Source organism: Streptomyces sp. NPDC127108 (assembly GCF_042677545.1).
In the GTDB taxonomy this organism is placed as follows: Bacteria; Actinomycetota; Actinomycetes; order Streptomycetales; family Streptomycetaceae; genus Streptomyces.
The window spans coordinates 1-191,831 of sequence record NZ_JBHXTE010000013.1 but is presented as its reverse complement, the minus strand read 5'-3'; the positions used below and the strand labels follow the sequence as shown (position 1 = coordinate 191,831).

The 191,831-nt window shown below is 72.2% G+C and carries 155 protein-coding genes, 2 tRNA genes, 1 rRNA gene, 1 other RNA gene, 3 pseudogenes and 2 riboswitches; of the genes and pseudogenes, 65 read left to right on the top strand and 97 right to left on the bottom strand.

All coding sequences use genetic code 11. From position 1 onward, the window contains the following. Positions 1–79: 79 nt before the first annotated feature. Positions 80–355: pseudogene (locus tag ACFVHO_RS13830) on the top strand (hypothetical protein); the annotation flags it as partial. A 42-nt stretch (positions 356–397) separates the two neighbouring features. Here the strand turns inward: ACFVHO_RS13830 and ACFVHO_RS13825 are convergent. After that, complete coding sequence (locus ACFVHO_RS13825) at positions 398–853, bottom strand: hypothetical protein (RefSeq protein ID WP_385713225.1); 456 nt, start codon at positions 851–853, stop codon at positions 398–400. Between the two features lie 129 nt (positions 854–982). After that, positions 983–1,993, bottom strand: coding sequence for a GlxA family transcriptional regulator (locus ACFVHO_RS13820; protein ID WP_385713223.1), 1,011 nt, complete (start codon positions 1,991–1,993; stop codon positions 983–985). A 71-nt stretch (positions 1,994–2,064) separates the two neighbouring features. On the opposite strand from ACFVHO_RS13820, the gene ACFVHO_RS13815 reads away from it, so the two are divergent. Then, entirely contained in the window at positions 2,065–3,384 is a 1,320-nt protein-coding gene (locus ACFVHO_RS13815; RefSeq protein WP_385713221.1) for an MFS transporter, read from the top strand. Here ACFVHO_RS13815 and ACFVHO_RS13810 read toward each other — a convergent pair. Continuing rightward, positions 3,381–4,748, bottom strand: coding sequence for a DUF445 domain-containing protein (locus tag ACFVHO_RS13810; RefSeq protein ID WP_385713219.1), 1,368 nt, complete (start codon positions 4,746–4,748; stop codon positions 3,381–3,383). The genes ACFVHO_RS13815 and ACFVHO_RS13810 overlap by 4 nt on opposite strands. A gap of 243 nt (positions 4,749–4,991) precedes the next feature. On the opposite strand from ACFVHO_RS13810, the gene ACFVHO_RS13805 reads away from it, so the two are divergent. After that, complete coding sequence (locus ACFVHO_RS13805) at positions 4,992–6,326, top strand: SGNH/GDSL hydrolase family protein (RefSeq protein WP_385713218.1); 1,335 nt, start codon at positions 4,992–4,994, stop codon at positions 6,324–6,326. Between the two features lie 372 nt (positions 6,327–6,698). Here ACFVHO_RS13805 and ACFVHO_RS13800 read toward each other — a convergent pair whose 3' ends face one another. From ACFVHO_RS13800 to ACFVHO_RS13785, 4 genes are all read right to left on the bottom strand, one after another. After that, entirely contained in the window at positions 6,699–7,547 is an 849-nt protein-coding gene (locus ACFVHO_RS13800; RefSeq protein ID WP_385713217.1) for a DUF1707 domain-containing protein, read from the bottom strand. A gap of 104 nt (positions 7,548–7,651) precedes the next feature. Then, a complete protein-coding gene (locus ACFVHO_RS13795) occupies positions 7,652–8,641 on the bottom strand; it encodes an ATP-binding cassette domain-containing protein (RefSeq protein ID WP_385713215.1) in 990 nt (329 codons plus the stop codon). A 6-nt stretch (positions 8,642–8,647) separates the two neighbouring features. Then, complete coding sequence (locus ACFVHO_RS13790) at positions 8,648–9,487, bottom strand: ABC transporter permease (RefSeq protein ID WP_385713244.1); 840 nt, start codon at positions 9,485–9,487, stop codon at positions 8,648–8,650. Between the two features lie 70 nt (positions 9,488–9,557). Continuing rightward, positions 9,558–10,379, bottom strand: coding sequence for an ABC transporter permease (locus tag ACFVHO_RS13785; protein WP_385713214.1), 822 nt, complete (start codon positions 10,377–10,379; stop codon positions 9,558–9,560). A 228-nt stretch (positions 10,380–10,607) separates the two neighbouring features. Here ACFVHO_RS13785 and ACFVHO_RS13780 point away from each other — a divergent pair, with 228 nt between their 5' ends. After that, on the top strand, positions 10,608–13,517 hold the full coding sequence (locus ACFVHO_RS13780) for a transglycosylase domain-containing protein (protein WP_385713212.1): 2,910 nt from the start codon (positions 10,608–10,610) through the stop codon (positions 13,515–13,517). A 63-nt stretch (positions 13,518–13,580) separates the two neighbouring features. On the opposite strand, the gene ACFVHO_RS13775 is transcribed toward ACFVHO_RS13780, so the two are convergent. The 3 genes from ACFVHO_RS13775 to ACFVHO_RS13765 form a co-directional block, all read right to left on the bottom strand. Continuing rightward, entirely contained in the window at positions 13,581–13,901 is a 321-nt protein-coding gene (locus ACFVHO_RS13775) for a DMT family transporter (RefSeq protein WP_385713211.1), read from the bottom strand. A 29-nt stretch (positions 13,902–13,930) separates the two neighbouring features. Beyond that, positions 13,931–14,000: riboswitch (guanidine-III (ykkC-III) riboswitch) on the bottom strand. Positions 14,001–14,042: 42 nt separating this feature from the next. Further along, complete coding sequence (locus tag ACFVHO_RS13770; protein WP_106967814.1) at positions 14,043–14,345, bottom strand: co-chaperone GroES; 303 nt, start codon at positions 14,343–14,345, stop codon at positions 14,043–14,045. A 97-nt stretch (positions 14,346–14,442) separates the two neighbouring features. Beyond that, complete coding sequence (locus ACFVHO_RS13765; protein ID WP_385713209.1) at positions 14,443–14,769, bottom strand: DUF3618 domain-containing protein; 327 nt, start codon at positions 14,767–14,769, stop codon at positions 14,443–14,445. A gap of 164 nt (positions 14,770–14,933) precedes the next feature. Here ACFVHO_RS13765 and bcp point away from each other — a divergent pair, with 164 nt between their 5' ends. From bcp to ACFVHO_RS13750, 3 genes are all read left to right on the top strand, one after another. Beyond that, complete coding sequence (gene bcp / locus ACFVHO_RS13760; RefSeq protein ID WP_289950358.1) at positions 14,934–15,401, top strand: thioredoxin-dependent thiol peroxidase; 468 nt, start codon at positions 14,934–14,936, stop codon at positions 15,399–15,401. Positions 15,402–15,535: 134 nt separating this feature from the next. Next, a complete protein-coding gene (gene proP / locus ACFVHO_RS13755; RefSeq protein ID WP_385713207.1) occupies positions 15,536–17,059 on the top strand; it encodes a glycine betaine/L-proline transporter ProP in 1,524 nt (507 codons plus the stop codon). 47 nt (positions 17,060–17,106) lie between these two features. Beyond that, positions 17,107–17,190, top strand: a tRNA-Leu gene (locus ACFVHO_RS13750). Between the two features lie 105 nt (positions 17,191–17,295). Here ACFVHO_RS13750 and rdgB read toward each other — a convergent pair. From rdgB to ACFVHO_RS13730, 4 genes are all read right to left on the bottom strand, one after another. Beyond that, positions 17,296–17,898: an RdgB/HAM1 family non-canonical purine NTP pyrophosphatase gene (rdgB, locus tag ACFVHO_RS13745; protein WP_385713205.1), complete on the bottom strand. Its 603-nt coding sequence runs from the start codon at positions 17,896–17,898 to the stop codon at positions 17,296–17,298. A 114-nt stretch (positions 17,899–18,012) separates the two neighbouring features. After that, on the bottom strand, positions 18,013–18,411 hold the full coding sequence (locus ACFVHO_RS13740; protein WP_385713204.1) for a hypothetical protein: 399 nt from the start codon (positions 18,409–18,411) through the stop codon (positions 18,013–18,015). A gap of 184 nt (positions 18,412–18,595) precedes the next feature. After that, complete coding sequence (rph, locus tag ACFVHO_RS13735; RefSeq protein ID WP_385713202.1) at positions 18,596–19,327, bottom strand: ribonuclease PH; 732 nt, start codon at positions 19,325–19,327, stop codon at positions 18,596–18,598. Between the two features lie 116 nt (positions 19,328–19,443). Continuing rightward, positions 19,444–19,677 (bottom strand): glucose PTS transporter subunit EIIB, encoded by a 234-nt coding sequence (locus ACFVHO_RS13730; protein WP_030358333.1) that lies wholly within the window; start codon positions 19,675–19,677, stop codon positions 19,444–19,446. 223 nt (positions 19,678–19,900) lie between these two features. Here ACFVHO_RS13730 and ACFVHO_RS13725 point away from each other — a divergent pair, with 223 nt between their 5' ends. Both ACFVHO_RS13725 and ACFVHO_RS13720 read left to right on the top strand, forming a co-directional pair. Beyond that, entirely contained in the window at positions 19,901–21,214 is a 1,314-nt protein-coding gene (locus tag ACFVHO_RS13725) for a PTS transporter subunit EIIC (RefSeq protein WP_385713200.1), read from the top strand. A gap of 230 nt (positions 21,215–21,444) precedes the next feature. Beyond that, on the top strand, positions 21,445–22,695 hold the full coding sequence (locus ACFVHO_RS13720; RefSeq protein ID WP_380854682.1) for a PTS transporter subunit EIIC: 1,251 nt from the start codon (positions 21,445–21,447) through the stop codon (positions 22,693–22,695). 74 nt (positions 22,696–22,769) lie between these two features. Here ACFVHO_RS13720 and ACFVHO_RS13715 read toward each other — a convergent pair whose 3' ends face one another. Beyond that, positions 22,770–23,525 carry an MBL fold metallo-hydrolase gene (locus ACFVHO_RS13715; RefSeq protein ID WP_385713198.1) on the bottom strand — a complete coding sequence of 252 codons (756 nt, stop codon included), beginning with the start codon at positions 23,523–23,525 and terminating at the stop codon, positions 22,770–22,772. Positions 23,526–23,720: 195 nt separating this feature from the next. Here ACFVHO_RS13715 and ACFVHO_RS13710 point away from each other — a divergent pair, with 195 nt between their 5' ends. Next, the gene (locus ACFVHO_RS13710; RefSeq protein WP_385713196.1) at positions 23,721–24,173 is read left to right on the top strand and encodes a type II toxin-antitoxin system PemK/MazF family toxin; all 453 of its coding nucleotides are present in this window, start codon (positions 23,721–23,723) and stop codon (positions 24,171–24,173) included. A 209-nt stretch (positions 24,174–24,382) separates the two neighbouring features. Here ACFVHO_RS13710 and ACFVHO_RS13705 read toward each other — a convergent pair whose 3' ends face one another. From ACFVHO_RS13705 to clpS, 10 genes are all read right to left on the bottom strand, one after another. Then, entirely contained in the window at positions 24,383–25,333 is a 951-nt protein-coding gene (locus ACFVHO_RS13705) for a PLP-dependent cysteine synthase family protein (protein ID WP_385713194.1), read from the bottom strand. A 16-nt stretch (positions 25,334–25,349) separates the two neighbouring features. Further along, positions 25,350–25,637 carry a MoaD/ThiS family protein gene (locus ACFVHO_RS13700; protein WP_030358339.1) on the bottom strand — a complete coding sequence of 96 codons (288 nt, stop codon included), beginning with the start codon at positions 25,635–25,637 and terminating at the stop codon, positions 25,350–25,352. 192 nt (positions 25,638–25,829) lie between these two features. Beyond that, complete coding sequence (locus ACFVHO_RS13695) at positions 25,830–25,934, bottom strand: putative leader peptide (RefSeq protein WP_385713192.1); 105 nt, start codon at positions 25,932–25,934, stop codon at positions 25,830–25,832. A 214-nt stretch (positions 25,935–26,148) separates the two neighbouring features. Continuing rightward, complete coding sequence (locus tag ACFVHO_RS13690; protein ID WP_385713190.1) at positions 26,149–26,937, bottom strand: ABC transporter ATP-binding protein; 789 nt, start codon at positions 26,935–26,937, stop codon at positions 26,149–26,151. After that, on the bottom strand, positions 26,934–27,932 hold the full coding sequence (locus tag ACFVHO_RS13685; RefSeq protein WP_385713242.1) for a FecCD family ABC transporter permease: 999 nt from the start codon (positions 27,930–27,932) through the stop codon (positions 26,934–26,936). Before ACFVHO_RS13685 ends, ACFVHO_RS13690 begins: the two co-directional genes overlap by 4 nt. A gap of 287 nt (positions 27,933–28,219) precedes the next feature. After that, complete coding sequence (locus ACFVHO_RS13680; protein WP_385713188.1) at positions 28,220–29,191, bottom strand: ABC transporter substrate-binding protein; 972 nt, start codon at positions 29,189–29,191, stop codon at positions 28,220–28,222. A 43-nt stretch (positions 29,192–29,234) separates the two neighbouring features. Further along, positions 29,235–29,378: riboswitch (cobalamin riboswitch) on the bottom strand. Continuing rightward, positions 29,364–29,786, bottom strand: a complete 423-nt coding sequence (locus ACFVHO_RS13675; protein WP_385713186.1) for a Mov34/MPN/PAD-1 family protein — start codon at positions 29,784–29,786, stop codon at positions 29,364–29,366. It overlaps the preceding riboswitch by 15 nt. A 108-nt stretch (positions 29,787–29,894) precedes the next feature. After that, entirely contained in the window at positions 29,895–31,400 is a 1,506-nt protein-coding gene (locus tag ACFVHO_RS13670) for an amino acid permease (protein WP_385713184.1), read from the bottom strand. Positions 31,401–31,778: 378 nt separating this feature from the next. Next, on the bottom strand, positions 31,779–32,387 hold the full coding sequence (locus ACFVHO_RS13665) for a DUF2017 domain-containing protein (protein WP_385713183.1): 609 nt from the start codon (positions 32,385–32,387) through the stop codon (positions 31,779–31,781). Between the two features lie 11 nt (positions 32,388–32,398). After that, positions 32,399–32,716: an ATP-dependent Clp protease adapter ClpS gene (clpS, locus tag ACFVHO_RS13660; protein ID WP_030358347.1), complete on the bottom strand. Its 318-nt coding sequence runs from the start codon at positions 32,714–32,716 to the stop codon at positions 32,399–32,401. An 80-nt stretch (positions 32,717–32,796) separates the two neighbouring features. Between clpS and ACFVHO_RS13655 the strand changes: the two genes are divergently transcribed. Beyond that, the gene (locus ACFVHO_RS13655) at positions 32,797–34,134 is read left to right on the top strand and encodes a nicotinate phosphoribosyltransferase (protein WP_385713180.1); all 1,338 of its coding nucleotides are present in this window, start codon (positions 32,797–32,799) and stop codon (positions 34,132–34,134) included. 78 nt (positions 34,135–34,212) lie between these two features. Continuing rightward, a complete protein-coding gene (locus tag ACFVHO_RS13650) occupies positions 34,213–34,797 on the top strand; it encodes a nicotinamidase (protein ID WP_385713178.1) in 585 nt (194 codons plus the stop codon). A 188-nt stretch (positions 34,798–34,985) separates the two neighbouring features. On the opposite strand, the gene ACFVHO_RS13645 is transcribed toward ACFVHO_RS13650, so the two are convergent. Continuing rightward, entirely contained in the window at positions 34,986–35,300 is a 315-nt protein-coding gene (locus ACFVHO_RS13645) for a hypothetical protein (protein ID WP_289950322.1), read from the bottom strand. Positions 35,301–35,434: 134 nt separating this feature from the next. Beyond that, positions 35,435–37,873, bottom strand: coding sequence for an immune inhibitor A domain-containing protein (locus ACFVHO_RS13640; RefSeq protein ID WP_385713176.1), 2,439 nt, complete (start codon positions 37,871–37,873; stop codon positions 35,435–35,437). A gap of 490 nt (positions 37,874–38,363) precedes the next feature. Between ACFVHO_RS13640 and ACFVHO_RS13635 the strand changes: the two genes are divergently transcribed. After that, positions 38,364–38,708: a hypothetical protein gene (locus tag ACFVHO_RS13635; RefSeq protein WP_385713174.1), complete on the top strand. Its 345-nt coding sequence runs from the start codon at positions 38,364–38,366 to the stop codon at positions 38,706–38,708. 95 nt (positions 38,709–38,803) lie between these two features. Here ACFVHO_RS13635 and ACFVHO_RS13630 read toward each other — a convergent pair whose 3' ends face one another. Then, complete coding sequence (locus ACFVHO_RS13630) at positions 38,804–39,409, bottom strand: RDD family protein (protein ID WP_385713172.1); 606 nt, start codon at positions 39,407–39,409, stop codon at positions 38,804–38,806. Between the two features lie 103 nt (positions 39,410–39,512). Then, a complete protein-coding gene (locus tag ACFVHO_RS13625; RefSeq protein WP_385713170.1) occupies positions 39,513–41,336 on the bottom strand; it encodes an RDD family protein in 1,824 nt (607 codons plus the stop codon). Positions 41,337–41,625: 289 nt separating this feature from the next. Here ACFVHO_RS13625 and ACFVHO_RS13620 point away from each other — a divergent pair, with 289 nt between their 5' ends. Continuing rightward, positions 41,626–42,099: an SsgA family sporulation/cell division regulator gene (locus ACFVHO_RS13620; protein WP_380854641.1), complete on the top strand. Its 474-nt coding sequence runs from the start codon at positions 41,626–41,628 to the stop codon at positions 42,097–42,099. Positions 42,100–42,118: 19 nt separating this feature from the next. Here ACFVHO_RS13620 and ACFVHO_RS13615 read toward each other — a convergent pair whose 3' ends face one another. Next, complete coding sequence (locus ACFVHO_RS13615; RefSeq protein WP_385713168.1) at positions 42,119–43,528, bottom strand: FAD-binding oxidoreductase; 1,410 nt, start codon at positions 43,526–43,528, stop codon at positions 42,119–42,121. Positions 43,529–43,850: 322 nt separating this feature from the next. Here ACFVHO_RS13615 and ACFVHO_RS13610 point away from each other — a divergent pair, with 322 nt between their 5' ends. Next, on the top strand, positions 43,851–45,419 hold the full coding sequence (locus ACFVHO_RS13610) for a tetratricopeptide repeat protein (RefSeq protein ID WP_385713166.1): 1,569 nt from the start codon (positions 43,851–43,853) through the stop codon (positions 45,417–45,419). A gap of 417 nt (positions 45,420–45,836) precedes the next feature. Here ACFVHO_RS13610 and hppD read toward each other — a convergent pair whose 3' ends face one another. Beyond that, entirely contained in the window at positions 45,837–46,982 is a 1,146-nt protein-coding gene (hppD, locus tag ACFVHO_RS13605; RefSeq protein ID WP_385713164.1) for a 4-hydroxyphenylpyruvate dioxygenase, read from the bottom strand. Positions 46,983–47,103: 121 nt separating this feature from the next. Between hppD and ACFVHO_RS13600 the strand changes: the two genes are divergently transcribed. The 6 genes from ACFVHO_RS13600 (at position 47,104) to ACFVHO_RS13575 (ending at position 52,218) form a co-directional block, all read left to right on the top strand. Beyond that, on the top strand, positions 47,104–47,583 hold the full coding sequence (locus ACFVHO_RS13600; protein ID WP_385713162.1) for an Lrp/AsnC family transcriptional regulator: 480 nt from the start codon (positions 47,104–47,106) through the stop codon (positions 47,581–47,583). A gap of 77 nt (positions 47,584–47,660) precedes the next feature. Next, on the top strand, positions 47,661–48,308 hold the full coding sequence (locus tag ACFVHO_RS13595; protein ID WP_385713160.1) for an ABC transporter permease: 648 nt from the start codon (positions 47,661–47,663) through the stop codon (positions 48,306–48,308). Next, positions 48,301–49,587: a betaine/proline/choline family ABC transporter ATP-binding protein gene (locus tag ACFVHO_RS13590; protein ID WP_385713158.1), complete on the top strand. Its 1,287-nt coding sequence runs from the start codon at positions 48,301–48,303 to the stop codon at positions 49,585–49,587. Before ACFVHO_RS13595 ends, ACFVHO_RS13590 begins: the two co-directional genes overlap by 8 nt. 92 nt (positions 49,588–49,679) lie before the next feature. Further along, positions 49,680–50,486, top strand: coding sequence for an ABC transporter permease (locus ACFVHO_RS13585; RefSeq protein WP_385713240.1), 807 nt, complete (start codon positions 49,680–49,682; stop codon positions 50,484–50,486). After that, entirely contained in the window at positions 50,483–51,490 is a 1,008-nt protein-coding gene (locus ACFVHO_RS13580) for a glycine betaine ABC transporter substrate-binding protein (RefSeq protein WP_385713156.1), read from the top strand. The genes ACFVHO_RS13585 and ACFVHO_RS13580 overlap by 4 nt, the downstream gene beginning before the upstream one ends. A 107-nt stretch (positions 51,491–51,597) precedes the next feature. After that, positions 51,598–52,218, top strand: a complete 621-nt coding sequence (locus ACFVHO_RS13575; protein WP_385713155.1) for an ArsR/SmtB family transcription factor — start codon at positions 51,598–51,600, stop codon at positions 52,216–52,218. A gap of 154 nt (positions 52,219–52,372) precedes the next feature. On the opposite strand, the gene ACFVHO_RS13570 is transcribed toward ACFVHO_RS13575, so the two are convergent. The 6 genes from ACFVHO_RS13570 to ACFVHO_RS13545 all read right to left on the bottom strand — a co-directional run bounded on the left by ACFVHO_RS13570 (position 52,373) and on the right by ACFVHO_RS13545 (position 59,698). Continuing rightward, a complete protein-coding gene (locus ACFVHO_RS13570; RefSeq protein ID WP_385713153.1) occupies positions 52,373–53,182 on the bottom strand; it encodes a S16 family serine protease in 810 nt (269 codons plus the stop codon). Positions 53,183–53,269: 87 nt separating this feature from the next. Next, positions 53,270–53,911: an IclR family transcriptional regulator gene (locus tag ACFVHO_RS13565; RefSeq protein ID WP_087884308.1), complete on the bottom strand. Its 642-nt coding sequence runs from the start codon at positions 53,909–53,911 to the stop codon at positions 53,270–53,272. A gap of 317 nt (positions 53,912–54,228) precedes the next feature. Further along, positions 54,229–56,022, bottom strand: a complete 1,794-nt coding sequence (locus ACFVHO_RS13560) for a DEAD/DEAH box helicase (RefSeq protein ID WP_030358367.1) — start codon at positions 56,020–56,022, stop codon at positions 54,229–54,231. Positions 56,023–56,279: 257 nt separating this feature from the next. Continuing rightward, positions 56,280–57,746, bottom strand: a complete 1,467-nt coding sequence (locus tag ACFVHO_RS13555; protein ID WP_385713151.1) for an MFS transporter — start codon at positions 57,744–57,746, stop codon at positions 56,280–56,282. A 147-nt stretch (positions 57,747–57,893) separates the two neighbouring features. After that, complete coding sequence (locus ACFVHO_RS13550; RefSeq protein ID WP_385713149.1) at positions 57,894–58,832, bottom strand: hypothetical protein; 939 nt, start codon at positions 58,830–58,832, stop codon at positions 57,894–57,896. Positions 58,833–58,966: 134 nt separating this feature from the next. Further along, positions 58,967–59,698: a hypothetical protein gene (locus ACFVHO_RS13545; RefSeq protein ID WP_385713147.1), complete on the bottom strand. Its 732-nt coding sequence runs from the start codon at positions 59,696–59,698 to the stop codon at positions 58,967–58,969. 366 nt (positions 59,699–60,064) lie between these two features. Between ACFVHO_RS13545 and ACFVHO_RS13540 the strand changes: the two genes are divergently transcribed. Together ACFVHO_RS13540 and ACFVHO_RS13535 are read left to right on the top strand one after the other, a co-directional pair. Then, on the top strand, positions 60,065–60,484 hold the full coding sequence (locus ACFVHO_RS13540; protein WP_385713145.1) for a tyrosinase cofactor: 420 nt from the start codon (positions 60,065–60,067) through the stop codon (positions 60,482–60,484). Positions 60,485–60,549: 65 nt separating this feature from the next. Continuing rightward, positions 60,550–61,377, top strand: coding sequence for a tyrosinase family protein (locus ACFVHO_RS13535; RefSeq protein ID WP_385713143.1), 828 nt, complete (start codon positions 60,550–60,552; stop codon positions 61,375–61,377). Between the two features lie 44 nt (positions 61,378–61,421). Here the strand turns inward: ACFVHO_RS13535 and ACFVHO_RS13530 are convergent, their stop codons facing one another. From ACFVHO_RS13530 to ACFVHO_RS13510, 5 genes are all read right to left on the bottom strand, one after another. After that, complete coding sequence (locus tag ACFVHO_RS13530) at positions 61,422–61,973, bottom strand: isochorismatase family protein (protein ID WP_385713141.1); 552 nt, start codon at positions 61,971–61,973, stop codon at positions 61,422–61,424. Positions 61,974–62,059: 86 nt separating this feature from the next. Continuing rightward, the gene (locus ACFVHO_RS13525) at positions 62,060–62,785 is read right to left on the bottom strand and encodes a histidine kinase (RefSeq protein ID WP_385713238.1); all 726 of its coding nucleotides are present in this window, start codon (positions 62,783–62,785) and stop codon (positions 62,060–62,062) included. 149 nt (positions 62,786–62,934) lie between these two features. Next, positions 62,935–63,540: a hypothetical protein gene (locus ACFVHO_RS13520; protein ID WP_385713139.1), complete on the bottom strand. Its 606-nt coding sequence runs from the start codon at positions 63,538–63,540 to the stop codon at positions 62,935–62,937. A 12-nt stretch (positions 63,541–63,552) separates the two neighbouring features. Then, complete coding sequence (locus ACFVHO_RS13515) at positions 63,553–64,935, bottom strand: hypothetical protein (protein ID WP_385713137.1); 1,383 nt, start codon at positions 64,933–64,935, stop codon at positions 63,553–63,555. A 144-nt stretch (positions 64,936–65,079) separates the two neighbouring features. Further along, positions 65,080–65,505, bottom strand: a complete 426-nt coding sequence (locus ACFVHO_RS13510) for a hypothetical protein (protein ID WP_385713136.1) — start codon at positions 65,503–65,505, stop codon at positions 65,080–65,082. A gap of 288 nt (positions 65,506–65,793) precedes the next feature. Here ACFVHO_RS13510 and ACFVHO_RS13505 point away from each other — a divergent pair. Then, a tRNA-Cys gene (locus ACFVHO_RS13505) sits at positions 65,794–65,868 on the top strand. Between the two features lie 15 nt (positions 65,869–65,883). Here the strand turns inward: ACFVHO_RS13505 and ACFVHO_RS13500 are convergent. Then, positions 65,884–66,834: a L,D-transpeptidase gene (locus ACFVHO_RS13500; RefSeq protein ID WP_385713134.1), complete on the bottom strand. Its 951-nt coding sequence runs from the start codon at positions 66,832–66,834 to the stop codon at positions 65,884–65,886. A gap of 175 nt (positions 66,835–67,009) precedes the next feature. Here ACFVHO_RS13500 and ACFVHO_RS13495 point away from each other — a divergent pair, with 175 nt between their 5' ends. Further along, a complete protein-coding gene (locus tag ACFVHO_RS13495) occupies positions 67,010–67,567 on the top strand; it encodes a SigE family RNA polymerase sigma factor (RefSeq protein ID WP_385713132.1) in 558 nt (185 codons plus the stop codon). Further along, a complete protein-coding gene (locus ACFVHO_RS13490; RefSeq protein WP_385713130.1) occupies positions 67,557–68,225 on the top strand; it encodes a L,D-transpeptidase in 669 nt (222 codons plus the stop codon). Before ACFVHO_RS13495 ends, ACFVHO_RS13490 begins: the two co-directional genes overlap by 11 nt. 265 nt (positions 68,226–68,490) lie before the next feature. Here ACFVHO_RS13490 and ACFVHO_RS13485 read toward each other — a convergent pair whose 3' ends face one another. The 7 genes from ACFVHO_RS13485 to ACFVHO_RS13455 all read right to left on the bottom strand — a co-directional run bounded on the left by ACFVHO_RS13485 (position 68,491) and on the right by ACFVHO_RS13455 (position 78,344). Beyond that, entirely contained in the window at positions 68,491–69,036 is a 546-nt protein-coding gene (locus ACFVHO_RS13485) for an AAA family ATPase (protein ID WP_385713128.1), read from the bottom strand. Positions 69,037–69,200: 164 nt separating this feature from the next. Continuing rightward, complete coding sequence (locus ACFVHO_RS13480; RefSeq protein WP_385713126.1) at positions 69,201–71,492, bottom strand: xanthine dehydrogenase family protein molybdopterin-binding subunit; 2,292 nt, start codon at positions 71,490–71,492, stop codon at positions 69,201–69,203. Continuing rightward, complete coding sequence (locus ACFVHO_RS13475) at positions 71,489–73,831, bottom strand: 2Fe-2S iron-sulfur cluster-binding protein (RefSeq protein WP_385713124.1); 2,343 nt, start codon at positions 73,829–73,831, stop codon at positions 71,489–71,491. The genes ACFVHO_RS13480 and ACFVHO_RS13475 overlap by 4 nt, the downstream gene beginning before the upstream one ends. Beyond that, positions 73,828–74,730: an FAD binding domain-containing protein gene (locus ACFVHO_RS13470; RefSeq protein WP_385713122.1), complete on the bottom strand. Its 903-nt coding sequence runs from the start codon at positions 74,728–74,730 to the stop codon at positions 73,828–73,830. The genes ACFVHO_RS13475 and ACFVHO_RS13470 overlap by 4 nt, the downstream gene beginning before the upstream one ends. A 298-nt stretch (positions 74,731–75,028) precedes the next feature. Beyond that, entirely contained in the window at positions 75,029–76,657 is a 1,629-nt protein-coding gene (locus tag ACFVHO_RS13465) for a beta-N-acetylhexosaminidase (RefSeq protein WP_385713120.1), read from the bottom strand. A 186-nt stretch (positions 76,658–76,843) separates the two neighbouring features. Continuing rightward, on the bottom strand, positions 76,844–77,140 hold the full coding sequence (locus tag ACFVHO_RS13460) for a DUF3039 domain-containing protein (RefSeq protein ID WP_033263869.1): 297 nt from the start codon (positions 77,138–77,140) through the stop codon (positions 76,844–76,846). Continuing rightward, the gene (locus ACFVHO_RS13455; RefSeq protein WP_385713118.1) at positions 77,127–78,344 is read right to left on the bottom strand and encodes an MFS transporter; all 1,218 of its coding nucleotides are present in this window, start codon (positions 78,342–78,344) and stop codon (positions 77,127–77,129) included. Before ACFVHO_RS13455 ends, ACFVHO_RS13460 begins: the two co-directional genes overlap by 14 nt. A gap of 125 nt (positions 78,345–78,469) precedes the next feature. Between ACFVHO_RS13455 and ACFVHO_RS13450 the strand changes: the two genes are divergently transcribed. Continuing rightward, the gene (locus ACFVHO_RS13450) at positions 78,470–79,342 is read left to right on the top strand and encodes a LysR family transcriptional regulator (RefSeq protein WP_385713116.1); all 873 of its coding nucleotides are present in this window, start codon (positions 78,470–78,472) and stop codon (positions 79,340–79,342) included. A gap of 102 nt (positions 79,343–79,444) precedes the next feature. Here the strand turns inward: ACFVHO_RS13450 and ACFVHO_RS13445 are convergent, their stop codons facing one another. Further along, the gene (locus tag ACFVHO_RS13445; protein WP_385713114.1) at positions 79,445–80,005 is read right to left on the bottom strand and encodes a YqgE/AlgH family protein; all 561 of its coding nucleotides are present in this window, start codon (positions 80,003–80,005) and stop codon (positions 79,445–79,447) included. 254 nt (positions 80,006–80,259) lie between these two features. On the opposite strand from ACFVHO_RS13445, the gene murA reads away from it, so the two are divergent. After that, entirely contained in the window at positions 80,260–81,609 is a 1,350-nt protein-coding gene (gene murA, locus ACFVHO_RS13440; protein WP_385713112.1) for a UDP-N-acetylglucosamine 1-carboxyvinyltransferase, read from the top strand. A gap of 70 nt (positions 81,610–81,679) precedes the next feature. Here the strand turns inward: murA and ACFVHO_RS13435 are convergent, their stop codons facing one another. The 6 genes from ACFVHO_RS13435 to ACFVHO_RS13410 all read right to left on the bottom strand — a co-directional run bounded on the left by ACFVHO_RS13435 (position 81,680) and on the right by ACFVHO_RS13410 (position 89,054). Next, the gene (locus tag ACFVHO_RS13435) at positions 81,680–81,961 is read right to left on the bottom strand and encodes an HU family DNA-binding protein (protein ID WP_016645140.1); all 282 of its coding nucleotides are present in this window, start codon (positions 81,959–81,961) and stop codon (positions 81,680–81,682) included. Positions 81,962–82,359: 398 nt separating this feature from the next. Then, a complete protein-coding gene (locus ACFVHO_RS13430) occupies positions 82,360–83,790 on the bottom strand; it encodes an NAD-dependent malic enzyme (protein ID WP_385713109.1) in 1,431 nt (476 codons plus the stop codon). 377 nt (positions 83,791–84,167) lie between these two features. Continuing rightward, on the bottom strand, positions 84,168–86,603 hold the full coding sequence (locus ACFVHO_RS13425; protein ID WP_385713107.1) for a HelD family protein: 2,436 nt from the start codon (positions 86,601–86,603) through the stop codon (positions 84,168–84,170). 111 nt (positions 86,604–86,714) lie between these two features. Next, positions 86,715–87,638 (bottom strand): anti-sigma factor family protein, encoded by a 924-nt coding sequence (locus tag ACFVHO_RS13420; protein ID WP_385713105.1) that lies wholly within the window; start codon positions 87,636–87,638, stop codon positions 86,715–86,717. After that, positions 87,635–88,252 carry a sigma-70 family RNA polymerase sigma factor gene (locus ACFVHO_RS13415; protein ID WP_289950216.1) on the bottom strand — a complete coding sequence of 206 codons (618 nt, stop codon included), beginning with the start codon at positions 88,250–88,252 and terminating at the stop codon, positions 87,635–87,637. The genes ACFVHO_RS13420 and ACFVHO_RS13415 overlap by 4 nt, the downstream gene beginning before the upstream one ends. 184 nt (positions 88,253–88,436) lie before the next feature. Continuing rightward, entirely contained in the window at positions 88,437–89,054 is a 618-nt protein-coding gene (locus ACFVHO_RS13410; RefSeq protein ID WP_385713103.1) for a CGNR zinc finger domain-containing protein, read from the bottom strand. A gap of 166 nt (positions 89,055–89,220) precedes the next feature. On the opposite strand from ACFVHO_RS13410, the gene ACFVHO_RS13405 reads away from it, so the two are divergent. After that, complete coding sequence (locus ACFVHO_RS13405) at positions 89,221–89,820, top strand: DUF1772 domain-containing protein (protein WP_385713101.1); 600 nt, start codon at positions 89,221–89,223, stop codon at positions 89,818–89,820. Here the strand turns inward: ACFVHO_RS13405 and ACFVHO_RS13400 are convergent. From ACFVHO_RS13400 to ACFVHO_RS13390, 3 genes are all read right to left on the bottom strand, one after another. Then, positions 89,772–90,911 carry a uroporphyrinogen-III synthase gene (locus tag ACFVHO_RS13400; RefSeq protein WP_385713099.1) on the bottom strand — a complete coding sequence of 380 codons (1,140 nt, stop codon included), beginning with the start codon at positions 90,909–90,911 and terminating at the stop codon, positions 89,772–89,774. The two genes, ACFVHO_RS13405 and ACFVHO_RS13400, sit on opposite strands and share 49 nt — an antisense overlap. Before the next feature lie 140 nt (positions 90,912–91,051). Beyond that, positions 91,052–92,431, bottom strand: coding sequence for a nitrate/nitrite transporter (locus tag ACFVHO_RS13395; RefSeq protein WP_385713097.1), 1,380 nt, complete (start codon positions 92,429–92,431; stop codon positions 91,052–91,054). Positions 92,432–92,602: 171 nt separating this feature from the next. Next, positions 92,603–93,577, bottom strand: a complete 975-nt coding sequence (locus tag ACFVHO_RS13390) for a hypothetical protein (RefSeq protein WP_385713095.1) — start codon at positions 93,575–93,577, stop codon at positions 92,603–92,605. A gap of 126 nt (positions 93,578–93,703) precedes the next feature. Here ACFVHO_RS13390 and ACFVHO_RS13385 point away from each other — a divergent pair, with 126 nt between their 5' ends. The 3 genes from ACFVHO_RS13385 (at position 93,704) to ACFVHO_RS13375 (ending at position 95,788) form a co-directional block, all read left to right on the top strand. Continuing rightward, a complete protein-coding gene (locus ACFVHO_RS13385) occupies positions 93,704–94,543 on the top strand; it encodes a helix-turn-helix transcriptional regulator (protein ID WP_385713094.1) in 840 nt (279 codons plus the stop codon). 141 nt (positions 94,544–94,684) lie between these two features. Further along, the gene (locus tag ACFVHO_RS13380; RefSeq protein WP_385713092.1) at positions 94,685–95,257 is read left to right on the top strand and encodes a DUF1707 domain-containing protein; all 573 of its coding nucleotides are present in this window, start codon (positions 94,685–94,687) and stop codon (positions 95,255–95,257) included. 75 nt (positions 95,258–95,332) lie between these two features. After that, positions 95,333–95,788 carry a hypothetical protein gene (locus tag ACFVHO_RS13375; protein WP_385713090.1) on the top strand — a complete coding sequence of 152 codons (456 nt, stop codon included), beginning with the start codon at positions 95,333–95,335 and terminating at the stop codon, positions 95,786–95,788. A 120-nt stretch (positions 95,789–95,908) separates the two neighbouring features. Here the strand turns inward: ACFVHO_RS13375 and ACFVHO_RS13370 are convergent, their stop codons facing one another. From ACFVHO_RS13370 to ACFVHO_RS13350, 5 genes are all read right to left on the bottom strand, one after another. Next, on the bottom strand, positions 95,909–96,952 hold the full coding sequence (locus ACFVHO_RS13370; protein WP_385713088.1) for a hypothetical protein: 1,044 nt from the start codon (positions 96,950–96,952) through the stop codon (positions 95,909–95,911). Further along, positions 96,949–97,602, bottom strand: a complete 654-nt coding sequence (locus ACFVHO_RS13365) for a hypothetical protein (protein ID WP_385713086.1) — start codon at positions 97,600–97,602, stop codon at positions 96,949–96,951. The genes ACFVHO_RS13370 and ACFVHO_RS13365 overlap by 4 nt, the downstream gene beginning before the upstream one ends. 206 nt (positions 97,603–97,808) lie before the next feature. Continuing rightward, complete coding sequence (locus ACFVHO_RS13360) at positions 97,809–99,953, bottom strand: glycosyltransferase (RefSeq protein WP_385713084.1); 2,145 nt, start codon at positions 99,951–99,953, stop codon at positions 97,809–97,811. 221 nt (positions 99,954–100,174) lie between these two features. Continuing rightward, on the bottom strand, positions 100,175–101,143 hold the full coding sequence (locus ACFVHO_RS13355; RefSeq protein ID WP_385713082.1) for a translation initiation factor IF-2: 969 nt from the start codon (positions 101,141–101,143) through the stop codon (positions 100,175–100,177). A gap of 158 nt (positions 101,144–101,301) precedes the next feature. After that, positions 101,302–102,354 (bottom strand): LysR family transcriptional regulator, encoded by a 1,053-nt coding sequence (locus tag ACFVHO_RS13350; protein WP_385713080.1) that lies wholly within the window; start codon positions 102,352–102,354, stop codon positions 101,302–101,304. An 83-nt stretch (positions 102,355–102,437) separates the two neighbouring features. On the opposite strand from ACFVHO_RS13350, the gene ACFVHO_RS13345 reads away from it, so the two are divergent. Then, complete coding sequence (locus ACFVHO_RS13345; protein WP_385713078.1) at positions 102,438–103,763, top strand: MFS transporter; 1,326 nt, start codon at positions 102,438–102,440, stop codon at positions 103,761–103,763. Here ACFVHO_RS13345 and dacB read toward each other — a convergent pair. The 6 genes from dacB to ftsE all read right to left on the bottom strand — a co-directional run bounded on the left by dacB (position 103,687) and on the right by ftsE (position 109,516). Beyond that, positions 103,687–105,288: a D-alanyl-D-alanine carboxypeptidase/D-alanyl-D-alanine-endopeptidase gene (gene dacB, locus ACFVHO_RS13340; protein WP_385713076.1), complete on the bottom strand. Its 1,602-nt coding sequence runs from the start codon at positions 105,286–105,288 to the stop codon at positions 103,687–103,689. The two genes, ACFVHO_RS13345 and dacB, sit on opposite strands and share 77 nt — an antisense overlap. Before the next feature lie 190 nt (positions 105,289–105,478). Further along, positions 105,479–105,848: a transfer-messenger RNA gene (ssrA, locus tag ACFVHO_RS13335) on the bottom strand. Positions 105,849–105,984: 136 nt separating this feature from the next. Further along, positions 105,985–106,506: an SsrA-binding protein SmpB gene (gene smpB, locus ACFVHO_RS13330; RefSeq protein WP_385713074.1), complete on the bottom strand. Its 522-nt coding sequence runs from the start codon at positions 106,504–106,506 to the stop codon at positions 105,985–105,987. An 18-nt stretch (positions 106,507–106,524) separates the two neighbouring features. Further along, the gene (locus tag ACFVHO_RS13325) at positions 106,525–107,742 is read right to left on the bottom strand and encodes a S41 family peptidase (RefSeq protein ID WP_385713072.1); all 1,218 of its coding nucleotides are present in this window, start codon (positions 107,740–107,742) and stop codon (positions 106,525–106,527) included. A 100-nt stretch (positions 107,743–107,842) separates the two neighbouring features. Further along, the gene (ftsX, locus tag ACFVHO_RS13320) at positions 107,843–108,760 is read right to left on the bottom strand and encodes a permease-like cell division protein FtsX (RefSeq protein ID WP_030358417.1); all 918 of its coding nucleotides are present in this window, start codon (positions 108,758–108,760) and stop codon (positions 107,843–107,845) included. A gap of 66 nt (positions 108,761–108,826) precedes the next feature. Next, positions 108,827–109,516 (bottom strand): cell division ATP-binding protein FtsE, encoded by a 690-nt coding sequence (ftsE, locus tag ACFVHO_RS13315; RefSeq protein ID WP_016644946.1) that lies wholly within the window; start codon positions 109,514–109,516, stop codon positions 108,827–108,829. 286 nt (positions 109,517–109,802) lie between these two features. Between ftsE and ACFVHO_RS13310 the strand changes: the two genes are divergently transcribed. Next, positions 109,803–109,994, top strand: coding sequence for a hypothetical protein (locus ACFVHO_RS13310; protein WP_030358418.1), 192 nt, complete (start codon positions 109,803–109,805; stop codon positions 109,992–109,994). Between the two features lie 181 nt (positions 109,995–110,175). On the opposite strand, the gene ACFVHO_RS13305 is transcribed toward ACFVHO_RS13310, so the two are convergent. The 4 genes from ACFVHO_RS13305 to ACFVHO_RS13290 form a co-directional block, all read right to left on the bottom strand. After that, the gene (locus ACFVHO_RS13305; RefSeq protein WP_385713069.1) at positions 110,176–110,853 is read right to left on the bottom strand and encodes a hypothetical protein; all 678 of its coding nucleotides are present in this window, start codon (positions 110,851–110,853) and stop codon (positions 110,176–110,178) included. 326 nt (positions 110,854–111,179) lie between these two features. Beyond that, positions 111,180–112,286 (bottom strand): peptide chain release factor 2, encoded by a 1,107-nt coding sequence (gene prfB, locus ACFVHO_RS13300; RefSeq protein WP_385713067.1) that lies wholly within the window; start codon positions 112,284–112,286, stop codon positions 111,180–111,182. Between the two features lie 56 nt (positions 112,287–112,342). Then, entirely contained in the window at positions 112,343–113,578 is a 1,236-nt protein-coding gene (locus ACFVHO_RS13295) for a serine/threonine-protein kinase (protein WP_385713065.1), read from the bottom strand. A gap of 159 nt (positions 113,579–113,737) precedes the next feature. Beyond that, entirely contained in the window at positions 113,738–115,366 is a 1,629-nt protein-coding gene (locus ACFVHO_RS13290) for a serine/threonine-protein kinase (RefSeq protein ID WP_385713063.1), read from the bottom strand. A gap of 594 nt (positions 115,367–115,960) precedes the next feature. On the opposite strand from ACFVHO_RS13290, the gene ACFVHO_RS13285 reads away from it, so the two are divergent. From ACFVHO_RS13285 to ACFVHO_RS13255, 7 genes are all read left to right on the top strand, one after another. Beyond that, positions 115,961–120,616 carry an FHA domain-containing protein gene (locus tag ACFVHO_RS13285; RefSeq protein WP_385713061.1) on the top strand — a complete coding sequence of 1,552 codons (4,656 nt, stop codon included), beginning with the start codon at positions 115,961–115,963 and terminating at the stop codon, positions 120,614–120,616. Between the two features lie 1,088 nt (positions 120,617–121,704). Next, positions 121,705–123,129 carry an ABC transporter substrate-binding protein gene (locus ACFVHO_RS13280; protein ID WP_385713059.1) on the top strand — a complete coding sequence of 475 codons (1,425 nt, stop codon included), beginning with the start codon at positions 121,705–121,707 and terminating at the stop codon, positions 123,127–123,129. A gap of 7 nt (positions 123,130–123,136) precedes the next feature. Further along, positions 123,137–124,519 (top strand): carbohydrate ABC transporter permease, encoded by a 1,383-nt coding sequence (locus ACFVHO_RS13275; RefSeq protein ID WP_385713057.1) that lies wholly within the window; start codon positions 123,137–123,139, stop codon positions 124,517–124,519. Next, entirely contained in the window at positions 124,516–125,421 is a 906-nt protein-coding gene (locus ACFVHO_RS13270) for a carbohydrate ABC transporter permease (RefSeq protein WP_385713055.1), read from the top strand. The genes ACFVHO_RS13275 and ACFVHO_RS13270 overlap by 4 nt, the downstream gene beginning before the upstream one ends. 149 nt (positions 125,422–125,570) lie before the next feature. After that, positions 125,571–126,545 (top strand): class I SAM-dependent methyltransferase, encoded by a 975-nt coding sequence (locus ACFVHO_RS13265; RefSeq protein WP_385713053.1) that lies wholly within the window; start codon positions 125,571–125,573, stop codon positions 126,543–126,545. Between the two features lie 177 nt (positions 126,546–126,722). Next, a complete protein-coding gene (locus ACFVHO_RS13260; RefSeq protein WP_385713051.1) occupies positions 126,723–127,736 on the top strand; it encodes a hypothetical protein in 1,014 nt (337 codons plus the stop codon). 67 nt (positions 127,737–127,803) lie between these two features. Beyond that, positions 127,804–130,701 (top strand): stealth conserved region 3 domain-containing protein, encoded by a 2,898-nt coding sequence (locus ACFVHO_RS13255; RefSeq protein ID WP_385713049.1) that lies wholly within the window; start codon positions 127,804–127,806, stop codon positions 130,699–130,701. Between the two features lie 59 nt (positions 130,702–130,760). On the opposite strand, the gene ACFVHO_RS13250 is transcribed toward ACFVHO_RS13255, so the two are convergent. After that, positions 130,761–132,860 (bottom strand): CDP-glycerol glycerophosphotransferase family protein, encoded by a 2,100-nt coding sequence (locus tag ACFVHO_RS13250; protein ID WP_385713048.1) that lies wholly within the window; start codon positions 132,858–132,860, stop codon positions 130,761–130,763. 179 nt (positions 132,861–133,039) lie between these two features. Between ACFVHO_RS13250 and ACFVHO_RS13245 the strand changes: the two genes are divergently transcribed. From ACFVHO_RS13245 to ACFVHO_RS13210, 8 genes are all read left to right on the top strand, one after another. Beyond that, complete coding sequence (locus tag ACFVHO_RS13245) at positions 133,040–136,603, top strand: CDP-glycerol glycerophosphotransferase family protein (RefSeq protein ID WP_385713046.1); 3,564 nt, start codon at positions 133,040–133,042, stop codon at positions 136,601–136,603. Beyond that, positions 136,600–138,276: a hypothetical protein gene (locus ACFVHO_RS13240; protein ID WP_385713044.1), complete on the top strand. Its 1,677-nt coding sequence runs from the start codon at positions 136,600–136,602 to the stop codon at positions 138,274–138,276. The genes ACFVHO_RS13245 and ACFVHO_RS13240 overlap by 4 nt, the downstream gene beginning before the upstream one ends. 44 nt (positions 138,277–138,320) lie before the next feature. Further along, positions 138,321–139,958 carry a glycosyltransferase family 2 protein gene (locus ACFVHO_RS13235; RefSeq protein WP_385713236.1) on the top strand — a complete coding sequence of 546 codons (1,638 nt, stop codon included), beginning with the start codon at positions 138,321–138,323 and terminating at the stop codon, positions 139,956–139,958. Positions 139,959–140,149: 191 nt separating this feature from the next. Next, positions 140,150–141,127 carry a UDP-glucose 4-epimerase GalE gene (galE, locus tag ACFVHO_RS13230; protein WP_385713042.1) on the top strand — a complete coding sequence of 326 codons (978 nt, stop codon included), beginning with the start codon at positions 140,150–140,152 and terminating at the stop codon, positions 141,125–141,127. A 143-nt stretch (positions 141,128–141,270) separates the two neighbouring features. After that, positions 141,271–142,167 carry an NAD(P)-dependent oxidoreductase gene (locus tag ACFVHO_RS13225; RefSeq protein WP_385713041.1) on the top strand — a complete coding sequence of 299 codons (897 nt, stop codon included), beginning with the start codon at positions 141,271–141,273 and terminating at the stop codon, positions 142,165–142,167. A 114-nt stretch (positions 142,168–142,281) separates the two neighbouring features. Further along, positions 142,282–143,169, top strand: a complete 888-nt coding sequence (locus ACFVHO_RS13220) for an ABC transporter ATP-binding protein (RefSeq protein WP_385713040.1) — start codon at positions 142,282–142,284, stop codon at positions 143,167–143,169. Beyond that, on the top strand, positions 143,166–145,868 hold the full coding sequence (locus ACFVHO_RS13215) for an FtsX-like permease family protein (protein ID WP_385713038.1): 2,703 nt from the start codon (positions 143,166–143,168) through the stop codon (positions 145,866–145,868). Before ACFVHO_RS13220 ends, ACFVHO_RS13215 begins: the two co-directional genes overlap by 4 nt. A 201-nt stretch (positions 145,869–146,069) precedes the next feature. Continuing rightward, positions 146,070–146,810 (top strand): FG-GAP repeat domain-containing protein, encoded by a 741-nt coding sequence (locus ACFVHO_RS13210; RefSeq protein WP_385713036.1) that lies wholly within the window; start codon positions 146,070–146,072, stop codon positions 146,808–146,810. 59 nt (positions 146,811–146,869) lie between these two features. On the opposite strand, the gene ACFVHO_RS13205 is transcribed toward ACFVHO_RS13210, so the two are convergent. Continuing rightward, positions 146,870–147,514, bottom strand: a complete 645-nt coding sequence (locus ACFVHO_RS13205; protein WP_385713034.1) for a response regulator — start codon at positions 147,512–147,514, stop codon at positions 146,870–146,872. Next, positions 147,502–148,701 (bottom strand): sensor histidine kinase, encoded by a 1,200-nt coding sequence (locus ACFVHO_RS13200; protein WP_385713235.1) that lies wholly within the window; start codon positions 148,699–148,701, stop codon positions 147,502–147,504. Before ACFVHO_RS13200 ends, ACFVHO_RS13205 begins: the two co-directional genes overlap by 13 nt. A 279-nt stretch (positions 148,702–148,980) precedes the next feature. Here ACFVHO_RS13200 and ACFVHO_RS13195 point away from each other — a divergent pair, with 279 nt between their 5' ends. Beyond that, positions 148,981–149,145 (top strand): hypothetical protein, encoded by a 165-nt coding sequence (locus ACFVHO_RS13195; RefSeq protein WP_385713032.1) that lies wholly within the window; start codon positions 148,981–148,983, stop codon positions 149,143–149,145. 52 nt (positions 149,146–149,197) lie between these two features. Here the strand turns inward: ACFVHO_RS13195 and ACFVHO_RS13190 are convergent, their stop codons facing one another. Then, positions 149,198–149,827, bottom strand: coding sequence for a TetR/AcrR family transcriptional regulator (locus ACFVHO_RS13190; RefSeq protein ID WP_385713030.1), 630 nt, complete (start codon positions 149,825–149,827; stop codon positions 149,198–149,200). Positions 149,828–150,013: 186 nt separating this feature from the next. Between ACFVHO_RS13190 and ACFVHO_RS13185 the strand changes: the two genes are divergently transcribed. Both ACFVHO_RS13185 and ACFVHO_RS13180 read left to right on the top strand, forming a co-directional pair. After that, complete coding sequence (locus ACFVHO_RS13185; protein ID WP_385713233.1) at positions 150,014–150,976, top strand: ABC transporter permease; 963 nt, start codon at positions 150,014–150,016, stop codon at positions 150,974–150,976. Beyond that, a complete protein-coding gene (locus ACFVHO_RS13180; RefSeq protein ID WP_385713028.1) occupies positions 150,969–151,793 on the top strand; it encodes an ABC transporter ATP-binding protein in 825 nt (274 codons plus the stop codon). Before ACFVHO_RS13185 ends, ACFVHO_RS13180 begins: the two co-directional genes overlap by 8 nt. Before the next feature lie 74 nt (positions 151,794–151,867). Here the strand turns inward: ACFVHO_RS13180 and ACFVHO_RS13175 are convergent, their stop codons facing one another. Continuing rightward, the gene (locus ACFVHO_RS13175; protein WP_385713026.1) at positions 151,868–152,110 is read right to left on the bottom strand and encodes a hypothetical protein; all 243 of its coding nucleotides are present in this window, start codon (positions 152,108–152,110) and stop codon (positions 151,868–151,870) included. 189 nt (positions 152,111–152,299) lie between these two features. On the opposite strand from ACFVHO_RS13175, the gene ACFVHO_RS13170 reads away from it, so the two are divergent. After that, the gene (locus ACFVHO_RS13170; protein WP_385713231.1) at positions 152,300–154,588 is read left to right on the top strand and encodes a CDP-glycerol glycerophosphotransferase family protein; all 2,289 of its coding nucleotides are present in this window, start codon (positions 152,300–152,302) and stop codon (positions 154,586–154,588) included. Beyond that, the gene (locus tag ACFVHO_RS13165; RefSeq protein WP_385713025.1) at positions 154,585–156,273 is read left to right on the top strand and encodes a glycosyltransferase family 2 protein; all 1,689 of its coding nucleotides are present in this window, start codon (positions 154,585–154,587) and stop codon (positions 156,271–156,273) included. Before ACFVHO_RS13170 ends, ACFVHO_RS13165 begins: the two co-directional genes overlap by 4 nt. Positions 156,274–156,280: 7 nt before the next feature. Here ACFVHO_RS13165 and ACFVHO_RS13160 read toward each other — a convergent pair whose 3' ends face one another. After that, positions 156,281–156,481: a hypothetical protein gene (locus ACFVHO_RS13160; protein WP_385713024.1), complete on the bottom strand. Its 201-nt coding sequence runs from the start codon at positions 156,479–156,481 to the stop codon at positions 156,281–156,283. Positions 156,482–156,792: 311 nt separating this feature from the next. Next, a complete protein-coding gene (locus tag ACFVHO_RS13155) occupies positions 156,793–157,953 on the bottom strand; it encodes a helix-turn-helix domain-containing protein (protein WP_385713022.1) in 1,161 nt (386 codons plus the stop codon). Between the two features lie 165 nt (positions 157,954–158,118). Here ACFVHO_RS13155 and ACFVHO_RS13150 point away from each other — a divergent pair, with 165 nt between their 5' ends. Beyond that, positions 158,119–158,331 carry a hypothetical protein gene (locus ACFVHO_RS13150; protein WP_385713020.1) on the top strand — a complete coding sequence of 71 codons (213 nt, stop codon included), beginning with the start codon at positions 158,119–158,121 and terminating at the stop codon, positions 158,329–158,331. Positions 158,332–158,351: 20 nt separating this feature from the next. Beyond that, a pseudogene (locus tag ACFVHO_RS13145) lies at positions 158,352–158,867 on the top strand (UTRA domain-containing protein); the annotation flags it as partial. Between the two features lie 2 nt (positions 158,868–158,869). On the opposite strand, the gene ACFVHO_RS13140 reads toward ACFVHO_RS13145, so the two are convergent. The 4 genes from ACFVHO_RS13140 to ACFVHO_RS13125 all read right to left on the bottom strand — a co-directional run bounded on the left by ACFVHO_RS13140 (position 158,870) and on the right by ACFVHO_RS13125 (position 167,168). Then, a complete protein-coding gene (locus ACFVHO_RS13140; protein ID WP_385713019.1) occupies positions 158,870–160,423 on the bottom strand; it encodes a hypothetical protein in 1,554 nt (517 codons plus the stop codon). Continuing rightward, positions 160,404–160,928 carry a GtrA family protein gene (locus tag ACFVHO_RS13135; protein WP_385713017.1) on the bottom strand — a complete coding sequence of 175 codons (525 nt, stop codon included), beginning with the start codon at positions 160,926–160,928 and terminating at the stop codon, positions 160,404–160,406. Before ACFVHO_RS13135 ends, ACFVHO_RS13140 begins: the two co-directional genes overlap by 20 nt. Continuing rightward, entirely contained in the window at positions 160,925–161,863 is a 939-nt protein-coding gene (locus ACFVHO_RS13130) for a polyprenol monophosphomannose synthase (RefSeq protein ID WP_385713015.1), read from the bottom strand. Before ACFVHO_RS13130 ends, ACFVHO_RS13135 begins: the two co-directional genes overlap by 4 nt. 274 nt (positions 161,864–162,137) lie before the next feature. Continuing rightward, positions 162,138–167,168, bottom strand: a complete 5,031-nt coding sequence (locus tag ACFVHO_RS13125) for an NAD-glutamate dehydrogenase (protein WP_385713014.1) — start codon at positions 167,166–167,168, stop codon at positions 162,138–162,140. A 619-nt stretch (positions 167,169–167,787) separates the two neighbouring features. Between ACFVHO_RS13125 and ACFVHO_RS13120 the strand changes: the two genes are divergently transcribed. After that, the gene (locus ACFVHO_RS13120; protein WP_385713012.1) at positions 167,788–168,354 is read left to right on the top strand and encodes a DJ-1/PfpI family protein; all 567 of its coding nucleotides are present in this window, start codon (positions 167,788–167,790) and stop codon (positions 168,352–168,354) included. Positions 168,355–168,362: 8 nt separating this feature from the next. On the opposite strand, the gene ACFVHO_RS13115 is transcribed toward ACFVHO_RS13120, so the two are convergent. Beyond that, positions 168,363–169,031 (bottom strand): HAD family hydrolase, encoded by a 669-nt coding sequence (locus ACFVHO_RS13115; protein ID WP_385713011.1) that lies wholly within the window; start codon positions 169,029–169,031, stop codon positions 168,363–168,365. A gap of 105 nt (positions 169,032–169,136) precedes the next feature. Then, the gene (locus tag ACFVHO_RS13110) at positions 169,137–169,652 is read right to left on the bottom strand and encodes a DUF6912 family protein (protein WP_385713009.1); all 516 of its coding nucleotides are present in this window, start codon (positions 169,650–169,652) and stop codon (positions 169,137–169,139) included. A 494-nt stretch (positions 169,653–170,146) separates the two neighbouring features. Between ACFVHO_RS13110 and ACFVHO_RS13105 the strand changes: the two genes are divergently transcribed. After that, positions 170,147–170,635, top strand: coding sequence for an Rv3235 family protein (locus ACFVHO_RS13105; protein WP_385713008.1), 489 nt, complete (start codon positions 170,147–170,149; stop codon positions 170,633–170,635). Between the two features lie 201 nt (positions 170,636–170,836). Here ACFVHO_RS13105 and secA read toward each other — a convergent pair whose 3' ends face one another. Further along, positions 170,837–173,689 carry a preprotein translocase subunit SecA gene (gene secA, locus ACFVHO_RS13100; protein ID WP_385713006.1) on the bottom strand — a complete coding sequence of 951 codons (2,853 nt, stop codon included), beginning with the start codon at positions 173,687–173,689 and terminating at the stop codon, positions 170,837–170,839. A 258-nt stretch (positions 173,690–173,947) separates the two neighbouring features. Between secA and ACFVHO_RS13095 the strand changes: the two genes are divergently transcribed. Both ACFVHO_RS13095 and ACFVHO_RS13090 read left to right on the top strand, forming a co-directional pair. Next, positions 173,948–174,529 carry a GNAT family N-acetyltransferase gene (locus ACFVHO_RS13095; protein WP_385713004.1) on the top strand — a complete coding sequence of 194 codons (582 nt, stop codon included), beginning with the start codon at positions 173,948–173,950 and terminating at the stop codon, positions 174,527–174,529. Between the two features lie 318 nt (positions 174,530–174,847). Further along, a pseudogene (locus ACFVHO_RS13090) lies at positions 174,848–176,043 on the top strand (winged helix-turn-helix domain-containing protein). Positions 176,044–176,134: 91 nt separating this feature from the next. On the opposite strand, the gene ACFVHO_RS13085 reads toward ACFVHO_RS13090, so the two are convergent. The 7 genes from ACFVHO_RS13085 to mtnA form a co-directional block, all read right to left on the bottom strand. Beyond that, positions 176,135–176,878, bottom strand: coding sequence for a response regulator (locus ACFVHO_RS13085; RefSeq protein WP_385713002.1), 744 nt, complete (start codon positions 176,876–176,878; stop codon positions 176,135–176,137). Positions 176,879–177,075: 197 nt separating this feature from the next. Then, the gene (hpf, locus tag ACFVHO_RS13080; RefSeq protein WP_385713000.1) at positions 177,076–177,768 is read right to left on the bottom strand and encodes a ribosome hibernation-promoting factor, HPF/YfiA family; all 693 of its coding nucleotides are present in this window, start codon (positions 177,766–177,768) and stop codon (positions 177,076–177,078) included. Positions 177,769–178,083: 315 nt separating this feature from the next. Further along, positions 178,084–179,025, bottom strand: a complete 942-nt coding sequence (locus ACFVHO_RS13075) for a ComF family protein (RefSeq protein ID WP_385712998.1) — start codon at positions 179,023–179,025, stop codon at positions 178,084–178,086. A 111-nt stretch (positions 179,026–179,136) separates the two neighbouring features. Next, a complete protein-coding gene (locus ACFVHO_RS13070) occupies positions 179,137–181,002 on the bottom strand; it encodes an LpqB family beta-propeller domain-containing protein (RefSeq protein WP_385712997.1) in 1,866 nt (621 codons plus the stop codon). Beyond that, complete coding sequence (gene mtrB / locus ACFVHO_RS13065; RefSeq protein ID WP_385712995.1) at positions 180,992–183,370, bottom strand: MtrAB system histidine kinase MtrB; 2,379 nt, start codon at positions 183,368–183,370, stop codon at positions 180,992–180,994. Before mtrB ends, ACFVHO_RS13070 begins: the two co-directional genes overlap by 11 nt. Position 183,371: 1 nt before the next feature. Continuing rightward, positions 183,372–184,061, bottom strand: a complete 690-nt coding sequence (gene mtrA, locus ACFVHO_RS13060) for a two-component system response regulator MtrA (RefSeq protein ID WP_189176211.1) — start codon at positions 184,059–184,061, stop codon at positions 183,372–183,374. Between the two features lie 4 nt (positions 184,062–184,065). Next, positions 184,066–185,286 (bottom strand): S-methyl-5-thioribose-1-phosphate isomerase, encoded by a 1,221-nt coding sequence (gene mtnA / locus ACFVHO_RS13055; RefSeq protein WP_385712993.1) that lies wholly within the window; start codon positions 185,284–185,286, stop codon positions 184,066–184,068. A gap of 167 nt (positions 185,287–185,453) precedes the next feature. On the opposite strand from mtnA, the gene ACFVHO_RS13050 reads away from it, so the two are divergent. The 5 genes from ACFVHO_RS13050 to ACFVHO_RS13030 all read left to right on the top strand — a co-directional run bounded on the left by ACFVHO_RS13050 (position 185,454) and on the right by ACFVHO_RS13030 (position 191,457). Beyond that, on the top strand, positions 185,454–186,779 hold the full coding sequence (locus ACFVHO_RS13050) for a glycerophosphoryl diester phosphodiesterase membrane domain-containing protein (RefSeq protein WP_385712991.1): 1,326 nt from the start codon (positions 185,454–185,456) through the stop codon (positions 186,777–186,779). A 133-nt stretch (positions 186,780–186,912) separates the two neighbouring features. After that, a complete protein-coding gene (locus tag ACFVHO_RS13045; RefSeq protein WP_385713229.1) occupies positions 186,913–187,635 on the top strand; it encodes a DUF4129 domain-containing protein in 723 nt (240 codons plus the stop codon). Positions 187,636–187,868: 233 nt separating this feature from the next. After that, positions 187,869–189,167: a DUF4350 domain-containing protein gene (locus tag ACFVHO_RS13040; protein WP_385713227.1), complete on the top strand. Its 1,299-nt coding sequence runs from the start codon at positions 187,869–187,871 to the stop codon at positions 189,165–189,167. Continuing rightward, on the top strand, positions 189,167–190,147 hold the full coding sequence (locus tag ACFVHO_RS13035) for an AAA family ATPase (RefSeq protein WP_385712989.1): 981 nt from the start codon (positions 189,167–189,169) through the stop codon (positions 190,145–190,147). The genes ACFVHO_RS13040 and ACFVHO_RS13035 overlap by 1 nt, the downstream gene beginning before the upstream one ends. Then, a complete protein-coding gene (locus tag ACFVHO_RS13030) occupies positions 190,147–191,457 on the top strand; it encodes a DUF58 domain-containing protein (RefSeq protein ID WP_385712987.1) in 1,311 nt (436 codons plus the stop codon). The genes ACFVHO_RS13035 and ACFVHO_RS13030 overlap by 1 nt, the downstream gene beginning before the upstream one ends. Positions 191,458–191,562: 105 nt before the next feature. Here the strand turns inward: ACFVHO_RS13030 and rrf are convergent. Further along, positions 191,563–191,679, bottom strand: a 5S ribosomal RNA gene (rrf, locus tag ACFVHO_RS13025). Positions 191,680–191,831: the final 152 nt, after the last annotated feature.

Below are 191,831 nucleotides of genomic sequence, written 5' to 3'. Positions count from 1 at the left end.
CCGGTACGACAAGAGGGCCTACGTCTTCCACGGCACCGTCACCACCGCAGCAATCAGACTCTGGCTCCGACCATGATCCGCCGGACAGAACCTAGTCGGCGGGTACGCCGTAGCCCGGTTCACCAAGAAGCGCCCCCTCGGCGGAGCCGTCCTCGCCGTGGCCGGGGTCGCCGCCGCGCAGCAGTGGCGGCGGCAGGCCGGGCCGAAGACGGCCGCCGCGCTCAGCGCCGCGTACGTTGCGGGGTTCGCCGGGTCGCATCCGCTCGCGAAGAAGGTCGGCGCCTGGCCCGCGGTGCTTGGGGTCGCGGGGAGCGTGGCGCTCGCCTCCTGGGTGGCCGTCGACCGCCGCGGTTGATTCCGGCGGGCCCGAAGCCGGGTACGTGGGCCCCTGAGGGGCCTACGCCGACCGCGACCAGCCCCCAGCACCCCGCGCAGACGCCGACTCCACCCTGAACTGCCGCGCGAACCCCGCCACCGCGAGCACCACCGCGCACCCGGCCATCACGAACACCGCCCACGCCACCGGCCAGATCGACGCGTCCGGGGGCTCGTGCGTGGCGAAGGACGTGAAGAGGAGGGCGGCGGGTGGGACGGCGACCACGGGGAGGGTCCAGCGCAGGCGGTCGCGGAGGCCGAAGTAGGCCGCGAGGGCCAGGACCGTCGCCACCAGGAACGCGATGTCCGCGTCCGACACCGGCGAGGTCTCGTTGATCGCGCCGGGCGTCTCGGCGCGGTTGCGCAGGTCCCAGGGCAGGAAGAGGAGGTACGCGGCGGCCGCCAGGCCCGCGCCGAGCAGGCGCGTCGCCAGGCGTTCGGCGGCGGGGCGGCCGCGGAGGGGGCTCAGTGCGTTCATGTGTACGACGATCGCGCTCGCGGGGGTGGGATGCCTGAGTACGCGTACTCAACCTCAGCTGTCCGCCCGGCCCCGGGCTCTCCCGTATGCCCACGCCCCGGCCCCACCTTTACCCGGCCCCGTACCCCCCTACCCCCGCCCCCTGAACGTCGCCCGATAAGCCCCCGGCGACACCCCCACCCCCGCCTGGAAGTGCGCCCGCAGCGACGCCCCCGTGCCGAAGCCGCACTCCGTCGCGATGCGGTCGACCGTGTGGTCGGTCTCCTCCAGGAGTTGGCGGGCGCGGTCGACGCGGCGCTGGGTGAGCCACTGGACCGGGGTGAGGCCCGTCTCGGCGCGGAAGCGGCGGCTGAAGGTGCGGACGCTCATCGAGGCATGGGCGGCCAGTTCGGCGAGGGTCAGGGGTTCGCCGAGGCGGGTCAGGGCCCAGGCCCGTGCCGCGCCGGTCGACGTCGACTCCCGCTCCGCGACCGGGCGTTGGATGTACTGGGCCTGGCCGCCCTCCCGGTGCGGCGGCACCACCGTGCGGCGCGCCACGGCCGCCGCGACCGCCGCCCCGTGGTCCTGCCGGATCAGGTGCAGGCACAGGTCCACCCCGGCCGCCTCCCCCGCCGACGTCAGCACGGCGCCCTCGTCCACGTACAGGACATCCGGGTCGACCGAGACGGCAGGGAACGTGCGCGCGAAGCGGTCCGCCGACAGCCAGTGCGTCGTGGCCCTGCGTCCGTCCAGGAGGCCCGCGGCGGCCAGGACGAACGCGCCCGTGCAGATCGAGGCGATGCGGCGCGCTGACGAGGCGAGGGCGAGGGCCTCGGCGAGCGGGGCGGGCAGGGCCTCGGGGCGCAGCGACTCGTCCTCGCGGTGCGACGCGGGCACGATCACCGTGTCCGCGACCGCCAGGACCTCGGGGCCGTGCGGCGCGCGGATGGGGAAGTCGGCGTCCGTGTCGACCATGCCGGGGCGCAGCGCGCAGGTCAGGGGCGTGTAGAGCGGCGCGCCCGCCGCGTCGCGCGCGCTGCCGAACAGCTGGTGGACCAGGCCGAGTTCCATGGGCAGGACGCCGTCCCGGACGAGGACGGCGACGGTACGGCGCCCCGCTCGCGCCGCCGTACGGGGTTCCGTGGTCCCTTGTGCCGTCATGGCCAGATCCTTGCACACCATGGCCATCTGGCCACTCGTCGCGCTCGCCCCGCCGGACGGACGCTCGGTCCATGAGTACGCCGTCGAGTACGTCACCCCGCACATCGAGCACCTCACCGCGCAAGCCACCCCCCGCCCCCGCCCCGAGCAGGCCCCGTCTCCCCCTCACCCCCTGGACCATCGCCGCCACCGCCGCCCTCGCCATCGTCACGGCGGGCACCTTCACCACCCTCGCGGGCCTGCTCGTCGGGCCGCTGCACTCCGAACTGGGCTGGTCGCGCGGGGCGATCGGGGTGGGCGGCGCGGTGAACATGGTCGTGTACGGGGCCACCGCGCCGTTCGCCGCGGCGCTGATGGACCGGTTCGGGATGCGGTACGTGACGACGGGCGCCCTCGGCCTGGTCGGCGCCGGGGCCGTGCTCACCGCCACGGCGATGACGGCGGCCTGGCAATTCGCGCTCTACTGGGGCGTGTTGGTGGGGCTCGGCACCGGCGCCACGGCGATGGCGTTCGCGGCGAGCGTCACCGAGCGGTGGTTCGTGGCGCGGCGCGGGCTCGTCACGGGGCTGCTCACGGCGGCAAGCGTCGTGGGGCAGTTCGTGTTCCTGCCGGTGCTCTCGGAGGTGGTGGGGCGGCACGGGTGGCGGGCGGCGGCTCTCGCACTCGCGGGCGCGGCCGCGCTGGCCGCGCCGCTGGTGTGGCTGACGCTGCGGGACCATCCGGCGGACATCGGCCAACGCCCCCACGGGTCGGCGGAGTTCGTACCGCGGCCCGCGCCGGTCCGGGGAGCGGCAGGCCGCACCGTACGCGTCCTCCTCCGCGCCGCCCGCACCGGCCCGTTCTGGCTGCTCGCCGGGACCTTCGCGATCTGCGGGGCGTCGACGAACGGCGTGATGTGGACGCACTTCGCGCCCGCCGCGCACGACCACGGCATGCCGATGACGGCCGCCGCCTCGCTGCTCGCGCTGATCGGGATCTTCAACGTGGCGGGCACGGTGGCCTCCGGCTGGCTCACCGACCGCCGGGACGCGCGCCGGCTGCTCGCCGCGTACTTCGCCGTGCGCGGCCTCGCCCTCCTGGCGCTGCCGCTGCTGCTCACCGCGACCGTGCAGCCGCCGCTGGTCGCCTTCGTGGTCGTCTTCGGGCTCCTCGACGTGGCGACGGTGCCGCCGACGATCGCGCTGTGCCGCGCGTACTTCGGCCCCGACGCGGCCGTCGTGTTCGGCTGGGTCAACTCCGCACACCAGGTGGGCGCGGGCGCCGTCGCGTTCCTCGGCGGGGCGGCCAGGGACGCGTTCGGGTCGTACGACCTGGTGTGGGTGGGGACGGCGGCGCTGTGCGCGACGGCGGCGCTGCTCTCGCTGGCGAGCCCCCGGGCCGGACGGCCCTAGCCGCCAAGCGCCCGCGACACCGTATAGATCAAAAGCCCCGCCAACGACCCCACCACCGTGCCGTTGATCCGGATGAACTGCAGGTCGCGGCCGATGTGGGCCTCGATCTTCTTCGAGGTGTGCTCGGCGTCCCAGCTCGCGACCGTGTCCGTGATGAGGGACGTGATCTCGTTGCGGTACGTCGTCACGACGTACACCGCCGCGCCCTCGACCCAGCCGTCGACCTTCTCCTGGAGGCGGGCGTCGGTGGCCATGCGCTGGCCGAGGGAGAGCAGGGCGGCGCGGACGCGCAGGCGCAGTTCGCTGCGCTCGTCCTCGGCGGCGGCCACGATCATCTGGCGGACCGCGGACCAGGCGGAGGTGATCAGGTCCTGCACCTCGTCGCGGGCGAGGACCTCGCGCTTGAGGTGCTCGACGCGGGCGCGGGTGTCCGTGTCGGACTGGAGGTCGGCGGCGAAGTCGGTGAGGAAGCGGTCGAGGGCGCCGCGGGCCGGGTGTCCTGGCATGTCGCGCATCTCGGTGACGAAGCGCAGGAGTTCCTTGTAGACCCGCTCGCCGACCTTCTTGTCGACGAAGCGCGGGGTCCAGCCGGGGGCGCCGCCCTCGACGGCGTCCATCACCGAGTCGGCGTGCTCCACCAGCCAGTCGTGGGCGCGCACGCACACCAGGTCCACGACCCGCTTGTGGCCGCCGTCCGTGACGACCTTCTCCAGCATCTTGCCGATGCCGGGCGCGATCTCCTGGGCGTCGGCGCGGCGCGTGATGGCCTCCCCGACGACGGCCTGCACGTCCGAGTCGCGCAGGACGGTGAGGGCGCCTCGCAGGGCGGTGGCCAGCTCGGCGGTGACGCGGTCGGCGTGCTCCGGCTCGGCGAGCCAGGCGCCGAGGCGGCTGCCGATGCCGACGGAGCGCAGGCGCTGGCGCACCACCGTCCGGGAGAGGAAGTTCTCACCGACGAAGTCACCGAGGGAGACGCCGAGCTGGTCCTTCTTCTTCGGGATGATCGCCGTGTGCGGGATGGGGATGCCGAGGGGGTGCCGGAACAGGGCCGTCACCGCGAACCAGTCGGCGAGCGCGCCGACCATGCCCGCCTCGGCGGCCGCCGCGACATATCCGGCCCACGCCCCGGCGCCCGTGTTCTGCGCCCACTTGGCGAGCACGTACACGACCGCGACGAACAGCAGCAGGCCCGTCGCGGTCAGCTTCATCCGGCGGACGCCGCGCTGCTTCTCGGCGTCGGCCTCGCTGAAGGCGCCGGGTCCGCCCGGTCCCGCGGGTCCGCCGCCCGCGCTTGGGGAGCGGCCGTCACGGGCATGCTGTTCCGTGCCCGCCTCGGCCGTTTCCTCCGTGTTCGTACCTTGCATTCCTGGAGCCCCGTTTTCGCGTCGCTGTTCCTGCGCGTCCCTGGGGACGCGTACGTCTGTCGTACGCCGTCTTCGTACCCGTTCGCATTGTCCCTTCCAGTCCGACTCCTGGAACGAACCACAAGTTCCCGGCGTCTGAGTGAGCGGAGGGGGGCAGTGTCGGCCCCCTCGCGGCCCATGACGCATCATGGGGTGTTCACACCGGAGCCTCGGGCTCCCCCTGCCCGAGGAGAAACAGCCCGCATGACCAAGCGTCACGGTTATGCACTGCTGGCCGCCGTGCTCGCGGTCATCGTGGTCGTGTCAGCGGCCATATACATCGGCGTCACGGGCGCCGACGACGACACGAAGGACCAGCTCAGCGCCTCTCCGCGCGGGCCGCGCAACTCCGCGGCCCCGGCGTCGGCGGGCACCTGGGTGGGCACCTGGTCCGCCTCCCCCGCGGGCGCCGAACCCGGCACCGAGGCGCGCGGCATGGCGGGGCGTTCCGTACGCAACGTGGTGCACACCAGCGTCGGCGGCGAGAGCACCCGCATCACCCTGACGAACCTGTACGGCACCCAGCCGCTCACCGTCACGCACGCCTCCGTCGCCGTCGCCACCGCCTCGAACAACCCCACCGCGGCCGCCGGCACGCTGCGGCGCCTCACCTTCCGGGGCGACACCTCCGTGGTGATCCAGCCCGGACAGCAGATCGTCAGCGACGCCGTCAGGCTGCGCGTGCCGCACGACTCGGACCTGCTTGTCACGACGTTCTCGCCGACCGCGTCAGGGCCGGTGACGTACCACCCGCACGCGCGTCAGATCTCGTACGTCGCCGACGGCGACCACACCGAGGACCCGAGCGGGTCGGCGTACCACGAGCAGAGCCCGTACTGGCGCTACCTCTCCGCCGTCGACGTGCTCAGCAACGACACCGACGGCACCGTCGTCGTCATCGGCGACTCCATCACCGACGGCATCACCTCCACCATGGGCGCCAACCGGCGCTGGACCGACGTCCTCGCCGACCGGCTGCGCCAGGTCTCCGGCGCGCCGCGCTACAGCGTCGTGAACCAGGGCATCAGCGGCAACCGTGTCCTGTCCGACGGGAGGCCCGGTGCCCGTGGCGGGCCCGGCGCCAACCCGAGCGGGCTCGCCCGCTTCGACCGTGACGTCCTCGGCCGCACCGGCGTCAAGGCCGTCGTCATCGCCCTCGGCATCAACGACATCCTGCGCAATCCGCAGGAAACCGACCCCCGGCGCATCACCGAGGGGCTGCGCGAGCTGACCCGGCAGGCGCATGCCCGCGGGCTGCGGGTCGTCGGGGCGACGCTCATGCCCTTCGGGGGGCACCGTGGGTACACGCCCGCCCTCGAGGGCGTGCGGCAGGCCGTCAACAAGGAGATCCGCTCCGGCAAGGTCTTCGACGCGGTCGTCGACTTCGACAAGGCCCTGCGGGATCCGTACGACCCCCGGGCGCTGCTCGACCGGTACGACTCCGGGGACAACCTCCACCCCAGCGACGAGGGGTTCCGCCGGATGGGCCAGGCGTTCGACCCGGCCGCCCTCAAGGGCTCCTCGGACGCGGAACTCTAGCCACACCGGGGCGCACGCCGATCGGCGCTCCGCGCCTCGTCCTCAATCGCCGGACGGGCTCTCCCCCACCCACCCGCCCGAACTCGCACCGGCCCACCCAACAGCCCGGCACCATCAGCCCCGACCGGATCACCCCCGATCGCGCTCCGCGCTCGTCCTCAAACGCCGGACCGGCTTTCTCCCACCCACCCGCCCCCACCATTACTTCGGCCAAGGCGGTCCGCACTGCCTGCCCGGTGCACTTTCAGCCCACCCCGGCGGAGTTTTCAGCCCGTCCGGCGTTTGAGGACGAGGCGCGGAGCGCCGATAACGGGGTCCGGGGCGGAGCCCCGGTTTCGGAGAAGGGGTGGGACTGGGGCGCCCCCGCGAGGGTCAGTCCCGTCGGCGTTCCTCCCTGCGGCGCTCATGCAGCGCATGCCGCTCCTCCCGCCGCCGCGCCTGCAGCTCGCGCCGCTCCGCCTTCAGACGGGCCCGCTCCTGCTTGCGCAGCTTGCGTTCGACGCCGACCCCGCCCATGAGGGCGAACCCGGTGACGACGACGCGCGGCGACCCCGGCGTGCCGGGCCCCGTGGCGTCGTCCCCGAAGCCGCCCATGATCCCGAACCCCTTGACGGTGACGTTCAGCTCGGGCGGCACGGTGACCTGGATGCCGCCCATGAGGGCGAAGCAGCGAATGACGACGTCCCGCTCGGCGAACCGCGCCTCGCGCAGGTCGATCTCGCCGCCGCCCCACATCACGAAGGACGTGAAGGCCCGCCCGATCGTCCAGCCGCCCTTGCGGTTGAACCCGCCCCAGATGGCGACGCCCCCGGTGGACGAGGGCTCGCCCCCGACGACCCGCTCGTCCCAGTCGATCTCGTCGCTGTCCGCGCCGCCGGACCGCTTGACCATGGACACCTTGGGCCCGGGCGTGACGGCGGACGGCAGATCCCGGGTGAGGGGCGCGAGTTCGCCGTACGTACGGGCGCGGTAGGCCGCGTCGAGGCGTTCGCCGAACTCCTCCATGTCGAGCCGCCCCTCGGCCAGCGCCTCGCGCAGCACGTCGGCGACCTTCTCGCGGTCGGCGTCGGAGGCCCGCAGGTCGGTGGGGCTGACCTCGGCGGGGCTGACCCCGGTGGAACTCACCTCGGCGGGGCTCAACTCACCGGCGGGCGGCTCCGCGGAGCCCGGCCCGTCGGCTTCGGGCAGCTCGTTCGGCGGCTTGGGCTCGGCGTCCGTCATGCTGAGGTTCACCTCATGATGTCCGTGCCGGTGGATCCGGCCGACCTGCTCTTCCTGCTGGGGTCCGGGGGGCCTCCCCCGGAAGAACGCAGCACACACGCAGCCTACGAGGTCCCCCGGTCCGCGTACATCTTGGCAATCACGGCCTCGATGTCGGGCTCGCGCACGGAGAGGTCGAGCAGCGGATAGCGGGCGGCGATCGCGGCGACCAGCGGCGCGGCCGACGCGGCGGCCGGGAACGCCAGCCACTGCCGGGGCCCCTCGACCTTCACGACCCGGGCCGACTCGACCTCCAGGGGCGGAAGTTCGAGTTCCAGGTCGACCACGAGGGTGCGCTCGCTCGCCCCCACCTCGTGCAGCCCGGCCAGCGGCCCGTCGTACATCAGGCGCCCGTGGTCGATGACCATGACGCGCTTGCACAACTGCTCGATGTCGGTGAGGTCGTGGGTGGTCAGGAGCACGGTCGTGCCGGACTCGGCGTTCAGGTCGCGCAGGAAGCCGCGGACCTTCGCCTTGCTGACGACGTCGAGGCCGATCGTCGGCTCGTCCAGATAGAGGACCTCGGGGTCGTGCAGGAGCGCCGCCGCGATGTCGCCGCGCATGCGCTGGCCGAGGGAGAGCTGGCGTACGGGCACGTCCAACAGGTCGCCGAGGTCGAGGAGTCGGACGCAGCGGTCGAGGTTCTCGGCGTAGCGCCGGTCGGGGATGCGGTACATGCGGTGCATCAGGCGGTACGAGTCGATGAGCGGCAGGTCCCACCACAGGGTGGTGCGCTGGCCGAAGACGACGCCGATGCGCCGGGCGAGCCGGGTGCGCTCGCGGGCCGGGTCGATGCCCGCGACCCGCAGCCGGCCGCCGCTGGGCGTGAGGATGCCGGTCAGCATCTTGATGGTGGTGGACTTGCCCGCGCCGTTGGGCCCGATGTAGCCGACCATCTCGCCGCGCGGCACCCGGAAGGTGATGCCGTCGACGGCCCGCACCTGGTGTCGCTCGCGGCGCAGGAAGCCGGTCTTCCTGCGTACGTCGAAGATCTTCTCGATCCCGTCGAGGGCGATGAAGTCGGCGTCCGGGTCGTGGTCCTGGACCGTGTCCATGACGTGTCAGCTCCCTGTGCTGCGGTACGAGCGGAGTCCGGCGCGCCAGGCGAGGCCCGCGAGCGCGCAGCACGCCGCGGCCACCAGCGGCGGCGTGAAGGCGGCCCAGGAGGGCAGGCCGAGCGGATAGGGGCGGCCGAGCACGTACAGGCCGGGCAGCCAGTTCACGAAGGCGATGGGCACCAGGAAGGTGGCGCCGCGCACCAGGTCCTTGCCGAAGACGGACGGCGGGTACTGCAGGAGCGTGTTGCCGCCGTAGGTGAAGGCGTTCTGCACCTCGGAGGCGTCCTGCGCGACGAACTGGAAGGCGGCGCCCGCCACGAAGACGGCCATGAAGATCCCCGCGCCGCTGACCAGCATCAGCGGGACGAGCAGCACCTTCAGGGGCGTCCAGACGATGTCGAGGGCGGCGCAGGCGTACCCGAGGATCAGCAGCCCCTGCACCACCCGCCCCAGCCTGCGCAGCGCGAACTGGTCCGCAGCGACCTGCGCGAGCACCGGCGCGGGCCGCACCAGGAGCGTGTCGAGGGTGCCGTCGCGCACCCGTCGGCCGAGCCGGTCCATGGAGCCGATGGTGAGATCGGCGAGGCCGAAGGCACAGGAGGCCGCGCCGTAGAGGAAGGCGACCTCGGGGAGCCGGTAGCCGCCGAGCTCGTCGACCTGGGAGAACATCAGCAGGATCGCGACGAAGTCGAGGGCGGTCGCCGTGAGGTTGCCGAGGGCCGTCATGGCGAAGGACGCCCGGTAGGCGAGGGTGGAGCGGATCCACATCGCGGTGATCATCCGGTAGGCGCGCAGCCCGTCCCTGGCCCGGTCCAGCGGCCCGTCGGCGGTGCCCGCCCGCAGTCCGGACGGCCGGTCCGCCGGGTCCACCGGGCCCCCGCCCCGCCCCTGCTCCCGCGTCCGCCGGGTCTCCTCAGCCACCCTGCACCACCACCCGCCGCGTCGCCACGGCCTGCAGCAGCCGCCCCGCCGCGAGCAGCACGGCGGCCCACCCGGCCTGGAAGGCGTACGCCATCGCCAGCTCCGCGCCCGAGCGCTCGCCGAGCAGCACGTCGGCGGGCACCTGGATCAGCGCCGACCAGGGCAGCGCGCGGGCGACCTCGCCGAGGGCGCCGGGGAAGACGTTCAGGGGCAGCAGCATCCCGGAGAAGAAGGTGCTCGCGAGCCACGCGATCTGGGCGACTCCGGTGCCGTCGAGGAGCCAGAAGGCGCTGAGCGCCACCAGGAAGCGCAGCGCGAAGCTCACCACCACGCCGAGCAGCACGGCGACCGCCGTGGCCAGCCACGTCAACACGTCGCCCGGAAGAGCCAGTTGAAAGATGATCGCGCCGAACAGCATCGGCGTCACGCCGCGCGCGAGCAGCTGGAACAGCGCCCGGCCGAGGTCGCCCGCGAGCCACCAGGCCTGGAGGTCGGCGGGGCGGTACAGGTCGATGGCGATGTCGCCGGTGCGGATGCGCCGCATCAGCTCGTCCTCGAAGCCGCCGCCCATCACCGCGACGGTCGTCAGGAGCGCCTGCCCGAGCCACACGTACGTGAGAGCCTGCGCCTGGTCGTATCCTCCAAGTCCAGGCTTCTCGTCCCACAGGGCAATATAGGTGTAGGTCAGGATCACTCCGAAGACCGTGTTGGTGAACACACCGGCCATGGTCGCGATCCGGTACGTGGCGAATCGCCGGAAGCTGCCGGCGGCGACGGCCGCGTACAGGCGGAACCGTCCTGATCTCACGAACATCCCTTTCAGAGAGCCTCGTACCGCTCCAGGCCACCGCGCCCGGGCCCGTGCCCGGGCCAAAGCGCAGGAGCCTAGTGCGGTCGGGGCCGACCGTGCCAGGCAATTTCGCCCCACGGAGCGTGCCTGGCCTGAAAGGCATGCGGCGACAGTGTGCAATGGGTCGTACGAGGCGTACTGGATGTATGAGGCGTACGAGATGTACGACGCGAACCGGGAGTTCCGCGAGACATGAGCAGCGACGAGCCACAGCGGCGGCCGGGCGACGGGCAGGAGGAGCCCACCGCCCGGCGGAGCGAACCCGCTGCCCGGCAGGACGGGCCCGCCGAGGGACCGGGCGAGCGGGCCTCCCGGCCGAGTGACCCCGCACCGGGCGGCAAGCCGGGCGACCGGGCTCCGGTCGGCGGCCCGACACCGCCGAAGGGCACACCCGGCCCCGGCACACCCAGCTCCGGCACACCCAGCTCCGGCGCTCCGGGCGCTCCCGCCTCCGGCACACCCGACAGCGGCCCCTCCACCCAGCAGCTCCGCCCGCTGGGCCGTCCCAAGGGCGCCGTGCCCCAGGGCTCACCCCAGGGCGCCCCCGACCCCTCCACCCAGCAGCTGCGGCCCATCCCCCCGGGACCGGGACCGCGCCAGGGGCAGGGGCAGAGCCAGGGGCAGCAGCACCAGGGCTGGGCGCCGCGCGAGCCCGAGCAGGGAGCGGCCGGGGCCGAGGGCGCCGCCGCTTCCGTGGCCGCCGCCGACGCGCCCGGTGACGGCGGCACCGGCAAGGCGGGCAAGAAGAAGCGCCCCAAGCGCAAGGGCTGGCGGCGCCTCTTCCCGACCTGGCGGATGGTGCTCGCCGGGTTCATCTTCGTGGTCCTGCTGTGCGTGGGCGGCTTCACCGCGGGCTATCTGCTGATCGACATCCCGCCCGCGAACGCCACGGCCACCAAGCAGGCCAACGTCTACCTGTACGCCGACGGCACCGAGCTCGCCCGCGACGACAGCAAGGGCATGAACCGCGAGAACGTCCCGCTGTCCAAGGTCCCCAAGCACGTGCAGCACGCCGTGCTCGCGGCCGAGGACCGGGACTTCTACGGCGAGTCCGCCGTCGACCCGAAGGCGATGCTCCGCGCCGCCTGGAACACGGTCACCGGCAAGGGCAAGCAGTCCGGCTCCACCATCACGCAGCAGTACGTGAAGAACTACTACCTGGGCCAGGAGCAGACGGTCACCCGCAAGGTGAAGGAGTTCTTCATCTCGATCAAGCTGGACCGCGAGGTGAGCAAGGACGACATCCTCCAGGGCTATCTGAACACCAGCTACTTCGGCCGCAACGCCTACGGAGTGCAGGCCGCCGCGCAGGCGTACTACGGCAAGGACGTCGAGGACCTCACCGTCGGCCAGGGCGCGTACCTCGCGACGCTCGTGAACGCCCCGAACGCCTACGACGTGGCGGCACACCCGGAGAACAAGGCCAACGCGGTGGGCCGCTGGAACTACGTCCTGAACGGCATGGTCAAGGAGGGCTGGCTGTCCTCCGCCGACCGCGAGAAGCAGAAGTTCCCGGCGCCGGAGCAGGCCAGGGGCAACCAGGACCTGTCCGGGCAGCGCGGCTATGTGGTCAAGGCCGTCGAGGACTACCTCATCGAGAACAAGATCGTCGAGGAGGACGCCCTGCACCGGGGCGGCTACCGCATCACGACCACCCTGCAGAAGCCGCGGCAGGACGCGTTCGTGAAGGCCGTCGACGACCAGGTGATGTCGAAGCTCGACAAGAAGGCCCGCAAGATCGACCGGAACGTGCGGGTCGGCGGCGCGTCCGTGGACCCGAAGACCGGCAAGGTCGTCGCGATGTACGGCGGCATCGACTACACCAAGCAGTTCGTCAACAACGCCACCCGACGGGACTACCAGGTCGGTTCGACCTTCAAGCCGTTCGTGTTCACCTCGGCCGTGCAGAACGGCTCGACCACGCAGTCCGGCACCCCGATCACGCCGAACACGATCTACGACGGCAACAACCGGCGTCCGGTGCAGGGCTGGGACGGCGGCCAGTACGCGCCCGCCAACGAGGACGACGGCCAGTACGGCGACATCACCGTGCGCGAGGCCACGGACAAGTCCGTGAACTCCGTGTACGCGCAGATGGCCGTCGACGTGGGCTCCGACCGGGTCAAGGACACCGCGGTCGCGCTCGGCGTGCCGGAGAAGACCCCGGACCTCACGGCGTCCCCGTCGATCGCGCTCGGCCCGTCCACGGCGTCGGTGCTCGACATGACCGAGGCGTACGCGACGCTCGCGAACCACGGCCAGCACGGCTCGTACACGCTCGTCGAGAAGATCACCAAGAACGGTGAGGACGTCGTCCTGCCGGAGCGGGGCGAGAAGACGGCGGTGAGCCGCGAGGCCGCGGACACCACCACGTCGATCCTGCGCAGCGTGGTCGACTCCGGCACGGGCACGGAGGCGCTCGCGGCGGGCCGTCCGGCGGCGGGCAAGACGGGTACGGCCGAGGAGGACAAGGCGGCCTGGTTCGCCGGCTACACGCCGGACCTGGCGACGGTCGTGGCCGTGATGGGCCAGGACCCGAAGACGGCCGTGCAGACGCCGCTGTACGGCGCGCTCGGCGAGCGGCGCATCAACGGCGGCGGCTATCCGGCACGGATCTGGGCGCAGTTCACCAAGGACGCCCTGGAGGGCAAGTCGGTCAAGGAGTTCGACCTGGAGCTGGAGGAGGGCGCGGACGTACCGGTGCAGCCCGATCCGTCGGAGGGCGCCGAGGAGCCGGACCCCGACGAGAACACGGGCGGCGCCACCGGCGGCGATGAGGACACGGGCGGCGCGGCCGACGGCGGCGCGACCGGCGGCGACCAGGGCGGCCAGAACCAGGGGCAGAACCAGGGCCAGAACCAGGGGCCGACCGGCGGGCAGGACCAGGGCGGCCAGAACCAGGGGCCGACCGGGGGTCAGGACCAGGGCGGTCAGACGCAGGGCCAGGACCAGGGCCAGACGCAGGGGCAGAGCCAAGGGCCGACCGGAGGGGCCGACGGGGGTGCCGCGGACGGCGGCGCGGCCCAGGGCGGCCAGCAGGGCGCCCTGGGCGGGCTCACCCAGGGGACGGCCACGGGGCCGCGCGGCCGCGGCGACGACTGACGCCGCCGGGCCGCTGATCCGGCCGGACTTCCGGTCCGGCCGGACAGTCCGTCCGGCCGGGCCTCAGTGGCCGCTCGTCGCCTTCAGACCCACGACGGCGACGAGCAGCAGGCAGACGAAGAAGATCCGGGCGGCGGTGGCGGGCTCGCCGAGCGCGACCATGCCGACCACCGCGGCTCCGGCGGCCCCGATGCCGACCCACACGCCGTAGGCCGTACCGATGGGCAGGGTCTTGGCGGCGTAGGACAGCAGCAGCATGCTGGCGACGATGCCCGCGCCGGTGAACACGCTCGGCCACAGGCGGGTGAAACCCTCGGTGAACTTCATGCCGATCGACCAGCCGACCTCGAGCAGACCGGCGACGATGAGCAGGACCCAGGCCATGACGGCACCTCCGGAAAAGGGACTTCAGGGGTGCGTCGTCTTTGCGGATCCCGGTACGGCGCGTCTCGTCGGGGTCCTTCCAAGGTAGCAAAGGGCATGCAAAAGGGGCTGGTGACGATGGTCACCAGCCCCTTCTCGCCGTTACAGGTAGAGCCCGGTGGAGTCCTCGGACCCCTCGAAGCGGTCCGCGGCCACGGCGTGCAGATCGCGCTCGCGCATCAGGACGTACGCCACGCCCCGCACCTCGACCTCGGCGCGGTCCTCGGGGTCGTACAGGACCCGGTCGCCCGGCTCCACCGTGCGCACGTTCTGTCCCACGGCGACGACCTCGGCCCAGGCCAGGCGCTTGCCGACGGCCGCGGTCGCGGGGATCAGGATGCCGCCGCCGGAGCGCCGCTCGCCCTCCGCGGTGTCCTGACGCACGAGCACGCGGTCGTGCAGCATCCGGATCGGCAGTTTGTCGTCGTGGGTGCTTGGTTCAGATGTCTTGGCGCTCACGCCCCGAACCTACCTGCCCTCGCGCGCCCTGTACGCCTCCGGGTCAGCCCTTGCGGCGCCTGGAGCCCGCCGCGAGGAGCCCCACCAGGCCCACCACGACCAGGGCCACCGGCACGATCCGCTCCACGCGGGGCGCACCGTCCGCCGAGACGAACTGGGCCTTCACATCGGAGACGAAGCGATTCGCACCGACATAGGCCCGCCCGAGCGACTGGTCGACGCTCGAAGCGATCTTGGCCTTGGCGTCCCCGACGATCGTCTTCGGGTGGACCCGCACCCCGATCTCATCGAGGGTCTCGGCGAGCTGGTCGCGCCGGCGCTTGATGTCCGCCTCGATCTGCGCAGGGGTCCTGGCATCCGCATCCGACACCGCGCTGCCTCCGTGGGTGTGTGCTGTTTCCGGTCGTTCCGGTCTTTCCACAGTCTGTCAGCTTCACCCCCGTCGCACCCCATGGCACCCCTATTACGCTCGACTCCGTCACCACACCCCTGATGCGTGCGCGCCCGCGCGTGCTGCCCACGAGGAGACCGGAAATGAGCGAGCGACTTCAGCCCGGGGACACCGCCCCCGCCTTCACCCTGCCCGACGCCGACGGCAAGGACGTCTCCCTCGCGGACCACAAGGGCCGCAAGGTCATCGTGTACTTCTACCCGGCCGCCCTGACCCCCGGCTGCACCAAGCAGGCCTGCGACTTCACCGACAACCTGGACGTGCTCGCGGCCGCGGGCTACGACGTCATCGGCGTCTCCCCCGACAAGCCGGAGAAGCTCGCCAAGTTCCGCGAGAAGGAGAACCTGAAGGTCACGCTGGTCGGCGACCCGTCCAAGGAAACCCTGGAGGCGTACGGCGCCTTTGGTGAGAAGAAGCTGTACGGCAAGACGGTGACCGGTGTGATCCGGTCGACGGTCGTCGTGGACGAGGCGGGCAAGGTCGAGCACGCCTTCTACAACGTGAAGGCCACCGGCCACGTGGCCAAGATCATCCGGGATCTGGGCGTCTGACCCGCCCTTTCCGGCGCCGGTCCACCCGCCGCCCGCAGATGTGACGAAGCCCCCCTCACAGGGGGCTTTCGTTTGCGATCGCGGACTGCGAGCAAGTGATCCCGTGGACCATCGTCAGCGAAAGGATCAGCTCCATGGCGGCCAGCCGGCACCCGGCCGACCCCGAGGCCGACGTCCTGCCCGGCGCCGACCCGGCGGCGGTGAAACGTCACCGCGCACTGTTCCGGGCCATCAGACGGCGCCGGAACCCGCCCCTGCGGCGCACCGACATCACGGTCACCGACGAGGCGGCCGTGCGGCGCGCGGTGAAGGCGGCCTCGCTCGGCAATGCCATGGAGTGGTTCGACTTCGGCATCTACAGCTATCTGGCCGTCACCATCGGGCATGTCTTCTTCCCGTCCGGGAACGACACCGTCCAGCTGATCTCGTCGTTCGCCACCTTCGCGGTGTCGTTCCTGGTGCGGCCGCTCGGCGGCATGGTGTTCGGCCCGATGGGCGACAAGATCGGCCGTAAGAAGGTCCTCGCCCTGACAATGATCCTGATGGCGGTCGGCACCTTCGCCATCGGCCTGATCCCGAGCTACGCCACCATCGGCTTCTGGGCCCCGGTGCTGCTGATCCTCTTCCGCCTGGTGCAGGGCTTCTCCACGGGCGGCGAGTACGGCGGCGCCTCCACCTTCATCGCCGAGTACGCGCCGGACAAGCGGCGCGGCTACTTCGGCAGCTTCCTGGAGTTCGGCACCCTCGCCGGGTACGTGGGCGCGGCCGGTCTGGTCACCGTCCTGACCACGACGCTGGACGACGGCGCCATGGAGGCGTGGGGCTGGCGGATCCCGTTCCTGGTCGCGGGCCCGCTCGGCCTGGTCGGCCTGTATCTGCGGCTGCGTCTGGACGAGACCCCGGCGTTCCAGAAGCTGGAGGACCAGACGTACCACTCGGCGACCGAGGCGGCCTCCGCCGTCGAGACCTCCGCCAAGGGCGACCTGGCGAAGATCTTCCGCGAGTACTGGCCGACGCTGATCCTCTGTGTCGCCCTGGTCGGCGCGTACAACATCACCGACTACATGCTCCTGTCGTACATGCCGACGTACCTCACCGACGAGCTCGGCTACGACGACACGCACGGGCTGCTGATCCTCATCGCCACGATGGTGGTCCTGATGCTGGTGATCAACCGGATCGGCGTCCTGTCGGACCGCTACGGCCGCAAGCCGCTCCTGATGACGGGCATGGCGGGCTTCTTCGTCCTGTCGGTCCCGGCCTTCCTGCTGATCAAGCAGGGCGCCCTGGTCGCCGTCTCGGCGGGCATGCTGATGCTCGGCCTGTCCCTGGTGTGCCTGCTCGGCACGATGTCGGCGACGCTGCCCGCGCTGTTTCCCACCCCCGTGCGCTACGGCTCCCTGTCGGTGGGCTACAACCTGTCCGCCTCGCTGTTCGGCGGCACCGCGCCGCTCGTGATCACCGCGCTGATCAGCGTCACGGGTACGGACATGATGCCCGCGTACTACGCGATGGCCGCCGCCGTCGTCGGCATCGTCGCGGTGGCCTGCATGAAGGAGACCGCGCAGCGGCCCCTCAGCGGCTCGCCGCCGTCGGTGGAGAGCAAGGAGGAGGCCGCCGAGCTCGTTGCGGCGCAGGCCACGGCGCCGAAGTTCTGACTCCCCCGGCCGTCCCCGCGGGGCGGCGATTACGATGGGCGCGGCACGCGGCCGTGGTGGAACTGGCAGTCACGCTGGGTTTAGGTCCCAGTGGGGTAACACCCGTGAGGGTTCGAGTCCCTCCGGCCGCACGCGACACGAAGGGCGCCTCCGAGGAGGCGCCCTTCACCGTGTCCGGTCCGGGTCCGGCCGAGTCCAGGACAGGTTCTGTCCGGGTCAGCCGAGTTCTGTCCGGGTCAACCGAGCAGTTCGCGCACCACCGGCACCAGCGCGCGGAACGCCTTGCCGCGGTGGCTGATCGCGTTCTTCTCGTCCGCCGTCAGCTCGGCGCAGGTGCGCGTCTCGCCCTCGGGCTGGAGCACCGGGTCGTAGCCGAAGCCGCCCGTGCCCGCCGGGGTGTGCCGCAGGGTGCCGAGGAGCCGCCCCTCGACCACCCGCTCGGTGCCGTCCGGCAGCGCGAGGGCGGCCGCGCACGCGAAGTGGGCGCCGCGGTGCGGGTCGTCGATGTCGCCGAGCTGGGCGAGCAGGAGGTCCAGGTTGGCGCGGTCGTCGCCGTGGCGGCCCGCCCAGCGCGCGGAGAAGATGCCCGGGGCGCCGCCGAGCACGTCGACGCACAGGCCCGAATCGTCGGCGACGGCGGGAAGCCCGGTGGCCCGGGCCAGGGCGTGCGCCTTCAGGAGCGCGTTCTCGGCGAAGGTGACGCCGGTCTCCTTGACGTCGGGGACGTCCGGGTAGGCGTCCGCGCCGACCAGCTCGTGGTCGAGCCGGGCGGCGGCGAGGATCGCCGTCAGTTCGGTGAGCTTTCCGGCGTTGCGGGTGGCGAGGATGAGGCGGGTCATGGGACCAGTATCGCGGCCCCGTGACCGGCCGTTCCGGCGCGCCCCCGTCCCGTCGGCGTGACACGTCGTGCCTCTCACCGTGTCCCCCGGAACGGGACGCGCCACCGTCCCCGGTCAGTCGGTGCAGACCTTCGTCAGCTCCTTGGCCGCGTCGACGGCCGGGCTGAGGTCGGGCGACTTGTCGCCGCCGTCCTTGGAGGCGTCGCGGATGTTGTCGATGGCCTTGTCCAGGTGGTCGAGGGCCTTGTCCACGTCGGCGTCGTCGGACTTGTCGCGGATGTCGTCGAGGTTGTCCTCGATGTCGTCCAGCGAGTCGTCGGCCTTGCTGGGGTTCAGCGCGGCGTCCTGCGCGGCCTCCTGCATGTCCTGGACGTTGTCGTGGATCGCGTCGGCCGTCTTGACGCAGTCGACGGCCTTGTCGACGGGGTCGCAGGCCACGAGGCCGGAGACCGCCGGAACTGCGATCAGAGCGGTGATGATGGCGGTAGCGGTACGGCGGTGGCGCGCGGCCATGCGGAATTCCCTCCCCGGTGCGGACGGACGTACGGCTTGGCCCGTACGCCCGCATCCGTAAGAACGCCCGTCCGGGCCCCGAGGGTTGCTTCCCCCACCGGGCGGGCCGAACCGCGACCCGCCCTCATCCTTGACGCAACTCGACCGCGCCGCACGGCACTTGGGCCGCGCCCGGCGTTATGCCCTACCTGACCGCTTCGAGCGCTTCGCGCTGGTACGTGGCGAGGTCGACGCAGCCGCCGACGGCGAGGTCGAGCAGCGCGTTCAGCTCCTCGCGGGCGAACGGCTCGGCCTCGGCGGTGCCCTGCACCTCGACGAAGCGGCCGTCGCCGGTGCACACGACGTTCATGTCGGTGTCGGCCTTCACGTCCTCCTCGTAACAGAGGTCGAGCAGCGGTACGCCGCCGACGATGCCGACGGAGACCGCGCTGACCGTGCCGGTGAGGGGCTTGCGGCCGGCCTTGATCAGCTTCTTGCCCTGGGCCCAGGCGACGGCGTCGGCGAGGGCGACGTACGCGCCGGTGATGGCGGCGGTGCGGGTGCCGCCGTCGGCCTGCAGGACGTCGCAGTCCAGGACGATGGTGTTCTCGCCGAGGGCCTTGTAGTCGATGACGGCGCGCAGCGAGCGGCCGATGAGGCGGCTGATCTCGTGCGTGCGGCCGCCGATCTTGCCGCGTACGGATTCGCGGTCGCCGCGGGTGTTGGTGGACCGCGGGAGCATCGAGTACTCGGCGGTGACCCAGCCCTCGCCGCTGCCCTTGCGCCAGCGGGGCACGCCCTCCGTGACGGAGGCCGTGCAGAAGACCTTGGTGTCGCCGAAGGAAACGAGGACGGAGCCCTCGGCGTGCTTGCTCCACCCGCGTTCGATGGTGACCGGGCGGAGCTGTTCGGGGGTACGGCCGTCGATACGAGACATGGCCCGAGCCTATCGGGACGAACGCCGCCCTCGGGCCGGACGGGGGTGCCCCCGCACGCAGTGAGGGCCCCTCCGACGAGCGGAGCGGGCCCTCACTGCGCGGCTCAGCGCAAGCGTTACATCATGTCCTCGATGTCGGCGGCGATCGGGTCCGCGTCGGTCCCGATGACGACCTGAACCGCCGTGCCCATCTTCACGACCCCGTGCGCACCCGCGGCCTTCAGCGCGGCGTCGTCGACCAGCCCCGGGTCCTTGACCTCCGTGCGGAGGCGGGTGATGCAGCCCTCGACCTCTTCGATGTTGTCGATGCCGCCGAGCCCGGCAACGATCTTCTCAGCCTTGCTGGCCATGGTGTTCTCCCTGCTCTGAAAAGGACGCGGCCACGACACCGTAGGTCCGCTTTGTCACGGTAACGCACGGTTGGCCCATCTTCGCGGGCGGTCACGGCACTCGTACCCAATCATGACGATCAAGGTGTCACCCCTAGTGGGGGCGGTGCCGACCACCGTCCACAACTGGTCTACACCAGTTTTCAACGACCGCCAAACCTGGCCGGTTCCGGGAGGAACGCCGATGAGTTCCACTGCCGCCGCGATACCCCAGAAGAAGTGGTGGAACGGCCTGTTCCAGGGCCTGCAGAAGATGGGCCGCAGCCTGCAACTGCCCATCGCCGTACTGCCCGCCGCGGGCATCCTGAACCGGCTCGGCCAGCCGGACGTCTTCGGCGAGGACGGCCTCGGCTGGACCAATGTGGCCAAGGTCTTCGCGGCCGCGGGCGGCGCCCTGCTCGACTCCTCGCTCGGCCTGCCGCTCCTCTTCTGCATCGGCGTCGCGATCGGCATGGCGAAGAAGGCGGACGGCTCCACCGCGCTCGCCGCGGTCGCGGGCTTCCTCGTCTACTACGCGGTCCTGCGCGCGTTCCCCGAGGACTGCCCGGCGGGCGCCGACTTCGCGGGCGCCGGGATGTGGAGCGGGGTCTGCGTGGCCGAGGACGGCACCTCCGCCCAGGCCGCGTACCAGAATCCAGGCGTCTTCGGCGGCATCGTCATGGGCCTGCTCGCCGCCTGGTTCTGGCAGCGCTACCACCGCGTGAAGCTGGTCGACTGGCTCGGCTTCTTCAACGGCCGCCGCCTGGTGCCGATCATCATGGCGTTCGTCGGCCTGGTCTTCGCGGGCCTGTGCGTCTGGGTCTGGCCGCCCATCGGCGACGGGCTCACCAGCTTCTCCAAGTGGCTGGTCGACCTCGGCTGGCTGGGCTCGGGCATCTTCGGCGTGGCCAACCGCGCGCTGCTCACGGTCGGCCTGCACCAGTTCCTGAACACCTTCGTCTGGTTCCAGTTCGGCGACTACACCAAGGCGGACGGCACGGTCGTCCACGGCGACATCAACCGCTTCCTCGCGGGCGACCCGACGGCGGGCCAGTTCACCTCGGGCTTCTTCCCGATCATGATGTTCGCGCTGCCCGCGGCGGCCCTCGCGATCACGCACGCGGCCCGCCCCGAGCGGCGCAAGGTGGTCGGCGGCCTGATGCTCTCGGTCGGCCTGACGTCCTTCGTCACCGGCATCACCGAGCCGATCGAGTACTCGTTCCTGTTCATCGCGCCCGCGCTGTACGCGATCCACGCGCTGCTCACCGGCGTCTCGATGGCGGTCACCTGGGGCCTCGGGGTGAAGGACGGCTTCAGCTTCTCCGCCGGCCTCATCGACTACGTCATCAACTGGAGCCTGGCCACGAAACCCTGGCTGATCATCCCGATCGGACTGTGCTTCGCGGTGGTTTATTACTTCTTGTTCCTCTTCGTGATCAAGAAGTTCAACCTGGCCACTCCGGGACGCGAACCGGAGGAGGAGGCAAAGGCGTTGGACGAGGAGCAGACCAAGGCGTAGGCAAGGAAGCGGAACCTCCCGCGATACCCTTTGCCTGGCCCTCGGACCCTTCGGTCCGGGGGCCTTTCGCCGTGGATGCGGTGTTATGGCCGACCCCACAGGAATCGCGGGTTCCTTATGTCGCCTTAACCGTGTTACAACAGGTCTACACCACTGAGTGGTGTAGACCACCTGGATGCTGTCGCACCCCCTGAACTGTCCCCTGACAGCACCCGCACATGGAGGAAGTCATGAGTACGGCCACCGCCAAGGCGGCGCCCGCGAAGAAGCGGGGCTCAAGTGTGTTGCAGGGTCTGCAGAAGGTGGGACGCAGCCTGCAGCTGCCGATCGCCGTCCTGCCCGCGGCGGGCATCCTGCTGCGCCTCGGCCAGCCGGACGTGTTCGGCGCCGACGGCCTCGGCTGGGGCAAGGTCGCCACGGTCTTCGCCACCGCCGGTGACGCCGTCTTCGCGAACATGCCGCTGCTGTTCTGCATCGGTGTCGCGATCGGCTTCGCGAAGAAGGCGGACGGCTCGACCGCGCTCGCCGCGCTCGTCGGCTTCCTGGTCTACAAGAACGTGCTGACCGCGTTCCCGGTCACCGAGGCGAAGATCACCAAGGGCGCGGACGTCGCCGCGACGTACAACGACCCCAAGGTCTTCGGCGGCATCATCATGGGCCTCATATCCGCCGTCGTCTGGCAGCGGTTCCACCGCACCAAGCTGGTGGACTGGCTCGGCTTCTTCAACGGCCGCCGCCTGGTCCCGATCCTGATGGCCTTCATCGGCACCGCCCTCGGTGTCGTCTTCGGCCTCGCCTGGGGCCCGGTCGGTGACGCCATCACCAACTTCGGCGAGTGGATGACCGACCTCGGCTCGGTCGGCGCCGGCATCTTCGGCGTGGTCAACCGCGCGCTCCTGCCGGTCGGCATGCACCAGTTCGTGAACACCGTCGCCTGGCAGGAGATCGGCTCCTTCACCGACTCCGCCGGTGCCGTCTGGCACGGCGACATCCAGCGCTTCATGCACGGCGACCCGACCGCGGGTCAGTTCATGTCCGGCTTCTTCCCGATCATGATGTTCGCGCTGCCCGCCGTGGCCCTGGCCATCACGCACACCGCCCGCCCCGAGCGCCGCAAGGTCGTCGGCGGCATGATGATGTCCCTCGCGCTGACCTCGTTCGTCACCGGCATCACCGAGCCGATCGAGTTCGCCTTCATGTTCATCGCGCCGGTCCTCTACGTGATCCACGCGATCCTCACGGCCGTCGCCATGACCGTCACCTGGGCCCTGGGCGTGCACCACGGCTTCACGTTCTCGGCGGGCGCCATCGACTACGTCCTGAACTGGAAGTTCGCCGAGAAGCCCTGGCTGATCATCCCGATCGGCCTCGTGTTCGCGGCGGTCTACTACGTCGTCTTCCGCTTCGCGATCGTCAAGTTCAACCTGCCGACCCCGGGCCGCGAGCCCGAGGAGGAGGTCGAGGACCTCACCAAGGCGTGAGCCTCACCCGAGCGGCATGACGTGGGCCCCGGAACCGAACGGTTCCGGGGCCCACGTCTTGGTACCACCGACTCTCAGATCTCGTACGTCGCCCCCGCGGCCGCGAGCTCCGTCGGACCGGTGGTGAAGACCTCCCGGGCGTCGGCGAGGTTCACCGCCGGGTCCGTCCACGGCGGGATGTGCGTGAGCACCAGGCGCCGCGCACCCGCGCGACCGGCCGACTCCCCGGCCTCACGGCCGTTGAGATGCAGGTCCGGGATGTTCTCCTTGCCGTGCGTGAACGCGGCCTCGCAGAGGAACAGATCCGTGTCGGCGGCCAGCTCGTCGAGGGCCGCGCAGGTGCCGGTGTCCCCGGAGTACGTCAGCGACCGCCCGCCGTGCTCGACGCGGATGGCATACGCCTCGACGGGGTGGCACACCTTCTCCGTACGCACCGCGAACGGGCCGATCTCGAAGGCCCCGGGCTTGACCGTGTGGAAGTCGAAGACCTCGCTCATCGACGACGCGGAGGGCGTGTCGGCGTACGCCGTGGTCAGGCGCTGCTCGGTGCCCTCGGGGCCGTACACCGGGATGGGGGCGCAGCGGCCGCCGTCATGCCGGTAGTAGCGGGCCACGAAGTACGCGCACATGTCGATGCAGTGGTCGGCGTGCAGATGGCTCAGGAAGATCGCGTCGAGGTCGTACAGACCGATGTGGCGCTGCAGCTCGCCCAGGGCGCCATTGCCCATGTCGAGCAGCAGCCGGAAGCCGTCGGCCTCGACGAGGTAGCTCGAGCAGGCCGAGTCCGCGGACGGAAACGACCCCGAGCAGCCGACGACGGTGAGCTTCATAGAGCTGGAACCTCCACGCTGGCGATCGGGGAAACGGGGGCGTGCGGTCCGTCGAGCGTAAAGCGCGAAAGGGCGGCTCGCTCCTTCGTCGTGGGCCGTTGTGGGCGAACTCACCTGGGGTGTCACCGGTTCGGGGGCGCCCGAAGGGGTCCGGTGCGGCGGCGCGGAGTGGGGGGCGCCGGTACCGTCGGGGCCATGGACACGTCGTGGTGGCCGGCGCTGGCCGCCGTGGTGGTACTCGCCCTTCTCGTGGCCCTCGTGGACGGGTGGGCCCGCTCCGGCCGTCCCGCGCGGCGGCGTCGGCCGGCCGGGCGGCCGCGGGGGTCGGAGGGGGGCGGGCGGCCTCAGGTCGGGGAGATCTGGTGGGCGCGGGTGCCCTATGAGGGTGGGGCCGGGGGGAAGGACCGGCCCTGTCTCGTGCTCGCCGTGCACGGGGAGCGGGTGCGCGTCGCGAAGATCACCAGTAAGTACCGGGACGAGCGGGCCGGGGTGATTCCGTTGCCGCCCGGGGCCGTCGGGGACGCGCGGGGGCGGGCGAGCTTCCTGGAGACCGATGAGCTGCGGGAGGTTCCTGTGTGGGACTTCCGGCGGCGGGCGGGGGTGGTGGATCCGGTGCTGTGGGATCAGGTGCGGCATCTGGCCGGGTAGGCCTTGCGGGGGCGCTCCCCAGCCCCGCCCCTTCCCGTAACCGGGGCTCCGCCCCGGACCCCGTATCGGCGCTTCGCGCCTCGTCCTCAATCGCCGGACGGGCTAGATGATGTGCGGGTAAGTTTCAGCCCCTCCGGCGTTTGAGGAGCGGGGTCCGGGGCGGAGCCCCGGGTTCGGGAAGGGGCGGGGTTGGGGAGCTCCCAGCCGGGCTACGCCCACAGCTGGCCCTGGACCGTCGCGATCGCCTCCTCGTCGGTCGCCGCCGTGTAGACGCCGGTGGACAGGTACTTCCAGCCGCCGTCGGCGACGACGAAGACGATGTCGGCGGGCTCGCCCGCCTTGACGGCCTTGCGGCCGACGCCGATGGCGGCGTGGAGGGCGGCACCGGTGGAGACGCCCGCGAAGATGCCCTCTTCGCGGAGGAGTTCCCGGGTGCGGGTCACGGCGTCGGCGGAGCCGACGGAGAAGCGGGTGGTGAGGACGGACTCGTCGTAGAGCTCGGGGACGAAGCCCTCGTCGAGGTTGCGGAGACCGTAGACGAGGTCGTCGTAGCGGGGCTCCGCTGCGACGATCTTGATGTCGGGCCGCTGCTCGCGGAGGAAACGTCCGACGCCCATGAGCGTGCCGGTGGTGCCGAGGCCCGCCACGAAGTGGGTGATGGAGGGCAGGTCGGCGAGGATCTCGGGGCCGGTGGTGGCGTAGTGGGCGCCCGCGTTGTCCGGGTTGCCGTACTGGTAGAGCATCACCCAGTCCGGATGCTCGGCCGCCAGGTCCTTGGCGACGCGTACGGCCGTGTTGGAACCCCCCGCCGCGGGCGAGGAGATGATCTCCGCGCCCCACATCGTCAGCAGGTCGCGCCGCTCCTGGGAGGTGTTCTCCGGCATGACGCACACGATGCGGTAGCCCTTGAGCCGGGCCGCCATGGCGAGGGAGATTCCGGTGTTGCCGGAGGTGGGCTCCAGGATGGTGCAGCCGGGCGTCAACCGGCCGTCCTTCTCGGCCTGTTCGACCATGTGGAGGGCGGGGCGGTCCTTGACCGAGCCGGTCGGGTTGCGGTCCTCCAGCTTGGCCCAGACGCGGACCTCCGGGGACGGCGACAGACGCGGGAGGCGGACCAGCGGCGTGTTGCCGACGGCCGCGAGCGGGGAGTCGTAACGCATCGGGGAGCCGGGTCCCTCAGGCCATGCCGCCGGCGACGGCCGGCAGGATCGTGACGCTGTCGCCGTCGGTGAGCTTGGTGGAGACGCCGTCGAGGAAGCGGACGTCCTCGTCGTTGAGGTAGACGTTCACGAAGCGGCGCAGGCTGTTGCCCTTGTCCTTGTCGATCAGCCGGTCCTGGATGCCCGCGTGCCGCGACTCGAGGTCGGCGAAGAGCGCGGCGATGGTGTCACCGCTGCCCTGGACGGCCTTCTCGCCGTCGGTGTAGGTGCGGAGGATGGTCGGGATGCGGACCTCGATGGCCATGCGGGGCTCCTGTCGGGAGTGGATCGGGAGTGGATCGGAAGTGGAGCGGGGGCTGGTGCGGGGGCGCTGCGTGGGTGGTGCCGTGCTGGTGCGGAGCGGGGCGCGCCGCGCGAGGGCGGGCGGCGGGGTGCGGGGGCCGCGGGTACGGCGCCGTGGCTCACCGCCGCGGTGCGGCGGGCGGGGCGGCGCCCGTCAGGGCCGACAGATGGCGCTGGCGAGACGGCACAGGTCGACGTGCAGCCGGCCGACGAGCAGGGCGCCCGGCGTCGTATGGATGCTCACGTCGTTCGAAACCATGCGGTCATCGTAACGATTCCCGGTCCGGGACCCGGAATGTGATCTCGGATGCCGGACGGATCGCGTTCGGTGGCCGGACGGGGCGGGGTGTTCCGGCCGTCGGGCACAGGGCGTTCCGGCTGTCGGGGGCAAGGCGTTCCGGCCGTAGGTGGCAAGGCGTTCCGGCCGTAGGGGGCAAGGCGTTCCGGCCGTAGGGAGGCAGGGTGCCGCGGGCTCAGGCCCGGGGCTCCCCCACCACCCCGGGCAGGTACGTCACCGTCGGCGCCCCCGTCGCCGGATGCACCGCCACCTCCGCCGCGACCCCGTACACCTCCGCCAGGAGCTCGCCGGTGAGGACGTCCCCGGGCGGCCCGGAGGCGACGACCCGGCCCGCGTCGAGGACGTACAGGCGGTCGCAGTAGTACGCGGCGAGGGTCAGGTCGTGCAGGGCGAGCAGGTTGGCCGTGCCGAGGCCGCGGACCAGGCCGAGGATCTCCAGCTGGTAGCGGATGTCCAGGTGGTTCGTCGGTTCGTCTAGGACGAGGACGGCCGGTTCCTGCACCAACGCCCGTGCGGTCAGGACGCGTTGGCGCTCGCCGCCGGACAGCCGCGCGAAACCGCGCCCGGCCAGGGCCGCGGCGCCGACCCGCTCCAGGGCGTCGCGGACCAGTTCCTCGTCGGCGGCCGTGTCGCCCTCCCAGAAGCGTTTGTGCGGGGAGCGGCCCATGGCGACGATCTGGCGGACGGTGAGTTCGAAGCCCGTCTGGCCGTCCTGCGGGACCGTGGCGATGCGGCGGGCGCGGGCCTTGACGCCGGCGTCCGCCAGGTCGTCGCCGTCGAGCAGGACCCGGCCGCCGGTGGGCGTGAGCGCCCCGTACACACAGCGCAGGAGCGTCGTCTTGCCGCTGCCGTTGGGGCCGACCAGGCCCACCGTCTCACCTGCGGAGACGGAGAGTGAGACGGCGTCGACGAGGCGGCGGCCGGACGGGGTGTCGTAGGTGAGGTTCTCGGTACGGAGCTTCATGCCTCCGCCCCCTCCCGCGTCCGGCCGCGCCGCAGCAGCCACAGGAAGAACGGGCCGCCGGTGAGCGCCGTGAGCACCCCCACGGGGATGTCCTGCGGCGCCGCGACCGTGCGGGCCGCGAGGTCCGCCACCACCAGGAACACCGCCCCCATCAGTGCCGCCACCGGAAGCAGCGCCCGGTGCGCGGCGCCCACCAGCATCCGGGCCGCGTGCGGCACCATCAGGCCGACGAAGCCGATGGCCCCGCTGTGCGCGACGAGGGCGCCGGTCACGAGCGAGGCGAGGACGAACACGGCCGCGCGGAACCGGCCCGTGTCCAGGCCGAGGACGGTGGCGCCCTCCTCCCCGACCAGGAGCAGGTCGAGCGGGCGGGCGAGGGCGATCAGCAGGGCCGTGCCGACCGCCAGGACCGTCAACGGCAAGGCGAGCATGTCCCAGCGGGCGCTGCCGAGGCCGCCCAGGGTCCAGTACAGGACTTCCTTGAGGTGGTCGGCGCGGGCCGAGACGACCAGGATCAGGCTGGTCAGGGCCGCCAGGACGTATGAGACGGCCACGCCCGCGAGGATCAGGCGGCTCGTCGTGAAGCCGCCGCCCGGCTCCCTGGCCAGGGCGTACACCACCAGCAGCGCAAGGAACGCGCCCACGAAGGACGCCGCCGGGATCGTCACCGTCGTCGCCATGCCCGCGCCCAGGCCGAGCACGATCACCGCGACCGCGGCCGCGGAGGCGCCCGAGGAGACGCCGAGCAGGAACGGGTCCGCGAGGGGGTTGCGGACCAGGGCCTGGAGGGTGGTGCCGACCACCGCGAGGCCCGCGCCCACGGCCGCGCCGAGGATGACCCGTGGGAGGCGGACGTCCAGGACGATCGTGCGGTACGGGGAGGGGTCGGCGTTGCCCGTCAGGATCTGGACCACGTCGGCCGTGGGGATTCTGACCGAGCCCCACGCCAGTGCGGCGAGGCTCGCGGCCGCGAGGGCGAGGACGAGGGCGGTGATGACCAGGCTGTAGGGGAGGGTGCGGGTGGGGTGCCCTGCCGGGGGCTCCCCTGTCCCGCCCCTTCCCGAAACCGGGGGCGCTGCCCCCGGGCCCCCGGGGGTGGGGGGTCCCTTCGGGTCGGACGGGCCGCCCCCGATCGGCGCTCCGCGCCTCGTCCTCAAACGCCGGACGGGCTCAAATATGCCGCCCCCAGGCCTCGCCCCCGAGCGCCGGACAGGCCGAAATTTGCCGCCCCCAGGCCTCGCGCCCGAGCGCCAGACGGGCTGAAAGTTGCCGCTCCCAGGCCTCACCGCATCTGCTCCGCCAGCTTCTTCACCGCCCCCGGTGCCCGCACCCCCAGCACCACGTCCGACAGCGGCAGCACCGCGAACCTCTTGTTCTTGATGGCGGGGACGTCCTTGAGGGCCGGGTCGTCCAGGAGGCGCTTCTTCTTCTGGGCGACGGTGGAGGCGCCGTAGTCGTAGATGACGATGACCTCGGGGCGGCGGTCGACGACCGTCTCCCAGGAGGCGTCGCCGAAGGACTTGTCCAGGTCGGACATCACGTTGCGGCCGCCCGCGCGCTCGATGATGTCGTTGCCGATGCCCCGGCCGCCCGCGGTGAACGCCGTCTTGTCGCCGCTGTCGTAGACGAAGACGGAGGGCTTCTTGCCGCCCTTGGCGGACTGCTTCGCGGTGGCGGCCAGTTCGGCCTTCGCGTCGCGCACCCACTTCGCCGCCCGGTCCCCGACCCCGAACGTCGCGCCCGCCTCGCGCACCTCGCGGTACACGTCGTCCATGGTGACGGGCTTCTTGGCGCAGCCCTCGATGTTGAGGCGGGTCTTGATGCCGGACTTGGCGAGGGCGTCGCGGGAGCGGCCGTCGCCCGCCGCGAAGGCGCTCGCGTAACCGCCGTACACGAAGTCGGGGTTGGCGGCGAGCAGCTTCTCGTACGAGGGGTACTCCTTGGCGATGACCGGGCGGGAGTCGTACGCCTTCTCGTACTCGGGGAGCACCTTGTCGTCGAGGTAGGCGGTCCCCGCTATGCGGTCCTCCAGGCCCAGTTCGAGGAGGATCTCCGTCACGTGCTGGTTCATGGTGACCGCACGCTTCGGGGGTGCGTCGTATGTCGTCTTCGTCCCGCAGTTGGTGACGGTGTACGGGAATCCGGCGGCCTTGGCGTCGGAGTTTCCGGAGTCGTCGTCGGACGACGAGGACGACGAGCACGCGGTGAGCGGCAGCAGGATCGCCGCCGCGGCGAGCAGGGCGCGGGTACGCATGGGGTGCGGGCCTCCTCCAGGGGATTTCCGCGTCCCCTGAGTGCATGTGGAGGAGGCGGCAGGTCAGTTCCTGACTCCCGGGCGCGGGCGCGGCCGGTCACAGTGGCGGGACCGCGCCGGATTTCCACCGGCTTCCTGGGTCCTGCCGCCTCTAGGGTCGTAAAGCTCCCGCTCAGTATGCCTGGACGACCCTGACCTCCTCCTCGGTGACCTCGCCCTCGACGATCCGGAACGAGCGGAACTGGAAGGGTCCGGCGTCGTCGGTGTCGGCGGTGGAGACGAGGACGTAGTGGGCGCCCGGCTCGTTGGCGTAGCTGATGTCGGTGCGGGAGGGGTAGGCCTCCGTGGCCGTGTGCGAGTGGTAGATGACCACGGGCTCCTCGTCGCGGTCGTCCAGGTCGCGGTAGAGCCTCAGCAGGTCGGCGGAGTCGAACTCGTAGAACGTGGGCGAGCGGGCCGCGTTCAGCATCGGGACGAAGCGCTCGGGACGGTCGGTGCCCGCAGGCCCCGCGACGACGCCGCACGCCTCGTCGGGGTGGTCCTTGCGCGCGTGCGCGACGATCTGGTCGTGGAGGGCCTGGGTGATGGTCAGCATGTCGGCCAGGATAAGCAGCGGGGCGGCCCCGTACCGAAGTGTGGTACGGGGCCGCCCGCATGCTGGACGTGAGGCGTCCGGGGTCAGTCCTTGGCGACCCCGGACGGGTCAGTCCTTGGTGACCGGTGCGGCGTCCTCGGCGGCCGGGCCGCCGTGCACGCGCTTCTTGAAGGCCGCGGCCTCCGGGTCGCGGCTCTTCAGGACCAGGTAGGACACGCACAGGATCGCGGCCCAGATCGGCGCGCAGTACAGCGAGATCCGCGCGTCCTTGTCGATGCCCATCATCACGATGACCATGCCGATGAAGGCGAGGGCGAACCAGCTGGTGTACGGGGCGCCGGGGGCGCGGAAGGTGGACTGCGGCACGATGCCGCGGTCGGCCTTGCGGCGGTAGTTGATCTGCGAGACCAGGATCATGATCCAGGCCCACATGCCGGAGATGGTGGCGAAGGAGACGACGTAGTTGAACGCCTCGCCCGGCCACTGGTAGTTGATCCACACGCCGACGAGCATCAGCGCGGCGGAGAAGGTGGTGCCGACCAGCGGCAGGCCGTTCTTGGTGAGCTTGGTGAAGAACTTCGGGCCCTGGCCGTTGAGCGCGAGGTCGCGCAGCATACGGCCGGTGGAGTACATGCCCGAGTTGCAGGAGGAGAGCGCGGCGGTGAGGACCACGAAGTTCACGATCGCGGCGCCGACGCCGAGGCCCATCTTCTCGAAGGCGGCGACGAACGGGGAGACGCCCGGCTGGAACGACGTCCACGGCACGACCGAGAGGATCATGATCAGGGCGCCGACGTAGAAGACGGCGATGCGCCACGGCACGGTGTTGATCGCCTTGGGCAGGGTCTTCTTCGGGTCCTTGGACTCGCCCGCGGTGACGCCGACCAGCTCGACGGCGAGGAAGGCGAACATCACGATCTGCAGCGTCATCAGCGTGTTGCCGATGCCGTTGGGGAAGAAGCCGCCGTTGTCCCACAGGTGCGAGACGGACGCGGTGTCACCGGCGTCGGAGAAGCCGATGGTGAGGATGCCGGCACAGATCAGGATCATGCCGATGATCGCGGTGACCTTGACCATCGAGAACCAGAACTCCAGCTCGCCGAAGAGCTTCACGGAGATCAGGTTGGCGCCGTACAGGATGACCGTGAAGATCAGCGCGTACGCCCATTGTGGAATGGAGTCATGTGTCCAGTACTGCATGTACTGGGCGGCCGCGGTGACTTCGGTGATGCCGGTGACGACCCAGAAGAGCCAGTACGTCCAGCCGGTCACGAACCCGAAGAACGGGCCGACGAACTCACGGGCGTACTCCGAGAACGAGCCCGACACGGGCCGGTACATCAGGAGCTCGCCGAGCGCGCGCATGATGAAGAAGATCACGAGGCCCGCGATGGCGTACGCGAGGATGAGGCTGGGACCGGCCTTGTGAATGGCCTTGCCCGCGCCGAGGAACAGGCCGGTGCCGATGGCACCGCCGATCGCGATCATCTGGATCTGCCGGGCGCCTAGCCCGCGCTGATAACCCTCGCTGTCGCCGGACGCGCCCTCCGTGGCCGCCGCGGAACCATTGCCGCCGTGCCCGTCGTGGTGTTCTTCGACCTGCACTGAGGTCATGGTGACGCCTTTCTCCATGCTGATCCGCGCCGCGAACTGCGGTTTCGCCGCGGACCAGGTCCTGATCCCCCCGGATGGTGATGGAGTGCCGCCGACGGTCTGCCGGCCTCTAGCGCCCCCGGTGACATGGGTGGCGTCACCGAGCGGTCGTGAAGATTTATCACGACCGTCACAGTGATCGAATGAGCCATATGTGGCATACGGCACAGGAAGAAGCGGACAAAGAAACCTCGACGCCCCAAAGAGGGCGCCGAGGTGACAGGATCGTTATCCGGATTTGAGCGTCCGTTGAGCGAACGTCTGTGATCTTCAAACCGACGTCACGCGAACGTCGGAAAACCGTCACGACATCGGCGGCGGGCCGTCACGGCACCGGCGTCACGGCATCAAGGTCTCGACGAGCGTCTCCTGGAGCCCGCCCAGCCACAGATAGGCCATCACCATCGGCTTGCGCGGGTCGGAGTCCGGCAGCCGGTAGAGGATGTCGGTGTCCTCCTCGTCGGTCACGTCGAGCCGGGCGCCGATCGCGAGCCGCAGGTCGTTGAGCGCGCCGAGCCAGCTGCGCGACTCCTCCGCGGACAGCTTCAGGACGGCACCGCCCTCGCCCGCGACGGTGAGCGCGTCCAGGGAGCGGATCACGGCGAGCGCGTCGTCCCGCTTGCGGGCCCGCAGGTCGTTCTCGGTGAAGCGGCGGAACTCGGCGGAGTACGCCCGCAGTTCGTCGGCCTTCTCCAGGGATCCCGGCTCGCTGCCGGGACCGCCGTACGCGTCCGGGAGCAGCCGCTTGAGCACCGGGTCGGTGGGCGGCTCGCTCGGGCCCTCGGCGAACAGCTCCGCGAACGGGTCGCCGTCGTCGCCCGCGGGCTCGTCCCCCGGGCCGATCAGCTCGAGGAGCTGCACGGCCAGCGAGCGGATGATCGAGATCTCGACCTCGTCGAGCGCGACGGCCGCGCCGCCGCCCGGGATCGGTTCGAAGTGTCCTGGCATCAGTCGCGTCGCTACTTCCGGTCCTGCTGGAGCGTTGCCCACAGCCCGTATCCGTGCATCGCCTGCACGTCGCGTTCCATCTCCTCGCGGGAACCGCTGGAGACGACGGCCCGGCCCTTGTGGTGCACGTCCATCATCAGCTTGGTGGCCTTGTCCTTCGAGTACCCGAAGTACGTCTGGAAGACATAGGTCACATAGCTCATCAGATTGACCGGGTCGTTGTGCACGAGCGTGATCCACGGAACGTCCGGCTCGGGGACCGCGAAGGTCTCCTCTTCCGCGTCCGGGCGTGTGATCTCTACGGGAGCAGCGCTACTCACTTGCCCCATGCTGCCACCCGGGAGGGCCGGGCGCACAAACGGACCCCCGAAATCGTCAGAGTGACGAGATGCGGGGTAGCATCCTTGTCATGAACTCTGGGGAGCATGACCTGGGGCTGCCGGTGGATGTCCCCTCCACCGCGCTCTTCACGGATCACTACGAGTTGACGATGCTGCAGGGCGCGCTGAAGTCGGGCACCGCCGACCGGCGCTCGGTCTTCGAGGTGTTCACCCGCAGACTGCCCGAGGGCCGCCGCTACGGCGTCGTGGCCGGAACCGGGCGGGTCCTGGACGCCGTCGAGAACTTCCGCTTCGACGCCGGTGTCCTCGCCTTCCTGCGCGAGCGCGGCGTCGTGGACTCACCGACGCTCGACTGGCTGGCCTCGTACCGCTTCAGCGGGGACATCTGGGGCTATCCGGAGGGCGAGACGTACTTCCCCGGCTCGCCGATCCTGCGGGTCGAGGGCTCCTTCGCGGAGTGCGTGCTCCTGGAGACGGTGATCCTCTCCATCCTCAACCACGACTCGGCCATCGCCGCCGCCGCGTCCCGCATGGCCTCCGCCGCGGGCGACCGGCCGCTGATCGAGATGGGCGCCCGCCGCACCCACGAGCTGGCCGCCGTCGCCGCCGCCCGGGCCGCCTACGTCGGCGGCTTCACCACCACCTCCGACCTCGCGGCCGGATTCCGCTACGGCATCCCGACCGTCGGCACCTCCGCGCACTCCTTCACCCTCGTCCACGACAACGAGCGGGACGCCTTCCGCGCCCAGGTCGACGCCCTCGGCCGGGGCACCACGCTGCTCGTCGACACCTACGACGTCGGCGAGGCCGTCCGGATGGCCGTCGAGATCGCCGGGCCCGATCTTGGCGCCGTCCGCATCGACTCCGGCGATCTGCTGCTCGTCGCCCACCGGGTGCGCAAGGAACTCGACGAGCTGGGTGCCCCGAACACCAAGATCGTGGTCACCTCCGACCTCGACGAGTACGCCATCGCCTCGCTCGCCGCGGCGCCCGTGGACGCGTACGGCGTCGGCACCCAGCTGGTCACCGGCTCCGGGCACCCCACCTGCTCCATGGTCTACAAGCTCGTCGCCCGCGCCCGCGGCGCCGACCCCAAGGCGCCCCTCGAACCCGTCGCCAAGAAGTCCCTCGGCGGGAAGTCGTCCCTCGGCGGCCGCAAGTGGGCCGCGCGGCGCGTCGACGCGAACGGGGTCGCCGAGGCCGAGGTCATCGGGACCGGGCCCGTCCCCGCCGACCTCGCCGACCGCCAGCTCCTCGTCGAGCTGGTCAAGGGCGGCGACGTCGTCGCCCGTGAACCCCTCGACGCGGTACGGGAGCGGCACGCGGCCGCGCGGGGGCGGCTGCCGCTCTCGGCCACCCAGCTGTCGCGCGGGGAGGCGGTCATTCCCACCGAGTACCTGGCCTGAGCACGTCGTCCGCCCTCTCCCGCAACGGACCTGAAGTCTCTACGCTCGGTTCATCCAGCTAGCTGAAGGAAACCCGCCATGCGTCGCGCCCTGATCGTCGTCGATGTACAGAACGACTTCTGCGAAGGGGGCAGTCTCGCGGTGTCCGGCGGAGCGGATGTGGCTGCCGCCATCACCGAACTCATCGGGCAGGCCTCCCCCTGCTACCGGCATGTGGTGGCCACCCGTGACCACCACATCGACCCCGGTGACCACTTCTCCGACCAGCCGGACTTCGTCCGGTCCTGGCCGCCGCACTGTGTCGCCGGGACGGAGGGGGTCGGGTTCCATCCGAACTTCGCGCCCGCCGTGGCGTCCGGGGCGATCGACGCCGTCTTCGACAAGGGGGCGCATTCGGCCGCCTACAGCGGGTTCGAGGGGGTCGACGAGAACGGGACCTCTCTTGCCGAGTGGCTGCGGGCGCGGCAGATCCGGGAGGTCGACGTCGTCGGGATCGCCACCGATCACTGCGTGCGGGCCACCGCGCTCGACGCCGTCCGCGAGGGCTTCCGCACCCACGTCCTGCTCGACCTCACGGCCGGGGTGGCCGAGGACACCACCCAGCGGGCCCTGGACGAGCTCCGCACCGCCGGGGCCGAACTGACCGGCAAGCCGGTGGTGTGACCTTCGCGGGGCGCCCCAGTCCCACCCCTTCTCCGAAACCGGGGGCTGCGCCCCCTGGACCCCCCTGATCGGCGCTTCGCGCCTCGTCCTCAAACGCCGGACGGGCTGAAACCGTCCAGCCCCTCCGGCGATTGAGGAGCGGGGTCTGGGGCGGAGCCCCAGTTTCGGGAAAGGGGCGGGCCTGGGGGCTACGCAGCCGCGCCGCGCCTCAGCAGCGCCCGGATCGGATGCCACAGCTCCGCCGCCCCGTCCGGCGCCGTGCGCCATATGAGGCCGTCGGGGTGGTGCAGCACGGCGGTGACCTCGTCGGGGGTGGGGGGCTCCGTGTTGCCGCGGAGGTAGACCGCGCGGAGCCCGAGATTGCGGAGCCGGGTCAGGGCCCGCGCCCGGTTCGCGGCGCGTACGAGAACGCGCACACTGCCACCCCCGGGCCCGGGGCTCGGCAGGGTCAGCGCCACCACCACACTGCCGTTGGGCAGCTTGCAGAAGCCTCCTGCGGCCATGCTCTGTCACACCCCCGTGAGACGTCGTGTCAATAAGAGAACCACAGGACGCACTCAAACACGATCGGCCGCCGCCCGCTAGAGGGCGACGGCCGATCGGCCAGAAACAGGCGTTTGACCTGCAGGAACGAGATTTACTTGGAGGACTTGCCCACCTGGAGCGTGATCGTCGAGCCGTCCTTGGGCTGCTTGAGGATCTTTATCCGGGTGTTGGTGTCAGTGACCTTGACACTTCCCGTGGGGTTCTCCGCGTACCAGTAGGTGCCCTTGCGGTCGTCGAAGACGGAGACGCCCTTCTTCGACTTGATCTTGAGGGCGACGTCGGCGTTGTGAAGCGTGAACGCGTCCGTGGCGTACTTCGAGAACGGCGCGTCGAACGGCTGGATCTTGTTGCGCAGAAGCGTGCCGTCCTTCCACTTCATCGGCTTGGCGTGGGCATCGATCGGGAGGATCAGACCCTTGCCGGGGTGCTGGCTGACGTTGTTGTCCTTCTGGGAGGTGTCCCACTGCCAGATCATCAGGCCGGTCTGGTAGGGGTAGTGCTCGACCCAGTCGGGACGGGACTTGGAGAAGCCGAAGTTGTACGGGCCGACCTTGAGGGTCTTGTCGTACGACACGTACTGGCGGTTCTCCGCGAGGTAGTACTGCTCGTACTGCTTGGTGAAGGACTCGCCGATGCGCGAGAAGCCCTTCGTCTTCCAGCCGTTGTCGTCGGCCTCGGCGCCGTCCTCGAAGAGCTTGGCGCCGTCCGCGGTCAGCGTGATCGCGTCGGCGGTGAAGCCCTTGAGCGCCGTGCCGCCGTCGGTGGCGTAGCGGAAGCGGACGTCGATCTTCTTGCCGGCGTAGGCGTCCAGCGGGAAGACCAGCTTCTGGTACTTCTTCGAGGAGCCGGTCAGGGCCGGCTTGTCGCCCGCGTCGCGGGTGATCTGCTTGCCGTCGGCCGTGCCGTCGACGGGCGTCCAGTTGGCGCCGGAGTCGGTGGACACCTCGGTGTAGAGGTAGTCGTAGTTGGACTCGATGTCCCACCAACCCTGCAGGGACAGCTCGGCCTTGGACTTGCCGGTGAGGTCGACGCTGCGCGTGAGCGTGTTGCGCAGGTCGTCGTCCTGGCCGCTCCACCACTGCTTGGTGCCCTCGGCGGGCTTCACGACCGTCGTGGTGACCGGCTTCTTGGGCAGGTCGACGAGGAGCGCCTGGCGGTGCCGGGTGTTGTACTCGGACACGCCGAGCTTGTGCTCGGAGGTCGTCGCGGCCTTCGCCCGGTCGTAGTTGAGCCAGCCCAGCTGGAACTTGTCCCAGGCGGTCATGTCGCCGGGCAGGTCACCGATCGAGCCCTTGCCGGTGCCGAGCCAGGAGCCGGCCGACATCAGCGACCAGAAGCCGACGGAGTTCTCGGCCTTGCCGGTGGTGTCGTACAGGTCCGGCAGGCCGAGGTCGTGGCCGTACTCATGGGCGAAGACGCCGAGGCCGCCGTTCTCGGGCTGCATCGTGTAGTCGCCGACCCAGATGCCGGAGTCACCGATCTGGGTGCCGCCCGACTTGTTGTCGGCGGGTCCGGTCTTGCCCGCGTCGTTGCCGTACGCGTACCAGCGGTGCGCCCACAGGGCGTTGGGGCCCTCGGCGCCGCCGCCCGCGGACTCGTCCTCACCCGCGTGCACGATCTGGAAGTGGTCGATGTACCCGTCGGGCTCGTTGAAGTTGCCGTCGCCGTCGAAGTCGTAGCGGTCCCACAGGTCGTACTTGGCGAGGTCCGCCTTGATCTGCGCGTCCGTGCGGCCCTTGGCCTTCTGGTCCTTGACCCAGGCCGTGGTGCCGTCGCGGACGGCGTCCCAGACGTTGGCGCAGTTGGAGTCGCCGCACCAGTTGGAGCCGTAGCGGGCCTCGTTGTAGTCGACCTTGACCCAGTCCGAGACCTCGCCGTCGACCGAGTAGCGGCCCGACGACGTCTTCTCGTAATAGGTCTTCAGCGAGTGCTTGGGCTTGCCCTTGGCGTCCTTGCCCTCACCGAAGTAGAGGTCCTGGAAGTGCTTCCGGTTGTAGTCCGCCTGCCAGGCCGTGCTGTTGTCCTTCGCACGGTCCGGCTTGGCTATCTTGTTGTGCGCGGGGCCGGGCGTGCCGCCGTACTTCTTGATCGGCTTCTCGGGCCCTTCGGGACCGTCGGGGTCGTACATGGTGGTGTCGTCCACCTTGTCCCCGAACTCCACCAGAATCGTGAAGATCTTGTCGGTCTTCTCCCGGCCCAGCTCGACGTACTTCTTGTCGTCGAGCTTCACCACGTTCGACCCGCCGCGCTTCTGCACCTTGGCGTCGCCGGAGACGACCTGCTCCAGGGCGGCCTTGCGCTGCTGGGCCTGCTGCTTGCTGAACGGGCCCTCGAGGTCGTGGTCGACATGGGCCTTGGCGTCCGCCGGGTCCCGGCGGTCGATGGCTGCTGCCTTGCCGGTCGCGGACGCCTTGTCGCCGCTCCCGCCGTCGTCGGCGGCCGCCACTGAATAAGCGGAGAACGTCGCGGTCGCCGCCGCGAGAGCGACCGCTGCCGCGGTCGCTCTGAACGTTCGTCTCTTGATGGTCACTTGATGCTGTCCTCCCCCGCGCCCGCATCACGGACCGAAATTCCCGGTCGAGGAGGTCCGCGCGCGATATGCGCGTCACAAGTGACGACATTCGACCGGAGAGAGGGGAGAAAAGACAGACCTTGACTTGAACAGGCCAAGTGCTCTATGCAGACCCGACCGACCGCTATCCGAACATGATCAAGCGGGATCGCGGCGGCGCACGCGCGGCATTCCCCGTCCCCTCAACAGGCGCGCCTCACCGTCCAATTGGCGGGACGCATGAATCCATGCGCCCCCTGTGCACCGGCACCGTGGGTTAGGTCACGCTTACCGCACGTTCCCGTCGGGCATGCAGGCGAATAGAGTCATTTCGACGGTGCGCACGGGTACTCGGCGAAGCTTCCAAGTCGCCACCTTTGAGCACCCTTTGATTCATATACGTCCACATCGTCTTGATCTATCCCCCGCATCCGCTGTCCCGAGGACGGATCACGCCATGCCTCGCCCCATGCCTCGTCCGACCGTCGCACAGCTCACCTACGGTTCCGCGACCGTCATCTGTTCCACGCTCGCCATGCTGCTGCTCTCGCAGGCGAGTTCGGCGCCGGGAGTCGCGGTCATAGCCTTCGCCGCGCTGGGCCTCGGCCTGCTCGTGGCCATGACGGTGCCCCTGCCCAAACCGGCCCCGGAGCCGGCCGAGACCCTCACCACCACGGTCCCCGCCGCCGCCCTGGCCCCATCGACCTTCGAAGAGCGGATCCCGGTGCAGCGCACCGTGCTCGCCCCCGACTCCGCCACCCCGCACGCCCCCCCGCACGCCCCACTGCCCGTACGCGAACCGGCGGGCCCCTGAGTGTCACCTGCCCTCGCAGGTGACACCCACGGACCCGCCGCGACTACCGCCCGGCGCCGCCGCAGCGCCGGGCCATCAGCATGCCCTCGTGCCGCTCAGCCCACGCTGACCACCACGGTCTTGGCCGCCTTGTCGTGCAGCCCCTGCTTGTAGGGCTTGTCGAAGAAGCTCCAGCCACCGCAGATGGCCGTCCAGATGCAGGCACAGCAGAACGCGAACGGGATCCACAGCACCGCAGACCTCACGAGCGCCGTCTGAAGCGTCGGGTTCGCCCCGTCGTTGAGGTTCGCCACCCGCATTCCTAGCCATTTCTTGCCCAGCGTCTGGCCCGTCTTCGAGATGAGATAGCTGTCGTACGCCATGTACAGCACGGCGGCGAGCAGGGACTGGCCGAACGACCTGCCCGCGTCCACCTTGTCGGGGTCCCAGTCGTACTCGTTCGTCCCGAAAAGGAGGGACAACAGGATGACGACCACACCGACGAGGACCATGTCGATGATGCGGGCCAGGACGCGCTTGCCGCTGTCGGCGAGCGGGGGCATGCCCGCGAGGGGGTCCTGGCCTCCGATGCCGCCTCCGTAGGGGTCGCCTCCGTACGGGGGCGGCGGGGTGCCGTCGGAGGCCGGGGGCGGCTGCTTCCTGAAGGGGTCGTTGTCGTCGGGGTCCGGAGCGTTGGGGTATTGCGGCGGTTCGGTGCTCATGGGGTGAGTGCACCTCGAAGTGGAGTGCGCCGCATGCGACGAGCGGCTGTCCGGGTTACGGCCCCCTTGTGGGGACCTCTACCGAAGCTAGGCCCGGACCCGGTCAGCCCGCCACGAACGTCCCGGCCGCTTTGTCGTGCCAGCACTGGCGCCAGGGGCGGTCGAACAGGCACCACAGCACCCCGACGACCCCGACCACCAGGACCCCCGGCACGCTGTACACGAGCCAGCGCCGCAGCGCCGCCCCGAACGACGGCGCCCCGTGCTCCTCGATGTCCCTGACCTCGACCCCGCACACCTTCTTGCCGAGGGTGCGGCCCCACTTCGCCGTGGGCAGCGCCTCGTACAGCACCCCGAAGAGCAGCAGCACGCCGAGCACGACCCCCAGGTACCCGGCCGTCGTCCCGTCGAGCAGCCACACCGTGACCTTCTCGCCCGACAGCTTCGCCGCGTCGATCTTGCTGTCGATGTGGTCCGCGGCCCGCGTGCCGAGCGGCAGCGCCGCCCCCGCGGTCACGGCGGCGAGCACGACCGTGTCGATGAGCCGCGCGGCGAGGCGCTTGCCGAGCCCGGCGGGCCGCGCCTCCGCCTGCGCCTGGACCACCGCGGCGAACGGGTCCGCGGCCACCGGCTTCCAGGGCAGGACGGGCCCCTCGCCCTGCGGCCCCGGCTGCCCCTGCCCGGGCGACTGCGCGAGCTGGTGCACCTGCTGGGCCCAGGAGGCCGACCCGCCGCCGGGCCCGGACGTCAACGGCGAGGCGACGCCGCCCTGGGCACCGGCCTGGGCACCGGCCTGTGGGGGCACGCTCTGCTGCTGGGCCCCGGCCTGCGGGGCCCGCCCCTGCTGCTGCGGCACCACCGGCGCCTGAGCGGCAGCTGCAGCGGCAGCCGCAGCGGCTGAAGAGGTCGCTGAAGACGGGGACGGGGAAGTGGACGGAGAAGGCGACGAGGACGGAGCAGCGGCGCCGGAAGTGTGCCCCGCTTGCCCCGACTTGGGGCGCAGGGCCCGAATCGCCATCGTCCCCTCGGTCCCGCCGTCCGCGTCCGGCGTCCCGGCCCCCGCCGGTTTCACCGGACCCGTCGGCCGCCGGAAGGTCACGGTCCCCTCGGTGGTGGCGGGCTTCGGCACAGCGGGCTTGACGGCACGGAACGTCGCCGTGCCCGGCCCGTCCGCGTCGGCGTCCTCGGGTCGGCCGACGGCCGCCGGAGCCTGCTCCCGCTGCCCCGGCTCCTGCCGCGCACCGGGCTGCTGTTGCGCGGGCACGCGCCGCGCGCCACCCTCGGCCGCGCTCCCTCCGGCCGCCCCTGCCGGAGCCGCCGCGCCGGGCGCCGCCCCCTCGCCCCGCACGCGCGGGTCCCGCGGGTCCGCCTGGCCGCTCGTCCCCGGCGCACCCCAGGACACCCGCTGGTCCTGCTCGCCGCCGAGCCCCGTCTGCCGGGCCGCGTCCGCCTGCCAGGCCGAAGCGGGCTCGGGCTTGACGCCGTGCTGCCCGTCCCCGAACCCGGCACTCGAACCGACCCCGGGGCCAGGACCGGAGGCAGAGGCAGGACCGGAGGTAGAGCCAGAGGCAGCGTCGGCGTCAGGACCGGCACCCAGGCCGAGTCCGGCCCCGAGGCCGATGTTCGTGTCCGTGTCCGGGCCGGTCTGCGTCACCCCTCCCGGCTCCTCGTCGAAGAACACCGGACCGGTCTCCTCCGCGGCCGCGGGCGCAGCCGAAGCCGCGGGTGCCGCCGGAGCCGGGGCCGGGGGCGCGGTGGCCGAGCGGGGCGGCGCGGGCAGGGGTTCGCCGTCGGACGGTGCGGGGCGGCTCGTGCCCGGCACCCAGGCCGCGCCGTTCCAGTACCGGACATATCCCGGAATGGACGGATCGGGGTAATAGCCTTCGCGGGGCCTGTCGTCGCCGGGGGCCGGGGTTGGGGCGCTCATGTCCGTCGTCCCGTATCTGCTCGGGGGTCTTGTGAGGCTCCACATCTATCAGACCCGCACGCCGCGTCGGGCGGCTCCCGCCGCACCGCCCCCTTCCGTGCACGGTTCCTCCCCGCCGTCCGAACACGCCCGCACGCCCCGTGTCGTACCGGGCGGAAAAAATCTTCTCGAAGTCGCGTAATGCCTGGCCGTCTGCGCGCTCTCACTCTCTGCGGGCCTGAAACAGGTCCGGTGCGCGGACCCGCTCCCGGGACCGCGCACACAGCGAGAGAAGGGAAACGCACGAGCTATGCACACCGTGGTGGAACGCGAGCTGGAGCTCAAACTCGTCCTCTCGCCGGAACGGGCGATCCCCGTCCCGGCCCGGCTCACCTACCGCACCGACGATCCGTACGCCGTCCACATCGCCTTTCACATCGGCTCCGAGAACCCGGTGAACTGGACGTTCGCCCGGGAGCTCCTGGTGGAGGGGGTGTTCAGGCCGTGCGGCCACGGCGACGTGCGGGTGTGGCCGACGAAGGTCGAAGGGCGGTCCGTCGTCCTGATGGCGCTCAGCTCGCCCGACGGCGACGCGCTCCTGGAGGCGCCGGCGCCCGCCGTGTCCGCCTGGCTGGAGCGCACCCTGCGGGTGGTCCCTCCGGGCTCTGAGGCCGAGCGGCTCGGCATCGACGACGGCCTGGCCGAGCTGCTCGCACCCACACCGGCCGACGACCTGTGGCTGCGCGACCCGTGGCCGAGCGACGAGTCGAAGGACGGTGAGTGAGCACTAGCCACACGGGGGGTCAGAAGAGCTTGCCCGGGTTGAGGAGGTGGTGCGGGTCGAACGCCGTCTTGACGGCGCGCTGCATCTCCACGCCCACCGGTCCGAGCTCGCGCGCAAGCCACTCCTTCTTCAGGACGCCGACGCCGTGTTCACCGGTGATGGTGCCGCCGAGTTCGAGGCCGAGGGCCATGATCTCGTCGAAGGACTCGCGGGCGCGCCGCGACTCATCGGGGTCTGCCGCGTCGAAGCAGACGGTGGGGTGGGTGTTGCCGTCGCCCGCGTGCGCGCAGACCCCGATGGTCAGTCCGTACTTGTCGGCGATCCGCTCGACGCCGTCGAGCATGTCGCCGAGCCGGGAGCGCGGTACGCACACGTCGTCGATCATCGTCGTGCCCTTCACCGCTTCGAGTGCGGTGAGGGACAACCGGCGTGCCTGGAGGAGGAGTTCGGACTCGGCCGCGTCCTCTGCCGGGACGACCTGGGTGGCGCCCGCGGCCTCGCACAGGGCGCCGACGGCGGCGAGGTCGGCGGCCGGGTCCGGGGTGTCGAAGGCGGCGAGGAGCAGCGCCTCGGTGGTCTCCGGGAGGCCCATGTTGCCGAGGGCGTTGACGGCGCGGATCGTCGTACGGTCCATCAGTTCCAGGAGCGACGGCACATGGCCGCCTTCCATGATCTTGCAGACGGCGGCGCAGGCGTCGGCGGCCGAGCCGAACTCGGCGGCGAGGACCAGCTGTCGGGGCGGCTGCGGCTTGAGCGCGAGGACGGCGCGGACGACGATGCCGAGGCTGCCCTCCGAGCCGACGAACAGGCGCGTCAGGTCGTATCCGGCGACGCCCTTGGCCGTGCGCCGTCCCGTGCTGAGGAGGCGCCCGTCGGCGAGGACGACGTCGAGGCCGAGGACGTACTCCGCCGTCACGCCGTACTTCACGCAGCACAGGCCGCCGGAGGCCGTGCCGATGTTGCCGCCGATGGTGCACATCTCCCAACTGGAGGGATCCGGCGGGTAGAAGAGGCCGTGCTCGGCGACCGCGCGGGAGAGCGTGGCGTTGATGACGCCGGGCTCGACGACGGCGATCCGGTCGACGGGGCTGATCTCGATGATCCGGTCCATCTTGACGAGCGAGAGGACGACGCAGCCCTCGCTCGCGTTCGCCGCGCCGGACAGGCCGGTGCGGGCGCCCTGCGGGACGACGGGGACCCGCAGCTCGGTGGCGGTCCGCATGACGTGCTGGACCTCCTCGACGGTGCGCGGAAGCACCACGACGGCGGGCGTCCCCGCCTCGCAGAAGCTCGCCATGTCGTTGGCGTACGAGGCCGTGATGTCCGGGTCGGTGAGGAGCGCGTCGGCGGGGAGACCGGCGCGGAGCCGGTCCAGGAGGTCGGCGGGTGCGGCGGGGGTGCCCGGCGTGCTGTGCGTGCCACTGCTCATGATCACAGCCTCGCACTCGGGGCCATCGGTGTGAACCCGTGTGCGACGCCGTTCACGTGCCGGGATGTGCTCTTCGTATTGACGCACAGTGAGCGCCATGGAGACCGAGGAGACCCCCCAGACCCCGCCCGAGGGCTCACCCCAGGGCGCACCCGAGGGCTCGCCCCGGGCCGGAGCCGGGACCACGCCTGCCGCACCGCCGACGGCTTCGACGGCTTCGACGGCTCCGGCGACTTCGACGGCTCCAGCGGCCCCGGCAGCCCCAGCGGCCTCGACAGCCCCGGCGGCTCTGACAGCCTCAGCAGCCCCAGCGACCCCGGCAGTGCAGAGCTCCGACGCCGTACGCATCCCGCGCCACGCCCGCACGTCCTTCATCTCGGCGGCCTCGGCGACCTCGGCGACCTCCCCACCCTCGACGACCGCGCGCGGTCTGCTCGACGGCGGCCCCCGGCCGCGCCGCTCCCCCGCCGTGCGGCGCGCGCTCGTCGCCGCCGTCGCGGGCTGTGCCGTGCTCGGCGGGGTCCTGGTCCTCCTGCCCGACCGGGGCGAGGACTCCGCGCCGCCCGCGCTCGGGCCCGCCGGGCGGGCGGCGGCCGCCGTGGGGGCCGGGGCGCCCGCCGCGATGCCGGATCTGGCGGTGCTCATCGGTGAGCGCGAGACGCACGTGCGGGCGCATCCCGGCGACGACCAGTCGTGGGCGGTGCTCGGTTCCGCGTACGTCGAACGGGGCCTGAGGACCGCCGACTCCGCGTACTACCCGAAGGCCGAGCGGGCCCTGCGCACGTCCCTGCGGACCCGGCCCGAGCGGAACGTGGCCGCCCTCACCGGCCTCGCGGCCCTGGGCAACGCCCGGCACGACTTCCGGGACGCGAGGAAGTGGGGCGAGCAGGCGGTACGGCTCGCGCCCCGGCGGTGGGCGGCGCACGCGGCGCTCCTCGACGCCTACCGGGGGCTCGGCGACGCCAAGGGGGTCGGGCGGGCGCTCGCGAAGGTACGGAAGCTGAGTCCGGGCACCGCCGCCGCCCGCGTCCGGTCCGGGGCCGTCTACCGGGACCGGGGCTGGCGTGAGGACGCGGCCGCGGCGCTCTCCGACGCGGCGGCGCTCGCGCGGACGCCCGCCGAACGGGCGGCCTGCCTGTACCGGGTCGGGGAGTTGGCCTGGGAGCGGGGCGAGCCGGGCGACGCGCTGCGCCACTACGACGCCGCGCTCGCGGCCGACCCCGACCATCACCCCTCGCTCGCGGCGAAGGGGCGCGCGCTCGCCGCGGTCGGCCGGACGTCGGACGCCCTGCACGCGTACCGGGCCGCGATCGTCCGGCGGCCCGCACCCGAATACGCCCTCGAACTGGGCGAGTTGTACGAGTCCCTCAAGCTGCGGCCCGCCGCTCTGGCCCAGTACGACCTCGTGCGGGCGCGGGTGCGGCAGGGGGGTCTCGGTGGGGTGAACGACGAGCGGGTGCTCGGGGTGTTCGAGGCGGAGCACGGGGATGTGGGGGCGGCGGTGCGGAGGCTGACCGCGGAGTTCAAGCGGCACGCGTCGCCGGAGAACGAGGATGCGCTGGGGTGGGCGCTGCACCGCTCCGGCAAGTCCAAGGAGGGCCTGAAGCACGTCGAGTCCGCCGTGAAGAAGGGTCCGCGCAGCGCACTCTTCGCCTACCACCGCGGCGCGATCGAACGCGAGCTCGGCCGCTACGGCGCGGCCCGCCGCCACCTCACGGAGGCCCTCCGCATCAACCCCCACTTCTCACCCCTGGCGGCCCCCGCGGCCCACACCGCCCTGAAGTCCCTGGGCGACCCCCCGACCGGCGGCCCGGCCCAGGTGTACGCCCCGCGCGGCGCTCCGATCCCGAAACTGCCGCGCCCGCCGAAGCCCGCCAGGCAGTCCGACTGACCCCTCACGTAACGGGCACCGTGGGCCGGGGCTGTGCCCACCCGTTCCGCCCTCTGGGCGGACCAGCTGCCCACAGGGTCGGACAGAAGCAACCGGCAAGTCCCACTCACCTCTGCGACGCCGGACGGCCTTTCGCGGCACCAGCACCCCCGGGCAACCCGCGGGGAGGCGGGCGGTCGCCAGGGATGCGGCCCGAGGCATGAGGTGCCAGTAAACGGGCGGGCGGGTGGGAGATGTCCACCGCGGTAGCGGTGGAAGGACCCGACGGGCCGCGGGCGCCGACGGCGGGGACCCCCACAGGCGACGCTCACCGTCCGGTCGGGTGGAAACGGGCGGGCGGGTGGGTGGTAGATCCGCCGCGGTAGCGGCGGGACAGGAGCACGCCCCACCCCGCCGCAGCCAAAAGCGAACCCCGTCCTAAAGGTTGCCCCGCTTCTCCTGCTCCCGCTCGATCGCCTCGAACAGCGCCTTGAAGTTCCCCTTGCCAAACCCCATCGACCCGTGCCGCTCGATCATCTCGAAGAAGACGGTGGGCCGGTCCTGGACCGGCTTGGTGAAGATCTGCAGCAGGTAGCCGTCCTCGTCCCGGTCGACGAGGATCTTCTGCTCGCGCAGGATGTCCACGGGCACCCGGGTCTCACCGGCCCACTCGCCGAGGGTGTCGTAGTAACTGCCCGGCACGTCGAGGAACTCGACACCCGCGGCCCGCATGGCCTTCACGGTGGCCACGATGTCGTTGGTGGCGAGCGCCATGTGCTGGACGCCGGGGCCGCCGTAGAACTCGAGGTACTCGTCGATCTGCGACTTCTTCTTCGCGATCGCCGGCTCGTTGATCGGGAACTTGACCTTCTTGGTGCCGTCCGCGACGACCTTCGACATCAGCGCCGAGTACTCGGTGGCGATGTCGTCGCCCACGAACTCCTTCATGTTCGTGAAGCCCATGACCTTGTTGTAAAAGGCGCACCACTCGTTCATCTTGCCGAGCTCGACGTTGCCGACGCAGTGGTCGATGGCCTGGAAGGTCCGCTTGGCGGGGGGCTCCACGATCGGCTGCGCGGGGACGAAGCCGGGCAGGTAGGGGCCGTCGTAGCCGGTGCGCTCGACGAGGGTGTGACGGGTCTGGCCGTACGTGGCGATGGCGGCGCGGACGACGGTGCCGTGCTCGTCCTTCGTCTCGTAGGGCTCCTCGAGGCCGGTGGCGCCGTGCTCGACGGCGTAGGCGTACGCGGCGCGCGCGTCCGGGACCTCGATGGCGAGGTCGACGACACCGTCACCGTGCTCCGCGACGTGGCCCTCGAGGAAGCGGCCCCAGTCGGTGGAGGCCTTGATGACGGAGGTGAGGACGAAGCGGGCGGCACCGCTCTCCAGCACGTAGCTGGCGGTCTCGCGGCTGCCGTTCTCCGGTCCGGAGTAGGCCACGAGCTTCATGCCGAACGCCGTGGAGTAATAGTGCGCGGCCTGCTTGGCGTTGCCCACGGCGAAGACGACCGCGTCCATTCCCTTCACCGGGAAGGGGTCGGCCTCGCGCGCGGTTTCAGGGGTGGTGTGTGTGGTCTGAGTCATAGATGGAGGCTCCCGCCGAACCACAAGATGCGCAATAGTTCGCGTATTCACTGGGCAATCTGCCCAGCATTCAACCCGATGCAGCGGGCGTTCTGTACAGGATGCTCATCAGGGAGGCGGCATGGCGATCGATCATTTGGACGGCAGGCTCATCGTGCTGCTCGCGCGGGAGCCGCGCATCGGCGTCCTGGAGGCGTCCCGGCGCCTGGGCGTCGCGCGGGGCACGGTGCAGGCGCGGATGGACCGGCTTCAGTCGAACGGAGTCATCCGGGGCTTCGGCCCGGACGTGGATCCGGCGGCGCTCGGCTACCCGGTGACGGCGTTCGCGACGCTGGAGATCAAACAGGGCCAGGGCGCGGACGTACGGGCCCATTTGGCGACCGTGGCCGAGGTCCTCGAACTGCACACCATCACCGGTCACGGCGACATGCTCTGCCGTCTGGTGGCCCGCTCGAACGCCGATCTCCAACGTGTGATCGACCGGGTGGTGGGTTTTGATGGCATCGTCCGGGCCTCCACGGCGATCGTCATGGAGAACCCGGTCCCGCTGCGGATCATCCCCCTGGTGGAACAGGCGTCCGACGACAAAGGACCTGGGTAGAGGCGACGGGTACGGCACGCGGGCGCCGGGAGCCTCCCGGCGCCGTCCGAGCGCTCTCGGCGAGGTGAACGGCACAGATGAACTTCTGGGACTACCTCGGCAATCGTCACCAGCAGTTGCTGATGGACGCGTACCAGCACGCGAGCGCCGTCTTCCAGTGCATGGTCGTGGCCACGGCCATCGGCGTCCTCATCGGCGTCCTGACGTACCGCAGCGAGTGGGCGGGGAACCTGGCGACGACGGTGACGTCCACGATCCTCACCATCCCCTCGCTCGCCATGATCGGTCTGCTGATCCCGATCGTGGGCCTCGGGGTGGCGCCGACGGTGACGGCGCTGATCCTGTACGGCCTGCTGCCGATCGTGCGCAACTCCATCGTCGGCCTGCGCGGGGTCGACCCGACGCTGGTGGACGCCGCGAAGGGCATCGGGATGTCGCGGCTGCACCGTCTGGTGCGGATCGAGCTGCCGCTCGCGTGGCCGCCGATCCTGACCGGCATCCGGGTCTCCACGCAGATGCTGATGGGCATCGCCGCCATCGCCGCGTACGCATCGGGGCCCGGCCTCGGCAACGAGATCTTCCGCGGCATCGCCTCGCTCGGCAGCAAGAACGCGCTCAACCAAGTGCTCGCGGGCACGCTGGGGATCATCGTCCTGGCGCTGCTCTTCGACGCCGTGTACGTCCTGATCGGCCGGCTGACGATTCCGAGGGGTATCCGTGTCTGAGACGTCCGATACGACCGCCGCCACCGCCCCGCCCGAGGAACCGGCGCCCGCGGCCACCACCGGCGCGACCATCGAGCTAGAGAACCTCACCAAGCGCTATCCGGGCAGCGGCGACCCGGCCGTGGACAGCGTGAACATGGAGATCAAGGCGGGTGAGATCGTCATCTTCGTGGGCCCGTCGGGCTGCGGGAAGTCCACCACCCTGAAGATGATCAACCGCCTGATCGAGCCGACCAGCGGCCGCATCCGCATCAACGGCGAGGACGTCACCGACATCGACCCGGTGAAGCTGCGCCGCAAGGTCGGCTACGCCATCCAGTCGTCCGGGCTCTTCCCGCACATGACGGTCGCTCAGAACATCGCCCTCGTACCGAAGATGGTGGGCTGGGGGAAGTCGAGGATCAAGTCGCGGGTCGAGGAGATGCTGGACCTGGTGGGCCTGGACCCGGGCGAGTTCCACGGCCGCTATCCGCGCCAGCTCTCCGGCGGCCAGCAGCAACGCGTCGGCGTGGCCCGGGCGTTGGCCGCCGACCCGCCCGTGCTCCTGATGGACGAGCCGTTCGGCGCGGTCGACCCCATCACCCGCGACCACCTCCAGGACGAGCTGATCCGCCTGCAGCACGAGCTGCACAAGACGATCGTCTTCGTCACGCACGACTTCGACGAGGCCATCAAACTGGGCGACCGCATCGCCGTCCTGCGCGAGCGCTCGCACATCGCGCAGTTCGACACCCCCGAGGCGATCCTCACCAACCCGGCCGACGACTTCGTGTCGGGTTTCGTGGGCGCGGGCGCGGCCCTGAAGCGGCTGAACCTCACCCGCGTACGCGATGTGGAGATGGCGGACGTACCGACGGTGACCGTCGACGACCCGCTCCAGACGATCTTCGACAAGCTGCGCGCGAGCGGCACCAACGAGCTGCTCCTGCTCGACAAGCGCGGCCGCCCCTACAAGTGGCTGCGCCGCGGCGACCTGATGCGCGCCAAGGGCTCCCTGGCCCGCGCGGGCACCCTGGTGCACGACACGGTGACCCGGGACGCGACGCTGCGGGACGCCCTGGAGGCCGTCCTCACCGACAACGCGGGCCGGGTCGCCGTCACCGGGCGGCGCGGCGAGTACACGGGCGTCGTCGACATGGAGACCCTGATGAACTCCGTGCACGAGATGCTGGAGGCCGACCGGCTCGAAGCCATGGAGCACCAGCACGAACTGGAGGAGCAGCGCGCCGAGTTGACGCACGCGGCGCAGGAGGGCTCCGCCGGGGAGGCGAAGGCGTGAGCCCGCCGCCCGGGGGCGAGCCCCGGATCCCCGAACGCAAGGCCGCGGCCAGGACGCCCGAGCGTCCCCGGGGCGAGCACGACGTCAAGGGCCTGGCGTTCCGCGACGAGGGCGAGGCCGAGCAGGAGGCGCCCGCGCCCGCCCTCGCGGCGCGGCAGCCGCGCCGGATCACCTGGCAGAAGCTGACGGTGCTCCCCGCGGTCCTCGCGGCCGTGCTGCTCGCCACCTGGCTCTGGTTCCAGCAGGCGGACCTGGACTCGATCTCCGAGAACGCGCTGTCCAACGGGCAGGTCGGCAAGGCGCTGCGCCAGCACGTGGAGCTGACGGCGATCTCGACGTTCTTCGTGCTGATCATCGCGATCCCGCTGGGGATCCTGCTCACCCGGCGCGCCTTCCGCAAGGGCGCCCCGGTGGCGATGGCGCTTGCCAACATGGGCCAGGCGACTCCGGCGATCGGTCTGCTCGCGCTGCTCGTCATCTGGATGGGCATCGGCGAGAAGGCGGCCCTGACGGGCATCATCATCTACGCCGTCCTGCCGGTCCTGTCCAACACCATCGCGGGGCTGCGCGCCAACGACCCGACCCTCCTGGAGGCCGCGCGGGGCATCGGCATGTCCCCGCTCGGCGTGCTCGCGCGGGTCGAACTCCCCCTTGCCGTACCGCTGATCCTCGCGGGCGTGCGCACCGCTCTGGTCCTGAACGTGGGCACGGCGACGCTCGCGACCTTCGGCGGCGGGGGCGGGCTCGGCGTCCTGATCACGACGGGCATCACCAATCAGCGCATGCCGGTCCTCATGCTCGGTTCGATCCTGACGGTGGTCCTCGCCCTGCTGGTGGACTGGCTGGCCTCGCTGGCCGAGCTGGTGCTCAGCCCGCGCGGCCTGGAGGTGCGGTCATGAGGCGTACGACGCGACGGCGGACGCAGCGGCGCGGGGCCGGTGCGCGGACGAAGGCGCTCGCGGCCGTGGGCGGGGTGCTGCTCGTGGCCGCCGGGTGCGGGCTGACCAGCGGTTCGCCGATGGTGGACGACGTGAAGCCGGGCATCGTCGGCAAGGGCAAGCCCCTGGAGGGTGCCGATCTCACCGTCACCTCCAAGGAGTTCACCGAGCAGCTGATCCTCGGCGCCATCATGGGCATCGCCTTCCAGGCGGCCGGGGCGGACGTTCTCGACCGGACCGGCGTCCAGGGTTCCATCGGGGCGCGCGAGGCGGTCAAGGGCGGGGACGCGGACGCCATGTACGAGTACACGGGCACCGCCTGGATCACCTATCTGGGCAACTCCGACCCCATCCCGGACCCGCAGCAGCAGTGGGACGCCGTGCGCAAGGCGGACGCGAAGAACGGCGTGACGTGGCTGCCGCCCGCCGCCCTGAACAACACCTACGCCCTGGCCCTGAACGAGTCCAACCTCAAGAAGTACGGCACGAAGACCCTCTCCGACGTCGCCGCCCTGTCCAAGTCCGACCCGCAGGCGGTCACGCTGTGCGTGGAGGGCGAGTTCGCCAACCGCGCCGACGGCCTGCCCGGCATGCAGAAGAAGTACGGCATGAGCCTGCCGTCCGGGAACATCACGCAGATGGACACCGGGATCATCTACACCCAGGCCGAGAAGGGCAGTTGCACCTACGGCGAGGTCTTCACCACCGACGGCCGCATCAAGGCGATGAACCTGACGCCGATGGTCGACGACAAGCGCTTCTTCCCCAACTACAACGCCGCCCCCGAGATCAACAGCAAGACCATGAAGAAGTACCCGGGCATCGCCGACGTCCTGGCCCCCGTGACGAAGAAGCTGAACAACACGGTGGCGCAGGAGCTGAACGCGAAGGTGGACGTGGACGGGCAGGACCCGCACGAAGTGGCGAAGGACTGGATGGTGGCGGAGGGGTTCGTCAAGGAGTAGCCGCGGGCGGCTCGGGGGCTCGGTCCCAGGTACCCCCGACCCACTCCAAAGACTCCGTTGCAAAGAAAGTGTTGCAACGGAGTCTTTGCATGCGTAGCCTGTGGAGCATGACGGAGAAGTCACAGCCGCCCGAGCAGACGGCCCCGGACCGCAAGGTCCGCCATCTCGACCCGCGCGCACTGCGCGGGATCGCCCACCCGCTGCGCATGCGGATCCTCGGCTCGCTGCGCCTCGACGGCCCGGCGACGGCCTCCCAACTGGCCGAGCGCCTGGGCGAGTCGAGCGGCGCGACGAGCTATCACCTGCGCCAGCTCGCGGAGTACGGCTTCGCCGAGGACGACCCCGAGCGCGGCAAGGGCCGCGAGCGGTGGTGGCGCGCCATCGCCGACGGCACGTACGTGGACAACGACTTCGCGCGGAACGCCGACCCCGAAGTGCGCGGCGCGTACTCCACGTTCATGCACGAGCACGCGGGGAACCACGCCGCGGAGGTCGCCACCTGGATCGCCACCGGGCAGGACTGGTCGGAGGAATGGGTCGACGCCTCGGACATCAGCGACTTCACCCTGAACCTGACGCCCGCGCTCGCGGCCGAGCTGAAGGCGAAGATGCACGAACTCGCGGAGAGCTACCGGGCGTTGGCACCGAAGGACGGCGCCCCGAACACGGCCAAGGTCCGCCTCCACACCCACCTGATCCCGACCCGGCCCACGGACTCAACGGACTGAGAGGCCATCGCGATGCACCCCGACGTACATCTGATGCTGCACCACGCCCGCGCGGCCGAACTACTCCGCGCGGCCCCCACCGGACGGCCGCCGCGCGAGGCGCAGCTGCGGGCTCAACTGGGCTGGAGACTGGTCGAGTTGGGGCTGTTCCTGGTCAGCAGCTCGGGACCTTCTCGCCCTTCTGCAGGGCTCGCAGCGAATCGACCGTACTCGCCAGCGTAGTCACCGGGACGAGCGAGAGGCCCTTCGGCTTCTCCGCCTTGGCGTCCGAGCACTCGGCCTTGGGCACGAGGAAGACCGTGGCGCCGTCGCGGGCCGCGGCCTGGGTCTTCATGGAGACGCCGCCGACCGGGCCGATCTTGCCGCCGGGAGAGATGGTGCCGGTGCCCGCGATGCTGCGGCCGCCGGTCAGGTCGCCCCCGCTGCCGTCGCCGTCCAGCTTGTCGATGATGCCGAGCGCCAGGAACAGACCCGCGCTCGGCCCGCCGATCTTGCCGAGGTCGACCTTGACCTCGACCTTGTCGGTGCCGTCCACGCCGTTCGCCCGCAGATAGCGGAGCGCCGCCTTGGTGGCGTCGTCCTGGGACTCGCGCATGTCGCCGAGGTTGTGCTTCTCGACTTCCTTGACGTTGTCGCCGTCGGGGTAGACGGAGTCCTTCGGCATCACGGCCCGGTCCGTACGGAACCAGCCGTCGATGACGTCACCGAGCCGCACGTCCATCTGCGGCCCGGTCGCCACGATGGTCGTCATCCGCAGCTCCCCGTCCGTCTCCCGCTGGGGCGCTCCGCTGATCGTGAGGACGGGCTTGCCCTTGTACTTCCCGAGCACGTCGGCGGTGCCGCCCGGCTGGGCGACGGCGAAGGGCAGCGGCGCGAGCCCGACGACGGCGAGCAGGCCGACGAGGGGCACCGCCGAGACGGCGAGGGCCTTGGGACGGCTCAGGCGAGCGAGGCGAGAGAACACCCACTCAATCTAACCCGCATGCCCGGTCGCCGTTGATCGCGGCCTGCGGCCTCGCTCGTCCTCAATCGCCGGACGGGCTTCATATCCTCAGCGCAGTGCGTCCGCTACTTCACGTGCGGCGTCCACCACCCGCGGGCCCACCCGTTCCGGGACCGAGTCCGCCAGCATCACGACCCCGACGCTCCCCTCTATCCCGGTCACCCCGACCAGGGGGGCCGCCGCGCCGCTCGCCCCGGCCTCCAGCTCGCCGTGGGTGAGGGCGTACCCGGGGTCGGTGATCTGGGCCTGGCGGGCCGCCAGGATCGCCTTGCCCGCGGCGCCCCGGTCCAGCGGGTGCCGGAAGCCGGTGCGGTACGCCACGTGGTAGTCGGTCCAGGTCGGCTCGACGACCGCGACGGCGAGCGCCTCGGTGCCGTCGACGAGGGTGAGGTGCGCGGTGGCGCCGATGTCCTCGGCCAGGGCGCGCAGGGCGGGCAGCGCGGCCTCGCGGACGAGCGGGTGGACCTGCCGGCCGAGCCGCAGCACACCGAGCCCGACCCGGGCGCGCCCGCCCAAGTCCCTTCGCACCAGGGCGTGTTGTTCGAGCGTGGCGAGCAGGCGGTACACCACGGTGCGGTTCACGCCGAGCTTGTTGGACAGCTCGGTGACGGTCAGGCCGTGGTCGGTGTCGGCGAGCAGCTTGAGGACGCGCAGTCCTCGGTCGAGCGTCTGAGATGTCTCCGCTGTCACGACGCCCACTCCTTTAGTGGTGAGGGTCGACGGCCCCCTCTGGCGGCGGGCACCGGACGCGCTCCGGGGCGACGCTGCCACGGGGCGTTGTGTAGCGGGGACAGTAGCGAGGGCGTCCCGCTCAGCGGAAGACTCCGTCCAGAATCCGGTCAAGGGGAGGGAAAGAGAGACCGGAATATCCCGAAAGATCCCGCCGCAGATGGACGCTGCGTGCACAACGTCTACACGCGGAGCGCACGATTCCCTACGGGACGGGCAACCGGCGGCGTACTGATCGCCAAGGGCGGGCGTACGCCGCCGAACGGGAGGGCGAACCCTCACCGCATCCGGGTGGCCCACTCCTGCACCTTGGCCACCCGCTGCCGCAGCTGCCCGGCCGTGGCCTCCGCGCTCGGCGGGCCCCCGCAGGTGCGCCGCAGCTCGGTGTGGATCACGCCGTGGGGCTTTCCGCTCTGGTGGGAGTACGCGCCGACCATGGTGTTGAGCTGCTTGCGCAGTTCGAGCATCTCCTTGTGGGAGACCACGGGCCGCCGCTCGGCGGGCAGTTCGAGGAGGTCGGCCTCCTCGGCGGGCTTCTTCTTGCTGTGGGCGATCTGCCGGGCCTGCCGCTTCTGGAGCAGCAGCTGCACCTGGTCGGGTTCGAGGAGCCCGGGGATGCCCAGGTAGTCCTGCTCCTCCTCGCTCCCCGGGTGCGCCTGCATGCCGAACTCGGCGCCGTCGTAGAGGACGCGGTCGAAGACGGCCTCGGACTCCAGGGCCTCGAAGGAGAACTGCTCCTGCTCGCCGGTGTCCTCGTCCTGCTGCTTGTTGGCCTCGTCCATCTCCTGCTCGGACTCGGCGTAGGGGTCCTCCTCGCCGTGCTTCTTCGGCCGGTCGAGGACGTGGTCGCGCTCGACCTCCATCTCGTTGGCGAAGCCGAGCAGGTCGGGGACGGTGGGCAGGAACACCGACGCGGTCTCGCCGCGCCGCCGGGACCGCACGAAGCGCCCGACGGCCTGGGCGAAGAACAGCGGCGTCGAGATGGTCGTCGCGTACACGCCCACCGCGAGCCGCGGCACGTCCACGCCCTCCGAAACCATCCGCACCGCGACCATCCACCGCTCGTCGCTGCCGCTGAAGTCGTCGATGCGCTTGGAGGCACCGGCGTCGTCGGAGAGCACGAGGGTGGCCTTGGTGCCGGTGATCTCGCGGATCAGCTTGGCGTAGGCGCGGGCGGAGTCCTGGTCGGAGGCGATGACGAGGCCGCCGGCGTCCGGGATGGCCTTGCGCACCTCGCCGAGGCGCCGGTCGGCGGCCTTCAGGACGTTCGGCATCCAGTCGCCGCGCGGGTCCAGGGCGGTGCGCCAGGCCTGCGAGACGGCGTCCTTGGTCATGGGCTCGCCGAGGCGGGCGGCGATCTCGTCCCCGGCCTTGGTGCGCCAGCGCATGTTGCCGCTGTAGGACAGGAAGATCACGGGCCGCACGACGCCGTCGCCGAGGGCGCTGCCGTACCCGTACGTGTAGTCGGCGGCCGACCGCCGGATGCCGTCGTTCCCCTCCTCGTACACGACGAAGGGGATGGGGTTGGTGTCGGACCGGAAGGGCGTGCCGGTGAGCGCGAGCCGCCGGGTGGCGGGCTCGAAGGCCTCCAGGCAGGCCTCGCCCCAGGACTTGCTGTCCCCCGCGTGGTGGATCTCGTCGAGGATCACCAGCGTCTTGCGCTGCTCCACGCGGTTGCGGTGCAGCATGGGCCGCACCCCGACACCGGCGTACGTCACGGCGACGCCCTGGTACTCCTTGCTGAGCGGCCCCGCGCTGTACTCGGGATCCAGCTTGATCCCTATCCGCGCTGCGGCCTCGGCCCACTGCTTCTTCAGGTGCTCGGTGGGCGCGACCACGGTCACCTGCTGGACCACGTGGTGGTGCAGCAGCCAGGAAGCGAGCGTCAGCGCGAACGTCGTCTTGCCGGCGCCGGGCGTGGCGACCGCGAGGAAGTCGCGCGGCTGCTCCTGGAGGTACTTCTCCATCGCCCCCTGCTGCCAGGCACGCAGCTTGCTGGCGGTGCCCCAGGGGGCACGGCCCGGGAACGCGGGGGAAAGGTGGTGTGACGAGGAGGCGGCGGTGGTAGTCACGGTCTCCGGTTCGTTCGGGCTCGGCGGCACGGCTACGTATGACAACCGGGCCACCTTACCGGTGCGACCTCGGGGGCACCGGGTTGACGACCCCGGTGGCGGGGCGGGTGGGACACGTCTCACACCGGAGCGCCTGCCGACAGCCCGCCCCGGCACAACTCAGCCCGTCCGGCGCTTGAGGACGAGGCGCGGAGCGCCGATACGGGGTCCGGGGCGGAGCCCCGGTTACGGGAAGGGGCGCCCGCGCGCGGAGCGCGCTAATGGACGCAGTGGGGGCTGCGCAGCCGCGTACCCAGCCACGCCCCCGCCAACGCCACCCCCGCCATCGGCAGGAACACCGCCGTGAACGCGGCCGGATGCGACCCCGACGCCTCGGCGGCGTGGGAGGCCCCGGCCAGCCCCCCACCGAGCGCGGCGAACGCCGCACCCCCCGCCGCGAGCAACAGCGCGTTGGACAGCCCGTCGGAGATCTGAAGGGCGGCGGAGTTGGACCCCGCGTCCTCGGGCGGCGAAAGGCGGAGCAGCAGCACGCTGGTCGAGGCGATCACCATGCCCATGCCGAGACACCCGAAGCCCCAAGCGACAGCGATGACCCACACCGGAACGGCGTCGACGAGAACGCTCGGCGCGGTGGCGATGGCGGCAGCCACGAGCACCATCCCGGCCACGACGAGCTTCTCCCGATGCGGCTCCATACGCGGCCGCGACTGCGCGTACGACCCGAGCGCCCACGTCGCACCCCCCGCCGCGAGCGAGAGCCCGGCAAGCGTCGGCGAGAGCCCCCGCTCGGTGACGAGCATCAGCGGCACGAAGGACTCGGCGGCGATGAACGAGCCCGCGGCGACACCGCGAAGCAGCACGACGGAAGGAAGCCCCCGCGCCGCCCGGTACGTGCCGCGCGGCAGCAGCCCGAGCACGGCGGGCACGAGGACGACGGCGCCGAGCACGGCCGGGACCAGGGACAGCCAGCGCAGGTCCTGCCCCGCGTACTGCAGCAGCCCCGCGCCCAGCGAGATGCCGAGGGCGAGCCGGATGCGGCGCCGGTCGAAGGGCTCGGCGGGGGCGTCGGGGTCGACGGGGCCCGCCGCGGTCCGCCGTATCGCGGGCAGGGCGAGGGCGAGCGGGACGGCGACGAGGGCGGGGATGCCGAGGAACACCCAGCGCCAGCCCGCGTGTTCGGTGACCGTGCCCGCGATGAGCGGGCCGATCACCGAGGGTATGACCCAGCTCGCGGCGAACGCCGCGAGGATGGACGGACGCAGCTCCTCCGGGTAGGCCCGGCTGACCACGACGTACAGCGCCACGATGACGAGCCCGCCGCCGAGCCCCTGCACCGCGCGCCCCAGGATGAACTGCCACATCGCCCCGGCGGTCCCCGCGAGCAGCAGCCCCGCCGCGAACGCCCCGATGCCGCCCGCCAGCGCCCCCAGCGGCCCGCGCCGGTCGGCCCACTGCCCCGCGAGGACCATCCCGAACAGGCTCGTCGTGAAGTACGCCGAGAACGCGAAGGCGTACAGCGGAATCCCGTCGAGCTCCCGCGCCGCGACGGGCATCGCCGTCCCGACGGCCGTCGCCTCGAAGGCGATGAGGAAGACGACGGAGACGATGCCGATGCTCAGCGCGCGGTGGGGTTTGCCGAGGACACCGCCTCGCGGTGCGGGTGGGTCCGTGTCGACGGACGGGGCGGGGGCGACGTCGGTGTCGCGCGGGTCGGGGGCGGTCATGTCTGCCACGGTAAGGGCCACAGCTGATATTGACCCCTGTCCGGAGGAGGTCGCCCGCTGGTCCCTTGGTCGTACGCCCAAGGGCCTGAGCAGGCGTACTCCCGACTCCGCGCGCCCGGCCCCCCGGGTACTCCCGACTCCGCGCGCTCAGATCCCCACGGACCCCGAGTCCCCGCTCCCCGAGCCTCCCGACCCCGAACCCCCGCTTCCCGAGCCCCCGCTCCCCGAGTCACCGCCTCCGCCCGCGCCGTCCTCCGACCAGTCCAGGAAGCGCTTGTACGTCTCCTTGCCGAACTTGCCCTTGTCCCAGGTGACCGTCAAGGTGTCGCCGCCCGCGAAGATCAGGTCCCCGAAGATCTCCTTCTTGTCGCGCTCGCAGAGGAGCCCGATGCGGTAGCTGCGGCCGGGCTCGACGACGCGGCGCAGGCCGGTGCAGCGGCCGCCGTCGAGCAGCGAGACCGAGGCCTTCTTCGGCCGCGTCGTGTCCGGGCTGTCGCGGAGCCCGAGGATCCCGCCGCCCGGCTTCTCCGAGCGCCAGAACCCGACGAGGGTCGTCCCGGTGGGCCCGCCGCCGGGCTCGTCCCCCTCGTCGTCGTCCCCGCTGTCGGGGTCGGCGTACGGGTCGTCGGACTCCCCCGCGCCGTCCGACTCCTCCGCGCTCGGCGTCCCGCTCGGCCGGGGCTCGGCGTCCGCGCTCCGGCTGGCCTTGGCGGCGGGCTTCTTCGACTCCCCGTCGCCGCCCTTGCCAACCGCGAACCAGACCCCGCCGCCGACCACGGCGAGCGCGACCACGGCGGCCGTGACGACCAGCCATCCCCTGCGCTTCGGGCCGCCGCCGTCGGGGGTGGGGAACTGGGGCGGGTAACCGCCGTAGGAGGGTTGGGCGTTCGGGTGGGGGTAGGGCTGCTGGCCCTGCTGGGCGTACGGGTTGTCGGCCGACGGCTGCTGTGTGCCGTACGAGCCCTGCGGTGGCGGCGCGTACGGCCCCTGCGCCCCCGGAGACGGGCCCGGAGGCGGGCCGAACCCTCCGCCCTGCCACGACTGCGACTGCGGCTGGCCGGGCTGCTGCCCCGGCGGCTGCGTCATCTGTGGTTCCTCCCCCGTCACTCAGACAACAGACTGTCCAGCCAAGTGGCCCGGACATGTTCATTGCAAGTGCAATTTGAGCCAGCCGGAAGGCAGTTCGCCCGGGGCCAGGACCGGCCGCAGCCCAGTTCAGTTCAGTTCAGCTCCGCACTCGCCACCACCGCGTCCACCGTCTCCTCGTCCACCGGCCCCTTGTCCGCGTACGGCCCGGTGCCCGTCCCCGGCGTCGCGACCCCCAGCAGGAACGCGGACCGGCCGCCGTCCACCGAGACGAGCGTCAGCCGCAGATGGGCCGTGCCGCCCTCGCCGTCCCGCACCGCGAGCGCCATCGTGTGGGCGGGGCGGCCGTCGACGGTCGTCGCCTCGGACTCCTTCACCTCCGACGATCCGTCCGGGTAGAAGAACTCCGCGTTGGAGCGCGCCGCCCGCTCCGTCTGGCTCTTCAGCGAGGACTCGGGCACCGCCCCCGACCGCCCCGCGAGGACGACACCGCCGCCCTCTTCCTCGCCCCCCTCCTCGGCCGAGTCCCCAAGTCCCTTGCCCTTCGAAGCGATCGACGACGTGAACGCGCCGATCAAGTCCCCCTGCTTGTCGTTGCGTTCCCACCCTTCGGGGATCCCGTACGACACCCCCGCCCTGGCGTCCGTCACCCGGGGCCGACCCGCGAGCGGCCCCTCGTCGCCGTCCCGCGTCCACCACCAGGCGCCGAGGCCCGCGGCGACCACCGCGAGGACCACGACCACGACGACCAGGGCGGTCCTGCCCCGGCGGCCGCCCGCGGGCTCCGGCGGCTGCGGGTACTGCGCGTACGGCTGCTGCCCGTACGACTGCGGGGGCGTCGGCGGAATCGGGGGCGCTGTCGTCATGGTCCCAGCCTCACCGCTCCGCCCCGCCCGGCCCTGAGTACACCTACTCAGGCCCCTACTCACTCGGCGCGCCTTTTGGCCAGCTTTCCCCTGTGACCCGGCGCACCCGCCATGGCGCATACGTGAAGATCTTTCACGTTATCCTCACTCAAGACGCAGGATTTGCGGTCTGCGCACCGCCAGGGCGAACGCACAGCAGAATCACGCTCGTCCAACTCTGCACTATTTACCCGTAGTTGTCCGTAATAAAGGGCAACTCTTCCCGCCGATTGCGGCGCCGCGCCTTCCCCCATGTACGCATGGCCTCGGCGGACCGGCCGACCACCGGAACCGCCTCTTCACCACGTTCACTTGGGGGTTTTACGCATGTCCGGAATCACCCGCCGCAGGGCCATCGGCGCCGCCGCGAGCGCCGCCGCCGGTCTCGCCGTCGTCGGTGCCGCCGCCCACGCCTCGGCGACGGACTCCGCCGAGCCGCGCGGCCCGGTCCACCCGGGCGCCGGGCCCGACGCCTTCGACGAGGTGTACCTCGGCCGCCGCATCCAGGGCGCGCCGTCCCACGGCGGCGGCCACCACGCGAGCGGGCACGGGGGCCACGGCACCGGCTACTCCGTCCGCATAGACGGCGACGAACTGCACATCATGCGCAACGCCGACGGCACGTGGATCAGCGTCATCAACCACTACGAGCCGCAGGCGACCCCGCGCGCCCTCGCCCGCGCGGCCGTGGTCGAGCTCCAAGGCGCGACGCTCGTCCCGCTCGCCCCGCCCGCGGCCGCGCCCTGATCCCCGCACCAGTCCCCGTCCCCGTACCAGTCCCCGCCCACAGCCCGACCCGGAGCAGCACCGCCATGACCGTACGCAAGAACCAGTCCCAGCTCACCGCCGACGAGAAGCGGCGCTTCGTGAACGCCGTCCTCGCCCTCAAGCGGGACGGGCGCTACGACTCCTTCGTCAGCACCCACAACGACTTCATCATGAGCGACACCGACAACGGCGACCGCGTCGGCCACCGTTCGCCGTCCTTCCTGCCCTGGCACCGCCGCTTCCTCATCCAGTTCGAGCAGGCGCTGCAGTCCGTGGACGCGTCCGTCGCCCTGCCCTACTGGGACTGGACCACCGACCGCACCCCGGCCGCCTCCCTCTGGGCCCCCGACTTCCTCGGCGGCACCGGCCGCAGCCGTGACAGCCAGGTCACCGACGGCGCGTTCGCCTCGTCCGGCAACGGCTGGCGCATCAACGTGCGCGTCGACGGCCGCGACTTCCTGCGCCGCTCCCTCGGCGCGGGCGTGCGCCAACTCCCCACCAAGGCCGAGGTCGACTCCGTCCTCGCCATGTCCACGTACGACATGCCGCCCTGGAACAGCGCCTCCGACGGCTTCCGCAACCACCTCGAGGGCTGGCGCGGCGTCAACCTCCACAACCGCGTCCACGTCTGGGTCGGCGGCCACATGGCCACCGGCGCGTCCCCCAACGACCCGGTCTTCTGGCTCCACCACGCCTACGTCGACAAGCTCTGGACCCAGTGGCGGTCCCGCCACCCCGACTCGCCCTACCTGCCCGCCTCCGGCACGCGAGACGTCGTCGACCTCCACGACACGATGCGCCCGTGGGGCGACGTCACCCCCGCCGACATGCTGGACCACACCCCGTACTACACGTACGACACCGCCGCGTAGGCCTCCCGAACGGCGCGGCTCGGCGGCTCGGCGACTCTGCGGGCTCAGGAGAAGGAGACCTCCTGCGCCCGCACAGTCCCCCCGCGCCGCCCGGGAGCTTCCTGCCGGTGCCAATAGAGGTTCGTGTGCGCGATCACCAGGTCCGGGGAGGGGACCCCGAGCCGGCTCAGATCCTCCGTGGTGTGCGCGTCGGACACGAGCGTCGCGTCGTAGCCGCGGGTGAAGGCACCGTGGAGGGTGGAGCGGATGCAGGCGTCGGTCTGGGCGCCGGTGACGACGAGGTGGCCGACGGCGTGTGCGGCGAGGACGTCCTCCAGCTCGGTGGCCTCGAAGGAGTCGCCGTAGTGCTTGTGGACGACGGACTCGCCGTCACGGCGGACCAACTCCGGCACATAGGCCCAGCTCTCGCTGTCCCGCGGGAGCTCGTCGTCGGAGTGCTGCACCCAGATCACGGGCACGTCCGCCGCACGCGCCTTGTCCACGACGGCGACGATGTTCGCGACCACGGCATCACGCTCGTACGCCTCGGCCACCACCCCGTTCTGCATGTCGATGACCAGCACGGCGGTACGGGGGCGGTCGGGGAGGGTTGTCATGGGGGCTCCAGTTCCAGATGGTCCAGCGGTGCGGTGTCCCAGTTTCGCGAGCGCCGTGGGGCAGGGGTTTCGCGCTCCGGGTGAGATCACATGCCGTCGTCCGAGGGCAGGGTCTCAGCGATCATCTCCCAGACCCGCTTGGCGGCCACACAGGAAAGCTTCAGGGGACTGTGCGGACCGACCTGCCCCAGTTCCACCGGTTCGGCAGGCAGTTCGCGGTGCCAGTAGCCGAGGGGGCCGCAGTCCCAGACAGCGAGTGCGCGCGCCGCCAGGCCGCCCGGCTCCTCGCGTCGGCCCTGCCAGGCGGTGGTCATGCGCCAGCTCGACCGCAGCTCCGCGATCATGTCGGTGAAGACTCCGAGCATCGGGCCGTCCAGGGTCCCGTCCGCCGCGAGAGCGCTCCGGATGCGCCCGCGCTCCTCCCGCCCGGATGCGGTGAGGGGCATGGCTTCCAGAGCGGACAAGCCCGCGTCGAGTGTTCCGACGGTCGTCTCGACGACGGTGGGCCGTGCGTCGTGGAAGGAATCGACCCGCCGTAGGTTCACCATGTTCGCCAGCGCCCACAGCAGCATGCTGGGTTCGACGCAGGCGTACTCCGATTCGGCCTGTCCGGGCCACGCCTCGTGGGTGACCACGTGATCCTCGCCGATGAACATCCCGTGGTGCAGCTTTCCCTGCCGGCCCGCCACCTCCAGCGAGACGGCCACCACCGGGCGGACCATCGTCGTGAGCAGCGGAAGAAGAAGGCTGGAGAGTTCACCTGCCTGATTGATCAGGCCGCGTTCGCGTAACTCGCTGTGGGCCAAAGCCATTTCGTCGGGCGGCGCGTCTCCCGTCGCCAGGCAGGAGAGGACAACGACGTGGTCGTCGCCCAGGCGGAACCGGGACCTGGAAACGTCTATGGAAGGCACGTCATCACTCGCTCTGCGGTTGCGTTCATCTCGCCCTGGCCAGGACGTGGTCAGTACTGGGACTGCATGGAAAGGTTGAAGACCCTTGAGATTCCCGCCCGTACGGCCCCTCGCCGAGTCAGCGTTGCCCTGTCAACGCCCACGAAGAGGGCTGCGAGCGCGATATCAGCGCCCACGGCCCGCTTCTCGACACTTATCGTGAACTTCTTTCTCGACCCCAGGCCCGTCTCACGCACTGTGATGATGACTCCGGAGTCCTCATCGTCCGCCTCTCGGCGAAGGACATACGCTCGACGGTTGATCGCCGCCAACCGATACTTGTCGCCTGCGTATTTGAGGATCAGTGACCGCCCTCGGTGAGTCAGGCCCAGCCGATTCCTCGTCATGTAGACATGAGCATCGCCGACTCGAAGCGTCGCGCGGTTCAGGGACGGCCTCATCATCACCTCTGTGTGAATCCCGCGCGACTCAAGGGTGGCGGTGGGGATGAAGCCACCTCGCACTTCGGCGGTGAGGCTTTCGTGGTGACTCTGGCGCCGATTCGTCACCTTGATGTCGCCGAACTCCTCCGAGGTTCCTTGCCAGCCGAACTCGCGCTTTCCGTTTTCGCGCTGCTTCCAGTGGTGCAGGGTGAACGAGGCGGTGGTGGTGTGCATTTCCGGTCCTCACTAGTCGAACGGGTTGACGACGTCTTTGAACTTCCTCGCACCACTGGCCACGCCGGACCTCAGCCCCTCGGTCTGGTCACCGACCCAGTCCTTCGCGTTCCCGATGCCCTTGCCGATGGCCTCGTGGTTGTCCCAGATCAGGGCCCCTCCGTACACGGCTCCGGTTCCCAGCGCCAACCCGGCGGTCACGGGGTTGGGTGCCACGGTCAGCGCGGTCATGGATCCGCTGAACGCCGTCCCGCTGAGATCCGAGGCGAACTTCGACGGATCCGCCTTGATCTTGTCCCCGTCGTACGTGGAGAGATTGGCGACGCCATAGACGGTCGCCGCCGCTCCACCGACGACGCCCGTGCCCCGCATCCACCCGGCGGCCCTTCCGGCCTGTGCGAGGCCGCCGCCCCGCGCGACCCGCACCAGATTGGCTTCCGACGCCGACGGAATGACGAAGGTGCCGTTCTTCATGAAGGCGCCGTACATGGCAGCTTCATCGGATCCGGTCATGGCGGTGACCAGGCCAGGGGGAACTCGGCTGAGGACGCTTCCGGGAGCTGATCCGGCCAGTTGTGTATTGACGAAGCGTGACGCCAAAGTACCGGGAGCGTTGAGCGCCTTCTGGGATTTGAAGTGGCTCATCAAGTTGTAGGAGTACGTGACGGACGTGCCTGTGACGAGTGCGAAAGCCCCGACCATCATCGATCCCTTGGTCACCGCGTTGACCAAGTCCCCCAGCTGCGCGCTCCCCGTCAGACGAGTCACCCCGTCACGCCGCAGCCGCTCCATGTAGTCGTTCAGAGTCTCGTCGTCCCGCTTCTTGAACCAGGCAGGGTCATGGCGCGCTCGTTTCTGTTCGCCGTCGGCCTTCGCCACCTGCCCGGCGTCACCATTGAAGCCGGTTCCCGCTGTCCCGTCGTTCTTGTTGCCCTTGCCGTCCTTGACCACGGCCTCCAGGTCCCTCTTGAGGTCCTGGTCGGCGTCGTCGAAGGCCTTGACGCACAGCCTGAGGAAGTCGGCCCACGCGTCCACGCTCGCGTTGACGCTCGCCGCGTGGGCGGGGTTGAGACGGGCGGCGCTGCTTTCCGACGCGGAGAGCCGGTCGTAGTCGAACGCGACCTTGCCCTCTTCGGAGACCTTCATCCCGGCTTTGACGGCATCGGCGCGAGCTGTCTCAAGCTGCTTCCTGAGTTCGACGAACTGCTGGTGCGCGTTGCGCAGGAGCGTGGCGGTCGCCTTGGCCTGTGTCTGAGCCGCCTGGTACTCATAGCGCGTCGCGGCGAACTTCGCGTGCGCTGCCCGCGCGCTCTCACCGAGCCAGGCCTGGCCTTTCGTGATCTTCTGGACGCCGTCCCGGTAGCGGCCCTCGACCTTGTGGAACTCGTCCGCCATCTCCTGCCACTTGTCCGCGGCGGCGGAGAGGCTCCCGAAGTCCGTCGTCATGACTTCGTAGTACGTCAGCACGCTGCGCTTCCTCCGGAAGGGCGTCGGGATGCCATGCCGCTCCGCCGCCTCGCGTCGGGGCCTGGCGGCGATTCAGTACTGGTCGAGCTTCGAGCTCCCACGGATGCGCCGGGAAGTGCCCAGGTCGGTCTCGGTGAAGGTCTTGTTCGTGGACCGCAGCGCGTTCTTCTCCGCGGCGAGCCGCCCCATGAGCGTCTTGACCTGGCTGTCCCAGGTGGTCTGCACCTTCTTCAGGCCACCGGCCGTGGCCCAACCGCCGAATCCACTGATGGCCTTGTCGGTCGCCGCGTCGGCCCAGGTGCCCGCCTTGCGGGTGTCCGGCTGCAGCTCGGTCTCGATGGTGTGCGCGGCGGCCTTCTTCTCCCGTGGCGTCGTCGCGAGGTCGGGCGCGCCCCCGGGCGGCGGGCCCGGAGGATCCGTCTGGTTGAGCCGCATCGACGTCGGCTGCCGTTCGGCCGCGTCGGCCCGCGGCTGGGCCCATTCCTGGTCAAACCCCATGGTCGTGTGCCACAGCACCCCCGTGTGGCCAGGGCTAGGTCTCAGTTGTCACTCTCGTTCATCCACAGTGACCAACCGCGACCTTGCGTTGCTAGTGCAATTTGGGCCACATGAAGGCGAGTTCGCCGCCAACCCGTCGGGGCGTCATGGACGTCCGGCTGCCCCCGGACGTCCATGACGCGGCTCGGCCCGTTTCATGAACGCCGTATGGCAGTCCCGTTGCGGCGCCCACGCCAGGGTTGAGTGGGGCGGGCGGCGCGCCTACGGTCGAGGGAGTCAGTACGACATGGCCGTGTGCCCGAGTGGTTTAGGGATTCGCCTGCAAAGCGAAGCACACCGGTTCGATTCCGGTCACGGCCTCCAAGTTCCCGTAAGGGGTCAGGAGTTGAGGGCGCTGCCCGCGCGCCAGTCGGTCCAGGAGACGTTCCAGTCGCCGTAGCCGTTGCCGGGGGCCACCGTCTCCTTGGAGCCGGTGACGCGGATGACGTCGCCGGGGATGACCTCCTCGTAGAAGCGGCGGGCCGTGCCGTCCGTGGCGAGGCCTATGCAGCCGTGGGTGACGTTGGTGTTGCCCGCGAAGGTGTTGGCCTTGGGGTTCTCGTGGAGGTAGGTGCCGGACGTGGTGAGGTGGACCGCGTAGCTGTAGTAGCCGGCGTACGCGTCCGCGTAACCGACCGTGCGGGAGTCCATGAAGACGCGGCGCTGCTTGTCGGAGACCACCATCGTGCCGTTCCAGGTGTCCATGCCGGGCGCGCCCGCCGTGATCGGCACGCGGCGCGTCACGCCGTCCTTGACCACGGTCATCGTGTGGCTGCGGACGTCGACCGTGGCGACCAGGGAGCGGGCGACGGTGACGGTGCGGTCGATGCCTGAGCCCACCCGGACGGTGACCTTCGTGCCGGGCTTCCAGTACGTCCTGGGGCGGTAGTCGACGCGCTGGCCCTCGTGCAGGTTGCGGTCCTTGACCCAGCTCCAGGAACCGGTGACAGGGGTGCTCGTGCGCACCTTCAGGCGTCGCTCCACCGCCGCCCGCTCGGCCTTCGGCACAGGGCGGGCGAAGGTCACCGACACCGGCATGCCGACGCCCACCCGCTGCCCGTCCGCCACGTTCACCCGCACCCCGCCCCGGCGCAGCGCGGCGGGCTCCACGACCGGCTTCGCGCGCGGCGTGGGCGTACCAGCCGCGGCGGGCTTCCGGTCGTCCTTCCGCCCCGACGGCGCCGAGGGACCGTCCTGCCCGCCCAGCGAGCAGCCCGCGAGGACCCCCGCGCAGAGCACGGCGGCCGCCGCCCCGCGTACGACATGACGGATTCTGGTGCGCCTGGCCATCGGGTCCCCCTGTGTGGTGTTCCGGCCTGGGCCGGTGTGTTTCCATGTACGCCACCCATACGCACGGCGGAGACCGCCGGGTTGCATGCGGCGGGCGGGAAGATTCGGGGCTGGTTGTGACGGTTCGCGGCGCGGACGGCGGACGGTCGCGGTCGTGGACAGGAACGGCGGGGGCATGACGGAGGACGAGTTCGACGCGTTCTACGCGTCCGCGTTCCCGCGCGTCGTCGGCCAGGTCTACGCCTTCACCGGCGACCACGGGCAGGCCCAGGACGTCGTCCAGGAGGCGTTCGTACGGGCCTGGGACCGGCGGCGCGACTTCGCGGCCGTGCACGCGCCGGAGGCCTGGGTCCGCACGGTCGCCATGCGGCTCGCGGTGAGCCACTGGCGGCGGGCCCGGCGCTGGCTGGAGCTGGTGCGCCGGGAGCCGCTGCCCGAGCACGCGGCGGGGCCCGGGCCCGAGCACGTGACGCTCGTCGCGGCCCTGCGGAAGCTGCCCGAGGCGCAGCGGCTCGCGATCGTGCTGCACCACCTGTGTGACCTCAGCGTGGAGCAGGTAGCCTCCGAGACCGGCGCCCCGACCGGCACGGTCAAGGCGCGGCTCTCGCGCGGACGCGCGGCGTTGGCCAAGCACTTGTCCGGGGATGACGGGGTCGACGGGGGCAACGGGGGCGACGGCGTCCTCGGCGGGACGAGCAGCGGGAAGGAGGGGGATCGGGATCGTGTCCGATGAACCCTCGGCCCCCGAGCCGACCCCCGCCCCCGACATCTCCGCCGCCCTGCACGCCCTCGCCGTCGACGCCCGCTCCCCCGCCCCCGGCACCGGCGCCGACGTGCGCCGCCGCGCCGGGACCCGGCGGCGCCGCAGGCACGCGGCCCTCGTGGGCGGTGGCGCCGTCGCGGCGGCGGCCCTGGTGGCCGGCCTCGTCGTGGGTCTCGGCGACGACTCCGGCTCCCGCCCCGCGCCGCCCGCCGCCCCCACCACGTCCGCCGGTCCCACCGCGCCCGCCGCCACCGCCGACCTCGCGCGGCGTGAGCTGTCCGTGGCGGGCCGGAAGCTGCCCCTGTCGTCGGGCCGCGCGAAGTACCCGACGAAGCCGGGCCGGATGACAGTCGTCGCCAAGCACCGCTCGACGAAGCTGTCGGGCCAGACCGTCGGCCTCGGCGAGACGTACGACGTGTACTTCCACTGGGTCCTCGAACTGCGCGACGCCGACGGCCGCACGAACTACGTCGTCGCCCTCACCTACGACGAGAAGTCCGTCGGCAAGCGCGATGTGACCCACGGATGGCTCGGCCTGCGCGCGGCGGACGCCAAGTGGCTCTACGAGAAGCTCAGTCCGGGCTCGGTCGTCACCATCGAGGGCAAGGCACCCGCGGTGCGGAGCTGAACACGCGCAGGGCTGAACACGCGCAGGGCCGAACACGTGAAGAGGGGCGGTCCCCAATGGAACCGCCCCTCCGAAACCGCCGGGTTCTAGCCCCAGCCCGTGTCGTTGTCATCCCCCATGACACATCTCCCCCGTAGTGACCGAGTTGTTCGGGACTCTTCGATGGTGCCCTGTAACTGGCCCTGCTCAAAAGGGATTTATGGTGGGATGGCATCCCTGAAGCGTCATCGCGACCCGGTCGGCACCGGTCGGAGACATTCCACTCTCAGGTCACGGCCGCCTCGCGCAGCCGCGCGAGAATCGCGTCCACCGTCTGATCCACCGTCAACTCCGAGCTGTCCAGCCACAGTCCGATGGGTGGCGTGGTGGCACGCATCCCCTCGTCCAGGGCCTCCACCGTCCACTCTCCGTAGCCCGTCTTGCCGCGTCCGGCCTCTCGTTCGGCCACCGCGGTCGGGCGCGGGGCGAGCACGACCACGTGCAGCGGGCGCGTGCGCACCTTCTCGACGTACCGCTTCAGCTCCTCGCCGAGGATCACGTCCTGGACGATCGCGGTGAAGCCCGCGGCGGCGTACGCGTCGGCCGTCGACGCCGACAGGTCGTAGCGGAGCCGGAGTTGGGCCTCTGCCTCGGCGCCCGCGCCCGGCTCGTACTCCTGCCGTCCGGAGACGATCATGCGCCGGAAGACGTCGCCCCGGACGTGCGCGGCACGGGGCAGCCGCTCGGCGAGGGCCTGCGCGACCGTGGACTTTCCGGCGGCCATGATGCCGGTGATGACGATGACCCCTTCGGGGGTGGTGGGGGCGTTCATCTGCGCGAAGTTACCCCAGCGGGGGCTGGGGTTCCTCCCGGTTTCCCGGGGCCCTCGTGGGACGCCCCAGTCCCGCCCCTCCCCGTAACCAGGGGCTGCCGCCCCTGGACCCCGCTATCGCCGCTTCGCGGCTCGTCCTCACACGCCGGACGGGCTGAGAATCCTCACGCCAACTCCGCCCCCACCGCGGCCTGCGGACGGATCGGCAACCGGTTCACCGGGCGGCCCGTCGCCGCCCGCACGGCCGCGGCGACCGCCGCCGGGGACGTCACCACGGGCACCGCGCTCGCGGCCTTCGCGCCGAAGGGGGCGACGACGTCGCGCTCCTCGACGAGTTTCACGATGCGGATGTCGGGGGCGTCCAGGGCGGTGGGCAGGGCGTAGCCGGTGAGGTCGGGGTGGCGGACGAGGCCGCGGGGGGTGCGCAGGTTCTCGGTGAGGGCCGCGCCGACGCCCTGGGTGACGCCCGCCTCGATGCGGACGCGGAGCTGCGCGGGGTTGAGGATCCGGCCGACGTCCTGGGCGACGGCCAGCTCCACGACCCGTACCGAACCGATCTCGATGTCCACGTCCACGACCGCGCGGATCGCACAGAAGGCCATGCCCACGAAGGCGTCGCCCTGGCCGTCGGCGTCGAGCGGCTCGGTGGGGTGCGGGCGGCACTGCGCCGTGGCCCACAGCTCCTTGCCGTCCATCGCCTCCTCGACGGTGGTGGAGAGCACCCCGTCGTACGAGGTGATCTTGCCGTCGGCGATCTGGAGCAGCTCGGTCGACATGCCGAACTTGTGCGCGAGGGGCTGGAGCAGCTGGGTACGGACCATCTTCGCGGCGCGCTCGACCGCGCCGCCGGACACCCAGGTGTGGCGGCCGTGGCAGCTCGGGCCCGCGGGCGGCTGGTCGGTGTCGACGGGGGCGACGCGCACGTCGTCGATGCCCAGGGTCTCCTGGACGATCTGCCGGGCGAGGGTGGTGAAGCCCTGGCCGGTCTCGACGGCCGCGCAGATGACCGTGGCGATGCCGTCGTGGACCTTCACGGTGGCCGTGGACACCTCGTCGGTGCCCTCGGCGCCGAGGAGCTGGACCATGCCGAGGCCGTAGCCGACGCCACGACGGACGGCGGCGGGTTCGCCCGCGCCCTCGGGGCCACCGGGCAGCAGCCAGTCCTCCTGCGGGGTGTCCTTGGGCAGCTCGGGGAGCGGGAAGTCCCGGACGGCGCCGAGGAGTTCGGCGACCGGGGCCGGGCAGGTCACCGTCTGTCCGGTGGGCAGGATGTCGCCGGTGGCGAGGGCGTTGCGCAGCCGCAGCTCGGCCGGGTCGGCGCCGAGCTTCTTGGCGAGCTTGTCCATCTGCGCCTCGTAGGCGGCGCAGACCTGGAGGGCGCCTTCGCCGCGCACGTGGCCGGAGGGCGGGTTGTTCGTGCGGACCGCCCAACCCTCGATGAAGGCGTTGGGCACGACGTAGGGCCCGCAGGCGAAGGAGACGGCCGCGGCGAGGGCGTCGGCGGAGGTGTCCGCGTACGCGCCCGCGTCGAGCAGGATCTGCGCCTCCACCTTCACCAACTGGCCCTCGGCGTCCGCGTGGTGGCGGTAGCGGAGGAGGGTCGGGTGGCGGTGGGCGTGGCCGAGGAAGGACTCCTCGCGGGTCGCGGTGAGCTTGACGGGGCGGCTGGTGCGCAGGGCGAGCAGGCCGAGCGGCAGCTGGAAGCTCGCGTCCTCGCGGTCGGCGCTGGCCCCGGGCACGCCGGTGACGACGACCTTGACCTGCTCGGGGGTGAGGCCGTAGCAGGCGGCGGCCATGTCGCGGTCGCCGTGCGGGTCGGTCGACGCGATGTACAGCTCGACGCCGCCGTCCGGGCGCGGCACCGCGAGCCCGGCCTCCGCGCCGATGGGCGCCGGGTCCTGGCGCCCGATGCGGTACAGGCCCTCGACGACGACCTCACCGGCCGCCTCGGGGTCGCCGTGGCGCAGCGGGATGTGCCGGATCAGATTGCCGTCGGGGTGCAGCGGCGCGGCCTCGAAGGCCTGCTCCGGGTCGGTGACCGGGTCGAGGACCTCGTACTCGACGATGATCGCGGCGGCGGCCATCCGGGCCGTGTCCGGGTGGTCGGCGGCGACGGCGGCGATGGCCTCGCCGTGGTGGCGCACCACGTCGGACGCGAACAGCGGGCGGTCGGCGGTCCTGCGACCGTGGCTCGGCTTGCCCGGTACGTCCTCGTGGGTGATGACGGCGCGGACGCCCGGCATGTCCTCGGCGTGCGTGACGTCGATGGACACGATGCGCGCGTGCGCGTGCGGGGAGCGCAGGACGGCCGCCCACAGCAGCCCCTCGGCCCACAGGTCGGAGGCGTACGGGAACGTGCCCTCCGTCTTGGCCCTGATCTCGGCCGAAGGCAGCGACGAGCCGATGCCGTGCGGCAGTTGCTCGGCGCCCGGCGCGGCGGCTGTCTCGTTGCTCACGCCTGGGCTCCGTCCTGGCCGTGGGGGCCCGACTGGTGCGGTACGCGGGGTCCGCCGGTGTCGGCCTCGCCCTGCTGCTCGGCCGCGGCACCCTTCGCCTCGCGCTCGGCGACCACGTCGCGGACCGCGTCGAGCACGCCCCGGTAGCCGGAGCAGCGGCACAGGTTGCCGCAGAGCGCGCGGCGGGTCTCCAGGTCGCTGGGCGCCGGGTTGCCCTCGAGGAGGTCGTGCAGGGTCATCGCCATGCCCGGCACGCAGAAGCCGCACTGCACGGCCCCGCAGTTGGCGAGGGCGCGCTGCACGTCGGAGGGGCGTCCGTCGACGGCGAGACCCTCGACGGTGCGCACCTCGCTGCCCGCCGCGGTGGCCGCGGGCACCAGGCAGGAGGCGACGAGCCGCCCGTCCACCTGCACGTTGCAGGCCCCGCACTCGCCCTGCGAGCAGCCGTCCTTGGCCCCCGCGAGGCCGAGCCGCTCGCGCAGCACGTACAGCAGGGACTCGCCGATCCAGGCGTCGGTGACGGGGCGGTCGGCGCCGTTGACCCGCAGGACGTAGGAGACGAGGGGGTGTTCGTCGTGCGCGGGGGTCGGCTCCTGAGCCTCGGCCGGAACCTCGGCGGCCGGGGCGTCGACGTCGGCCTCGCCCCCGGCGGGGGGCGCCTCGGCGAGGTCCGCCTCCGGGGCGGGGTCCGGCTCGAAAGCCTGGTCCGACTCGGAAGCCGGGTCCAGCTCGGAAGCCGGGTCCAGCTCGGAAGCCTGGTCCAGCTCGGCCGGTTCGTCCGCCTCCGGTGCGTCGTCCGCCTCGGGGGCCAGCTCCGCCTCGGCGGGGTCCGGCTCCGGCGTGTGGTCCGCCTCGGGGGTGTGGTCGGCCTCGGGGGCGGGGTCCGGCTCCGGGGCGGAGGGTGCCGCGGGGGCCGGGTCCACGGCGGGGATCGGCTCGGCCGCCGGGACCGCCTCGGCGGCGTGCGGCTCGGCCGCCCGGGCGGGGGCCGGTACGTGGGCGGGGTCGGCCTCGTGCGGAGGGATCGCGGCGGGGGCGAGGCCGAACGAGGTCGCGGGTGCGGGCTCCGCCGGGTGGACGGGGTGCGGCGCGAGCGTCGGGTCCGGCTCGTACGCGGGCTCCACGGCGTGCGGGAACGCGGGCGTGGGCGCGAGGCCCGCCGTCTGCGGGGGGTGCACGTCGTACGGCGCGTGCTCGTCGTACGCCGGGCCGCCCTCGTACGCGGAGTCCGGCGCCGGTGCGAGGTGCGCGGCGTCGGGGCCGAAGTCGCCCTCAGGGGCGGCCGGATCGAGCAGATCGGCCGGGATGACCGTTTCACCCGACGCATCCGATGCGCCCGATGCGCCTGGTGAATCCGATGTGTCTGGTGCGCCTGGTGCACCTGATGCGTCTGGCGCGTCCGGCACACGCGGAGCTTCCGGCACACCCGGTACGCCCGGTACGCCCTGTGCGTGATCCGAAGGCGCGCCGGGCTCCAGGGAGCCGTCCGGGCGCTGCTTGACGACGAACAGCTTCGCGGTCCGCTCGAAGGGGGTCTCCTCGGCGGCGCGGGCGGGCCGCACGGGGGCGGCCTCGGGGGCCGGGGCGGGCGGCCCGGCGGGCGTCTGGTCCACGAACGCCTGCGCGGCCGGGTACGGGGACGCCTGGGGCGCCTCCGGGGCGTGCGGGGGCTGCGGGGCCTGAGGAACCTGGGGTGCCTCCGGGGCCTGCGTCGGCCACGACGTGGCCCAGGGCGCGGGCGCACCGCCGGGCAGCGTCGCGGGCGGCGGCGCGCCGCCGCCTCCCCAAGCTCTCAACTCCGTTCGAGCAGGGGACACCCCATCCGCAGTGAACGACGAAGCCGAGTACTCGCCGGACTCCTCCGGCAGTTCCCCGTCGGCGACGGGAATGGACCACTGCCCGGTCACGTCGTGCGCGGCGGGCGCGTGCCCGTTCTGCTCCGGGGGCGTGACGGCGTCCGGGAACGTCCACTGGCCGGTGGCGCGCGGGTCGTACGCGTCCGGGGCCTGCGGCTCGGCCGGGAACTGCTGCTCCTGGTGGGCACCCAGCTGCGTGCCCGGGTCCGGCCAGCTCACGGCCTGCGTCGCCCCGCCGGTGTGCGCGACACCGGTCACCTCGGGCGGCAGCACCCACGCGCCCGTGGCGGCCGGGTCGGTGGCGTCGGGGGCCGTCGGCGTGACCGTTATCTGCGGCGGTACGTAGCCGTGCCCGGGGGCGGCGAGCGGGGTGCTCACGGCGTCGGCCGCGCCCTCGGGGAGCTGCACGAACGCGGTGGCGTCCGCGTCGTACTCGCCCTGCGGGTGCGGCTGCCAGCCGCCGTTCCTCTGACCGTCGGTCACGACAGCGCCCTCCCCAGTGCTCGTCGGGCCAGCGCGGCGACGGTGCGCCGCAAGTGCAGTACGGCGGGCGGCAGCGGCTGCGCGGTGCCGTCCTCGGCGGGCGGGTGGTCGGGGATGCACGCCGCGGCGACGTACTCGCCGAAGGCCGTCAGGGCCTCCGGCACCAGACCGCGCTCACCGTCCCAGTCGATGAGTCCGGCCACCCACTGCTCGGCCTCCAGAGGCCTGAGCGGCATGGGCGCGATGGCGCCGACGGCGCATCGCACGCCCCTGCGCGCCGGGTCGAGCACCAGGGCGACCGACGCGGTCGCGCGGCCGGGTCCCGTGCGTCCGGTCGCCTTCAGGAAGACCTGCGGGGCGTGCAGCAGCGGCACGCGGACATATCCGATCAATTCACCGGGCGCCAGCATCTCCACACCGGCGAGCAGATGCGAGACCGGGATCTCCCGGCGGGTGCCGCCCGGGCCCGCGATGATCAACACGGCTTCCAGCGCGGCGAGTACGGGCAGCGAGTCACCGGCGGGCGCGGCGGAGGCGATGTTGCCCCCGAGGGTGCCCGCGTTGCGGATCTGCGGCGGTCCGGCGGCGCGCGCGGCCGCGGCGAGCGCCGGGATGAGCGCCGCGAAGTCGGGACGGCCCATGCGGGCGTGCGTCAGTCCGGCGCCGAGAAGCGCGTGCCCGTCCTGGTACTGCCAGCCGCGGATCTCGCTGATGCGGCCGAGGCCGACGAGGGCCGCGGGGCGGAGCTGGCCTGCGTTGACCGACGACATCAGGTCCGTGCCGCCCGCGACGGGCACGGCTGCGGGCACGGCGGCGAGCGCCGCGACGGCCTCGTCGAGCGTGACAGGCAGCGTCACAGACTGCGCCCCCTGCGCCGCCCGCGGTGCGTGCGTGGTCAAAACCGGCTGCCCCTTCCCGATGGCCCGGCAGCTTGCGCGCCGTTCTCACCGTTACGCCTGTTCCGCCGTACGGTACGTGCTCACAACCCGGACGTGGCAACTCTGGCACATCTTCACCGGGCCCCGGCGCGGGGGTCCGCTAGGAGACGTTCGTCCGCAGACCTGGGGGATATGCCGTTTTCGCACTCCCTCGCCGGTCAGCGGGAATTGCCACCCTTCGGTGATCCTTGTACGGCTTTCTCCTGGTGGCCCACGGTCGCACCGCGGGCCACCAGGAGCACACGCTCGGGGTGTCACCTCACACGTTTGGGGGCGCCCCCTCGATCGGACGTCCGAGCACTCCGGGACGCTTCTGCCACGGCAACGGGCCGCCCGGCGGGCGGTAGTCGACGCCGAGGGCGTCAAGTCGGGCGTAGTGGGCGGTCATTCGCCGTTCGAAATCGGCGAAGTCGCGCTCGGCGGGCGCGGGGAGCGTGCGCCAGGCGACCTCCGCGAGAGCCGCGAGCCTCGGGAAGACCTGATAGTCCACACGGCCGTGGTATTCCATCACCTCGGTCCACACGTTGGCCTGCGTCCCGAGCACGTGCCGCGCCTCGTCCTCGGTCAGCTGTCCCGGGACCGGCTCGAAGCGGTAGACGTCCTCCAGGGTGCGGACGAACCCGATCGGCACCGGCTCGTCGGGCCCGCCGTGCTGCCGGTGGTCCAGATAGACGTGCTGCTCGGGGCACATCACCACGTCGTGGCCCGCCTGGGCCGCCGCGATGCCGCCGCTGTAGCCGCGCCAGGACGACACCGCCGCGCCCTCCGCGAGCCCGCCCTCCAGGATCTCGTCCCAGCCGATGAGCCGACGCCCGCGCGCGGACAGCCACTTGTCGAAGTGCCGGATGAACCAGCTCTGCAACTCGTCCTCGTTGCTGAGCCCCAGCTCCTCGATGCGGGCCTGGACGGCCGCCGAGTCCTTCCACTGCTCCTTGGGGCACTCGTCGCCGCCGACGTGGATGAAGGTCGAGGGGAACAGTTCGAGGACTTCCTCGAAGACCCCCTCGTAGAACCGGAGGGTGGTGTCGGAGGGCGCGAGGACGTTGGCCGTGACGCCCCACGAGTCCCAGACGCCGAGGGCGGCCGTGTCGACGACGTCGGTGTTGCCCAGCTCCGGGTAGGCGGCGATGGCCGCCTGCGAGTGGCCGGGGACGTCGATCTCCGGCACGACGGTGATGTGCAAGGCGTCGGCGTACGCGACGATTTCGCGGATGTCGTCCTGGGTGTAGAACCCGCCGTGCGGCTTCTCGTCCCACAACTCCGAGGCCCGGTGGCCCCACTTGGTCCGCGACCGCCAGGACGCGACCTCGGTGAGCTTCGGGTACCGCTTGATCTCGACGCGCCAGCCCTGGTCGTCCGTCAGATGGAAGTGGAAGACGTTGAGCTTGTGCGCGGCGAGCAGGTCCAGATACCGCAGCACGCCTTCCTTCGGCATGAAGTGCCGGGCCACGTCGAGCATCATGCCGCGCCAGCGGAATCGCGGGGCGTCCTCGATCACCACCATGGGCACCGCCCACTCCCTCGCCGGGTCGAGGGGCGCCCGCCGGAAGGCCTCGGGCCCCAGCAACTGACGGAAGGTCTGCGCGGCCCAGAACACACCCGCCGCGCTGCCACCTTGCAGGCGGATCGCATGGCCGTCGACGACGATGCGATAACCCTCCGGGGGCAGTTCCGCGTCGATGGCGAGCACGATGCGGTTGTCACCGGTGTCACCGGGGTTCAGTGGAAGACCCGTGGCCGCTCCGATCGTGGCGCGCATCCAGCGCGCCACACCTTCCGTGCCGGGCTGTGCGTCGAGCAGCGTCTCGCGATCGAGGGGATTGAGCCCGGTGGAGGGCGGAACCCACTCCAGGCGCTGGGGTGCCGGAACCAGATCCGTGTCTGTCATGCCGTGAGGTTGCCACGCGATTGCGCAGCACAAAAGGGCCGTTGCGGGACATGCAACGACCCGCAGACGACAACGCCGGACGGGGCCGTTCCAGCCCGTCCGGCGTTTGAGGACGAGGCGCGAAGCGCCAAAAAGGGGGACAGGGGCGAAGCCCCAGACGAAGGACGCCCAGGGCGCCCCCGCCAGCTACTTCTTGCCGTCCTTGCCGCCCTTGTCCTTGTCGCCGCCCGCTCCCATGGACTCGTAGATCTCCTTGCACATGGGACAGACGGGATACTTCTTCGGGTCGCGGCCGGGGACCCACACCTTGCCGCACAGCGCCACGACGGGCGTACCGTCGAGCGCGCTCGCCATGATCTTGTCCTTCTGGACGTAGTGCGCGTAGCGCTCGTGGTCGCCGTCACCGTGCGACACCTGTGGCGTCGGCTCTACGAGGGTCCCCGTACCTGCCCCGCGCTCGGGCTCGGGCTCAAGAGTGCTCATAGGTGCCAAGGGTACTCACGCCGGGCGCGTCCTGGCAGCGGCTGCCGTCCGAGCCGCCCGGCTGCGGCCCCGTGCGCCGCGCACGCGCCGCCACCGCGTGCAGCACGAGCCCCAGCGCGGCCACCCCGGCCGCCACCCACGGCAGCGCGTCCGCCCCCAGACCGGCCGACAGGGCGAGCCCCGCGGCGCCGGAGCCGACGGCGCTGCCGAGGTAGAGCGCGGAGTTGTTCAGCGCGAGCGCCACCGTGCCGCGCTCGGCGGACAGCGCCAAAAGGCGGTGCTGCTGCGGCACTTGCAGGGCCCAGCCGACCGCGCCCCAGAGCACGAGGGCGGGGAAGGCCGCCGCGCCGAGCGGCGCCACGGCGAGCTCCGCCACCACCAGGGCCGCCATCAGGCCCGCGACCAGGGTGTACAGCCTCCCCCACCGGTCCACGAGCGGCCCCGCGAGCACACTGCCGAGCACCCCGCCGATCCCCCACGCCCAGAGGTACGGCGCCACGTCGCCCTCGCCCACACCGCCGACGGCCTCCAGGACCGGCGCGAGGTACGTGTAGAGGCCGAGGCTCGACACCGCGCCCAGGAAGGAGACGCCGACGACCGGCAGGACGGCCCGGTCGGCGAGCGCCCCGAGCCGCGCCCGCACCGGCACCGGCGGCGCGGCCGGCACCTGCGGAAGTCCGATGGCGAGCCCCACGAGCGCCACCGCGCCGAGCCCGGTGACCAGCCACATCGTCGAGCGCCACGAGGCGTGGTCGGCCAGCAGCACCCCGAGCGGCACCCCGAGGACCGTGCCCGAGCTCATGCCGCCCATGATCAGCGCGAGGGCCCGCCCGCGCCGCTCAGGACCGGCGAGGGACGCGGCGGCGGCCGTGGAGAGCGCCGAGTAGACCCCGGCGCCCACCCCGGCCACGGCGCGCGCGACGAGCAGCACGGCGAGGCCCGGCGCGAGCGCGGTCGCGCCGTTGCCGAGGGTGAAGACGGCGAGCGCGGCGATGAGCAGCACGCGGGGGCGCACGCCCGCCAGGAGGCCCGTGACGAGCGGCGCGCTCACCGCGTACGCGAGCGTGAAGACCGTGACCATCTGTCCGGCGAGGGACACGGTCGTGTCCAGGTCGTCCGCGACCACGGGCAGCAGCCCCGCCATCACGTAGGCGTCGAGCCCCAACGTGAAGGCCCCCAGCATCAGCAGCCATATCCGGCGCACCGCACCCCACCCCTTCGTCCGTCGCGCGGCACGGGCACGCGCCGCCGAGAAGCAACGCCAGAAACGTAGGCAGTCTCCGGTTGTTCGGGGAAATGCCCACGGAGGTGGGTTTATGCTCCGAAGGCATGAATGCATCGGACTCCGGGACCGCCCTCGACGGGGTCGAGCTGCGCCATTTGCGCGCCTTCCTCGCCGTAGCCGACGAGCTGAGCTTCACGCACGCCGCCGCCGTCCTGCGGATCGGTCAGCCCGCGCTGACGCGCACGGTGCGCGCCCTGGAGAAGGCCCTCGGCGCCCGGCTTCTGGACCGCACGACCCGCAGCGTCGAACTCACCGACGCCGGCCGCCGCCTGCGGGACGAACTGGGGCCGCTGCTCTCCCGCCTGGACGCGACCCTCGGCGCCGCCCGCGGCGGGCCCCCGCTCCTCCGGCTCGGCTTCACCTCGCTCCTGCCGGAGGCCTGCGGCCCGCTCACCGCCGCGTTCAGGGCGCAGACCGGCGCGGGCGTGCGGCTGGTGCGGCGCTCCGAGCCGCTGGCCGGGCTCGCGTCGGGGGTGTGCGACATCGCGGTCGTACGCGGTGAGATCCCGCCGGGCATGGAGGTCCGCGGCCGGGTGCTCCTGTATGAGCCGCGCATCGCCGTCGTGGCCCGCGGCTCGGCCGACCTGGCGCACCGCAGGGTCGTCGACTGGGCGGAGCTGGCGGCGGTGCCCCTGGTCGTGAACACCGTCACCGGCACCACCCGCCCCGACCTGTGGCCCGTCGGCCGACGCCCGCGGCTCGCCTGCACCGCCGACAACTTCGACGAGTGGCTGGAGGCGGTGGTCGCGGGGCACGGTGTCGGTGTCGCGCCGGAGCCGGTCGCCCGCAGGCACTCCCACCCGGGCCTGCGCTACGTACGCCTGAAGAACGCTCCGCCGGTCGCCGTCCACCTGGCCGTACCGGCCCGGGATCCGCATCCGTTGGCGGAGCGGTATTTGCAGGTGCGGGGTGGGTAGCCCTGCGGGGCCTTCCCCAAGCCCGCCCCTTCCCGAAACTGGGGGCTCCGCCCCCAGACCCCCGCTCCTCAAACGCCGGAGGGGCTGAAACTTACCGGTGCGTCAATTCAGCGACGGGTCGTCCGGGTACGTCGCCACCATCGCCAGTTCGCTGCGCTGGCGGCGCAGGACCGCTCGCCACAGGCGTTCCGGGTCCGGTGACGACACGTCGCCCGGCTCGGACTCGACGACGTACCAGGCGCCCTCGACCAGTTCGTCCTCCAGCTGGCCCGGGCCCCAGCCCGCGTACCCGGCGAAGATGCGGAGGCTGCCGAGGGCGGAGGCGAGGAGTTCCGGTGGGGCCTCCAGGTCGACGAGGCCGATCGCGCCGTGCACCCGGCGCCAGCCGAGGGGGCCCTCCTCGCCGGGGATGACCGCGACGCCGAGGGCGGAGTCGAGCGAGACCGGGCCGCCCTGGAAGACCACGCCGGGCGTGCCCGCGAGGTCGCCCCAGCCCTCCAGGATGTCCGCGACGTCCACCGGCGTCGGACGGTTGAGCACCACGCCCAGGGAGCCCTCCTCGTCGTGGTCGAGGAGCAGCACCACCGCGCGGTCGAAATTGGGGTCCGACAGGGCCGGCGTGGCCACGAGCAGCCGCCCTGTGAGCGAGGACACCTCGGTCATGCCAGACATGATCCCGCATCCCGGGCCCCCGCGGGGAGCCAATCGACCGACGGACGGGAACGCAGCTCAGCGGCTGCCGGGGCCGACGGAACGGCTGATTGCCCCCGTGACCGTGAGCGTCCGGTTCCGCACGGTTCGTGTTGTTGCGGAGTCATGACGTGTCTGAGGCCCCCTCGGGCTTACTTGAGGGGGGTGGGCGGCCATTACGCTTGGCCCTTTGGTCCCCCCGTCCACCTCATCGGAACGCGAGATTCATGACCGTCACCGGCACCCAAGACGTACTGCTTGTCCATGGCGGAACCCCGCTGGAGGGTGAGATCCGCGTCCGCGGCGCGAAGAACCTCGTGCCCAAGGCCATGGTCGCCGCCCTGCTCGGAAGCGCTCCGAGCCGGCTGCGCAATGTCCCGGACATCCGCGACGTCCGCGTCGTACGCGGCCTGCTGCAACTGCACGGTGTCACGGTCCGCCCCGGTGAGGAGCCGGGCGAGCTGCTGCTCGACCCCTCGCACGTGGAAAGCGCGAACGTCGCCGACATCGACGCGCACGCGGGCTCGTCGCGCATTCCGATCCTGTTCTGCGGGCCGCTCCTGCACCGCCTCGGGCACGCCTTCATCCCGGGCCTCGGCGGCTGCGACATCGGCGGCCGGCCGATCGACTTCCACTTCGAGGTGCTCCGGCAGTTCGGCGCGACCATCGAGAAGCGTGAGGGCGGCCAGTACCTGGAGGCCCCGCAGCGCCTGCGCGGCACCAAGATCAAGCTGCCGTACCCCTCCGTGGGCGCCACCGAGCAGGTCCTGCTCACCGCCGTGCTCGCCGAGGGTGTGACGGAACTCTCCAACGCCGCGGTGGAGCCGGAGATCGAGGACCTGATCTGCGTCCTGCAGAAAATGGGCGCGATCATCGCCATGGACACCGACCGGACCATCCGGATCACCGGTGTCGACAAGCTCGGCGGCTACAACCACGCGGCGCTGCCGGACCGCCTGGAGGCCGCCTCGTGGGCGTCCGCGGCGCTGGCGACCGAGGGCAACATCTACATCCGCGGCGCCCAGCAGCGCTCGATGATGACGTTCCTGAACACCTACCGGAAGGTGGGCGGTGCCTTCGAGATCGACGACGAGGGCATCCGCTTCTGGCACCCGGGCGGCCAGCTGAAGTCCATCGCCCTGGAGACCGACGTCCACCCCGGTTTCCAGACCGACTGGCAGCAGCCCCTGGTCGTCGCCCTGACGCAGGCCACGGGCCTGTCCATCGTCCACGAGACGGTCTACGAGTCCCGGCTCGGCTTCACCTCCGCGCTGAACCAGATGGGCGCCCACATCCAGCTCTACCGCGAGTGCCTCGGCGGCTCCGACTGCCGCTTCGGCCAGCGCAACTTCCTGCACTCCGCGGTCGTGAGCGGCCCCACCAAGCTCCAGGGCGCCGACCTGGTCATCCCGGACCTCCGCGGCGGCTTCTCGTACCTGATCGCCGCCCTCGCGGCCCAGGGCACCTCCCGCGTCCACGGCATCGACCTGATCAACCGCGGCTACGAGAACTTCATGGACAAGCTCGTGGAACTCGGCGCGAAGGTCGAGCTCCCGGGCAAGGCCGCGCTGGGCTAAAGCTCTTTCGACGGCACGCAAAGAGGGCGGCCACCCCACGGGGTGGCCGCCCTCTTTCGCTGCTTCAGGGTTACTTACCCTTGGCCGCTTCCTTGAGCTTGGAGCCCGCCGAAACCTTGACGCTGTAGCCGGCCGGGATGTTGATCGGCTCGCCGGTCTGCGGGTTGCGGGCGGTGCGAGCGGCACGGTGGGTGCGCTCGAAGGTCAGGAAGCCGGGGATGGTGACCTTCTCGTCGCCCTTGGCCACGATCTCGCCGACGGTCTCGGCGAACGCGGCCAGCACGGCGTCGGCGTCCTTGCGGGTCACCTCGGCGCGGTCGGCCAGCGCGGCCACCAGCTCACTGCGGTTCATGTTTGTACTCCCGTGTTCTTCTTGCTGTTGAGGCGTGCCTCGCGGCGGAGCCGCATATCGGGCACAGCGAAGCCGATGCTGCCAGGGTCCTCAGGCGGGCCCCGGACCCGGGTCCGTCATCAGACCCTCGCGCCCAGAGACGCATCCTGCCCCCACCTGCGGCGGGAAAGCCAATCCGGCACCCGTGGGAGTCACACGAAAAGCGCCGTTTCTCGGCAGTTGCCTCGAAATGGTGACGCTCCGTCCGCTCCCGGTGCCGGACCGCATGCCCTGACGGTCCGGCGTGGGCCGGCGCAGGGCCCCTGAAGGGGGCGGTCGGGCCGCGCGGGCCCTGCGGCCCGCGTCCCGCCACCCTAGAGGGCCGTTGTCGGCGCCGCGTTCCGCGACGCGCCGTGCTGTCAGGCCGTGGTACCCGTCACAGCCGCCCCGGCGGCCTTGGCGGCGCTGCGCACCGCACCGGCGACCGCGCCCGCGACCTTGTCGTTGAAGACGCTGGGGATGATGTAGTTCGGGTTCAGCTCGTCCTCGGTGACCACGTCGGCCAGGGCGGTGGCCGCGGCCAGCATCATCTCCGTGTTGACCGTGCGCGACTGGGCGTCGAGCAGGCCGCGGAAGACGCCCGGGAACACCAGGACGTTGTTGATCTGGTTGGGGAAGTCGGACCGTCCGGTGGCCACAACTGCCGCCGTCTGGCGGGCGATTGCGGGGTCGACCTCGGGGTCCGGATTCGCGAGCGCGAACACGATGGCGTCGTCCGCCATGGCCGCCACGTCGTCGCCGCCGAGCACGTTCGGGGCCGATACACCGATGAACACATCGGCGCCGGCGACGGCCTCCTTGAGCGTGCCGGTGACGCCCTCGGGGTTGGTGTTGTCGGCGATCCAGCGCAGCGGCGAGTCGGCCGCGGCGGCCACCAGGTCCTCGCGGCCCGCGTGCACGACGCCGTGGATGTCGGCGACGACGGCGTGCTTGACGCCCGCGGCGAGCAGCAGCTTGAGGATGGCCGTACCGGCCGCGCCGGCGCCGGACATGACCACGCGCACGTCGCCGATCCCCTTGCCCACCACGCGCAGCGCGTTGGTCAGGGCGGCGAGCACGACGATCGCGGTGCCGTGCTGGTCGTCGTGGAAGACGGGGATGTCGAGGGCCTCGCGCAGGCGGGCCTCGATCTCGAAGCAGCGCGGCGCGGAGATGTCCTCCAGGTTGATGCCCGCGAAGCCGGGGGCGATGGCCTTGACGATCTCGACGATCGCGTCGGTGTCCTGGGTGTCCAGGCACAGCGGCCAGGCGTCGATGCCCGCGAAGCGCTTGAAGAGGGCCGCCTTGCCCTCCATCACGGGCAGCGCGGCCTTGGGGCCGATGTTGCCGAGGCCGAGCACCGCGGAGCCGTCCGTCACGACCGCAACGGAGTTGCGCTTGATGGTGAGGCGGCGCGCGTCCTCGGGGTTCTCGGCGATCGCCATGCACACGCGGGCGACGCCCGGGGTGTAGACCATGGACAGGTCGTCGCGGTTGCGGATGGGGTGCTTCGACTGCATCTCGATCTTGCCGCCGAGGTGCATCAGGAACGTACGGTCGGAGACCTTGCCGAGGGTGACGCCCTCGATGCCGCGCAGCTCCTCGACGATCTCGTCGGCGTGCGCGGTGGAGGTCGCGGCGATCGTGACGTCGATACGGAGCTTCTCGTGGCCGGACGCCGTGACGTCGAGGCCGGTGACCGAGCCGCCGGAGGACTCCACGGCCGTGGTGAGCTGGGAGACCGCGGTTCCGCTCGCGGGCACCTCCAGCCTGACCGTCATCGAGTAGGAGACGCTGGGCGCCGTTGCCATGGCGGACTTCCTCTGCTTTCACCTTGTAGCTGTTGCCGTCCGATCGTCGCACCTACCCCTGAGTACGCGGTAGCCGCATCGGATTACGAACGTTTTGTTCACTCCACTTTCGGAAAACGACTTCCACCATACGAGAAGTTGAAGAAAACAGAAAGAGGTCCGCGCCACCGAGTGACGCGGACCTCTTCCGTACTTCTGACGTTCAGTGACACCGACCCGCCATGCTCGCCTCGCGGCAAGTGGTCGCTCGTAGCGACGAAGGTTGGGCCCGGGGGCTTGGATCGGGCCGGTGCCACATCAACGGTAACAAACGAACCCCGTAAGGCAATTCCCCTCCCGCGGAATCAGCCCCGGCCCACGGCGCGCCGCCGTGACGCTCACTCCCGCAGCAGGTCCGGCACGCCCTGGCCGTCCGGCTCGTCGCGTTCCCCCGAAAGGACCGTGAGCTGCTGCGTGGCGCGGGTCAGCGCCACGTACAGGACGCGCAGGCCCGCCGGGGACTCGTCGGCGATCTCGGCGGGCGACACGACGAGCGTCGCGTCGTACTCCAGGCCCTTGGCCTCCAGGCTGCCGAGCGCCGCCACGCGCTCCCCCAGCCCGGCGAGCCAGCGGGCGGCCTGCTCGCGGCGGCTCATGGCCACCACGACGCCGACGGTGCCCTCGACCCGGTCGAGCAGCCGCGCCGCCTCCTCGCGCACCGCCCCGCCGAGGTCCTGGTCGCGGCCCCCGGCGCCCTGGCTCTTGTTAACTGTCGCAAAACGCGGCTCGATGCCGGTGGAGCGGACCGCCGACGGCGCCTTCGATCCCGGCATGGCGAGGGCGAGGACCTTCGCGGCGAGGTCGGCGATCTCGGCCGGGTTGCGGTAGTTGACGGTGAGGGTGAAGCGGCGGCGCGGTCGGGTGCCGAGGGCCTCGTCGCGGGCCGCGGCCGCCTCGTCCGGGTCGGACCAGGAGGACTGCGCCGGGTCGCCCACGACCGTCCAGGTGGCGTGCCGGCCGCGGCGGCCCACCATGCGCCACTGCATGGGGGTGAGGTCCTGGGCCTCGTCGACGATGACGTGGGCGTACTCGGTACGTTCCGCCGCGAGGCGTTCGGCGCGCTCGCGCTGGGACTCCTCGCGCTGCGGCATCAGCTCGTCCAGGCCGGTGAGCAGGTCGAGCGGGTCCAGGTCCTTCTTCTTGCGGGGGCGGTGCGGAGTGCCGAGGATCGCCTGCAGCTCGTCGAGGAGCGCCACGTCGTGCACGGACAGGGCGTCGCGTCGCAGGGAGCGGGCGACCTTGCGGACCTCGCCGGGGTTCAGGATCCGGCGGGCCCAGCGGTTCAGGGCGCGTTCGTCGGCCATCGCGGTGAGGACGGCGCGCGGGGTGAGTTCGGGCCACCAGGCCTCTAGGAACGCGAGGAAGTCGTCCTCGGAGGTGATGTCGTCGTCGAAGGACGAGCGGAGTTCGGCGGCGAGTTCGGGGTCGTCGTGTCTTCCGGCCGCGCCGGACTGGGCCCAGAGGGCGTCCAGGAGGAGTTTCCTCGCCCGGGGGCGGAGGAGGTTGACGGGGGCCGTTCCGCTCAGGGCCGTCTGGCGGATTCGGTTCAGCTGGTCGGCTTCCAGCTCCAGGCGGCGGCCGAAGGCGACTACGCGTAGGCGGGTGGGGGTGCCCGGGCGCCCTTCCGCCTCGCCTGCGGCTTCGGGCTCTTCCTCGCCGAAGGCCAGTTGGTGAGTGTTCGCCGTCGGCGGGTGCGGGTCTGCTCTCTTTGGGTCGGGAGCCGCCCCAGCGGCACGACTGCCCACAGCTGTAGCGGCAGCGCCTTCCAGCGCTCCTCGTGCCGCCCTCCGCAGGACCTTCAGCATCCTCGACGAACCCTTGACACGAGCCACTGCCGGAGTGTCGTAGACCGTGGCCTCGGTGCCGTCGACCAGGGAGCCGACCGCGCGGATGGCGACCTGGCCCTCTTCGCCGAGGGAGGGCAGGACGCCCTCGGTATAGGCGACCAGGAGGGGGGTCGGGGAGACGATGAGGATGCCGCCCGCGTAGCGGCGGCGGTCCTGGTAGAGGAGGTACGCGGCGCGGTGCAGGGCGACGGCCGTCTTGCCGGTGCCGGGGCCGCCCTCCACGTACGTCACCGAAGCGGCCGGGGCCCGGATCACCAGGTCCTGCTCGGCCTGGATGGACGCCACGATGTCCCGCATGGAGTGGCTGCGGGCCTGCCCGAGCGCGGCCATGAGGGCGCCGTCGCCGATGACGGGCAGCTCCTCGCCGTTCAGGAACGCCGTCAGCTCCGGGCGCATCAGGTCGTCCTCGACACCGAGGACCCTGCGGCCCTTGGAGCGGATGACGCGGCGGCGCACCACCCGGCCGGGGTCGACCGGGGTCGAGCGGTAGAACGGCGCGGCGGCGGGCGCGCGCCAGTCGATGACCAGCGGCGAGTAGTCCGCGTCCAGGACGCCGATGCGGCCGATGTGCAGGGTCTCGGCGATGTCGGCGTAGCTGCCGGACTCCTCGGTGCGCACCGCGCCCTCGGCCGGTTCCACGGCGGTGTACGCGCCGTCCGGGCCCTTCTTGCCGTCCTTGCCGAGCAACAGGTCGATACGGCCGAAGAGGAAGTCCTCGAACTCGTTGTTCAGCCGGTTGAGATGGACGCCCGCGCGGAAGACCTGGGCGTCCCGCTCGGCCAGCGCGCCCGGCGTGCCCACCTGGGACCGCTTGGCCGCGTCGTTCATCAGGAACTCGGCCTCGTGGATCTTCTCTTCGAGGCGGCGGTAGACCTGGTCGAGGTGTTCCTGTTCGACACTGATCTCGCGCTCGCGTACGTCGGCCACCGGGGCCCCTTTCCTGACGTGCTGCTGCCCGTATTGAGCAGCCGTCCACCGTACGCGAAAGGGACCCCGGTTGTGCAGTCGTCGGGCCGTGCGCCGCAGTTCCGCCCGTGGTCAGACGTCCACCTCGACCAGCCGTTCGCCGTCGAACGTACGCACCTCGAAGTGGTCGATGTCGTCGCGGTCGAACGCGGCGCCGCCGTGCACGTACAGCGGGTTCTGCGCTGCCTGGTGCGGGCTGTCCTTGATGCCGTAGCCCCACTGGGGCACCGACCAGGTCGTCACGGTCTCCTTCTTGCCGTCCTTGCCGACCGCGATCAGCGAGCACTTCAGCGGACCCTTGACGTTCTTCAGCTCCAGGACCGTGTGCGTGCCCCAGGCCTTCTTCTCCGTGCCGACCGTCGCGGTGACCTTGGTCTTGGGGTCGGTGGCGGCGATCTTGTCGTCCATGTGGTTGAAGAAGGCGTCCTCGGCGGGCGAGGTGGGGTGCGGGTCGGCGCCCGCCACCTCCTTCGTACCGCCGTCGTCGTCGCTGACCGCGAACACCGCGAGCGGACCGCCGATGATCAGCGCGGCCGCCGCCGCGACCAGGTACATGCCGCGCCTGCGCCGCTGGGCGCGCTTGACCGCGACCTCGTCCACCAGCCGGTCCGCGAGCCGCGGGCTCGGCCGGGTGGCGAGCTGTTCGCCGATCTGCGGGGCGCCGCGCAGGGGGCCGTGGGCGGCGGACGCCTGGGACGGCACGGCGCCGACGACACCGGGGCCCGCGACACCGGCGCCCGCGCCGGGGAAGTCCGCGAGGGCCGCAAGCATCGGAGCCATGCCGGAGAACTCCTCCAGCTGGCGCGCGCAGAGGTCGCAGCCCGCGAGGTGCGCCTCGAACTCGGTGGCCTCGGCGTCGTCGAGGATCCCGAGCGCGTAGGCGCCGACGGTCTCGTGCACGTCGCCCGGACCGGAGCCCGAGCCGGACCCGCCGCCGCCGAAGCCGGAGCCGGGACCCCACGGGCCCTGGCCGTGTGCGTCGTACGGCGTGCTCATGCCGTCACCCCCCGCTCCTCGAGCGCAAGCTTCATCGAGCGCAGCGCGTAGAAGACCCGCGAGCGCACTGTCCCGCTGGGTATGCCCAGTGTCTCGGCCGCCTCATTGACCGTACGCCCTTTGAAGTAGGTCTCGACAAGTACCTCCCGGTGCGCGGGAGTCAGGTCCTCCAGCGCGTCCGACAGCGTCATCAGCCACAGCGCCTTATCGATCTCGTCCTCCGCGGGGATGACCTCCAGCGGCGACGGGTCGACCTCCTGCGGCCGGGCCTGCCGGCTGCGGTGGCCGTCGATGACGATGCGACGCGCGACCGTCACCAGCCAGGGGCGTACCGAACCGGTAGCTCGGTTGAGCTGACCGGCGTTCTTCCAGGCACGGATGAGCGTTTCCTGTACGACATCTTCGGCGCGCTGCCGGTCCCCCGCCACAAGCCGGAGCACATAGGCGAGAAGTGGTCCCGCGTGCTCCCGGTACAGCGCGCGCATGAGTTCCTCGTCCGGCCCCGGCACGGAAGTCGGCGTCAGTCGATGTCGTCGGTGCGGGCGTTCATCGGCCACGGCGGAATCCTTGCGCACGTCTGCCTCCGCTGTCCGCTGTTCGTCTCGGCTGCCCATGTCGGCCGTACTCTCCGCGTGATCGGCCCTGCTGGCTGGTCACCCTGGACGTACGGCCCCGGAGCGGCGTCCGTTCAACGGGGGGCGAGGAATTCCGGGCCGGGGCGCGGGATGTCCCGGTGTGGGGGTGAAAGTTCCCGGGCCGGGCGGGGCGAGTCCCGTGCCCCGGTGAGTGCCGCGCCTGTCAGGCCCGCGCGAGTGCCGCGCGCCGCCGGTGCCTGGCCACCCGCTCCCGGTTGCCGCACACCTCGCTGGAGCACCAGCGGCGGCGCCGTCCGCGCGAGGTGTCCAGGTAGACGATGGCGCAGTTGTCGCCCGCGCACTGGCGAAGCAGCGACCGGGCCACCGGGTCGGTGAGCAGCTCGACGGCGTCCCTGGCGACGGCGGCGAGCAGGGCCGTGCGGCCGGGGGCGCCGTGCAGGGCGCGGGTCAGGGTGCCGTCGGGGTGCCGGACCGCGCGGGGGGCGGGCGGGGCCGCGGCGGCGAGGGCGTTGACGCGGGCCAGCGCGGCGTCGGCGGGCCGTCCGGCCAGCTCGGCGCGGACCAGCTGGGCGATGTGTCCGCGCAGCTCCCGGAAGGCGGCGAGCCAGGTCACGTCGGCCCCTGGCAGCGGCGTGCCCTGCGGGACCAGGCCCGCACCGGCCAGCCAGGCCCGCAGCCGCCGGACGTCGCCGAGGCGCTCCACCGGGTGGGCGGTGGCGACGAGGTCGAGGCAGGGCCGGCCGGCGTCGAAGCGGAGTTCGTGGAACGTGGAGTGGTACGCAGCAGGGGTCGCGGACTTGGTAGTCGCACCCAACACCATGCGCCTTTCACCGCCCTTGGGGTGTGCCGGTGAGTGCCGTACCCCTACAGTGCCCGCCCACGGGCGCCATCGGAACCCCTGCCACCGGGGGTGGTGCAGACGCGCGCGTATGCGGCCGCGCTTCTGAACGATGGTCGGGGCCCGCGCCGCCCGCTTGACTCGGGGCATGAACGAAAACGTGGCGACAGCACGCAACACGACGGCGGCACGCAGGAGCCGCGGCACCGGCCTGGTCCTGGGCGCCGCGACCGTGGCCATGGGCCTGATCGCCGGGACCTTCTACATCTTCGCGTGCGGCGTGATGCCGGGCCTCGCGCGCAGCTCGGACCGTGCGTACATCGAGGTCATGCAGGACATCAACGCGGCGTTCGAGAACGCGGTGTTCTTCGCGAGCTTCATGGGCGCGCTGCTGCTCACGGGGGTGGCGGCCTGGATGCTGCGGCGCGGCCCGGTGCGCTGGTGGGTGCTCGCGGCGCTGCTCGCGTACTTCCTCACGTTCGCTCTCACGGTCGCGGTGAACATCCCCCTGAACAACGAGCTCGCCGACGCGGGCGACCCCGCGAAGATCGCCGATCCGGCCGCGGTGCGCGCGGACTTCGAGGACAAGTGGGTGGCGTGGAACGTGGTGCGAGCGCTCCTGAGCACCCTCGCGCTCGGGTTCCTCGTGCGGGCGCTCGTGGTGTTCGGCCGGGGGCGCGGGGGCGGCGCGGGCGCGGCTCAGTCGGCGTACTTGGACCCGGCCGCCGGGTCGAGCGCCAGCCGGTAGCCGCGCTTGACGACGGTCTGGATGAGCTTCGGCGCGCCGAGTGCCGTCCGCAGCCGGGCCATCGCCGTCTCGACGGCGTGCTCGTCGCGGCCCGCGCCCGGCAGCGCGCGCAGGAGTTCGGCGCGCGCCACGACCCAGCCGGGCCGCCGCACAAGGGCCCGCAGCAGCGCCATCCCGGCGGGCGGCACGGCCCGCAGCTCCCCGTCGACGAGCACCGCGTGCCCCCGGATCTCCACCCGGTGCCCGGCGATCGGCAGCGACCTGGACCGGCCGGGCAGCTCCTGGCACAGGAGCTGGACGAGCGGGCCGAGCCGGAAGCGTTCGGGCTGCACGGTGTCCAGGCCGCGGGTCTGCAGCGGCAGCGCGGTGACCGGGCCGACGCAGGCGGGCAGCACGTCGTGGCGGAGCGCGGCGGTCAGCTCGGCCGCCATCCCCCGCTCCTCGGCCCGCGCGAACAGCGAGGCGGCGGCGGGCGCGGACGTGAAGGTCAGCGCGTCGAGGCCGCGGCTCACGGCGGCGTCGAGGAGCCGGTCGACCGGGGTGAGGTCGGCGGGCGGCAGCCAGCGGTAGACGGGGACGAGGACGACGTCGGCGCCGCCCGCGCGCAGGGCCTCCACGAAGCCGGGCAGCGGCTCCCCGTGCAGTTGCAGGGCGATGCGCCGCCCGGCGACGCCTTCCCCGAGGAGCCGGTCCAGCACTTCGGCCATGGACTCCGACGACGGCGACCAGTCCTCGGTGAGCCCCGCGGCCCGCACGGCGCCCTTCACCTTCGGCCCGCGGGCGAGCAGTTCGACCCCCCGCAGCCGTTCGAGCAGCGCCTCCCCGTGCCCCCACCCGTCGGCGGCCTCGACCCAGCCGCGGAAGCCGATGGCGGTGGTGGCGACCACCACGTCGGGGGCGTCGACGATCAACTCCTTGGTCGCCGTCAGGAGTTCGCTGTCGTCAGCGAGCGGCACGATGCGCAGGGCGGGGGCGTGCAGGACGGTGGCGCCGCGCCGCTGGAGCAGGGCGCCCAGCTCGTCGGCGCGGCGGGCGGCGGTGACGCCGACGGTGAACCCGGAGAGGGGCCCGTGCCGCTGACTGTCGTCCATCGCTTCCCTCCTCTCCCCGGCTGTCCGGGTCCCCGAGCCTGCCAACGCCGGGTGACGGTCGCGGATCACGCCGATGTCCGCCGTGTTACGCCGCTTCCCGGCGTGCGTGACCTGCGACTCGTCGTGGCCGGGTGTACGGCTCACACCTCGGCGTACACGCGCTGCGGCGCGCTCCCCGCCGTCGGCGTGGACTCGGCGGCCGGTGCGGCGGGGCGGCGAAGGTATACGGCCCAGGTGACGGCGAAGCAGGCCGCGTAGCAGACGAGGAAGGCGACGAAGGCGCCCGTGCCCGTGCCCGCCGTCTGGAAGGACTGCCGGAAGGCGAGGTTGATCCCGAGGCCGCCGAGCGCGCCGACGGCCCCGATGAGCCCCATGGAGGCCCCGGAGAGCCGCCGCCCGTAGCGCGCGGCCTCCTCCCCCGCGAGCCCGGCGCGGACCGCCTTGGCGTGGAAGATCCCCGGGATCATCTTGTACGTGGAGCCGTTGCCGAGCCCGCTGAGCACGAAGAGCACCACGAACGCGCCCGTGAAGAGGGCGAGCGACTCCCGCATGGACGCGACCACGACGACACCCGTCGCCGCCGCCATCCCGACGAAGTTCCACAGTGTGATGCGGGCCCCGCCGAACCGGTCGGCGAGCCGCCCGCCGACGGGTCGGATCAGCGAGCCGAGCAGCGGCCCGAGGAAGGTGATCTGGGCGGCTTCCAGGGGCGTACGCCCGAACTGGGTCTGGAGTACGAGCCCGAAGGCGAAGCTGTACCCGATGAACGACCCGAACGTCCCCACGTACAGGAGGGACATGATCCAGGTGTGCGGGTCGCGCAGGGCCTCGCGCGCGGCCCCGGTGTCGTTCTTCACGGCCGCGATGTTGTCCATGAAGAGCGCGGCGCAGACGGCGGAGACGACGACGAGCGGGATGTAGATCCCGAGGAGCACCCGGGGCCCGCCGCTGGCGCCGATGACGGCGAGGGCCATCAGCTGCATGACGGGAACGCCGATGTTGCCGCCGCCGGCGTTGAGGCCGAGGGCCCAGCCCTTCTTCCGCAGCGGGAAGAAGGAGTTGATGTTGGTCATGGAGGAGGCGAAGTTGCCGCCGCCGACGCCGGTGAGCAGCGCGCACACCATGAAGGTCGAGTACGAGGTGCCCGGCTCCATCACGACGAAGGCCGCGACGGTGGGCAGCAGGAGCATCGAGGCGGCGATCACGGTCCAGTTGCGCCCGCCGAAGCGGGCCACGGCGAAGGTGTACGGGACCCGGACGACGGCGCCCACCAGGGTGGCCATCGACACCAGGAAGAACTTCCCGGCCGGGTCGATCCCGTACTCCGGCCCCATGAACAGCACCATGACCGACCACAGGGTCCAGACGGAGAACCCGATGTGTTCGGACAGGATCGAGAAGACGAGGTTGCGCCGGGCGACGCGGGCCCCTTCCCGCTCCCAGAACTCCTCGTCCTCGGGATCCCACCGCGAAATCCACGACGACCCGCGCTGCTGCGTCCTGCTGCCTTCGGTACTCATCCCACGCCTCCCCGGCAAGCGGCTGATGATCCCGAAGGTAGGGACGGCGCGTTTCAGCCCTGTGCCGGTGGGTGACCGGCGGGGAACTTCGGGCTCACGTCGGGGTGGGGCGGGGGGTGAGGCCGTGGCCCTGGGTCGGGCCCTGGGGCAGGCCGTGGGTCAAGCCTCGGGTCAGTCGAGCCCCCCGGCCCACTTGAGGGTGTCGGAGCCGCCCTTGTCCCAGTCCATGACGACGGAATCGCCGGAGCGGGACAGATCGGCGCCGATGAACTTCTCGTTGGTCCCGCTGCCGCACTTGAGGGCGAGCCGGAACTTCCCCCCGGCGCGGTCCTGCCCGAGCCCGGTGCACATGCCGTCACCGCCGGGGTCGAGGTAGGACACGATGTGCTTGCCCGCGGCCTGTCCTGTGGTCTGCTTGTCGGCGATGGTGAGGGTCTTGAGCTTCTCGTTCTGCCACTGCCCCTTGTACCCGGTGGAGGGCGCGGGCCCGTCGTCGTCATCGCCGCCGATGCCACCGCCGCCCGGGCTGCTGGGTATCCCGGTGGTGGGTTCGGTGGACGGCAGGGACGGGGTCTCGTCACCCGCGTCCTCGGAGGGCCCGGCCGACTCGGCGGGCGCACCCGGCGTCACCTCGCCGGACGCGCTCTTGTCCGCCTGCGGCTTTTTGTCCTTGTCGTCCTTGTCGTCGTCACCGCCGCTGACGAGGAAGAAGACGCCGCCTCCGATGACGAGCACGGCGGCCACGGCGACCGCGATGATCACGTTCCGCTTCTTCGCGTCACCGCCGCCCGGGGGCGGCGGCGGGTAGGCGCCGAACTGGGGCTGCCCGTACGGAGGCTGCTGCCCGTACGGGGGCATGGCCTGGGTCTGGCCCTGGGGGTTCCCGTACGGGTCCTGGCCCTGGGGCTGGCCGTAGGGGTCCTGGCCCTGCGGCTGGCCGTAAGGGTCCTGGGGCTGACCGTACGGTCCTGCGGGCGGGGCTCCGTGCGGGGCCGGGGGCTGCTGCGGATAGCCGTAGCCGGGCTGGCCCGGGGGCTGCGGCGGGGCGGCCGGCGGCTGGCCGGGGAGGGGCGGCTGGGGCTGGTTCGGCTGGGGCTGCGGGGCGCCGAATCCATCCTGGGGCGGCTGGCCGGGAGGCTGCGTCATAGCGCGTGAGCCTAATCGCCGGGGGGCGGGGGCCACATCCGTCATACGAACGACTGCGTCACATCGTCCCGCCCTGGCCCCGGGGGCCCCGGGAATGCCGATCGTGCCCCGCCCGTTGGACGGACCGTGACGACCCCCGTCCTGGACACGACCCAGGAGCTGGCCGCGTTCCTGCGCAGCAGGCGCGAACGCCTGGACCCCGACGACTTCCCCCTGCCCGCACGCCGCCGGGCCCGCCGCACCCCCGGCCTGCGCCGCGAGGAGGTCGCCGAACTGGCCGGGGTCAGCACCGACTACGTCGTACGCCTGGAACAGGGCCGCGGCCTGCGCCCCTCGGCCCACGTGGTCCAGGCCCTGGCCCACGCCCTGCGCCTGCCTCCCGACGAACGCGCCTACCTCTTCAACCTGACCCACCAGCACCCCGGCGCCCCGGACAAGCCCACCACCACGGCGCCCCCGCCCCTGGCCCACCTGGTCACCGACCTGTCCCCGCACCCGGCCATGCTGATGAACCACCGCTACGACATCCTGGCCCGGAACCCCGAAATGGCCGCCCTGCTCCCGGACTTCGACACCCTCCCGCCCTTGCACCGCAACGCCATGTGGCTGTGCCTGCTGCACCCGTCGATGCGCGGCTTCTACGACGACCGCGAACACACCCTCCGCGAGGGCATAGCCCACCTGCGCGCCGCCTGGGCCACACACCCGGACGACCGGGCCCTGACCGACCTCATCACCGAATTCACCACCCGCGACGAGGACTTCGCCCGCCTGTGGGCGGAGGGGGACGTCAAGGTCAACGGCCGCGGGACCAAGGTGCTGCACCACCCCGCCGTCGGCACGATCACCGTGGACTTCGACGTACTGGTGCCGCTCCAGGACCCGGACCAGCGGGTGCTGATCTACCGCGCGGCGAACCCCGAGAGTCGGTCGGCGCTGGACCGCTTGCGCGCACAGCACCCCTGAGGACTCCACGGCACCCCGAGATCCGTCAGGGTAATCACCCATTCTTCCGACTGGCCGTTGCCGGTCCCCGGAGCCCGACACCACACTGGATCCATGCCAGGCGATCTCTCCAGAACAGACGATTCCGTACCCCGTCGCCCCGTGGCCGAGCAGCGGGTCTCGCACCGGGACCGGGATTTCGCCGTGGAGATCCTGCGGGTCGCGGCGGGCGACGGGCGGCTGACGGGCGAGGAGTTGGACGAGCGCGTCGAGGCGGCGCTGGCCGCGCGCACGGCTTCCGACCTGGCGGAGCTGACCGCCGACCTGCCGCTCGAAGGGATGCCGCCGCAGGCCCGCGAGGTGATCCGGATCGACCAGCGCTTCGGCGAGGGCAAGCGCGCCGGGCGCTGGCTGGTTCCCCACCGGATGGAGATCCGGCTGATGTTCACCGACCTCAAGCTCGACTTCACCGAGGCCGTGATCAGCTACGACACCCTGCACATCGCCCTCGACCTGCGCATCGGCGGCAATCTGACCCTGGTGACCGGCCCGGGCATCGTGGTCGACGCCGACGACATCACGTACACCCGCGGCGAAGTCAAGATCGCCTCGGTGACCGGCCCGGAGGTTCCGGTACGCCTACGCGTGGTGCTGACCGGCAAGTCGACCGGCGGCGACATCGTGGCCCGCCCGCCGCGCCGCACGCCGGGGCAGTGGCTGAGGCGCAAGGCGTGAACCCGCAGCCCTCGGGTTTACTGCTTACGCAACCGAGGACGACGCCCCACCCCCTCACCACGGACAGGTTCCCCCATGATCAACAATGATCCACGCGTGTACGAAGCGACTTTCCTCCGCACTCCCCTCCAGCTGCTGTCCGGTGCGGGATGGAAGAAGCAGCTGGTGGCGCTGCGAGTGGACAGTGAAGGCGTGCTGCTCGGCGGGGCCCCGGCCAAGTACGAGAAGCAGAAGGCCTTCGTGCCGTGGGCGGACATCACATCCGTGGTCGTCTGGCATCAGCAGACAACCGGTCAAGGGATCGACCACATCGGCCTGAACCGTCGGCCGGGGGCCCCGCAACTCCCGGGACCGAACAGCAAGATGACGCAGATATCAGCCGAGCGAATCGCTCCACACGTGGAATACGAACTTCTCCTCGCCAGCCGACCGATCAATCTCTGGCGCCTTGACCCGGAGCGACTCCTGGCTGCCGTGGACGCGTTTGCCCCCAACGTTCCAGTGCTCGTACACAACCAATCGGATTCATAGGCGGCATGGCCCCGCCCGGCAGCGAGAAGTCATCGCGAGTCGCCCTCAGCGCTCGCGAGAAGGCCGCCCCAGCGCACACGCAGCCGGGGCGGCCTCATCAGGTCACTCATGCCTTAGTCATCAACGGTTGATGGACTGGATCTCCTTGACGACGACGTTCTGGTCGGCGCCGAACTCGCCGTCGGGCATCGAGTGCTCACCCGGGTCGGTCGTGCTCGTCCAGCTGACCTTCCAGGTGATGGTGGCCTTCAGGTCGTACGACCCGTCGCCGGACGACCGCAGGTACTTCACGCCGCACGGGGGCGTCTTCTTCGCGTTGCCCTTGGCGTAGGGCTCGCCGATGCGGCCGTCCTTGCCGATCTTGCACACGCCGCCGGCGGGGTACGTCTCGGCGTCCTTCGTTCCGGGCTCGATCCGCAGCGACTCGGGGGTGGCGGTCGTCGTGGCCGACAGGTTCGTGTCGGGCAGGCTCGCCGTCACCGAGAGCTTCTTGAACCTGGCCTTGTCGAGCCATGCCCACGTCGGGAGATTGACCTTGGTCTCGCCCTCGGGCGCGAGGGTGACCTTGGTGCTGGGGATCTCGAGTTCGTCGTAGGCGTACTCCGCGAGAACCTGCGGGCTGACGGCGAGAGGCTCGCCGGAGTCCTCGCCCTCATCGACCCAGAACGGCTGCTTGTTGCAGGCGTTGGCCGCGGGGTCGTCCGGGCGGTTGGGGTTCTTCACCGCCGCCCAGAACATCCCCTTGCCCTGCTTGTCGAGGTTGTAGTCCTTGTACGGCTTGCCGTCCTTGTAGCGGCTGTCCAGCACGTCGCCCACGAAGTCGCCGATCCCGCTGAGGAACGGCAGGTCGAGCCCGCGCCAGGCCTTGACCTGCGCCTCGATCTCCTTCGGCGAGAAGGCGGGCTCGTACCAGCAGGCGGGCGGCGTCCAGTTGTGGTCACCCGCGGTGAGGGTGCCGGTCTTGCCCTTGCTGTTGGTCCCGTTGCCCGACGTGGTCACCCGGGTCTCGGCACGAATGACACCGTCCTTCATGTCACCCTTGCCGCTGCCCTCGACGTGCTTGCCGCCGCCCTTGCCGCCGCTCGCCTGCGCGACGCCGGGCACTGCCACCAGGGACAGCCCGGCCATCGGGGCCACCACGTACCGTACGAACCGCTGTGTCACCTGCACTGCTTCGCCGCCTCGATGGATGTGACCGATGTCGTCTGCCAGACGCCCTTGGTGTTCTTCTCCAGCCTGGTGTTGAAGAACGTGTAGTCCTTGTCCGAGGCCGGAATCGACCGGTCGACCTTCTTGGTCTTCCGGTTCATGGGATAGGTCTTGCTCGAGTCCATGCAGTAGGTCACCGCGGCGGTTCCCTTCTTCAGGATGGTGACGTTGCGGTTGTAGTAGCGCGACGTCCCTACGAACGACCTGTCCTCGTCATAGAAGCCCTTGATGTACGTCGCCGCCGAAACCAGCGCCTCGCCCGACGAATAGAACTTCAGCGCCGGGTGCTCCTTCGCGTCGACGGTGACCGCCTCGTCCAAGGAGTTGATGCGGCGCTCACTGTCCGCGAGGACGGCGTCCTTCTTCGGCTCTCCGGTCTCGCCGCCCTCGAAGACGTTCTTCACGCCCTTGGGCAGCTTGATCACCGGACGGTCGATCGCGTCCTCGGAAGCCTTCGGCGACGGCGACTTCGTCTCGCTGTTCCCGGCACCCTCGATCTTGTCGTCGCTCTTGGAGTCGCCGTCTCCGCCACCGCAGGCGGAGAGCGACAGAGCCGCGGCAGTCGTCAGCGCGGCCACCGCGAGCAAGGCAGGTCGGCGGTTCACAGTCAGCTCCCGATGGGACGTGGGTTCAGTGGGTTCACTTGAGTGAACCCACGCTATCCAGGGGCACTGCGCGAAGCGAGAGTGAGGTTTGCCCAGCACGGGGACAGATGTGGGCATATCGAAGCTCTGTGCGGGACGTTGTTGCCTAACAGTCGCACAACGCCGAGCGATGATTACCGGCCTGTGCCGGTTCGGGGCCTTGCCATTCACGCCCAGTGCGTCTGTGGTGGCGGCGCTCCCACCGCCCCGGTACGGCGCAGTTTCTGCCAGCGCAGGCGGCCGCCGGTGAGGGCGGTGATCCAGGACTGGAGGAGGACGACGTACATGAGCTGGCGGTAGAGGAGTTGCTGGAGGGGGAGCGAGACGAGGTGGGTCAGGGGTTCGCGGTCGAGACGGAAGGCGTAGGCCGCGCAGACCGCCTGGAGGGTGAGGACGCCCAGCCAGGCGAGGGCGGTCTGGAGGGTGGGGCCGAAGACCAGGCCGTAGAGGAGGAAGACGTCGATGAGGGGGGCCAGGAGGGGCGCGACGATCATGAAGAGGGAGACCAGGGGCAGGCCGACGCGGCCGAAGCGGCCGGACGGGCCCGACTCGAGGAGCGCGCGACGGTGCTTCCAGATCGCCTGCATCGTGCCGTACGACCAGCGGTAGCGCTGGGACCACAGCTGCCGCACGGTCTCCGGCGCCTCGGTCCAGGCACGGGCCCGCTCCGCGTACACGACCCGCCAGCCGTCGCGGTGCAGCGCCATCGTGACGTCGGTGTCCTCGGCGAGCGTCTCGTCGCTCATGCCGCCGACGCGCTCCAGGGCGCCGCGCCGGAAGGCACCCACCGCGCCGGGGATGGTCGGCATGCAGCGCAGCACGTCGTACATGCGGCGGTCGAGGTTGAAGCCCATCACGTACTCGATGTGCTGCCAGGCCCCGATGAGGGAGTTCCTGTTGCCCACCTTCGCGTTGCCCGCGACGGCGCCCACGCGCGGGTCGGCGAAGGGCTGGACCAGTTCGCGGACGGTGGCCGCCTCGAAGACCGTGTCGCCGTCCATCATGACGACGAGGTCGTGCCGGGCGTTGGCCAGACCCCGGTTGAGGGCGGCGGGCTTGCCCGCGTTGTGCTGCCGTACGACGCGTACGTTCGGCAGGCCGAGGTCCTCGACCGTGCGGGCCGTGCCGTCCGTGGAGCCGTCGTCGATGACGATGACCTCGATGGGGTGGTCGCTCGCCGTGAGGGAACGGACGGTGTTCGCTATGCACTTCGCCTCGTTGTAGGCGGGGACGAGGACCGACACCGGCTCCGTCACCGCCGCCCCGCCCCGGCGGGAATCGCCCTGAGGGGAGCCGTCCCGACGGGAATCGCCCCAGCGGAAGTCCCGCCTCCGGACCCGCCGCGCGTGCGCCGCCGAGAGCAGCAGCATCAGGCCGAAGCGGGCGATGACCAGGACGCCGACCACGGCCAGGCCGATCACCAGGACGTCGGTGGTGTGTTCCGCGGCGCCGACCAGGAGGACCCAGGCCTTGCCGCGCCACAGTTCGAAGCCCGTCACGCGCGCGTGCGCGCCGGTCGCGCCGGTGCCCAGGGCCTCGGTGAGGTTGGTGAACTCGTAGCCCTGCTGGGCGAGTCGGGGGATGAGGCGGTCGAGCGCGGCGACGGTCTGGGAGCGGTCGCCGCCCGAGTCGTGCATCAGGACGACGGCGCCCTTGCCGTCGGCGGGTGTGACGCGGCGGACGATCTCGTCGGCACCGGGGCGCTTCCAGTCCTCGCTGTCGGTGTCGGTGACCACCGTGAGGTAGCCGCGGCTGCCGATGTGCCGGGCGACCGGCCAGGAGTTGTTGTCCATGGCGTCGGCGAACGAGGAGTACGGCGGCCGGAACAGGGACGTACGGATGCCCGCCGCGCCCGCGAGCGCCAGCTGGCTCTGCGACAGCTCCCGGTCGACGCGTTCCTTCGACTGGTAGGACAGGTCCGGGTGGTTGAAGGTGTGCAGGCCCACCTCGTGGCCCTCGTCGACCATGCGGCGCACCAGGCCGGGGTGGCGCGAGGCCATCGTGCCGGTGACGAAGAAGACGGCGTGCGCGTCGTGTTCGGCGAGTACGTCGAGGACCTTGGGGGTCCACTTCGGGTCGGGGCCGTCGTCGAAGGTCAGCACCATGCGGTGGTCGGGGACGCTCAGCGACTGCGTCCGCCCGCCGCGCGTGTCGATGACCGGGCCGCCCTGGAGGATCTCCTCGGGCACCTGGTCCGTGGCCGCGGGCGGGCGCACCCGGTGGTCGGCCTGGATCTCGCTGTGTACGTAACCGCGCAGCATCAGCATCGCGCTCAGGGCCACGAGGAGGAGTGCGGGCAGGAGGTAGCGCATCGGGAGGCGGGGGCGCAGGTGCCGGCGGGGGCGCGCGGTGGTGCGTCCACGCCCGCGCCCGCGATGACGCGCGGGGCCTCGGGCTTCACCAGGAGCGGAAGCAGAAGTGGGAGCGGGATTGGGAGTGGGAGTGGGAGTGGCAGCGTGAGTGGAGGTGGGGGCTGGAGCGGGGGCAGGCGCTAGGGCGCCCTCGGCCGACCCGCGCCCGCCGGAACGGAAGTTCATGCTCGTACGCCCCCAGCAGCCTCGTCCTCCTGGACCCGCCCGTCGGACACGGCCCGCGCCTCGGCCCCCGCGTCCCCGCCCGCGTCCGCCCCGGCGCCACCCTCTCCCTCGGCGCCGCCACTAGCGCCGTCCGGCGTCCGCGTGGGCGAAGCCGCGGGCGGGCCGGTCTCCTCGGCGGGACCGGGGTCCGGGTCCGGACCGGGAGGCGTGGCGTCGTCGCCGGGCGCCGTCGAGCCGTCCGTGCCGCCGCCCCCGGTCGGGTGCAGGCCGGCCTCGCCGCCGCTTTCGGGCGCCGGCCGCGCCCCGGAGGAACCCTCGGACCCGCGCGCCGCGTCACCACCCCGTGACCCCGGTATGGAGCGCCCCGACCCACCGCCCGCGCCCGGCGCCCCGTCCTCACCGGCCCGCGAGTCCATGGACGTGCCCGCGGAAACAGAACCGGAACCGGAAGCGGAGCCAGAAGCGGAAGCGGAAGGCGACTTCGGCCCGGCACCTCCGGAGGCAGGTGCCGTCGGCCCGGCAGCCGACTCCGTCGGCAGCTCAGGGGTGTCGACCTGGCTCGCGGGCTGCTCGTCCTTGGGGTCGGGCACCGGCAGCCAGGGCGCGCTGGAGTTGCCCGAGACGAGCGTCCCGGCCATGACCACGGCGTACCCCGCGCAGAGAAGGCCCACGACCGCGCCGATCCGGCGATACCGTCGGCTCCTGCGACCCGTCTCGTCGACGAACACCGGTGTATCGGCCACGCTCCGGGTGTCTGAAAACCCCTGCATGACGCGGGTGCCACCGGCCGCCGAGCCGCCGTACTCCCCCGCAAGGCACCGACCGACGCCGTCGATCTGGACGGTGACCTCGTTCGGGTCGTGCGTCGGCGCGGGCAGTCCGCCCGACCACTCCGGCAGTCCGCCATCGGGCCCGAAATGACCTTCGGTGGGCCTAGATGAGCCGTTTTCTCGCCAGTTCTCCATGCGTACGCACACCCCCCACGGGTCATGATGCGGGCGCGTACGACTCACCGGGCACTCGTCGTCCGGATCGGAACCCCACCCGATCCAGGCGCCCCCCTTTATCACACTGCACCCGGAAGCCGAATGTAGCGCACGCCGCTGACAACCGTGGTTTTACGTCAGTCCTGAATCATCATGATGAGTGCATCGGTGGCCGGAATCCATCCGTCCGCCGGTCTGTCCAGCCAGTCTTCCTCCGCCGCCAGTTCGGCCGCGGCACGCCGCAGCGCGTCGAGGCCGGGGTGCCGCAGACCGCGGCGCCACACGAGCGACACCGGCGACAGCGGTACGGGGTCGACGAGCGGCCGCAGCACACTGCCGGGCAGTTCGGGGAAGCCGACGACGGCGAGCACGGGGTTGCGGTGCTTCGCCATGATCCGCGCGAACTCCTCGGGGCCGACGGCGAGCGGTGCGGGCGGCGCGACCTCGATGCCGCGGCCGTCGAAGAGGCGGCGGGCCAGATCCGTCCACTCCGGGGTGCGTTCGTTGCCCGCGCCCGCGTAGACGCGCTCGCCCGCGAGCCGGTCGAGCGGCACCGCGTCGAGCTCCGCCAGCGGGTGGTCGACGGGGAGCAGCACCGCCATCGGCTCGTACCGTACGGGCTGTTGGTCGAGTCCGGCGCGTACGGCCTCGGGCAGTCCGGCGAAGCGGCCGAACGACGCGTCGAGACGCCCCGCCGCGATCTCGGCGGCGGCGCCGGTCAGACCGCTCTCGAAGCGGGCCATCAGCTCGCACTGCGGCGCCAGTTCCCGGGCCCGGTCCAGGATCCGGCCGAAGACCAGGCCGGGGCTGTTGATGTCGACGAGCAGCGGCCGGAGCGCCGTGGTCGCGCCGCCGCGCGCGAAGGCGGCTGAAAGATCGTCGTGCGCCGCGAGGACCCGGCGCGCGTACGGCAGCAGCCGCTCGCCCTCGGCGGTCAGCGCCACCTGCCGCGTCGACCGCGCGAACAGGTCGACCGCCAGCTCCCGTTCGAGCCGCCGCACGTCCCGGCTCAGGGCCTGCTGGGCCACGTACAGACGGGCGGCGGCCCGGGTGAAGTGCAGCTCCTCGGCCACGGCGAGGAAGGCGCGCAGGAGACGGGGGTCCACGTCACGGGGGACGGCGGGCGGCGGAGCAGCGGGCGTGGGCCCGGACGCGGGCAGGGGCGGCCCTCCGGACGACGGTTCGGTCATCCCGTGAATTTACAACCCAGGCGCGTGAATCGCCCTCCAGAAGGTGTTGGACCACACCCACGCGCGGCGGCGAGGCTCAAGCCATGCCCGAGGCCCCTGCCGACTCCCCCACCACGTCCGCCACCCCCACCACCCCGCCGAAACGAACCCCACGCGCGCGTACCCACCGGCCCCGCAACCCCTACGCCCGCCTCTTCGCGATACCCGGCGCCACCGCCTTCACCGTCGGCAACCTCATCGCCCGACTGCCCATGGGCATGTTCAGCGTGAGCGCCGTGATCATGATCGCGGGGGCCCGTGACTCCTACGCACTCGCGGGTGCCGTCACCGCCACCGGGCTCGCCGCGACCGCCGTCGTGGCGCCCTGGACGGCCCGCATGGTCGACCGGTACGGGCAGGCCAGGGTCGCCGTGCCCGCCACGGTCCTTGCCGTGCTCGGCTCGCTGTCGCTGCTGCTCTGTGTGCGCTTCGGGGCGCCGGACTGGACGCTGTTCGCCTCGTACGCGGCGACGGCCACGACCCCGAACACCGGGGGCATGTCGCGGGCGCGCTGGTCGCACCTGCTGAAGGGCGAACCGGACGCGCTGCACACCGCCAACTCCTTCGAGCAGGCGGCGGACGAGCTCTGCTTCATGCTCGGCCCGGTGCTCGCGGCGTTCCTGTGCGGGGCGCTCTTCCCGCAGGCGGGCACCCTCGTGGGCGCCGTGCTTCTGCTGACGGGCGTCCTGCTCTTCGCCGCGCAGCGCACGACGGAACCCCCGGTCCAGGAGCGTACGGACGAGACACCGAGGGCCAGGTCCCCGCTGCGCACCCGCGGGATGCCCGCTCTCCTGGTCGTGTTCCTCGCGACCGGGGCCGTCTTCGGCGCCATGGAGGTCGCGACCATCGCCTACGCGGACGAGCGGGGCCACAAGGCGGCCGCGGGCGTCGTCCTGGCGCTGCAGGCCGCTGGTTCGTGCGTGGCGGGGCTCGTCTACGGAGCGCTGCGGCCGAAGGGCTCCCCGGACCGCCGGCACGTCCTGTGCGGCGTGGCGATGGCGGCCCTGATGACGCTGCCGCTGCTCGCCGTGGCGACGACGGGTTCGCTCGTCGTGCTCGCCGGGGCGCTCCTGGTGGCCGGGATGGCGACCGCCCCGACGATGGTGACGGGCATGACGCTGGTGCAGCGGTACGCCCCCGAGGGGCAGTTGAACGAGGCCATGACCCTCGCCGTGACCGGGCTCCTCGGGGGCATCGCGTGCGGCGCCGCGGGCGGCGGCTGGACGGCGGAGCACATGGACCCCGCCGCCGCCTACGCCGTGCCGGTCGCCGCGGCGCTGTGCGCGCTGCTGCTCAGCACCGCGCGGGCTTGCGCCACGAGCACTCGAGGTCGCCGCTCCGATCGGCCCCGCGCTCCGTACGAGGCCTGACCAGGACGGCCTTGTCCTCGTCGGACTTGGCGAGGGTGACGACGATCGCGTCCTCCAGGGCCTTCACCGACGAGGCCAGGTAGTTGTTGAGGACGATGCTGAAGACCAGCTCGCGGCCGCCCGCGTCGGTCACGTACCCGGAGAGGGCGGACGCGCCGGTCAGCGACCCGGTCTTGGCGTGCACGTTGAGCGCCGCCGGTGTGCCACACATGCGGGTGCGCAACGTACCGCCGTCGAACTTGTCCGGGTCGCACGCCACCGGCAGGGACCGGTACCAGTCGGCGAACCACGGCTCGCCCTTGGCCGAGCGGAGCAGCTTGATGAACTGGTCGGCGGCGACGTTGTCCTTGCGGGAGAGCCCGGAGCCGTCGACCTGGCGCAGCTTGCCCGGGTCGACCCCGGCGGTCTTCAGGTAGCCGCCGATCGCCGTGATGCCGTCGGGCCAGTTGCCCGGCCGCCCGGTCGCCTTGTGCCCCATGGCCTTCGTCAGGGATTCGGCGTGCATGTTGTTGGACAGCTTCATGAACGGGATCAGCAGGTCCCTGAGCTGCATGGAGTCGTGCGAGGCCAGCTCGCGCGCCCCCGCGGGGGTCGCGATCCCGGCCCGGGTCGGTCCGCTCACCTTCACGCCGTGGGCGGCCAGCGCGTCCCGGAAGATCGCGGCGGCGTACCGGGTCGGCTCCCAGACGGTGATCCACTCCTTGGTGGTGGAGCCGCCGACGGGCACGTTGCCGGTGACGGTGATCGTGTTGTTGCCGTGCTGCCGCTCGACGGCGATGGTGTCGCCACCGCCCGCGGCGACCGTCTTGGCGCGCAGATCGATGTCTACGTAGTCGGTCTTCGGGGTCACGGTGACGCGCGGCTTGTCCCCGGCGGCGGCGCCCGGCGCCACCTCGACGATGACGGTGCCCGTGTCGTAGTCCGTGTCGGGGGCGACGCTCAGCGCGGAGATCTGCGCGGCGTAGTACGAGGACTCGTCGTCGGCGCCCCAGGTGTCGCCCTGGCGTCGGTCGTCGAAGCGGGTGTCGTCGGCGACGAGCCGCCCGGAGACGCGCTTGATGCCCTTGGCGGCGATGTCCGCGGCCAGCTTGTCGTAGTCCTTGGCGAGCGTCGTCGGGTCGCCGGTGCCGCGCAGGTACAGGTCGCCCTTGAGGACGGGTCCGTGCCGGTCGCCCGCGGCGAGCACGTCGGTGCGGAACCGGTGGTCGGGGCCGAGCAGTTCCAGGGCGGCGGCGGAGGTGAGCATCTTGGTGTTGGAGGCGGGCATGAGGCGCCCGCTGGGCAGATGCTGGTAGAGGATGTCGCCGGACTCCGCGTCGGCGACCACGACGCTGGCCGCGCCACCCTCCATGCGGGGGTCGCCGAGGATGGTGTCGATGGCTTCGGGCAGCCCGCTCCGCTCGGAGTCGGCCCCGGCCGGGGCACTGAGGGAGCCGAAAGAGAGGGTGGCCACGGCGAGGCCGAGAACGGCGGGCCAGATCCAGTGGCGCATGCGGTGGTTGACGCGTCTCACGGGTCTTCTCATGACCCTGGAGCATCCCCGAAGCCACCGCGCGGCGACAGACCCCACACCGGTCACGTATGCCGCGTGGCCCAGCCGCACCCACGTCGGGGGGTGCGGGTGGCAGAGCCCCCGCGACGCGCGGCGCAGCCGCGCAGAAACGACGAAGGCGACGTGGCCCGCGCTGTCCGCGGGCACACGTCGCCTGTCGACTTCGTGGAGATGGCGGGAATCGAACCCGCGTCCAACGGTGCAGAATCAGGGCTTCTCCGTGTGCAGTCCACTGCGATTTTCTCAGCCCCGGAGATCTCGTGGACAAGTCTCCGACGGGCTCAGTCACTGTTTGATTTCCTCCCAGACCCCGTGACCGGGTCTAGAAGTTTAGTTCCCTAGCTGATGCCAGGATCCGGGTCGGGAACAGCCCCGGGCTGACACTTCGCAAGTCGCTACTTAGGCAGCGAGGGCGAAGGAATCGCGCTTGGTGTTGGCGATTATTGGTTGCGACATATGGTTAACGAGATCATTGCCGCTTCCTCGACACGCTTCCCCTGCTTCGACATCCGCTGTCGAAACCGATCATCCCCATGTTGATTTTTCAAACCCTCCGAGGAGGGCACTCACCTCTTCAGGAGAGGCATGAGCCATCGTACGTGACCAACGCTGACCCGTGCCAGCCTATTCCCGCGGGCTTGGGACAGCCGGTCCCGCACAAGGGTCTCGCTAGCCGATCCCCTGCCGCCGCCTGGCCGCCGAGATCGCCCGGTTCGTCTCGCGGGTGTCCTGCTTCTCCCGCAGCGTCTGCCGCTTGTCGTACTCCTTCTTGCCCTTGGCGAGGGCGATCTCGACCTTGACCCGGCTGTCCTTGAAGTACAGGGCGAGGGGCACGATCGTGTGACCCGTCTCCTGGGACTTCGACTCCAGCTTGTCGATCTCCGCGCGGTGCAGCAGCAGCTTGCGCTTGCGCGTGGCGGAGTGGTTGGTCCAGGTGCCCTGCACGTACTCGGGGACGTGGATGTTGTGCAGCCACGCCTCGCCGCCGTCGATGTGCACGAAGCCGTCCACCAGGGAGGCCCGGCCGAGGCGCAGCGACTTGACCTCGGTGCCCATCAGGACGAGGCCGCACTCGTAGGTGTCCAGGATGTGGTAGTCGTGCCGCGCCTTCTTGTTCTGCGCGACCATCTTCCGGGCGGGGGCCTTCTCGTTGGCCTTGGCGGCCTTGCGCTTTACCTTTTCCTTCGCCATAGTCCCGCCATTTTCGCACTACGAGGGGGGCCCGAGGCCAGTCAATACTTTCTCGGCCCGCTCCTGGGCACCGTCCTCGACCACCAGGTCGGGCGTGATGCCCCGGCCGTCGACCGCCTTCCCCGAAGGGGTGCGGTAGTGCCCGACGGTCAGCTCGGCGACGGAGCCGTCCGGCAGCCTGCTCGGCTGCTGCACCGAGCCCTTGCCGAACGTCCTGGAGCCCACGACGACCGCGCGGCCGCGGTCCTGGAGGGCCCCGGTGAGCAGCTCGGCCGCGCTCATCGTGCCGCCGTCGACGAGCGCGACCACGGGTCTGGTGGTGTCCCCGCCCTGCTCGGCGTGGAGGGCGCGCTGCTTGCCGCGGACGTCGTACGTCGCGACGAGGCCGCCGTCCAGGACCGCGGAGGAGGCCGTGGTGGCCTCGGAGACCAGGCCGCCGGAGTTGCCGCGCAGGTCCAGGAGGATCCCGGCGCCCGCGGGGGCCCGGCGCACCGCCCTGCGCACGGCTTCCCCGGAGCCCTTCGTGAACGCCGCGACCTTGATCATCACGGCGCCGCCGGGGAGCCGGGTGACGGTCACGGAGTCCGTGGAGAGGCGGGCGCGGCGCAGGGTCTCGGTCCACGCGCGCGTGCCGCGCTTGAGGCCGAGGGTGACCGGGGTGTTCGCGCGGGTGCCGCGCAGCAGGGACACGACGTCGGTGACGGGGCGGCCGGTGACGTCCTTGCCGTCGATGGCGGTGAGCTTGTCGCCCTCGTGGATGCCGGCCCGGTCGGCGGGCCCGCCGCGCTGCACCCGGGACACCTCGATCCTGCCGTCGGCCTCGCGCCTGGCCCACAGGCCGACGCCGGTGTAGGCGCCGTCGAGGGACTGCTCGAACTCGCGGTACTCCCCCTGGGAGTAGACCGACGCCCAGCGGTCGCCGCTGCGGCTGACCACGTCCTCGGCGGCCTTCTTGCCGGACTTGCCGTCGGCCATCGCCTCGGCGGCGGCTTCGGCGGCCTCGTCGGCGGGGTCGCGGTCGGCGGGATCGACGGGGCCGGCGGGATCGGAGTCCCGCACGTCGCGGGTGGCGGAGACCGAGCGGGTCGAGGGAACTGCCTTGTTCCGGCCTTCCTCGGCGCCCTCGGACCAGGATCCGGTGGCCGCACCGGTGGCGAGGACGCTTGCGAAGACCAACGTCAGGGCCGCCCCGCGGCGGATGCGGCGGGGCTCGGCGTGCCAATCAGGGCCTGACATGTCGGTGAGTCTAGGACAACGAGGGGCGCCGCACGGCCGGTTGACCGCACGGCGCCCGAGGCACTCCTCACACCCGAAGGAGCGGGAGATGCCTGCCGTCTCACACCTTCAGGTACTTGCGCAGGGCGAAGAAGGCGGCGAGCGCGGGCATCAGCAGGCCGATGGCGAGCACCAGCGGCAGCTTCGCGAGCACCGCGTCCCAGCCGATGAAGTTGATCAGGTTGAGCTTCTCGGACAACTCAAGGCCGTGGTCGATGATGAAGTACCGGCCGAGGAGCAGGAATCCGCACGCGAGCCCGCCGCCGATCAGTCCGGCGACCGCGGCCTCCAGGATGAACGGCATCTGGATGTAGAAGCTGGACGCGCCGACGAGCCGCATGATCCCGGTTTCACGGCGACGGCTGAACGCCGATACGCGCACCGTGTTGACGATCAGCATCAGCGCGACGACGAGCATCAGCGCCATCACCGCGAGCGCCGCCCAGTTCATGCCGTTGAGCAGCTCGAAGAGGTTGTCCAGGACGCCCTTCTGGTCCTCCACGGACTGCACGCCGTCCCGCCCGGAGAAGGCGGTCGCGACCACCTGGTACTTCTCCGGGTCCTTCAGCTTGATGCGGTACGACTCCTGCATCTGGTCCGGCGTCAGCGAGCTGGACAGCGGGGAGTCGCCGAACTGCTCCTTGTAGTGCTTGTACGCCTGGTCCGCCGTCTCGTGCTGGACCGTGTCGACGACCGGCATCTTCTTCAGGTCGGTGAGGATCCGGTCCTTCTGCTCGTTCGTGACGGCGCCCTTGGCGCACTTGGGGTCCTGCTCGGCGTCCGCCTTGTTGCACAGGAAGATCGAGACGTTGACCTTGTCGTACCAGTAGCCCTTCATCGTGCTCACCTGGTCGCGCATGAGCAGCGAGCCCCCGAAGAGGGCGAGCGAGAGCGCTACGGAGACGACGACCGCGAAGGTCATCGTGAGATTGCGGCGGAGACCGACGCCGATCTCCGACAGGACGAACTGGGCGCGCATGGCGGCCTTTCAATGGATCAGGGGGAGCGGTGCGGCGGGGGCGGCGGGCGCGCGCCGACGGCCGGGTCAGTGCTGGTAGCCGTAGACGCCGCGGGACTGGTCTCGGACCAGGCGGCCCTTCTCCAGCTCGATGACGCGCTTGCGCATCTGGTCCACGATCTGCTGGTCGTGGGTGGCCATCACGACGGTGGTGCCGGTCCGGTTGATGCGGTCGAGGAGCTTCATGATGCCGACCGAGGTCTGCGGGTCGAGGTTGCCCGTGGGCTCGTCGGCGATCAGCAGCTTCGGCCGGTTGACGAAGGCCCGCGCGATGGCCACGCGCTGCTGCTCACCGCCGGACAGCTCGCCGGGCATCCGGTCCTCCTTGCCGCCGAGGCCGACGAGGTCGAGGACCTGGGGCACGGACTTGCGGATCTCGCCGCGCGACTTGCCGATGACCTCCTGGGCGAAGGCCACGTTCTCGGCGACGGTCTTGTTCGGCAGGAGGCGGAAGTCCTGGAAGACGGTGCCCAGCTGGCGGCGCATGTGCGGCACCTTCCAGTTGGAGAGCCGGGCCAGGTCCTTGCCCAGGACGTGCACCTGGCCGTGGCTGGTGCGCTCCTCGCGGAGGATCAGCCGCAGGAAGGTCGACTTTCCGGAGCCGGATGACCCCACCAGGAAGACGAACTCGCCCTTCTCGATCTCCAGCGACACATCGCGGAGGGCCGGGCGGTTCTGCTTCGGATAGGCCTTGGACACATTGTCGAATCGGATCACGGATGCACCACGGGTAGCCGGGGGTAGGTGAGCGTGACCATACGCGAACCGGAAGGGGCCGCGCAGTCGGCGTCCTGAGTTGCGCGGTTTGTTGCGGATCCGACCCGGAACAAATGGGGCGCCCGAGGATACGGGGGCGGCCTCGCGCGGACGGGGCGGGGCGGGCGTCGGCCGGGGCCGGGCGGCGGGCCGCGCCGAATTCCGCGGAAGCTGGCACAGTGGTAGGGGGAACGGTTGAGGTTCCCCGAGCGTTGGGCAGGCTGAGACTGTGCGGGAGGAGAAGCGCATGACCTATGACAGGTTGGTGTGCGCGAACTGCGCGGCGCCTGTGAGCGAGGGCCGCTGCCCCGTGTGCCGGGCGAACCGGGAGCGGATGCAGCACGAGGGCCCCTTCGGCGGCCTCAGCCCCGCGGCCCTGATAGGGCTGCTGGTGGTGCTGATCACGGCGATGGCCCTGCTGGCGCACCAGACCGCGTAGTCGTCGTAGTCGTCGCAGCAGTCGCCGTAGCCATCGAGCACGGACACGCAAGAAGGGCCCGGAGCCGATGCGGCTCCGGGCCCTTCCGCTGTCACCAGGTGCTCGGGAGGCGCCGCCCGCTACGGCGCGTACGTCTCCGTACGCGCCGCGTGGCGCACGTCCCCCTGGGCGCCCCGTCCGATCAGGCGGCGGCGCCGCGGTTGCCGGCCAGGCGCGGCAGGAAGCGGAAGCCGATGCCACCGGCGATCATGGTGGCGGCACCGATGATCAGGAAGGTGGTCTCGGTGGCACCCGTCTCGGCGAGCTCGCCGTCGTTCTTGCCGCTGCCGGTGTCGGAGACCCGCTCGACCGGCTTGGAGCCGGTGTCGGTCAGGCTGTCCTTGCCGCCCTGCTCGGCGGGGTTGGAGCCGCCGCCGTCGGGGTCGGTGTCGTTGCCGCCGTTGCCACCGGTGCCGCCGCCCGTGCCGTTGTTGTCACCCGGGTCGGTGGGCTGGGTGGGCGGGTCCGAGGGCTCGGTGGGCGGGTCCGTCGGCTCCGTGGGCGGGTCCGTCGGCTCGGTGGGCGGGTCCGTGGGCTCCGTGGGCGGGTCCGTCGGCTCGGTGGGCGGGTCCGTCGGCTCGGTCGGCTCGTCGGTCGGCTCCGGCGGGTTGGTGGGCTCGTCCGGGTCCTCGTCGTCGCCCGGCAGGTCGACGTCGACGCCGATGCCGTTCTCGTCGGCGGAGGCGCTCGCACCGGCCCCGCCGAGCTCGACGCCGACGTCCAGGGCCGAGGCCGCGCCGGCGGCGGTCAGCGAGGCGCCCGCGGCGATCACTGCGCCGGCGGCTATCCGCGCGACGCGGATCCGCGTCTTCTTCGTCATCTGGCTGCTACCCCCAGTAGCTGAATCGTCAGTGAGGCAGCGCCCCGGACCGCGGTCGCGGGGTGACTCTCGTTCGGCCCCCCGGATCACACGCGCACCGGAGATACGCATACCGCTCGCTAGCCTTTCCAGTTTTCGAACCACCGTCAAGGTCGTTGCGGGCGCGATGCCCGTTATGGGGACAGTTGACCGGCGTACGGACATGTGACTGTGACGTAAAAGGCGCAAGAAGCCCACAGGCGGCCCGGGAGGCCCCATAAACAAAGGCAACTGCCGCCCTGGGGGCGACAGTTGCCTCGCTCAGCTTTGTCGACAAAGCGTCGAAATTACTTCTCCTGCTGCTTGCGCCAGCGAATTCCGGCCTCGAGGAAGCCGTCGATCTCACCGTTGAACACGGCCTCGGGGTTGCCGACTTCGAACTCCGTGCGCAGGTCCTTCACCATTTGGTACGGGTGCAGGACGTACGAACGCATCTGGTTGCCCCAGGAGTTGCCGCCGTCGCCCTTGAGGGCGTTCATCTTGGCCTGCTCCTCCTGGCGGCGGCGCTCGAGCAGCTTCGCCTGGAGGACGTTCATCGCGGTCGCCTTGTTCTGGATCTGCGAGCGCTCGTTCTGGCAGGAGACGACGATGCCGGTGGGCAGGTGGGTCAGGCGGACCGCGGAGTCGGTCGTGTTCACGCCCTGGCCGCCGGGGCCCGAGGAGCGGTACACGTCGACGCGCAGCTCGCTCTCGTCGATCTCGATGTGGTCCGTCTGCTCGACCACCGGGAGGACCTCGACACCCGCGAAGGACGTCTGGCGGCGGCCCTGGTTGTCGAACGGCGAGATGCGCACCAGACGGTGCGTGCCCTGCTCCACGGAGAGCGTGCCGTAGGCGTACGGCGCCTGCACGGCGAAGGTGGTCGACTTGATGCCGGCCTCTTCCGCGTACGACGTCTCGTACAGCTCGGTCTTGTAGCCGAGGCGCTCCGCCCAGCGCAGGTACATCCGCTGGAGCTTCTCGGCGAAGTCGGAGGCGTCCACGCCGCCGGCCTCCGCGCGGATGGTGACGACCGCCTCACGGGCGTCGTACTCCCCGGACAGGAGGGTGCGGACCTCCATCTCGTCCAGCGCCTTCTTGACCGCCGTGAGCTCCGACTCGGCCTCCGCGCGGGTGTCCGGGTCGTCCTCCTCCTCGGCCATCTCGAAGAGCACGCCCAGATCGTCGATTCGCCCGCGCAGCGACTCGGCCTTGCGCACCTCCGCCTGGAGGTGGCTCAGCTTGCTGGTGATCTTCTGCGCCTCGTCCGGGTCGTCCCAGAGGGACGGCGCGGCCGCCTGCTCCTCGAGCACGGCGATGTCTGCCCTCAGCTTGTCGAGGTCCAGGACGGCCTCGATCGACTCCATGGTCGAGGAGAGGGACTTGAGCTCTTCGGATACGTCGACGACTGCCACCACACCAGCGTAACGGCTACGGCAAGCAGTCTTCCCCCGGCGGCGGCCCCGGGGGCCTACGGGACCGGCGGCGCCGAGTTCCTGTTGTCGGGGGTCGCGGGGTCGCTGTCGTCCCCGGACGTGGCGTACCAGGCGCCCCCGCCCACCGCCGCGGCGAGGACGACGCCCACCACGCCGAGCGTGACCCGGCGGCGCTTGGCCGAGGCCCTGTGGCGGGCCGAGCCGGGGCGGACGGTGCCCGTGGCGCGGGGGGCGCGGGCCGTGCCCCGGGCGCCGCCGGCCAGCTCGTCGGGGGCGGGGACGCGCATGGAGGTGTGGGTGTCGCGGTTGGCGTCCGCGGGTGCCGCGCCGGGGACGAGGGGGACGGCTCCGCGCCGCGGGGGCTTCTCGCGCGGCTCCGGGGACGTGTCCTCGTACGGCTCGTCGGCGGGCTCCGCCTCCGGCTCGTCGACGTCCAGGGGCGGGATGCCCGCGAGCAGGGGCAGCTGCTCGCGCAGCCGGGCGCCCAGCTCGGAGGCGCGCAGGCGGGAGGCCGGGGCCTTGGCCAGGCACTGGACCATGAGCTGCCACAGCTCGTCGGGGATGCCGGGCAGCGGGACCACGGTCTCGGTGACGTGGCGCCGCAGGACGGCTCCGGGGTGGCCGCCGCCGAACGGCGTGAAGCCCGCGAGCAGCTCGTACAGGACGGTGGCGAGGGCGTAGATGTCGACGGCCGCGCGCGGGGGCAGGCCCTCGATGATCTCCGGGGCCAGGTAGTCCGGGGTGCCGATGATCTTCGTGGCGCGGGTGCGGCGCGGCGAGTCGATGAGCTTGGCGACGCCGAAGTCGGTGAGGAGCGCCGGGTGCGCCCCGGCGGGGCCGAGGGGGCCCTGCATGTCGAGGAGGACGTTCTCGGGCTTCACGTCCCGGTGCACGATCCCCGCCGCGTGCGCCGCGGCGAGCGCGTCGGCGACGTCCGCGACGATCGCGACGGCGGCCTCGGGGGCGAGCCTGCGCTCGCGCTCCAGGCGCGTGCGCAGATCGGTGCCCCGTACGAGGTCCATCACCAGGGCGAGGTCGTTGCCGTCGACCACCAGGTCGTGGACGCCCACCACGCGCGCGTGGTCGAGGCTGAGCAGCGCCGTGCGCTCCTGGACGAAGCGGCCGACGAGTTCCTGGTCGGACGCCAGGTCCTCGCGCAGCAGCTTGATGGCGACGGGACCCTCGGGGCCTTCGCCGAGCCACACCGTGCCGGCGCTGCCCCGTCCCAGAATCTGGTGGGCCGTGTACCGGCTGCCGATCTTCCGTCCCAAGACTGCTCCTACGGATGTGTGTTGGCCCAAAACTACGCGGCCAGGGCACCAACCATCACATCCGCACGGGAAATCACCCCGCAGGAGTCGACAAATCCACAGAGTCGGCCGGGTTCGGCTCCCGAACCCGGCCTTTTCTCAGTTCCCGCTCGGTACCGCTCAGTTCCCGTTGATCTTGCCCGACCAGTCGGACACCGTGTTGTAGACGTCCTTGATCTGGTCCCAGTAGCTCTTCGTCGTGCCGATCCAGTCCTGGAGCGGGCTCAGCTCCCAGACCAGCCAGCTCGCGATGAACAGGATCACGAGCACGACCAGGCAGCCCTTGAGGCAGCCGAGGCCGGGGATCCGGGTCCGGTTCGGGTTCGGCTGCCGCTGGCGGCGCGGCTCCGGGGCCGCGGGCTGCGGCGGCGGGGCGGGCTGCTGAGGCGGCGGCTGGTACGGCTGCGGCTGGGGCGCGTACGGCTGGGGCTGCGGCTGCATCTGGCGCGGCTGCTGCGGCGGCTGGTACGGCTGCGGCTGGTGCTGCGGGGCGTACGGCTGCGGCTGCTGGGGCTGCTGCGGGCGGGCCACCTGGCGCTGCGGGCGGCGGCGCAGCGGGTCCTGGCTCGGGTCCAGGTACTGCACCTGCGTCTGGTCGTTGCGGTCGCGGGCCGCGCGCATCTGGTTCTGCCAGGGGTGCGGCTCGTCGGGGTTGCCGCCCGGCTGGCCGGGGCCCACCGGCGGCATGACGGCCGTGGGGTCGGCGTTCGGGCCCTGGGGGCCGCCGGTGTGCGGCAGGACGCTGGTGGCGGCGGCCGGGTCGTACCCGCCCGCGTTGGTGTTCGGGAGCACCTGGGTGGGGTCGGCCGCGCCCGGGGTGTCCGGCACCGGGGCGGGCGCCGGGTCCGGGGCGAGCAGGGCGGCCACGCCCTCCGCGGCGGCGATCTGCGCGGCGCTGGCGTGCACCCCGATGCCGTCGGCGACGGCGCGCAGGCCGCGCGCGAGGTTCTCGGCGCTGGGGCGGCGGTCGGGGTCCTTGCTGAGGCAGCGCTCGATGACCGTCCACAGCGGGTCGGGCACGGTCGAGGGGCGGCGCGGCTCGGCGCTCAGGTGCTGGTGCAGCACTTCGAGGGCGGAGCCCCCGGCGAACGGGGGACGGCCCGTGACCAGCTCGTACAGCAGGATGCCCGCGCCGTAGATGTCGACGGCGCTCGTCTGCGGGCGGCCCTCGGCGGACTCCGGCGCGACGTACGCGGGCGTGCCGACGAACTCCTGGGTGCGGGTCAGGCCCGGGGAGTCAGCGAGGCGGGCGATGCCGAAGTCCGTGAGCATCGGGTGCATGCCGCTCGCGTCCTGCTTGACCAGGACGTTCGCGGGCTTCAGATCGCGGTGCACGACGCCGTCGGCGTGGCTCGCGGCGAGCGCGTCGGCGATCTGGGCGGTGAGGAGCGCCGCCGCGGCCGGCGTGAACGGGCCGTTCTCGCGCAGGTACTTGTGCAGGTCGGGGCCCTCGACGAGGTCCATGACCAGGGCGAGCAGATCGCCCTCGACGACCAGGTCGCGGGTGCGCACGATGTTCGGGTGCGTCAGCCTGAGCAGGACGGAGCGCTCCCTCAGGAAGCGCATCACCACGTCCGGGTCGTTGGCCAGCTCCTCCTTGAGGACCTTGATCGCGACGGTCTCGCCGGGCTGGCCGGGAACGGCCGCCTCGGCGCCCGCGGTCTCCCGCTGGCGGGCTCGCCAGACGGTGCCCGTGGCGCCGCGCCCGAGCGGCTCCTCGAGCAGGTACTTGCTGCCTACCGGCCGCACGTCATGCGCTCCCTGCTGATCTGGCTGGTCTGTGGTCCCGCGGTGCGGTGGTGCCGCCCCGCTGCGCGGTGGCGCCGCTCCGCGTCCTGCGGTGCTGGTGTGCTCTTCGCCGCCCCGTCGTCCGGTACAGCGTTCCGACCCACTGTAGTGCCGCCGAACGGGGCACCGTCCGACGATCTTGCGCCTCCCGGCGGCCGGAATCGGACCCGCGACGGACCTTTGTTCGGAGGGAAGACGCTCCACCAGCGTGGTTGGTTGCCGAGGGAGTGCCGGGAGACGCCGGGAACCGCGGAAACGGACTTTGGTCCCGGCCCTGGTCCGCCTCCGGTCCGGCTCCGGTCCGGCTCCGGTCCCGGCAGTCGCCGCGGCCGCGTGGTCATCACCGCCCACATCGGTCCGAGCAGGCACTTTGCGGGCACGTTTCCGAGCAGAGGCGACCAATCAAGATCAAATGCGGGTGGGGGGCGGGCGTGTTGTCAGTGGCAGGTGCGAGGATGCTGTCCGTACTGGCCGACGTGCCCGTGTGCGGTGGGGGGAATCACAGCGCGAGTCCCCGTGCCGGGCGCCCAGCGCAGGAAGGGACCGCTGACGGCGATGCAGATCCGGCTGACCGTCCTCGGGCCGCGTGGCGGCCAGACCGAGCCGGGGGGACGCCCCTCGGCGGCCTGCGACGTGCTGGTCACCGCCCCCGCCGGGACCGCCCTCGCCGCGGTCGCGTCCGGCCTGGCCGCGGCCGTGACCACGGGCGACGGACCCACCGTCCTCTACGCCCAGTCGGACCGCCTCGACCTCCAGCGCTGCACGCTCGGCGAGCCGCCCCTGGTCGACGGCGCCGTGCTGTCCGTCGGCACCCCCGCCGAGCCAGGACCCGACCTGGCCGAGGCCACCGCCCGGCTGCACGTGGTCGCGGGCCCCGACGCGGGCGGCGTGCACCTGCTGCACGGCGGCCAGATCCGCGTCGGCCGCTCCGCGCAGGCCGACGTCCCCCTCGACGACCCGGACGTCTCCCGACTGCACTGCGCGGTCACCCTGGACCCGGACGGCCGCGTCACGGTCACCGACCTCGGCTCGACCAACGGCACGACGGTGGACGGCCGTGCCATCTCCGACCGCCCGGTCCGCCTCGCCTCCGGCTCCCTCCTGCGCGTCGGCGAGTCCGTGCTGCGCCTCACCGCGGGCGACGCCACGGACGACGCGCTGCCGACGGCCTCGGACGGGGAGGGGCATGTGCGGGTGCGGATCGCCGCCCTGGAGGGGACGGGGGTCCCTGTACAGGGGGTGCCGCTGGGTTCGGGGCCCAGTGTCGGGGTGCCGGTGGGGTCTGGGCACACGGTCCCGGGCGGGGCTGGGGCCGGAACGACTGGGGCTGGAACAGGAACGGGTGGGGCTGGAGCAGGACCGGCTGAGGACAGGTGGCAGTCGGGTCCCGGGGGCGGGGATGTACGGCCGGGGGGTGTACGGCGCGGGGATGTGCGGCCGGGGGGCGGCTCGGCTCAGCATGCGTACGGGTCGGCGGACTGGGGGGCCGCCGAGGGCAGTGCGGGCGGGCATGGGGGTGGGCCCGGGAGCGAGAGCGGGCGTCTGGGTGCGTCGGAGGGCGCCGGGGCCGTCGGGGCTCCTGGGGCGCCTGGGATGCATGGGGCCACGGGGGCGTCGGCGGCTCCCGGGGTGCCTGGGCCCAGGGGGACGTCTGTGCCCGCGGGGTTGTCCGGAGCATCCGGAACGTCTGCGGTTCCGGGTGTGCCCGGAACCCAGGGGACTTCTGCGGCGCCGGGTGCGCCTGGCGGTCCCGGGGCCCCTGCCACACCGGGTGTGCCTGGCACTTCGGGGACCTCTGCCGTGCTGGGTGCGCCTGGCACTCCGGGCACCTCCGCGACGCCGGGTGTGCCTGGCGGTCCGGGGACCTCTGTAACCGCAGGAATGCCTGGAGCCTCAGGGACCCCTGTGACACCAGGGATGCCCGGAGCGCACGAGACCTCTGCGACGCCGGGCGCGCCCGGAACCCCGGGGGCTCCTGCTGCCCCAGGGACCCCTGCTGCCCCGGGGATGCCCGGGGCTCAGGGGATGCCGGGGGCCCAGGGAACTCCCGCGCCCACCGCGCCACCCACACAACAACCTGCCCACCCGGCAGCACCCTCGCACCCCGGGCACCCCGGACACCCCGGGCACCCCGGACACCCTGGGCACCCCGGGCACGCCGAGCAGCTCGGACACCCTGAGCACCCTGGGCATGCCGGGCACCCCAGGCACCCCGCAGCTCCCACACCCCCCACCCCCTCTGGGATGCCCCCGGCCTCCCCCGCCTCTCCCGGCACCTCCGCCTCCCCCATGTCCCCCGGCTCCCCCACCCCTCCCGAGACACCCGTGGTGCCGCAGCAGGGCGGGGTGCCGGAGATGGAGCGGCACCGGGCCGGTACTCCGCCCCGGGGGACGACCGTGCCGCGTGGGGTGCGCAAGCGCGGCGGGCTGTCCGCGTGGGCGCGGCGGCTGGCCGGTGGGCGGGGCGAGGAGGCGGAGCGGGAGCACGCCGCGTACGACGAGACGTACGACGGACCCCGGAACGCGGGGGCGTACGAGGACGGGTGGCCGGGCGGGACGGAGGCGGCCGGCGCCGAGGGGACGGCCGACGCGGGCGCGCGGGTGCCCGAGGCGTGGCCCGACGCGGCGGCGCTGCTCCTGACGGCGCTCGGGCCGGGGGCGCGGCTCTGGGAGCGCGGCCCCGGGCATCCGGAGGCGCTGGCCGTGCGGCTCGGCACGGTCGACCGGGCCGCACCGGGCGCGGACGGGCTGCTGCCCGCGGTGCCGGTGACGGTGAGCCTGCGGGAGGCGGGGGCGCTGGGGCTCGCGGGGCCGCGTGAACGGCTCGCGGGCCTGGCGAGGTCGGTGCTCGCGCAGTTGGCGGCGCTGCACTCGCCCGGCGCCCTGGAGATCGTGCTGATCAGCACGGACCGTACGCGTACGCCGCGGCAGCGGGCCGACGAGTGGGCCTGGCTCGGCTGGCTGCCGCACGTCAGGCCCGGCCACGGGCAGGACTGCCGGCTGCTGCTCGCGTACGACAGGGACCAGGCGGCGGCCCGGACGGGCGAGTTGCTACGACGCCTCGACGAGCCTGCCGAACCGGCTGAACCGGCCGGGGCGGAGGTGGAGTTCGGGGCGGCATCCGGCCAACCGGGGTTCTCCGGAGGCCCGTTGGGCGGGCACGCCGAGAGCGTGCCTCCGGCCGGGCCGCGCACGGTGGTGGTCGTGGACGGGGATCCGGGGTCGGCCGGGCTGCGGGAGGCCGCCGTGCGGCTCGCGCGCGAAGGGGCCAGGGCCGGGATCCATGTGGTGTGCCTGGCCGAGACGACGACGGCGTCGCCCACGTCGCCGGTGACGGATACGTACGAGGCGGCGTGCGAGGTGTCGCCCGCGTTCCGCGCGTGCGGGGCGGCGGCGCTGCTCAGCGGGGACGTGGCGACGGCGCTGCGGGTGCTGCGCACGGCGGACGGGCGGCCCGCGGGGCAGGGCACGGTCGCCGTGGTGGACGCGGTGTCGGCGGCGTGGGCGCAGCGGTTCGCGCGGGCGCTCGCGCCACTGCGGCCCGACGGGGCGGGCACGGGTGGCGGACAGGCCCGGGTGGCCGTGCCGCTGCCCCAATCGGCGCGCCTCCTGGACGAGTTGGGACTCGCCCGGGCCACGCCCGCCTCGCTGATGGCGCGATGGGCGGACGCCGCGGACGACGCGCAGGCGCTGGGCGGGCGGGCCTGGGCGGTGCTCGGGGCGGGGGCGCGGGGGCCGGTGGTCGCGGACCTCGTCGCGGACGGCCCGCATCTACTGATCGAAGGGCCCACGGGCAGCGGGCGAACGGAGCTGCTGCGGTCGGTGGCGGCGTCCCTCGCGGCCGCCGAACGGCCCGACCGGCTCGGGATCGTCCTCATCGACGGCCGCGACGGCGGACCGGGCAACGGTTCCGGGACGGGCGGCGGAAGCGGGGGCGGCATCGGGGTCGGGGGCGGGGAGCGGCCGGGTGACGGCCTGCGGGCCTGTATGGATCTGCCCCACGTCACCACGCACCTCGCCGCCAACGACCCCGTCCGGATGCGGGAGTTCGCCCAGTCCCTGACGGCCGAGCTGAAGCGGCGGGCGGAGCTGCTGGGGCGGGTCGGGTTCGCCGAGTGGCACACGCAGCAGGAAGTGTCCGGGCGGATGGTCACGCAGCGGTCTTCCGGGGCGGAGGCCGGGGGGTCGCTCGGGGCGGGGCGTGCGGGTGGCGCTGCCGCGCCGGGCGGATCTGGTGGCTCCGGTGGGCCCGGTGGCTCTGGTGGCCCCGGCGGCTCCGGTGGCCCTGGCCGCTCCGGCGGCCCCGGCAGCCCCGGCGGCTCCGGTGGCCCCGGCGGGTCAGGTGGCCCTGGCAGGCCCGGTGACCCCGGCGGCTCAGGTGGCTCCGGCAGGTCCGGCGGTTCCGGTGGCTCCGGCAGGTCCGTTGGCTCCGGCGGGTCCGGCGGGTCCGGCGGGTCCGGCGGCTCAGGTGGCCCCAGCAGGCCCGGTGCCCCCGGCAGGCCCGGCGGCTCTGCTGGCTCCAGCAGGTCCGGTGGCTCCGGCGGGTCCAATGGCCCCAACGGCCTCCACGGACCGGGCGGACCGGGCGGACCGGGCGACTCCCGCGGCACGAGCACCCCCGACAGCGGGGACCTCGACTCCCCGACGCGCGCCACCATGCGGCTGCGCCCCATCGCGGCGGGGCGGGCCGAGCCCGGGCCGCCGCTCGCGCGGCTCGTCGTGCTCGTGGACGACTTCGACGCACTGCTCGCGCCCGCGCTCGGGTCGCCCGGGCGGCCCGCCGCCGGGTCCGTGGTGCGGGCCCTGGAGGCGGTGGCGCGGGACGGGGAGCGGCTCGGTGTGCACCTGGTCGTGGCGGCGCGGGGTGAGCGGGCCGGGGCCTCGGAGGTGGGGCGGCGGGCCGGGCTCCTGGTCGCGCTCGACGCCGTCGGGTCCGGGCCGGACGACCCCGCTCCCGGGCGGGGTGTGCTGCGGGGCCTGGACGGGCGGGGGGCCGCCTTCCAGGCGGGGCGGGTCACCGGGCGGATTCCGCGGACCGCGACGCTGCGGCCCACGGTGGTGCCGGTCGAGTGGGAGCGGATGGGGGATCCGCCGACGCGGAGGCCCGTGCGGGAGCTGGGGAACGGGCCGACGGATCTGGCGCTGCTCGCCAGTGCGTTGGACCGGGCGGCGCGCTCGGTGTCGGCGGAACGGGTCCCTTCCTTGCTGTGACGTCGGCTTGAGCGCCACGAGCGAGGCCGACGTCGGCGGACGGGGGCGCACTTGCGGCGCACCCGCCGCACCCGCACCCGCGTCCGCGTACGGGGCGAACGCCAACCGCACTGACACCGTTGCCCTGGGCTGTGCCCACCCTCCCCCGACGCCCTCTGGCTGACCCAGTTGCCCACAGGGCGGGGCGACAGACACCGCCGACCCACCGGACCGAAGACGGGACACCCCCACGCCACAGCCACCGCCGAACCAGGCCGCGCCCACCCTCCCCCGACGCCCTCTGCGTGACCCAGTCACCCACAGCACGGGACGACGGACACCACAGACCCACCGGGCCCAAGGCGGGACACCCCCACGCCACAGCCACCGCCGAACCAGGCCGCGCCCATCCTCCCCCGAGCTCTCGGCTTCGCTCGAGCAGGGGCACCCCCATCGCCCCTTGGGCGGCCCAACTCCCCACAGCGCGGGACGGCAAAGCTGCCACCCCCAAGCGGGTGCCCCCCCCAAGGGCAAGCCGCGCCCACGACCACGGGCGGGCGAGTGAACTCGCCGCGCAGCGGCGGGCGAAGGGCGTCGCCCCACGGGCCGCACGCGCGATGCAGCCGCAGCCACCCCGCCACTCCTCCACCCCGCCTCCCCCACTGGAGCAAGCCGCGCCCCACGATCACGGGCGGGCGGGTGGGAGAGCCGCCGCGCAGCGGCGGGACGGAAGGCGCCCCGGTAGCGAGCCGCACGGGCGACGCAACCGCAACCGCCCGCCCGCCCAGCCGCCTGCCGCCCGCCGCGCGCCACCCGCCGCCCGCCGCCCGCGAGGGCAAGCCGCGCCCCACGACCACGGGCGGGCGGGTGGGAAAACCCACCGCGCAGCGGTGGGACGGAAGGCGCGGTGGGAGGTGGGGGAACAGCTGGGGCGAAAGGCGTACGCAACCCCCGGCGACCCCCGTCCGAAAGGGCGCCCACGCCAGATGACGGCACGTCACAACGCCATCACGATCACCGACTTGGCGCCGTAGACCATCTTGCCGCCCTTGACCACGCGGGCGTAGACAGACGCAACGGGACCTGTCGGGGAAGAGAACGGGGCAGTGATGCGCAGCACTCTTCGTACACGCACACCCAGTACACGTCGTACACGCACACCCAGTACACGTCGCGCTCGTCGCACGCGTGGGACGGCCGCCAAGGCGGTCGCCGCCGTCGGCGTCCTCGCGCTGGGGCTCAGCGCCTGCGGGGGCGACGACAAGGACGACGACAAGGCAGGCGGTGGCGGCAAGGAGAGCGCGGCCACCGTGCAACTGCCCAAGCTGGACGGCGAGAAGGTGTCGGTGGCCGCCGTCTGGGGCGGCGCCGAACGGAAGGTGTTCCTCAAGGTCCTGGACGAGTTCGAGAAGCGTACGGGCGCCGAGGTGTCGTTCGTACCGGCCCAGGACCCCATCATCAGCTTCCTGGAGTCGAAGGTGGCGGGCGGCCAGCCGCCGGACGTGGCGATGCTGCCGCAGGTCGGCGCGATCGAGCAGGCCGTGGCGAACAAGTGGGCCAAGCCGGTCGGCGCGGAGGCGCAGAAGCAGCTCGACAAGAACTACGCCCAGGGCTGGCAGGACCTCGGGGCGGTGAACGGCAAGCAGTACGGCGTCTACTTCAAGGCCGCCAACAAGTCGCTGGTCTGGTACAACACCAAGGTCTTCGAGAACGCGGGCGCCCAGGAACCCAAGACCTGGAAGGAGTTCATGAAGACGTCGCAGACGGTGTACGACTCGGGCGTCACGCCGATGTCCGTCGGCGGCGCGGAGGCGTGGACCCTGACCGACTGGTTCGAGAACATCTACCTCTCGCAGGCGGGTCCGGAGAAGTACGACCAGCTCGCCCAGCACAAGATCAAGTGGACGGATCCGTCCGTGAAGGCCGCCCTGACGACGCTCGGGAGCTACTTCGGGAAGAAGGGGTTCATCGCCGGGGGCGCCGACGGCGCGCTGCAGACGGAGTTCCCGGCGTCCGTGAAGCAGACCTTCACCGGCGGCGACCAGCCGAAGGCGGGCATGGTCTTCGAGGGCGACATGGTGTCCCTTTCGATCGCGGAGACCAAGGCCGAGGTGGGCACGGACGCGAAGGTGTTCCCGTTCCCGGCGGTCGGGGACAAGTCACCGGCCGTGGTCGGCGGTGACGCGGCCGTGGCGCTGAAGGACAGCAAGGGCGCGCAGGCCCTGCTCACGTTCCTGGCCACTCCCGAAGCCGCGAAGATCTGGGCCGAGGCGGGCGGTTTCGTGTCGCCGAACAAGGGCCTGGACCTGAAGGCGTACCCGAACGACGTGCAGCGCGGCATCGCCGACGCCCTGATCAAGGCGGGCGACGACATCCGCTTCGACATGTCGGACCAGGCCCCGCAGTCCTTCGGCGGCACGCCCGGCAAGGGCGAGTGGAAGGCGCTGCAGGACTTCCTGAAGAACCCGAAGAACGTCGCGGGCACCCAGCAGACGCTGGAGGACGCGGCGGCCAAGGCGTACAAGAACAGCTGACGGGGCGATGACGACCCCGGACGCCGGGGGCCCCGCGGCGGTGCCCCCGGCCGACGCGACGCCGCACACGCCCAAGACCGGCCCGGACCGGGCCGGTCCCCGCAGGAGCGTCACCGCGACCCGCAGGACGGTCGCGGTGCTCTTCCTGCTGCCCGCCCTCGTCCTGCTCGGCGCGCTCGTGCTCTATCCGATCGGCTACTCGGTCGGCCGGAGCTTCTTCGACAAGGCCGGTGACTTCGCCGGTCTCGACAACTACGAGACGATGTTCTCCGACGACGGGATCCGTACCGCCGTCAAGAACAACGCGATCTGGCTGGTGGCGGCCCCGGCGCTGACCACGGCGCTCGGCCTGATCTTCGCGGTCCTCACCGAACGGGTGCGCTGGGGCACGGCGTTCAAGCTCATCATCTTCATGCCGATGGTGATCTCGATGCTGGCGGCGGGCATCATCTTCCGGCTCGTGTACGAGTCGGACCCCGACCGCGGTGTCGCCAACGCGCTGTGGGTGGGCGTGCACGACACGTTCGCCGAGTCGTCGAGCTTCCCGCGGGGCCACCCCGGCGCCCGCTCCCCGCTGGAGTCCGCGGGCGGCGGCGCCTTCATCACCAAGGAGCCGGTGCGGGCGGGCGAGCCGGTGGCGCTGCCGCTCACCGGTGTGCCGCCGGACCAGATGCCCGACGACGCCAAGTCCGCGAAGGCCGCGTCGGCCGACCCGGGCAAGGTCACCGGCACGGCCTGGCAGGACTTCACCCGCGGCAAGGGCCGGGGGAAGCTGAACGCGCCGGACGCCGCCGAGTTCGGCTACCCCGGCATCAAGATCGAGGCGGTCAAGGGCGGCGAGGTGGTGGCCTCGACGAAGGCCGCGGCCGACGGGACGTTCAGCCTGCCCAAGGAGGCCGACGGGGCCCAACTGCGCTATCCCGCCTCGAACTTCCGCGAGCCGTACAACGGCGTGGACTGGCTCGGCCCTTCGCTCATCACGCCCGCCATCATCGGCAGCTACATCTGGATGTGGGCCGGGTTCGCGATGGTCCTGATCGCGGCCGGGCTCGCGAGCGTGCCGCGGGAGCTCCTGGAGGCGGCGCGCGTGGACGGGGCCAATGAGTGGCAGGTGTTCCGGCGGGTCACGGTGCCGCTGCTCGCGCCGGTCCTCGCGGTCGTCGTGGTCACGCTGATGATCAACGTGATGAAGATCTTCGACCTGGTCTTCGTGATCCCGCCGGGCTCGTCGAAGGACGAGGCGAACGTCCTCGCGGTGCAGCTGTACAACTCGGCGTTCGGCGACCGGGACGCGGGCGTGGCGAGCGCCATCGCGGTGCTGCTGTTCCTCCTGGTGATTCCGGTGATGTTGTTCAACATGCGGCGGATGCGGCGGGAGGCTCGGCGATGACCACGAGCAGTGAGACGGCCAAGGCGCCGCCGGTCCAGGTCGTGAAGGCCAAGCAGTCCCTCGGCGGGCGGATCGCCGCGGTCGTCAGCGGCAGTGTGCTCCGGGTCTTCCTCGTCGTGGTGGGTCTGTTCTGGCTGGTGCCGACGCTCGGCCTCATGATCGGCTCGCTGCGGACGACGCAGGACATGAGCGAGAGCGGCTGGTGGAAGGTCTTCTCCAAGCCCTCGCAGCTGACCTTCGAGAACTACTCCAACCTGCTCAAGGACGAGACGATCACCGACTCGATCCTGACGAGCCTGGCGATCACGGTGCCGGCGACGCTGCTCGTCGTGGTGATCGGCTCGCTCGCGGGCTACGCGTTCGCGTGGATGGACTTCCCGGGCCGCGACTGGTGGTTCCTGGGCGTGGTGGGCCTGCTCGTGGTGCCGGTGCAGGTGGCGCTGCTTCCGGTGGCGAAGCTGTTCGGCGAGATCGGGATCTTCGAGTCGACGACGGGTGTGGTGCTCTTCCACACGGCCTTCGGCCTGCCGTTCGCGATCTTCCTGCTGCGGAACTTCTTCGCGGAGATCCCGCGCGAACTCCTGGAGGCGGCCCGGCTCGACGGGGCCGGTGAGATGCGGCTCTTCCTGCGCGTGGTGCTGCCGCTCGGCGCGCCCGCGATCGCCTCGCTCGGCATCTTCCAGTTCCTGTGGGTGTGGAACGACATGCTGATCGCGTTGATCTTCGCGGACGCGGGCAGCCCGCCGATCACGGTGGCGTTGCAGCAGCAGGTGCGGTTCTTCGGCGACAACGTGCAGATCCTGGCGCCGGGCGCGTTCATCTCCATGATCATCCCGCTGGCGGTGTTCTTCGCCTTCCAGCGTCAGTTCGTCTCCGGCGTCATGGCGGGTGCCGTCAAGTGACGGGCGGGTGACGCCGAAGGGAAAGGAGACCCAAGGAGTCGGGGGCGTGTCGTGCCGCTTCGGGGGCGTGTCGTGCCGATTGTGGTGTCCGGCGGATCATGGCCACTACGGTCGATCGCGGCGCACTGCCCCCGACTCCAGGACCTGACATGCCCGAAGCCTCCGCTTCCGTACCGACGTCCGCCCAGGAATTGGACGACCTGCCGCTCCCGACCGACCTCTCCGCCGTGAAGGGCTGGTTCCACCCCGCCGACCAGGTGCTCTTCGACTGGTTCCTGAACCGCCAGCGGGCCCTGGAGGAACCCGGCGACCTGCTGGAACTCGGTGTCTACCTCGGCAAGAGCGCGATTTTCATGGGCGGTTTCCTGCGCCCCGGCGAGACCTTCACGGTCTGCGACCTCTTCGACTCGCCCGCGCCCGACGACGCCAACTCCAAGGAGATGAACCGCTCGTACGCGACGCTCACCCGGCGCGCCTTCGAGGCCAACTACCGCTCCTTCCACGACGAGCTGCCCGCCGTCGTGCAGGCGCCCTCGTCCGGCATCACCGCGCACGTCCGCCCGGACAGCTGCCGCTTCGTCCACATCGACGCCTCGCACCTGTACGAGCACGTCCACGCCGACATCGCCGCCGCCCGGCGCCTGCTCCGCCCGGACGGGATCGTGGTCCTGGACGACTTCCGCGCCGAGCACTGCCCGGGCGTCGCCGCCGCCACCTGGGGCGCGGTCGCCACGACCGGGCTCAAGCCGCTGTGCATCACGGCGACGAAGTTCTACGGGACGTGGGGCGCCTACGACGAGGTGCACGGGGACCTGAAGGCGTTCCTGGAGGGCCGGGACGACATGTGGCACGGGGCCGAGGAGGTCGCGGGGCAGCCGATGATCCGCATCAGCGGCGGCAAGGCGCGGATGCCCGCGCATCCGGTGTCGCGGCACGCTTCGGGTGTGCCGGGGCAGGGTGCGGCGGGGCAGTCGGCGGGGGCGGCGCAAGGGGCTGCGCAGGGGGCGGGCACGGCGCAGGCCACGGCCGTGCAGCAGCCGCCGGGCAAGCCCGCCCGGCGGACCGGCGACAACCGGCGCCCCAAGGGGCGGGGCCTGGTCTCGTTCCTGAGCCGCCGCTCCTGACGCCCGGCCTGCTTCTCCGCCCCTCGTAGGGGTGGGCCACTCGTCGGGGTGAGCGCCGGATCCCGGCCGTTCACCCCGACGGGTGCCGTACACCTGGAAGGCTCTCCGCCGCCCCGGTCAGGCAGCAGGCGCGTGCCGTACCGATGAATTCCGGGTGAATAGCGGCAAAGTGGGGCAATGCGCCACCACCACGCCCGCCGCCTCACCGCCCTCGCCCGCACCGCCCGCTTCCGCCTGGAGCGGGCCACCGCCGGGCGGGGCACCGGACCGGAGGCGCTCCTTCCGCCGCCCGCGCACCTGTCGCTGCGGGACAGCCGCACGCTGAACCTGGCGCTCGCCGCGCCCGATCCCGACGTGCGCGCCGCCGAGCTCCTGATCAGCCGCGGCCACCGCCGCTTCCGTGTCCCGCTCGCCGTCGAACGGGACACCGACGGCGGCCCGCTCCTGACGGCGACGGTGACCGTGCGCGACGCCCTGGAAGCGCCCCCCGCGGCACCGGGCGCGGCCGGTCCTCCGGGCGCCCCCGCACTCCCTGCCGTCCCCGCAACACCCACCACCCCCACCCCCCTCCTGAGCGAAGGCGTCTGGCGGCTGGCCGTCGCGACGAGCGGCGCCGACGGCCGCGTACGCCGTCGCGGGCTCGCCCTCGCCGACGGCGGCGCCCCGCCGCAAGGGCCCACCGCGCCGCACGCGCCCAACCCCCGCACGGGCACCCTGATCCGGGTCGTGCGCTGTCGCGGCGGGCGGGCCGCGCTGCAGGTCACGCGGTCGCGGCCGCGGGCGGAGCTGGTGCGGTTCGTGCCGCGCGGGGACGGGATCACGGTGTACGGACGGGTGGTCGCCGGGCCCCGGGGGCGGGCCCTGACGCGGTGGGCCGCGCGGGCCGTGCGGCGCCGTGACGGCCTCGTCGCCCCCGTCGAACTCGTCTGGGACGGGGACCGGTTCAGCTTCGCGCTGCCGCTCGACGCGATGGCGGGCGCCGGGCCCGGCCAGTGGGTGTGGGACTTCCGTGTCGGCGAGCTCGGCCTCGGGCGGCGCCTGACCGACGTACGCGATCTGCCGGCGGCCTTCCCCACGCCGTTCCGTCTGGTCGCGCTGCCCGGCGGCCGCCTGGTGCGCGCGCACCCGCATCTGACCTCGTCCGGCGCCTTCGCCGTGACCTGCCTGGACATCACGAAGGAGACCTCATGAAGCGCCCGCACCGCCGACACCGCCTGAGAATCGCCCGGCACCGCCTGCGAATCACCGAGGAGACCCCTTGAAGATCACCTATCTGCTCGGCTGGGGCGACGAGATGGGCGGCACCGAGCTGGCCACGTACACCCAGGCGCTGCACCTCGCCGAGCGGCACGACGTCGAAGTCGTCTCCGTCTTCCGCACCCGCCCCGAGCCGTTCTTCCCCGAGGCGCGGCAGCTGCCCGTGCGGTATCTGGTGGACCGCACGGTGACGCCGGAGCGGCCGGTGCGCGGCTCCCGGCTCGACGAGGCGGCCTGCCGGACCCTCGCCGCGCTGCCGAGCGAACTCATCGAGCCCGCCTGGGAGTCGGCGTTCGACCGCCTGTCGGACGTGGAGATGACGGCGGCCCTCAGCACCCTCGACACGGACGTCCTGGTGACGACGACGCCCGCGCTGCTCGCCGCCGCAGTCGGCCTCGTACCGCCGCGCGTGGTCACCGTCCACCAGGAGCACCGCCCCACCCAGCGCCGGGGCCGCTCCGGCGAGCCGCTGCTGCTGCACGCGCCGCGCCTGGACGCCCTGGTGACGCTGACCGGGCGGACCCGGGACTGGATCGCGGAGTCCCTGGGCGCGACCGCGCCGGAACTCGCCGTGATCCCCAACGCCGTGCCCGACGGGTTCCGGCCGCGTGCCGACGGCGAGAGCAAGGTCATCGTGATGGCGGCGCGCCTGACCGGCGAGAAGCGCGTCGACCACGCCGTGCGCGCGTTCGCGCGGGTCGCCGAGGCGCACCCGGAGTGGACGCTGCGGATCTTCGGCGGCGGGCACCGCGAACAGAGCCTGCGCCGTCTGGTGGACGCCTTCGGCCTCCAGGACCGGGTGGAACTCCTCGGCCCCTGCCAGGACATGGCGTCCGAGTGGGCGACGGCGGGCCTGTCCCTGATGACGGCGGGCCACAACGAGGCCTTCCCGCTGGTGCTGCTCGAAGCCCTCGCGGCCGGGGTGCCGGTGGTGGCGTACGACGTGCTCACGGGACCGGCGGAGATCGTCCGGCATCGCGTGGACGGACTCCTGGTGCCGCCCGGTGAGATCGGTGAACTCGCCGCCGCGATGGACGAGTTGATGTCCGACGACGCGTTGCGGCGCGGCTGTGCGCGGGCGGCGAGGGAGGGGGTGTACGCGCGGTTCTCCTCCGCCGGGGTGACGGCGCTGTGGGAGGAGCTGTACACACGGCTCGTGGCGGGGCGGGACCGGCCGGAGCGGCTCGCGGGGCGCGCGGACCGGGTGGCGCTCGGCGTGGCCTCGGGCGGCTGCGGCTTCCGGCCGACGGCGCCGCACACCTTCAACGCGGACGCGAGCGCCGACGAGCGGGCCCGCGAGGACGAGATCGCCGCCGCTTCCGAGGGCCGCGTGATCCGTTCGGTGGGCCGCCTCGCGGAGTGCAGGGACGACGTGCTCGCGCCGCGCATGGCCGAGTGGAACCTGGAAGTCACGGCGGCCGCCCTTGAGTCGCGGCAGGTCCCCTACGTCCTGGTGCGCACCGACGGCACGGCCCACACCCTCGCCGTGGCCGATGACGACCAGGGCCGCGCCCTGAAGGCCCTCGCGGAGGCGCTGCGCGGGGAGCCGGTCTACGCCGAGCTGGTCAACCCGCGCGACGCGGCGCCCGGCGCGGTCCTCGCCGAACGGCTCGACGGCATCGGCGAGTTGGCGGGCGTCAAGGTGTTCAGGCCGGTGACCACGACGACGCTCTCGCTGCGCCACGGGGTGCAGCAGGCGTGCACGGTGGCGTTCTGGCCCGGCGTCCGGGACACCGGCGCCATCGACGCGCCGGACTCCCCCGACGCCCCGGCCGAACTCACCGCGCCCCCCGCGCCCGAGCCGTCCCGGCGCCGCGCCCCCTTCGGCAGCACTCTCGCCGGAGCCGAGCTGCCCTCCCTCGCCCCCACCGCCCGCCTGCGCGTCGGCGAGCGCGACTACCCGACCCTCGACGTCTTCACCGAGCGCCTCATGAACGACGCCGACTTCCCCGTCGACGCCGTCTACACCTGGGTCGACGACTCCGACCCCGACTGGCGCGCCGCCCGCGCCGCCGCGCTCGGCGGCAGCACGGACGACGCGGACGCCTCGGCGGACAGCGGCACGGTCCGCTTCCGAAACCGCGACGAGCTGCGCTACTCCCTGCGCTCCCTGGCGATGTACGCCCCGTGGGTGCGGCACGTGTACCTGGTCACCGCCGGGCAGGTCCCGGACTGGCTCGACCGGGACCACCCGGGCCTCACCGTCGTCGACCACCGTGACCTCTTCGCCGACCGCTCCGCCCTGCCGACCTTCAACTCCCATGCCATCGAGACCCAGTTGCACCGCATCGAGGGCCTGGCGGAGCACTTCCTCTACTTCAACGACGACATGTTCCTCGGCCGCCCGACGACCCCCGGCACCTTCTTCCTCGGCTCCGGGCTCCCCAAGTTCTTCTGGTCCTCGGCGTCCGTGCCCGCGCTGCCGGTGGACGCGGCGGACGAGGGCTATCTGGCGGCGGCGAAGAACAACCGCGAGCTGCTGCGCCGCGACTTCGGCCGCACCGCGACGCACTGCTTCCTGCACGTGCCGTACGCGCTGCGCCGCAGCATCCTGGAGGAACTCGGCGAGCGGTACGCCGACGAGCTGACCGCCACGTCCCGCGCCCGCTTCCGCGGCACCACCGACCACTCCCTGGTCTCGTCCCTGCACCAGCACTACGCGTACGTGACGGGCCGCGCCGTGCCGGGCTCCGTGTCGTACGACTTCGTGGACATCGGCAGCCGAGCCGACCACGCCCGCCTCGGGCAGCTCCTGCAGTCGCGGAACAAGACGGCGTTCTGCATCGGCGAGTCGCCCGACAGCGGCATGTCCGACGAGGAGATGGCGCTTGCCGTGCGGTCGTTCCTGACGGCGTACTTCCCGGTGCGCTCGCCGTACGAGCGCACCGCCGCGGTCTGAGCCGGTCGCCGCCCGGACCGGTCACCGGTCCGGGCGGCGGTGCGGCCCGGACCGCGTCCTCAGGACAGGAACACCCGCCGTACCACCCGCTCGGCGGCGCCCCCGTCGTCGTACGGGCAGAACCGCTCCCGGAACGCCTTGCGCAGCCCCGTCGTCGCCTCCGTGTCCCAGCCGCCGTCGCGGAACAGCGCGGTCAGCTCGTCCTCGGTCGTCGCGAGGGCGCCGGGGGTCTCGCCCGGGCGGCCCGACAGGAGGTCGAAGTAGGTGCCGCGGGCGAGGCGGTAGGCCTGCCAGTCGGGGGCGTAGCTGACGATCGGGCGGTCCAGGCAGGCGTAGTCGAACATCAGCGACGAGTAGTCCGTGACCAGGGCGTCGGCGGCCAGGCACAGGTCCTCCACGCGCGCGTGGCCGGTGACGTCGAGCAGGCCGGGGTGGTCGGCGAGGCCCGCGTCGGCGCCGTAGAAGTAGTGCGCGCGGACGAGGACGACCCAGGAGGGGCCGAGCGCCGTCGCGAACCGCTCCAGGTCGAGGCGGGGCAGGAAGCCCTTCTGGTAGTCGCGGTGGGTGGGTGCGTAGAGGAGGGCCCGCTGGTCCGGGCGCACGCCGAGGCCGTCGCGGATGCGGGCGATCTCGTCCGGGCCGGTCGTGAAGTACACGTCGTTGCGCGGATAGCCCGCTTCGAGGGCCTCGTACGCGGCCGGGTAGACGCGCTCCCACACCTCCGTGGAGTGCGGGTTGGCGGACAGGCTGTAGTCCCACTGGTCAGTGTGGTCGAGGACCTTCTGGAAGCTGATGCCGTGCGTGCCCGCGGGGTAGCGGCGCTGGTCCAGGCCCATCTTCTTCAGGGGGGTGCCGTGGTGGGTCTGGAGGTAGATCTGGCCGGGGCGCTTGGTGAAGCCGCCGGGGAAGGAGGAGTTGTTGACGAGGTAGGTGGCGCGGGCCATCGCCCGCCAGTAGCGCCGGGAGCCCTCGATGACGTACTCGACGCCGGGCGGCACGCGGTGCTTGTGGCGGCTCGACACCACCCACACGCCCCGGATGTGGGGGGCGAGCTCGCGGGCCTTGGCGTGGATCGCGGCCGGGTTGCAGCTGACGCCGCGGTTCCAGTAGGCGCCGTAGACGGCCAGGTTCGGGTCGAGGGAGCGGCGCAGGTCGGCGCGGTATGTGACGCGCATGGCGCGGGCGCGGACGGACTTCTTGCGGCGGGCGAGTGCCGAGCGGACGGACTTCATCCGGCCGCCCGCGCGGGACAGGGCCCGGTAGGAGGCGTACGAGCCGGAGACCAGGGCTTGTTGACGCTCCGTCAGAGGCGGTGGCGTGGCGGGGCGGTGGGCGCGCAGCATGCCCGCCGCCGCCCGGAAGTACGCGGAGCGGTCGCCCGGCGCGATCCGGTCCGGGTCGTCGAGGACGGCGATGAGGTGGTCGACGGCGCGTGTGAAGAGGCGGTCGGTGGCCCCGGCGCCGTCCGTGAACAGCTCCTCGTACCGTCCGATCACCGCGAAGTGCTCCCGCCCCGGCGACTTCGCGAAGCTGCCGCCGCGCCGCTCCCGCCAGCGCACGCACACCCGGTCGAGCGCGCCGACGCGGTCGCCCGCGGCCAGCGTCGCCCGGTGCACGGGCACCACGTCCTCGTACGCGCCCCGGGAGAAGGCGAGGCCCCGCGCGGACCAGAAGGACCGCCTGAAGACGCGGTTCCAGGCGGCGACGGTGACGGCGACGGGGTCGCCCGTGACGTCCTCGCCCGCCGGTCTGCGCACGGTCTCCCACCAGTCGGTGCGGTCGTGCCCGAAGAGCAGCACGTCCGGGCCCGGCGCGCCCGCGTCGCCCTCGGCCCGGGTGATCGCGCGGTCGAGCGCCGCGAGGGCGCCCGGGAGCAGCACGTCGTCGCCGTCGAGGAACAGCAGCCAGTCGCCGGTGGCGCGGGCCGCCCCGGCGTCGCGGGCGGGTCCGGTGCCCTGCCGTCGGGTGAGCCGGACGAGTTGCGCGCGTGGATCGCGCTGCGCATACTCCGCCGCGATCGCGGCGCAGGCGTCCGGCGAGGCGTCGTCGACGACGAGGAGTTCGAGGTCGGCGAAGGACTGGTCGAGGACGGACTCCAGGCATTCCCGCAGGTAGCCCTGGACGCGGTGGGCGGGCACGACGACTGAGAAGCGCGGCATGGACACCGAAGGTAGTCACGCGTACACGCTCTGTCGAAGACCTCGCCTCACTCGATGGGGTGATCGCGAACCTCGTTGGGGTGAGCGGCGGCAAAGAAGTTGATCGCGACGGGCAAAAGGTGTGAATACGCCCGTACTAGGTCGTAACGCAAGCCGACTCCTACGAAAGGCCGCTCGCCGTGCAGCCCCGACTCAGCGTCGTCGTGCCCATCTACAACGTCGAGGAGTTCCTTGAGGAGTGCCTGGAGTCGATCGCCCGGCAGACCCTCGACGGCGGGGATACGAGAGGCGGCGGGGATACGGCGAGCGGTGGGGATACGGGGAGCGGCCGGGACACCGGGGCCGGTGGGCTCGAAGTCGTCCTCGTCGACGACGGCTCCACCGACGCCAGCCCCCGCATCGCCCGCGCCTTCGCCGCCCGCGACCCGCGCTTCGTGTACGTGCGGCAGCCGAACGCGGGCCTGAGCGCGGCCCGCAACACCGGTGTGCGGCACGCGAATCCGGCCGCCGAGTACCTGACGTTCGTGGACAGCGACGACATCGTGCCGCACGACGCGTACGCCCGCATGATCGCGAGCCTGGACGCCAGCGGCTCCGACTTCGCCAGCGGCAACGTGTGGCGCCTCACCGAGCGCGGCCGCTCCCAGGCCTGGCAGTACCAGTGGCTCACGGCGCCGCGCACCCGCACCCACATCTCCCGCGATCTGGCGCTGCTCGCCGACCGGGTCGCGTGGAACAAGGTCTTCCGGCGCTCCTTCTGGGACCGGCACGGCTTCCTCTTCCCCGAGGGCAGGCTGTACGAGGACACCCCGGTGATGATCCCGGCGCACTTCCTCGCCTCGTCCGTGGACGTGCTCAGCGACCACGTCTACTACTGGCGGGTGCGCGAGGGCTCCATCACGCGGCGGCGCACCGACGTCAAGGGCGTGCGCGACCGCATCGCGGCCTGCGCGCACGTCAGCGGCTTCCTCGCCGAGCGCGCGCCGGAGCTGAAGTCCACGTACGACGCCTCCTGTCTGCGCGACGACTTCGTGTACTTCCTGGAGGGTCTTCCGATGGGCGGGCCCGAGTACCGGGCGGCGTTCCTCGCGGACACCGCCGAGTTCCTGCGCACCGCCGACCCCGCGATCCTGCGGCGGCTCCCGGTGGACCTGCGGGTGAAGTGGCACCTGGTGCGGGAGCGGCGCACGGGCGAGCTGATCGAGCTGCTCGACCGCGAACGGCGGGGCGGCAAGGGGGCGTTCGAGGTGCGCGGCTCCCTGCGCCGGTACGCGGCCTACCCGGGCGTCGACCGGCTCCCCCGCGACCTCACCCGGCTCGACCAGAGCGAACTGCCCGCCGTGGCCAGGCTCGACGAGGCCAGCTGGGACGAGCTCGGGCGGCTGCGGATCCGCGGCCACGCCTACGTGCGCAACCTGGAGGCGGCGCGGCCCGCGCAGTCGGTGAAGGCGGGGCTGCTCAAGTCGGCGCACAGCAGGGGCCGGTTCAAGCGGGTGCCGACGCGGACCGTGCCCGCGCCCGAGGCCACCGAGCGCTCCGGGCAGCGGCTGCACTGCTACGACCTGTCGGGCTTCGAGATGACCGTCGACCCCGAGCAGCTCCGGAGCGGCGGCCGGTGGCAGCCCGGCAACTGGCTGCTCGGCGTGGTCGTCGCGGGCCACGGCACGGTGCGCAGGGCCGCCGTGCGCGCGGCGGACGGCTCCCGCGCCCAGTCGCTGACCCGCGACCTCGGCGACGGGCTGCGGCTCGTCCTCGGCTTCAGCAAGGGACGCCTCGTGCTGCGCGTCCAGGAGTACGCGGCGCGGGTGGACGGCCATCGCGCCGACGGCGGCGACGTGATCCTCACCGGCACCCTCACCACCACCGGGAACGGGAACGGGATCAGGACCGGCACCGGCGCGGCGACCGGCGCCGCCCGGCCCAAGGCCCTGCGCCTGACCCGCCCCGGCGCGGGCGCCGTCAGCTGTCCCGTCGCCCTCGTCGACGACCGCTTCGAGGCCCGCGTGCACCTCACCGACCTGGAGGACGTGCCACCCGCGCCGCACCGCGCGCCCGCCCAGGTCGAGCCGCCGCACGGCGACCGCTGGGGCGCCGCCCTCGAACTGGCCGACGGCACCACCGTCCCCCTCGCGGCCGCCCTCGACCTGCCCCCCGGCCGCTACGCCACGCGCCCGGGCCGGGAGCTGTGCGCCACCGCCGACGACCGCGGCGGCCTCGTCGTCGAGCTCACCCGGCGCCCCGTCGCGGACCGCGTCGACTGGGCCGACGACGGCACCCTCACCGTCGAGGGCACGGCCGCCGCGGCGAGCTGGCCGACGGCCGAGCTCGTGCTGCGGCACAGCGGCCGCGACGACGAGGTGAGCGTGCCGGTGGAGCTGGCCGACGGGCGGTTCCGGGCCCGCGTCGCGCCCGGGGGCGGGGTGCTGCGGGAGGGGCGGTGGTACGCGTTCCTGCGGGAGGCGGGGCACGGCGGGGCGGGCGTGCCGGTGTGCGTGCTCGCGTCGGTGGGGGCCTCGATGCCGGACCACCGGACGGTCCAGGGCCGCCGGATCACCGCCGACCGGCGCTTCGGCGACCGGCTCCTGATCGACGCCGGGTCGGTGCTCGCGCCCACCGAGCGCGGCGCGTACCGGCGCCACCGGCTGCGCACCGAGCACTACCCGAGAGAGCGCGTCGAGAGCCTGCGGGACGCCGTCCTGTACTTCGACGGCGACTCGCCGCGCGCCGTCCACGAGGAACTGGCGCGGCGCGGCGCCGACGTCGAGCATCTGTGGGTCACGCACGACCAGCAGACGCGGGTCCCCGCGGGCGCGCGCGGCGTGGAGGAGCACAGCGCCGAGTGGTACGAGGCCCTGGCCCGCTGCCGCCGCATCGTCACCGCGGGCCACCTGCCGGACTTCTTCGCGCGCCGGGAGGGCCAGACCGTCGTCCAGACCTGGCACGGCACGCCCCTCAAGCGCATCGGCACCGACCTCACGGACACCCTGTACGCCGACCACGGCCACCTCGACCGGCTGCCCCGGCTCGCCGCGCAGTGGAACGTCCTGGTCTCCCCCAGCGGCTTCGCGACGCCGCACCTGGGCCGCGCCCTCACCTACGACGGCGAGGTCCTGGAGGCCGGATCGCCGCGCAACGACGTGCTGTTCGCCGACGACCGCCACAAGGTCACCGAACGCGTCCGCCGCGAACTGGGCCTCGCCCCCGGCAAACGGATCGTCCTGTACGCCCCGACCTACCGCGACCACCTCGGCTTCGGCCCCGGCCGCTTCCGCTACGACCCCGCCCTCGACCTGCGCGCCGCCGAGGACGTGCTCGGCGACGACCACGTGCTGCTCGTGCGCAAGCACCCGCTGACCTCCGGGCGGCTCCCGGGCGCCCGCGCCCCCTTCGTCCGCGACGTCACCGGGCACCCCCGCACCGCCGAACTCCTCCTGGTCGCCGACGTGTTGATCACCGACTACTCGTCCCTGATGTTCGACTTCGCGCACACGGGGCGCCCGATGCTCTTCCACGCCTACGACCTGGAGCACTACCGCGACACCGTGCGCGGCTTCTACCTCGACTTCGAGACCCGCGCGCCGGGCCCGCTGCTCGCCTCCACCGGCGAGGTCGTCGACGCCCTGCGCGACCTCGACTCCGTCTCGGCGCGGCACCGCAAGGCGTACGCGGCGTTCCGCGAGGCCTACTGCGACCTCGACGACGGCCGGGCGGCGGAGCGCGTCGCGGACAGGCTGATGCGATGACGGCGGCGGGCACTTCGGGAACGACGACCGCGCCGACCGCCGAGAGCCCGGCGGCCCCTGGGGTGACGACGTGGCAGCGGCGGCGCGCCCGGCTCGGCGCGACCGCCACCGGCTTCGGGATCCGCTGGCACCCCAGCCCCTACCTGGTCGTCGGCGGGCTGTTCTGGCTGGTGATGTCGCTCGCGTACTGGCGGGTGCCGATCTGCTGCGACTTCGGCCAGCACGCGGCCGTCGTCGAACGCCTCAAGGACGACCTGCTGCACCCCCGGCACCCGATGGCCGACCTGCCGGGCGACGGCAGCGCGTACTACTCGCCGTACGCCGTCGCCCAGGCGCTGCTCGCCGAGGCCACCGGGCTCGCGGGCTGGCAGGTCGTCAAACTCAGCGGGCCGCTGAACCTCCTCGTCCTGCTCACCGGCATCGCCCGCTTCGTGCGCGTCCTCACCCCCCGGCCCTGGGCCCCCGTCCTCGCCCTGTTCGCGATGGTCCTGCTGTGGGGCACGCGGATGGCGTGGTGGAGCGGCTATCTGGGCCTGATGTCGATGACGGGCAACCTCGGCTATCCGTCGACGTTCGGCATCGCGCTGATGTTCTGGGCCTGGGCGTGGGCGGGTTCGCTGGCGGCGGCGCCCCGGGGCTGGTGGCCGTACGCGGGTCTCGGCGCGCTGTGCGGTCTGATCCTGCTGATCCACCCGATCACCTCGGTGGCGGCGGTGATCGGTGTGACGGCGTTCGCGCTGCCGCGCCTGCGGTCGCCGCTGCGGTGGGCGCTCACCGGGCTCACCGCCCTCGCGGTGGCCACCACCTGGCCGTACTTCAACCCGCTCGCGCTCGTCGGGGACGCGAGCGTCGACTGGATCCACCGCCAGCTCTACACCGACATGCCGCAGCGCTTCTGGCTCGCCGCGCTCGGCCTGCCGGCCCTGTTCCTGCGCTGGCGGCGGAACCGCACGGACCCCCTGGTCCTGATGTTCGCCCTGGACTGCGCGGTCGTCGGCTACGGCTGGCTCAGCGGCCACTACACGTACGGCAGGATCCTCGGGCTCACCCTCGTCCCGCTCCAGTTCGCCCTCGCCATCGAGCTGACCGCGCCCCGCGCCTGGGGCAACCGCCGCGCCGCCCTCGCCGGGGCCACCGCGCTCGGCGCGCTCGTCGGCTTCGTCCAGATCCAGGCGGGCGCCGTCGTGCCCCGCACCCTCGACCCGATCGGCTTCGACCAGCCGCCGCGCTGGCCGAGCTACGCCTGGGCGGCGGCCCACATGAAGCGCGGCGACGTCGTCCTGACCGACGGCTACCGCCCGATGCGCTCCATCCCGGCGTTCGGCGTCAACCTGGTCGCGCCCGCCTGGCCGGACGCGTCGCTCCCGGAGTCCGTGCGCAACGAGCGCCTTGGCGAGGTGCGCGCGTACCTCGACCCGGCCACCTCGGCCGTCGAACGCGCCGCCGTCGTCCGGCGCCACCACGTGCGCTGGCTCCTGGTGGCCCCGCAGCAGCCGCTGCCGCCGGAGGCGGTGGTGGTGTCGTGGAGCGCGCAGACCGGCGAGATCCTCGCGCGGGTGGGCGGCGCGTCGCCGCGGGCGGGCGGCGCCGGAACCCCGTCCGGCGCTCGGTCCGGCACCCCTTCCAGCACCCCTTCCGGCGCCCCTCCGGCACTCCATGACGAAGCCCCCTAATCGGATAATTTCTCCCAAGCCCTAAAATTTCTTCCGTGGACCCCATTTCACCTCAAGAGCCCCAGATCACCGTCGTCGTGATCGGCTACGACGACGCCCCGCACATCGCCGACGCGGTGCGCTCCGCGCTCGCCCAGGGCCCCGTGGTGGGCGAGGTGATCGCGGTCGACGACTGCTCGACGGACGACACCCCCGCCGTCCTCGCGGAACTGGCCGCCGCCGACCGGCGGGTGCGGGTCGTGCGGCGCGCCGTCAACAGCGGCGGCTGCGGCGCCCCGCGCAACGACGGCGTCGACGCGGCGACACTGCCGTACCTGATGTTCCTGGACAGCGACGACGTGCTGGCGCCGGGCGGCGCGCGGGCACTCCTCGCCGCGGCGCTGCGGCACGACGCCGACGTCGCGTCGGGCCTGTGCGTGCGGCGCGAGCTGCCGTCGGGGCGCGAGGTGCCCTGGCAGCCGGAGCTGTACCGCAAGGCCGCGCTCGTGACCCGCCCCGAGCTGCGCCCGCGCCTCGTCCACGACACGCTGTGCGTCAACAAGCTCTACCGCACGGACTTCCTGCGCGAACACGCCGCCCGCTTCCCCGAAGGCCGCTTCATCTACGAGGACTTCGTCTTCGGCGCCCGGGTCCTGGCCGCGGCCCCCCGCATCGCCCTCGTCCCGGACACCGTGTACGTGTGGCACGTGCGGCGCACCGCCGCCAAGCTGTCGATCTCGCTCGACCGCGCGGGCATCGAGAACTGGCGGGCCCGGATCACGGCGCACCGCCAGGCCGTGGACATCCTGCGCGGCGCCGCCGACGGCGACAAGGTGCTCGCGCGGGCGGCCCGCGCCCAGTTCCTCGACCACGGCCTGCGCATGTACACCCGGGAGCTGCCCCAGCGCGGCCCGGAGTACCAGCGCGAGTGGTGGGCCCGCACCCGCGCCTACCTCACCGAGTTCGACGAGGCCGACCTCGCGGCCGCCCCCGCCCCCGGCCGCGTCATCGCCCGGGTCGTCCTCGCCGCCGCCGAGCCGCGCGACCTGGACCGCCTCAAGCAGGTCGCGGCCCGCCCGGCCCGGCTCGCCCCGCCGTACGCGCGCGCCGCCGACGACACGCCCGTCTGGTCGGCGGACCTGCCCCAGGTCACCCTGGAGCACCTGCTCGCGCGACCGCTGCGGCTGCTGCCGCTCGCGGTCGACGCCGAGCTGCGTCCGCGCCGGGGCGCGAGCGTGCTGCGGCTGCGCCTGCACGAGCTGTACGGCCGGGTCGAGGCGGCGGGCCCCGGGGTGGTCGACGTGGAGCTGACGCGCCGGGGCGGCGGGCGGCCCGGGGTGCGGAGGTCGGCGGCGTTCACGGCCGAGGAGCCGGGCCGGACGTGGGTGGCCGACGTGCGGGTCGACCTGGCGGCGCTCGACGGCGACGTGTGGGACCTGCGCGTGCGGCTGCTGTTCGGCGACGGCACGGCGCGCGAGACGACGGCGCGGGCGGTGGCCGGGCCCGGGCTGCTGCGCCGCACGGTGGTGCCGGGCGGGCGGCACGGCGTGCTGCTCGTCCAGCCGTACGCGACCCAGGCCGGGAACCTCTCGGTGCGGCTCGCGCCGGGGCTCCGCGGGGTGGTGGCGGTGGCGCGGCGGCGGCTCGCGCGGTTCGTGCGGAGGATGCCGGGCGGGCGGGCGAACGGAGCGGACGGCTCCTGAGGTGCGTGCGCGCCGCCGGGGGGCGGCCCCTGACGTGGGTGCGGGCCACCAGGCGTGCAGCCCCCGACGTGCGTGCGGGCCACCAGGCGTGCGGCCCCTGACATGACGCGTATCCGGCCTCTGCGACACTGCACGTCCGGGATGTCCGGGGTACATCCCGGGCCAACACGACAGGACGGGACGAGCTGACCATGACCTGGCTGATCACCGGCGGCGCGGGATACATCGGGGGGCACGTCGTGCGCGCCATGACGGCGGCGGGCGAGCGGACCGTGGTCTACGACGACCTGTCGTCGGGCCTCGCCGAGCGCGTGCCGGAGGGGGTGCCGCTCGTCGTCGGCTCGACCCTCGACGCGGACCTGGTCGCGGGCGCCCTGCGGGACCACGCGGTCACGGGCGTCGTACACCTGGCGGCGAAGAAACAGGTCGGCGAGTCGGTCGAGCAGCCGCTTCGCTACTACCGGGAGAACGTGGAGGGCCTCAGGGTCCTCCTGGACGCGGTCGCCGACGCCCGCGTGCCGTCCTTCGTCCTCTCCTCGTCGGCCGCCGTGTACGGCATGCCCGACGTGGACCTGGTCACCGAGGACACGCCCTGCGTGCCGATGAGTCCGTACGGCGAGACGAAGCTCGCGGGCGAGTGGCTGACCCGCGCGGTGGGCCGCGCGACCGGGCTGCGCACGGCCTGCCTGCGGTACTTCAACGTGGCGGGCGCGGCGAGCCCCGAGCTCGCCGACACCGGCGTGTTCAACCTGGTCCCGATGGTCTTCGAGAAGCTCACCGCGGGCGACCCGCCCCGGATCTTCGGCGCCGACTACCCCACGCCCGACGGCACCTGCGTGCGCGACTACATCCACGTCACGGACCTCGCCGAGGCCCATGTGGCCGCCGCCCGGCGCCTCGCGGACGCGCCCGAGTCCACCGACCTGACCCTCAACGTCGGCCGTGGCGAGGGGGTTTCGGTGCGCGAGATGGTCGACCTGATCGCGGACGTCACCGGGTACGACATCCCGGCGACGGTCACCGAGCGACGCCCGGGCGACCCGGCGCGGGTGGTCGCCGCCGCCGACCGCGTCACCGCCGAGCTGGGCTGGTCGGCCAAGCGGGACGTGCGCGAGATGGTGGAGTCGGCGTGGGCGGGGTGGACGCGGCTGCACCCCGGGAAGCCGTAGGCACCCACGCACCAATTGGTCAGTACCTCACCAAATAGTGGGTACTTGAGGAAAACCACAGCGCGCTCCAACCTGGTGATCAGGGGCCGGCACTGCCCGTCGGCCCCTCAACCCTCCCCGTACCCCCAGGAATTGGAGCCGTCATGCCCGAGCACGCCCACACGCCCGTGACCGTCGTCGGACTCGGCGCGATGGGCACGGCCCTGGCGTCCGCGTACATCGCGGCCGGGCACCCCACCACCGTGTGGAACCGCAGCCCCGAGAAGGCCGCGCCCCTCGTCGAGCAGGGCGCCGTGCACGTCCCCGACATCCGCGACGCGATCGCCGCGAGCCCGCTGACGATCGCCTGCCTGACGACGTACGAGGCGACCCTCGCCGCCCTGGAACCGGCCACCGAAGCCCTCGCCGGGCGCACCCTGATCACCGTCAACTCCGGTATCCCGTCCGGTGCCCGCGCGATGGCCGACTGGGCCGCCGGGCACGGCGCGCGGTTCCTGGACGGCGCGATCAAGAACGTCCCCGCGGCCGTGGGCGCGGCCGACACCCTGCACTACTACAGCGGCGACCGCGCCCTCTTCGACGAGTACGAGGCCACGCTGCGGGTCATCGGCGGCGACACCGTGCACCTGGGCACCGAGCCGGACCTGGCGGCGCTGTACGAGTCGGCGGTCGGCGGTCTGCTCCTTCCCGCGCTGCTGGGCTTCTTCCAGGGCGCGGCCCTGGTCTCGGCGCGGGGTCTGGAGGCGAGCACGCTGGTGCCGTACACCGCGAAGTGGCTGGAGATGATCATCTCCGTCCTTCCGCAGCTCGCGACCGAGATCGACCGCGGCTCCTACGACGCCCCCCAGTCGTCCATCGGCATCTTCCACGCGGGCGTCGCCGACGAGGCCGAGGTCGCGGCCGAGGCCGGGCTCGACGCGCGCTGGCTGGAGCCGATGCACGCGCTCCTGGACCGCGCGGTGGCGGAGGGCCGCTCGGAGCAGAGCGTCGCGGCCCTCGTGGAACTGCTGCGCAAGCCCCTCGGCGAGGTGGGGGTGTAGCAGGCTGTACCCCCACCTCGGGGGTGTGCCCTCTCGTGGCCGAGTGCCCCGGATTCCTAGCGTTCTCGGTGGCGGGCGGCGCGTGCCGCGACAGTCTCCGAGAGGGCGTACGGGATGTTCAGGCGGCGCGGTCCGGCGCGGTCGGCGACGACGGGGCGGGCGGGGAGCGACGGCGGTGACGGCCTCGCGCCCGGCGGGGTCTCCCGTACGAATCGCGGCAGCGCCCTCGCGCCCGACGGGGTCTCCCGTCCGGACCGCGGCGGCGCCCTCGCCCTCGACGGGGTCTCCCGTACGTATCGCCGCGGCGCCGTCGTCGCGCTGCACCCGACCGATCTGGCCGTGGAGCGCGGCCGGTTCGTCGCCGTCATGGGGCCCTCGGGGTCCGGCAAGTCGACGCTGCTCCAGTGCGCGGCCGGGCTCGACCGGCCGACGTCCGGGCGGGTGCGCGTGGAGGGCGTCGAGATCGGCTCACTGAAGGAGGCCGCGCTGACGCGGCTGCGCCGGGAGCGGATCGGCTTCGTCTTCCAGGCGCACAATCTCGTGCCCTCGCTGAGCGTCGCCGAGAACGTGGCGCTGCCCCTGATGCTGGGCGGCGCCGACGGCAGCGACGGGGCGACGGCCCGGCGCGCGGCCGTGGCCCTCGCCGCCGTCGGCCTCGGCGACCGCGCCGACGACCGCCCCACCGAACTCTCCGGCGGCCAGCAGCAACGCGTCGCCATCGCCCGCGCCCTGGTGACCGACCCGGCCGTCGTCTTCGCCGACGAGCCCACCGGCGCCCTCGACCCGGCGACCGCCCACGACGTCCTCGCACTCCTCCGCCAGGCCGTGGACCAGGACGGCCACACGGTCGTCATGGTGACCCACGACCCGACCGCGGCGGCGTGGTGCGACGAGGCGGTGTTCCTCGCGCAGGGCCGCGTGGTGGCGGCCCTGCACCGCCCGGACGCGGAACGGGTGCACGCGGTGATGCGGCAGCTCGGGCGCGGGGCGGTGGCGGCGTGAGGAAGCCCAGGCACTGGACCGGGCCGACATCGACGCCCACGCCCGCTCCCGCTCCCGCGCTGGAACCCGGGCCGAGGCCGACGCCGACACCCACCCATGGGCCAGAGCCCACGCCCACGTCCGAGCCCCGGTCGACGTCCGCCTCCGGGCGGCCCAAGCCCACCCCCAAAGTCACCTCCCTCCTCGCCTCCCGTGCCGCCCGCACCCATCGCAAGGCCTGGGCCGCTGTGTTCGCCGCGCTCGTGCTCACCTCCGCGCTGCTCGGGGCCTTCGCGGTCGCGGTGGCGTCGGTGGGGCTCGGGCACGCCTCGGTGGAGCGGTACGCGGGGGCGGACCTCGTGGTCGCGGGGGACCAGAACACCCGGTACACCGCGAAGCCCTGGGGCTCCGAAGCGGAGACGGCGACGGCGGGGCTGACCGAGCGGGTCCGGGTGCCCGAGGGTGCGCTCGGCGTGGTCCGGGCGGTGCCGGGTGTCGAGGCGGCCGTCGCCGACCGGGTGTTCCCGGTGGGCCTCAGGGGCGAGTCGGTCACGGGGCGCCCCTGGGAAGCGGCCCGGTTGGCGCCGTTCGCGCTGCGGGACGGGCGGGCGCCGCGGCACCCGGGCGAGGTCGTCGTGGGTGCGGGCCGGGCCCGTACCGGCGACCGGGTGGCGCTCCGCGTCGGCGGCGCGGACGCCGCGTACCGCGTGGTGGGTGTCGCCGACGGGCCGCGCGCAGCCGTGTACTTCACGGCGGGGCGGGCCCGTGACCTGGCCGGGCACGCGGGCACGGTCGACGCGATCGGCGTCGTGGCCGGGCCCGGCGTGAGCGCGGGCGAGCTGTACGGGAGGGTGCGGGACGCGGTGGACGAGGCGGGGCTGCGCGCCGCCGGGGGCCGGGCCGACGGGGACTCGGCGGGGCTGCGGGTGCTCACCGGGGACGGCCGGGGCGCCGCGGAGCACCTGGCGGCGGCGCCCGCACGCGCGACCATGTTGGGGATCCTCGGCGCGGTCGCCGGCACCGTGGTCATGATCGCCGTCCTCGTGGTGTCGTCGACGATCGTGCAGGCGCTGCGTCAACGCGGCCACGAGCTGGGCCTGTTGCGGGCCGTGGGTGCGACGCCCCGGCAGCTGCGGGGTGCGGTGGGCCGCGAGGTGGGCCGGGTCGCGGTGGCCGCCGCGGCGGTGGGCGCGGTCCTCGCCGTACCCGCGTACCTCGGGCTGCGGGCGCTCCTGGACGCGCGCGGCGCGCTGCCCGACGGCCTGCGGCTGCCCCTGCCGCCCTGGCTGTTGGCGGCTCCCCTGGTGACGGCCGCGGTGACGGTCCTCGTCGCCCGCCTCTCCGCCCTGTTCGCCGTCGGACGCGCGGCGAAGGTGCGCCCGGCGGAGGCGCTGCGCGAGTCGCCGCCGGGGACGCCCCGGCGTATCACCGGCCTGGTCCTGCTCGGCGTAGGCGTCACCGCGGCGGGGACGGCGGCGGCGCAGCACGGCCAGGCCGCCGCGGCGGCGGCGAGCACGGCCGCCGTGTCGTTGGTCATCGCGTGCGCGGTGCTCGGCCCGTGGATCGCGACGGGCGCGATGCGGGTGCTCGGCGCCCCCATGCGCCGCTTCGGCGGCCCCGGCGGCAGGCTCGCCGCCGCCAACTGCACGGCCGCCGCGGCCCGCCTGGGCGCGGCGATCACCCCGATCGTGCTGGTCACCGCGTTCTCCGTGGTCCAACTCGCGGCGGGCGCCACGATCACGCACGAGGCCTGGGCGCAGGCCAGGGAGGTGGCGAGGGCGGACCTGGTGGTGCGGGCGGACGGCGGCCTGCCGTCCGGCGCCCTCGACCGGATCCGGTCCGTGCCCGGGGTGGCCGCCGCGACCGAGGTGGTCCACAGCACGGTCGTCCTCGCCGGCAAGGAGGCGGGGTCGCCGCTGCTCGAACGCCTGCCGGTGCTCGGTGTCACGCCGGAGCGGCTGACCCGCGTCCTGGACCCCGACGTCCGCGAGGGCGGCCTGGGCGGCCTGCGCCCCGGCACGGTCGCCCTCTCGTCGGACCGGGCCCGTGCCCTCGGCGCGAAGCCGGGATCGACGGTGGCGCTCCGCTTCGGCGACGGGGCCGAGGGACGGCTGCGGGTGGTCGCGTTGTACGAACGGGGCCTGGGCGCCGGGGACTTCCTGCTCTCGCGGGACGAGGTGCTCCGGCACACGTCCGGTGCGGGGGCGGCCCGGGTGCTCGTCGCGACGGACGGCGGGGCCGGGACGGCACGGGCGGTCGGCGCGGCCGTGCCGGGGGTGCGCCTCGACCGGGGCGCGGGGGCCGTGCGCGCCGCCGCCCATGTCGAGCCGGAGGACCAGGCCCTGGGGGAGGTGGTCGGCGCGACGGCGGTCGGGGCGATCGGGGCCTTCACGGTCGTCGCCGTCCTGAGCACCCTCACGCTGATCTCGATCGGCCGCCGCCCCGAACTCACCCTCCTGCGCCGGGCGGGCGCGGCCCGCTCCCAACTGCGCCGCATGCTCCACGCGGAGGCGGCGGCGATAGCCTTCACGGGCCTGATCGTGGGCGCCGCGGCGGCCCTCGTCCCGCTCCTCGCGTTCAGCCTCAGCTTCACGGGCACGCTGCCCCACCTCCCGCCGGTCCAGGCGTTCCTGATCGTGACGGTGGTCGCGGCGACGGCTCTGGCGGGGACGGTGCCGCCGCTGTGGCGGGTGCTGCGGGGGCGCTATCCGACGGGCTGAGGGGACCGAATCCGACGGGCCGACGGGCGGAGCGTTCCACCCCGGCGTTCCAGGCGGCACACATCTCCCCTGGCCAAGGGCCACTTTTACATTCCAGTGTCCCTAACTGCCCGGGTTTATTGGCCCTTTGCACGGATCACCCGGCACGCTGATGGACGTGGGGCTCGACGGCTTCACCGCAACGACATGAGGAGTTCGTACATGCTTAAGCGCTCACGGCTGATCGCCGCGTCGGCCGCGGCTGCCGCTCTGACCCTGACGGTCGCGGGATACCAGGCGAGTGCGGCCGGGTCCTCGGCTCCGGGCGGCGCGGACCGGTCCGGCAAGGCGGCCGCGGCGGCCCCGTGTCTGGCCGGCGCCACGACGCTGGTCGGCGATCTCGACGGCGACGGCCGCCCGGACAAGATCATCAACCCTGGGCACACCGGCCTCAAGATGACGGTCCAGTGGGGAACCGCGAGCGGCTCGTTCGGCACCAAGCACACCGTCAGCAAGCTGCTCGGCACGAGGTCCGGAGAGGTCACGACCGCCGCGGTCGCCGACTTCCAGAACGACGGCACCCTCGACATGGTCGTCAACATCGTCAAGCCGGCCGGCGGGGACGACCCCAACACGGCGCGCGTCGCCGAGTACCGTCCGGGCCCGCTCAAGCGCGCGAACCTGGCCTCCGCCACCCCCCGGAAGTCCGACATCGGCACCCAGGGCGAGGCCAAGCAGATCCGGATCGCCAACTACGGCGGCGACGCGTACCCGGACCTCGCGGTCCTCAACAACGCCGGTGACGGCGTGTGGGAGCGGTCCGTACGCCTGTCGAAGCCGGGCACCGGCCCGGGGAAGTACGACTACGACCTGCAGCAGCAGTACGGCAAGACCGGCACCCCGGCCGAGCCGCCGACCATGCCCACCAGCGGCTGGAAGCACTTCTACAAGGCCTGCTCCTGACCGGGGCCTGACCAGGGGGTGGGCCCGCACCGGGCCCACCCCCTTCGCGCGCGCCCGGCCTAGCCCTTGTTCAAGTAGGCGAGCACGGCAAGCACCCGCCGGTGCCCGCTGTCGCTCGGCGGCAGCCCGAGCTTCAGGAAGACGTTGCCGATGTGCTTGCTGACCGCGCGGTCGGAGATGGACATGGTGGCGCCGATGGTGGCGTTGTCACGGCCCTCGGCCATGAGGTGCAGGGCCTCGCGCTCGCGGGGCGTGAGGGAGTCGAGCGGGTCGGTGCCGCGGCGGGTGAGGAGTTCCGTGACGACCTCGGGGTCGAGGGCGGTGCCGCCCGCGGCGACCCGTTCCAGGGCGTCGAGGAATTCGTCGACGCGGCCGACGCGGTCCTTGAGGAGATAGCCGACGCCGCTCGCCCCGGCGCCGAGGAGCTCGGCCGCGTACGTCTCCTCGACGTACTGGGAGAGGACGAGGACCGGCAGCTCCGGCAGTTGTTCGCGGGCCGCGAGGGCCGCGCGCAGGCCCTCGTCGCGGAAGCCGGGCGGCATCCGGACGTCGAGGACGGCGACGTCGGGGCGGTGTTCGAGGAGCGCGGGCAGCACCTCGGGGCCGGTGGCCGCGACGGCGGCCACCTCATGGCCCACGGACGTGAGGAGCAGCACGAGGCCCTCCCGCAGCAGGGCGTTGTCCTCCGCGATCACCACACGCACGGCAGCTCCACTCCGATCCGGGTCGGCCCCCCGGCGGGGCTGACCACCTCCATGGTCCCGTCGAGCGCCGCGACCCGGCGCCGCATGCCGAGCAGCCCGGTGCCGCCGGACTCGTCGGCGCCGCCGCACCCCTCGTCGCGCACGAGCACGCGCAACCCGGTGGCGGCACGGGCGAGTTCGACGTCGGCGCGGCGCGCCCCGCTGTGCTTGGCCGCGTTCGTGAGGGCTTCCGCGACCACGAAGTACGCGGCCGCCTCCACGGCGGCGGGGGCGCGCGGCCCGCCCTCCACGCCGTCGTCGCGCACGGTCACGTCCAGGCCGCTGCTGGCGGCGAGGGCCCGTACGGCGCCGAGGAGGCCGCGGTCGGTGAGGATGGGCGGGTGGATGCCGCGCACGACGTGGCGCAGCTCGGTGAGGGCCTCCTCGGCCTGGTCCTGCGCGTCGGCGAGGAGCTTGCGGACGACCTCGGGGTCCGGGGGTCCGGCGCCGGGGTCGGCGGTGACCTGCTTGTCGTAGGCCCGCCTGGCAAGGCCGACGCGCATCGAGAGGGAGACGAGCCGCGCCTGGGTGCCGTCGTGCAGGTCCCGCTCGATCCGGCGCAGCTCGGCGCCGTGCGCCGCCACCGCGCCCGCCCGGGTGAGGGTCAGCTCCTCGACGCGCTGGGCGAGTTCGGCGTTCCGCTCCGCCTCCGGCGACGGTTTGAGCAGCGCCGTCGACCAGCGCGTGTCCAGCTCGGCGAGGCGCACGATCAGCGGGAGCACGACCGCCCTGCGGCCGAGGAGCCCGCACCACACCCCGTCGACCAGCGCGCCGATCAGCCACAGCGGCAGCGCGACGTAGATCAGGGCCAGGCCGTAGACGAAGTGGACGACCAGCCACCGCAGGTCGCGGTACGTGCCGGGGTCCTGGACCGCCTTGCGCACGCGCTCGACGAGCGTGCCGGTCAGCGGCGTGTACGCCTCGGGGATCTCCGTGCCCGACCACCGGCCGACCTGCCGCCGCTTGTACCCGGCCATCCGGCGCAGCAGCAGGACCGTCTCGGGCAGCACGCCCAGGCCGATGACGATGAGCGAGGCGACGACGGTGAAGAGCAGGACGCCGATGAAGACGTACGAGAGGAGGGCCATGCCCGCGCCCATGAGCAACTGCATGGACGCGCGATCGGCCCGCGCCAGGGTCTCCCGCATGTCCTTCAGAGCCATGCCCCTCAGGCTAAGTGACCTGGTGCCCGGCGGCGGGTGAGCGCGGTCCCGGTCGATGGTGCAGCGGGCTGCACCCCGGATTCGGGGGCGAGCACCCTCGCCGCGCGGCCGTCGGCACGGCAGAGTCGATCACGAACAGCGACGTTCCCTGCCGGTACCCCGGTGCCCCCTGCCGGGACCCCTCAAGTACCGACACCCCTCAAGAAGTACCGACACCCCTCAAGTACCGGTACCCCTCAAGTCCTCGTCCCGAAAGGTCCCACCATGAAGGCCGTCCTCTGGCTCGTGCTCGCCCTCGGCGTCGTCGTCAACGCCTTCAGCAGCTTCACGTTCAGCGGGGCGACGGAGATCGTCGTGAGCGTCATCACGGGCGTCGCCGTCATCGGCTCGATCACGGCGCTGGTGCTGACGCGCGAGAAGCAGGCCTGAGCGGGGGCGGGGCGCTCCCACCGCAGCCCTACAGCGCCCTGACGCCACAGCCCTACAGCGCCCTGAGTGCCGCCGCGGTGGCCCGCACCAAGCTCTCCAGGTACCCCTTCGGCAGCTCCCCGCGCACCACGACCGCCCGCCAGTACAGCGGCCCCGACATCAGGTCGAGGGCCAGCTCCTCGTCCCCCTCGGCCAGGCCCGCGCGCAGCTCGCCGCGCGCCACCGCCTGGGCGACGATGCCGCTCGCGACGCCGTGCTGGCCCTCGCGGAGCGCCTTCTGCAGGGCCGCCTCCATCTCGGGGTTACGGGCCGCCTCGGCCTGGAGGTCGGGGATGACCTGGGAGGCGACGGGGTGGCGCAGCGCCCGGGACGTCACCTCGTACAGCAGCCGCAGGTCGCCCTCCAGGGAGCCGGTGTCCGGCGTGGGCAGGCCCTGGACGGCGAGGGCCGACACCAGGTCGAGGACCAGGTGCAGCTTGGAGCGCCAGCGCCGGTAGACGGCGGTCTTGCCGACGCCCGCGCGGCGCGCGATGCCCTCGATCGACATGCGGGCGTAGCCGACGGCTGCGAGTTCCCCGAAGACGGCGGCGCGAATGGCCTCCGTCACGTCCTCGCGGAGCACGGCGGCCCCCGCGGGCGCCCTGCGCCCGGGCTCACCTGGCTTCTTCTCGTTCACCGGCACGTCGTCTCCCCGTTCACGGTCATGCGGACAGCATAGGACGTGACGACGAAACGGTTGCGTTCCGACGTGGAGAGGTTCTACTGTCGACGTCACGACGATACGGTCCCGTCCCGACGTAACGACGGCACTCGACCGCGCGCCCCTCCATCCCCACGTCCCCGAGCGAAAGCAGCGGCCGTGAGCCCCGTGAGCCAGGTCCTCCTCGACAAACCCCCCGCGCCGAAGCCCTCCGCCTCACCCGCCGCACCCGCCGCACCCGGCCCGTCCGCCCCCACCGACGCCCGCTCGGCCGCGGAGCTGGCCGCCCGCCACGGCCTGACCGTGAGCGGCGCCCGCCCCTCCCTGCCCGCGTACGTACGCCAGTTGTGGCACCGGCGGCACTTCATCACGGCGTTCGCCACCGCCAAGCTGACCGCGCAGTACAGCCAGGCGAAGCTCGGCCAGCTGTGGCAGATCATGACGCCGCTCCTGAACGCGGCCGTGTACTACTTCATCTTCGGCGTGCTCATGAACACCAAGCACGGCGTGCCGGACTACGTGCCGTTCCTGGTCACGGGCGTCTTCGTGTTCACGTTCACGCAGCAGTCGGTGATGGCGGGCACGCGGGCGATCTCGGGCAGCCTCGGCCTGGTCCGCGCCCTGCACTTCCCGCGCGCCTCGCTCCCCCTGTCGTACTGCCTGCAGCAGCTCCAGCAACTGTTGTTCTCGCTGTGCGCGCTGGTGGCGATCCTCCTCGCCTTCGGTGTGCCGCCCGCCGCGTCCTGGCTGCTCGCGATCCCCGCGCTCGCGCTGCAGTTCACGTTCAACGCCGGGCTCGCCCTCGTCATGGCGCGGCTCGGCGCGAAGACCCCGGACATCGCGCAGCTGATGCCGTTCGTGCTGCGGACGTGGATGTACGCGTCCGGAGTGATGTGGAGCATCGACACGGTCCTGAAGGACCGCCACCTGCCGCACGCGCTGACCGTGCTCCTGGAGGCCAACCCGGCCGCCGTCTACATCGACCTGATGCGCTTCGCCCTCATCGACAGCTTCGACGCGAGCCGGCTGCCGGCGCACGTGTGGGCGTGGGCGGTGGGCTGGGCGGTGCTCGCCGGGGTCGGCGGGTTCATCTACTTCTGGAAGGCAGAGGAGACGTACGGACGTGGCTGAGACCCTGACGAAGACCGGGCCCGCACCGACGGAGGCCGCCCCCGCCCCCACCGTGATCGTCGACGCCGTGGACATCGTCTACCGCGTCCACGGCGCGGGCACCGCCACCGGCCGGGGCGCCGCGACCGCCGCGCTCGGCCGCATCCTGCGCCGTGGCGGGGGCGAGGCGGAACGGGGCGTCCGCCGCGTGCACGCCGTCCGCGACGTCTCCTTCACGGCCCACCGGGGCGAGGCCATCGGCCTGATCGGCACCAACGGCTCGGGAAAGTCCACGCTGCTCAAGGCGGTGGCCGGACTGCTCCCCGTCGAACGCGGCCACATCTACACGGACGGCCAGCCGTCCCTCCTCGGCGTCAACGCGGCCCTGATGAACGACCTCACCGGCGAGCGCAACGTCCACCTCGGCGGCCTGGCCATGGGCATGTCCCGCGAACAGATCCGCGAGCGCTACCAGGGAATCGTCGACTTCTCCGGAATCGACGACAAGGGCGACTTCATCTCCCTGCCGATGCGCACGTACTCCTCCGGCATGGCGGCCCGCCTCCGCTTCTCCATCGGCTCGGCCAAGGACCACGACGTCCTCCTCATCGACGAGGCCCTGGCCACCGGCGACCGCTCCTTCCAGAAGCGCTCGGAGTCCCGCATCCGCGAACTGCGCGCACGCGCGGGCACGGTCTTCCTGGTCAGCCACAACAACAAGTCGATCCGCGACACCTGCGACCGCGTGCTGTGGCTGGAGCGCGGCGAACTGCGCCTGGACGGACCGACGGCGGAGGTCATGCGGGAGTACGAACGGTTCACGGGCGGCAAGGCCTGACGCCCCCGCCCGCCGCACGACCCCCGGTGAGACAGGCCCTCTCGACCGAGAACCCGCCCCACCAGGAGTTCGGCTCACCAGTTGTAGATGATCTCCCCGTTGCTGCCGTAGTAGGTGAACGACCCGTCCGGCTGCCCGACGATGCACGCGTATCCGCCGGCCGGCGTGTCCCCGCAGAAGGTCGCGGCGCTGGCCGAGCTCCCGGTGAAGACCCCGCCGGCCACGAGGGCGCCGGTGGCGCCGACAGCGACGGCGAGCCGCCGGGCCCACCTGCGCCTCGGCGTGATGGTGGTGGTCGTGTTCCGCCTCAGCTCCATGGCTGACTCCTTGCTGCCCATAGGTTGTCGGTCACCAAGGGTTCGCAGCGGCCACGCGGTCGGATTGCTCTCGCTGGGACTTCGGCGACCTCGGCAGCAGACCGGCCCACCCTGCCCCTTTTGTCGCATCAATACGCGGATCCTTACACTATGGGAGCATTTAGCGACACGGGAGAGGCGGGGAGCGTGGTGCCGGAACTGAGCGTCGTCCTGTACGGCCGCAACGTGCAGGGACATCTGCCCGAGACCTTGGCGGAGCTGGTCGGGACGGGGCTCGCCGGGACGGGGCTCGCCGGGACGGGCCTGGCGGGTGCGACCGGCCCCGCCCCCGCCGCGGGCGCCCCCACCGTCGAAGTCATCGTCGCCGCCGTCGGCCCCTCCGCCCAGGACGCCGCCTCCCGCCACCCCTCCGTGACGGTCGTCCCGCTGCCCGACGGCACCCCGGACAGCGCGGCCCGCGCGGCGGGGGCGGCGCGGGCGAGTGGCCGGTGGCTGCAGTTCGTGCGCAGCAAGGACGGGGTGACGGCGCTCGCGGCCCGTGGTGCCGCCGAGCGGGCCGCCGCCCTCCCGGACACGGTGGACGTGCTGCTCACCGACCACACCGTCTCCACCTGGCGGCATGCGCGCACGCCGAGTGCGGACGGCGGGTTCCTGGCCAAGCCGGGCCGCCGTGACGTGCCGGTCGCGGACTGCCCGGACCTGCTGAAGGTCAGGCCGCTGCTCGGGACGAGGATCGTGCGGGCCGACTTCTGGCGGGCGCGGGCGGACCTGTTCGACGCGGACGACGAGCTGTTCGTGGCGTACGCGGTGCCGTTGGTCGCCGAGCGGGTGGCCGCGTACGACCAAGTCGCCCTGGAGGAGCGGCGGTTGCGGCCGGAGAGTCTGCCGCCGGTGACGCCCGACGACCGTTTCGCGCTCCTGGAGACGTACGAGCGACTCCTTGACCTGGCGGCCGGGCGGGAGGCGGGGACCGGCCCGAGTGCCGTGCTGTACGCGGCGATGGTCACCGCGAGCCTGCGGATCGTGGCCCGCGCCAAGCTGCCCGAACCGGCGGCGCGGGAGTTCTTCCACCGGGCCTCGCGCGCGGCGGTCGCGCACCGCCCGCCCGGGTACCGCCGCCCCGGCGGCTTCGAGGGGGTGCGCCGTCGCCTCCTGGAGGAGGACGCGTACGCGAAGTACCGCGCGTTCCAGGTGGCCAACAAGCAGCGCCGCACGGTCCGTTCGGCCATCGGGGCGGGGCGCGCGGCGGTCGGCAGGAAGGTCAGGGACGCGCGCTACCACCAGGACCTGCGGCGCCCGGTCGACCCGGACCTCGCCGTGTTCTCGGCGTACTGGGACCGGGGGGTCGCCTGCAACCCGGCCGCGATCGCCGCGAAGCTCGCCGAACTCGCCCCGCACATCCACCCGGTGTGGGTCACCGCCGCCGAGAACGTACCGCTGCTCCCGCCCGGCACCGACCACGTCGTCCCCGGCACCCGCCGCTACTGGCGGACCCTCGCGACCGCCAAGTACCTGGTGAACAACGCCAACTTCCCCAACGCGGTCGTCAAGCGCCCCGAAGCCGTGCACGTCCAGACCCACCACGGCACCCCCCTCAAGCGCATGGGCCTCGACCAGCTCGACTACCCGGCGGCGGCCAAGGGCCTGAACTTCCACGACCTGCTCGCGCGCGTGGACCGCTGGGACTACAGCGTCTCGTCCAACAGCCACTCCACGCAGATGTGGCAGCGCGCCTACCAGTCGCGGTACGAGGAGCTGGACCACGGCTACCCGCGCAACGACGTGTACTACTCGGCGACGGCGGCGGACGTGCGGGCGGTCCGCGAACGCCTCGGCATCGCACCCGGGAAGCGCGCCCTCCTCTACGCCCCCACGCACCGCGACTACGAGGCCACCTGGACCCCCCGCCTGGACCTCGCGGCCCTCTCCGAACGCCTCGGCGAGGACACCGTGCTCCTGGTGCGCGGCCACTACTTCTACGGCGGCGCGGCCTCGCCCCTGACGGGCCCGCGCCGCGCGGGCCGCGTCATCGACGTGTCGTCGTACGACCCGGTGGAGGACCTGGCCCTGGCGGCGGACGGCCTGATCACGGACTACTCCTCCATCATGTTCGACTACGCCAACCTGGACCGGCCGATCGTCGTCTACGCCGACGACTGGGAGACGTACGCGAAGACGCGCGGCGTGTACTTCGACCTGCTCGCGGAGCCGCCGGGCCAAGTGGCCCGCACCCAGGAGGAACTGACCCGCCTGCTCACGTCCCCCGCGTGGCGGGACGAGACCGCGGCGAAGGCGCGGGCGGCGTTCCGGCGGCGCTTCTGCGAGTTCGACGACGGGCGGGCGGCGGAGCGGGTCGTACGGCGGGTGTTCCTGGGCGAGAGCGAAACGTCACTGCCGCCGATCACGCCCCTGGACGAACGGACCCCGGCCCCGACGCCGGAGGAGGCCACCGCGACCCCGGAGGAGGCCACCGCATGACCACCACCGCAGCGGACGTCCCGGACGTCACCATCACCGTCATCGTCTACAACGACGCCGAACGCCTCCCGCGCGCCGTGGCGTCGCTCCGCCGCCAGACGCACCCGAACATCGAGATCGTCATCAGCGACGACCACTCGACGGACGCGACCCCGCGGGTGGCACGGGAGCTGGCCGCGCTCGACGACCGCGTCACGTACCTGCGTCTGCCCGAGAACAGCGGGGGTTGCAGTGCCCCGCGCAACCGGGCGATCGACATCGCGCGCGCCCCGTTCCTGATGTTCCTGGACAGCGACGACGAACTCCCCGAGCGGGCCGTGGAGTTGCTGCTCGCCGCCCACGCCGAGACCGAGGTCGACTTCGTGATGGGCGCCGTGGAGCGGGTCCGGGTGGACACCGGCCGCACCTCGACCTGGATGCCGCACCTCGTCGCGGAGCGCCGCACGGTGGCGGGCATCGAGGCCGAACCGGCCCTGTTCTTCGAGCACTTGTCGACCAGCAAGATGTACCGCAAGTCCTTCCTGGACCGGAACGGCCTGCGCTTCCCCGAGGGCATCCACTACGAGGACCAGCTCTTCTCGGCTCAGGCGTACTGCCTGGCGAAGGCGTTCACGGTGATTCCCGAGCCGGTGTACCGCTGGTACATAGAGCCCTACGGCGCGGCCGAGGCGGCCTCGATCTCCAACCAGCGCCACAAGCTGTCCAACGTCCGCGACCGCGTGCACGTCCAGGGGCTCATCGACGCCTTCCTCACGGAGAGCAGCCACGGGGGCGTGCGCGAGGCCAAGGACTACAAGTTCCTCAAGCACGACTTCCGGATGTACGCGGGCGACCTGCCCTTCCGGGACGAGGAGTGGCTGCGGGGCTTCGCGGCCATCGTGAACCCGTATCTGGCGGGGCTCGCCCCGGGCGCGTACGCACGCCTGCCGCGTGCGGAACGGGTCGTCCTCCAACTCGTACGGGACGAACGCCTCGCGGACGCGCAGGTGGCGGCGCGGGGGCTCGGCCACGGGGTCGGGCCCCGCGACACGTCGGTGGACGCGGAGGGCCGCCTCTACTGGGGCGGCGTCGTCCCCGGCTCCCCGGTCGCCCGCCGTGAGCTCGACCTGACGGAACTGGGCCTGGACTCGCGCCCGTTCCCCGGCGCGCAGTTCCGGCACGAGATCCTGCGGCTCGAGCGGGGGCGGGGTGCGGCCCTGCTCCTGAGGATCCGCACCTACGACCCGGGGCTGCGGCTGCCCGTGGGCCCTCAGGTCGCCCGCCTGGTCGTGGCCCCCGGCCGGAAGCGCCTGACGACCCCGTTCCGCCTCGACCCGGTCCGCCCCGGGGTCTTCGAGGGCGAGGTCGTCCTGGACCTCGCCCGGGCCCCCGTCCCCGTGGGCGGCTTCTCCGGCACCCGCCACCCCCTGATCCAGCTCACCGACGGCCGCCTCCGCAACAGCGGACTGCTGCTGGCCCCGCTGGCCTTCCCCCGCCTGGAGGCCCGCGTGCCCTACCACTCGGGCGCGGCCCCGCACGTGGTGACGGCGGAGCCGGAGGGGCGGGGCGCGGGGCGGCTCCAGCTCACGTGGACGCCGGTGGGTGTGACGGCCCGCGTGATCCGCCCGGTGACCCGCCGCCTGGCGGGCGCCAAGGGCTCCCGGGTGCACCGGGCGGCCCGCCTGACCGCAAGCGTGTTCCGCTGACGCGGGGTTACGAGGGGGACGCAGCCCTGCCCCGGGGCAGCACCCCGCACGCCGCGCTCCGTACGCCGTACGCCGCACGCCGCACCCGCACCCGCACCCGCACCCGCACCCGCACCCGCACCCGCACCCGCACCCGCACCCGCACCCGCACCCGCACCCGCCAGCGTTCCCCGCACCCCGAGCCGAGGCAAAGGTCCGGCACCTTCACCGCACGCACCCCTCGGCCCCAGCCCGTCCGCCCACGCCCCCCGCCAACCGATCACCGTCGCCCTCACCGCACCGCCCTTTCCCACCCACCCGCCCCCACCACTCGGTAGACACCGCAACCGGCACCCACCGCACCACACCACACCACCGCACCACCGACGTCATCCGCACCGCACCGCACACCGCAGCACGGCCAACCCCGGCTCCTCCCTGACCGCCGTCCCCGCCGCACCGTCTTTGCCCACCCGCCTCCCCCGCCACCCGGCAGGAACGAGGCCATCGGACGCGGCCTCGCCGCCGACGTCGCTTCGCTCAGCGTCCCGTCCCGGACCAATCCGCGTCGCGCACCAGATCCGTGAGCCACGACGGCGCCCGCTCGTCGCGCACGACCCCGTCAAGGACACGCCGCAGCCGGTTGTGGCTGCGGCCTGAACTCACCGTCGCCAGCAAGGGGTGGACGGACACCAGAGCGCCCTCGCAGTCGCGCCAGGCACGCGCCCGCGCGCATGCGGCCACTTCGGCCACGCCGTAGTAGAAGGCCCCGCTCCCGGCTGGCCGAAAGGCTTCCGCCAGCTCTCGCGCCCGACGCAGGCGGGGCAGCGCCCTGGCCGGTTCGCCCAGCGCGAGCCGGACCTCGCCCTCGTGGCCGGACAGTTCGCACTCGTTGAGCCACCAGGTCCAGGCGGGGTCCCGGGGCCCGATCGAGTCGCCCAGGGCCGCCCAGGCCGCCTTCATCTCGCTCAAGGCGCGGGCGCCGTCGCCCGCGTGGGCGAGGGCCCGAGCACGGCGGAGGTGAGCCAGCAGCGCCACGCGCGGCGGCACCCGGGGGCCGGACAGGAAGGCATCGGCGATGCGCAGGGACTCGCCGAGGCGGCAGCCGTTCTGCACGCCCTGCATCGCGATCATGTCCTGGACGAACCACTGCATCGACCGGTCTCCGGCCTGGCAAGCCAGCGCGTACGCCTCGAGAAAGGCGGCCCGCGCGGCTTCCTGCCGGTCGGCCACGAACAGGAGCCATCCGGCGACCTGGGCCGCCTCCGCGACGGCGGCGGCGTACTCACGCCGCAACCGGTCGGGCACCGCACCACCGTCGAGACCCCGCTGCGCCGTGCGCCAGATCTGCACCGCGGCGGGCGCCACCTGGTCAGCGCCGTACCGGTGGTCGTGGTCCAGCAGGTGCGCGACACCGGCCCGAACGTGCGCGATGTCCCCCTCGATGCCCCCCTCGACGCCACCCTCGCGATCGGCGAGCCAGCGCGCGGGCCCGCGCGGTGCGGTCACCAAGGCGGTCAACTCCGCCCCTGTCCCGAGCAGTTCGTCAAGCGCCGCCGCCAACCTCGCCGAAGGCGCCTGCTTCCCGTTCAGCACGCGGGACAGGTACGCGATGTCGTACGGCAGCGCCCGCGCCGCGCGGCGCATGCTGTACCCCTGGGCCGCGAGGGCCTCACGGGCGCGGACGGCGAAGTCGGTCATGCGGCACGCTCCCGGCGCGAGGGTCGACCGTTGACCACCAGCGTAGTCAGCACTGGTCAACTTCCGCGCCGCTCACGGAGAGCCAAGCATCGACAGGGCAGCGCGTCGGGATCCACCCCGGCCGCCGGACCACCCGGCAACCAGCCAACGACTGGAGCACCACCCATGCCCGACCCCACCCCCACGCCCGAAACCCGCAAGAGCAACGCCCCCACCCCCGGAATGACCCTCCGCGTCTACACCGTCAACCCCGACGGCACCGTCACCCAGGACACCGGAACCCGCCGCATCACCCCGAACAACGCTCCCCCACCCGTGAGTTCACGACCGCCCCTGTGCGTCTGCTCCCGCTGCGCGGGGCACTCCGCAGCCCCCTGACCGGCCACGCGGAGGACGCCGTGAGCGACAGCACATGGGTCAGCAGCTCGATGCCGTACCTGGCACCGCGAGCCGAGGGCAGCTCCGACGCCTGGGCCGCCGAGGCCGCAGCCCGAGGCGGCAGGCGGAGCCAGCGCATCGCGCACGCGGGCGAGGCCCCGGCCCCGGACGAGGTGGCGGCGCCGCTCGGCGTGACCGCCGGTGAACCGGTGATCGTGCGCCGCCGGGTCATCGAACTCGACGGCGAGCCCTGCGAGTTGACGGACACGTACCACCCGGCGGCCATCGCGCGCGGCACCCGCCTCGCCGGGACGAGGAAGATCCCCGGCGGCGCCGTCACGCTGCTCGCCACGCTGGGCCACGTCGGCGTACGTGTCCGGGAGGACGTCACGGCTCGCATGCCAGGCGCGGACGAGCGCGAGACGCTGCGCATGGGCGGGGACGAGCCGGTACTCCGGCTGAGCAGGGTCACGCTCGACAGCGCGGACCTGCCGATCCAGGTGGACCTGATGGAGCCCGCAGCGCGCACGGGCAGGCCTCACCCCACCACCTCGTACAACACCTGCCCCCGCACTCCCACTGCCACCTTCCGCAGCGCGGGATCCGTGCTCGCCAGGCCCCCGTCCCCGGGATACGCCACAACCCACCGCACCCGGTACCTCCGCAGCACCTCAAGCCGCTCGGTGCGGGGCGTGCCCGGCGCGAAGTACCGGCGCACGGCGTCCTCGCGCGCAACTTCGTCCGGGAGGAAGAAGTCGGGGTACCCGGGCGCCACGGTGTACGCCCCGTACGCGGGGATCTGCCGCGCCGGGAACGTCTTCGCCAGGACCACGTCCCCGTACCGCACCCAGGGGGTGATCCAGCGGTAGCCGGGCCACGGCGGGCGGTACTTCGCGGCGACGGCGGAGGGGAGCGCGCCCTTGGGAAGTACGTAGCCCAGCGTCCCGGCCTGGGTCCACGCGCCGATGGCCAGGGCGGCGGCGAGGGCCGTGGCGAGGAGGGCGGGAAGGGCGGCGATGGTCCGGCGGGGGCGGTCGCCAAGAGCCCCCGGCCTCGGATGCGGCGCCGTCCCGAGCGCCCCCGCCACCTCCACCGCCGCCGCTACCTGCGCGGGGATCAGCGCCGCGGGCAGCACCCGCCCCCACGAGTAGTGACCGCTCAGACCCCCTGCCGCGAACACCACCGCGCCCAGCGCGAAGAACAGCACCAGCGGGTCGCGCCGGTCCCGGCTGAAGCGCAGGGCGAGCGCGGCCGCGCCCAGGAGGGCCAGGCCGAAGCGGCCGAGGAGGTTCCGGTACAGGGCGCGGTGGATCTCCTCCAGGTCCGCGCCCGCGCCGAAGAGGTCGAAGAAGGAGTAGTACGGCCAGAGGGCGAGGACCAGGAGGCCGAGGGCCAGACCGGCGGCCAGGCGCAGCAGGACGGGGCGGGAGGGCCAGGGCCGGGCACCGAGGAGCATCGCCGCCGCGCCAAGCGAGGCGACGACGCCGGTGAACTGGTGGGTGAGGAGGACGACCGCCCACAGCACCCCGAGCCCCAGGAACACCCTCCACCCCGAGTCCGCCCGCAGGGCCTCGCGCAGGCACGCCCAGAGATGGAAGGACAGGCCGAGTGCGAACGTACTGGGGTAGGAGATCGTCAGGGCGAGGGAGTTGAGGCCTAGGAAGCCGCTCCATTCGAAGAGAGCCGGGCCCCACAGGAACAGCACGCAGAGCAGGGCCAGCGGCGGGGCGGCCCGGCGCTCCGTGAGCGTACGGACGAAGCGCCAGAGGCCGGAGAGCAGGAGTGCGAGGGCGACGACGGCCGCGACCCGCAGGACGCCGAAGGCGCCCGCGCCCGTCGCCTTGGCGAGGAGGCCGAGGAGCACCGTCCACGGGGAGTAGTAGGGGCTGGGTACGTCCGCGTCGACGAGCGGGTCGCCGGGGTGGAGCGGGTCGTGCCGGACGCGTTCGACCGTCGCCGCGTGGATGCCGAGGTCGCCGACCCAGGGGAGGCGGACGACGACGGCGAGGAGGAGGGCGGTGACGGCGCCCGCCACGGCCCAGGGCACCCACGTCCAGCGGGACTCGTCCCGGCTACGGCCGCCGGACGTCATGCTGGGCCCGGTGCTGGAACACCCACGTCCGGTACACCAGGAAGCGGAACGCCGACGCGAGCAGGATGGACTGCGCCTTCGCGATGTTCGAACCGAGCGGCCCGCTGAGGCCCGCCCCGTGGTACGCGGCGTAGAACAGCAGGCTCTCCATCACGACGCCGATGCCGCTGAAGACGAAGAACAGGGCGATCTGCCGCTTGGTGCGGGAGGCGCGGTCCCGGTACGCGTAGAAGCGGAAGCCGAGGTAGTTGGTGCCCATAGCGACGCAGCTGGCGAGCACCGTGGCGGTCATCGGGGCCCGGCCGAGGCCGTGCAGGAGGAGGTTGAAGACGACGAGGTTGACGGCGACGCCGCTGCCGCCGACGACGCCGAACCTGACGACCTCAAGGAAGAGGCGGCGCAGCCGGGCGAGGGGGAGGCGGGTCGCGGCGGGCGCCGGAGCGGCGACGGCCCCGGCGGGCGCCTCGCGCACGGCGCCGGCCATCTCGTGCAGCGTGCTGGTCATGCGGACGACCCCGAACCGGACGACCCCGAACCGGACGGCCCGGAGCCAGACGGACCCGAACCCGTCCCGGGCCCACGCCCGCGACTCCCCGGAACACCAGTTACCCCACGGACCCCACGAGCCCCGCGGGCGAGCCGCAGCTTCCACGGCATCACCACCGACTCCAACTGCACCATCAGGTTCATCTTGGACTCGCCGACCGTCCGGTCCTCGAAGTGGATCGGGACCTCCATGACGTCGAAGCCATGGCCCACCGCGCGGTACTTCATCTCGACCTGGAAGCTGTAGCCCGCGCTGTCGACGGATCCGAGGTCGACCGCGCGCACCGCGTCGGCCCGCCACAGGTTGAAGCCGCCGGTGATGTCGCGGACGCGGGTGCCGAGGATCGTGCCCGCGTAGGCGTTGGCCCAGCGGGAGAGCAGCTTGCGGTGGGCGCCCCAGGCGTCGGAGAGCGTGCCGCCCTGGACGTACCGGCTGCCGACGACGACCCCGGCGTCCGTGGCGAGCGCGACACCGAGCAGCTCGGCGACCTTCTCCACGGGGTGGCTGCCGTCGGCGTCCATCTGCAGGACGTAGTGCGCGCCGTCGTCGACGGCCTTGGCCATCCCGGCCGCGTAGGCCCGGCCGAGGCCGTCCTTCTCGGTGCGGTGCAGCACGTGCATGCGGCGGCGCCCTTCCGCCTCCGCGTGCCGCCGCGCCTGCTCCTCGGCGATGTCGCCGGTGCCGTCGGGGCTGGAGTCGTCGACGACGAGCAGGCTGAGGCCGGGCAGCGGCAGGGCGAGCAGCGCGTCGGCCATGCCGGGCAGGTTCCCCGCCTCGTTGTACGTGGGCATGACGACGGTGAGGGGCGTCGCGGCCCACTCCTCGGGCAGCCGTCCGGCGCCGAGCACCTGGACGGCGCGCTCCGCGGCGTCCAGCGGACTTGCATCTGTCATCGGCTCACCTTGTGACCTTCCCGACCCGTACGAACGAACTCGTCAGTCAGACAATCTCACCTACCGTAGCCCAAATGCCCGAATTAACGGCAAAAGGCCACTCTCGTCACCCGTTCCGCAGACCGCGGGTCCCCCATCCCGCCGGACAGAGCGCCGCCGGACAGAGCCCCGCCGGACACAGCGCCGCCGGACACACCGACGACAGCACCGCCGGACACAGCGACGGGGGCGCCCCGCACCACAACGGTGCGGGGCGCCCCCGGCCACGTACGACTTACGAATGCGTGCGCAGCAGCGTCCGCATCGTCCGCATGGCCACCGACAGGTTCGCCAGGTCGAAGGCGTCGGAGCCCTGGATCTCCTCCAGGGTGGTCCGGGCCCGGCCCAGGATCGCCGCGTTCTTGTCCTCCCACGCCTTGAAGCGCTGCTCGGGCGTGGCGGAGCCGTTGCCGACGGCGAGCACGTCGGCCGTCAGCGCGGCGTGCGCCGCGTACAGGTCCTCGCGGATGGAGGCGCGGGCCATGGACTGCCAGCGGTCGGCCCGCGGCAGCTCGATGATCCGGTCCATGAGCTGGGTGATCCGCAGCCGGTCGGCGAGGTCGTAGTAGATCTCGGCGACGGCCAGCGGGTCCTTGCCCATGCGGTCCGAGACGGCCACGATGTCGAGCGACGGGAAGGCCGAGGAGAACCCGGCGACCCGCTGCGCCAGCTCGTCGGGGACACCGGCCCCGACCAGCTCCTCGCGGATGTTCTCGTACCACTCCAGGTCGGAGCCGCGCATCAGCTTCGGCAGCTCGGTCCACACCTGGTCGACACCGGTGCGGAAGAACTCGACGGTCTCGGCGAGTTGCAGCGGCTGCGGCCGGTTGTTGAGCAGCCAGCGCGTGCCGCGCTCGACGAGGCGGCGGCAGTGCAGCCGCACCCGCGTCTGCACGTCGGCGGCCACGACGTTGTCGAGCTCCTCCACCGCGTCCCAGACCTCGCCGAGCCCGAAGATCTCGCGCGCGGCGAGCTGCGCCCGCACGATCTCCTCCAGCGAAGCCCCGGTCTCCTCGCGCAGCCGGTGCAGGAAGGTCGAGCCACCGGTGTTGACGGTGTCGTTGACCAGGACGGTCGTGATGATCTCGCGGCGCAGCGCGTGCGCGTCGACCTGCTCGGCGAACTTCTCGCGCAGCGCCTTCGGGAAGTACGCGTGCAGCAGCCGCCGCAGGTAGTCGTCGTCGGGCAGCGACGTGTGGATCAGCTCGTCCGCCGCCACGATCTTCGTGTACGCGAGGAGCACGGCCAGCTCGGGCTGCGAGAGGCCGCGGCCGGAGCCGAGCAGCTCGCGGATCTGCCGGTCGGTGGGCAGGAACTCCAGGCCCCGGTCGAGCTGGCCCTCGCGGCCCAGGCGGCGCATGAACCGCTGGTGGGCGTGGAGCAGGGAGGGCGACTCGAAGACGGAGTTGGCAAGCGCCACGTTCTGCGCGTAGTTGTTGCGCAGGACGAGCTGGCCGACCTCGTCGGTCATGGCGGCGAGCAGCTTGTTGCGCTGCTTGACCGTCATGTCCCCGGCCTGCACCACGGCGTTCAGCAGGATCTTGATGTTCACCTCGTGGTCGGAGGTGTCCACGCCCGCGCTGTTGTCGATGGCGTCGGTGTTGATGCGTCCGCCGGCGCGCGCGAACTCGATCCGGCCGAGCTGGGTCAGGCCCAGGTTGCCGCCCTCGCCGACGACCTTCACCCGCAGGTCGGCGCCGTCGACGCGGATGGCGTCGTTGGCCTTGTCGCCGACGTCGGCGTGCGACTCGGTGCCCGACTTCACGTACGTGCCGATGCCGCCGTTCCACAGCAGGTCCACCGGCGCCTTGAGGATGGCCTGCATCAGCTCGGCCGGGGTCATCTTGGCGCCGCCGGTCTCGATGCCGAGGGCCTGGCGGATGTGCGCGTTGAGCTGGATCGCCTTGGCGGAGCGGGGGAAGATCCCGCCGCCCGCGGACAGCAGCTCCTTGTTGTAGTCGGCCCAGCTGGAGCGGGGCAGCTCGAACAGGCGGCGGCGCTCGGCGTAGGAGGTGGCCGCGTCCGGGTTCGGGTCGATGAAGATGTGCCGGTGGTCGAAGGCGGCGACCAGGCGGATGTGCTCGGACAGGAGCATGCCGTTGCCGAACACGTCGCCGGACATGTCGCCGACGCCGACCGTGGTGAAGTCCTCGGTCTGGGTGTCGTGGCCCAGCTCGCGGAAGTGCCGCTTCACCGACTCCCAGGCGCCGCGGGCGGTGATGCCCATGCCCTTGTGGTCGTAGCCCGCGGAGCCGCCGGAGGCGAAGGCGTCCCCGAGCCAGAAGTTGTACGACTCGGCGACCTCGTTGGCGATGTCGGAGAACGTCGCCGTGCCCTTGTCGGCCGCGACCACCAGGTAGGTGTCGTCCTCGTCGTGCCGCACCACGTCGGCCGGGGGCACGACCTCGCCCGCGACCAGGTTGTCGGTGATGTCGAGCAGCGCCGAGATGAACGTCTTGTAGCAGGCGACGCCCTCCGCGAGCCAGGCGTCGCGGTCCACGGACGGGTCGGGCAGTTGCTTGGCGACGAAGCCGCCCTTCGCGCCCACGGGCACGATGACGGTGTTCTTCACCATCTGCGCCTTGACCAGGCCGAGGATCTCCGTACGGAAGTCCTCACGCCGGTCGGACCAGCGCAGGCCGCCGCGCGCGACCTTGCCGAAGCGCAGGTGGACGCCCTCGACGCGCGGCGAGTACACCCAGATCTCGTACGCCGGGCGCGGCTCGGGCAGGTCGGGGATGGCCTGCGGGTCCAGCTTCATGGAGACGTACGAATGCGGCTTGCCGCCCGCGGCCTCCTGGAAGAAGTTGGTGCGCAGCGTCGCCTTGATGACGGTGAGGAAGGAGCGCAGGATGCGGTCCTCGTCGAGCGAGGCGACCTGGTCGAGCGCTCCGTCGAGCTCTTCGAGCAGCCCGTCGGTCAGCTCGGTGCCCGCGCGCTGGCGGTCCGGGGACATCCGGGCCTCGAACAGCGAGACGAGCAGCCGGGTGGTGTGGACGTTGTTGAGGAGGGTGTCCTCCATGTAGTCCTGGCTGAACGTGGAGCCCGCCTGGCGCAGGTACTTGGCGTACGCCCGCAGGACCATCGCCTGGCGCCAGTTCAGACCGGCACGCAGGACGAGCGAGTTGAAGCCGTCGACCTCGGCCTCGCCGGTCCAGGCGGCGGCGAAGGCCTCCTGGAAGCGGGCCCGGCCGTCGTCGCCCAGGTAGTCGCCGTTGCCGTTCTGCGACTTCGGCATGCGCAGGCCGAAGTCGTAGATCCAGGCGCTGGTGCGGTCCGAGCAGCGCAGCTCGTACGGCCGCTCGTCGGTGACCTCGACGCCCAGGCGCTGGAGCACGGGCAGGACGGCCGAGAGGGAGATCTGGGCGCCGGAGCGGTAGATCTTGAAGCGGCGCTCGTCGGGCGCGGCGCCCACCGGCTCGTACAGGCTGAGCGCGAAGTCCTTCTGGCTCTGCTGGGAGAGCCGCTCCAGGTGGACGAGGTCGGCGACGGCGGCGCGCGGGGTGTGGTCGGCCTTGTAGCCCTCGGGGAAGGCGTTGGCGTACCGGCGCAGGAGCTCCGCGGCGCGCTCCTCGCCGAGCTCGGCGGTCAGCGCCTCGCCGAAGCCGTCGGCCCAGGAGCGGGCGGCCTCGACCAGACGGGCCTCGATGCGCTCGACGTCGGCGTCGGAGAGGTCGGGGACCTCGCCGCCCTTGGGGACGCGGACGACGAAGTGGATGCGGGAGAGGATCGACTCGGTGTTCCAGGCCGTGAAGTCGACGCTGGCGCCGTTCAGCTCCTCCTTGAGGATGTCGATGATCCGCAGCCGGACGCCGGTGGTGTAGCGGTCGCGCGGCAGGTACACGAGCGCGGAGTAGTAGCGGCCGTACTCGTCCTTGCGCAGGTACAGGCGCAGACGGCGGCGCTCCTGGAGGTACAGCACGGAGGTGACGATGGACCGCAGCTCGTCGGCCGGGGTCTGGAACAGCTCGTCGCGCGGGTACGTCTCCAGGATCTGCAGCAGGTCACGGCCGTCGTGGCTGTTGGACGTGAAGCCCGCGCCCTTGAGGACCTCTTCGACCTTGCGGCGGATGACCGGGACGCGGCGCACCGACTCGGTGTACGCGGCCGAGGAGAACAGGCCGAGGAAGCGGCGCTCGCCGACGACCTCGCCGTTCTCGTCGAACTTCTTCACGCCGACGTAGTCGAGGTAGCTGGGCCGGTGCACGGTGGAGCGGCTGTTGGCCTTGGTCAGGACGAGCAGCTTGTGCTCGCGGGCCTTGGCGCGGGCGTCGGCCGGGAGCCGGTTGAAGGACGGGCTGACCGGGTGGTGGTCGTCGCCCTCGCTGTGGTGCGGGTCGGCGCGCAGGATGCCGAGGCCGGTGCCGGGGACGGCGGCGAGGGAGTCCTCGTCCGTCAGGTCGTACTCGCGGTAGCCGAGGAAGGTGAAGTGGTCGGCGGCCAGCCAGCGAAGCAGCTCGCGGGCCTCCTCGACCTCCTGGTCACGGACGTCGTCGGCGGTCGGCTCGGTCGGCAGTTCGTCGGCGATGCGCAGCGCGGCGTCCCGCATCTTGTCCCAGTCCTCGACCGTCTCGCGGACGTCGGACAGGATGCGCAACAGGTCGGCGGTGATCTGCTTCAGGTCGGCGCGGTCGGTCTCGCGGTCGATCTCGACGTGGATCCACGACTCGGTGACGGCGTCGTGCGGGCGCTCGGTGCCGACGTTCTGGCCCTCGGGCAGTACGTCGAGGAGCTTGCCGGTGAGGTCGCGGCGGACCACGACCTGCGGGTGGATCACGACGTGGATGCCGCGTCCCTGCCGGGACAGCTCGTTGGTGACGGAGTCCACCAGGAACGGCATGTCGTCGGTCACGACCTCGACGACGGAGTGGCTGCAGGTCCAGCCGTTCTCCTCGACGGTCGGGGTGTGCACCCGGACGTTGGCCGTGCCCTGGGGGCGGTTCTCGGCCAGCCGGTAGTGGGAGTAGGCGGCGCCGAAGACGTCGACCGGGTCGCGGTCGCTCAGGTCCTCGGGGGCCGTGTGGAGGTAGTACCGCTGGAGGAACGCGAGCACCTTGGAGGGGTCCGCCGGGGCGGCCTGGTCGGCCGCGGGGGCCTTGCCGCCCTTGCGGGCCCCGGCGGCACCCGACCCGCCGGTGTCGTGGCTCCCGCCCGTGGACCCGGTCGGTGCTCCCGTTGGCAGGCGCCCCCCGACCGGGCTGTTCTCAGCTACCCGGGCGGCCCGCGCGAGCAGCTCGGCCTTGGCTTCGTCCAGCTTGGTCTGCATTGTCCTCTGACTCCTGTCGCGCGCCGTTGCGTGACGTAGAAGGAAGTGATGTGACATAACGCCGCGACACGGGGTCTCCGGTCGAAGTCGACGCTATGCCGCGACGAGCGCTGAGCGAGCGGAATTCCGCCAATTCTGGCGAAGTCATTGGCCGGCCCAGGTGTCCGTGATGTCGACGATGTCCGCGACGTCTGCTCTGGGAAGAGTCGTCAGCGAGGCGCCCGGCACGGTTCCTGTACACCGTGGTCTCCGGGCGCGGGGCGGAGGCGACGTCGCCTCCGCGGGATATCGCGCTGATCACGGGACAAGGCTATCGCCCTGCACCCGGAAGTCGTCATGAGCCGTATGTGTACAAAACCAGCGGGTCATTTTTGACAGTCTGCACAGTCGCCTCACGCTCATCGTGTGCCGATCCGGCCACGGGTGCGCGGTGGGCGCCCCCGATGCGTGGTGGGCGCCCGTCCGGTGCGTGGCGGGCACTGGTCCGGCGCGTGGCGGGGCACCCGCGATCCGGGCGCCCTCTTGGCAAACGCGGCCGGGCGATGCACGTTGAGCGTGACGGACCCAACAGCGCGCGACCCGACCCTGGCGACACCAGCGACCCTGGGAGCGAACAGCGATGGCAGCCAAGATCCTGATAGTCACCGGTGACGCGGCGGAGTCACTGGAGGTCCTCTACCCCTTCCAGCGGCTGCGCGAGGAGGGGTACGACGTCCACATCGCGGCCCCCACCCGCAAGAAGCTCCAGTTCGTGGTGCACGACTTCGAGCCGGGCTTCGACACGTACACCGAGAAGCCGGGCTACACCTGGCCCGCCGACCTGGCCTTCGCCGAGGTCGACCCCGGTCAGTATGTCGCCCTGGTCATCCCGGGCGGGCGCGCCCCCGAGTATCTGCGCGCCGACCCCGAGCTGCGCAAGATCCTCAAGTCCTTCTTCGACGCGGACAAGCCCGTCGCCCAGATCTGCCACGGCCCCCTGCTCACCGCGGCCGTCGGCGCCCTCGCGGGCCGCCGCGTCACGGCCTACCCGGCCCTGGAACTCGACATGCAGTCGGCAGGCGCCACCTACCAGGACGCGGAAGCGGTGGTCGACGGCACCCTCGTCTCCTCCCGGGCCTGGCCGGACCACTCGGGCTGGATGCGCGCATTCCTGACGGTACTGAGGGCGAAGGCTCCGGTGACGTAGGGGAACCTCTAGGCGACCAACCGCTCCGCGGTCTCCACGGCCTCCCCGAGGCTGTCGACAACGGGCACCCCGGCGGCCTCCAGGCTCCCCCGGCTGTGCGACCCACCGGTATAGAGCACGGCCTGGGCCCCCACATGCGCCGCGGCCACGGCGTCGTCCAACGCGTCCCCGATCACCACGACCCGCCGGGCCTCGACCTCCCCCAGCTCCCCGAGGTGCCGCACCATCCGCTCGGCCTTCCCGGCATGGGACGAGTCCGTACGCCCGTCGATCCGCACGAACCGCTCGGCGATCCCGTGCCGCCGCACCAACGGCACCAGGTGCTCGTGCGGGGCGAGCGACAACAACGACTGCGTACGCCCCTCGGCCTGCCGCGAGGCGAGCAGCTCGGCCGCGCCCTCGGCGAGCCCGCAGGCGTCCACCCGCGCCCCGTAGTGCCTGTGGAACACCGCGTCCATGACCAGCCACTCGTCCTCGGTGGGCAGCCGCCCCATCAGCCGCTCGTAGAACAACGGCACCGGCACGCAGTACAGGTCCCGATACCGCTCCAACGTGATCGGCTCGAGGCCGATCTCCAGGAACGACGCGTTCGTCGCGCCTATCACGGCGTCGATGTCGTGCAGAAGCGTCCCGTTCCAGTCCCAGACGATGTGCGCCCCGCGCTGTAGCTTCCCCATGCCAAAGACCGTACCCGGCCCCACCGACAACCCCACCGGACCAGGCTCCACCTGGGGCGCGACCACCCCGGGGTCACCCCGAGGTCACCCCGCGACCACCCCGGGCTACGCCTCGGGCCGGACCAGATTCGGGATCTCCTGGGTCGCGAACCAGAGCAGCTCGTGGTCCTCGGCCCCGTCCACGACGAACTGCGCGTCGTCGTCCCCCTGATCCGCCGCCCCCAGCGCGTCCGCCGCCGCGATCACGTCGGCCTCGGCGTCCCCGCCGTCCACATGCACCGCGGCCGCCTTGGCCAACGGCAGCGCGGCCGTGATCCGCACCTCGCCGAGCGCGCCCCGGTCGAGCCCGCGGTCGGGGTCGACGACCGCCGTGCCGTCCGGCACGTCCGCCGCGAGGACGACCCGCCGCCGCGCGGTCCCCGGCTCCCCGGCGAGCAGCCGCAGCGAGTGCAGCGCCGCCCGGTTCAGGGCCGCGTACTCCAGCTCCTCCAGGTCGTCCGAGACGTACCACTCGCGCAGCGCGGGCGTCACGGCGTACGCGGTCAGCGGCCCGGGACCCAGCTCACCGGCCTCGTGCGCCTGCGCGAGACGGGGCAGTGTCAGGGGGACGTACACGCGCATGGCTGGCCGCTTTCGTAGTCGCGAAGGCTCCCGGGAGGGGCCTCCAGGACTCCCGGGACGGGCCCCCAGGATACGTGCGGGCGTCCCCCTTCGAGCTGCCGCCCGACCCCCCGGCCGCGTCCACCCCGGTCCGGGTCATCACCCGCCCGGCCCCGGCGAACACGGGCCCCGGACCACCCTCGCTCATCCAGATGAGTGAACCGCCCCCTGTCCTGCGGGCCCCGTCGGCGGCCGTTGCGGTGCCCGCCTCCGCCGCCGTACAAGATCCCCAGCGCAAGTTACCCATCGGTACTCCCGGGCCACCCGACGCCCGACGCGCAATAGCCCCACGCCCGACATCCGACGCCCGATGCCCGACGCCCGACGCCCGCGACACCCGACACCCCGAACGGAGCCCCACCATGCACGAGTCCTCGCCCCTTCCTTCCCGCCCCTCCCACGGCCCCCGGACAGCCACCCGGCCGCACACACCCCCCGGCCCCGTGCCCAAGGTCATGACCAGGCCTCGCCGCCGCCCCGGCGGCCCCCGTCCACCGGCCACCCGGCCCCCGGGAAGCCGCCCGCCCGGCAGCCGGCCGCCCGGCCGCCACGACACCCGCGTCCCCGAGCCACGCCGCCCGCACCGACCGCTCACGCCGGTCCAGCCGCCCCCGCACCCGACGGAGCTGTTCACCGAGCGCCTGATGCTGGTCCTCAGCGGCCAGCGGCCCCTGCACTGGGTCGCCCGTCACATCGCCCACACCGCGTACGACGACCTGGTCCGCCTCGCCGAGAGCCGCCCCCTGGGCACGGTCGGCGGGCACCGTCCGGCCGTGCACCGCGTCGGGCACTACGAGGTGCGCCCGGGGGTCTTCGAGGTCTTCGCGCGCGTGGGCGCGGGCACAGCCTTGCGCGCCCTGGCGTTCCGTCTGCACCGGGGCGACGACCAACGCTGGCGCTGCACGGCGGTGGAGGTGGCGGGACCGCCGCTCCACAGAGGCTGACTGCCGCTCCGCAGGGACCGACGGCCGCTCCACAGGGGCTGACCGCCACTCATGGGCTCATGGGCCGACAGCCACTCCACAGGGCCTGACAGCCGCTCCGCAGGAGCTGACCGTCACCGCGACACGAAGGGCCGGACACCGCCCGGTGCCCGGCCCTCACATGCTCTGCCTGTGCCCTACCGCCCCGCTGGGCGGCGAGCGCTACTTCTTGCGGCGCCGTCCGCCCTTCTGGGCCTTGCGCCGCTCCGCGCGGGTCAGGCCGTCGCCGGACGCCGGGGTCGTGCTGCCGGACGGCTGGTCGGAGGTCGCGAAGTCGCCCTCGTCGACGCCGCCCTCGGCGTTCGGCGCCTGGAAGTGCAGGCGGTCGGGGCGCTGCGGGGCGTCGAGGCCCTTGGCGCGGATCTCCGGGCGGGCGCTGGCCGGGACCGCGTCCTGGACGCCGTCCTTGGAGAGCGAGGGCGCGCTGTCCGACACCGGGACCTCCTCGACCTGCTGCTCGACCTGGACCTCCAGGTTGAACAGATAGCCGACGGACTCCTCCTTGATGCCGTCCATCATGGCGTTGAACATGTCGAAGCCCTCGCGCTGGTACTCGACCAGGGGGTCCTTCTGCGCCATGGCGCGCAGGCCGATGCCCTCCTGGAGGTAGTCCATCTCGTAGAGGTGCTCGCGCCACTTGCGGTCCAGGACGGACAGCACGACGCGGCGCTCGAGCTCACGCATGATGTCGGAGCCGAGCTGCGTCTCACGGGCCTCGTACTGCGCGTGGACGTCGTCCTTGATGGCCTCGGAGATGAACTCGGCGGTGAGACCGGCGCGGTCGCCGACCTCGTCCTCCAGCTCGTCGATGGTGACCTTCACCGGGTAGAGCTGCTTGAAGGCGCTCCACAGCCGGTCGAGGTCCCACTCCTCGGCGAAGCCCTCGGCGGCCTCCGCGGAGACGTAGGCGTCGATGGTGTCGTCCATGAAGTGCACGATCTGCTCGTGCAGGTCCTCGCCCTTCAGGACGCGGCGGCGCTCTCCGTAGATGACCTCGCGCTGGCGGTTGAGGACCTCGTCGTACTTGAGGACGTTCTTGCGGGTCTCGAAGTTCTGCTGCTCGACCTGGGACTGCGCGGAGGCGATGGCGCGGGTGACCATCTTGTTCTCGATCGGCACGTCGTCGGGGACGTTGGCCATCGACATCACGCGCTCGACCATCTGGGCCTTGAACAGGCGCATCAGGTCGTCGCCGAGGGACAGGTAGAAGCGGGACTCGCCGGGGTCGCCCTGACGGCCGGAGCGGCCGCGCAGCTGGTTGTCGATGCGGCGGGACTCGTGCCGCTCGGTGCCGAGGACGTAGAGCCCGCCGAGGTCCTTGACCTCTTCGAACTCGGCCTGCACGGAGCGCTCGGCCTTCTCCAGGGCGGCGGGCAGCGCTGCGGCCCACTCCTCGACGTGCTCGACCGGGTCGAGGCCGCGCTGGCGCAGCTCCGCCTCGGCGAGGTCGTCGGGGTTGCCGCCGAGCTTGATGTCGGTGCCTCGTCCGGCCATGTTCGTGGCGACGGTGACGGCGCCCTTGCGGCCGGCCTGGGCGACGATCGTCGCCTCCCGGTCGTGCTGCTTGGCGTTCAGGACCTCGTGCTGGACACCGCGCTTGGAGAGCTGCTGCGAGAGGTACTCGGACTTCTCGACGGAGGTGGTGCCGACGAGGATCGGCTGGCCCTTCTCGTGCTTCTCGGCGATGTCGTCGACGACGGCGGCGAACTTCGCGACCTCGGTGCGGTAGATCAGGTCCGACTGGTCGGCGCGGACCATGGGCCGGTTCGTCGGGATCGGGACGACGCCCAGCTTGTAGATCTGGTGGAACTCGGCGGCCTCGGTCATGGCCGTACCGGTCATGCCGGAGAGGCCGGGGACTTCCTTGCCCTCGTGGTCGTGGCGCTTGTAGAGGCGGAAGAAGTTCTGCAGGGTGATCGTCGCGAGGGTCTGGTTCTCGTCCTTGATGTCCACCCCTTCCTTCGCCTCGATCGCCTGGTGCATGCCCTCGTTGTAGCGACGGCCGGCGAGGATACGACCGGTGTGCTCGTCGACGATCATGACTTCGCCGTCGATGACGACGTAGTCCTTGTCCTTCTTGAACAGCTCCTTGGCCTTGATGGCGTTGTTCAAGTAGCCGACCAGGGGGGTGTTCACCGACTCGTAGAGGTTGTCGATGCCCAGCCAGTCCTCGACCTTGGCGACGCCGGACTCGTGGATGCCGACGGTGCGCTTCTTCTCGTCGACCTCGTAGTCCCCGGTCTCCTCGATGCCCTTGAGGGGCTCGCCGGGCTTGCCCTTGGTGAGGCGGGTGACCAGCTTGGCGAAGTCGCCGTACCACTTGGTGGCCTGGTCGGCGGGGCCGGAGATGATCAGCGGCGTACGCGCCTCGTCGACGAGGATCGAGTCGACCTCGTCCACGATCGCGAAGTTGTGGCCGCGCTGGACCAGCTCTTCCTGCGACCACGCCATGTTGTCGCGGAGGTAGTCGAAGCCGAATTCGTTGTTCGTGCCGTACGTGATGTCGCGGTTGTACATCTCGCGGCGCTCGGCGGGCGGCATGTTCGCGAGGATGCAGCCGACGCTCAGGCCGAGGAACTTGTGGACGCGGCCCATCATTTCGGAGTCGCGCTCGGCCAGGTAGTCATTGACCGTGATCAGGTGCACGCCCTTGCCCGAGAGCGCGTTCAGATACGCGGGCAGCGTACCGACCAGCGTCTTGCCCTCACCGGTCTTCATCTCCGCGACATAGCCGAGGTGCAGGGCGGCGCCGCCCATCATCTGCACGTCGTAGTGACGCTGGCCGAGGACGCGCTTGGCGGCCTCACGGACCGTGGCGAAGGCTTCCGGCAGGAGGTCGTCGAGGGTTTCGCCGTCGGCGTACCGCTCCTTGTACTCCGCGGTCAACGCGCGCAGCTCGGCGTCGGAGAGGGCGGTGAAGTCCTCTTCGATGGAGTTGACCTGGTCCGCGATGCGGTGCAGCTTGCGCAGGATCTTGCCTTCGCCTGCACGCATGATCTTCGAGAGGACGGACACGGGGGTTGGTCTCCTTGCCGGTCGGGCCTGGCACGGTCGGTTTTACTCGTCGGGCAACGGCCATCGTATGCGAGGACCCGGCCGTGCCGGGAGGTCTGCCATTACGTCAACGCCCGGGCACCCACGAAGGTGCCGCCCCCACCCCCCGAATCCTCCCCCACCGACCCCCCACCCCACGCACCCGACCCCACATCGCCTCCCTCCCTCTCCCGTGCAAACCGCTGGCGCCGTCCGCTCCGCCACGAGCAGAATCAGTCGATGGAGCCCGTCACCCTGACCACCGAGCGCCTGCTGCTGCGCACCTTCACGCCGGACGACATCGACGAGGTGCACGCGGCCTGCCAGGATCCCGAGATCCAGCGCTGGACCACGATCCCGTCGCCCTACGCGCGCGTGGACGCCGAGGGCTTCGTCGGCCGCATGGTCCCGGACGGCTGGCGGTACGACATGGAGTACACCTGGGCGGTGCGCCCACGCGGCGGCGGCCCGCTGCTCGCCGCGACGAGCCTGCACCACCCGCGCTCGGGCGCCTGGGAGATCGGCTTCTGGACGGCCGGCGAACACCGGGGCCAGGGGTACATGACCGAGATCGTGCAAGCCGTGGCCCACTGGGCGTTCGAGCGTCTGGGCTGCACGCGCCTGGAATGGCGGGCGGAGGTAGGCAACCGCGGCTCCCGCGCGGTGGCCGAGAAGGCGGGCTTCGTCATCGAGGGCACCCTGCGCGCGGCCCTCCTCAACAAGGGCACACTCCGCGACTGCTGGGTGGGCGCCCTGCTCCCCTCGGACATCGCCCTCCCGTCCCTCCAGCCCTACCTCCCCAGCCGAACGACCGGCACCTGAGAACGAGCTGCGAAACACCAACCCGACGACGCCCCGCCCCACCCACACCCCCAGGCCATTCCAGCCCGTCCGGCGTTTGAGCAGCCCAATCCCAGCCCGTCCGCCACTTGATCAGCCCAATCTCAGCCCGTCCGGCGTTTGAGGACGAGGCGCGAAGCGCCGATCCGGCGGCGGACCGTCCCACCCGCACGGGACACCCACCCCCTGGGGTCCAGGGGCGAAGCCCCGGTTTCGGAGAAGGGGCGGGACTGGGGCGCCCCCGCGAGGCCACCCCCACCCCCACCCCCACTGTCAGACCCTCCCCCTATCGTTCCGACCATGACGACGACCATGCCGCGCCCCGAGCTCACCCTCACCGCAGACGAGGCCCGCCGCATGGCCCTGAGGGCCCAGGGCTTCCTAGGCGCCCCCGACCGCAGGTCGGGCGTCCGAGGCGTGCTCCGTCACCTGGGCGCGGTCCAGCTGGACACGATCTCGGTCCTGGCCCGCTCGCACGAGCTGATCCCCTACGCCCGCCTGGGCGCGGTAGGCCGCAAGAAGGTCGAGTCGGCGTACTGGACGCCGACATCCGAGACCACCCCCCCCCGACCCCACCGCACGCCTTCGAGTACTGGTCACACGCAGCCTGCATCCTCCCCATCGAGGAGTGGCCCCACTTCGCCTTCCGCCGCCGCGCCTACCGCTCCCGCCCGCACTGGCACCACGACCTCCCGGACGGCGCGTACGACCAGGTCATCAAGCAGCTCCGCGCCGAAGGCCCGCTGACGGCGACGGAGTTGGGCGGCGCGAAGAACAAGGGCGAATGGTGGGACTGGTCCGACTCCAAGATCGCGGTGGAGCGCGCCCTGATGTACGGCGAGGTGGTGTGCACGGAGCGCCGCTCCTGGAAGCGGGTGTACGACCTCGCGGAGCGCGCGATCCCGGACGAGTTGCTGCACGACGACCTGGACGACAGGGAGTGCGTACGCCGCCTGATCGGCCTGGCGGGCCGGTCCCTGGGCGTCGGCACGCGCGCGGACATCGCCGACTACCACCGCCTGAAGGGCGAGGAGTTCGACGCGGTGGTCGCGGACTCGGGCCTGGTCCCGGTGACCGTGGAGGGCTGGGACAAGCCCGCCTGGGCGGACCCGGAGGCGCTGGCCACACCCCCGCGCGGCCGCCACCGCACGACGCTCCTGTCGCCGTTCGACTCCCTGATCTGGGAGCGTGCGCGCACGGAGCGGATCTTCGGCTTCACCCACCGCCTGGAGGCGTACGTCCCCAAACCGAAGCGGGTGTACGGCTACTTCGCGATGCCGGTGCTCGCGGGCGGCCGTCTGGTCGGCCGGGTGGACCCCGCGCGCGAGGGCGGCACGCTGGTGGCCAAGCAGGTGTCCCTGGAAGGCCCGAAGGCGGTGCCCGCGGTGGCGCAGGCGCTCGTCGAGGCGGCCCGGTGGGTGGACTGCGACTCCGTACGCATCGAGCGCGTCGACCGCCCGGAGCTGACCGCGGACCTGGTCCGCGCGGTGAGCTGACCTCCGGCCCGCCCGGGCCTCCCGCCCGGACCGGGCCCGGGCGGAAGCTCAGGCGGAGGCCCAGGCGACGGCCCGGGGCAGAGGCTCAGGATCAGCGGATCTCGAGGATCTTCTCCCGCATCGCGTAGACCACGGCTTCCATCCTGGAGTGCAGCTGCAGCTTCTCCAGGATGTTGCGCACGTGGTTCTTCACGGTGTTCTCGGAGATGAACAGCTCCTTGGCGATGTCGCGGTTGTTCATCCCCGTGGCGACGAGCTTGAGGACTTCCAGCTCCCGGTCGGTCAGCCGGGGCGCGGGCACCAGCCGCCGCTCGTCGGTGCGCTGGATCATCGACTTGAACTCGGTGAGCAGCTTCGAGGCCATCGAGGGGCTGATCTGCGACTGCCCGTCGGCCACCGCGCGGATGGCCGTGGCGACCTCGTCGGTGGAGATCTCCTTCAGGAGATAGCCCGTCGCACCCGCCTTGATGGCGTCGTAGAGATCCGCTTCCTCGTCGCTGATCGTCAGCATGATGATCTTGGCGCTGGGCGCCACCTCCTTGATGGAGGTGCACGCCTCGATGCCGCCGCGCTTCGGCATCCGTACGTCCATGAGCACGATGTCGGGCAGCAGGTCCGCGGCCTTGTCCACCGCCTCGGCGCCGTCGCCCGCCTCCCCGACCACCTGGATGTCCTCCTCGGCGGCGAGGACGATCTCCAGGCCGCGACGGAAGAGCGCGTGGTCGTCCACGACCAGGACCCTGATGGGCTCCTTGCGCGGGGCGCCCGCGTCCGTGCCGATGCCGATGCCGTCACCGGCATCCTCGCTCCGCATCGGTCCGAAGCTTTCCGCCATCGTTCCTCCCCCTGAAGGCCAGGGCCAGTCTCTTGCCTTGGCTGCACCAACCCTAGGCAGAGTCAAGCGGGTTGGGCCGTCGGGCCCATGATTCCATGCTCGGCCCCCCGGTCGTGCGCGCAGTGGTCGCACGGGGGTGCCCCTGGGGGCGCACACGCGCTCCAGGGGCACCTTTCATGCGCTCCGCGAAGGGGGTGTCAGCCGCCGAGGACACCGCTCCCGCCGGCCTGCTGCGGGTGCGTGACCATGGGGTCGGTGTTGAGGCGGATGACGCCGTAGTCGTAGGCGTGCCGTCGGTAGACGACGCTCGGTTCCTTGGTCTCGGAGTCGACGTACAGATAGAAGTCGTGTCCGACCAGTTCCATCTCGTACAGCGCCTGGTCGAGGGACATGGGTGCTGCGACGTGCGTCTTCTCGCGGACCACGAGGGGGCCTTCGCCCTGGATCTCCAGGGAGCCGATCCTGGTGGTGGGCACGCCTTGCGGCTCCTCGTCGCGGTCCAGGCTGCCGTCCCCGTTGAGATGCGCCGCCTCCGGGACGTGGGCAGCCACTTCGGCGGCGGTGAGCCTGCCGGTGCCGCGCCTGTTGTGCCGCTTCTCGTGCTGCTTGCGCAGTCGTGCCTCGAGCTTGGCGGTGGCCAGGTCGAGCGCCGCGTACGGATCGGACGCCGATGCCTCCGCGCGGATCACGGGCCCACGTCCACGGACGGTGATCTCCACGCGGTCGGAACGGTCGGCCTGACGCGGGTTGGTTTCCTTGGACACCTCGACGTCGAGGCTGATCACCTTGCCGTCGAGCTTCTGGATCTTGTCCAGCTTCAGCTTCTCGGCCACGTGCTTGCGGAACCGCTCGGGCACCTCGGTCTTGCGGCCCTTGACGACGATGTCCACGCAGAACTCCGTTCCCGGATCGCTCCGCTGCTTCGGCGGAGCTTCTCCCTTTTGCACCAGACCCCGGAAACTCCCGGAGCCTCGGACTCGGTGACTTCCACCTCCTCCTCCCCCGTGGACAAGATCTCCACCCACCGGTCCCGGGTGATTGCGGGAAACCCCGAAGACCGGCATTCCGATATGCGAGGGGCGCAGTCCGCCGTTCCTCACAACCGAACATATCTCGCCCGGACGGATGTCGTCACCCTCTACTGACACGTACCTCCATTCGGGTGGATAGGCCCTCTCACTACCTGCAACGATGAAAGTTCTCAGTCAGTTCCGGTTTATTTCGAAAGAAGTCGCGGAAGTGGCGACAACCGCGGCCCGGATGATGTTTAAACGAGGCATTCCGCTGGCCGGGCGCCCATTCCCGGCCGTCTCCACGACGCCGCCGCGGCCGTCCCAGCTTGGCCGATTCCCACCCTGGCGCTCCGCCGCCACCTGTGCACTCCGTACGCTCCTGCCGCTCTCACCGGCCTCCCTCGCCCTCACGCCCTCCCCACCCCCTGCCCTGTCGCCTACCCCATGTACGCCACATACGCCTCCCAACGCGCGCGCCGCCTCGGCCAGCGAGGCACCCGTCGTCATGAGGTCGTCCACGACGACGATCCGCCCCGCGTCCCGCAGCAGCGGCCCCGCACCGGCCGCCACCTCCAGCGCCCCCGACAGGTTCGCCTGCCGCTGACGGGAGTTGAGCCCGGCCTGGTCCGCGACCGGGCGCCGCTGCCGCAGCACGGACAGCACGCTCACCGGCATCCCGGCGCGCCTCAGCTCCCCCGCCGCCGCCAGCGCGATCCGCCGCACCGGGTCGTGCCCCCGCGCCCGCACGGACCGGCGCGCGGACGGCACCGGCACCAACAGCACAGGCCCGACGAAAGCTCGGCCCGGGCCGACCACGGGCCACGCCCCGTCCACCACCGCGGCCCGCAGCGCCGCCCGCACCGCCCCCGCGAGGGCCTCGCCGAGCGCTCCTGCCAACGGCAGCGCGCCCCGCTCCTTGTGCGCGAGCAGCACCGCCCGCACCGCTTCTCCGTACGCCGCGGCCGCGTGCACCACCGGCAGCCCCCGCGGCTCCGGGTCCGGCCGCACCCTGCGCGGCGCCGCCCCGCACAGAGCGGCCCGGCAGCCGGCGCACAGAGCCACGCGCGGCCTCCCGCAGCCCGCGCAGTCAGCCGGCAGCACCAGATCCGTGAGGTCCTGCCACCACCCCCGCATGTCCCCACTGTGCCAACCCGCACGCCGCCCGGCCACCCCTGTGGACAACCACCTGTGGATAACTCGCGGCACCCCGATTGAGCTGCGCCGAAGGGCTGTTGGGAGGTCGACTCACCCGGGGTAGATCGGAGCCGTCCCCTCCTTGACCACCGTCTGCCACTGCGCTCCGGACGGCAGCCGGACGATCCCGTCGTCCGAGTGCGCCACCAGCGGCTGACGCTCGTCCTCCGACGCGGCGATCTCCTTCGCGCCGGTCAGACCGGGCAGCGTCGCCCCCGTGCGCGCGGACCCGTCGGACTGGACGTACCGCATCTGCTGCACACCGCCGGACTCGCGGCCGACCACCACGAGGCGGCTGACGCCCGCCCAGGACATGGCGGTCACCTCCTCCATCTGCGGTGCCGCCTCCAGCAGTTCGACCACGGAGATGTCGGGCTGTCCGCCCTTGCCGTCCGCCCACTCGACGCGGCCGATCTGCAGCTTGGTCTCGCCGTTCTTCGTCACCAGGAGCGCGACCCGCACCCCGTCGGCCGCGACCCGCACCGCCTCGATGCGCCCGTTCAGGTCGGGGACGCGGACCTGGACCGGCTCGCCGGTGCCCTCCGAGAGCCACAGCAGCCGCGGCCGCTTCGGGTCCCGGTCGGCCACCCACAGGTCACCCCGGCCGTCCCAACTGGGCGTCGAGAGGCCGTCCTTGTCCGACTTGGCGCGGGAACGCAGCTCCGGGCCGCCGAGCGTGGACTTGGACACCACCGACGTGGTGTAGAGCCGCCGCCCGTCGAGGGACACACCGGCCGCGTGCTCCTCGTCGCGCGACACCGCCGCCGAGCGCAGCGGCTGCGACTCGTCGCCGAACGGCCCGGTCACCGGCTCGGGCGCGGCGTTGCTGCCCGCGTTGCCGGGCATCCGTACCAGCCGCTTCTTCTCGTCGATGAAGTACTGGTACGCGGGAAGGTCCGCCGTGCGGTGCGGCGCGACGGTCTCGGCGCGGTCCTTGCTGAGGACGCACAGCTGCGAGCCGTTCTTGCGCTGCAGTTCCACCTGCTCCACTCCGGAGGCCGTCAGGTCCTGGAGCGTGAAGAGCAGTTGGGCGGCCACCTGCGTGCACTGGTCGTGCCCGAGCGTGTCGGCGCGCGCGTTCAGCGGCACGACCAGCTTGTTCTTGTCGTCGGGCGTCAGCGACTTGGTGTCGGAGGCGAGCCGCGCCCCTATCGGGACCGCCGAACGGACCACCGGCGTAAGCCAGTTGGTGGGGCCGTCGAGCAGCGCCTTCACCGTCTCGGTCAAGGGGTCGATGCGCTGGCGCACGTAGATGGGATCGGCGACGAGCCCCTGCTGGCCGCCGGGCCTGTCACGGGTCTTCACGTTCCCCGGGGGCAGCGCGAAGTAGTACTTGTTGACGGCCTGGTAGTTCCGCTCGAAGTCGGACTCGCCGAGCACGACGCCCGCGGGCGGGACGTCGATGCGCCACACCATGCCGTTCGGGCCGCTCTGCTGGGTGAGGTGCACGGACTGCTTGTACGGCCGCGCGTCGGGCTTGTACGCGCGCTGCTCGTTGACGGTGGCGAGCCTGCGGCCGGTCAGCGAGTACGTGCGCTCGCCCTCGTTGTTGTTGCCCACGTTGTCCGCGACCGTGTTCGGGCCGTCGGCGAGCACCGTGGTGGAGCGCTCCGGGTGCCAGTTCTGGGACGCCTTCTTCGTCAGGTACTTCCGCGCGATGGCGAAGTCCGGGTCGTCGCTGGTCAGCGCCTCCAGGAAGCCCTGGACGATGTCGACCGCGCCCGCGTCCTCGGGCGGCGGCATGGCGTACACGCGCACCTGGGACTGCGAGTCGGGCCGCTGGGAGGCCTCGACCTTCTTCATGTTGCCCTCGTCGGGCATGGAGGCGCATCCGGCGATCAGCGCGCCGCACGCGGCGAGCACCACTCCGGCGCGCAGCGGACGCGTGCGCCCCCGCAGTTGACCCTCAGCGCCCACGCGAGGCCTCCTCTTCCCTGCCCGCGACGGTGTCCGCTCCGGCGCGGACGTCGCTGTCCGCCGAGGCGTCCGTGCTGATGGGGGTGTCCCTGTCCACGCCTGCGTTCGCGCCGGCCGAGGCGTCCCCGTCCACTACGGCGTCGGCGCCCCTGGGGGCGTCTCCGGTGTCGGCACCCGTCGGGGTGCCCCTGTCCTCCAGGGCCCCGCTGCCCACCGGGCCGTCGCCGACCGCGTCCACGTCGGCCTCCGTGGCCGCCTCGGCCGCCGTGGCCGCCTCGGCCGCCGAGGCTCCCGTGAGCGAATCGACCTCTCCGTAGAAGCCGTTCTCCACGTCCGCGCCGGACGCCCCGCCCGCTCCGGAAGCCCGCTCCGACCCCGACTCCTCCCAGGCCTGCCGGGGCACGACCCGCGCCCCGTTGCCCGGCAGTGCCGTCGGGTCCACGTCCAGGGCGGCCGCACGGGCCAGCCTCGGCGCGATCGGCGCCTTCGCGGGCATGGGCGGCGGCACCCGGTCCGGGGGCGCCTGGTGGGGCACTGTGGCCCGCTTCGTGCCGCCCGCGAGGGGCAGCCCCGCGCCGTTGAGGCCGCGGTGACGGCGGGAGTCGTCGGGCTCCAGCGGTATCGGCGAGCCCCGCAGCGGCTCGTCGGCCGTGCGCGGCAGCGTGAGCCGGAACTGCGACCCGCCGCCCGGCTCGCCCCAGGCCTGCAGCCACCCGCCGTGCAGCCGGGCGTCCTCCAGGGCGATGGAGAGCCCGAGGCCCGTACCACCGGTGGTACGCGCGCGTGCCGGGTCGGCCCGCCAGAAGCGGCTGAACACGCGCGTGGCCTCGCCGGGCTTGAGCCCGACTCCGTAGTCCCGCACCGCCACGGCGACCGCGCCGCCCGCGGCCGCGAGGCGGACCACCACGTCCTTGCCGTCACCGTGCTCCACGGCGTTGACGACGAGGTTCCGCAGGACCCGCTCCACCCGTCGCGCGTCCGCCTCCGCGACGACCGGCTGCTGGTCGCCGACGACCCGTATGTGGGTGCCCTTGCGCTCCGCCAGCGGCTCGGCGCCGCCCACGACGCGGCGTACCACCTCACGCAGGTCTATCGGCTCGGCCTCCAGGGCCGCCGCTCCCGCGTCGAACCGGCTGATCTCGAGCAGGTCCGCGAGGAGCGACTCGAAGCGGTCCAGCTGGTCGGCGAGGAGCTCCGCGGAGCGGGCCGTCACCGGGTCGAAGTCCACGCGTGCCTCATGGATGACGTCGGCGGCCATCCGCACGGTCGTCAGCGGCGTACGCAGCTCGTGCGACACGTCGGAGACGAACCGCCGCTGCATCCGCGACAGCTCCTCCAGCTGCTGGATCTTCAGCTGCAGGTTCGACGCCATCTTGTTGAAGGCCTCGCCGAGGCGCGCGATGTCGTCCTCCCCGGTGACCTTCATGCGTTCCTGAAGGCGCCCCGCGGACAGCCGCTCGGCGATCCCGGCCGCCATCCGCACGGGCGTGACGACCTGGCGCACCACCAGCCAGGCGATGGCCCCGAGGAGCACCACCACGAAAAGACCGGCCGTGGCGAGCGTGCCGCGCACCAGGTTCATCGACTCCTCTTCCTGCGTCAGCGGGAAGAGGTAGTAGAGCTGGTACGAGTCGCCGTTGAGGTCGCTCAGCTGCTTGCCGATGACCAGGCCGGGCTGGGACTCGCGGTGGTCGATGAAGTCGATGCGCGTATTGCTCTGGTACGCGAGGGAGCCGCCGTCGACCCGGTCGCGCAGGTCCACGGGCACGCTCTGGATCGGGTCCACGCCGCCGGAGGCCCTGGGCCCGCGCACGCTGCCGCTGTCGCTCGCGCTGGAGCTGAGCGTGACTACGTAGAAGGCGTTCTGGCCGCCGCTGGCGAGCTGCTCGGCCAGCTCGGACAGCCACACGGCGGCGTTCTGCGCGGTGGGACCGTCCGCGGCGTCGCCGCCCTGGCCGGTGGGCTGGTGGGCGGTGTTGGCCTGCTCCTGGGCGGCCCGGAAGCCGCCGTCGGCCTGGCTCTGCGCCGCGTTCACCTTGGCCTTGAGCAGGCCGTTGCTGACCGAGCTCATGACGACGAAGCCGAGCAGCAGCACCACGCCGAGCGACATCAGGAGCGTCGTGACGACGACTTTCAGCTGGATGTTGCGCCGCCACAGCCGCATCATCGGCAGCAGCGGGCGGCGCACCCAGCGCGTGAAGAGCCGCAGCAGCGGGCTGCTGCCCTGCACCCCGCCCTGCAGCATCAGACCGCTGTCGACCAGCGCCCCGAACCTCGGGGCGCGTCGCGGCGGACTCGGCGGCCGCACAGTCCGCCCCGGCCGCGCTCCCGGTTCGCCGGGCGCCGGAGAGGAACTGTCCCGGGACACGTCAGCTCGGTCCGGCCTTGTAACCGACGCCACGGACGGTCACGACGATCTCCGGACGCTCCGGGTCGCGCTCGACCTTGGAGCGCAGCCGCTGCACATGCACATTCACCAGGCGGGTGTCGGCCGCGTGGCGGTAGCCCCAGACCTGCTCGAGGAGCACCTCGCGCGTGAACACCTGCCACGGCTTGCGGGCCAGCGCGACCAGCAGGTCGAACTCGAGCGGCGTCAGCGCGATCGACTGCCCGTCCCGCTTCACGGAGTGCCCGGCCACGTCGATGACCAGGTCACCGATGGCCAGCTGCTCCGGCGCGGGCTCCTCGGAGCGGCGCAGCCGCGCACGGATGCGCGCCACCAGCTCCTTGGGCTTGAACGGCTTGACGATGTAGTCATCGGCCCCCGACTCCAGGCCGACCACCACATCCACGGTGTCGCTCTTGGCCGTGAGCATGACGATGGGCACCCCGGACTCCGCCCTGATCAGACGGCACACCTCGATGCCGTCCCGCCCGGGCAGCATCAGGTCGAGAAGCACCAGATCGGGCTTGGCCTCCCGGAAAGCGGCCAGCGCCTTGTCGCCATCAGCTACGAACGACGGCTCAAAACCTTCACCACGCAGCACAATCCCGAGCATCTCGGCCAGTGCGGTGTCGTCGTCGACGACAAGGACTCGTCCCTTCATGCCTGACATCATCCCATTAGCTAATCGTTACCTGGCGTGACCTGGCACACAGCTCGGCGAGGCCCTCCGTTGTCACGGGTGAGACGACACCTTCCTCCGTGACGACGGCTGTCACCAACTCGGGCGGGGTGACGTCGAACGCCGGGTTGTACGCCTGCGTCCCCAGTGGTGCCACCGAGATCCCCCCTCCCGCCTCGGCTCCGGCCATCGACACGAAGGGCACTGTGACCTCCGTCACCTCATGACTGGCTCGCTGTTCCACCTCGATGGCGGCCCCGTCGGGGGTCTCCGGGTCCACCGTCGTCACCGGCGCCACCACGATGAACGGCACGTGGTGATAGCGGGCCAGCACCGCGAGCGGATAGCTCCCCACCTTGTTGGCCACCGAACCGTCGGCCGCGATCCGGTCGGCGCCGATCAGCACGGCGTCCACCTCACCGGCCGCGAACAGCGAACCCGCGGCGTTGTCGGTCAGAAGGGTGTACGGCATGCCGTTGCGCGCCGCCTCGTACGCCGTCAGCCGGGCGCCCTGGAGCAGCGGCCGGGTCTCGTCGACCCACAGCCTGCGCAGCCGCCCCTCACGGTGCGCGGCGAGCGCCACCGCGAAGGCCGTGCCCTCGCCGCCGGAGACCAGCGCCCCGGTGTTGCAGTGCGTGAGGACGCGGTGACCGCCGCCGGGCATCAGCTCGTCGAGCAGCGCCAGGCCGTGCACCGCCATCCGCCCGCTGGCCTCGGCGTCCTCCGCGTGCACCGCCCGCGCCGCGGCGAGGACCGCCCCCGCCGCGCGCCGCTCGTCCGCGCCGCCGGCCAGGGCCTCGCGGTACGCCGTCTGGGCCCTGCGCGCGCCGTACGCCAGGTTGACCGCGGTGGGCCGCACCCCCGCGAGGGCGTCGGCGGCCTCGTCCACGTCGAAGCCGCGGGCCGCCGCCAGGGCGACGCCGTACGCACCCGTGATGCCGAGCAGCGGCGCCCCGCGCACGGCCAGCGTCCGGATGGCCTGCACGAGGGCGGGCGGATCCGTGCACACCAGCTCGCTCTCCTCACCCGGGAGCCGGGTCTGGTCGAGGAGGACGACGACGGGTCCCTCCGGTGGCTCGTCCCAGCGGATCGCGGGGATCCCCTGGGCCGCGGGGATCCCGTGCGTCGCAGGGATCTCGGGGATCGCGGGGACCGCAGGGGTCTCAGGGCTTTCGGACGGCGGCACGGCTTCGCCGGATTGCGCGTACTGATCAGCCATCCGCCCAGTCTGCCCGCTACCGGCCGGACAATAGAAGGTGTGCAGCCCATCCGGCCACGGCACTCGGCCTCCGCACCACCGCGCCCGACCCCGGGGCAACCGCCCCGTGGCACGATGGCTGCCAACCTGCCGCCGCGACCGCGGACGGGCACTGTGAAGGAGCGACGATGAACGACACTCCGGGCTGGGCCTCGCCCGGATCTGCCCCCTCCGACGGCCACGACCCCGGCAAGAAGGGGTCCGACAAGCCCGAGGACCAGCCGAGCGGCCCGGGCTCGAAGTGGTCCAAGGAGCAGCCGCCGCCCGCTCAGTGGTCCGCGCCCAGCCCTCAGGCACCCGACCAGAGCCCGCCACCGCCCGCGCCGCCCGGCCAGGGCTGGGGCGGTGGCCCCGGCGGCTCCGGCGGCGCTGGTGGCTCCGCAGGGCCCGGCTGGGGCGGTGGCCCCGGTGGGCCAGGCGGCCCCTACCGCGGCTGGGGCGCCTGGCAGGGCCCGCCGGCCGCCGCGAAGCCGGGCGTCATCCCGCTGCGCCCGCTGGCCGTAGGCGAGATCCTGGACGGCGCGGTCTCCACGATGCGCACGTACTGGCGCACGGTCCTCGGCATCTCGCTGACCGTCGCCGTCGTCTCCGAGCTCTGCCTCGTCCTGCTCCAGGGCCTGGTCCTGAACGACAACCAGAACCTCGAGGCCCTGGACGACTCGAGCGCGACGACCGGAGAGGTGGTGCGGGCCCTCCGGGACACGCTCCTCAGCTTCGGCGTCGTCATCGTCGTCATGCTGCTCGGCACGATCGTCGCCACGGCACTGTTGACGATGGTCACGAGCCGCGCCGTCCTGGGCAAGTCGGTCACCACGGCCGAGGCCTGGCAGGACGCCCGCCCGCAGCTGTGGAAGCTGCTCGGCCTGACGCTGCTCCTGCCGCTCATCGGCCTGGGCGTCGTCGCCGCCGGAACCGTGCCGGGCATCCTGGTCACACTCGCCGGAGGGGGCGACGGAGGAATCGCCCTCATCTTCCTCGGCGGGCTCGCGGCGGGTGTCGTCGCCGTCTGGCTGATGATCCGCTTCTCGCTCGCCTCTCCGGCGCTGATGCTGGAGAAGCAGGGGGTGAAGCAGGCGCTCCGCCGGTCCGCCAAGCTGGTGCGTCTCTCCTGGTGGCGGGTCTTCGGCATCAACCTGCTGGCCATGGTCATCACGAACGTCGTCGTGTCGATCATCGGCATCCCGTTCACCCTCATCGCGGGCGCGGTCAGCGGCGACGGCGTGTCCGGTTTCCTGGACAGCAGCACGAGCGACGTCGGCTGGACCTTCCTGATCGTCAGCGGCATCGGGCAGGTGATCGGCTCCATGCTGACGTTCCCGATCACCGCCGGGGTCTCCGTGCTCCTCTACATCGACCAGCGGATCCGCCGCGAGGCCCTCGACCTCGAACTCGCCCGCGCCGCCGGCGTGCCGGGCCACGGCCCCGACGACGCCCCCGGCACCCCGGGGAGCTGATGCGGTGACGTCGGCGGGGGCGGTACTCGACGTGCTCGGCGCGGCCGCACGGCTGCCGCACGCCTTCTTCGGCGCGGCCTCCGCGCGGCCGGGCGCCGGGTTCCGGGCGGCCGTCGTACCGCCCGGAACCGGCGTGTCGGTGTCCGTGAGGCCACCCGGCGTCGGTACGGGCGTCACGCTGCCGCGCGGCGACGACGGTCCCCCGCTGACGATCCCGGACCGCCCCGCGCGGGAGGCGGCCGAGCGCGAACTGTCCAAGTCGATGTACCACGAGAACGACCCGAGCCTCTTCCAGCGCGCCCTGAACCGCTTCTGGGGCTGGATCGACGACCTGCTCGGCGCGGCGTCCGGCGCGGCACCGGGCGGTGTGATCGGCCTGGTGGTCATCGTGCTCGCGGTGGTGGCGGTCGCCGCGGCCCTCTGGTGGCGCCTCGGCACCCCTCGCCGCGCCCCCACCACCTCCGCGGCGCTCTTCGACGACCGCCCCCGCAGCGCCGCCGAGCATCGCGCGGACGCCGAGGCGCACGCGACCCAGGGCCACTGGAGCCAGGCCCTCCAGGAGCGGATGCGGGCGATCGTGCGCTCCCTGGAGGAACGCGCCCTGCTCGACCCGCGCCCCGGCCGCACCGCCGACGAGGCCGCCGCGGAGGCCGCCCGCCCCCTGCCCGACCACGAGGACCGCCTGCACGCGGCAGCCCGGGACTTCGACGACGTGACGTACGGAGGCCGTACGGCCACGGAAGCGGCGTACCACCGGCTCGCCGACCTGGACCGCGACCTGGAGCACACCAAGCCGCTCCTCACCACCGCGTCCCACGCCCCGTCCGACAGCGCCTCCTGGGGAGCGATCCGATGACGGACTCCCCCGGCACCCCGCCCGGGCCGACACCCCCCACGCACCACACCCCGACCACACCACCCACCGGCGCACCCGGAACTCCCGGAGCGTCCGGAACTTCCGGAGCATCCGGAACTCCCGCAACGCCCAGCGCACCCACCAGCACCCCCACCGCCCTCACCGACGCCCCCGCCCCGGCCTCCGACGGACCGCCCCCTGCCGACGGCAGCCCCGCCACCCCGTCGACGTCGATGGCCCCCACGCCCCGCCAGCTCTGGACCCGCACCCGCGGCATCGTCCTCGCCGCCGTCGTCCTCCTGGCGACCGCCGTCGCCATCGCGGCCGTCCGCTCCGGCACCGAGCACGGCAACCTCGACCCGCGCTCCGCCGACCCCTACGGCAGCCGCGCCGTCGCCGAACTCCTCGCCGACCGGGGCGTGTCCACGCGCGTCGTGACCACCACCGCCGAGGCACGGGCCGCCGCGGGCCCCGACACCACCCTCCTGGTGGCCAACCCGGACCTGCTCACCGACCGCCAGCAGTCCCAGCTGCACGACGCCACCGAGGGCTCCGGCGGGCGCACCGTCCTGGTCGCCCCCGGCGACCCGTCGGTGTCGAGGCTCGCCCCCGGGGTCGCCGCGGACGCCACCCCCAGCGACGACTCGACGCTGTCCCCGGACTGCGACCTGCCCACGGCCCGCCGCGCCGGCTCCGCGGACGTGGGCGGCATCCGCTACGACTCGCTCGCCCCCGGCGCCGAGGCCTGCTACGTCTCCGACGGCCTGCCCAGCCTCCTCGTCCTCCCCACGACCACGGCGAAGGACGGCTCTCCGGAGACCGGCGACAACGCGGAGGACACCCCGGACAACGCGGACAGCACCCCACAGGAAGCAGAGGACAGCCCGCGGGAAGCACCGGAGGACACCGCGCGGAACACCCCGGAGAAGTCTCCGGCGCGCGGCGACACGGTCGTCCTCGGCGCCCCCGACATCCTCCACAACGACCGCCTCGACAAGCACGGCAACGCCTCGCTCGCCCTGCAACTGCTCGGTTCGCGCCCCCACTTGGTCTGGTACCTCCCCTCGCTCTCCGACGACGCCGTCGACGACACAGCCGACGACAGCTTCTTCGACCTGATCCCCTCCGGCTGGCTCTGGGGCACGCTGCAGCTCACCCTCGCCGCCGTCCTCGCGGCCCTGTGGCGCGGCCGCCGCCTCGGCCCTCTAGTCCCCGAGAAACTCCCCGTCGCGATCCGCGCCTCGGAGACCGCCGAGGGCCGCGCCCGCCTCTACCGCAAGGCCGACGCCCGCGACCGCGCCGCCGCGGCCCTCCGCTCGGCCACCCGCACCCGACTCGCCCCCCTCGTCGGCGTCCCCACCGCCCGGGCCCACACGCCCGAAGCGCTCCTGCCCGCCCTGACCAGCCGTCTCCGCACGCCCGGCCAGGACCTGCTCCCCCTCCTCTTCGGCCCGCCCCCCGGCGACGACGCAGGGCTCATCGCCCTCGCCGACCAACTCGACGCCCTCGAAAGTGAGGTACGTACTTCATGATGGACCCGACCACTGACAACGCCGCGAGCTCCGGCGGCGCCCGCTCCTCCCTGGAGTCCCTGCGCACGGAGATCTCCAAGGCCGTGGTCGGCCAGGACCCCGCCGTCACCGGCCTCGTCGTGGCCCTGCTCTGCCGCGGCCACGTCCTGCTTGAAGGCGTCCCGGGCGTCGCGAAGACCCTGCTCGTACGCGCCCTCGCCGCCTCCCTCGAACTCGACACCAAGCGCGTCCAGTTCACTCCCGACCTGATGCCGAGCGACGTCACGGGCTCCCTCGTCTACGACGCCCGCACCACGGAGTTCTCCTTCCAGCCGGGCCCGGTCTTCACCAATCTCCTCCTCGCCGACGAGATCAACCGCACCCCGCCCAAGACCCAGTCGTCCCTCCTCGAGGCGATGGAGGAGCGCCAGGTCACGGTCGACGGCACCCCGCGCCCCCTCCCCGAGCCGTTCCTCGTCGCCGCAACGCAGAACCCGGTCGAGTACGAGGGCACGTACCCCCTTCCCGAGGCCCAGCTGGACCGTTTCCTCTTGAAGTTGACGGTCCCCCTGCCCACCCGCCAGGACGAGATCGCCGTCCTGACGCGCCACGCGGAAGGCTTCAATCCGCGCGACCTGCGCGCCGCCGGCGTGCGCCCCGTCGCGGGCCCCGAGGACCTGGAAGCGGCCCGCGCGGCCGTCGCGAAGACAGCCGTCTCCCCCGAGATCACCGCCTACGTAGTCGACATCTGCCGCGCCACGCGCGAATCGCCGTCCCTCACGCTGGGCGTCTCCCCGCGCGGCGCCACGGCCCTGCTGTCCACGGCCCGTGCGTGGGCCTGGCTGACGGGCCGCGACTACGTCATCCCCGACGACGTGAAGGCCCTCGCCCTCCCCGCACTGCGCCACCGCGTCCAACTGCGCCCCGAGGCCGAGATGGAGGGCGTGACGGCCGACTCCGTCATCAACGCGATCCTCGCCCACGTCCCGGTGCCCCGCTGATGCCCCTGACCGGCCGCACCGCCCTCCTGGCGGCGCTGGGTTCCCTCCCCGTAGGCATCGTGGAGCCCAGCTGGACCGGCATCCTCGCCGTCAACGCCCCCTTGGCCCTGGCCTGCGCCTGCGACTTCGCCCTGGCCGCCCCCGTACGCCGCCTGGGCCTGACCCGCTCCGGCGACTCCTCAGTACGTCTCGGCGAGCCGGTGGACGTCCAGCTGACCGTCACGAACCGCACCAACCGCCGTCTGCGTGCCGAGGTCCGCGACGCCTGGCCTCCCAGCAGCTGGCAGCCGGGCACCGAGGTCACCGGGTCCAGAAACCCTTTGGACGTCCCGGCCGGTGAGCGCCGCCGCATCACGACCCGGCTGCGCCCGACCCGCCGCGGCGACCACCATGCCGACCGCGTCACGATCCGCTCGAGGGGCCCGTTGGGCCTCTTCACCCGCCAGGGCAGCCATCGGGTGCCGTGGACGCTCCGTGTCCTGCCGCCTTTCGCCAGCCGCAAGCACCTGCCGTCGAAGCTGGCCCGCCTGCGCGAACTGGACGGCCGCACCAGTGTGCTGATCCGCGGTCAGGGCACGGAGTTCGACAGCCTCCGCGAGTACGTCCCCGGCGACGACACCCGCTCCATCGACTGGCGCGCCACGGCACGGCAGTCCTCGGTGGCCGTCCGCACCTGGCGCCCCGAGCGGGACCGCCACATCCTGCTGGTCCTCGACACCGGCCGCACGTCCGCGGGCCGCGTGGGCGACGCCCCGCGCCTCGACGCGTCGATGGACGCCGCTCTCCTCCTGGCCGCCCTGGCCTCCCGCGCAGGCGACCGCGTGGACCTCCTCGCCTACGACCGCCGGGTACGCGCCCTGGTCCAGGGCAAGTCCGCTGGCGATGTACTGCCGTCCCTCGTCAGCGCCCTGGCCACGCTCGAACCCGAGCTCGTCGAGACGGACGCCCGCGGCCTCACGGCGACAGCGCTGCGCGCCGCCCCCCGAAGCTCTTTGATCGTGCTTCTCACGAGTCTCGAAGCGGCCCCCATCGAGGAGGGCCTGCTGCCGGTACTCTCCCGGCTCACGCAGCGCCACACGGTGCTGGTCGCCTCGGTAGCCGACCCTCACATCACTCAAATGGCGAAGGCCCGGGGAACGACAGAAGCGGTGTACGACGCGGCGGCCGGCGCACAGGCCCAGGCGGAACGCCAACGCACCGCGGAACAGCTCACCCGTCATGGCGTCACGGTCGTGGACGCGACCCCTGACAATCTGGCCCCTGCCCTGGCCGACGCCTATCTGTCCCTGAAGGCAGCGGGCCGCCTGTAGAACAACGTGCTGTCTGCGAGCCACCAGCTAAAAGGGGTGCACTGGAACGCAAAAAAGCCGTATCCCCCGAGTCGAAACTCGGGGGATACGGCTTTATCAAATTTAGTTCGGCGGCGTCCTACTCTCCCACAGGGTCCCCCCTGCAGTACCATCGGCGCTGTAAGGCTTAGCTTCCGGGTTCGGAATGTAACCGGGCGTTTCCCTCACGCTATGACCACCGAAACACTATGAAACTGTCAACCGCACCGCCGTCGTGGCCCGACTATGGGGTTGTTCGTGGTTTCAGAACCAACACAGTGGACGCGAGCAACTGAGGACAAGCCCTCGGCCTATTAGTACCAGTCAACTCCACCCCTTACAGGGCTTCCATATCT

Excerpts from the sequence above, each read along its gene's own strand:
- ACFVHO_RS13825 (WP_385713225.1), bottom strand. The coding sequence starts at position 853 with ATGAACGCACTGAGCCCCCTCCGCGGCCGCCCCGCCGCCGAACGCCTG.
- ACFVHO_RS13820 (WP_385713223.1), bottom strand. The coding sequence starts at position 1,993 with ATGACGGCACAAGGGACCACGGAACCCCGTACGGCGGCGCGAGCGGGG.
- ACFVHO_RS13815 (WP_385713221.1), top strand. The coding sequence starts at position 2,065 with ATGAGTACGCCGTCGAGTACGTCACCCCGCACATCGAGCACCTCACCG.
- ACFVHO_RS13810 (WP_385713219.1), bottom strand. The coding sequence starts at position 4,748 with ATGCAAGGTACGAACACGGAGGAAACGGCCGAGGCGGGCACGGAACAG.
- ACFVHO_RS13805 (WP_385713218.1), top strand. The coding sequence starts at position 4,992 with ATGACCAAGCGTCACGGTTATGCACTGCTGGCCGCCGTGCTCGCGGTC.
- ACFVHO_RS13800 (WP_385713217.1), bottom strand. The coding sequence starts at position 7,547 with ATGACGGACGCCGAGCCCAAGCCGCCGAACGAGCTGCCCGAAGCCGAC.
- ACFVHO_RS13795 (WP_385713215.1), bottom strand. The coding sequence starts at position 8,641 with ATGGACACGGTCCAGGACCACGACCCGGACGCCGACTTCATCGCCCTC.
- ACFVHO_RS13785 (WP_385713214.1), bottom strand. The coding sequence starts at position 10,379 with ATGTTCGTGAGATCAGGACGGTTCCGCCTGTACGCGGCCGTCGCCGCC.
- ACFVHO_RS13780 (WP_385713212.1), top strand. The coding sequence starts at position 10,608 with ATGAGCAGCGACGAGCCACAGCGGCGGCCGGGCGACGGGCAGGAGGAG.
- ACFVHO_RS13775 (WP_385713211.1), bottom strand. The coding sequence starts at position 13,901 with ATGGCCTGGGTCCTGCTCATCGTCGCCGGTCTGCTCGAGGTCGGCTGG.
- ACFVHO_RS13770 (WP_106967814.1), bottom strand. The coding sequence starts at position 14,345 with ATGCTGCACGACCGCGTGCTCGTGCGTCAGGACACCGCGGAGGGCGAG.
- bcp (WP_289950358.1), top strand. The coding sequence starts at position 14,934 with ATGAGCGAGCGACTTCAGCCCGGGGACACCGCCCCCGCCTTCACCCTG.
- proP (WP_385713207.1), top strand. The coding sequence starts at position 15,536 with ATGGCGGCCAGCCGGCACCCGGCCGACCCCGAGGCCGACGTCCTGCCC.
- rdgB (WP_385713205.1), bottom strand. The coding sequence starts at position 17,898 with ATGACCCGCCTCATCCTCGCCACCCGCAACGCCGGAAAGCTCACCGAA.
- ACFVHO_RS13740 (WP_385713204.1), bottom strand. The coding sequence starts at position 18,411 with ATGGCCGCGCGCCACCGCCGTACCGCTACCGCCATCATCACCGCTCTG.
- rph (WP_385713202.1), bottom strand. The coding sequence starts at position 19,327 with ATGTCTCGTATCGACGGCCGTACCCCCGAACAGCTCCGCCCGGTCACC.
- ACFVHO_RS13730 (WP_030358333.1), bottom strand. The coding sequence starts at position 19,677 with ATGGCCAGCAAGGCTGAGAAGATCGTTGCCGGGCTCGGCGGCATCGAC.
- ACFVHO_RS13725 (WP_385713200.1), top strand. The coding sequence starts at position 19,901 with ATGAGTTCCACTGCCGCCGCGATACCCCAGAAGAAGTGGTGGAACGGC.
- ACFVHO_RS13720 (WP_380854682.1), top strand. The coding sequence starts at position 21,445 with ATGAGTACGGCCACCGCCAAGGCGGCGCCCGCGAAGAAGCGGGGCTCA.
- ACFVHO_RS13715 (WP_385713198.1), bottom strand. The coding sequence starts at position 23,525 with ATGAAGCTCACCGTCGTCGGCTGCTCGGGGTCGTTTCCGTCCGCGGAC.
- ACFVHO_RS13710 (WP_385713196.1), top strand. The coding sequence starts at position 23,721 with ATGGACACGTCGTGGTGGCCGGCGCTGGCCGCCGTGGTGGTACTCGCC.
- ACFVHO_RS13705 (WP_385713194.1), bottom strand. The coding sequence starts at position 25,333 with ATGCGTTACGACTCCCCGCTCGCGGCCGTCGGCAACACGCCGCTGGTC.
- ACFVHO_RS13700 (WP_030358339.1), bottom strand. The coding sequence starts at position 25,637 with ATGGCCATCGAGGTCCGCATCCCGACCATCCTCCGCACCTACACCGAC.
- ACFVHO_RS13695 (WP_385713192.1), bottom strand. The coding sequence starts at position 25,934 with ATGGTTTCGAACGACGTGAGCATCCATACGACGCCGGGCGCCCTGCTC.
- ACFVHO_RS13690 (WP_385713190.1), bottom strand. The coding sequence starts at position 26,937 with ATGAAGCTCCGTACCGAGAACCTCACCTACGACACCCCGTCCGGCCGC.
- ACFVHO_RS13680 (WP_385713188.1), bottom strand. The coding sequence starts at position 29,191 with ATGCGTACCCGCGCCCTGCTCGCCGCGGCGGCGATCCTGCTGCCGCTC.
- ACFVHO_RS13675 (WP_385713186.1), bottom strand. The coding sequence starts at position 29,786 with ATGCTGACCATCACCCAGGCCCTCCACGACCAGATCGTCGCGCACGCG.
- ACFVHO_RS13670 (WP_385713184.1), bottom strand. The coding sequence starts at position 31,400 with ATGACCTCAGTGCAGGTCGAAGAACACCACGACGGGCACGGCGGCAAT.
- ACFVHO_RS13665 (WP_385713183.1), bottom strand. The coding sequence starts at position 32,387 with ATGCCAGGACACTTCGAACCGATCCCGGGCGGCGGCGCGGCCGTCGCG.
- clpS (WP_030358347.1), bottom strand. The coding sequence starts at position 32,716 with ATGGGGCAAGTGAGTAGCGCTGCTCCCGTAGAGATCACACGCCCGGAC.
- ACFVHO_RS13655 (WP_385713180.1), top strand. The coding sequence starts at position 32,797 with ATGAACTCTGGGGAGCATGACCTGGGGCTGCCGGTGGATGTCCCCTCC.
- ACFVHO_RS13650 (WP_385713178.1), top strand. The coding sequence starts at position 34,213 with ATGCGTCGCGCCCTGATCGTCGTCGATGTACAGAACGACTTCTGCGAA.
- ACFVHO_RS13645 (WP_289950322.1), bottom strand. The coding sequence starts at position 35,300 with ATGGCCGCAGGAGGCTTCTGCAAGCTGCCCAACGGCAGTGTGGTGGTG.
- ACFVHO_RS13635 (WP_385713174.1), top strand. The coding sequence starts at position 38,364 with ATGCCTCGTCCGACCGTCGCACAGCTCACCTACGGTTCCGCGACCGTC.
- ACFVHO_RS13630 (WP_385713172.1), bottom strand. The coding sequence starts at position 39,409 with ATGAGCACCGAACCGCCGCAATACCCCAACGCTCCGGACCCCGACGAC.
- ACFVHO_RS13625 (WP_385713170.1), bottom strand. The coding sequence starts at position 41,336 with ATGAGCGCCCCAACCCCGGCCCCCGGCGACGACAGGCCCCGCGAAGGC.
- ACFVHO_RS13620 (WP_380854641.1), top strand. The coding sequence starts at position 41,626 with ATGCACACCGTGGTGGAACGCGAGCTGGAGCTCAAACTCGTCCTCTCG.
- ACFVHO_RS13615 (WP_385713168.1), bottom strand. The coding sequence starts at position 43,528 with ATGAGCAGTGGCACGCACAGCACGCCGGGCACCCCCGCCGCACCCGCC.
- hppD (WP_385713164.1), bottom strand. The coding sequence starts at position 46,982 with ATGACTCAGACCACACACACCACCCCTGAAACCGCGCGCGAGGCCGAC.
- ACFVHO_RS13600 (WP_385713162.1), top strand. The coding sequence starts at position 47,104 with ATGGCGATCGATCATTTGGACGGCAGGCTCATCGTGCTGCTCGCGCGG.
- ACFVHO_RS13595 (WP_385713160.1), top strand. The coding sequence starts at position 47,661 with ATGAACTTCTGGGACTACCTCGGCAATCGTCACCAGCAGTTGCTGATG.
- ACFVHO_RS13580 (WP_385713156.1), top strand. The coding sequence starts at position 50,483 with ATGAGGCGTACGACGCGACGGCGGACGCAGCGGCGCGGGGCCGGTGCG.
- ACFVHO_RS13575 (WP_385713155.1), top strand. The coding sequence starts at position 51,598 with ATGACGGAGAAGTCACAGCCGCCCGAGCAGACGGCCCCGGACCGCAAG.
- ACFVHO_RS13555 (WP_385713151.1), bottom strand. The coding sequence starts at position 57,746 with ATGACCGCCCCCGACCCGCGCGACACCGACGTCGCCCCCGCCCCGTCC.
- ACFVHO_RS13550 (WP_385713149.1), bottom strand. The coding sequence starts at position 58,832 with ATGACGCAGCCGCCGGGGCAGCAGCCCGGCCAGCCGCAGTCGCAGTCG.
- ACFVHO_RS13545 (WP_385713147.1), bottom strand. The coding sequence starts at position 59,698 with ATGACGACAGCGCCCCCGATTCCGCCGACGCCCCCGCAGTCGTACGGG.
- ACFVHO_RS13540 (WP_385713145.1), top strand. The coding sequence starts at position 60,065 with ATGTCCGGAATCACCCGCCGCAGGGCCATCGGCGCCGCCGCGAGCGCC.
- ACFVHO_RS13535 (WP_385713143.1), top strand. The coding sequence starts at position 60,550 with ATGACCGTACGCAAGAACCAGTCCCAGCTCACCGCCGACGAGAAGCGG.
- ACFVHO_RS13530 (WP_385713141.1), bottom strand. The coding sequence starts at position 61,973 with ATGACAACCCTCCCCGACCGCCCCCGTACCGCCGTGCTGGTCATCGAC.
- ACFVHO_RS13525 (WP_385713238.1), bottom strand. The coding sequence starts at position 62,785 with ATGGCTTTGGCCCACAGCGAGTTACGCGAACGCGGCCTGATCAATCAG.
- ACFVHO_RS13520 (WP_385713139.1), bottom strand. The coding sequence starts at position 63,540 with ATGCACACCACCACCGCCTCGTTCACCCTGCACCACTGGAAGCAGCGC.
- ACFVHO_RS13515 (WP_385713137.1), bottom strand. The coding sequence starts at position 64,935 with ATGGCGGACGAGTTCCACAAGGTCGAGGGCCGCTACCGGGACGGCGTC.
- ACFVHO_RS13510 (WP_385713136.1), bottom strand. The coding sequence starts at position 65,505 with ATGGGGTTTGACCAGGAATGGGCCCAGCCGCGGGCCGACGCGGCCGAA.
- ACFVHO_RS13500 (WP_385713134.1), bottom strand. The coding sequence starts at position 66,834 with ATGGCCAGGCGCACCAGAATCCGTCATGTCGTACGCGGGGCGGCGGCC.
- ACFVHO_RS13495 (WP_385713132.1), top strand. The coding sequence starts at position 67,010 with ATGACGGAGGACGAGTTCGACGCGTTCTACGCGTCCGCGTTCCCGCGC.
- ACFVHO_RS13485 (WP_385713128.1), bottom strand. The coding sequence starts at position 69,036 with ATGAACGCCCCCACCACCCCCGAAGGGGTCATCGTCATCACCGGCATC.
- ACFVHO_RS13465 (WP_385713120.1), bottom strand. The coding sequence starts at position 76,657 with ATGACAGACACGGATCTGGTTCCGGCACCCCAGCGCCTGGAGTGGGTT.
- ACFVHO_RS13460 (WP_033263869.1), bottom strand. The coding sequence starts at position 77,140 with ATGAGCACTCTTGAGCCCGAGCCCGAGCGCGGGGCAGGTACGGGGACC.
- ACFVHO_RS13450 (WP_385713116.1), top strand. The coding sequence starts at position 78,470 with ATGAATGCATCGGACTCCGGGACCGCCCTCGACGGGGTCGAGCTGCGC.
- ACFVHO_RS13445 (WP_385713114.1), bottom strand. The coding sequence starts at position 80,005 with ATGACCGAGGTGTCCTCGCTCACAGGGCGGCTGCTCGTGGCCACGCCG.
- murA (WP_385713112.1), top strand. The coding sequence starts at position 80,260 with ATGACCGTCACCGGCACCCAAGACGTACTGCTTGTCCATGGCGGAACC.
- ACFVHO_RS13435 (WP_016645140.1), bottom strand. The coding sequence starts at position 81,961 with ATGAACCGCAGTGAGCTGGTGGCCGCGCTGGCCGACCGCGCCGAGGTG.
- ACFVHO_RS13430 (WP_385713109.1), bottom strand. The coding sequence starts at position 83,790 with ATGGCAACGGCGCCCAGCGTCTCCTACTCGATGACGGTCAGGCTGGAG.
- ACFVHO_RS13420 (WP_385713105.1), bottom strand. The coding sequence starts at position 87,638 with ATGAGCACGCCGTACGACGCACACGGCCAGGGCCCGTGGGGTCCCGGC.
- ACFVHO_RS13415 (WP_289950216.1), bottom strand. The coding sequence starts at position 88,252 with ATGGGCAGCCGAGACGAACAGCGGACAGCGGAGGCAGACGTGCGCAAG.
- ACFVHO_RS13410 (WP_385713103.1), bottom strand. The coding sequence starts at position 89,054 with ATGGTGTTGGGTGCGACTACCAAGTCCGCGACCCCTGCTGCGTACCAC.
- ACFVHO_RS13405 (WP_385713101.1), top strand. The coding sequence starts at position 89,221 with ATGAACGAAAACGTGGCGACAGCACGCAACACGACGGCGGCACGCAGG.
- ACFVHO_RS13400 (WP_385713099.1), bottom strand. The coding sequence starts at position 90,911 with ATGGACGACAGTCAGCGGCACGGGCCCCTCTCCGGGTTCACCGTCGGC.
- ACFVHO_RS13395 (WP_385713097.1), bottom strand. The coding sequence starts at position 92,431 with ATGAGTACCGAAGGCAGCAGGACGCAGCAGCGCGGGTCGTCGTGGATT.
- ACFVHO_RS13390 (WP_385713095.1), bottom strand. The coding sequence starts at position 93,577 with ATGACGCAGCCTCCCGGCCAGCCGCCCCAGGATGGATTCGGCGCCCCG.
- ACFVHO_RS13375 (WP_385713090.1), top strand. The coding sequence starts at position 95,333 with ATGATCAACAATGATCCACGCGTGTACGAAGCGACTTTCCTCCGCACT.
- ACFVHO_RS13360 (WP_385713084.1), bottom strand. The coding sequence starts at position 99,953 with ATGCGCTACCTCCTGCCCGCACTCCTCCTCGTGGCCCTGAGCGCGATG.
- ACFVHO_RS13355 (WP_385713082.1), bottom strand. The coding sequence starts at position 101,143 with ATGGAGAACTGGCGAGAAAACGGCTCATCTAGGCCCACCGAAGGTCAT.
- ACFVHO_RS13350 (WP_385713080.1), bottom strand. The coding sequence starts at position 102,354 with ATGACCGAACCGTCGTCCGGAGGGCCGCCCCTGCCCGCGTCCGGGCCC.
- ACFVHO_RS13345 (WP_385713078.1), top strand. The coding sequence starts at position 102,438 with ATGCCCGAGGCCCCTGCCGACTCCCCCACCACGTCCGCCACCCCCACC.
- dacB (WP_385713076.1), bottom strand. The coding sequence starts at position 105,288 with ATGAGAAGACCCGTGAGACGCGTCAACCACCGCATGCGCCACTGGATC.
- smpB (WP_385713074.1), bottom strand. The coding sequence starts at position 106,506 with ATGGCGAAGGAAAAGGTAAAGCGCAAGGCCGCCAAGGCCAACGAGAAG.
- ACFVHO_RS13325 (WP_385713072.1), bottom strand. The coding sequence starts at position 107,742 with ATGTCAGGCCCTGATTGGCACGCCGAGCCCCGCCGCATCCGCCGCGGG.
- ftsX (WP_030358417.1), bottom strand. The coding sequence starts at position 108,760 with ATGCGCGCCCAGTTCGTCCTGTCGGAGATCGGCGTCGGTCTCCGCCGC.
- ACFVHO_RS13310 (WP_030358418.1), top strand. The coding sequence starts at position 109,803 with ATGACCTATGACAGGTTGGTGTGCGCGAACTGCGCGGCGCCTGTGAGC.
- ACFVHO_RS13305 (WP_385713069.1), bottom strand. The coding sequence starts at position 110,853 with ATGACGAAGAAGACGCGGATCCGCGTCGCGCGGATAGCCGCCGGCGCA.
- ACFVHO_RS13285 (WP_385713061.1), top strand. The coding sequence starts at position 115,961 with ATGCAGATCCGGCTGACCGTCCTCGGGCCGCGTGGCGGCCAGACCGAG.
- ACFVHO_RS13280 (WP_385713059.1), top strand. The coding sequence starts at position 121,705 with ATGCGCAGCACTCTTCGTACACGCACACCCAGTACACGTCGTACACGC.
- ACFVHO_RS13275 (WP_385713057.1), top strand. The coding sequence starts at position 123,137 with ATGACGACCCCGGACGCCGGGGGCCCCGCGGCGGTGCCCCCGGCCGAC.
- ACFVHO_RS13270 (WP_385713055.1), top strand. The coding sequence starts at position 124,516 with ATGACCACGAGCAGTGAGACGGCCAAGGCGCCGCCGGTCCAGGTCGTG.
- ACFVHO_RS13265 (WP_385713053.1), top strand. The coding sequence starts at position 125,571 with ATGCCCGAAGCCTCCGCTTCCGTACCGACGTCCGCCCAGGAATTGGAC.
- ACFVHO_RS13260 (WP_385713051.1), top strand. The coding sequence starts at position 126,723 with ATGCGCCACCACCACGCCCGCCGCCTCACCGCCCTCGCCCGCACCGCC.
- ACFVHO_RS13250 (WP_385713048.1), bottom strand. The coding sequence starts at position 132,860 with ATGCCGCGCTTCTCAGTCGTCGTGCCCGCCCACCGCGTCCAGGGCTAC.
- ACFVHO_RS13240 (WP_385713044.1), top strand. The coding sequence starts at position 136,600 with ATGACGGCGGCGGGCACTTCGGGAACGACGACCGCGCCGACCGCCGAG.
- galE (WP_385713042.1), top strand. The coding sequence starts at position 140,150 with ATGACCTGGCTGATCACCGGCGGCGCGGGATACATCGGGGGGCACGTC.
- ACFVHO_RS13225 (WP_385713041.1), top strand. The coding sequence starts at position 141,271 with ATGCCCGAGCACGCCCACACGCCCGTGACCGTCGTCGGACTCGGCGCG.
- ACFVHO_RS13220 (WP_385713040.1), top strand. The coding sequence starts at position 142,282 with ATGTTCAGGCGGCGCGGTCCGGCGCGGTCGGCGACGACGGGGCGGGCG.
- ACFVHO_RS13210 (WP_385713036.1), top strand. The coding sequence starts at position 146,070 with ATGCTTAAGCGCTCACGGCTGATCGCCGCGTCGGCCGCGGCTGCCGCT.
- ACFVHO_RS13200 (WP_385713235.1), bottom strand. The coding sequence starts at position 148,701 with ATGCGGGAGACCCTGGCGCGGGCCGATCGCGCGTCCATGCAGTTGCTC.
- ACFVHO_RS13195 (WP_385713032.1), top strand. The coding sequence starts at position 148,981 with ATGAAGGCCGTCCTCTGGCTCGTGCTCGCCCTCGGCGTCGTCGTCAAC.
- ACFVHO_RS13175 (WP_385713026.1), bottom strand. The coding sequence starts at position 152,110 with ATGGAGCTGAGGCGGAACACGACCACCACCATCACGCCGAGGCGCAGG.
- ACFVHO_RS13165 (WP_385713025.1), top strand. The coding sequence starts at position 154,585 with ATGACCACCACCGCAGCGGACGTCCCGGACGTCACCATCACCGTCATC.
- ACFVHO_RS13155 (WP_385713022.1), bottom strand. The coding sequence starts at position 157,953 with ATGACCGACTTCGCCGTCCGCGCCCGTGAGGCCCTCGCGGCCCAGGGG.
- ACFVHO_RS13150 (WP_385713020.1), top strand. The coding sequence starts at position 158,119 with ATGCCCGACCCCACCCCCACGCCCGAAACCCGCAAGAGCAACGCCCCC.
- ACFVHO_RS13140 (WP_385713019.1), bottom strand. The coding sequence starts at position 160,423 with ATGACGTCCGGCGGCCGTAGCCGGGACGAGTCCCGCTGGACGTGGGTG.
- ACFVHO_RS13135 (WP_385713017.1), bottom strand. The coding sequence starts at position 160,928 with ATGACCAGCACGCTGCACGAGATGGCCGGCGCCGTGCGCGAGGCGCCC.
- ACFVHO_RS13130 (WP_385713015.1), bottom strand. The coding sequence starts at position 161,863 with ATGACAGATGCAAGTCCGCTGGACGCCGCGGAGCGCGCCGTCCAGGTG.
- ACFVHO_RS13125 (WP_385713014.1), bottom strand. The coding sequence starts at position 167,168 with ATGCAGACCAAGCTGGACGAAGCCAAGGCCGAGCTGCTCGCGCGGGCC.
- ACFVHO_RS13120 (WP_385713012.1), top strand. The coding sequence starts at position 167,788 with ATGGCAGCCAAGATCCTGATAGTCACCGGTGACGCGGCGGAGTCACTG.
- ACFVHO_RS13115 (WP_385713011.1), bottom strand. The coding sequence starts at position 169,031 with ATGGGGAAGCTACAGCGCGGGGCGCACATCGTCTGGGACTGGAACGGG.
- ACFVHO_RS13110 (WP_385713009.1), bottom strand. The coding sequence starts at position 169,652 with ATGCGCGTGTACGTCCCCCTGACACTGCCCCGTCTCGCGCAGGCGCAC.
- ACFVHO_RS13105 (WP_385713008.1), top strand. The coding sequence starts at position 170,147 with ATGACCAGGCCTCGCCGCCGCCCCGGCGGCCCCCGTCCACCGGCCACC.
- ACFVHO_RS13095 (WP_385713004.1), top strand. The coding sequence starts at position 173,948 with ATGGAGCCCGTCACCCTGACCACCGAGCGCCTGCTGCTGCGCACCTTC.
- ACFVHO_RS13085 (WP_385713002.1), bottom strand. The coding sequence starts at position 176,878 with ATGGCGGAAAGCTTCGGACCGATGCGGAGCGAGGATGCCGGTGACGGC.
- ACFVHO_RS13075 (WP_385712998.1), bottom strand. The coding sequence starts at position 179,025 with ATGCGGGGGTGGTGGCAGGACCTCACGGATCTGGTGCTGCCGGCTGAC.
- mtrA (WP_189176211.1), bottom strand. The coding sequence starts at position 184,061 with ATGATGTCAGGCATGAAGGGACGAGTCCTTGTCGTCGACGACGACACC.
- mtnA (WP_385712993.1), bottom strand. The coding sequence starts at position 185,286 with ATGGCTGATCAGTACGCGCAATCCGGCGAAGCCGTGCCGCCGTCCGAA.
- ACFVHO_RS13050 (WP_385712991.1), top strand. The coding sequence starts at position 185,454 with ATGAACGACACTCCGGGCTGGGCCTCGCCCGGATCTGCCCCCTCCGAC.
- ACFVHO_RS13040 (WP_385713227.1), top strand. The coding sequence starts at position 187,869 with ATGGCCCCCACGCCCCGCCAGCTCTGGACCCGCACCCGCGGCATCGTC.
- ACFVHO_RS13035 (WP_385712989.1), top strand. The coding sequence starts at position 189,167 with ATGGACCCGACCACTGACAACGCCGCGAGCTCCGGCGGCGCCCGCTCC.
- ACFVHO_RS13030 (WP_385712987.1), top strand. The coding sequence starts at position 190,147 with ATGCCCCTGACCGGCCGCACCGCCCTCCTGGCGGCGCTGGGTTCCCTC.